This is a genomic window from Pseudomonas sp. ICMP22404 (genome assembly GCF_006227205.1).
Taxonomy (GTDB): Bacteria; Pseudomonadota; Gammaproteobacteria; order Pseudomonadales; family Pseudomonadaceae; genus Aquipseudomonas.
Map to the genome: position 1 here is coordinate 56368 of NZ_VCNG01000006.1, position 230686 is coordinate 287053.

The 230686-nt window shown below is 60.1% G+C and carries 179 protein-coding genes and 7 pseudogenes (2 of these 186 running past the window's edge); 94 read left to right on the forward strand and 92 right to left on the reverse strand.

Annotated elements, in window-relative coordinates; genetic code table 11:
• The 10 genes from FGE05_RS12705 to glgA all read right to left on the reverse strand — a co-directional run.
• A protein-coding gene (locus tag FGE05_RS12705; protein ID WP_139645365.1) for an autotransporter outer membrane beta-barrel domain-containing protein crosses the window boundary here: on the reverse strand, positions 1-255 show its start. It extends 660 nt beyond the left edge of the window; only the first 255 of its 915 coding nucleotides appear in the window; it begins with the start codon at positions 253-255; its stop codon lies beyond the left edge, outside the window.
• Positions 256-554: 299 nt separating this feature from the next.
• Complete coding sequence (locus FGE05_RS12710) at positions 555-2978, reverse strand: autotransporter outer membrane beta-barrel domain-containing protein (protein ID WP_139645367.1); 2424 nt, start codon at positions 2976-2978, stop codon at positions 555-557.
• Between the two features lie 180 nt (positions 2979-3158).
• Positions 3159-3959, reverse strand: a complete 801-nt coding sequence (locus tag FGE05_RS12715) for an endonuclease/exonuclease/phosphatase family protein (protein ID WP_139645369.1) — start codon at positions 3957-3959, stop codon at positions 3159-3161.
• A gap of 232 nt (positions 3960-4191) precedes the next feature.
• A complete protein-coding gene (locus tag FGE05_RS12720; RefSeq protein ID WP_139645371.1) occupies positions 4192-4956 on the reverse strand; it encodes a PIG-L deacetylase family protein in 765 nt (254 codons plus the stop codon).
• A 257-nt stretch (positions 4957-5213) separates the two neighbouring features.
• Positions 5214-7382, reverse strand: coding sequence for a glycogen debranching protein GlgX (gene glgX / locus FGE05_RS12725; RefSeq protein WP_139645374.1), 2169 nt, complete (start codon positions 7380-7382; stop codon positions 5214-5216).
• A 243-nt stretch (positions 7383-7625) separates the two neighbouring features.
• Positions 7626-7967: a DUF2934 domain-containing protein gene (locus FGE05_RS12735; protein ID WP_139645377.1), complete on the reverse strand. Its 342-nt coding sequence runs from the start codon at positions 7965-7967 to the stop codon at positions 7626-7628.
• A gap of 20 nt (positions 7968-7987) precedes the next feature.
• Complete coding sequence (locus FGE05_RS12740; protein ID WP_139645379.1) at positions 7988-10774, reverse strand: malto-oligosyltrehalose synthase; 2787 nt, start codon at positions 10772-10774, stop codon at positions 7988-7990.
• On the reverse strand, positions 10771-12849 hold the full coding sequence (malQ, locus tag FGE05_RS12745) for a 4-alpha-glucanotransferase (RefSeq protein ID WP_139645382.1): 2079 nt from the start codon (positions 12847-12849) through the stop codon (positions 10771-10773). The genes FGE05_RS12740 and malQ overlap by 4 nt, the downstream gene beginning before the upstream one ends.
• Positions 12846-14648 carry a malto-oligosyltrehalose trehalohydrolase gene (treZ, locus tag FGE05_RS12750; RefSeq protein ID WP_139645384.1) on the reverse strand — a complete coding sequence of 601 codons (1803 nt, stop codon included), beginning with the start codon at positions 14646-14648 and terminating at the stop codon, positions 12846-12848. Before treZ ends, malQ begins: the two co-directional genes overlap by 4 nt.
• Before the next feature lie 8 nt (positions 14649-14656).
• Entirely contained in the window at positions 14657-16228 is a 1572-nt protein-coding gene (glgA, locus tag FGE05_RS12755) for a glycogen synthase GlgA (protein ID WP_139645386.1), read from the reverse strand.
• Positions 16229-16707: 479 nt separating this feature from the next.
• On the opposite strand from glgA, the gene FGE05_RS29845 reads away from it, so the two are divergent.
• Positions 16708-16851 carry a hypothetical protein gene (locus FGE05_RS29845; protein ID WP_176563007.1) on the forward strand — a complete coding sequence of 48 codons (144 nt, stop codon included), beginning with the start codon at positions 16708-16710 and terminating at the stop codon, positions 16849-16851.
• A gap of 56 nt (positions 16852-16907) precedes the next feature.
• On the opposite strand, the gene FGE05_RS12760 is transcribed toward FGE05_RS29845, so the two are convergent.
• From FGE05_RS12760 to FGE05_RS12805, 10 genes and pseudogenes are all read right to left on the reverse strand, one after another.
• Positions 16908-17870 carry a D-2-hydroxyacid dehydrogenase family protein gene (locus FGE05_RS12760; RefSeq protein ID WP_139645388.1) on the reverse strand — a complete coding sequence of 321 codons (963 nt, stop codon included), beginning with the start codon at positions 17868-17870 and terminating at the stop codon, positions 16908-16910.
• A gap of 11 nt (positions 17871-17881) precedes the next feature.
• Positions 17882-18913 (reverse strand): alpha/beta fold hydrolase, encoded by a 1032-nt coding sequence (locus FGE05_RS12765; RefSeq protein ID WP_139645390.1) that lies wholly within the window; start codon positions 18911-18913, stop codon positions 17882-17884.
• A 134-nt stretch (positions 18914-19047) separates the two neighbouring features.
• The gene (locus FGE05_RS12770) at positions 19048-19494 is read right to left on the reverse strand and encodes a DUF411 domain-containing protein (RefSeq protein ID WP_139645392.1); all 447 of its coding nucleotides are present in this window, start codon (positions 19492-19494) and stop codon (positions 19048-19050) included.
• A gap of 451 nt (positions 19495-19945) precedes the next feature.
• Positions 19946-20473, reverse strand: a pseudogene (locus tag FGE05_RS30395) (methyl-accepting chemotaxis protein); the annotation flags it as partial.
• A 333-nt stretch (positions 20474-20806) separates the two neighbouring features.
• A pseudogene (locus FGE05_RS30400) lies at positions 20807-21940 on the reverse strand (cache domain-containing protein); the annotation flags it as partial.
• 120 nt (positions 21941-22060) lie between these two features.
• The gene (locus tag FGE05_RS12785) at positions 22061-23005 is read right to left on the reverse strand and encodes a GNAT family N-acetyltransferase (protein WP_139645397.1); all 945 of its coding nucleotides are present in this window, start codon (positions 23003-23005) and stop codon (positions 22061-22063) included.
• Positions 23002-24276, reverse strand: coding sequence for a phenylacetate--CoA ligase family protein (locus FGE05_RS12790; protein WP_139645399.1), 1275 nt, complete (start codon positions 24274-24276; stop codon positions 23002-23004). The genes FGE05_RS12785 and FGE05_RS12790 overlap by 4 nt, the downstream gene beginning before the upstream one ends.
• Before the next feature lie 54 nt (positions 24277-24330).
• Positions 24331-26739 carry an acyl-CoA reductase gene (locus FGE05_RS12795; protein ID WP_139645401.1) on the reverse strand — a complete coding sequence of 803 codons (2409 nt, stop codon included), beginning with the start codon at positions 26737-26739 and terminating at the stop codon, positions 24331-24333.
• Between the two features lies 1 nt (position 26740).
• On the reverse strand, positions 26741-27868 hold the full coding sequence (locus tag FGE05_RS12800; protein WP_139645403.1) for an acyl-protein synthase: 1128 nt from the start codon (positions 27866-27868) through the stop codon (positions 26741-26743).
• Positions 27869-27897: 29 nt separating this feature from the next.
• Positions 27898-29133 carry an MFS transporter gene (locus FGE05_RS12805; RefSeq protein WP_139645405.1) on the reverse strand — a complete coding sequence of 412 codons (1236 nt, stop codon included), beginning with the start codon at positions 29131-29133 and terminating at the stop codon, positions 27898-27900.
• 538 nt (positions 29134-29671) lie between these two features.
• On the opposite strand from FGE05_RS12805, the gene FGE05_RS12810 reads away from it, so the two are divergent.
• A complete protein-coding gene (locus FGE05_RS12810) occupies positions 29672-29860 on the forward strand; it encodes a hypothetical protein (RefSeq protein ID WP_047698563.1) in 189 nt (62 codons plus the stop codon).
• 3 nt (positions 29861-29863) lie between these two features.
• Here the strand turns inward: FGE05_RS12810 and FGE05_RS12815 are convergent, their stop codons facing one another.
• Together FGE05_RS12815 and FGE05_RS12820 are read right to left on the reverse strand one after the other, a co-directional pair.
• A complete protein-coding gene (locus FGE05_RS12815) occupies positions 29864-30244 on the reverse strand; it encodes a fe2+ zn2+ uptake regulation protein (protein ID WP_139645406.1) in 381 nt (126 codons plus the stop codon).
• 237 nt (positions 30245-30481) lie between these two features.
• A complete protein-coding gene (locus tag FGE05_RS12820; protein WP_139645408.1) occupies positions 30482-35302 on the reverse strand; it encodes a dermonecrotic toxin domain-containing protein in 4821 nt (1606 codons plus the stop codon).
• Positions 35303-35545: 243 nt separating this feature from the next.
• Here FGE05_RS12820 and FGE05_RS12825 point away from each other — a divergent pair, with 243 nt between their 5' ends.
• Positions 35546-36577 carry an Ldh family oxidoreductase gene (locus tag FGE05_RS12825; protein WP_139645409.1) on the forward strand — a complete coding sequence of 344 codons (1032 nt, stop codon included), beginning with the start codon at positions 35546-35548 and terminating at the stop codon, positions 36575-36577.
• Positions 36578-36727: 150 nt separating this feature from the next.
• Here the strand turns inward: FGE05_RS12825 and FGE05_RS12830 are convergent, their stop codons facing one another.
• Positions 36728-37045 (reverse strand): YqjD family protein, encoded by a 318-nt coding sequence (locus FGE05_RS12830; protein ID WP_139645411.1) that lies wholly within the window; start codon positions 37043-37045, stop codon positions 36728-36730.
• Between the two features lie 160 nt (positions 37046-37205).
• Between FGE05_RS12830 and FGE05_RS12835 the strand changes: the two genes are divergently transcribed.
• Positions 37206-37460 (forward strand): hypothetical protein, encoded by a 255-nt coding sequence (locus tag FGE05_RS12835; RefSeq protein ID WP_003181187.1) that lies wholly within the window; start codon positions 37206-37208, stop codon positions 37458-37460.
• 3 nt (positions 37461-37463) lie between these two features.
• On the opposite strand, the gene FGE05_RS12840 is transcribed toward FGE05_RS12835, so the two are convergent.
• Positions 37464-38372 carry a LysR substrate-binding domain-containing protein gene (locus tag FGE05_RS12840; RefSeq protein ID WP_139645413.1) on the reverse strand — a complete coding sequence of 303 codons (909 nt, stop codon included), beginning with the start codon at positions 38370-38372 and terminating at the stop codon, positions 37464-37466.
• A gap of 86 nt (positions 38373-38458) precedes the next feature.
• Between FGE05_RS12840 and FGE05_RS12845 the strand changes: the two genes are divergently transcribed.
• Complete coding sequence (locus tag FGE05_RS12845; protein WP_139645414.1) at positions 38459-39382, forward strand: carbon-nitrogen hydrolase family protein; 924 nt, start codon at positions 38459-38461, stop codon at positions 39380-39382.
• Position 39383: 1 nt separating this feature from the next.
• Here the strand turns inward: FGE05_RS12845 and FGE05_RS12850 are convergent, their stop codons facing one another.
• Positions 39384-39854: an LEA type 2 family protein gene (locus FGE05_RS12850; RefSeq protein ID WP_139645417.1), complete on the reverse strand. Its 471-nt coding sequence runs from the start codon at positions 39852-39854 to the stop codon at positions 39384-39386.
• A gap of 198 nt (positions 39855-40052) precedes the next feature.
• Between FGE05_RS12850 and FGE05_RS12855 the strand changes: the two genes are divergently transcribed.
• The 4 genes from FGE05_RS12855 to FGE05_RS12870 all read left to right on the forward strand — a co-directional run bounded on the left by FGE05_RS12855 (position 40053) and on the right by FGE05_RS12870 (position 42971).
• Positions 40053-40769, forward strand: coding sequence for a YafY family protein (locus FGE05_RS12855; protein ID WP_139645419.1), 717 nt, complete (start codon positions 40053-40055; stop codon positions 40767-40769).
• Between the two features lie 51 nt (positions 40770-40820).
• Positions 40821-41162 (forward strand): nuclear transport factor 2 family protein, encoded by a 342-nt coding sequence (locus tag FGE05_RS12860; protein ID WP_139645420.1) that lies wholly within the window; start codon positions 40821-40823, stop codon positions 41160-41162.
• 124 nt (positions 41163-41286) lie between these two features.
• Entirely contained in the window at positions 41287-42408 is a 1122-nt protein-coding gene (zapE, locus tag FGE05_RS12865) for a cell division protein ZapE (RefSeq protein ID WP_139645422.1), read from the forward strand.
• Positions 42409-42476: 68 nt separating this feature from the next.
• Positions 42477-42971 carry a GNAT family N-acetyltransferase gene (locus tag FGE05_RS12870; protein WP_139645424.1) on the forward strand — a complete coding sequence of 165 codons (495 nt, stop codon included), beginning with the start codon at positions 42477-42479 and terminating at the stop codon, positions 42969-42971.
• A gap of 135 nt (positions 42972-43106) precedes the next feature.
• On the opposite strand, the gene FGE05_RS12875 is transcribed toward FGE05_RS12870, so the two are convergent.
• Positions 43107-44846, reverse strand: coding sequence for a phosphoethanolamine transferase CptA (locus tag FGE05_RS12875; RefSeq protein ID WP_139645426.1), 1740 nt, complete (start codon positions 44844-44846; stop codon positions 43107-43109).
• A 310-nt stretch (positions 44847-45156) separates the two neighbouring features.
• Complete coding sequence (locus tag FGE05_RS29850; RefSeq protein ID WP_162843604.1) at positions 45157-45330, reverse strand: DUF6026 family protein; 174 nt, start codon at positions 45328-45330, stop codon at positions 45157-45159.
• A 264-nt stretch (positions 45331-45594) separates the two neighbouring features.
• Here FGE05_RS29850 and gnd point away from each other — a divergent pair, with 264 nt between their 5' ends.
• The 3 genes from gnd to FGE05_RS12890 are packed head-to-tail and all read left to right on the forward strand — an operon-like array spanning position 45595 to position 48934.
• Positions 45595-46599 (forward strand): phosphogluconate dehydrogenase (NAD(+)-dependent, decarboxylating), encoded by a 1005-nt coding sequence (gene gnd / locus FGE05_RS12880; protein WP_257225648.1) that lies wholly within the window; start codon positions 45595-45597, stop codon positions 46597-46599.
• Complete coding sequence (gene zwf, locus FGE05_RS12885) at positions 46596-48116, forward strand: glucose-6-phosphate dehydrogenase (RefSeq protein ID WP_139645430.1); 1521 nt, start codon at positions 46596-46598, stop codon at positions 48114-48116. Before gnd ends, zwf begins: the two co-directional genes overlap by 4 nt.
• Complete coding sequence (locus FGE05_RS12890) at positions 48113-48934, forward strand: HAD family hydrolase (RefSeq protein ID WP_139645432.1); 822 nt, start codon at positions 48113-48115, stop codon at positions 48932-48934. Before zwf ends, FGE05_RS12890 begins: the two co-directional genes overlap by 4 nt.
• Before the next feature lie 134 nt (positions 48935-49068).
• On the opposite strand, the gene nhaB is transcribed toward FGE05_RS12890, so the two are convergent.
• The 3 genes from nhaB to FGE05_RS12905 form a co-directional block, all read right to left on the reverse strand.
• Positions 49069-50571: a sodium/proton antiporter NhaB gene (gene nhaB, locus FGE05_RS12895; RefSeq protein WP_139645434.1), complete on the reverse strand. Its 1503-nt coding sequence runs from the start codon at positions 50569-50571 to the stop codon at positions 49069-49071.
• Positions 50572-50673: 102 nt separating this feature from the next.
• Entirely contained in the window at positions 50674-51963 is a 1290-nt protein-coding gene (locus FGE05_RS12900) for a hypothetical protein (protein WP_139645437.1), read from the reverse strand.
• Between the two features lie 198 nt (positions 51964-52161).
• On the reverse strand, positions 52162-52428 hold the full coding sequence (locus FGE05_RS12905) for a hypothetical protein (protein ID WP_139645439.1): 267 nt from the start codon (positions 52426-52428) through the stop codon (positions 52162-52164).
• 342 nt (positions 52429-52770) lie between these two features.
• On the opposite strand from FGE05_RS12905, the gene FGE05_RS12910 reads away from it, so the two are divergent.
• Positions 52771-54096 carry a sigma-54 dependent transcriptional regulator gene (locus FGE05_RS12910; RefSeq protein ID WP_139645441.1) on the forward strand — a complete coding sequence of 442 codons (1326 nt, stop codon included), beginning with the start codon at positions 52771-52773 and terminating at the stop codon, positions 54094-54096.
• 130 nt (positions 54097-54226) lie between these two features.
• On the opposite strand, the gene FGE05_RS12915 is transcribed toward FGE05_RS12910, so the two are convergent.
• From FGE05_RS12915 to FGE05_RS12955, 9 genes are all read right to left on the reverse strand, one after another.
• Positions 54227-55510 carry a transporter gene (locus tag FGE05_RS12915; protein WP_139645443.1) on the reverse strand — a complete coding sequence of 428 codons (1284 nt, stop codon included), beginning with the start codon at positions 55508-55510 and terminating at the stop codon, positions 54227-54229.
• A gap of 45 nt (positions 55511-55555) precedes the next feature.
• Entirely contained in the window at positions 55556-56302 is a 747-nt protein-coding gene (locus FGE05_RS12920; RefSeq protein ID WP_139645446.1) for a hypothetical protein, read from the reverse strand.
• 58 nt (positions 56303-56360) lie between these two features.
• Positions 56361-57041: a C39 family peptidase gene (locus tag FGE05_RS12925; RefSeq protein ID WP_139645447.1), complete on the reverse strand. Its 681-nt coding sequence runs from the start codon at positions 57039-57041 to the stop codon at positions 56361-56363.
• Positions 57042-57107: 66 nt separating this feature from the next.
• Positions 57108-58091 carry a heme utilization protein gene (locus FGE05_RS12930; protein WP_139645449.1) on the reverse strand — a complete coding sequence of 328 codons (984 nt, stop codon included), beginning with the start codon at positions 58089-58091 and terminating at the stop codon, positions 57108-57110.
• Positions 58092-58156: 65 nt separating this feature from the next.
• A complete protein-coding gene (locus tag FGE05_RS12935; protein WP_139645451.1) occupies positions 58157-58735 on the reverse strand; it encodes an adhesin in 579 nt (192 codons plus the stop codon).
• Between the two features lies 1 nt (position 58736).
• Complete coding sequence (locus FGE05_RS12940) at positions 58737-59183, reverse strand: hypothetical protein (RefSeq protein ID WP_139645453.1); 447 nt, start codon at positions 59181-59183, stop codon at positions 58737-58739.
• A gap of 348 nt (positions 59184-59531) precedes the next feature.
• Complete coding sequence (locus FGE05_RS12945) at positions 59532-60056, reverse strand: AAA family ATPase (RefSeq protein WP_139645455.1); 525 nt, start codon at positions 60054-60056, stop codon at positions 59532-59534.
• On the reverse strand, positions 60053-60616 hold the full coding sequence (pnuC, locus tag FGE05_RS12950; protein WP_139645457.1) for a nicotinamide riboside transporter PnuC: 564 nt from the start codon (positions 60614-60616) through the stop codon (positions 60053-60055). The genes FGE05_RS12945 and pnuC overlap by 4 nt, the downstream gene beginning before the upstream one ends.
• A gap of 330 nt (positions 60617-60946) precedes the next feature.
• Complete coding sequence (locus FGE05_RS12955) at positions 60947-62581, reverse strand: methyl-accepting chemotaxis protein (RefSeq protein WP_139645458.1); 1635 nt, start codon at positions 62579-62581, stop codon at positions 60947-60949.
• 248 nt (positions 62582-62829) lie between these two features.
• Here FGE05_RS12955 and FGE05_RS12960 point away from each other — a divergent pair, with 248 nt between their 5' ends.
• Together FGE05_RS12960 and FGE05_RS12965 are read left to right on the forward strand one after the other, a co-directional pair.
• Positions 62830-63660 (forward strand): undecaprenyl-diphosphate phosphatase, encoded by an 831-nt coding sequence (locus FGE05_RS12960; protein ID WP_139645460.1) that lies wholly within the window; start codon positions 62830-62832, stop codon positions 63658-63660.
• Entirely contained in the window at positions 63657-64085 is a 429-nt protein-coding gene (locus FGE05_RS12965) for a DUF1294 domain-containing protein (RefSeq protein WP_139645462.1), read from the forward strand. The genes FGE05_RS12960 and FGE05_RS12965 overlap by 4 nt, the downstream gene beginning before the upstream one ends.
• 2 nt (positions 64086-64087) lie before the next feature.
• On the opposite strand, the gene FGE05_RS12970 is transcribed toward FGE05_RS12965, so the two are convergent.
• On the reverse strand, positions 64088-64441 hold the full coding sequence (locus FGE05_RS12970) for an MmcQ/YjbR family DNA-binding protein (protein ID WP_139645464.1): 354 nt from the start codon (positions 64439-64441) through the stop codon (positions 64088-64090).
• The gene (locus tag FGE05_RS12975) at positions 64438-65346 is read right to left on the reverse strand and encodes a LysR substrate-binding domain-containing protein (RefSeq protein WP_139645467.1); all 909 of its coding nucleotides are present in this window, start codon (positions 65344-65346) and stop codon (positions 64438-64440) included. Before FGE05_RS12975 ends, FGE05_RS12970 begins: the two co-directional genes overlap by 4 nt.
• A gap of 128 nt (positions 65347-65474) precedes the next feature.
• Between FGE05_RS12975 and FGE05_RS12980 the strand changes: the two genes are divergently transcribed.
• Together FGE05_RS12980 and FGE05_RS12990 are read left to right on the forward strand one after the other, a co-directional pair.
• Positions 65475-66083 (forward strand): FMN-dependent NADH-azoreductase, encoded by a 609-nt coding sequence (locus FGE05_RS12980; RefSeq protein ID WP_139645469.1) that lies wholly within the window; start codon positions 65475-65477, stop codon positions 66081-66083.
• A gap of 423 nt (positions 66084-66506) precedes the next feature.
• A complete protein-coding gene (locus FGE05_RS12990) occupies positions 66507-67544 on the forward strand; it encodes a dienelactone hydrolase (RefSeq protein ID WP_139645472.1) in 1038 nt (345 codons plus the stop codon).
• On the opposite strand, the gene FGE05_RS12995 is transcribed toward FGE05_RS12990, so the two are convergent.
• Positions 67538-68731 (reverse strand): MFS transporter, encoded by a 1194-nt coding sequence (locus FGE05_RS12995; protein ID WP_139645474.1) that lies wholly within the window; start codon positions 68729-68731, stop codon positions 67538-67540. The two genes, FGE05_RS12990 and FGE05_RS12995, sit on opposite strands and share 7 nt — an antisense overlap.
• Before the next feature lie 278 nt (positions 68732-69009).
• On the reverse strand, positions 69010-70596 hold the full coding sequence (locus tag FGE05_RS13000) for an ABC-F family ATPase (protein WP_024781069.1): 1587 nt from the start codon (positions 70594-70596) through the stop codon (positions 69010-69012).
• A 400-nt stretch (positions 70597-70996) separates the two neighbouring features.
• Between FGE05_RS13000 and lpxO the strand changes: the two genes are divergently transcribed.
• The gene (gene lpxO / locus FGE05_RS13005; protein WP_139645476.1) at positions 70997-71896 is read left to right on the forward strand and encodes a lipid A hydroxylase LpxO; all 900 of its coding nucleotides are present in this window, start codon (positions 70997-70999) and stop codon (positions 71894-71896) included.
• A gap of 31 nt (positions 71897-71927) precedes the next feature.
• Here lpxO and ligD read toward each other — a convergent pair whose 3' ends face one another.
• Together ligD and FGE05_RS13015 are read right to left on the reverse strand one after the other, a co-directional pair.
• Positions 71928-73901: a DNA ligase D gene (gene ligD / locus FGE05_RS13010; RefSeq protein WP_139645478.1), complete on the reverse strand. Its 1974-nt coding sequence runs from the start codon at positions 73899-73901 to the stop codon at positions 71928-71930.
• Between the two features lie 33 nt (positions 73902-73934).
• Complete coding sequence (locus FGE05_RS13015) at positions 73935-74822, reverse strand: Ku protein (protein WP_139645480.1); 888 nt, start codon at positions 74820-74822, stop codon at positions 73935-73937.
• Between the two features lie 324 nt (positions 74823-75146).
• On the opposite strand from FGE05_RS13015, the gene FGE05_RS13025 reads away from it, so the two are divergent.
• Together FGE05_RS13025 and FGE05_RS13030 are read left to right on the forward strand one after the other, a co-directional pair.
• Entirely contained in the window at positions 75147-75488 is a 342-nt protein-coding gene (locus FGE05_RS13025; RefSeq protein ID WP_139645483.1) for a hypothetical protein, read from the forward strand.
• Positions 75489-75676: 188 nt separating this feature from the next.
• A complete protein-coding gene (locus tag FGE05_RS13030) occupies positions 75677-76825 on the forward strand; it encodes a PQQ-dependent sugar dehydrogenase (RefSeq protein ID WP_139645485.1) in 1149 nt (382 codons plus the stop codon).
• 143 nt (positions 76826-76968) lie between these two features.
• On the opposite strand, the gene FGE05_RS13035 is transcribed toward FGE05_RS13030, so the two are convergent.
• Together FGE05_RS13035 and FGE05_RS13040 are read right to left on the reverse strand one after the other, a co-directional pair.
• Positions 76969-77676 carry an SDR family oxidoreductase gene (locus FGE05_RS13035; protein ID WP_139645487.1) on the reverse strand — a complete coding sequence of 236 codons (708 nt, stop codon included), beginning with the start codon at positions 77674-77676 and terminating at the stop codon, positions 76969-76971.
• 58 nt (positions 77677-77734) lie between these two features.
• Positions 77735-78946, reverse strand: coding sequence for a multidrug effflux MFS transporter (locus FGE05_RS13040; RefSeq protein ID WP_139645488.1), 1212 nt, complete (start codon positions 78944-78946; stop codon positions 77735-77737).
• 151 nt (positions 78947-79097) lie between these two features.
• Between FGE05_RS13040 and FGE05_RS29985 the strand changes: the two genes are divergently transcribed.
• From FGE05_RS29985 to FGE05_RS13060, 3 genes and pseudogenes are all read left to right on the forward strand, one after another.
• Positions 79098-80228 (forward strand): TetR family transcriptional regulator, encoded by a 1131-nt coding sequence (locus tag FGE05_RS29985; RefSeq protein WP_218938875.1) that lies wholly within the window; start codon positions 79098-79100, stop codon positions 80226-80228.
• A 244-nt stretch (positions 80229-80472) separates the two neighbouring features.
• Positions 80473-81462 (forward strand): annotated as a pseudogene (ilvA, locus tag FGE05_RS13055) (threonine ammonia-lyase, biosynthetic); the annotation flags it as partial.
• 405 nt (positions 81463-81867) lie between these two features.
• Positions 81868-82149: a DUF1652 domain-containing protein gene (locus tag FGE05_RS13060; protein ID WP_139645493.1), complete on the forward strand. Its 282-nt coding sequence runs from the start codon at positions 81868-81870 to the stop codon at positions 82147-82149.
• A gap of 82 nt (positions 82150-82231) precedes the next feature.
• Here the strand turns inward: FGE05_RS13060 and FGE05_RS13065 are convergent, their stop codons facing one another.
• From FGE05_RS13065 to FGE05_RS13115, 11 genes are all read right to left on the reverse strand, one after another.
• Entirely contained in the window at positions 82232-82495 is a 264-nt protein-coding gene (locus FGE05_RS13065) for a DUF2790 domain-containing protein (RefSeq protein ID WP_139645496.1), read from the reverse strand.
• Positions 82496-82693: 198 nt separating this feature from the next.
• On the reverse strand, positions 82694-83632 hold the full coding sequence (locus FGE05_RS13070; RefSeq protein ID WP_139645498.1) for a carbohydrate kinase: 939 nt from the start codon (positions 83630-83632) through the stop codon (positions 82694-82696).
• A gap of 12 nt (positions 83633-83644) precedes the next feature.
• On the reverse strand, positions 83645-85132 hold the full coding sequence (gene xylB, locus FGE05_RS13075; protein ID WP_139645500.1) for a xylulokinase: 1488 nt from the start codon (positions 85130-85132) through the stop codon (positions 83645-83647).
• A 156-nt stretch (positions 85133-85288) separates the two neighbouring features.
• Positions 85289-86770, reverse strand: a complete 1482-nt coding sequence (locus tag FGE05_RS13080; RefSeq protein ID WP_139645502.1) for a mannitol dehydrogenase family protein — start codon at positions 86768-86770, stop codon at positions 85289-85291.
• 15 nt (positions 86771-86785) lie between these two features.
• A complete protein-coding gene (locus FGE05_RS13085) occupies positions 86786-87889 on the reverse strand; it encodes an ABC transporter ATP-binding protein (protein ID WP_139645504.1) in 1104 nt (367 codons plus the stop codon).
• Positions 87890-87927: 38 nt separating this feature from the next.
• A complete protein-coding gene (locus FGE05_RS13090) occupies positions 87928-88758 on the reverse strand; it encodes a carbohydrate ABC transporter permease (protein WP_139645506.1) in 831 nt (276 codons plus the stop codon).
• Between the two features lie 10 nt (positions 88759-88768).
• Positions 88769-89701 carry a carbohydrate ABC transporter permease gene (locus tag FGE05_RS13095; protein ID WP_139645508.1) on the reverse strand — a complete coding sequence of 311 codons (933 nt, stop codon included), beginning with the start codon at positions 89699-89701 and terminating at the stop codon, positions 88769-88771.
• A 176-nt stretch (positions 89702-89877) separates the two neighbouring features.
• Complete coding sequence (locus FGE05_RS13100) at positions 89878-91188, reverse strand: sugar ABC transporter substrate-binding protein (RefSeq protein WP_139645510.1); 1311 nt, start codon at positions 91186-91188, stop codon at positions 89878-89880.
• Between the two features lie 316 nt (positions 91189-91504).
• Positions 91505-92410 carry an AraC family transcriptional regulator gene (locus FGE05_RS13105; protein ID WP_139645512.1) on the reverse strand — a complete coding sequence of 302 codons (906 nt, stop codon included), beginning with the start codon at positions 92408-92410 and terminating at the stop codon, positions 91505-91507.
• 115 nt (positions 92411-92525) lie between these two features.
• Positions 92526-93827 carry a glycosyltransferase gene (locus FGE05_RS13110; protein ID WP_139645514.1) on the reverse strand — a complete coding sequence of 434 codons (1302 nt, stop codon included), beginning with the start codon at positions 93825-93827 and terminating at the stop codon, positions 92526-92528.
• A 77-nt stretch (positions 93828-93904) separates the two neighbouring features.
• Positions 93905-94276, reverse strand: a complete 372-nt coding sequence (locus FGE05_RS13115; protein WP_139645516.1) for a response regulator — start codon at positions 94274-94276, stop codon at positions 93905-93907.
• A 254-nt stretch (positions 94277-94530) separates the two neighbouring features.
• Between FGE05_RS13115 and FGE05_RS13120 the strand changes: the two genes are divergently transcribed.
• The 5 genes from FGE05_RS13120 to FGE05_RS13140 are packed head-to-tail and all read left to right on the forward strand — an operon-like array spanning position 94531 to position 101074.
• Positions 94531-98019 carry a response regulator gene (locus FGE05_RS13120; RefSeq protein WP_139645518.1) on the forward strand — a complete coding sequence of 1163 codons (3489 nt, stop codon included), beginning with the start codon at positions 94531-94533 and terminating at the stop codon, positions 98017-98019.
• Positions 98019-98834 (forward strand): protein-glutamate O-methyltransferase CheR, encoded by an 816-nt coding sequence (locus tag FGE05_RS13125; protein WP_139645706.1) that lies wholly within the window; start codon positions 98019-98021, stop codon positions 98832-98834. Before FGE05_RS13120 ends, FGE05_RS13125 begins: the two co-directional genes overlap by 1 nt.
• Positions 98831-99418 carry a chemotaxis protein CheB gene (locus FGE05_RS13130; RefSeq protein ID WP_139645520.1) on the forward strand — a complete coding sequence of 196 codons (588 nt, stop codon included), beginning with the start codon at positions 98831-98833 and terminating at the stop codon, positions 99416-99418. Before FGE05_RS13125 ends, FGE05_RS13130 begins: the two co-directional genes overlap by 4 nt.
• A 5-nt stretch (positions 99419-99423) precedes the next feature.
• On the forward strand, positions 99424-100704 hold the full coding sequence (locus tag FGE05_RS13135) for a hybrid sensor histidine kinase/response regulator (protein WP_139645522.1): 1281 nt from the start codon (positions 99424-99426) through the stop codon (positions 100702-100704).
• Complete coding sequence (locus FGE05_RS13140) at positions 100697-101074, forward strand: response regulator (RefSeq protein WP_139645524.1); 378 nt, start codon at positions 100697-100699, stop codon at positions 101072-101074. The genes FGE05_RS13135 and FGE05_RS13140 overlap by 8 nt, the downstream gene beginning before the upstream one ends.
• A 257-nt stretch (positions 101075-101331) precedes the next feature.
• On the opposite strand, the gene FGE05_RS13145 is transcribed toward FGE05_RS13140, so the two are convergent.
• The 3 genes from FGE05_RS13145 to FGE05_RS13155 all read right to left on the reverse strand — a co-directional run bounded on the left by FGE05_RS13145 (position 101332) and on the right by FGE05_RS13155 (position 105694).
• Positions 101332-102999: a response regulator gene (locus FGE05_RS13145; RefSeq protein ID WP_373682471.1), complete on the reverse strand. Its 1668-nt coding sequence runs from the start codon at positions 102997-102999 to the stop codon at positions 101332-101334.
• Positions 102999-104501, reverse strand: coding sequence for an ATPase domain-containing protein (locus FGE05_RS13150; protein WP_139645528.1), 1503 nt, complete (start codon positions 104499-104501; stop codon positions 102999-103001). Before FGE05_RS13150 ends, FGE05_RS13145 begins: the two co-directional genes overlap by 1 nt.
• 134 nt (positions 104502-104635) lie before the next feature.
• The gene (locus FGE05_RS13155) at positions 104636-105694 is read right to left on the reverse strand and encodes a lipopolysaccharide assembly protein LapB (protein ID WP_139645529.1); all 1059 of its coding nucleotides are present in this window, start codon (positions 105692-105694) and stop codon (positions 104636-104638) included.
• Positions 105695-106051: 357 nt separating this feature from the next.
• Here FGE05_RS13155 and FGE05_RS13160 point away from each other — a divergent pair, with 357 nt between their 5' ends.
• Positions 106052-106468 (forward strand): hypothetical protein, encoded by a 417-nt coding sequence (locus FGE05_RS13160; RefSeq protein ID WP_139645530.1) that lies wholly within the window; start codon positions 106052-106054, stop codon positions 106466-106468.
• Between the two features lie 172 nt (positions 106469-106640).
• On the opposite strand, the gene FGE05_RS13165 is transcribed toward FGE05_RS13160, so the two are convergent.
• From FGE05_RS13165 to FGE05_RS13180, 4 genes are all read right to left on the reverse strand, one after another.
• The gene (locus tag FGE05_RS13165) at positions 106641-108062 is read right to left on the reverse strand and encodes an efflux transporter outer membrane subunit (RefSeq protein ID WP_139645708.1); all 1422 of its coding nucleotides are present in this window, start codon (positions 108060-108062) and stop codon (positions 106641-106643) included.
• Positions 108063-108073: 11 nt separating this feature from the next.
• The gene (locus tag FGE05_RS13170) at positions 108074-111253 is read right to left on the reverse strand and encodes an efflux RND transporter permease subunit (protein WP_139645532.1); all 3180 of its coding nucleotides are present in this window, start codon (positions 111251-111253) and stop codon (positions 108074-108076) included.
• Between the two features lie 15 nt (positions 111254-111268).
• Positions 111269-112522 (reverse strand): multidrug efflux RND transporter periplasmic adaptor subunit MexE, encoded by a 1254-nt coding sequence (gene mexE, locus FGE05_RS13175; RefSeq protein WP_139645534.1) that lies wholly within the window; start codon positions 112520-112522, stop codon positions 111269-111271.
• A 161-nt stretch (positions 112523-112683) separates the two neighbouring features.
• Positions 112684-113448 carry an ABC transporter substrate-binding protein gene (locus FGE05_RS13180; protein WP_257225641.1) on the reverse strand — a complete coding sequence of 255 codons (765 nt, stop codon included), beginning with the start codon at positions 113446-113448 and terminating at the stop codon, positions 112684-112686.
• 399 nt (positions 113449-113847) lie between these two features.
• Here FGE05_RS13180 and FGE05_RS13185 point away from each other — a divergent pair, with 399 nt between their 5' ends.
• From FGE05_RS13185 to FGE05_RS13210, 6 genes are all read left to right on the forward strand, one after another.
• Positions 113848-115563, forward strand: coding sequence for a type I secretion system permease/ATPase (locus FGE05_RS13185; protein ID WP_139645538.1), 1716 nt, complete (start codon positions 113848-113850; stop codon positions 115561-115563).
• Between the two features lie 19 nt (positions 115564-115582).
• Entirely contained in the window at positions 115583-116902 is a 1320-nt protein-coding gene (locus FGE05_RS13190) for an HlyD family type I secretion periplasmic adaptor subunit (protein WP_175362650.1), read from the forward strand.
• 1 nt (position 116903) lies between these two features.
• A complete protein-coding gene (locus FGE05_RS13195; protein ID WP_139645542.1) occupies positions 116904-118217 on the forward strand; it encodes a TolC family protein in 1314 nt (437 codons plus the stop codon).
• A gap of 118 nt (positions 118218-118335) precedes the next feature.
• Positions 118336-121185, forward strand: a complete 2850-nt coding sequence (locus tag FGE05_RS13200; RefSeq protein ID WP_139645544.1) for a M10 family metallopeptidase C-terminal domain-containing protein — start codon at positions 118336-118338, stop codon at positions 121183-121185.
• 271 nt (positions 121186-121456) lie between these two features.
• On the forward strand, positions 121457-121882 hold the full coding sequence (locus tag FGE05_RS13205) for a YciI family protein (RefSeq protein ID WP_139645546.1): 426 nt from the start codon (positions 121457-121459) through the stop codon (positions 121880-121882).
• Positions 121883-121906: 24 nt separating this feature from the next.
• Positions 121907-122314 carry a VOC family protein gene (locus FGE05_RS13210; RefSeq protein ID WP_139645548.1) on the forward strand — a complete coding sequence of 136 codons (408 nt, stop codon included), beginning with the start codon at positions 121907-121909 and terminating at the stop codon, positions 122312-122314.
• A gap of 21 nt (positions 122315-122335) precedes the next feature.
• Here FGE05_RS13210 and FGE05_RS13215 read toward each other — a convergent pair whose 3' ends face one another.
• The 6 genes from FGE05_RS13215 to FGE05_RS13240 all read right to left on the reverse strand — a co-directional run bounded on the left by FGE05_RS13215 (position 122336) and on the right by FGE05_RS13240 (position 129177).
• Positions 122336-123328, reverse strand: coding sequence for a LacI family DNA-binding transcriptional regulator (locus FGE05_RS13215; RefSeq protein ID WP_139645550.1), 993 nt, complete (start codon positions 123326-123328; stop codon positions 122336-122338).
• A gap of 64 nt (positions 123329-123392) precedes the next feature.
• The gene (locus FGE05_RS13220; protein ID WP_139645552.1) at positions 123393-124916 is read right to left on the reverse strand and encodes a glycoside hydrolase family 32 protein; all 1524 of its coding nucleotides are present in this window, start codon (positions 124914-124916) and stop codon (positions 123393-123395) included.
• Positions 124913-126052 carry an ABC transporter ATP-binding protein gene (locus FGE05_RS13225; protein ID WP_139645554.1) on the reverse strand — a complete coding sequence of 380 codons (1140 nt, stop codon included), beginning with the start codon at positions 126050-126052 and terminating at the stop codon, positions 124913-124915. The genes FGE05_RS13220 and FGE05_RS13225 overlap by 4 nt, the downstream gene beginning before the upstream one ends.
• Before the next feature lie 27 nt (positions 126053-126079).
• Complete coding sequence (locus FGE05_RS13230; RefSeq protein WP_024778552.1) at positions 126080-126922, reverse strand: carbohydrate ABC transporter permease; 843 nt, start codon at positions 126920-126922, stop codon at positions 126080-126082.
• Positions 126919-127881 (reverse strand): carbohydrate ABC transporter permease, encoded by a 963-nt coding sequence (locus FGE05_RS13235; protein WP_139645556.1) that lies wholly within the window; start codon positions 127879-127881, stop codon positions 126919-126921. The genes FGE05_RS13230 and FGE05_RS13235 overlap by 4 nt, the downstream gene beginning before the upstream one ends.
• Before the next feature lie 21 nt (positions 127882-127902).
• Positions 127903-129177, reverse strand: coding sequence for an ABC transporter substrate-binding protein (locus FGE05_RS13240; protein WP_139645558.1), 1275 nt, complete (start codon positions 129175-129177; stop codon positions 127903-127905).
• 168 nt (positions 129178-129345) lie between these two features.
• On the opposite strand from FGE05_RS13240, the gene FGE05_RS13245 reads away from it, so the two are divergent.
• From FGE05_RS13245 to FGE05_RS13255, 3 genes are all read left to right on the forward strand, one after another.
• Positions 129346-130911 (forward strand): carbohydrate porin, encoded by a 1566-nt coding sequence (locus tag FGE05_RS13245; RefSeq protein WP_139645560.1) that lies wholly within the window; start codon positions 129346-129348, stop codon positions 130909-130911.
• A 161-nt stretch (positions 130912-131072) separates the two neighbouring features.
• Positions 131073-135404, forward strand: a complete 4332-nt coding sequence (locus FGE05_RS13250) for a SpvB/TcaC N-terminal domain-containing protein (protein WP_139645562.1) — start codon at positions 131073-131075, stop codon at positions 135402-135404.
• Positions 135405-135421: 17 nt separating this feature from the next.
• Entirely contained in the window at positions 135422-138220 is a 2799-nt protein-coding gene (locus FGE05_RS13255) for an RHS repeat domain-containing protein (RefSeq protein WP_257225642.1), read from the forward strand.
• A gap of 46 nt (positions 138221-138266) precedes the next feature.
• On the opposite strand, the gene FGE05_RS13260 is transcribed toward FGE05_RS13255, so the two are convergent.
• Positions 138267-140120, reverse strand: a complete 1854-nt coding sequence (locus tag FGE05_RS13260) for an ABC transporter ATP-binding protein (RefSeq protein ID WP_139645564.1) — start codon at positions 140118-140120, stop codon at positions 138267-138269.
• A 274-nt stretch (positions 140121-140394) separates the two neighbouring features.
• On the opposite strand from FGE05_RS13260, the gene FGE05_RS13265 reads away from it, so the two are divergent.
• The 4 genes and pseudogenes from FGE05_RS13265 to FGE05_RS30415 all read left to right on the forward strand — a co-directional run.
• Complete coding sequence (locus FGE05_RS13265) at positions 140395-141498, forward strand: ABC transporter substrate-binding protein (RefSeq protein ID WP_139645565.1); 1104 nt, start codon at positions 140395-140397, stop codon at positions 141496-141498.
• Positions 141499-142785: 1287 nt separating this feature from the next.
• Positions 142786-143835: pseudogene (locus FGE05_RS30405) on the forward strand (sensor histidine kinase); the annotation flags it as partial.
• A 213-nt stretch (positions 143836-144048) separates the two neighbouring features.
• Positions 144049-144384, forward strand: a pseudogene (locus tag FGE05_RS30410) (response regulator transcription factor); the annotation flags it as partial.
• 519 nt (positions 144385-144903) lie between these two features.
• Positions 144904-145272: pseudogene (locus FGE05_RS30415) on the forward strand (ATP-binding protein); the annotation flags it as partial.
• Positions 145273-145284: 12 nt separating this feature from the next.
• Here the strand turns inward: FGE05_RS30415 and FGE05_RS13275 are convergent.
• Positions 145285-146160, reverse strand: a complete 876-nt coding sequence (locus FGE05_RS13275) for a LysR family transcriptional regulator (protein WP_139645569.1) — start codon at positions 146158-146160, stop codon at positions 145285-145287.
• A 122-nt stretch (positions 146161-146282) separates the two neighbouring features.
• Here FGE05_RS13275 and FGE05_RS13280 point away from each other — a divergent pair, with 122 nt between their 5' ends.
• A complete protein-coding gene (locus tag FGE05_RS13280; protein WP_139645572.1) occupies positions 146283-147152 on the forward strand; it encodes an NmrA/HSCARG family protein in 870 nt (289 codons plus the stop codon).
• Positions 147153-147296: 144 nt separating this feature from the next.
• Here the strand turns inward: FGE05_RS13280 and FGE05_RS13285 are convergent, their stop codons facing one another.
• Positions 147297-148055, reverse strand: coding sequence for an SDR family oxidoreductase (locus tag FGE05_RS13285; RefSeq protein WP_024778543.1), 759 nt, complete (start codon positions 148053-148055; stop codon positions 147297-147299).
• Between the two features lie 104 nt (positions 148056-148159).
• On the opposite strand from FGE05_RS13285, the gene FGE05_RS13290 reads away from it, so the two are divergent.
• Positions 148160-148747, forward strand: a complete 588-nt coding sequence (locus FGE05_RS13290; RefSeq protein WP_175384945.1) for a TetR/AcrR family transcriptional regulator — start codon at positions 148160-148162, stop codon at positions 148745-148747.
• A 128-nt stretch (positions 148748-148875) separates the two neighbouring features.
• On the opposite strand, the gene dctA is transcribed toward FGE05_RS13290, so the two are convergent.
• Positions 148876-150183: a C4-dicarboxylate transporter DctA gene (gene dctA, locus FGE05_RS13295; RefSeq protein WP_139645574.1), complete on the reverse strand. Its 1308-nt coding sequence runs from the start codon at positions 150181-150183 to the stop codon at positions 148876-148878.
• 101 nt (positions 150184-150284) lie between these two features.
• The gene (locus tag FGE05_RS13300) at positions 150285-151454 is read right to left on the reverse strand and encodes a mandelate racemase/muconate lactonizing enzyme family protein (protein ID WP_024778540.1); all 1170 of its coding nucleotides are present in this window, start codon (positions 151452-151454) and stop codon (positions 150285-150287) included.
• A gap of 100 nt (positions 151455-151554) precedes the next feature.
• Here FGE05_RS13300 and FGE05_RS13305 point away from each other — a divergent pair, with 100 nt between their 5' ends.
• Complete coding sequence (locus FGE05_RS13305) at positions 151555-152427, forward strand: LysR family transcriptional regulator (RefSeq protein WP_139645576.1); 873 nt, start codon at positions 151555-151557, stop codon at positions 152425-152427.
• 373 nt (positions 152428-152800) lie between these two features.
• On the opposite strand, the gene FGE05_RS13310 is transcribed toward FGE05_RS13305, so the two are convergent.
• From FGE05_RS13310 to FGE05_RS13320, 3 genes are all read right to left on the reverse strand, one after another.
• Positions 152801-154216 carry an amino acid permease gene (locus FGE05_RS13310; protein ID WP_139645577.1) on the reverse strand — a complete coding sequence of 472 codons (1416 nt, stop codon included), beginning with the start codon at positions 154214-154216 and terminating at the stop codon, positions 152801-152803.
• 142 nt (positions 154217-154358) lie between these two features.
• Positions 154359-155411, reverse strand: a complete 1053-nt coding sequence (locus FGE05_RS13315) for an ornithine cyclodeaminase (protein ID WP_139645714.1) — start codon at positions 155409-155411, stop codon at positions 154359-154361.
• 49 nt (positions 155412-155460) lie between these two features.
• A complete protein-coding gene (locus tag FGE05_RS13320) occupies positions 155461-156495 on the reverse strand; it encodes a histone deacetylase family protein (protein WP_024778536.1) in 1035 nt (344 codons plus the stop codon).
• Between the two features lie 119 nt (positions 156496-156614).
• Here FGE05_RS13320 and FGE05_RS13325 point away from each other — a divergent pair, with 119 nt between their 5' ends.
• Positions 156615-157115 carry an Lrp/AsnC family transcriptional regulator gene (locus FGE05_RS13325; RefSeq protein ID WP_024778535.1) on the forward strand — a complete coding sequence of 167 codons (501 nt, stop codon included), beginning with the start codon at positions 156615-156617 and terminating at the stop codon, positions 157113-157115.
• Positions 157116-157144: 29 nt separating this feature from the next.
• Here FGE05_RS13325 and FGE05_RS13330 read toward each other — a convergent pair whose 3' ends face one another.
• Positions 157145-158122 (reverse strand): LysR family transcriptional regulator, encoded by a 978-nt coding sequence (locus tag FGE05_RS13330; RefSeq protein ID WP_139645579.1) that lies wholly within the window; start codon positions 158120-158122, stop codon positions 157145-157147.
• A gap of 152 nt (positions 158123-158274) precedes the next feature.
• Between FGE05_RS13330 and FGE05_RS13335 the strand changes: the two genes are divergently transcribed.
• The 6 genes from FGE05_RS13335 to FGE05_RS13360 all read left to right on the forward strand — a co-directional run bounded on the left by FGE05_RS13335 (position 158275) and on the right by FGE05_RS13360 (position 164361).
• Positions 158275-159585, forward strand: coding sequence for an MFS transporter (locus FGE05_RS13335; protein ID WP_055136975.1), 1311 nt, complete (start codon positions 158275-158277; stop codon positions 159583-159585).
• Entirely contained in the window at positions 159585-160340 is a 756-nt protein-coding gene (locus tag FGE05_RS13340; RefSeq protein ID WP_139645581.1) for a class II aldolase/adducin family protein, read from the forward strand. Before FGE05_RS13335 ends, FGE05_RS13340 begins: the two co-directional genes overlap by 1 nt.
• Positions 160341-160342: 2 nt before the next feature.
• Positions 160343-161275, forward strand: coding sequence for a glyoxylate/hydroxypyruvate reductase A (locus tag FGE05_RS13345; RefSeq protein ID WP_139645583.1), 933 nt, complete (start codon positions 160343-160345; stop codon positions 161273-161275).
• An 87-nt stretch (positions 161276-161362) separates the two neighbouring features.
• On the forward strand, positions 161363-162385 hold the full coding sequence (locus tag FGE05_RS13350; RefSeq protein ID WP_139645586.1) for a histone deacetylase family protein: 1023 nt from the start codon (positions 161363-161365) through the stop codon (positions 162383-162385).
• Between the two features lie 379 nt (positions 162386-162764).
• Positions 162765-163082 (forward strand): helix-turn-helix domain-containing protein, encoded by a 318-nt coding sequence (locus FGE05_RS13355; protein WP_055136979.1) that lies wholly within the window; start codon positions 162765-162767, stop codon positions 163080-163082.
• Positions 163075-164361, forward strand: coding sequence for a type II toxin-antitoxin system HipA family toxin (locus FGE05_RS13360; protein ID WP_139645588.1), 1287 nt, complete (start codon positions 163075-163077; stop codon positions 164359-164361). The genes FGE05_RS13355 and FGE05_RS13360 overlap by 8 nt, the downstream gene beginning before the upstream one ends.
• A gap of 196 nt (positions 164362-164557) precedes the next feature.
• Here the strand turns inward: FGE05_RS13360 and FGE05_RS30110 are convergent, their stop codons facing one another.
• Positions 164558-166420 carry an NAD(P)-binding domain-containing protein gene (locus FGE05_RS30110; protein ID WP_257225644.1) on the reverse strand — a complete coding sequence of 621 codons (1863 nt, stop codon included), beginning with the start codon at positions 166418-166420 and terminating at the stop codon, positions 164558-164560.
• Between the two features lie 118 nt (positions 166421-166538).
• Here FGE05_RS30110 and FGE05_RS13370 point away from each other — a divergent pair, with 118 nt between their 5' ends.
• Positions 166539-167399 (forward strand): LysR family transcriptional regulator, encoded by an 861-nt coding sequence (locus FGE05_RS13370; protein WP_055136981.1) that lies wholly within the window; start codon positions 166539-166541, stop codon positions 167397-167399.
• A 1-nt stretch (position 167400) separates the two neighbouring features.
• Here the strand turns inward: FGE05_RS13370 and FGE05_RS13375 are convergent, their stop codons facing one another.
• A complete protein-coding gene (locus FGE05_RS13375) occupies positions 167401-168858 on the reverse strand; it encodes an MFS transporter (RefSeq protein WP_139645589.1) in 1458 nt (485 codons plus the stop codon).
• Positions 168859-169080: 222 nt separating this feature from the next.
• Between FGE05_RS13375 and FGE05_RS13380 the strand changes: the two genes are divergently transcribed.
• Both FGE05_RS13380 and FGE05_RS13385 read left to right on the forward strand, forming a co-directional pair.
• Entirely contained in the window at positions 169081-169839 is a 759-nt protein-coding gene (locus FGE05_RS13380; RefSeq protein WP_139645591.1) for an SDR family oxidoreductase, read from the forward strand.
• A 78-nt stretch (positions 169840-169917) separates the two neighbouring features.
• A complete protein-coding gene (locus tag FGE05_RS13385) occupies positions 169918-170424 on the forward strand; it encodes a nuclear transport factor 2 family protein (RefSeq protein WP_139645593.1) in 507 nt (168 codons plus the stop codon).
• A gap of 51 nt (positions 170425-170475) precedes the next feature.
• Here FGE05_RS13385 and FGE05_RS13390 read toward each other — a convergent pair whose 3' ends face one another.
• Entirely contained in the window at positions 170476-171870 is a 1395-nt protein-coding gene (locus FGE05_RS13390; RefSeq protein WP_139645595.1) for a heavy metal sensor histidine kinase, read from the reverse strand.
• Entirely contained in the window at positions 171843-172538 is a 696-nt protein-coding gene (locus FGE05_RS13395) for a heavy metal response regulator transcription factor (protein ID WP_139645597.1), read from the reverse strand. The genes FGE05_RS13390 and FGE05_RS13395 overlap by 28 nt, the downstream gene beginning before the upstream one ends.
• A gap of 216 nt (positions 172539-172754) precedes the next feature.
• On the opposite strand from FGE05_RS13395, the gene FGE05_RS13400 reads away from it, so the two are divergent.
• The 4 genes from FGE05_RS13400 (at position 172755) to FGE05_RS13415 (ending at position 176170) form a co-directional block, all read left to right on the forward strand.
• On the forward strand, positions 172755-173366 hold the full coding sequence (locus FGE05_RS13400) for a hypothetical protein (protein ID WP_139645599.1): 612 nt from the start codon (positions 172755-172757) through the stop codon (positions 173364-173366).
• Between the two features lie 48 nt (positions 173367-173414).
• Entirely contained in the window at positions 173415-174056 is a 642-nt protein-coding gene (locus FGE05_RS13405) for a cytochrome b/b6 domain-containing protein (RefSeq protein WP_373682473.1), read from the forward strand.
• Positions 174053-174823, forward strand: coding sequence for a molybdopterin-dependent oxidoreductase (locus tag FGE05_RS13410; protein WP_139645603.1), 771 nt, complete (start codon positions 174053-174055; stop codon positions 174821-174823). Before FGE05_RS13405 ends, FGE05_RS13410 begins: the two co-directional genes overlap by 4 nt.
• 954 nt (positions 174824-175777) lie before the next feature.
• Positions 175778-176170 carry a RidA family protein gene (locus FGE05_RS13415; RefSeq protein ID WP_024778518.1) on the forward strand — a complete coding sequence of 131 codons (393 nt, stop codon included), beginning with the start codon at positions 175778-175780 and terminating at the stop codon, positions 176168-176170.
• A 420-nt stretch (positions 176171-176590) separates the two neighbouring features.
• On the opposite strand, the gene FGE05_RS13420 is transcribed toward FGE05_RS13415, so the two are convergent.
• Positions 176591-177193 carry an XRE family transcriptional regulator gene (locus FGE05_RS13420; RefSeq protein WP_041021432.1) on the reverse strand — a complete coding sequence of 201 codons (603 nt, stop codon included), beginning with the start codon at positions 177191-177193 and terminating at the stop codon, positions 176591-176593.
• Between the two features lie 160 nt (positions 177194-177353).
• Between FGE05_RS13420 and FGE05_RS13425 the strand changes: the two genes are divergently transcribed.
• Positions 177354-178049, forward strand: a complete 696-nt coding sequence (locus FGE05_RS13425; RefSeq protein ID WP_041021433.1) for a B3/4 domain-containing protein — start codon at positions 177354-177356, stop codon at positions 178047-178049.
• A 29-nt stretch (positions 178050-178078) separates the two neighbouring features.
• Positions 178079-178972, forward strand: a complete 894-nt coding sequence (locus FGE05_RS13430; RefSeq protein WP_041021434.1) for a dihydrodipicolinate synthase family protein — start codon at positions 178079-178081, stop codon at positions 178970-178972.
• A 55-nt stretch (positions 178973-179027) separates the two neighbouring features.
• Here the strand turns inward: FGE05_RS13430 and FGE05_RS13435 are convergent, their stop codons facing one another.
• Positions 179028-179411, reverse strand: coding sequence for a DinB family protein (locus FGE05_RS13435; protein ID WP_223194834.1), 384 nt, complete (start codon positions 179409-179411; stop codon positions 179028-179030).
• 338 nt (positions 179412-179749) lie between these two features.
• Here FGE05_RS13435 and thrC point away from each other — a divergent pair, with 338 nt between their 5' ends.
• From thrC to FGE05_RS30425, 13 genes and pseudogenes are all read left to right on the forward strand, one after another.
• Positions 179750-181153, forward strand: a complete 1404-nt coding sequence (gene thrC, locus FGE05_RS13440; protein ID WP_139645605.1) for a threonine synthase — start codon at positions 179750-179752, stop codon at positions 181151-181153.
• Between the two features lie 14 nt (positions 181154-181167).
• Positions 181168-181605, forward strand: coding sequence for an Lrp/AsnC family transcriptional regulator (locus FGE05_RS13445; RefSeq protein WP_027606629.1), 438 nt, complete (start codon positions 181168-181170; stop codon positions 181603-181605).
• A gap of 117 nt (positions 181606-181722) precedes the next feature.
• Positions 181723-182772, forward strand: coding sequence for a homoserine dehydrogenase (locus FGE05_RS13450; RefSeq protein ID WP_041021436.1), 1050 nt, complete (start codon positions 181723-181725; stop codon positions 182770-182772).
• A gap of 2 nt (positions 182773-182774) precedes the next feature.
• A complete protein-coding gene (locus tag FGE05_RS13455) occupies positions 182775-184193 on the forward strand; it encodes an aldehyde dehydrogenase family protein (protein ID WP_139645607.1) in 1419 nt (472 codons plus the stop codon).
• Between the two features lie 51 nt (positions 184194-184244).
• Positions 184245-185447 carry a PLP-dependent aspartate aminotransferase family protein gene (locus FGE05_RS13460; RefSeq protein WP_139645610.1) on the forward strand — a complete coding sequence of 401 codons (1203 nt, stop codon included), beginning with the start codon at positions 184245-184247 and terminating at the stop codon, positions 185445-185447.
• 142 nt (positions 185448-185589) lie between these two features.
• A complete protein-coding gene (locus FGE05_RS13465; protein ID WP_041021439.1) occupies positions 185590-185907 on the forward strand; it encodes a multidrug efflux SMR transporter in 318 nt (105 codons plus the stop codon).
• 173 nt (positions 185908-186080) lie between these two features.
• On the forward strand, positions 186081-186863 hold the full coding sequence (locus FGE05_RS13470) for a transporter substrate-binding domain-containing protein (RefSeq protein WP_060752886.1): 783 nt from the start codon (positions 186081-186083) through the stop codon (positions 186861-186863).
• 51 nt (positions 186864-186914) lie between these two features.
• Positions 186915-187643, forward strand: a complete 729-nt coding sequence (locus FGE05_RS13475; RefSeq protein ID WP_027616444.1) for an ABC transporter permease — start codon at positions 186915-186917, stop codon at positions 187641-187643.
• Positions 187640-188350, forward strand: a complete 711-nt coding sequence (locus tag FGE05_RS13480; RefSeq protein ID WP_027616445.1) for an ABC transporter permease — start codon at positions 187640-187642, stop codon at positions 188348-188350. Before FGE05_RS13475 ends, FGE05_RS13480 begins: the two co-directional genes overlap by 4 nt.
• Positions 188351-188402: 52 nt before the next feature.
• Positions 188403-189164, forward strand: a complete 762-nt coding sequence (locus FGE05_RS13485; protein WP_027616446.1) for an ABC transporter ATP-binding protein — start codon at positions 188403-188405, stop codon at positions 189162-189164.
• A 12-nt stretch (positions 189165-189176) separates the two neighbouring features.
• On the forward strand, positions 189177-189680 hold the full coding sequence (locus FGE05_RS13490) for an Lrp/AsnC family transcriptional regulator (RefSeq protein WP_139645612.1): 504 nt from the start codon (positions 189177-189179) through the stop codon (positions 189678-189680).
• Positions 189681-189715: 35 nt separating this feature from the next.
• A pseudogene (locus FGE05_RS30420) lies at positions 189716-190747 on the forward strand (cache domain-containing protein); the annotation flags it as partial.
• A gap of 93 nt (positions 190748-190840) precedes the next feature.
• Positions 190841-191605, forward strand: coding sequence for a methyl-accepting chemotaxis protein (locus tag FGE05_RS30425; protein ID WP_373682479.1), 765 nt, complete (start codon positions 190841-190843; stop codon positions 191603-191605).
• A gap of 27 nt (positions 191606-191632) precedes the next feature.
• Here FGE05_RS30425 and FGE05_RS13500 read toward each other — a convergent pair whose 3' ends face one another.
• A complete protein-coding gene (locus FGE05_RS13500; RefSeq protein WP_027616449.1) occupies positions 191633-192268 on the reverse strand; it encodes a LysE family translocator in 636 nt (211 codons plus the stop codon).
• A gap of 371 nt (positions 192269-192639) precedes the next feature.
• Entirely contained in the window at positions 192640-193554 is a 915-nt protein-coding gene (locus FGE05_RS13505) for a LysR family transcriptional regulator (protein ID WP_139645616.1), read from the reverse strand.
• Positions 193555-193810: 256 nt separating this feature from the next.
• On the opposite strand from FGE05_RS13505, the gene FGE05_RS13510 reads away from it, so the two are divergent.
• From FGE05_RS13510 to FGE05_RS13530, 5 genes are all read left to right on the forward strand, one after another.
• Positions 193811-194836 carry a zinc-dependent alcohol dehydrogenase family protein gene (locus FGE05_RS13510; RefSeq protein WP_139645618.1) on the forward strand — a complete coding sequence of 342 codons (1026 nt, stop codon included), beginning with the start codon at positions 193811-193813 and terminating at the stop codon, positions 194834-194836.
• A gap of 656 nt (positions 194837-195492) precedes the next feature.
• Positions 195493-196980, forward strand: a complete 1488-nt coding sequence (locus tag FGE05_RS13515; RefSeq protein ID WP_139645620.1) for a hypothetical protein — start codon at positions 195493-195495, stop codon at positions 196978-196980.
• A gap of 96 nt (positions 196981-197076) precedes the next feature.
• Complete coding sequence (locus tag FGE05_RS13520; RefSeq protein ID WP_139645622.1) at positions 197077-198474, forward strand: PLP-dependent aminotransferase family protein; 1398 nt, start codon at positions 197077-197079, stop codon at positions 198472-198474.
• Between the two features lie 90 nt (positions 198475-198564).
• Positions 198565-200211: a phosphoglucomutase (alpha-D-glucose-1,6-bisphosphate-dependent) gene (gene pgm, locus FGE05_RS13525; protein WP_139645625.1), complete on the forward strand. Its 1647-nt coding sequence runs from the start codon at positions 198565-198567 to the stop codon at positions 200209-200211.
• 573 nt (positions 200212-200784) lie between these two features.
• Complete coding sequence (locus FGE05_RS13530; protein WP_139645627.1) at positions 200785-203253, forward strand: UvrD-helicase domain-containing protein; 2469 nt, start codon at positions 200785-200787, stop codon at positions 203251-203253.
• Positions 203254-203456: 203 nt separating this feature from the next.
• Here FGE05_RS13530 and FGE05_RS13535 read toward each other — a convergent pair whose 3' ends face one another.
• Positions 203457-203735, reverse strand: coding sequence for a DUF1652 domain-containing protein (locus FGE05_RS13535; protein ID WP_003201764.1), 279 nt, complete (start codon positions 203733-203735; stop codon positions 203457-203459).
• A gap of 192 nt (positions 203736-203927) precedes the next feature.
• Complete coding sequence (locus FGE05_RS13540) at positions 203928-205403, reverse strand: MFS transporter (protein ID WP_373682478.1); 1476 nt, start codon at positions 205401-205403, stop codon at positions 203928-203930.
• A gap of 107 nt (positions 205404-205510) precedes the next feature.
• Between FGE05_RS13540 and FGE05_RS13545 the strand changes: the two genes are divergently transcribed.
• The 8 genes from FGE05_RS13545 (at position 205511) to FGE05_RS13580 (ending at position 218479) form a co-directional block, all read left to right on the forward strand.
• A complete protein-coding gene (locus FGE05_RS13545; protein ID WP_024778500.1) occupies positions 205511-206425 on the forward strand; it encodes a LysR family transcriptional regulator in 915 nt (304 codons plus the stop codon).
• A 322-nt stretch (positions 206426-206747) separates the two neighbouring features.
• A complete protein-coding gene (locus tag FGE05_RS13550) occupies positions 206748-208205 on the forward strand; it encodes a serralysin family metalloprotease (protein WP_139645630.1) in 1458 nt (485 codons plus the stop codon).
• Positions 208206-208314: 109 nt separating this feature from the next.
• Complete coding sequence (locus FGE05_RS13555; protein ID WP_139645718.1) at positions 208315-208752, forward strand: AprI/Inh family metalloprotease inhibitor; 438 nt, start codon at positions 208315-208317, stop codon at positions 208750-208752.
• A gap of 150 nt (positions 208753-208902) precedes the next feature.
• Entirely contained in the window at positions 208903-210678 is a 1776-nt protein-coding gene (locus tag FGE05_RS13560) for a type I secretion system permease/ATPase (protein ID WP_139645632.1), read from the forward strand.
• Entirely contained in the window at positions 210675-212009 is a 1335-nt protein-coding gene (locus tag FGE05_RS13565; protein WP_139645634.1) for an HlyD family type I secretion periplasmic adaptor subunit, read from the forward strand. Before FGE05_RS13560 ends, FGE05_RS13565 begins: the two co-directional genes overlap by 4 nt.
• Before the next feature lie 13 nt (positions 212010-212022).
• Positions 212023-213360, forward strand: coding sequence for a TolC family outer membrane protein (locus tag FGE05_RS13570; RefSeq protein WP_139645636.1), 1338 nt, complete (start codon positions 212023-212025; stop codon positions 213358-213360).
• 175 nt (positions 213361-213535) lie between these two features.
• The gene (locus FGE05_RS13575; protein WP_257225651.1) at positions 213536-216556 is read left to right on the forward strand and encodes an autotransporter serine protease; all 3021 of its coding nucleotides are present in this window, start codon (positions 213536-213538) and stop codon (positions 216554-216556) included.
• Between the two features lie 72 nt (positions 216557-216628).
• Positions 216629-218479 (forward strand): polyurethanase, encoded by a 1851-nt coding sequence (locus FGE05_RS13580; protein ID WP_139645638.1) that lies wholly within the window; start codon positions 216629-216631, stop codon positions 218477-218479.
• Between the two features lie 508 nt (positions 218480-218987).
• On the opposite strand, the gene FGE05_RS13585 is transcribed toward FGE05_RS13580, so the two are convergent.
• Positions 218988-219212, reverse strand: coding sequence for a YgdI/YgdR family lipoprotein (locus FGE05_RS13585; RefSeq protein WP_139645640.1), 225 nt, complete (start codon positions 219210-219212; stop codon positions 218988-218990).
• A gap of 217 nt (positions 219213-219429) precedes the next feature.
• Here FGE05_RS13585 and FGE05_RS13590 point away from each other — a divergent pair, with 217 nt between their 5' ends.
• The 4 genes from FGE05_RS13590 to FGE05_RS13610 all read left to right on the forward strand — a co-directional run bounded on the left by FGE05_RS13590 (position 219430) and on the right by FGE05_RS13610 (position 226573).
• A complete protein-coding gene (locus tag FGE05_RS13590; protein ID WP_139645642.1) occupies positions 219430-221082 on the forward strand; it encodes a VRR-NUC domain-containing protein in 1653 nt (550 codons plus the stop codon).
• Complete coding sequence (locus FGE05_RS13595; protein WP_139645644.1) at positions 221079-223409, forward strand: ATP-dependent DNA helicase; 2331 nt, start codon at positions 221079-221081, stop codon at positions 223407-223409. Before FGE05_RS13590 ends, FGE05_RS13595 begins: the two co-directional genes overlap by 4 nt.
• Positions 223410-223558: 149 nt before the next feature.
• Entirely contained in the window at positions 223559-225487 is a 1929-nt protein-coding gene (locus FGE05_RS13600) for a PAS domain-containing sensor histidine kinase (protein ID WP_139645646.1), read from the forward strand.
• Between the two features lie 549 nt (positions 225488-226036).
• Complete coding sequence (locus FGE05_RS13610) at positions 226037-226573, forward strand: hypothetical protein (RefSeq protein WP_139645650.1); 537 nt, start codon at positions 226037-226039, stop codon at positions 226571-226573.
• 12 nt (positions 226574-226585) lie between these two features.
• Here the strand turns inward: FGE05_RS13610 and FGE05_RS13615 are convergent, their stop codons facing one another.
• On the reverse strand, positions 226586-227923 hold the full coding sequence (locus FGE05_RS13615; RefSeq protein WP_139645652.1) for a sodium:proton antiporter: 1338 nt from the start codon (positions 227921-227923) through the stop codon (positions 226586-226588).
• Positions 227924-228162: 239 nt separating this feature from the next.
• On the opposite strand from FGE05_RS13615, the gene FGE05_RS13620 reads away from it, so the two are divergent.
• The 3 genes in view from FGE05_RS13620 to FGE05_RS13630 are tightly spaced (at most 9 nt apart) and all read left to right on the forward strand, a layout consistent with a single transcriptional unit that may run on beyond the window.
• Complete coding sequence (locus tag FGE05_RS13620) at positions 228163-229557, forward strand: iron-containing redox enzyme family protein (protein ID WP_139645654.1); 1395 nt, start codon at positions 228163-228165, stop codon at positions 229555-229557.
• A 9-nt stretch (positions 229558-229566) separates the two neighbouring features.
• Positions 229567-230568, forward strand: coding sequence for a class I SAM-dependent methyltransferase (locus FGE05_RS13625; protein WP_139645656.1), 1002 nt, complete (start codon positions 229567-229569; stop codon positions 230566-230568).
• Positions 230540-230686: the 5' portion of a carboxylate-amine ligase gene (locus FGE05_RS13630; protein WP_139645658.1), read on the forward strand. The gene runs 1017 nt beyond the window's last position; 147 of the gene's 1164 nt are visible here — the first part of the coding sequence; it begins with the start codon at positions 230540-230542; its stop codon lies beyond the right edge, outside the window. Before FGE05_RS13625 ends, FGE05_RS13630 begins: the two co-directional genes overlap by 29 nt.

Genomic DNA, 230686 nt, shown 5'->3' on the forward strand with positions numbered 1-230686 from the left:
GCCACCGATCAGGCCCATGCGCTGGGTATGACCGTTGTCGTTGTGCAGCGTGAACAGTGCGGGACCCTTGTCGGATGCAGAGTCGGGATTGATGAGGGTGGCGTTCGGGTTGTCGGCGGGTGTTTGGCCATACCAGGGTTGCGAGGATTGCTCGACGGGCCAGGCCATGACCTCCATGGATGAGCACAGCAGTAACGAAGTCGACACGGTGTAAAAGGTGGTCGTGATTTCTTGTGGACGGAGGGAAGTTCTCATGGGGGTCTGCCTTGCAATCGCATGCGTCTCTCGCTTAGGGCGTCTCTCCTACCCCGAATGAGGGGCGACCGAATGGATTGAGGCAAGTCTCGGGCGGCCCGCCGCAACGGGTTCCCGAGACCTGCCCCTGACTGTATTTCCGGGGGTAGTACGGTGTAGTCAAGAAGACCGATGTCATCGCGTCAAGAAACTGTGCGATGAATGGCGATATGAAATCAGGTCAAATAAATGACTGATTCTTTTCGGTTATCCGTGCTTTTGGTTGACGTCAAATCATCGTCGGAAGAGGCGACTTAGCGTCACCAACTGACCCGCACACCGAGATTGCCCGCCACGCTGCGTTGCTGGTTACTGTCCAGGTTGTTGCTGTAGTCCGCGCTGGCATAAACGCTGACGGCCGGGGCCAGACTTACGATCACGCCGACGCCCAGATCGCCGGTGGACGCGCGCTGTTGGGTTTCGACCCGCTCGGTGTTGTCGAACGTCACCGTGTCGGTGCCGGAAAAGGTGTGCCACAGATTCGCCCGCAGATACGGCTCGACGGGCATGCCACTGACTTGATAGCGACCCTTGAGTCGGGCGCCGAGACGGCCAGTCCAGGCACTGTCGGAATCGAATTCGACCCTGGAGATCCCGTCGTCCTGGGTGTCCAGGGAGATTTTCTGGTGGATGACCTGGACCTGGGGTTCGAGGACCCAGTCGGTGGCCACGGCGAATGGGTAGCCGGCCTCCGCGGAGAGGGTCAGCGCGTGCCCGCGATTGTCGATCCTGAGTCCGCGGTCGGAGCGGTTGTCGCCGTCCAGCCGGGTGCCCATCACGACCGCGTCGACGTAACCGCCGGTGGGATCGATGAGCGTCCAGTAGAGTCCGTAGCTGTCGCCGTCGAGTTCTATCTTGCCGGCGCGTCGGCCCTGGAAGCCCAGGTTGAAACCGTCGACGTGACCGTTCAGTTCGGTGTGGCCGACGAAGAAGCCGATGCGCTGGGTCTGGCCGCCGGACATCGACGAGCTGTACAGATCGTTGCCCACCTGGAAGCCTTTGATGGAACCGTCGAATCGAGGCGAAACCGTACCGGCCCAGCTCTGGTCCAGATCCTTGCCATAGACCCGTCCCCAACCCGCGCTGAACGCGTCGGTTTCGGTGAGCAGGCGCTGGTCGCCCTGGCGATCATGGAAGGTGCCCAAGGCCATCAGGGTCAGTTGCGCCGCGGCAGGAGGCAGCACCGACCAGGTGGGCACTTCCGGGCGATACAAGGGGATGGGCGCGGCGCCTGGCACTGCAGCCGGTAGCGCGGGCAAGTCCGGGCTGGGCGCCGCCACCGGTCCGGCGACCACGGTCGAGCGCAGGTACCAGTTGTTTTCATTGCCGTTCACGCCGCCCTTGAACAAGCGGTAATCGAAGGCGCCGGCCGACACCGCATTGGCCAACGAAAACGCGCCGCTGTTGCTGACCGCGCCGCCCTGGGCCTGGACCAGCTCGATGCCGTTTTGCGTGGTCAGCGCGCCCGCACCCCCCAGATTCGTGACGGTGATGGCGGTGGTCCCCGTGAGCGTTCCACCATTGACCACCAGCTTGTCGCTGGGAGAGTCATCGGCTCCCAGGACCGATTGCAGGCGTAGCTGGCCATTGTTACCGACGTAGTTACCCTGCACGGTGAGGGTGTCGTTGGTGCGGGTATTGTCCCGGGTGAGGTCCACCGTTCCGCCGTTGTTGAGCGTTGCCAACTGGCCGGCGGTGAAGGGTGTAACGCTGCCCTGGGTCGAGGTCAACACGCTGTTGCTGTCCAGGGTGAGGGTGCCCGTGGCGGAGGTGCTGTCGCCCAGGACCAGGGCGTCGTTCAGGTCCAGCCGCGAGCCTTGGGTAAGGTTGACGCTCTCCCAGTTGACGTAACGGGCACCCGTGCTGGAAGTGCTGCCTTCAAGGGCCAGCACGTCCTGGCCCAACCCACCATTCAGGCTGGGGGTAATGGCGAGTGTTGTTTCATCGAGACCGCGCAGCAGTGCCGTGTCATTGCCGTCGCCCATCAGAATGGCAGAGTGGATCAGTCCGCCGCTCCACTGCAGTTGGTCATTGCCGGTGCTGGCTCGGACCTCGCCGATGATTTCGCCACCGCTGACAGTAATGCTGTCATTGCCGCCACTGACGCTGACGTTGCCGCCGATGCGTCCCGCAGAGAGGATGATGGTGTCCTGGCCGAAACCGGTCACCAGATTACCGATGATCTGGCCGCCTGACATGTCGAAGAGATTGTCGTCGAGCTTCATATCGACCCGCCCGATCGTGCCACCGCTCATGTGGGCGATATCGCCGTCTTCGAACGCGTCGACAATGGTACCCCCGGACATCGTGAACGTGTCGAGGCCATCGCCCTGGGACAGGGACAGGATGCGGCCGCCGGTCATTAGAAAGTCGTCGGCCTCTGAACCTTGGCTCACGTCACCGTCAATCACGCCATTGGCGTGGATTTCGACGCGATCGACGCCTTCGTCAAACGTGACGTCGCCTTGAATGACGCCGCTGCCGTTGGCGGGCATCGTGAGGCTGTTGTTGCCCGAAAGGTCCGTCAGCCCGGGGCTGGTGCCGCTGTCGCAGACATAGGCGTCATTGCCTGCCGTTGGCGTCAGGGTACAAGCCGCCATGGTAGTGGGAACGGGGAACAGGAAGGGGGTCGATACCCAGAAGACATTGAACAACCGCTTGAAGCCATGATCGTGCGAGCTCATGTGCTATCCCTCTGCATCGGCATTCGGGGAACGCCGGTTTCAGCATCGGCTGCACAACAGCTGGCACACAGGGCCTGGCAACGCTCGCTGTATGGGATGGCACCGTAACAATGAAAGATCGGTGTCGCTACTGTCAGAACTTACAGGTGGCACGTTGTCATCAGCGATCCGTCGCGGGGTTCACAGATGCACTTCCACGGACAGCGGCAGGTGATCGCTCAAGTGCGTCCAGGGTTTGCTACCGAGGATTTTCGGGGCATGGCTGGTGGCATTGCGCAAGTAGATGCGGTCCAGGCGCAGCAGGGGGAAACGGGCCGGGTAGGTCCTGGCCGGACGGCCGTGGTGGTGTTCGAAGGCTTCGTGCAGATATCGACGTTGGGCGAGGGTGATGTTGCCGCGTAACTGCCAGTCGTTGAAGTCGCCAGCGATGATCACCGGGGCGTCCTCGGGCAGGGATTCGAGCAATTGGCAGAGCAGCTTGAGCTGCAATTGGCGGTGGCTTTCCAACAGGCTCAGATGCACACAAATGCCATGGACTTCGGCGTGCCCCGGCACGTCCAGCACGCAATGCAACAAGCCACGCCGCTCCGGGCCGGTGATGGAAACGTCGAGGTTGCGGAACTGGCGGATCGGGTACTTGGACAGCAGCGCATTGCCGTGATGGCCGTCGGGGTACACCGCGTTGCGGCCATAGGCGAAGTCGCTCCACATGCTATCGGCAAGGAACTCGTATTGGGACGTCTGGGGCCAGTTGTCGTAGCGCGAGGCATGGCGGTCATGCTCGCCCAGGACTTCCTGCAGGAAAACCAGGTCGGCGCCGGTACTGCGCACCGCTTCACGGAGTTCCGGCAGGATGAAGCGGCGGTTGAGGGCGGTGAAACCCTTATGGGTATTGACCGTCAGAACCCGCAGCCGATGGACCGCCGCAGGCGTGTCCAATGGCACCGATTCGACAGCCCGCCAGTCGGGATCGCGAGTCACATTCACTCCTGAATCAGACGTACCTGTTCATGCGACTGATGAGGAGCATCGGCAGTTCCGGATATTTACTGTTTCAGCCAGCTTTCATGTTGATCCCATCACCGACTTCACGAGCAGGCTCGCTCCCACAGGGGATTTGTAGCGACACTGTATTGTGTGACCATCCGAAACCTATGTGGGAGCGAGCCTGCTCGCGAAGAGGCCCTACCTGACCCAACGCTTTCGTGGTGCTTCAGATTAACACGATCTCATACGGCAACCCCATGCGATCCAGGATAACCCGCGGCACCAGCGGGGCGATGCCGCTGGCGGGCTCGCCGTTTAGCTGGCTGGCGTAGGCGTGCATCGCGTGCCGTTTGCGGGCGGTGGTCCAGACGTCCAGGCGCAGTTTTCGCGCGCGGTGCCAGGGGATCTTGTTCTGCTCACGAACCGGCCAATGCCAGGCCCACACCGGCAGTTCGTTGAAGGTCGCCCCGACACTTTCGGCTGCCAGTGCTCCTGCACGGCCGACGGTCTCGTGATCGCTGTCGCCATCCTTGCGCCAGGTGCCGAACACCACGTCGCCAGGCCGCAGGTAATGTCCGATGAAGGCGGTCAGCTGTGCCTCATGTTCGGTCAGGGCCTTTTCCGGGAAGCCGCCGCGCACCCACTGCAAACCATGGGTCGGTATGCCCAGGCGATGCAGCGCGTCCACGCTTTCCTGGGGATGGGGGCGATAGATGCGCAGGCGTTCATCGGTCCACAACGGCGAAGAGGGATGGTTGAGGTCACCGTCGGTGACCGAAATCAGCAACATGGGATAGTCCAGGTTGCTGAGCAACTGGAGCAGTCCGCCACACGCACCGATCTCATCGCCAGGGTGCGGGGAGAGGATGACGGCACGGGCACCGGCGGGGATGAGCGTCTGGGTGCTGATGATGGGAATGTCGGCCAACTGCGGCGAGCTGTTCCAGATTTGCGGATGCTGCCGGCCTTGCAAGCGAGAGGCAAGTTTCATGAGGTACGTCCTTGTTGTATTCAATCTTTCAGCCACGCGTCGGGCCGACTGCCCGGGTGCGCCCCGAAGGGGCTGGCTGCGATCCGCAGTGCTCCGAATCCTGGAATACCGCCTGCGAAGTATTGACCATGACGCTCGATTCGTCGCGTCACTTGTGTATCTGAACTGCAATTTTTTATTCGAACTGGACTGTGCAAGCCCGGTGATGCGCCACCAGAGCCGCGTCCTTGCGGCTCCTGATGGTTTGTAACCTTTTATCACCTGTCCCGCTTTTCTTCTTCGCGCTGCAACTCGAACAACAGCAAGGAACGGCCCGTGACCGAGTATTCGGAGTCGAAATCGAACCGCTCCTGACCCCGCACCATGGGCTGGTTGGTGTCTACCATGCACGTCCAGAAGCTGCCTTCCGGCACTTCCGGCAGACGGAAATTGACGATGTCATGGTGCGCGTTGACCACCAGCAACAACGTCGCGTCACCGCCCTTGCGGCGGATGCCGGTCTCCTGGGCGCGACCGTCCATCAGCATTCCCAGGCAGCGACCGTGGCTGTCCTGCCACTGTTCGATGGTCATCTCACTACCGTCCGGTGCCAGCCAGGTCACGTCCTTGACGCCGATATCCTCGTTGTAGTTACCCACCAGGAACCGTCCACGGCGCAGGATCGGGTAGGCCAGGCGCAACTTGATCAGGCGCTTGACGAACTGCAGCAGTGCCGCGCCATCTTCGCTCAGGTCCCAGTTGACCCAGCCGATCTCGCTGTCCTGGCAATAGGCATTGTTGTTGCCATGCTGGGTGCGGGCGAACTCGTCCCCGGCGACGATCATCGGTGTGCCTTGGGCCAACAGCAGGGTCGCGAAGAAGTTGCGCATCTGCCGATGGCGCAGAGCGTTGATCTGCGGATCGTCCGTCGGGCCTTCGACGCCGTGGTTCCAGGACAGGTTGTTGTTGCTGCCGTCCTGGTTGTTCTCATCATTGGCTTCGTTGTGCTTGTCGTTGTAAGACACCAGGTCATTCAAGGTGAAGCCGTCATGGGCGGTGACGAAGTTCACCGAGGCATAGGGGCGGCGCCCACGCTGATTGAACATCTCGCCCGAGGCGGTCATGCGACTGGCGAAATCGGCAAGCTGGCCGTCGTCGCCTTTCCAGAACGCGCGCACGGTATCGCGAAACTTGTCGTTCCACTCGACCCAGCCCGGTGGGAAGCGTCCCACCTGATAACCACCGGGGCCACAGTCCCAGGGTTCGGCGATCATTTTCACCTGGCGCAGCACCGGGTCCTGGCGGCAGGCAACGAGGAAACTGTGGCGCTCGTCGAAACCGTCGTGATACCGGCCGAGGATGGTTGCAAGGTCGAAGCGGAACCCGTCGACGTGCATCTCCGAGGCCCAGTAGCGCAGGGAGTCGGTGACCATCTGCAGCACGCAAGGGTGGCTCAGGTCCAGGGTGTTGCCGGTGCCCGAGTCGTTGATGTAGTAGCGTTTGTCATCGGGCATCAGCCGGTAGTAGGAGGCGTTGTCGATGCCACGCATGGACAGGGTCGGGCCTTGCTCGTTGCCTTCGGCGGTGTGGTTGTAGACCACGTCGAGAATCACCTCCAGGTTGGCATCGTGCAGGTGCGCGACCATTTCCTTGAACTCGGCGATCTTGCCGCTGGCCAGGTAACGCGGGTCCGGGGCGAAGAACGCAATGCTGTTGTAGCCCCAGTAGTTGGTCATGCCCTTGTGCAACAGGTGCTGGTCGTTGACGAACGCATGGATGGGCAAGAGCTCGACCGACGACACGCCCAGCTTGCGAATGTGCTCAAGCACGTCATCGACCATCAGCCCGGCGAAGGTCCCGCGCAGATTTTCCGGTACGGCGGGGTGACGCATGCTGATACCGCGTACGTGGGTTTCGTAGAGGATGGTCTTGTCCCAGGGCACGCTGACGCGATGGTCGTGGCCCCAGGTGTGGGCAGGATCGATGACCTTGCACTTGGGCACGAATGGAGCGCTGTCGCGTTCATCGAAACTGAGGTCGCCATCGGGATGGCCGATGGTGTAGCCGAACAGCGCCTCGGACCATTTCAATTGGCCCACCAGTTGTTTGGCGTAAGGGTCGATCAGCAGTTTGTTGGGATTGAAGCGATGACCGTTTTCCGGATCGTAGGGACCGTAGACCCGGTAGCCGTAGATCAAGCCCGGGTGGGCATCGGGCAGATAGCCGTGGTAGATCTCGTCGGTGTACTCCGGCAACTCGATGCGTTCGAGTTCGACCTCGCCGGTGTCATCGAAAATACACAGTTCGACCTTGGTGGCGTTGGCTGAGAACAACGCGAAATTGACCCCCAGGCCATCCCAGGTCGCACCGAGCGGGAACGGCAGCCCTTCGCGAATCCGCGAGGCCTCGATAACAGGCGGCGGGGTGGTTTTCTTTGGACGGGTCATGGGTTGCTCCTGCAAAAGACAGACAGATACGGCAAAGCGAGTGGTTCAAGAAATTCATGGATTTCAGAGTGACTGGAACGGGTACAGCTCTTTCTGGTAAAGGACTTTGTGGCGAGGGGATTTATCCCCGCTGGGCTGCGCATCAGCCCCAAAAGCTTAGGGCCGCTTCGCGCCCCAGCGGGGCGGTACGACGTCTCGCTGAGTCCCCTCGCCACAGGGGTTGTGCCAGCCTGAGCCCGAGGGTCAAACCGCCGGTGGCTTGCGCGCCGCGCGTGGCTTCTTCTCAGCTGGCTTGCCAGCTGCTGGTGCCGCCGCAGCGGGTTTAGCCGCTGGTTTGGCCTTGGGCGTGGTGCTTTTTGGGGCAGCCTTGGCCGTGGTGCTCTTGGCTGCCACAGGCTTGATGTCGTTGGCCTTGCTGGCGGCGGGTTTGCCGGCGGCCTTGGCAGGCTTGCTCGGTGCCAGGGCCTCGGCTTCGGCCAATTTGCGCGCCATCTCCCAATGACGATCCTCCTGCCCGGCAGGTTTACCTTCGGACTCCCAGATCTGATAGGCGAATTCACGAATGCGTTTATCGTCGGTACTCATCGCAATGCTCCTGACATGACTCAAGATGGGATAAAGACGTTGACTGGGAAATCCCCCAGCGCGTTGCTGACCATCAACTCCCCTTGGGGTGTGACTGCTGCATGTTTAAAAAGTCCCTTCAGTTTTTCACCCTCTACGGCGAACGGTAACGAAACGCGCGTATCGCCCCAATTCGAAGCCGACACCCAGGGTTCGGTACCGTTTTCCAGCAGGCGGGCGGCATGGATCGGTACCACCACGATCGCCCGCTGTTGCTCGTGCTCACGCATGAAAGCCAGGACCCGGTTCGCGTGCTCGCCGGTCACGGGTAATGGCCGGTAGCTGCCCTGGCGGAACAGCTGCGGGTACTCGGCCCGCAAGGCCAGGGTCCTGGCGATCAGGGCCTGCTTCACCCGGCCATCGCGCCAGTCGCGTAGCAGTTCGGCAGGGGAGCTGCCGGCCTGCATGGCCTGACGGCGCGCGTCGAAGTCCACCGGGCGCCGGTTGTCCGGGTCCACCAGGCTGAAATCCCAGAACTCGGCGCCCTGGTACAAATCCGGAACGCCGGGTACGGTCATGCGCAGCAACGTCTGTGCCAGGCTGTTGAGGGCGCCCGCCGGAGCGATGGATTGGACCGCCTCGGCGATGGCACTGCGCAGTGGCAGCCCTTCATCGCACAGCAACAGCCGTTCGAGGAACATCTGGGTTGCCTGTTCATAGGCATCGTTGACCGCCGCCCAACTGCTTTGCAGCTTGGCTTCCCGCAACGCCTTGCGCTGCCACTGCCACAGGCGTTCGTTGTAGGTCGAGAGTGCCTGGTGATCGTTCAGATCGAGGTCCAGTGGCCAGCTCCCAAGCAACGCCTGGTACATGATCAGCTCATCGCCGGCCGAGGGTGCGGCGGGATCGCTGTGCAGCGACGGCGAGAGAATTCGCCATTGTTCGACGCACGCGGTGTACCACTCTGCGCGCTCGCTGAGCACCGCCAGCCGCGCCCGGGTGTCTTCGCCGCGCTTGTGGTCGTGGGTGGCGGTGGTGATCAGGTTGTCGGGAAAGTGTTCCAGGCGTTCAAGGCCAGCGTCATGAAACTCCTGCGGCGGGGCGCTGAAACGCTCGGTGTTGTAGCCCACGTCGTTGCGCGACAGCAGTACCGCCGAGCGATACAGGGCGGTGTCCTCCACGGCCTTGGCGGCAGCGGGTGAGGTCAGTTGCTGGAAGCGAACACAGGCATGGCGCAGCCGTTTGCGCTGGCTCCCTCGTGGGCGTTGCCGCCAGGACATCCCGCCGAGCCAGTCGGCCAGGCAATCGAGCACTGGCCAGTCGGCTTCGCTGAGGGTTTGCCTCGCGCCTTCCAGAGCCTTGCGGAAAAACACCTCGTCTTCGACGCTGCGGCCCAAAGGACTGATGTAGGTGCGGTACACCGGGAAGTGCACGATGAGCTCCTGCAACGCCCTGCGAATCGCGCCGAGGGTCAGGTCGCGGGTCATCACGTCGTCCCGGGCGACCTGTAGCAGGGCCTGGGCGACGCTTTCGAAGTCGCCGGCCAGGGAACCGTTGAGAATCTGCTGGCGAGCCAGGCGGGCTTCTTCGATGAAGTGCGCCGGCCGCTCGCTGTGGCGGCTCCAGAACTCGGCGAGGGGGGCGGCGCCGCTCGGATCATGCTGCAGCAGTGAAACCTGGTTCATGAATTCGTAGCCGGTGCTGCCATCGATGTTCCAGTCCCGGCGCAGCGTCTCTCCATCGCCGAGGATTTTCTCGACGAAGATCGGCAAGTGTCGCGACGGTGACAGCGCATCGACACGCCTGCGCAACTTCCGACAGTAACCGCGAGGGTCGGCCAATCCGTCGATGTGGTCGATCCTCAGGCCATCCACCAACCCATTGCCGATCAATTCGAAAATCTTTGCGTGAGTCGCTTCGAACACCGCCGGGCGTTCGACCCGCAGGCCACCCAGCTCGTTGACATCGAAGAAACGTCGCCAGTTGATGTCATCCGCCGCCGTGCGCCAACTGGCGAGGCGATAGCTCTGGCGCTCCAGCAGTTGATGCAGGCGTTCGAAACCTTCGGATTCCTCGGAGTCGTAACCGCGCAGGTTGTCTTCGATGGCGGCCAGGATGCCGGCTTGCTTGGCCAGTTCGCTCAGTTCCTGCTGGAGCGGGCGGGCGAGGGTATGGGCGTCGGTCTGGTAGTTCAGTGTGGTGAACCGCTCCGCCAGAGCCTTGAGGGACTCGGCCTGTTCGGGTGGAAGGGTGTCGGCGGGTCTGAGCAGTTCGCCGTACTGCATCGGGCAGATGGGGAAGTGGTGCTCGTAATGTTCGACGTAGAAACGGCCCATGGCAGCGTCGAAACGCAGCTTCAGCGTACCTTCCTGCAACGCCACGCCGTAGTCGCTGCCCAGGAATGGCAACAGCAACTGGCCTTCCATCAGTGGATCGGGAGAGTGCCACTGGATATCGAAGAACTGGCCGTAGGGGCTCAGGCGTCCCCATTCCAGCAGATCCAGCCACCAGGGGTTGTCGTTACCGCCGACCGCCATGTGATTGGAGACGATGTCGAGGATCAGGCCCATCCGATGCTCGCGCAAGGCCGCTACCAGGCGCTTGAGCGCGGCTTCGCCACCCAGCTCGGGATTGACCAGGGTCGGATCGACTACGTCATAGCCATGCATCGAGCCGGCCCGAGCCTTGAGCAGGGGCGAGGCATACACGTGGCTGATGCCCAGCGAAGCAAAGTACGGCACCTGCGGGACCGCATCGTCCAAGGTGAAGCCTTTATGGAACTGCAGGCGCAAGGTTGCCCGCAGGGGTTGGGTCGACGTCTGGTTCATTGGTCACGCTCGTTCGCCTGAAGTCTCGCACAGGCGAGTATTTCCAGACGCCGTGCGGCGTCCGGGCCATCCAACAGCGCCTGACTCTCGCCAGGCAGGCGCCTGCGCCAATTGGGGTGAGTGTCGGTGGTGCCAGGCAAGTTGGCCTGCTCGTCGATGCCGAGGGCGTCTTCGAGCGGCAGCAGCACCAATGGCGCACGGGTATGGCCGAGGAATCGCACGCTGGCGTCCAGCACTTGATCGGTTTCGCGATGTTCCTCGCGAAAGTTCTGCGGGTCCTGGTTCAACACGTCGCGCAGCCCCTCGCGTTCACGCTCGCGATGCCGACGCCAGTCCATTTCGGTATGGGAGTCGATCAGGTCCAGGCGGGCGTTCCAGTCGATGTCATGACCGTGCCACCAGCCATTGAGGGTCGGCAGGTCATGGGTGCTGGTGGTCGCCAGGGCATTGTCCGGCCAATCGAGAATGGGCTTGAAGCGGGTGTTGTCCTGTTCGAACAACAGCACCCGCATGCCGAGGATGGAGCGGGCGCTGAGCTTCTCCCGCAAGCCATCGGGCACGGTGCCGAGGTCTTCGCCGAGCACGATGGCCTGATGACGATGGGATTCGAGGGCCAACAGGCGCAGCAAGTCGTCCACCGGATAATAAAGGTAGGCGCCATCGCAGGGTGGCGCATCGTTGGGGATCACCCACAGCCGTTGCAGGCCCATGACATGATCGATTCGCAAGCCGCCGGCATGGGCAAAGTTGGCCCGCAGCATTTCAATGAAGGCGCGAAAGCCATTACGGACCAGGCCTTCCGGCGAAAACGCCGAGATGCCCCAGCCCTGACCGGAACGATTGAGGATGTCCGGTGGCGCCCCCACGGTCAGCGAGGCCAGCAGTTCATCCTGGCGGCTCCAGGCCTGGCTCCCGGCGCCGTCGGCACCCACCGCCAGGTCGGCGATCAGGCCGATGCCCATGCCGCTGGACCTGGCGGCGCTCTGGGCCCGTTCCAGGCACCGCGCAATCAACCATTGGCAAAAGGCGTAGTAGCCGATTTCGTCGGCGTTTTCCTCGGCGAAACGTGCCAGCGCCGAACTGCGCGGGTTGCGCCACTCTTCGGGCCATTGACGCCAATCGAGGCTTTCACCGCGGGCGGCGCGTTCCGCTTGCAGGGCTTCGAAGCGGCAGTGATTTTCCAGGGCCTCGCCGCTGGTGTGGCGGAAACTGCTGAAGTCTTCATGCAGTGGGTGTTCGCCCTGGCTGAAGCCGTCGTACAGGGCGCGCAGGATCTTCTGCTTGGCCTCGGCCGCCACCGGCCAGTCGACCAGGGGCTGTTCTTCCAGGTGGCGCAGTTGATTGACCAGGCCCGTCGCGTCGATGGCCGTGCGCAGGGCCCGTTCCCCCAGGATTGTGCCCGGCGCGGCATAGAGGCTGTTGAGGAACAGGCGGCTCGAGGGCGAGTACGGGCTATAGCGCCCGGTGTCGCTGCTGAACATCGCGTGTATCGGGCTGATCGCCAAGGCGTCGGCACCGCGTTCGCCGGCTACCCGTGCCAGTTCCTCCAGCGCCTGGGTGTCGCCGAAGCCACCGTCGCCAGGACGGCGCAGCGCGTACAGCTGTGCACTCAGGCCCCAGGCCCTGGGCGTCGGATCGTCGACGGCCTCGGCCACGCTGTAGCAGCGGGCGGGCGCCACGGCCAGGGTGAAATGCTGGTCCTGGATGCGGACCTGCTGATAGCCCACCGGGATCATCCCCGGTAGCTTCGCGTCGGCGTCGAGCTTCAGGTTCAGCGTCGCGCCGTCCTCGAGCTGGATTTCGCAGGGCATCGAGCCTTGGAAATAGCGGCTCAGGTCGACGTTGGCCCCGACATCGGCGGTGATCAACGGGGGTAGACGATGGTTCTGCTGATCTTCCTGCAATTGCAAAAGACTGGCGTCGATTTCCTGAGCACTGCCGGCCGGATGGCCCAGGCCCGTCAGGACCGAGCGCAATACCGCCGGCGAGACTTTCTGGGCTCGGCCATTGGCGTCGATCCAGTCCACCGCCAGGCCCGCGCGGCCGGCGAGGATTTCCAGTTGCGCATCGCTCATGGGCGCTCTCCAGTAATGTTGGGCAACGTTGCCGCTTGTGTCAGAGTGACCAGCGCGCTGTAGGGCGCAAGAGCACCCTGTTCCAACAGACCCATGGCTTGCTGTGGATGTTCGAAAAGAATGCGCGCCTCCTCTGGAGCGCTATGTTCAACCGGCTGCCCGCTGAGGTTCAGGTCGATGCGCAGCACGCTGCCGTCCTCCATCCGCCAGCGCGCACTGATCGCGCCGTGGCCCAGTACGTCGGCGCCCAACGCCTGGATGGCGGGCAGGCGCGGAACGATCTCTTCCCGGCGGATCTTCAGCAGATGGCGGTATAACGCCTCGTTGGCTTGCTGCTCCGGTCGGCGGGACTCCAGGTTCGGTCGTGAGGCATCGAATGTGGCGGCTGCGTTGGGATCGGGAATGCGCTTGCGTTTCTCGGGGTCGGCGAAGGCACTGAAGGCCTTGAACTCGTTGCGCCGACCCTCTCGCACCAGTTCTGCAAGCTCACCATGGTGGCTGGTGAAGAACAGGAACGGCTGTTCGGCGAGTACTTCATCCCCCATGAACAGCAGCGGGATCATAGGACATAACAGCAACAGCACCGTCGCTGCCTGCAGGGCCTGGGGCGGGGCCAATTGGTGCAGGCGCTCGCCCAGGGCCCGGTTGCCGACCTGGTCATGATTCTGCAGGAACAACACGAAAGCGTTGGGGGGCAGATGACCGCTGGGTTCGCCCCGGGGCTCGCCATGGCGATTGATATGACCCTGGAACACGAAACCCTGGCTGAGGCAGCGCGCCAGTTTTTCCGTCGGCTGTTCGGCATAGTCGGCGTAATAGGCGTCGGTTTCCCCGGTGAGCAACACATGCAGGGCGTTATGGCCGTCGTCGTTCCACTGGGCGTCGTAACCCTGTTCGAGCAGGCTGGCCTGGTTGTGTTCGTTTTCCACGGTCAGCCAGACATGCCGCGCCGGGTCGACCTGCTGGCGCACCCTGGTGGCCAGTTCCTGGAGAAAATCCGGGTCTTCGATCGCGTGCACGGCGTCCAGGCGCAGGCCGTCGAAGCGGTATTCCAGCAGCCACATGAGCGCATTGTCGATGAAGAAATCCCGCACCTCGCGGCGCCGGAAATCGATCGCCGCGCCCCAGGGCGTGTGCTTGTCTTCGCGAAAGAAACCCTTGGCGTAGCGATGCAGGTAATTGCCATCGGGGCCGAAGTGGTTGTAGACCACGTCCAGAATCACCGCCAGCCCATGACCGTGGGCGCTGTCGATCAGGTGCTTGAGCTGTTCCGGCGTGCCATAAGAGGCCTGGGGGGCGTAGGGCAATACACCGTCGTAACCCCAATTGCGGTCACCGGGAAACTGGGCCAGTGGCATCAGTTCGATAGCGGTGACACCCAGTCCGGCCAAGCGGGCCAGTTGTTGCTCGACTCCCTCGAATCCACCAAGGGTGCCGACATGCAGTTCGTAGATCACTGCTTCGTACCAGGGGCGGCCGGACCATTGGCTGTGTCGCCATTGGTAAGCGTGGGGATCGACCACCACGCTGGGTTGGTCGATATCTCCGGCCTGGGCGCGCGACGCCGGGTCGGGTACCTCCAGTTCACCGTCGATGTTGTAGCGATAGCGGGTGCCAGCGGGGCAGCGGGTCTGGATCATGAACCAGCCGTTGGCTTGGGGCAGCAGCGGTATTGAATCGCCAGTGTCGAGTTCGACACTGACGTAAAACGCATCCGGGGCCCACAGGGCGAAACGAGTGTGCTCGGCATCAAGCATGATCGCGCCGTGGGTCCAGGTGTCAGGCGTCCTTGACGGCATCGATCACCTCATTGTCTGGCCGATTTACCCAGGGATTTAGCCACCAGTTGTTCGTAGAGCTCGGCGTAGGGTTCGACCGCCTTGCTCCAGTTGAAGGGTGCCGACATCGCCCGGCAGCGCATGGCATTGAGTAATTCGGGGAAGGCGAAGACCTTGAAGGCGCGACTTAGTGCCTGCTTGTAGCTGTCCACGGTGGACTCGGCGAACAGGAAGCCGGTGACGCCGTCTTCAATGGTGTCGGCCAGGCCGCCGGTATTGCGCGCCACCGGCAGGGAGCCGAAACGCTGAGCATACATCTGGCTCAAGCCGCAGGGTTCATAGCGCGATGGCATCAGCAGGAAGTCGCTGCCGGCGAACATCCGTCGTGCGTCGGTTTCGTTGAAGCCGATGCGCACGCCTATCCGACCGGGGAAGCGTAGCGCCAGCTCACGCATGGCCTGTTCCTCTTCCGGTTCGCCACGGCCGATGATCGCGATCTGGCCGCCGGATTCGACGATGAATTCAGCTACGGCTTCGGTCAGGTCCAGGCCTTTCTGATACACCAGGCGGGACACTACGGCAAACAATGGGCCCTTGGACTCGTCGAGGCCGAACAGTTCGCGCACGTGGTCGGCGTTCACTGCCTTGCCCTCCCAGTCGCCGATGGCAAATTGGCGGAACAGATGCGTATCGGTGGCCGAGTCCCAGCTCTCGTCGATGCCGTTGGGGATCCCGCTGAGCAGGCCTTGTTGGGTCTTGGCCGCGAGAAAACCGTCGAGCCCGCAGCCGAACGCCGGGGTGGTGATTTCCTGGGCATAGGTGGCGCTGACCGTGGTGATGTGGCTGGAATAGGCCATGCCCGCCTTGAGAAACGACAGCTTGCCGTAGAACTCCATGCCTTCCTGCTGCAACGCGTGCTCGGGAATCCCCAGCTCAGGGCAGGAGGCCAGGCTCACCACGCCCTGGTACGCCAGGTTATGGATGGTGAACAGGGTCGGGGTGCGCTGCCCGCGCCAGTGCATGTAGGCGGGTGCCAGCCCAGCCGGCCAGTCATGGGCATGGACCAGGTCGGGGCACCAGTGGATCTGCGCCAGGTTGGCAGCGATGTCCGCCGCGGCCAGGCCCAGGCGCGCAAAGCGGATGTGATTGTCCGGCCAGTCGCGACCATTGTTGGCCCCGTAGGGCGAGCCTTCGCGGGCAAAGAGTTCGGGGCAGATCAGCACGTAGATCACCAGGCCGTCAGCCATGTCCATGCGCCCGATCTTGCAGGGTGGCAGCGCTGCATGGCCGCCCAGTTCGCCGATGATGTGGATCGGGTTGCCGCTGTTCATCACTTGCGGATAACCGGGGATCAGTACCCGGACATCATGCAGACCGGCCATCGCCCGGGGCAGTGCGGACGACACGTCGCCCAGGCCACCGGTCTTCACCAGGTCAGCGATTTCCGAGGTGACGAACAAAACTTTCTTGCGGTTAGGGTTCTGGCGGACGACGGGGAGCAGTGCCTTGCCTCCGGTGGACAGCACCGGTGCCGTCGGCGATTCAGCCGCCGGCGGTAATTGTGAACGGACTTGTTGGGGTTCCAAGGCAGCACTGATCATAAGTATCTCCTGTATCTCGATCTGTTTCCGGCAAGCGCCAGAGCTGTTGTTTCAATGGCCGAATCCTGCGGCCAGGCGCACAAGCGCTACGCAAGGAGAGCAAAGCGCTGCCCAATGCGGCAAAGCGAATCAGGTAATGGGGCTGTGCAAGGACTGCACCAGCCGCTGTTGCCCTTCCTCTAACCTGACCCGTCGCCGTTGCGAAAAGTTTCGACTTTTTTTCCACTGGATGACCGGTCGGTTTTCCCCCCGGATTGGCAGTCTAGGTCAGAACCTAGAGCGGTGCGGTGCGCTTCGTCGATTTGTCGGACAATCACGTTTTTTGTCGGCAATGTCTTACATGACGAAGGGAGATACGCGCCGACGAAGTGCACTTATCTGAAACAGAAATGCGGTAGGGGGCAGGGGTGGTTTCATCGCCGTGCGCGATCGGGTGACGGGATGCACCATTGGAGTGCGTGGAAAATGGAGGCGTTTTGATGGCTCTGCCGATCAAGGAAAAGATTGCTTCTGTGGGAGCGAGCTTGCTCGCGATGGCGGTATGCCAGCTATACAGCTCTCGGCAGATCCACCGCTATCGCGAGCAGGCTCGCTCCCACAGGAAGCGCAACGGTGATCCCTGATTTCACTACCGACAAAGAACCCATGTGGGAGCGAGCCTGCTCGCGATGACGGTCTGTCAGCCAGTCGGGGTCAGCAAGCGGATCGGTGCTCCGGCGGCCCAGGCTTGCAGGTCCTCGATCATCTGCGAATAGAATTGCTGGTAGTTCTGTCGGCTGACGTAACCCACATGCGGCGTGGCCAGTACGTTACCCAGCGTCCGGAACGGGTGATCGGCGGGCAAGGGTTCTTGTGCGAATACATCCAGGGCGGCGCCGGCCAGGCGTTTGTGCCGGAGGGCATCGATCAGCGCGTGTTCATCGACAATCGGCCCTCGTGCGGTGTTGACCAGCAGCGCCTCGGGCTTCATCCAGCCCAGCGCCTGGGCGTCCACCAGGCCTCGGGTGCGTTCGCCGAGTACCAAGTGGATCGAGAGAATGTCCGCCTGCTCGAACAACTGTTGTTTGCTCACGTAGGTCACGCCCACCTCGGCGGCCTGTTCGGCGGTGAGGTTCTGGCTCCAGGCGATCACTCGCATGCCGAACACCTGGCCGAACTGTGCCACTCGCTTGCCGATACTGCCCAGGCCGAGGATGGCCAGGGTCTTGCCATACAGGTCGCCACCCAGGCCCTGTTGCCACAGGCCCGCGCGCAGGGCATTGGCTTCCTGGACGAGGTTTCGGCTCAAAGCCATCACCAATGCCCAGGTCAGTTCGGGAGCCGCGTGCTTGTAGCTTTCGGTGCCGCACACCTGGATGCCCAGCTCGGCAGCGGTCTTGAGGTCGAGGGCGGCATTGCGCATGCCGCCGGTGAGCAGCAGCTTGAGATTCGGCAGGCGACGCAGCAAGCCTTCGTCGAATGACGTGCGCTCGCGCATCACGCAAATCACGTCGAAGGGCGCCAGGCGTTCGGCGAGGGTATCGCGGTCGGCAGGGTAGTCATGGAGAAAAGTCACCTGGCCGATGCTGTCCAGGACCGACCAGTCCACTACGTCCCGCGCCACATCTTGCCAATCGTCGATGACCGCTATTTGCACCGCCATGGGGCACCTCGTCAGGGAATGGGTTTGTTCAGCCAGCTCAGCAACGCTTCATGGAAGCGGTCCGGCTCCTCCATCTGCGGAGCGTGCCCCAGAAGAGGGAACTCCACCAGGGTCGACCGAGGGATGAGTTGGGCGGCCTGCTTGCCCAATACCTCATAGCGACCCAGTTTGGCTTTCACCGCTGGTGGAGCGATGTCGCTGCCGATGGCCGTGGTATCGGCGGTGCCGATCAGCAGAAGGGTCGGCATCTTCAGGTCCTTGAATTCGTAGTAGACCGGCTGGGTGAAGATCATGTCGTAGATCAGCGCCGAGTTCCAGGCGACCTGGGTGTGTCCCGGTCCCTTGTTCAAGCCGGCGAGCATGTCTACCCAGCGTTCGAACTCCGGTTTCCAGCGGCCGCCGTAGTAAGTCGTGCGCTCGTAATTGCGAATACTGTCGGCGTTGAGCTTCAGCTCCCGTGCGTACCATTGATCGACGGTGCGGTAAGGCACGCCAAGAGCCTTCCAATCTTCCAGGCCGATGGGGTTGACCATGGCCAGGCGCTCCACCTGATCGGGAAACTGCAAGGCATAACGGGTGGCGAGCATGCCGCCGGTAGAGTGCCCCAGGACGATGGCTTTCTGTATGCCGAGAGCCTTGAGCAGGGCCTGGGTATTGGTGGCCAGTTGTTGGAAGCTGTACTGGTAGTGATCCGGTTTGCTGGACGTGCAAAAACCGATCTGGTCCGCTGCGATCACCCGGTAACCGGCCTCGCTGAGGGTCTTGATCGAGTCGCCCCAGGTGGCGGCGCAGAAGTTCTTGCCGTGCATCAGCACGATGCTGCGGCCATTGACCTTGCCCTGGGCCGGTACGTCCATGTAGCCCATCTGCAGGGATTTGCCCTGGGACTGGAAGGCGAAATGCTTGAGGGTATAGGGGTATTCGAAACCTTGGAGTTCCGGCCCATAGGCCGGCCCTTCCTGGGCGCTTTCGGCATGGGCGAGCAGCGGCAGGGTGGCGGTCAGGAACAGGCTGGGTAACCAGCGAAGAGTGGCGCGCGGCATGGTCGATCTCCTTGTGGCAGCCGGACGATCCTGGGGCGGCCCGGTTATGGCGACATTAACCACAGGCAATCGACAGGCCGGAATGTTCAACCTAGCCGGGGGAAATGCGCCATGACGCCGTTCAGCGATCCCCGTCAGTGAGCCGGATAGTCCGCCACCACGGTTTGCGTCCCGTCTTTTTTCAGGCCGATCACCTGGTAGGCATCGCTCATGCCGTCCATTTCCATGCCGGGTGAGCCCATGGGCATGCCGGGCGCGGCTACGCCGAGCAAGTCGTCCCGCTGGCTCAGCGCCCGTACCTGATCGGCAGGCACGTGGCCCTCGACGAATTTGCCATCGATCTCGGCGGTATGGCAGGAGCGCAGGTTCGGTGCCACGCCCAGGCGTTGCTTCACTGAACTCATGTCGGTTTCGACATGGTCGTTGACCTTGAAGCCGTTCTCTTGCAGATGAGCGATCCATTTCTTGCAGCAGCCGCAGTTGGCGTCGCGGTGCACATCGATGGTGGCAGGCGCGGCGGCCTGGGCCAGGGTGGTCACGAACAGGGCGCTCAGGGCGAGCAGGTGCAGGGGATTGGCCATGAAAGCGGTCTCGTGTGGAGCGGGTTGGCGGGAGGATACCAGAGTAGCGGCTACGAGCTGACAGGCCGCTGAGGGACAGATGACAGAATTGTCAGGTGGGGGGCATCAAGCTGAATGAAAAGGCCGCGGGACCTTATGGGCACTGGGTTTGCTCGCGATGGGCAGGGACAGTCAAAATTGATGCAAGCTGTTTCGCCGCTATCGCGAGCAGGCTCGCTCCCACATTGGGTTCGGGGTGTACGCAGCACCTGCATACGCCGCCCACCCTGATTGCGGGTTGGTCACAACATCCGGTCACTACGTCAGCCCGTTGTGGGAGCGAGCCTGCTCGCGATGACGGTGGCACAGCCGACATCTCCGCAATCTGACCCACCGCTTTCGCGAGCAGGCTTGCTCCCACAAGGAGACCACGCTGGCCGGGGTTCGCCCGCGAGCAGCGTGGCCACAGTTCTCAGCGAAGTTTAAAGCGCCCCATGATGGCATTCACTCGACTGTTGGCTTCCAGCAGTTGCCGGGTGTTGTTTTCGCTGGCCAATCCGCCTGCCACCAGTTCCTCCACCATATGGCGGATTTGCACCATGCTGCGGTTGATCTCTTCGGTCACGGCGCTCTGTTGTTCGGCGGCGGTGGCGATCTGGGTACTCAGGCTGTTGATCTGACCGACGGAACCGGCCATTTCATCCAGGCCGGTGTTGACCCGGGAGGTCGCGTCGGCAGCCGACTGGCAACTGGCCTGGGTATTTTCCATTGCCGAAACCGACGAACTCACGCCTTGGGTCAGGCGGGTGAGCATTTCGTTGATTTCCGAGGTGCTGGCCTGGGTGCGCGCGGCGAGGGCTCGTACCTCGTCGGCTACCACTGCAAAACCACGGCCCTGTTCGCCGGCCCGGGCAGCTTCGATGGCGGCGTTGAGTGCCAGCAGGTTGGTCTGTCCGGCGATGGCACCGATCACGCCGAGAATCTCGGTGATGCGCTGCGCATCCTGCTGCATGCTCTCGACCTTGCGGGTGGCGCTGGCGACTTCATCGATCAATGCCACCACGCTATTGGAGGCCTCGCCCACCACGACGCGAGAGCGATCGGCATGTTCGTTGGCGCGCTGGGTGAATGCAGCCGTTTCGGCGGCGTTCTGGGCGACGCTTTCGGCCGTGGAGCTCATTTGATTAATGGCGGTCACGGTCTGATCGGTTTCAGAGGCGTGGCGCATCAGGATTTCGCTGGTATGGGCGGAAGTCCGTTGCAGGTTGTCCAGGCTCGATGCCATGGCGCCAGTGGCTTGGGTGACTTCGCCGATCATATCTTGCAGATAAACGATGAAGCGGTTGACCGAATGACCAATTGCTCCCAGCTCGTCCTCGGCACGGATGGTGATGCGTCGGGTCAGGTCGGCATCGCCGGTGGACAGCGCGTCGATGTTGCCCTTGAGTATCTTCATGCGGCCGGTCAGTTGGCGGATGGCGTACAACTGCATCAGCACCAACAGGATGACCATCGGGATCTGCAGCAGACTGAGGGTATTCAGTACGTCATCGCGCTGGGCGGTGATCAGGCGGGTTGGCAAGGCGGTGGCGAGGAACCAGGGCGTGCCTTCGATGGGGCGCATGAAGAACGTGCTGGCTTCGCCCTTGTTGTCGAACTCGACCCGCTGCAACGGTTGATCACGGTGAGCCAGGCCTGCCTTGACCTGAGCGGCAAAGGGCGAGGCGGCGGCCAGTTCGCTGACATTCTTGAGCACGATCGGACCGCTGATGCGCGAGCTGTTGCTGATGATCTTGCCGTCGCCTTCGACAATCAGCATCTCGGCGTTCAGGTCGGCTTCCTTGCGCGCCACCAGGTCATTGAAGAACCCCAGGGTCACGTCAATGGTGGAGACGCCATAAGGAACGCCGTTTTTCTGGATGGCCATGGCGCAGTTGGTGCGCGGTTCGGCGCTGGCGTCATCTTTATAGGCGGCGGCCCAGGCGCATTTGCCGGGCGGGGTGGCCATGCCGCCCTTGTGCCAGGGCTGCTCGTAATAGTTTGGTGCGGCGTCGCTGTTCCAGAACGTATTGACCACCAGCTTGCCAGAGCTATCGCGGTGCCAGAACGTGCTGAACTTGTTGCGTCCTTCGGCGCGCTGGTTGGGCAGCGGCCAGATCCCGCCACCGAAGACTTTCGGTTCGCCGTATTGGTCCACCAGACCTGGAAGTACCTTGTCGATGGCATCGCTGTCGAGCAACGGAATGGTCTGGGTGATGCTGCGTTGCTGGGCCTGTACTTTGTTCAGCTCGCCCTGGATCTGCTCCGCGACTTCGCCGATGCGGTTGAGCGCCACTTGCTCCTCGGTCTGGCGCAGCTTGGGCGCCACCAGATAACTGATGCCCACGACCGTCAGGATGGACAACACCAGGATGAATAGGACCAGGAACAGCGTGTAGCGAGCCTGAATAGTGCGGAATGAGGGCATTGGACAGTTCCTTGCTCGAAGGCGTCTTTCGGGGCGGTAGACTTATCTGTATCGGCCCCTCGCCATAGCGCTTGAATGTCGGACGCTTGGCGCGGGGTACCGTTCGTCGCCCGCCTCCCGTCACGCCGCCGAGCTGGACCGCGTGCCTCTCCAGGTCTGTGTATGGGCCTGCAGCTCATCGTGCAGTCGTTGCATCGGCCTGGCATGCAGGTCGAGCTGGCGAGCCAGCGCGCCACGGTGAAACAGCGCCTGCCAGTGCAGCTCGCCTTCGACGGGCACCATGCCGGTAAAAATGAAGCCGGCAGCCATCAACCGTCGATAATCCTCGGGGAACTGTCGACGCAGTCCGAGTCGTACCGAGATCGACCAGTGGGCCGGCAAGCGTTGCAGTTGCCTGGCCAGATGCCGGCTCATGTGACCAGCGACCACGTCGATACGCCCGGGTAGTGAGCTGATCTGCAGTGGCTGCATCGAGGCCGGTACATCGTCGACGGTGGTGCCAAATTGCGCTGCCAAGGGAGTCATCAACCATTGGCACGAGGCAGGCCAGTGCACCTGCGGCAAAGGCCGCTGATGCTCGCCCATCATCTGGCAGCCGATCACAATCGTCTCGGCCTGGGCCGCGGCGAACGGCGAGGGCACGTAGTCGGGCATCAGCCCGACATCATGGAAACCGAGTCGTTGCGCCAATCGTTGGCTGTAGAGGTGGCTGGTGACCTGTTTGATGGACAGCCTGACGAGACCGAGGTCGTTACAGCGCTCCAGGAGTAGCCGGCCCAGGCGGGTAGCGATCTGGCTGCCTTGCCGTGCCGGGTCCACTGCCACCAGTGCCAGTTCCGCATCCTCCCGGTTCGCGACCGGTCGGCACAACGCCGCGTGGCCCACCACCCGGTCCTCCATCACGGCAACCATGGAAAACCAATGTCGATGCTGATTGTGCTGGCAGATCATGTGGGGCACGTAGACGTCTGGCGAAACGTAGTGATCGCCGTATACCCGGCGGAACAGTTCGCTGGTTCCGATGGCATCCGTGGGCCTGAATGTCCTGATGACCAAGGTACTCATCTGGCGTGCCTCGCTGCCATCGGGCCATAGAGCCGACGGTCGATGACCGGCAGGTGTTTACCGGAGCGCGGGTGGCGTTCCAGGTCCTGTGCCTGGCAGGCATGAACCTGCAGGTTGAGTTGATCAACGCCCGGATGTTGTTCGATCAAAGCGAGTTTCAGCGCCTGGGACAGTGACTCGCAGCGGTTAGATGGGTTGTCGGCCACCCATTTGAGCACCACACCATCATTGTTTTCGACGGACTCGATGATCAGTTGCCATTGAAGTTCGCCGCCAATGCTCTGGATGATTTCGCCAATGTGTTGCGGGAACAGCGACGCCACGCCGACCCGCACCCGCTGGCTCTGCGCGCTACGCCCCGCCAGTTCGAACTTGCGCCGTGGGGTGCCGACAGGCTCGCGCCAGCAGGCCCGATCACCCACTGGATAGCGCACCATCGGCATCAGGGACCGGGTGAAGTTGGTCACCACCAGGTTGCCGGGGCGGCCACAGGCCTCGATGACCTCGCCGCTCACTTCATCGATGATTTCCACCCGAGTCTGCTCGTCGAAGACGCGGTGTTCGCCGAGCCCGCAATCAGGAGCACTGGCGCCGACCAATCCGGCGTCCACGCTGGCATAACCGATGGAGGCGAAGCGTGCCTGGGGAAAGGCTTGTCTCAACATCACAAGTTGGCGCTCGAACAGGTGCTCGCCGCCGAACAGCACGGTAGTGATACCGGACAGCGTTCGCCCCTGCCGGCTCAGATGACTGGCAATGGCCAGCAGGTGGGCCGGTACGCCCGCCAGCACATTGATGCGGTGTGCGGCGACGGCATCGGCCAGCACGTCGGGATCGATCGACCCGGTGAAGGGGAACTCGCTGATCGGGAGGTCAACCTGGCAGAGAGCACCGTGAATGAACAGGAAACTCGCATACAGGTCCCCCGAAAAGAACAGATTGGCGATTCGATCACCTGTTCCAAGCTGGGCGGCAAGGCTGCCTGCGAAACCCTCGAGCATTCGCTGCCATTCCCCATGGGTGTACACCGACAGCTTCCCCTGGCTGGTGGTGCCACCGGTTTTATAGATCAGTGCGTCCGTGACGGGCCCGGTCAATACCTCCCAGGTGTCCAGGTCATGACTGCCGCGCCAGTAATCGCTGGCGTCGACAATCGGCAGGTCCTCAAAAGCGCAGCCTTGCGCAGGTAAATGCGTCCAGTGTTTCTGGTAATACTTTGAATGCAGGCGAATATGGCCAAGCCATTGTTCAAATGGAAAGGAAGGGCTCATCAGGGGGGCTCTCGGGCTATGAAGTTCGCTGGATAAGGCGCGGGCGAAGGGCTATCAGCCGGGGCTTCTGTTATCAATCACTAGCGGGACTTTGCCGCTGTGTCTGTTCTGTTCGAAACATTCGGGCGTACAGCGTTGGACTTCCAGTACCAGCAATGCGGCATCGACGGATGCGCACAGTGGCGGCAGTGCCAGGACCTTGCGTCGTACCGTTTCGGCTTCGCCGTCGGCGCGGATCAGCATGCGCTCACAGCCGCTGCTGTCGTGATCGAGGACGACCTGAATGGCCACCTGGGCCAGTTCGGCAAGCGCCCGGGTATTGATGGATTCCGTGGCGACACGCAGCACGAGGCCGTGGCGCTGGCGTAACTCGAACCTGGGGGAGGCCAGGCCACAAGGGCAGGGGCCTGGCAACCAGCGTCCGCAATCGCCGACGTCGTAGCGCTGGAGAGGTTGCACCTGGCGCTGCCTGGAAGTGAACAGCAAGCGCCCGGTTTCCCCCGGCGTGACCGGAGCATCCCGCTCCAGGTCGATGATTTCCAGGTGCTGAATCTCGTCCATCAGGTGGAACACGCCATCATCGCTGGCGGCGCAGGCGTGGCCGAGAGGACCCGCATCCACGCTGCCGTACAGGGCCGAGCGAATGCTGCTGACGCCGCTGTCCAGGAACAATTGCCGGCTGGCTGGCCCCAGGTGCTCGCCGCCCAACAGGACCTTGCGCACAGCGCAGTAGCCTTGGAGGATTCGCCTTTGGCTGGAGAACAGACGGTGCAGTGTGCTCGGCATGCCGATCAGCGTGTTGATGCCATGGGCGACGATCATCCGGGCGATTTCGTCGAACGCCTTGTCTGTCGGCGCGCCCATGGGGTAATGCACGACACTCATCTGTTCGAGTATTTTCGAGAAACTGAAAAAGCCGCCGTAGAGGTTGCCTCCGTAGAACAGGTTCATCACGCGGTCGTGTGCGGGGTCCAGGCCGGCCGCACGCAGGCCGTCGGCGGCGGCACGCATGTGGCGATCGAAGTCGCGATAGCTGTAGCACGACAGCACGGGCTCGCCGCTGCTGCCGCCGGAACGGAAGAACAATTGCGCCTTGGGGTCAATGGGGAGGGCCATGAAGCCAGCCTTGTCCATGATCGGCGCTGAAGGATTCATTGATATCGGAGCTGGAGAGGTGTCCAGCGTGACACGATGACTCGCGACGTGGGGTTCAAGGCCGACCGATACCCGCCTGCTCAAGCGTTGCAGTGCGTAGACGCCGTCATGGGGCTCGCCATCATAGCCCTGCTGAATCTCACGGGTTGTCGAGATGCGCGATACGCCAGCGGCTATCAGGCGACGTGCCAGCCCCGGCGCCTGTTCCGGCTCGCAAATGAGGGCGCAGCTCTGCAAGACGTTCCGCCAAGGTAGCAGCGTCTCGGTCACCCGCACTTGGGGGACGGGCCGCAGCAGCAGCGTGCGAAACAGCGGCGACGGCGACAGGTCGCGATGATGTTCCCAGAGAACGCGCCAACCCTCACCGGCCCAGACCTGGCCTGCATGGCCGGCGAAGCTTTGGTCCAGTCGGGCGAGTGCCGTCCGGGTGGTGATCTCACAGGCTTCGGCCGTGGTGAGCGCCAGGGCCGGCCAGCGTCCGGCCCTTCGCTCGAATGCGGCGGCCAGGGCGTTACCCACTTGCTCCATGACGACGGGGTCGTCAGTGTCGACCAGCAGCCATTGTGGGCTGGAGCAGGCTTGCTGGTCTAGGCGGCAGATTTCATCTACCAGGCTATCCAATGCCTGGGTGCTGGCGGCGTGAGGCGTGAGATAGGCGAAGCTGATGCGATGCCCCCAGTCGATCCAGCGACAGCCGCTTGGGACCTGCTCGCGCAATGCCTTGAGTGCCGTCTCGCCGCCCCAGGCGCTGACACCTTGTGCCAGGGCGAAAAGACGCTGGCTGTCGTGGTGGGGAACCGGCAATACCGCCAGGTAATCGCAGAGCCGGCCACTGCTGTCGTACGCTAGAAAAGCCGCCAACAGGCGCGCCGTCAATTCCCCATCCCGTGTGCTCGGGCGTATCCAGTTGATATTGCCCGCCAGCAGACTTTCCAGGGCCGCGCAGAACGCCAGCAATGGTGCATTGCTCGGCGTGACATGCACCACCAGGCCCAAGGGCTGCCAGCTTTCAAAGGGCCCGTCGCTATAGTCGATACGCCGCAGTGAGCGAGGATCCGGTCCCAGCTCTCGCGCAAGTTTCAAGCTCAGGTGCTCGCGGCCGCAGAATGCGATCAGTGCCTGGCGTTGGTCCTCGTCGAGGAAGGCTTCCCGTCCAACGCGCAGTCCCTGAGCGAACGCCTCGGCGCAGTCGAGCACGCTGGCGCTCGTGGGCGCCCAGGCCAGTAGGGCGGGCAGTTGCGCTTGCAGGCGGTCGAGGGCCTGGTCGAGTGTCAGGCTCCCATTCAGTTGACCGTTGATGAGGTACATATCAATGCTCCTTGATCAGTTCAGCGGCAGCCATGGCGCAGCTTCGGCTGGCGCTGGTGCCGGCACGTCCATGCAGTTCGAACCACTGGGTGCTCGAACCGCATTCACAGTTGGCGGGGTGCAGGGTCGCCAGATCGCTCATCACCACGGCATGGGCGGGACTGGAGGAGATATAGGGCGAAACGAACGACAGCAATCCGGCCTCGCCGAACGGCTGCACGTCGAAGTTCGAGGGGTGACGGACAAAGACTTTCGAATAGACCGGCACATGAAACCGATGCTGGGCACATTCGATGTAGGGCACGGCGTGTTCGACGGCACCATAGCCGTCGCGGCAGCGATGGGCCTTGATGCCCAGTTGCCGGGTGATGCGTTCATAGACCTGATGGCGGGGCATTTCCCGGGCAGCCTGTTTCTTCCAGCCGCCGCCGAGGAACACCAGGGAATCAGGCACGAGCGTCAGGTTTGGGACGCCGCTCTCGCGCATGCGTTCGAGTACGTGCCAAAGCAGCGCCGGAAAGCCGAAGATTCTCACCGGCAGGCCTTGCTCGGCGAATGCCTGCAGGGCACGGATGACGCCGAAAACGTCGAACTCATGGCCGTTGCCGGTACGTCGCAAGGCATAGGCAACGCTATTGGCCGGGGCGAAGCGACACAGGAACTGGTCGGTATAGGCTGTACCGAGGCGATTGTCCGGTTCGGGTTCATGGCTGAGCAACAGGTAGTTGCAGGGCGCGTCCGGTGTCGACCAACCGTAATGATCGAAGATGCGTGCCACCATCCCTTGGGCGGCCGCCATGCTGCGTTCGTCATAGCGCATGCGGCTTTTCTGGCCGCCGGTGCCGGAGGAGGTGAGCTCCAGGGCCTCCTCGCCCGTAGGGCTGACCAGCAAGCGTTGCTTGAAGTAGTTGGCGTAGATGGGCGGCAGGCGCGACCAGTCCGTCAGATGTTCCAGGTCCTCGACGGCAAGCCCGTTGGCGTTGAGCCAGTCTTCGTAGCCTGGGGTATGGTGGCTATGAAACAGGCTGATCTCGGCCATGGCCCGATCGAACAGCCCGGCGGGCATCGAGTCGGGGCTGTAGGGTTGGGACAATGCACACAGTGCATCGGCGTGGGGGAAATGAATCATCGGATAACTTTCCTAAGAGGCGGAGCAATTCAAACGTGTGCGACCGGTCGCGACTTGAACAGGCACAACGCAACAGGACAACTGAGCCCGGCGATACCGGCCATCAAGGCAAAGGATTCCAGGCTGTTGCCGGCGCCCAATAACGCCAGCAATGAACCGGCAACGCTCATCACGGCGATGGAGATCATCCCGACCATGGCCGAGACCAACCCTTTGCTGTCGTCGCTGGCAAACAACGCCAGTCGATACAGCGCCGCATTGCCCATGCCGAGGCCGAGGGCGTACAACGAAAGTCCGCTGACCAGCACAGGCAGGGAAAGGGCGAACCGACTGGCAATAACCAAGGCAACCAGGCCGGCGCACAGGGGCCAGAGGCTGCGACGAAGCACGCCGTCTACGCCGGCCCGTTCCACCCACGCGTTGAGCAGGAGATTGCCGAGAATCACGGCGGCGAACACGGGGATCTGCCACAGCCCATACACCAATGGTGAAACCCCCTGTCCCTCTATCAGCAGCAGGGGCGACAGGCCGATCCAGGCGATCAGGGGCAGGCTCATCAGCCCCAGCGCAACGCTGGCCGCCATGAATCGGGGATGGCTCAGCAAGGCGCCATAGCGTTTGATCAGTGCAGCCAGTTCGAAAGGAACAGGTGGCGGCTGTTGGCTGCCTGGAGGCGCCGGCCTGGCGCGGTGCGGCATGAAGCCCCAGAGCGCCAGCCAACTCACTGCGCCGAGGCCGGCCAGCAGCAGAAACAGTTCGCGCCAGGACAACCATTGCAGCAGCAACCCACCCAGCAAGGGGCCCAGCAAGGGCGATAGGAGGGCCAGGTTGCCCAGCAGCGCCATGATTTTCACGGCATCCGACTCGTTGAACATGTCCTGTATGGCGGGGTAGCTGACGGCGATCACGAAGCCCAGGCCCATGCCCTGGATCAGGCGAAGGCCATTGAACCCCTGCATCTGGGTGACCTGGGTGGTCGCCGCACAAGCCAGCACGAACCCGGCGCAACCGGCCAGCATGAACGGCCGACGTCCATGGTGATCCGACAACGGCCCGATCAACCAAGGCAGCAGGACGCCACCCAGCAGGTAGAGGTTGAACGCGTAGGGAATCTGATCCGAAGCCGCTCCGAGTTCTTCGGTGACGGCGAGCATGGCGGGCATGATCAGGTCGCTGGCCATGTACGTTAATAATTCAAAGAGTGCGATAGCCAGGCAGAAACCTGTCAATCGTTTAGGCGAGAAAGTTGTCAGCAAGTTTTGCATTCCCAGCGTTTATTTTGAGTAAAGAGGTGTGCGCCTCTTATTCGAGAATACGTGGGGGGCGATAAGGCTTGAAAGACAGAGTTCCCCGGTGTTAACGAAGGAAATGCGCTTTGCGGACGTAAGAAAATGTCCGCAGGAGCGGACATTTATTTCCTAATTAAGTCAGTAAGTTACAGCTTGATTGGTAGGAGGGGTCGTAGCATGGGGAGGCTCGCTACAGAGGCTTCACCAAGGACACGCCGCAAAGGTCCTAGCGGTGCTGGTCGAAACCCGGACCACCCGGATGTCCCGGTCCTTGCCCATGACCGTGGCCTGGGGGGAAAAAGAGGCAGCCGCTCAGCGTCAGGATCGATAACAGCGGCAGCAGCAGTGACATGCGACGAAACATAAATAATATCCTCATGATTGAACACCGTGCTTGCGCGTCAGCGCTCCTTCGGCGGTACCATGTGACCCCGTCGGCTGCCGCTTGTCCCTGAAATCGGGTAAGCACTTGGCAAGCGAGCGGATACAGAACGGATACATTCAGGAACTGGCAATGACTCATTCGCAACGTTTGAAATACTCGATTCTGATTATCCTCGTGGTCCTGGCGATCATGCTGGGACTGTCGTGGATGCAGAACAAAGGCATGATCAGCGAGCAGCTGTTTCAATACATCGCCATTGCCGTGGCGGTGATCGTGGTGGTGATCAACGGGGTGATGCGGCGCAAGGTCAAGCCCTGAGCGTCATTCCGTGGCCGCGAGCACGGCCATGGCCCTGGCGTGCAGGCTGTAGCTCTTATCGGGGTTGAGCGTCACCACGCCTTCGCTGCACAGGCGCTTCAACACCTCGCGAACGCTGAGGAAGGACAAGGGAATGTCCAGCCCCAACAACTGGGTGTGCACGCCCCGCACGCCCAGGCAGCGGTTCTCCACCGTAGCGGTGAGCAATACGTCGATGATCTTGAGGCGAATGAGGCTGGTCCTGAGCCCGAAGCTCTTGAGCAGACGCCTGATGTGCTCGTTACTGCCTCGTTCCGTCGATCTGACGGGTACGGTATTCGTGGCCGTCATCGACACACCGGTCGATTCCAGCTTATCTGTCACGGGCAGTTGCGCGTTATGCATGCCAAAAATCCTTGCCAGCCTGATCAGAAAAGGTCACCGGTGTTCTCATGGACGAACGAGGGCGTTCAATCATGCGGATCGAGATGTGAAAAAAACGCCGGGATGTCGTCAAACCCTTGTGATGAGTCGCGTGCAGGCGATTTTTTTATCAGGCAGGGGAAGGGCGGGTTACTGACGGCACTGGTCATCGGCGAGCCTGCCCCCCGCTTTTGCGAGCAGGCTCGTTCCCGCAGCTCGTCAGTGTGAGGGCGGCTCGTCGAGCTGGCGTCCTATCTCACAGATGAGCAAGGTCAGGGAGTCGGCGTTTCGAAGGATGACGTCGATGCGTTTGTCCGCCGAGCTGGAGTCCAGAAAGACATCACGCGCCTCGCTCATGGTCCTGGCACCGGTCACTTTGAGGACTTCCTTGGCGGTGGCCTTGAGCGCTGGGAGCAACTCCAGGCTCTTGGGCGCGTTGGCTGCGTTATCCCATGCCTTGAACAACCTTGAACGTGGCGTGGTGAGCGAGAGCCCATTGCGCTGCTGGTCTTTCTGATGGTCATAGCGGGCTCGTCCGTCATCAGTGACTTGTGAAATCAGGTCGAGAAAAGGCAGCAGCGCATCCAGATAGACGATGTCATGTGTATCGATCAATTGATGGGTCAGTTCGTGGATGATTGTCGCTCCCTGGGCATGAGCGTCGACATTGAACGACTCGGGGACGAGGGCCTTGTACGAGTCCAGCCCTACATTGAAGAAAAACTGTGTGAGGTAGATTTTTCCGCTTGCATTGGGCTCGAGTACGAATGCAGTCGCTGCGTCGTCGGCATTTTTGAGGTTGCCGATCACGATGCGTTTTGCGTTTTTCAATTCCCAGGTCGGATCCGCCAATGCCTGGCATATCGGCGCAACAGTGGCATGTATCTTTGCGATCAAGCTGGCATCGACCTTGTTGACGCCGAAAAAGGCCCTGAGAAAAGTATCCAGCCGCGAGCCCGGTGGAACCTGCTGCCTGGCTTGATCGAGATTATGAAGCGTATTGAGGGAGTAATACCTGGCTGTCTCCAGCGCCTGCACAATGACGTTTGCGTGATGGGGGTATTTCCTGCGGATCTCAGCCATGCCCCGGGCTTCGATATTCAATGTGCTTGAAGCTTTGTAGTCGCTGTATGAGTTTACAAGGGTCGACATCACTTTGCCGTAACGCATGGTCTGTCGCTGTGGGTCAATGGCCCATCCTTGGCTGCCAGGCGATCTTGTCAGGATCGGTCCCTCACCCTTTTCATGGACAACGCGCCAGACCTGTTTGACTTTCGCGACCTGAAAGACTTTGCCGGCAACGCAGGCATAGAGCTTGTCGGAGCCTGTGTCCTTGTAGGTCCCGTCAACGAGGTTCCTCTGTAGATGGTGGAGGCTTATGCCCGTGGCTTCGAAGGCTTGCAGGTTGGTGCGCAACGGGGCTGTGGAAGCGATGTCCTTCCAACTGACCGGGGTTGCAGGGGCGTTTTGCGAGACAGGGCCGATGGGGTCGAGCAGTCCGAACGTATCCTCCCGATTCATGAAGCCGAGTGACACCATTTCCGCAGCCCCGGCAATGAAATCATGCAGGCCGGCTTTCCAGTCACGCTGCTGCAACGCTTCGGAAGATGACTTGAAGTCCTGATAGCTTTCCCACAGCGTTTCGAAAAAAGTCAGTTTTCCCGGTAACTGTTTGCCCATGAACCTGGCGCCGATGCTCAGCAGATGCCGCACGGTTTCCCAGTCGAACTGACGTTGGCTATCCGTTTGAGTGGTCAGCAAGTCCGATAACAAACGGGTATTGTCGCTGAACAATGTATCGAGGATGTTCGTCCGGAGCGGATTCGAGGCCAGGGTCATTTCCGACAGCTGTCCGAGGGTGGAGATGAACAGATTCTTGAATGTGCTTCGCTGGTTGGCGGGCAGTCGACTGATCAACAGGTCCTGTAGCGAGCCTGGCCGGTTGAAGGCGGCCACGACACTCGCTTCGTCCTTGAACTCGGTAAAGCTCGGGCCGGCATGGTAGGGGGCGTACAGGACGTGGGGCGCTTTCTTGTCGGTGCTCGATCCGATCAGGTAAAGCCCCAGAGCCTTGATCGCCGCGGCGCCATCGGTTTTGATCAGCTCCAGTGGCCGAATCAGCGCGCTGGCGCCTTTCACCGCCTGGCGAGCGATGGCGTCCGGCATGTCCAGCACCTGGCGAATCAAGTCGAAGGCCGAAGGGGAGAGGTGCTGTTGCAGGTACCGGGCGTGAGCGTATTGCAACAGTTGCCAGGGTAATTGTTGGCAAAATCGTTGTTTTCTCTGTTGCACGTCCTCCGTCGTGCCGGACAGCTTGTCCAGCACATGTTGCTTATACGAGGTGGCGATGTCCAATGACAGCAGCAGCTGTTTGACCGTCGCCTCGTTCAAACTGTCCGGCAGCTTGCGCCTGGAGGTCGAGGACACCTTGAATCGGGTTTTTTGAGTGACATCGATATGATTCAGGGCGAACTCGTCCAGGGAGCTGGGAGGTCCTGCCACTGCGAGGTTCGGTGTGACCTGGATGGTTGCCGGGTCCAGGTCTTTTTCGGTGAAGCGCGCGTCCAGCAGCGCTTTCAGTTTTTTACTCGTATACGCCTGCAAGGGCTCGACACCGTCCAGGTAATCCTTGCCTTCGAGTACGCTGTTTCGATATTGCTCAAGCAGATCGACATGTAGGCGCTGATCTTCAAGAGAGGCCATGCCGAGCCAGGCAGGCAGCTTCTGTTGCCACCAATCCGCCTGGGCGATGCGTTTGGCACGGGGCAGATTGGTAGGAGCTCCCTTGTTCAGCAATGCTTCAAGACCTTTAGCCAATGCGGCCTCGCTCAGTTGCCAGTCCCGGGTCTTCAAGGTTTTCAGATAGCCGTGTTCGATCTCGAACAACCTGATGAACGAATTCATCCGATTCAGCAATACGTTGTCTTCGATCAACTCAAAGGCCTCGAGCTGATAACGCCCGTGAGGCTTGCGTTGGGCGGGGGGCAGGTTGGCGAGCAAGTCAAAGCGCTTGCGGGAGTCGAGCAGGTGTCGGTTCAATTGTGTCGTGGCAACGTCGACGGAGGGGAAAACCTGCAAGCCGTCGGTCGGCGTCCAGAGGATTGCCAAGCCTGAATAGGGCGTGTCCAGCCCTCCGCGCTCGGTCAGGAAAAAACAATTGGCCAGGGGCAATGAGGCGGTGTTGCCCTGCGCGGTGTACGCAAGCCTCAGTGAATAGGCATCGGGCCGAAAGCCTTTGAGCCCTAAGCGCTGCTCGCGATTGGGATAATCGGCGTCGTAGGCAAAAACACAGTTAATGAGGTCATCAGCGGCAGGCGGCAATGTCCCGTCGAGCTTTCTAAGCTCGGCTTCGGCACGTATGCCGAGGGAAAAAACATTGCTGAGTTCAGGCAGCAGGCCCTTCAGTTGACTGTGCAGTGAGATTTCATTGGCAAGCGGCAGTTGGGCGAACAACGTGTTGAACGCTTCCTCGACGGTGGTATAGCTCTTGATCTTTCTCGTCAGTTGGTCGGCCATGAAATTGGACGGCCGCGAGTCGCCATAAAAAGCCGGCAGAGTGCCCCAATGTCCGTCGGTCCCATGCTCCAGCAGGTTCTTGTTGATCAAGGAACGAATATCCAGTGCCTTGTCGACCAGGGCGTGGATGTTCACGGTGCCCTGGCGGGACATCTCCAGTGCGTAGTGAAGGTTGCTGATCTGCTTGCCGATGATGGCCTCCGCCAGGGATTCGAATACCGGCAACGCCACTGAGCGTCCTGAGATCTGTGGTTCGTCAAGGCGTAGAAAGCGGTTGCGCTCTTCCAGGCTCAACAGGCTATAGAGTGCCTCCTTGCGGGCAAGGCTTGTCGGTGTAGCCAGCAGCGCGTCCTTGAACCCCAGGTAATTGTCGACTTTCTGCAGGTCATGACTGGGCCTGTAGAGGTAATGATCCTTGCCACTGATCATCAGCGAGCCGGCAAGCTCCACATAGAGCGGCTCATACTCCCAGAGACGAATCGTTTCGATGAACAGCGGCGTCTCGTCCTGGCGTGATGGCCCGAACAATCGGAGCAGCTCCTGGCTTTGTGCGTCGCTCAGTTGCCGTTGCTCCCGTTTGCTCAGGACGGTGGCGCGCAGGGCGTCGCTGAGGACCCGCGACAGCAGCTCCCGGCGCGAGATATGGAATGGGCCGGTGGCGTCCCAATAGGCATTGATGCAATCGGTGAGCTTGGGAATCAGGTTTTTAGCCGTGACCCGTAGCAGGCTTTCCCACTGCTGCGCATTATGGGGCGATACCGCGATTTCCGGATGGATGAAATCGACGTCATGCCGGGCTGGCCGGCCCTGATGGTGGAAGTACACCAGGACCGCTTCGGACAGTGACACGTTGTTGGTCACCTTGCCCATGGTCGGATCACCCAGCCCCGCATCGGCGGTGATTGCGACACGGGTCTGTTGATGATCAAGGTTCGCCAGTACTTCATTCAATACCTGGTCGAGCATCGCGGTCAGCGAAGGCAGTTTGATCAGCTCATCCACCATGGTCAGCGCATTGAGGTTTTGAGCGTGCTCGATGGCGTCGACCTGGGCTTTGAAAACATCTCCATCCATGGTCTGCCGGGCCTGTTCGATAACGGTGCTGGCGTTCAGTTCGGCGCGTTGGGAAATGGACAGGAGTTGGAACAGATCGTCACGCTCCACAGGGGCGGCGAGCATTTGGTCGATCCGTGTTTCAAGTGCCTTCGGGGTGTCGAATTTCTCGATTCCCCCCCTCGGCGTGTAGAGGAATGCAGGCTTGGGGGACGAGGTGCCGATCTCAGGCGGGGTTGTCAGCGTAAAGCAGCCGGCAAGCGGAATCGGAGCCTGCCCCTCGGTCTGGAGCAGTATGGTGTCGGCAGACATCGATGGCGTCTGCGCGGCACGCAGCGCGTGGCTGGGCAGGGCTGCGTGCCGAAGCCAGTCAAGGTCGGTTTGCGTCACCCCATGGGTTGCGCTCAATTCGTCCAGGCGGTTGGTGTCCAGGACGTCAGGGAATAGCAGTGGCGTGGTCTCACGGGGCATCGTTGCTTCTCGATCAAGGCGCCATGAGGCAGCCCATGCGTGGATGAAGCGGCAAGGCTAGAGAACGATGAACGGGGAAAGGTGGTACATAGTTACCGCACGCGAGGCTTCAAACCTGTCAGGCTGTGGCGTGCGCGGCATGCCTGCGGTGAAAAGATTGACAGTACGCGCCTGAAGCAGTGTTAATCCGAATTTGTTCCTCCCTCACTGTGGCTACCTCCAACAATCATTCTGGAGCTTCAGATGTCCGCGCTATCCGATCACGCCGGTTCCGCCCCCCTGTCCCTTGACGCCCTGGTGGGGTTGCTGGAGAAGATATTCCTGCGACATGGCACCTCGGCCGAGGTCGCTCGCACCCTGGCCGAAAACTGCGCCCGTGCGGAGCGCGACGGTGCCCACAGTCACGGTGTGTTCCGTATCCCTGGCTATGTCTCGACGCTGAACAGCGGTTGGGTCAACGGCCAGGCTGTGCCGGTGGTCGAGGACGTCGCATCGGGCTTCGTCCGGGTGGACGCCGGAAACGGTTTCGCCCAGCCGGCCCTCGCCGCTGCACGACCGTTATTGGTGGAGAAGGCGCGCAGCGCCGGTATCGCGGTGTTGGCTATCCGCAACTCCCATCACTTCGCCGCCCTCTGGCCGGATGTCGAGCCGTTTGCCTATGAAGGGTTGGTGGCGTTGAGCGTGGTCAACAGCATGACGTGCGTGGTGCCCCATGGCGCGGATCGCCCATTGTTCGGGACCAATCCCATTGCCTTCGCCGCGCCACGAGCTGGCGGCGAGCCGATTGTATTTGACTTGGCCACCAGCGCCATCGCCCATGGTGACGTACAGATTGCCGCGCGCAAGGGCGAGTCGTTACCGCCAGGCATGGGAGTGGATAGCCTCGGCCAACCGACCTGCGACCCAAAGGCGATTCTCCAAGGCGGCGCGCTCCTGCCGTTTGGCGGACACAAGGGGTCGGCATTGTCGATGATGGTCGAGCTGTTGGCGGCGGCCCTGACCGGCGGCAACTTCTCGTTCGAATTCGACTGGAACGACCATCCGGGGGCCAAGACGCCGTGGACCGGGCAGTTGCTGATCGTGATTGACCCAAGCAAGGCCGCCGGACAGAGCTTTGCCGAGCGCAGCCAGGAGCTGGTCCGGCAGATGCAGGGTGTGGGGTTGCGGCGGTTACCAGGAGATCGCCGGCATCGGGAACGCAGTCATTCCGACCAGCATGGGATTGCGCTGGATGAGCAGACATTGCAACAGCTGCGGGAATTGGCGGGGATGTAATCCGAAGGCGAAGGAATTGTTGCCTGAACAGTCGGTTTTAAGCCACAAGCCTTGGGGGGTAGCGCTTGCTCGCGATGGTGCCAGTCAGTCGAACTGTATTGGCTGGTCTGCCGCCATCGCGAGCAAGCTTTGCTCCCTCGGGTTTGTTGCTTAACGCCTTCCGAGCAGCAAGCCCACCACCAGCCCGAAACCGGCGGAAATTGCCACGGTTTGCCACGGATGGCCGCCGATGTAGAGTTCGGTGGCGTCGACCATGGGGCGGGTACGTTCCCGTGCGCTGGCGACCGAGTCCAAGGCCTGCTGCAGTTTCTGGGAGATCTGGCCCCGCAGGTTTTCGGCATCTTCACCGACCAGCGACTCGCTGCTCTTGAGCAGCTTCTCCGACTCTTCGATCAAGGCCTTCAGTTCACTGAACACTTGATCCTTGATTTGCTCTCCGTTCGCTTGCGCGGTGGGTCTACGAGCCATCGAGTTACTCCTTGTTGATGATTACCGTGAACAGTGGAGTGCTGCGCTTGTGCAAAAGTTGCAGTGACTGGCGGCGTCAGCACGATCAAATCCAAATGATGGTTAAGGCGTTTCCCTGCAAGGTGTAAGATGTCGCCTATTTACGCAACAGGTAATATCCATGAGTTTCAATCTGGCTGACAAGCCGCTGGCCGAGCGCGCAGCGCTGGAAGATGAAAAATCCCGACTGTTCGAACTGTGGCAGAACAACCTGGGCAAGGCCAAGGGCGACGCCGCCCGGTTGTTTGGCGAGCGCTCCAAGCGCAAAGGCAAATGGGCCGAGTGGGTCCGTGCCGAGCTGGACGGCATGTCGCCCCCGGAATACGCCAACATGGTGCGCAGCGAGGTCAATCGCTTGATGGCCGCCAACAAGTAAACCTCACGCAAAGGTCGTGACGATGGCCTCGCGAACCTTGGCCACTGCCGGATCCATCTGAGTATGGGTTCGCCATCCCAGTTCGATGGGATAACGTGGCAAGGCGAGGGGGCAGGGCAATAACGCCAGGCCACCGAACGCTGCGATGGCCCGCGCCGCGTGCCCGGGAATGGTCGCCACGGCCCGGCTGCCCTTGAGCAGAAACGGCAACGCGGCGAAATGCGTGGTCGAGGCACACACCTTCCGGCTCATGCCGAGCCCGGCCAGTCCTTCGTCGGTGATGCCGATGAATCCACCCGATGACACCAGCAAATGTTCGCGGCCCACGAACGCCTTCAGGCTGAAGGTTTGCTGGTGCTCCTCCAGGCTGGCCGGATCGACCAGACAGGCATAGTCGCCTTCGCCCAATACCAGGCGGCTGAGTAGCCGTTCCGTGAAGCCACCCGCCGTGATCGCCAAGTCGAAATTTCGCTCCATCAGGTTACGACCGACGATCTGGCTATGGGTCTGGCGAAAAATCAAGCGTAACCCCGGCGCCCGCCGCGCCACTTCCTCGATCAGGCGACGCCCATAGGCCAGCTCGAAGTCGTCGGACAGACCGACGATGACCGAGCGGCCGTCGTAATGACTGATATCCGGATCGATCATCGCCAGGCTCTGGCGGCACTTGTCCAGGGCCTCGCTGATCACGGGCTTCAGTTGATTGGCCCGCAGCGTCGGCGCCAGGCCACGACCGGTGCGCACGAACAGTTGATCGTCATACACATTTCGCAATCTGCGCAGCGCTGCACTGATGGCCGACTGGGTCACGCCCAGGCGCAGGGCGGCGCGGCTGGCACTGGATTCGTCGTGCAGGGCTTCGAAGGTCTTGAGCAGGTTGAGATCGAGGTTCTCGATATTCATAGCGTTCATATCGTTTAGCAATGTATGGGGCTTTATTCATGATCGGCCGGCGGCTGAGAATCAGCAACACCTGATGACCAAGGAGTTGAACACCCATGCCCAAATCCATCGTGGCTGCCCTGCAGATTGGTTCCTTGCCGAGTGGCAAGGACGAGACACTGGCGCAGGTCCTTTCCTACGAAGACGCCATACGCCAGGCTGGTGCGAACCTGGTGGTCATGCCCGAAGCCCTGTTGGGTGGCTATCCCAAGGGCGAAGGCTTTGGCACCCGGTTGGGCTACCGGCTGCCGGAGGGGCGTGAGGCATTCGCCCGCTACTTTGCCAACGCCATCGACGTACCGGGTGTCGAAACCGAGGCGTTGGCCGGGCTTTCGGCGCGCACGGGCGCCAGCCTGGTGCTGGGCGTCATCGAGCGCGCCGGCAGCACCCTGTATTGCACGGCGCTGTACTTCGAGCCCGATGCGGGGCTGGTGGCCAAGCATCGCAAGCTGATGCCCACCGGCACCGAGCGGCTGATCTGGGGCAAGGGCGATGGTTCGACGTTGCCGGTGATCGACAGCCAGGTCGGGCGGGTTGGCGCGGCGGTGTGCTGGGAAAACATGATGCCGCTGCTGCGCACCGCGATGTATGCCAAGGGGGTGGAGGTCTGGTGTGCGCCGACGGTGGATGAACGGGAGATGTGGCAGGTGACCATGCGTCACATTGCCCATGAGGGACGATGCTTCGTGGTCAGTGCCTGCCAGGTCCAGGCCTCGCCTCAGGCGCTGGGCATCGATGTCGAGCACTGGCCGGCGGAACGTCCATTGATCGCCGGCGGCAGTGTGATCATCGGGCCTATGGGGGATGTATTGGCCGGGCCGCTGAAAGACACGGCGGGATTATTGACCGCCGAAATCGACACCGATGACCTGGTGCGGGCGCGTTATGACTATGACGTGGTCGGTCATTACGCCAGGCCGGACGTGTTCGAGCTGGTGGTGGATGAGCGGGCCCGCCCCGGGGTTCGGTTCACGGCGTGAATTACCAGGTCGTCGCGGACCTCGGCAAGTCGAGGGTTCCGCGGTCGACAAAACGCATGGTGCCGAACACTCCCCCGGAGAGTTTGCCCTTGAGCACATAGGGCAGGTTATCCAGACCCTGGGCCTGGCTCAGGCCCAGGGTCTGGCGCAGCACCGAAAAGGCCGAAATGCTCACGGGAACGCTCAATATCGCTTCGGAATACCGTGGAATGGAACCGCTCTGGTCGCTGACCCCGGTTGCCAGCGTGCGGTCGTTGACTTCCAGATCCAGCGCCACGCCGTTGTAGTCGATGGCGGTTTCGTTGGGGTTCTGCAGACGCAGCTTCACAGCAAAACGCATCTCCAGGTCCTGGCTGGGCAAGGGGTCGATGCCAACCACGTTGATGTTCAGCGGGTCGCGGTGCGGGAAGAGGGCGCAGGCGCTGAGACTGAGCAGTGTCAGTAAAAGGAACAGGCCGGGGACTCTGCGCATGGGCGTACTCTCACGGTGAACTTCTGGTCACGATAACCCACAACCCCGAGGACAAGCGAAGAACCTTGTGGCGAGGGGATTTATCCCCTCGCCACAAAGTCCATCCAGTTCTCCATCCTGATGGGCGCTGGGCTCCTGACAGTTTCTGACAACAGCCTCTGCTAATCTGCAGCAACTTTTTACTCCGGATCGTCCATCGTGTCCCGTACTTCTCGGCTGCTCACCTTGTTGCAAGTCTTGCGGGGCAAGCGCTGCCCGGCCACCGCCGCGACATTGGCGGCCGAGTTGAAGGTGTCCGAACGCACGCTGTACCGCGACATTGCCGAGCTGACCGCCCTTGGGGCGCCGATCCAGGGCGAGGCGGGCATCGGCTATGTTTTGCGCAGTGGCCTGTTCCTGCCGCCACTGATGTTCACCGCCGATGAGATCGAGGCCATTGTGCTGGGCCTGCGCTACGTGGATCAGCGCGGTGACGAGGTGCTGGGCAAGGCGGCCGCCGACGCCTTGGCGAAGGTCGCCGCGGTGCTGGCTCCCGATGTCCGGGACGCCTTGCGCAACCCCACGGTGTTGCCTGGTCCGCCAGGTTATGGGTATCCGCAGAATACGGTGGAACTGAACGTGTATCGCCAGGCCATCCGCACCCAGGCGAAGCTGCACATCGATTACGCCGACGTGAACAATACGCCGAGCCAGCGGCTGATCTGGCCCCTGGCCCTGGGTTTTTTCAACGAGGCGCGGGTGGTGGTGGCCTGGTGCGAGTTACGTGGCGCCTACCGGACCTTTCGCACTGACCGGATTGCGTCGGCCAGCGAGCGGGGTGAACGCTATCCCGGCAGGCGCAGCGACTTGCTGCGGGCCTGGATGAAGTCGATGAAACTGGACGACACCGGGCGCTTCACTCCTGACAAGAACTGACATGAGGCTGTTTTAGCATGATGCCAGATCGATAAAACAAGGAGCCTTACCATGTCCAATCCCGTCTCTTCCCTGGCCCCGGCCATCGCCGGCTACATCGCGGCCGCCAATGCCCGTGACAGCTCGGCGGTGGCGCGTTTTTTTGCCGAGGATGCCAACGTGTTCGATGAGGGCCAGCACCGGGCCGGCACCCAGGCTATCGTCCAATGGATGGAAGACACTTCCCGCCGCTTCCAGCCACGGGTCGAAGTGCTCAACGTGCAGCAACGCACGGGCAAGGTGCTGGTTCACAACCTGATCTCGGGAACCTTCCCCGGCAGCCCACTGGAGTTGCGGTATACCTTCCGGCTCGATGAGCAGGGGAAGATCAGCCGACTGGATATCTCGATTTAAAAGGCGCGAGCACCTGTGGCGAGGGGATAAATCCCCTCGCCACAAGGGCTCATGCTCGGTTCGTGTGATCGTTGATCGTTCGGCATGGCATACTCAGCCCCTTCCTCTTCCGGACCCTGGCCGCATGACTTTCGACTCCCCCTTGAGTGCCTGGCAGCACGCCATCGAACATCACGGTTTTGTCCAGGATGAGGCCCAGGAGTTGGCAATCATGACCTTGGAGCAATGCCACAAGGCATTGCACGAGGGACGCAAGTCGATCAAGGGGGTGTATCTCTGGGGCCCGGTGGGACGTGGCAAGACCTGGCTGATGGATCGCTTCCATGAAAGTCTTCAGGTTCCCGCCCGTCGCCAGCATTTCCATCACTTCATGGCCTGGGTGCACCAGCGTTCGTTCCAGCTCACGGGCACACCGGACCCATTGCAGGCCCTGGCCAGGGAACTGAGCCGGGAAGTGCGGGTACTGTGTTTCGATGAACTGTTCGTCACCGACATTGGCGATGCCATCATCCTCGGACGCCTGTTCCAGGTCATGTTCGAGCTGGGCATGGTGATGGTGAGCACTTCGAACCTGCCGCCCGAAGAACTCTATGCCAACGGCCACAACCGTGAGCGGTTCCTGCCGACCATCGCTGCGATCAAGCAGCATATGCAAGTCGTGCCGGTGAACGGCTGGCAGGATCATCGCCAGCACCCGGGTGCGCTGCAGCAGCGTTATTGGTTATGGGAGGCCGGGCGACCCGAGCCGTTGGGCGAGGTCTTCGAGCGCTTGAGTGTGGGGCAACAGTCCAGTGCTGATCCGGTGCCAGTCGGCCATCGTCTGCTGGAGCCGATCAAGGCCAGCGACACGGTGCTCTGGAGCCGCTACCGGGACCTGTGTGAGCAACCTTTCTCGGCCCTGGATTTCATGGGCCTGTGCGATCGCTACAAGGCCATCCTGCTCAGCGACGTGCCTTGCCTGAGTGCGGAGCAGCGGGAAGGGCGTATTGCCCGTGGTACGGAAGACGGCGTCGAGCGGGTCGAGGCGGGGGATCGCGAGCTGCCGCAATTGTCGGTCCACGATGACGGTGTGCGACGCTTCATCGCCCTGATCGACGAATGCTACGATCGCAAGGTGCCGCTCTACCTGTCGGCCCAGGTGCCCATGGATCAGTTGTATACCGAGGGCTATCTGCAATTCCCGTTTCGCCGTACTCTCAGTCGCCTCCAGGAAATGCAGATGCAACGTTTCGGTCAGCCCGCCTGACCTGTATCCGCCGACGGTTCCGATCCGTCGGTACTACCCGCCGTACCAGCGAAGAGAGATGTAAGGTCATGGAAGAAGCCAAGGGCGTTCTCGTACTGCAAGCCAGCTATACCAATCCTGTACACGCCGAAGCGATCTGTCACGTGCTCAATGGCTATGCGGAAGACCCCATGGGCGGCGGCCAGTCACTGTCGGCCGAAGTCCTGCTGCATCTGCCGGCGGAACTGGCCAAGCGCCCCCATGCGTTCAGCGTGCTGGCCTTCGTCAACGGCGAGCCGGCGGGGCTGGTCAATTGTTTCGAAGGTTTTTCGACCTTTGCCTGCCGGCCGCTGGTGAATATCCATGATGTCGCCGTCATGAAGGCGTTTCGCGGAATGGGCCTGAGCCAGAAGATGCTGCAGAAAGTCGAGGACATCGCTCGTCAGCGCGGTTGCTGCAAGATCACCCTGGAAGTGCTTGAAGGCAATGCCGTGGCCCAGGCCAGCTATTCGAAGTTCGGCTTTGCCGCCGGCATGTTCGACCCGGCTCACGGCCGCATGCTGTTCTGGACCAAGCCCCTGTAAAAATACTGACTGTATCGCACCCCTGCGGGAGCGGGCTTGCTCGCGAAGGCGGTAGGTCAGCCAATGATTAGGTTGACTGACACTGCCCCTTCGCGAGCAAGCCCGCTCCCACACAAGTTGCGCGGTGCCTTGCGGTTACTGCTGAACCACCTTGGCCACCGGCGTCTTGGGCTGCATCAGGCTGAAGTCGATCAGCGCCTTGTGCTGGCGTTGATAGGGGTTGCCAATCAGCAGCGGTCGAGCCTGGAAGTCGGTGCTGACCAGGCTCTTGCTGCGGTCCAGTTCATCGAAGCTCAAGCCCGCCAGGTCTGCCCAGGTATGGATCAGCTGAGAACTGCTGTAAGGCCGTGACAGGTCGCCAGCAAAGCTCCAGTCATGGGTTTCGCGCCACTTGGGCGAAGCCCAGGCCATGAACGGAATGGTGTACATCGGCGCAGTTGGCTTGCCTTCATTGCGGCCAAGGGTGCCATGACCCACTGAGTCGAATACGTCCTCACCATGGTCCGAGAGGTACAACAGAAAGCCGTTGGGGTCGCTCTTGGCGTAGTCCTTGATCAGGCTGGAAACCACGAAGTCGTTGTACAGCACCGCGTTGTCGTAACTGTTATAGGTAGGCACCTGATCGTCACGCAGGCCCGCCGGTACGCCCTGGCGGTCGGTGAACTTGTTGAAGGTCGGCGGATACCGGTACTGGTAGCTCATGTGGGTACCGAGCAGGTGCACCACGATCAGCTTGCGCGGCGCGGTATCGGCCAGCGCTTTGTTGAACGGTGCAATCACGTCGCCATCGTACTGCGCGGCGTTCTGGTTACGGTTGTTGTTCAGATACACCTGCTCGTCGGCCTGTTGGGAGAACGTCGTGAGCATGGTGTTGCGCTTGGTCATGGTCTGCTGGTTGGTGATCCAGAAGGTCTTGTAGCCTGCCTGTTTCATCATGCTGACCAGCGAAGGGGTTGTCAGGTACAGATCCGGACTCTGCTCGTCGGCGAATGTCAGTACCTGTTGCAGTGCTTCGATGGTGTACGGACGTGGCGTGATCACATTGTCGAAGACCGCCAATTGGTCCTTGAGTTTGTCCAGCTCCGGCGTGGTTTCCCTCGGGTAGCCATACAGGCTCATGCGTTGGCGATTGGTGGACTCGCCAATGACCAACACCAGGGTCGCCGGTTGGTTGGCCATGGTGTCCTTGAGGTTGCGCAGTGGCTCTATCTTGCTGGCGCTGTGCAACATGCCCTGCATGCTTGCCAACTGCTCGCCGTAACGACGGTATGCCACCAGCATTTGCCAAGGGACGGCCGGCTCGATGCGGTCTTCGAATTTTTCCAGGCCGCCGGCCAGGCTGCCAGCGCGCTGGGTTTGCTTGACCAGCGGGTAACCGACCACGGCGCCCAGAATCACAACCGCCGCGACCAGGGCCTGTCCGCGGGGCAGGTACACCGGACGCAGACGCGTCCAGAGGAAATAAGCCACTGCGGTATGCGCGAGGAACGCCGGCACCATCCACCAGGCAAAATACTGCGTCATGTACTCGCCGGCTTCAGCCACGTTCGACTCGAACATGATGAAGATGACGCTTTGGGAGAATTCCTGCTGATAGATGAAGAAGTAACCCAGGCTGGCCATGGAGCAGGCCCACAGCACTACACCGATCAGCGCGGCGAGCAGGCGGGTCCGAGCGGGGAAAAGCAGCATGGGCGCCAGCCACAGCGCACTCATGGTGAATGCCTGGCGGAACCCGGAGAAGCCGGAGGTATCGCTCAACAGGATAAGCAGTTGAGTAATACCGGAGAAATACCAGAAGAACAGGAACAGCCAGCCGAACCCGGCCCAATCGAAACCTTTCGCAGTCGTTTTGCTGCGTTTGAACAGACTCATCAAGCGCTCCAGCCTTTTTTATCTACACCGGCGAAGCTGTTGGCACCGGATGGTAACAGCAGGCATGCGCCGAGCACCCTAAAGGCTGGGAGTATCCTGGGAACGTTGTGAAAACTTTGTGAGTTTTCGGTTATAGAACGGTAGCTTGGGTGCGAATGCACGTGTGGCGGGGGGACTTAATCCCGCTGGTACGAGGATATTGTCGTAGGAGCTGCCGAGCGGAGCGAGGCTGCGATCTTTCCATCAATACTTGAATCTCAGCGAGATCAAGATCGAAAGATCGCAGGCTTCGCCAGCTCCTACAGGGGGATTATCGAGCCAGGGCCTGGCCTTGATGGGACAATTGGGCATGCTGCAACTGCATGCGCAACTGGGTCACTTCATCGAGCAGCAGATCGCGTTCTTCCTTGAGAAGGCGCAATTCGTCGCGACGAATGGTCACGTAAAGGGTTTGGGGAGGACGTGCGGTAACGACTGGGTCCATTGCTCACCTCGCAAATGGCTACATCAACTATAGAGATGTCGCCAGCTTTTTTGGTCGACACTCTACTATCGGCGCCGATTCTGATTTCTTTTGCTCGTGAATGGAACTTTTTTATTTTTCATGGTAGTCGTGCCTTCGACCGGGTTTGAAGCGTTACCCCCTTGTGATCGCACGAATTAACCGGAAACTATGCAGCAAGGCTCTGGACTAACCTCCATTTGTCGCAGCCAAATCATATTGAAGCTAAACCTTTGACTTACCTTTATTTGTAGTAGGGAGCATCAGCACATGCAACTCGGGATTATTGGACTGGGCCGCATGGGCGGCAATATTGCGCGGCGCCTGATGCTCGATGGGCACACCACGGTGGTCTATGACCGCAACACCGCGTTCGTCGAAAAACTGGTCCAGGAAGGCGCCACGGGTGTGGCGGACCTGCCGGCACTGGTAGCCGGGCTGGAAAAACCGCGAGCGGTCTGGGTCATGCTGCCGGCCGGCGCGCCCACTGAAGACACCATCAACGCGCTCAGCGCGCTGCTGGAGCCAGGTGATGTGATCATCGATGGCGGTAATTCGTACTACAAGGACGACATCCGTCGCGCCCAGGCGCTGTCGGAAAAGGGCTTGAACTACATGGATGTGGGCACTTCCGGCGGCGTCTGGGGCCTGGAGCGCGGTTATTGCATGATGATCGGCGGCGATGCCGACGTGGTGACGCGCCTGGATCCGCTGTTCGCCAGCCTGGCACCGGGAATGGGCGATATTCCTCGCACCCGTGACCGCAAGTCCGACGATGATCGCGCCGAGCGCGGCTATATTCATGCCGGCCCGGCGGGTTCCGGGCATTTCGTGAAAATGATCCATAACGGCATCGAGTACGGCATGATGCAGGCCTTCGCCGAGGGCTTCGATATCCTCAAGACCAAGTCCAGCGAAAGCCTGCCGCCGGAGCAACGTTTCGACCTCAATCTGGCCGATATCGCCGAAGTCTGGCGGCGCGGAAGCGTGGTGTCGTCCTGGTTGCTCGACCTGACGGCGGATGCCCTGGCCAGCGATCCGAAGCTGGACGGCTTTTCCGGTGAAGTGGCCGACAGCGGCGAAGGGCGTTGGACCATCGAGGCGGCTATCGAGCAAGCGGTGCCGGTGCCGGTGCTCTCCAGTTCGCTGTTCGCCCGTTTCCGTTCCCGCCAGCAGAGCACTTATGGCGACAAAATGCTGTCGGCCATGCGCTTCGGCTTCGGCGGCCATGTGGAGACGCCGAAAAAATGACCTCGATCGGCAGGAAATCCAAGGCAGAACCCGCACCGCCGACCACGTTGTTCCTGTTCGGTGCTCATGGTGACCTGGTCAAGCGTCTGCTGATGCCGGCGTTGTACCACCTCAGCCGTGACGGGTTGCTAGGGGATGGACTGCAGATCATTGGCGTTGATCACAACGCCATCAGTGACCTGGACTTTGCCAGGAAACTCGAGGACTTCATCCGTCACGAAGCCGCGAGCGAGGGCGGCGATGCCGGCCGTGCGCTCGATCCGGTACTGTGGGCCCGCTTGGCCAAAGGCATCAGCTACGTGCAGGGCGACTTCCTCGACGACGGCACCTATGCAGCGCTGGCGGCGAAGATCGCTGCCAGCGGTACCGGCAATGCGGTGTTCTACCTGGCGACCGCGCCGCGCTTTTTCAGTGAGGTGGTCCGCCGCCTCGGTGCGGCCGGGTTGCTTGAGGAACAGGCTGACGCCTTTCGGCGGGTGGTGATCGAAAAGCCGTTCGGCTCGGATCTGCACACCGCCGAAGCGCTCAATGCCTGCTTGCTCAAGGTCATGAGCGAGAAGCAGATCTATCGGATCGACCATTATCTGGGCAAGGAAACGGTACAGAACATCCTGGTCAGCCGTTTCTCCAACAGTTTGTTCGAAGCGTTCTGGAACAATCATTACATCGACCACGTGCAAATCACCGCCGCCGAAACGGTCGGCGTGGAAACCCGTGGCAGTTTTTACGAACACACCGGTGCGCTGCGGGACATGGTGCCCAACCATCTGTTCCAGTTATTGGCGATGGTGGCGATGGAACCGCCGGCTGCCTTCGGTGCCGATGCAGTGCGAGGGGAGAAGGCCAAGGTGGTCGGCGCCATCCGACCCTGGTCGGTGGAACAGGCTCGCGCCAATTCGGTACGCGGCCAGTACATCGCCGGTGCAATCGATGGCACGCCGGTGAACGGCTATCGCCAGGAAGCCAACGTGGCGGCCGACAGCGGCACCGAAACATACGTCGCCCTGAAGGTCATGATCGACAACTGGCGGTGGGTGGGCGTGCCGTTTTATCTGCGTACCGGCAAGCGCATGAGTGTACGGGACACGGAAATCATCATTTGTTTCAAGCCGGCGCCGTACGCGCAGTTTCGCGATACGGAAGTCGAGGAATTGCAACCTACTTACCTGAAGATACAGATCCAGCCCAATGAAGGCATGTGGTTCGATCTGCTGGCCAAGCGGCCGGGACCGACGCTCGACATGGCGAATATAGAATTGGGCTTCGCCTACAAGGATTTCTTCGAAATGCAGCCATCCACGGGTTACGAAACCCTGATCTACGATTGCCTGACCGGCGATCAGACGTTGTTCCAGCGCGCCGACAACATCGAGAATGGCTGGCGTGCCGTCCAGCCGTTTCTCGATGCCTGGCAGCAGGACGCGACCGTCCAGCCCTACAAGGCCGGAGAGGATGGCCCGGCCGCCGCCGATGATTTGCTGACACGCGATGGTCGTGCCTGGCATGACCTCGGATGAGTGAGCCAGTGAAACATCCCATCCGATTACTGCTCAGCGACATGGACGGCACGTTGCTCCTGCCCGACCACAGTCTCAACCAGCGCACCATCGAAGCCGTTCGTGCCCTGCGCGAGGCCGGCGTGTTGTTCAGCCTGGCCACCGGACGGCCACCACGGGCGATGTTGCAGCAGATCGAAGCCCTGGGTGTCGACTTGCCCACGGCGGCGTTCAACGGCGGTACGCTGGTTCATCCGGACGGCAGTTTTCTTGCCGTGCACTACCTGCCACCGGAGGCGGCGTTGACGACCCTGGCGCTGTACGCCGATCAGCCCGGCATCGAGGTCTGGGTGTTTGCCGATGGCCACTGGCTGGTGCGTGATGCCAACGGGCCGATGGTGCCGGTGGAAACCCGTGGCCTGGGCTACCCGCCAGTTGAGGTGGAGAGTTTCGAACCCTACCTGGAGCGCATCGACAAGATCGTCGCCACCAGCGCCAATACGGGTCTGCTGGTCGAGCTGGAGGCCCGCTTGCATCCGCTGCTCAAGGGGCAGGCCCAAGTGTCGCGTTCGCAACCGATCTACCTGGACGTTACGGCGATGCAGGCCAACAAGGGGGAGGCGTTGTCGACCCTGGCAGCATTCCTGGGCGTGCCGTTGGAGCAGACGGCGGCGATGGGGGACGGCGGCAATGATCCGGCGATGTTCCACCGTGCGGGCCTGTCGATTGCCATGGGGCAGGCAGAGGAGTCGATCAGGCGCCAGGCCGATGTGATTACCGCATCCGTTACCGAGGATGGCGCGGCGCTGGCGATCGAGCGCTACATCCTGCCTCGATAACTCACATGGAACCCTGTGGGAGCGAGCCTGCTCGCGAAAGCGGTGGGTCAGTCAGCATAGAGTCGACTGACGTGCCGCCTTCGCGAGCAGGCTCGCTCCCACACGCGTTTCGCACTGGGCTGTGAGATGTATGTCTACAACCAGTACGTCACCGCAAACCACCCCAAGCCACCCATGACCACAGTGTAGGGCAAGGCCATCCACACCATCCGGCCATAGGACAGGCGAATCAGCGGGGCAATGGCCGAGGTCAGCAGGAACAGGAAGGCGGCCTGGCCGTTAGGCGTGGCGACGCTGGGCAGGTTGGTGCCGGTATTGATGGCCACCGCCAGGGTTTCGAACTGTTCGCGGCTCATGTGACCGGAGACGAAGGCCTGCTTCACCTCGGTGATATAGATGGTTGCCACGAACACGTTGTCGCTGATCGCCGACAGCAGGCCATTGGCGATAAAGAGCATGCCTGGCTGCTGATCGGCGGGCAGGGCCAGGACCCATTGGATCAGCGGTGTGAACAACTGTTGATCGTGAATCACCGCCACCACTGCGAAAAACACCACCAGCAGCGAGGTGAACGGCATCGCGTCCTTGAACGCATTGCCCAGCCGGTGCTCATCGGTGATGCCGGTGAACGCTGTAATCAGCACGATGACCCCCAGGCCGATCAGGCCGACTTCTGCGACATGCAGGGCCAGGGCCACGATCAGGATCAGTGCGGCGATACCCTGGACAACCAGGGCCGCGCGTTGGCGTGAGTTGCGCTCGCGGTTGTCCTGCTCCGCGTAGTCGGCCAGTACGGCACGAACGTTATCCGGCAGCAGTGTGCCGTAACCGAACCAGCGCAGTTTTTCCAGTGCCATGCAAGTCACCAGCCCGGCCATCAGGACCGGCAGCGATACCGGCGCGACTTCCAGGAAGAACTCCACGAAATGCCAGTCCATTTCATGACCGATCAGCAGGTTCTGCGGCTCGCCCACCAGGGTGCATACCCCGCCCAGCGCGGTGCCGACGACGCCATGCATCAATAGGCTGCGCAAAAATGCCCGGAACTGATCCAGGTCCCCATGGTGCAAGGCAGGCAGGTCGTGGTCTTCATCGATGCTGCTTTCCTCGCGTGGATCATTGCCCGAAGCGACGCGGTGATAGACCGAATAAAAGCCCACGGCGGCGCTGATGATCACCGCCGTGACCGTCAATGCATCGAGAAACGCCGATAGGAAGGCCGAGAGAAAGCAGAACATCAGGGCCAGCAGCGTCTTGGAGCGCACGCCCAGCAGTAGACGGGAGAACAGGAAGAGCAGCAGGTCCTTCATGAAGTAGATCCCGGCCACCATGAACATCAGCAGCAGGATCACCGGGAAGTTGTGCAGCAACTCGTCGTACAGCGCCTTGGGAGTCGTCATGCCCAATGCCAGGGCTTCGATCAGCAACAGGCCACCGGGCATCAGTGGATAGCATTTGAGGGCCATGGCGAGGGTGAAGATGAACTCCACGACCAGCATCCAGCCTGCCACGACCGGACCGAGGGTCCACAGCACCAGGGCATTGACGATCAGGAAGGTGACGATGCACGCCTTGTACCAGCGTGGTGAGTGCCCAAGGAAGTTGTGGGCGAAAGCCTGAGTCATGGAACCGGACATCGGCTGCTCCTTTTATTTAGAAGCGCGCAACTTGCCGTAAGCAATGCGGAATATCAAGCGTAGGAATTCATACCGCTTCATTTACGGTCAAGGTTCTCCGGGTCAGGACCAATACCGGGTCACCACGGCTCGGTAGGTACCGTGGAGGGAGTGGCCTCCCACCAGGACTTTTCCGTTGTCCTGTATCGCGAGCGAGGTGGCGGTGTCCAGGCTGTAGCCGAGCCGGGTGCGAACCCAGCCTTTGCCATGGCCGAACTCCGTGTCAAGGTTGGCGTCCGGCAAATGCCGGGCCAGAACGAAGTCGGCGTCGATACCGCCGATGGTGGCTCCGGCGGTCACCAGTTTTCCATCGGGTTGAACCTGGGCGGCGGTCCACTGGCTGGCGTTGCGTCCGATCTCCAGGAGCTGGCACTGTCCCTGGTTCCAGTCATGATCCGGCCTGCCGTCCTTGTGCACTTTCAGGGACAGGCAATGCATGGGGTCGCGACTGCTGCCGAACGCCTGCAGGTCACCGTTCTGATGTTGAACGATCTGGTTGATCATCACGCTGCGTTCCTTGGCGGCGATGGACAGGAAGCCGTTCTCGCCGAAGCTGTCATCGAGTTTGCCGCTGGGGTCGTAACGGACCATCAAGCCCTGCTGGGGCAGATCGATGGCGCCGCCTACCACGATGTTGCCATCGGCCTGGAGCGAGAGGCAGCTCAACCAGGTGTTTTTCAACAGGCGCCGGACCATGACAAACCCGCCTCTATTGAATGAGGTGTCCGGCGCGCCGTCCGGCAGCAGCCGGATGAGGACGCCGACATGGTCGGAGGCTTGATAATGATGGTTGGCCAGTAACAGAATCCGGCCATCAGCCTGCACGCGCATGTCGCAGGCTTCGAGGCCCGGTATGCCCGGCGGTAGCCAGGGATCGCGCAGACCTTGGGAGAGATTGCCTTCGATCCGGATCACTCGTTGTCCGGTGTTGCCGAAACCGGGAACGGCGCGGCCTTGTTGGTCGAACAGTGCCAGGGCGGGGAGGGTGCGGTCAGCGCTTTCGTAATGCAGGCCGGATAACAGAATCTTTCCGTCGGGCAATTCGGTCACTTTGCCTGCCGTTGCTTCGAAGCCGGGCTCAAAAGAACCAATGACACAGCCATCGGTTCCAAAACCTGGGTCGGTTGAACCGTCGTGGTTAAGCCGTGTGAGCCCGAACCGGCTGCCGTGGGGTGTCTCGATTTTGGCCGCCACCAGAATTCTTCCGGTGTGGTCGAGGGCCAATCCGGTGGTCAGGCTGGAGGTGCTACCGGAAAAATGGACCCATGCCTTGCCGTTTTGGGCAAAACCCGCATCCAGTTGACCGGCGTTGGCCGCCGCCATTGAACGCTCAGGCGCGAATTGATTGAGCATGCATGCCTCTCCTCGCACGTCGACCGGCCCGGAGGGGCGATGACTGCATGAGGGCAACATTCAATCCCTGAATGTGACAGTGCACAACTGTCAGACCTTGCACAAATAGCTGCGATTCGTGCCAGAGCAATGACTTTTCGACTCAGTACCAAGCCTGCTATCAATACAGGCTCGGACTGTATACGTAAAAGAGCGTGTTTATTCCGGCATGGACCAGGATTGCAACTTGTAACCTTCCTGGCTCAATTCGGCGCGGGCTTGTTTCAACAGGCTGGCCAGTTGGGCTGGGTCGGTATAGGCGCTGCTTGGAATCTGGGTGCGGCCAATATGGGTATTGGTGCGGTCAACGACGGTCAGGCTCAATTCGCCGTTACCATCCTGTGGGGCCCAGGCCACGCACTGGAAAGGTTTAAATGCGCGGTCGGCAATCAAAAGAGCTTCGTTGATACGGAGCGGGGCGTTCATGGCGTTCTCTCATAAAAGTGCCCAATCAGATGATGTGCCGTCGGTTGGGCGGACCGTGCGGCGGGTTACTTGTACTGATGTTCCGAACCGTGGGTCAGGTCACACAATCCCTGAATAAATTTCGATTTTCTTTCAGACCCGGCAAATAGGCTTTTGTTTGAAAGCGCCCTGAAAGATTTGCCATGCGGCAACTAACGAAACGCGCTCGCTTATAACCACTTTCAGGCGTTTTCAATAATCAATTGATACAAGGGTGTGTCAACTTCTTGCTACTGTTACATGCAGGTTCGCCAAACGACTGTTTCTAATCATATTTCTTATTTTTGGCGCCAAGGATCAGTCATGGTCGAAGCCAGTACGTCACGTCGTCTGCTCGTGGTTGATCCCTGCGATGATTGTCATCGCCTGCTTCCGGGTTTACGCAGCATTGGTTGGGAGGTGGAGAGCTGCTCTCTCGAACATGCCGGCGTCCGAACCTGCGACGTGGGCCTTTTGAGGTTGCAGCCTTTCCATCTGGAGCGCCCGGAAGCGGTCAAGGAGTTGATCAGCCGCAGCGGTACCGAGTGGATCGCCGTGCTCAATCAGGAAGTGCTGCGGCTCAAGAATGTGGGCGATTTTGTCTGCGAATGGTTTTTTGATTTCCATACATTGCCCTTCGATGTATCACGGGTCCAGGTGACGCTGGGTCGGGCGTTTGGCATGGCGCGTCTGCGCGGGCAAGGTTCGGTTCACGTCCAACTTCCCGAGCATGAACTGCTGGGCGACAGCAGACCGATTCGAGAATTGCGCAAGTTGTTGAGCAAACTGGCGCCCACCGAGTCGCCGGTATTGATTCGCGGCGAGAGCGGTACCGGCAAGGAACTGGTCGCGCGCACCCTGCATTCGCAGTCCCTGCGTCGCAACAAGCCGTTCATTGCCATCAACTGTGGCGCCATCCCCGAACACCTGATCCAGTCCGAATTGTTTGGCCACGAAAAAGGCGCATTCACCGGTGCTCATCAGCGCAAGATCGGCCGCATCGAGGCGGCCCACGGCGGGACGCTGTTTCTGGATGAGATTGGTGACCTGCCGCTGGAGCTGCAAGCCAACCTGCTGCGATTCCTGCAGGAAAAACACATCGAACGGGTCGGTGGCAGCCAGCCGATTGCAGTCGATGTGCGGGTACTGGCGGCCACCCACGTGGATCTGGAAGCGGCCATCGAGCACCGGCTGTTTCGCGAAGACCTGTACTATCGCCTGAACGTGTTGCAAGTGGTGATGGCGCCGCTGCGTGAACGCCACGGCGACTTGTCGATGCTTGCCAGTCACTTTTCCCATCTCTATAGCCAGGAAACCGGTCGCCGGCCACGCAGCTTCAGCGAGGATGCGCTGGTGGCAATGGGCATGCATGACTGGCCGGGCAATGTCCGGGAACTGGCCAATCGTGTTCGTCGCGGCCTGGTACTGGCCGAGGGGCGGCAGATCGAAGCCCGGGATCTTGGCCTGTCCAGCCCCCATGGAATTGTGGCACCGATGGGCACCCTTGAAGATTACAAGACCCGTGCCGAGCGCCAGGCTCTGAGCGATGTGCTCAACCGTCACAGTGACAACCTGAGCGTCGCGGCCCGGGTGCTGGGCGTGTCCCGCCCAACGTTCTATCGCCTGCTGCACAAGCATCAGATCCGCTGAATCATCCTGAAGCAAGGTTGCAACCTGTGGGAGCGAGCCTGCTCGCGATGGCGGTAGCGCAGGCACCTCTTTCGTGACAAATCCACCGCCATCGCGAGCAGGCTCGCTCCCACAAGGTGCCCGTCCTGGGCTAGAAGTAATACGGAAACTTCAGGCTGAAGCTGAAATCCGGCGCATCGTCGGTCAGCCCGATGGACAGGTTGGGCACGATGGTCAGGTTGTCGGAGGCGGCGATGGTCATGCCGATGTTGAAGTAGCCGGCATTGGCATCACTGGAGACCACCGACTCCCAATCCCCACCGTCCTGCTTGAGCTTGCTTTTCTTCTGGATCAGGTCCGATACCGAGAACGACATGCTCATTTTCTCGTTCAACGCAAAGGCCAGCCCTGCGCCGATCTGGAAGCTGTCGCCGATCCGCACCTTGCCCGGCACTTTCTGGTTGACGGTGGAGCTGATGTCGTCGAACGACTCCTCGAAGTTGTGGGTGTAGGCCAGGGTGCCGAACAGCACGGCCGGGTCGAACGTCTTGACCAGGGAAAGCCCGGGGGTGATCGACCAGACGCCGTTGCCGGTGGGTAGATCTTCCGGTACGAACAGGTTGGTGTTGCTCGGGGATTGGCGCAGCTTGATGCCGAATGGATCCTTGCCGGTCGGGGCCTTGACGCGCAAGGTCACCACGGCGTCGGGGGTATTGATCGATTCGTCCATGAACTTGTAGGCAATGCCGAAATTGACATCGCCGATGGTGGGATCGCGGGTGACGGTTTCTTCGCTGGTGACACCGGCCGCCCCGTTATTGGCGCCGCCGGACTGGTAGGTGGACTCCCGGTAGACCACCGGCACATTGAGGTCGAACTGCCAGCGATTGTCGAAGTTGTAGCGGCCGGTGAGATCCAGCGTCCAGGTGTCGGCCTTGATCCGGTCCAGGTTGATGTTGCCCAGGAAAATCGAATCCAGGGCCAGGAAGCCATTGAGAATCAGCTGTCGGGTGTCGTAGCGCGAATAGGTCACACCGGTCTCGAAGCTGAATTTGCCGCCACCAAAGAAGCCGCTGGCCTCGTCATAGAGGTTGGAGACGCTCTGGGCCGGTTGCGAGTCGTCGGCCAGGGATTGCCCGTAGCCGCTGCCGCCAGCCGTTGTCGCGCCGCTGCCTGCGACGTTCTGGTTGCCTTTCATGTCGGCAGGGGATTTGACCAGGCGCTTGGGCGGCGGGGCCGCGGGCTGGTCTTCCACCTGGCGCACCCGCTGTTCGAGGACCGCCAGGGCTTTCTGCTGGACCTCGTATCGTTGCTTGAGCTCGAGCAACTCCTGTTTCAATGCTTCGATGTCCGCATCCGGTGCCGCTTGCAGCAGGGTCGCCGGGAACAATGTGCTCAGACACATTACAGCGCGCAACGATACGGATCGATACATGAGAATGCCGTCCCTATTTGCCCAGTGGTCGAAAAGCAGCGTAGTTCAATACCCAAGGTTGCGTAGGCCGCGCAGCTGCGTCAGGTTGCAGTCCAGCGCCCCGGCACTGGGGCCATTGTTGTTCAGCACCACATTGAGCTGGGTCATGTTATTGACCAGGTTGCTGTTGCCCAGCAGGCGGGTATTTTGCAAAAGACCGCCCTGGGCCACTTGCTGCAGGGTGCTGCCCTGGTTGTGGTTGGCCTGGATTGCCATCTGTACACCGCTGCCGGTGGCTGTTACCGAGACACTGCCGGCGGCGTTACTACCGCTGATGGTCTGGCCACTGGTCAGCAACTGGCCTTGGGAGGGTGCGAGGGCAGGGGGTTGGTTGCTTTCTTTCACGTTGATGCTGACGTTGTTGTAGGCGGTATTGCCGTCGCCGGCAGCGCGTACGCTCTGGGTCACACCTTGGCTCGTCCCAAGACCTGCGCCACCGGTAATGTTGCCGCTGCCCTGTTCCGGAGCGCTGCCGTTGCCGGTCTGCTTGATGGTGGAGACGTAGAACTCGGGTTTGACGGTGGAGGCCTGGATCTGCATGGAGCTGGTGGCGCCGATCAGGTCGCCGCTGGCGTTGCGCCAGGTACTGCTCATGACGACGCCGAAGCTGATGACCCGTCCGGGCATGACATAACGCCCGCGCAGCTCGGCGAGCTCCTGATCCTTGATTTCGATAGGTTTGAATCCGGCATGGGCATAGCCCGACGCGGTCGCGGCCAGGCAGGCCAGCGACAGCCAGTGTGAAGTTCTCATGTACAGCTCCCGGAGCATCCTGCTCCTTTTGTATTCATCGTTGGCAGTTGGTCGGCGATTAAAAAAAGTCGCTCTGGATGAAACCGAAATCCATCAATTCCGCATCCTTGACCGGGTTGAACCCGTCCAGCTTGTTACGTGCCGTCAACGGCTGCGGAGGACTGCGTAGTGCGTTGGTCTTGTCGTAGCCTGGACCGACGATGGCGAAGACGATGCCGTTCCAGCCTTTGACGAAATCGTCGTGGGCGTAGCGCTTGTGCCCCAGCACCGGGTCGCCGATGTAGACCCATTGCTTGTCGGCCCGCTGCAACACCACGAAGTGCTTGTAGCCACGTATTTCCATCAGGACCACCACCGGAATCGTCACGGCTTCGAGCTTCTCTGCCGGTATCCGATAGCCCCGGGCGCGCATACCGATGCTTTCCACATAGCGTTTCATGTCCAGCATGGAAAAACCCTGGGTACGCACGAGCTGCTGGTCGGCATTGACCAACATGCCCTTGATGACATGCTCTTCATCGACATCCAGCCAATAGGCCTGGCGCAGCACCGTGGCCAGTGCGGCGGCACCGCAGCTGAAATCGGTTTTCTGCTCGACGATGTCGCTGAATTTGCGCTCGCGCACGCTTTGTACCGGTTTGTAGACCAGCATGCCGCCGGGTAGGGCGGCGACCGGCATTTGCGCGGCTTCGGTGACACACGCCATGCAAAGCAGCAGGGAAAGGGCAGTCGCACGCATGATCGATACGCCTTGTGGGTACCTTGGAAAAGAAGCCCCGTTGCCGGGGCTTCATATCACACGTGGTTACATGCAGGCTTTGCAGCCTGCCGCGATGGACAGCGAGTTGCTCTGCTGGTTACCCACGCCCGCCGACACGTTGGCGCCGCCGTTACCGGAGAAGCCATTCATGGAGTTGTTCATGGTGGCGTTGTTGATCACAGGGTTTTTCCAGCCATCACGGGTCAACACTTGCTGGGTATTGCTGCCGGCCAGTTCGAAAGTGCCCACGGCGGAGAACTTGAACTTGTCGTCATCATGACCGCCGCCATAGCCGCCTTTGTTGTCCCAGCCGCCATGATTGTTGTCTTCGGCGGTACCGGTGCCTTTGGCTTTGAACGTGCCGGAGGCTTCATAGGTGCTGGTGAGGGTGTCGGTCTTGTAGGTCCGCACGCCTTTGTTGTCCACCACCAGGCCGGTGGAGGTCTGGTCGGCGGCGGCCGAGGCTTGCGCAACACGGCCACCCGATACGGCGATGGCGAGGTTGTTTTTCTGTTGGTTGAAGTTGCCGGCGGTCACGTTGATGCCGATGTTGCCGGAGCCGTTGTTGCCCGCGTTGGTGAGCGAGGCGTTGTTTTGAGTCGAGTTGTTTTTGACGTAGTTATTGTTATTGACTTGGGTGGCACTGGACATGGATACCGCCGAACCGAAGATAAAGCTTTCGTCCGCAGTGGCCAGGGCGGCGGCGTTGTCTTGCTGGTTACCGTCACCGGCCGCGACGTTGGCGCCCATGTTACCGTTGCTGCCATTGAGCGAGTCTTTGGCTTCAGCGGTGTTTTTGGTGGCCTGGTTGGTCACCACGTTGCCGTCGCTGTTCTGCTCATCCAGCACCGTAGCCCCAGCACCGGCGCTGATGGAGAGCAGTTGATCCAGCGTCGGACCTTGATGGCCATGGTTGCCATGGTCGTGCCCGTTGCCGTGGTTGTTATCGTTTCCACCGGCCTGTGCGGCCATTGCCATGACAGCGGCGAGAGCGAAAACCAATGGTTTGAGTGCCATTGTTGGTTTCATGGTGTTTCTCCTTGCGTGTCGTTGGTTAAGTGTGTCGGTACTTTCTTATGGATTTACTGCTCGGGTCAGTCAGCGACCCGGATGCTCAGGGTGTTGGCCATTCGGTTCCCCACCCCGGCACTCTGGTTCACCTGGATGACCCCTCGGCTGCCGGTGAAGGCCTGGTCGCTGGTAACGACCTGGCGACTGCCGGTTGGGGCGCCAGTTGCTCCTGAGTTCGGTAACAGCGCCACGTTCTGTTGAGAAAGCGCGCTGTCGTCAATGCTCTGCGGCTGGGCGCTGATGCCCACCCGCATGGCATTGGCCATCTGGTTGTTGGCTCCGGCGGACTGGTTGACGCCCAGCACACCGTTGCCATTGCTGAAAGAGCTGCCGCCAATGCGGGCGGTCGCGTTCATGGAAGAGTCGGCGGGGGTGTCCAGCCGTTGGCGGACATAGGTGGTGGCCTGTGCCTCGGTGCCGATGGCAATGGCCCGGGTGTTGGTTTGCTGGGTCCGATCGCCTGCCGCCTGGTTGACGTTGAAGTTGCCGGTATAACGACTGCCGGAGTCCTGCAAGTTGGCGCTGCTGACCACCGCCACGCCAGGGTCGGCCAATGCGGTGGATGAGCCGAGGAGGGCGAGCAGGAACAGGATCGGCCTCATGTCATTGCCCCCCTGCCAGGCGACCCAGCGGGGCCAGGCCGGAGCTCAGCGAGCGGTTGATGGTGCCGGAGATCGCACCGCCGCTGCCGCCACCATGACCGGCGCCCATGCCAGGCATACCGTTGGGGCTGGTCACGACATTCAGGCCTTGCACACCCGTGTTTGTATTGAGGGTGTTGCGGATCGACGAACCGCTGGCGACGCTGGCAAATTCGCCGTCGCTCAGTTCGGTGCTGGTGGTCGCTTGGCTGATTCGAGCGGAAGGGTTGGCATTGACAGTGGTCGGGTAGGGATCCTTGCCACCGTTGCGACCGATATGGACGGGCTGTACGTCACGGTTGAGGACGATGACGCCGTTGCCCTCGGCCTGTACCGATAGGCTGAACATCGCACCGGCGGCGCAGCCGATCAACAACAGGACGGTCAAACTTCTATCGAAAGTCCCCACGGTATCGATTCCTTCTTCGGTGGGCTGGCCCTGGTCCAGCGTTGCGAAGGGGGAAGAGCAGATGTCGTGCCGGGTTCTTAAAAGTCTTTGGATTCAATGGGTTGGTCGTGATGGCACAACGGCTGGGACGGGACCTGTTTCATAGTTGAGACAAGGCATATGACGGTCAATAGGCCATCAGCTGTCCAGTGGCTCTGGATCCAGGCTTTTGAGGGAGTGTTTCAGCGCGTTGACAGTTGGGATGACAAACCGGTGAAACAGCTTTGGATCCGGGTTTGACGCGAGGGGGATGTTTCAAGAGTGGAACGGAGTGGCACTATGCCGGCACCTCATTCCGTGGGGATCTGCTCAGGCCTGGAGCAGATGGGCCACGGCTGTGAACACTTGGCTTTGGCGCTGCGCCCAGTCCCCTTCGATCATCTGAAAAGGTTGCTGGTGTCGGATCAACCAATCCTCGATGGCCGCGAAAAACTGCAAGCGTTGCGCCAGTTCTGGTTGGCAACGCAGGCCATCCCCCGTCCATTCGACTTGCTCGGGGCTCAACAGCAGATGCAGGTCGTAGTGGCGCTCCAGCAAGGCTGGCTCCAGCCAGTCCGGGCAGTCGCCGAACAGGGTCTGGCTCCAGAGAATATTGCTCAACAGATGGGTATCGAGGATCAGCAGCGTCGGTTTTCGGGCCCTGGCTGTGTCTTCCCAGGCCAGTTGTCCGAGAGCGATATCGGTGATGTCATCCAGGCAAGTGTCGCGGGGGTGCTGCTCCATGAAGTGGCGGACGTATTCGTCCACCCGCAAGCCACCGAAGTGTTCCTGCAATCGCTCCGCCAGCCAGCTCTTGCCGGCAGACTCGGGCCCCGTCAGCACTACCACCTTCATGCGCGCAGGGCCGGGTCGGCGCGCCATTCCCGCCAGCCCTGCACGGCCAGCAAGGTGAACAGGGCGTAGAGCGCCGCGGTCAGGTACAGGCCCTTGTAGATGAACAGGCCAACGAAGATCACGTCCAGGGCAATCCACAAAGGCCAGCATTGCACGCGCTTCTGGGCCATCCACCACTGGGCCACGAGGCTGAAGCCGGTGAGCGCCGCGTCGAGCCAGGGCTGGGCGGCGTCGGTCCAGTGCGCCATGGCAGCGCCCAGCACCAGGCTGCCTGCCGCCCCAGCCGCCAGGCCAATCAGAACCGACGGGCCACCCAGGCGGGTGACCTGGCGTCCGTCATGCTGTTGGCCGGCGCGGGTCCATTGCCACCAGCCGTACAGTTGCAGCGCGGCGTAGACCACTTGCAACAGCATGTCCGAGTACAACTTCACGTCGTAGAAAATCCAGCTGTACAGCAACACCATGATCAGGCCGATCGGCCAGCACCAGGGGTTCTGCTTGACGGTCAACCAGACAGCGATCACGCCGAGGGCTGCGGCAAACAGTTCAAGCCCGGACATGGCGGTTCCTTGGGGAATGGAGAAGGGGGGCGATTGTAAACGTTATGGCGGGCGCAGCTCCAACATCAATGTTGGATGTGCCGACGCTATCGCGAGCAGGCTCGCTCCCACAGGGGGGAGCCGGGTTGATTGCAGGATCTGTGGCCGCCAGAGAGATCTGTGGGGGCGAGCTTGCTCGCGAAGGCGGTGTGCCTGTCACAGGTGTGTTGGATGTGCTGCCGTCTTCGCGGGCAAGCCCGGCTCCCACAGGAGGCCGGGTTGATCGCGAGATCTATGGTCGCCAGCAGCCTCTGTGGGAGCGAGCCTGCTCGCGATGGCGGTGGGTCAGCTTTAGACCCGGAACTGCTTGAGCAGGCCGTTCAGCTGTTCGCTCAGTGCCTTGAGGCGCGTGCTTGCCAGGCTCGATTGTTCCGCCGCCAGGGCGGTGCTGTGGGACAGGCCGGCGGCCTGGGTGACGTTCTGGTTGATGTCCTCTACCACGTGGGCCTGTTGCAGGGTGGCACTGGCGATGGAGGCGTTCAGGCTGTTGAGATTGCGCAGGGCCTGACCGATGGCGTTGAGGCTGGCACCCGCCAGGCCGGCCTGTTCGATGGTCAGCTGCGAGGCGCGGCTGCTGTCGCTGATGACTTTCACCGCGGCTTCGGAGTGAGTTTGCAAGCGCTCGATCATCCCCTGGATCTCGGCGGTGGACTTCTGCGTGCGCTGGGCCAGCAACCTCACCTCATCAGCCACCACCGCAAACCCCCGGCCTTGCTCCCCGGCGCGAGCGGCTTCGATCGCGGCGTTGAGGGCCAGCAGGTTGGTCTGTTCGGCGATGGAGCGGATGACCTCCAGCACGCTGCCGATCTGGGTGCTTTCGCTGGCCAGGGTACGAATCACTTCAACCGCTTGGTCGATGGTCTGGGAAAGACGGTCGATCTGCTGCAAGCTACCATCGATGTTGACTTGGCCCTGCTGGGCCTGGGACTCGGCGTCGCGCATTTCACTGGCGGCATGTTCGGCGTTCTTGGCCACATCCTGGACGCCATAGGTCACTTCGTTGATCGCCGTGGCCACCAACTCCATCTGCTGCGATTGCTGTTGGCTGCGCTCCTGGGCCTGGGCGGCGTCGCTGCCCAATTCGCTGGACGATTGCCCCAGGGCGCTGGCAGAAACCTGCAGCTGGCTCACCACCTCGCGCAGCTTGGTCGTGAACGCGTTGAAGTGGCGCGCCAGTTGGGTGACTTCATCCTGGCCATGGGTGTCGAGGGTGCGGGTCAGGTCGCTTTCACCGCTAGCAATGTTGGCCATCGCGTTCACCGTCTCTTGCAGGGGCCGCACGATGCTGCGCACGATCAGGGTCAACAGCAGGCTCATGATCAGTGCGATCGTCAGGCCCACCAGCGAGGCCTTGATCAGTTGGGCCAGGAACTCGGCCTGTACGTCATCCACGTATACGCCCGAACCGATGATCCAGCCCCAGGGTTCGAACAGTTTGACGTAGGACGTCTTGCCGACCGGTGCCTCGGCGCCCGGTTTCGGCCATAGATAGTTCACCATCCCGGCACCCTTGGCCTTGGCGATGATGACCATCTCGTTGAACAGTGCGAAACCGTTCGGGTCGCGGATCGCCGAGAGGTTCTGGCCTTCTAGCTTCGGGTTGGTCGGGTGCATGATCATGACCGGGGTCAGGTCATTGATCCAGAAATAGTCGGTTTCGTTATAGCGCAGGCCACGCACGGCACTGAGGGCCTGTTTCTGGGCGGCTTCGCGGGTCAGGGTGCCGGCGGTTTCCAGGCCATGGTAGTAGCTCAGCACGCCGCTGGCGGTCTGGACCACATGCTGGGTTTTCTGCACCTTGGCCTGATAGAGATCGCTGTGGATCTGTTTCAGCATCAGGGCACCCAGCGTGAATACCATCAAGATGGCCACGACGAGGATGAGCCACAAGCGTCGGCTGATCGACACATTGCGCAAGCTATTCATACGCTGTCACTCCAGTTTCTTGTTCTTGTCATCCACGGCCGGTGGATTGCCCCCTGGGCCATAACGCGTCGGCGTTATGAGGGCTTGTCTGATAGGATTTCGGCCTCGCGGCGCAAAACCTGAGCCTGCCTTTGATTTTTCATTGGTTTTTTGGGCTATGGCGCAGTTATCGTGCACCCGCTGCTCGTAAGGGCATGACACTTGATTATCGATGAGGCCCTGCTGACAGGGCCTTTCTTGGGGGATGAATGGATTTGTGGACTGCCTTTCAGGCACTGATTCTTGGCATTGTAGAAGGTCTGACGGAATTCCTGCCGATTTCCAGCACGGGGCACCAGATCGTTGTCGCCGACTTGCTCGGGTTCGGTGGGGAACGGGCCATGGCGTTCAACATCATCATCCAGTTGGGGGCGATCCTGGCAGTGGTCTGGGAATTCCGGCGCAAGATCTTCGACGTGGTGTTGGGTTTGCCCACCCAACCCAGTGCCCGGCGGTTTACCGCCAACCTGTTGATCGCCTTCCTGCCAGCCGTGGTGCTGGGCGTGCTGTTTGCGGATCTGATCCACGAATACCTGTTCAACCCGATCACAGTGGCCGCCGCGCTGGTGGTGGGTGGTTTCATCATGCTGTGGGCCGAACAGCGCCAGCATGAAGTACACGCCGAAACGGTGGACGACATCACCTGGAAAGATGCAATCAAGGTCGGTCTGGCCCAGTGCCTGGCGATGATTCCCGGCACCTCCCGTTCCGGCTCGACCATCATCGGCGGGTTGCTGTTCGGCCTGTCGCGCAAGACCGCGACCGAGTTCTCCTTCTTCCTGGCCATGCCGACCATGGTCGGTGCGGCTGTCTACTCGGGCTACAAATACCGCGCGCTTTTCGTACCGGCGGACTTCCCGGTGTTTGCCATCGGTTTCGTCACCGCGTTCATCTTCGCCATGATCGCCGTCAAGGGGTTGCTGCGGTTCATCGCCAACCACAGCTATGCGGTGTTCGCCTGGTATCGGATCGTGTTCGGCTTGTTGATCCTGGCGACCTGGCAATTCGGTTGGGTCGACTGGACAAGCGCCCGGCCATGAACGATTCCGGCACGCGCAGGCACGCGGCCCGCAATAATGGGGGCGTCGTGCAGAACCTTCGGCTCAAGTTGATCGTATTGGCGTTGCTGTGCGCGCTGCCGCTGACGGGCTCGCTGTTGCTCGGGTTGCAGGAGGCATCATGGGTGCCTCTGACGGCCTATGGCGTTGTCAGCGTCGTGGCGTTCCTGCTGTACTGGAGCGACAAACGCAAGGCCCGTTCCGACGCCTGGCGTACCCCCGAGAACGTACTGCACGCCGTGGAGCTGGCTGGGGGCTGGCCTGGCGCGTTGCTGGCCCAGCAGGTCTTTCGGCACAAGACCCGAAAGGTGTCGTTTCAAGTGGTGTTCTGGTTCATCGTGCTGCTGCACCAGGCGTTCTGGGTCGACCAGTTGTTCCTGGGCGGCCATTTGCTGGCCTGGGGGTAATGTCACTGCAATAGCAAACCGACCTGCGTGCGCTTGGGCAACTTGCTGACCACGAGTTGGTGGGAGCGTCGTAGCAGGCCATGCAGTTCCTCGGCACCCAAGGGGTAGGGGGTGTGCATGATGATCCATTGCGCCCGCGCCAGATACGGGGCGGGATGGATGCCCGGTCGGTCGCAATGTCCCAGGAACAGGTCCTTGTCGACCTTGAACGCCAATGAATCGCTGCGCAGCCCCTGCAGGGCGAACATCTTGTTTCCGGCGATGGAAAACACCCGCACGCCGCCCCATTTGTAATCTTCCCTGGCGCCAGGCAAGCCCAGGCAAAACCGTGCGACATCCTCTTCGCTCAAACTCATAACGTCCTTTCTCCACAAAGATTGAAGGCTTCCACCAGGTGGTCGAGCCATGCGCGTACCGCCGGCAACATGCCGCGTCGATGGGGATAGACCGCCTGCAGCCAGCCATCGGGCAGCGACCATCCCGGTAGCAATTCCACCAGTGTGCCGTCCTTCAACTCCTGCTCGCAATACATGCTCGGTAATAAGGTAAATCCCAGGCCGGCAAGGACGCAGGCGCGGCGGACAATGAAATCGTCGATGCCCAGGCGTGCTTCCAGGGCCAGTTCGGCGACCTGTCCGTCGGCACTGTGCAGGCGCAGATGCACCAGGCGATCGCTCTCGAGCGCCCCGAGCACCGGGACTTGTTTGAGGTCCTCGGGTGTTTCGATCCGCCGCCCTTCGACGAACGTCGGGCTGGCGACCATGATCAACCGCGCCTGACGCAAGCGGCGGGTCATCAGCAACGGGTCTTCGTCACCCAGGTCACGCACCCGCAACGCTACATCGATGCCCTCGCTCACCAGGTCGACGCGGCGATTGAGCAGGATCATCTCCAATTGGACCTGAGGATATTTTTCCAGGAAGTCGGCCACCACCCCGGCCAATATTTCGTGGGCCAGCCCCACCGGGCTCGAAACCCGCAGCCGACCACGGGGCGCACTGGACATGCTCGCCACCGCTTCGTCGGCCATTTCCGCCTCCAACAACATGGCCTGGCAATGGCGCAGGTAGCGTTCGCCCACCGCTGTCAGTTTCAACTGGCGAGTGGTGCGTTGCAGCAGGCGGGCGCCGAGGCGGTCTTCCAGTTCGGCAATACGCCTGGACAGTCGCGACTTGGGGATGCCAAGGGTCCGTCCGGCTGCGGCGAAGCCACCGGCTTCGACGACTTTGGCGAAATAGTAGAGATCGTTGAGGTCTTGCATGTCGGGCTCGATTGTCCTGTCAGTAGAACGAACTATCGCATCATAGCGGGCTAATCGGCTATTGGTTTCATCGGTAGGATGGTCCCCATTCGATCGCCCGGTAGCGATCCTCATTGGAGAGCACTCATATGAAACTTCTGCACATTGATTCGAGCATCCTCGGCGACAACTCCGCTTCCCGCCAATTGAGCCGTGAGGTGGTCGAGGCCTGGAAAGCCGCCGAACCGGGCGTGGTGGTGACCTACCGCGACCTGGCCGCCGATGCAATCAGTCACTTTTCCGCCCAGACGCTGGTTGCGGCCGGTACCAGCGCCGAATTGCGTGACGCCGCGCAGCAGCACGAAGCCGACCTCAGCGCTGCCACGCTGGCTGAGTTCCTCGCGGCGGATGCAGTCGTGATCGCTGCGCCGATGTACAACTTCACCGTCCCAACCCAGCTCAAGGCCTGGATCGACCGCATTGCCGTGGCCGGGCAGACGTTCAGCTACACCGAAGCCGGCCCGCAAGGCCTGTGTGGCGGCAAGAAGCTGGTGATCGTTTCCACTTCCGGCGGCCTGCATGCCGGTCAGCCGAGCGGTGTGGGTCATGAAGACTACTTGAAGCTTCTGTTCGGTTTCCTCGGTATCACCGACATCGAAATCGTCCGTGCCGAGGGCCTGGCCTACGGTGATGACATGCGCAACAAGGCCATGAGCGACGCCAAGGCGCAGATTGGCGAACAGTTCGCCGCCGCGTAAGGCTTGCACAGCGTCATCAAGCCCTGAAATCCCGGTGGGAGCGAGCCTGCTCGCGATAACGATGTACCAGTCACCTCCATGCTGACTGACCCATCGCTTCGCGAGCAGGCTCGCTCCCACACTGGTTTTGGGTCGCTGTGAGATTTGCATTCAGCACGACTTTACTGTGGGAGCGAGCCTGCTCGCGATAACGGTGTACCAGTCACCTCCATGCCGACTGACCCACCGCTTTCGCGAGCAGGCTCGCTCCCACATTGGTTTTTCGGTGGCCGTGAGGTTTGCATCACCCCCTTTGCACATTGATGAATATCGAAACCTTCGTAAAACGCTGTATTCTGTTCATCGGGCTTTTGGCGCAGGTCGTGCAAGTCCAGGCAGCGAGCGACGGGGCCTTCCTGTCCGCTGGTGAAGGTGGATGATTCGATGACACGTCTTGGTGCAGGGATATTGCTTTGTCTGCTCGGCAGCCTGGTTACGGTGCAGGCTGCACCGGCGCTGCACCCCAATTGGAGTGCCGGTTTTCACGAGCTGAGCTTTCTCGATCCGCTGGATCACCAGCCGATGCACGCCATCGCCTTCTATCCGTCTAACGCCCGAGCGCAAACCAGCCAGCTGGGTGGCTATCAGATCGACGCTGCACCGGACGCCCAGATTGCCATCGGCCGCTTCCCGATGTTGATGCTGTCCCACGGCAACACGGGGACACCGCTGGCCCTGCATGACCTGGCCACTTCGCTGGCACGCAAGGGATTTGTCGTGGTCGCGGTGATCCACCCTGGCGACAATGCCCAGGACCATAGCCGCTTGGGTACTCTGAGCAACCTCTACGGACGGCCGATCCAGATTTCCGAGGCCATCACCGCGACGCTGAACGATCCGATGCTGTCGCCGTTCGTCAATGCCGGGCAGGTGGGGGTGATCGGCTATTCCGCCGGAGGGGAAACCGCCCTGATCCTGTCTGGCGCCACGCCCGATCTCAATCGCCTGCGCCGTTATTGCCAAGAGCGGCCGGACGACCGTGACGCCTGCAACACCCAGGGCGAGCTGATCGCCGACCGCGACGATCTGCAACCGATGGCCGACCCCAGGGTGCGGGCATTGCTGTTGATGGCACCGTTGAGCCTGAAGTTCGGTCGCCATACCTTGGCCGACGTCCATGTGCCGGTGCTGCTGTACAGCGGCGATGGCGACAAACTGGTGGCCTTCGACAAGAATGCCGCGGCACTGGCCCGTAAACTGCCCACCGCGCCGGATTTCAAGACCTTGGCCGGGGCAGGGCACTTTGTTTTCCTGGCACCCTGCACCGAGGAGCAGATTGCCACGATGCCGGCGCTGTGCACCGATGCCGATGGCGTCGACCGCAAGGACATCCACCGCACCATGATTTCCGAAGCCGGGCGCTTCTTCAGCCAGGCCCTGGGCAAGCCGAGCCGGGCCGGTATGCGCACCGCCGATCAGTAAGCGGTTTTTTCGGCGCGTCGACGCAGCAGCAGGGTCAAGCCCAGCCCGGTGATCGACAGCAAGGCGGCGCAGAAAAAGATCGACGAGTAGCCCAGGTTCAACGCCACCGCCCCCATCAATGGCCCGGCAATCGCCAAGGCCAGGTCGAAGAACACGGCATAGGCACTCAACCCCGCGCCACGGCTGGTGTTTGGCACTTGCTTGATGGCTTCCACCCCGAGTGCCGGATACACCAGCGACAGCCCGAAACCGGCCAGTCCCGCCCCCACCAAGGCGAACGCGGGGGAAGGCGCCAGCCAGAGCAGCACCAGCCCCAGGGTTTCGATGCTCATGCAGGCGATGGCCGAGTTGAAGCCACCGAAACGGGCAATGCTGGAAATGAACAGCAATCGCGAAAGAATGAAGCAGATGCCGAACACCGTCAGGCACCACGCTGCGCCGATCCAGCCACGGCTGACATAAAACAGGGTGATGAACGTGGTGAGCGTGCCGTAGCCGATCGAGGCGAGGCTAAGGCTGGCCCCGTATGGCGCAATGCGTCCGAACACGGCCCGGAAGGGCAGGCGTTCGCCACGGACCACCGGCACCGAAGGCTTGTTGCGGATCAACAACAGCGCCGCGCCGGCCAACAGTGACAGCGCGATGCCCAGGCTGCTGAAACCCATGTTACCTACCATCACCACCCCCAGCGGGGCGCCGATGGCGATGGCGCCGTAGGAGGCAATGCCGTTCCAGGAGATCGCACGGGCCGTGTGCTCCACGCCGACCTGGCCCATGCACCAACTGATGGTGCCAACGCCAATCAAACCTTGGGCCACGCCGAGCAACAAGCGGCCGGCAATCAGGATCACCAGGCTCGGCAACGGCAGACTTTGCAACAAGGTGGAAATCAACGTCAGCACACCGCTGAGCACAATGCCCGACAACCCGTAGACGATCGCCCGTTTGGTCCCGACGCTGTCCGACACCCGCCCGGCCATGGGGCGGCTGAGCAGGGTCGCCAGGTATTGCGAACCGATGGTCAGGCCAGCCACCACGGCACTGAAGCCCAATTGTTCATGGACATACCCTGGCAACACGGCAATCGGCAGGCCGATGCAAAGGAAGGCAATGAAGGTGTAGAAAACGATGGAGACGATCTGCAGGGTGATCGACAGGGAGCTGGGAGTGGCTTGCGGCGTAGACATGGGCTCGTTCGCGGGCGGCGGCAGAAGAGCTTCATCATGGCGCGGGGAGAGAAGAAAAGAAAGCTGGCTAACTAAATACGCGGATTGAAGATCACCGCAGATCCCCTTGTGGGAGCGAGCCTGCTCGCGATGGCGGTGCGTCGGTTGATCAAAATCTCGGCTGACACACCGCCATCGCGAGCAGGCTCGCTCCCACAGGTCTTGTGCCCTTGAAATGAAAAAAGCCCTGTCACATTGGACAGGGCTTTTCACTTGCGGCTTGCGGCTCAGAGCTGCTCTTAGAACATCACACCCTGGCTGCGCAGGTAGTCGTCATAAGTGCCGCTGAAGTCGACCACGCCATCAGCGCTCAGCTCGATGATACGGGTGGCCAGGGACGAGACGAACTCACGGTCGTGGCTGACGAAGATCAGCGTGCCCGGGTAGTTCTCCAGCGCCAGGTTCAGCGCTTCGATGGATTCCATGTCCAGGTGGTTGGTCGGTTCGTCCATCACCAGTACGTTCGGCTTCTGCAGGATCAGCTTGCCGAACAGCATGCGGCCCTGTTCACCACCGGAGATGACCTTGACCGACTTGAGGATCTCGTCGTTGGAAAACAGCATGCGGCCCAAAGTGCCACGGATCATCTGTTCGCCCTGGGTCCACTGGCCCATCCAGTCGAACAGGCTGACATCGTCGGCGAAGTCGTGGGCATGGTCCTGGGCGTAGTAGCCCAGTTCCGCGCTCTCGGTCCACTTCACCGAGCCGGCGTCCGGCGCCAGCTCGCCCATCAGGGTACGCAGCAGGGTGGTCTTGCCGATACCGTTGGGGCCGATAATCGCCACGCGCTCGCCGGCTTCGACGGTGAAGCTGAAGTTCTTGAACAGGGTCTTGCCGTCGAAGCCCTTGGACATGCGCTCGATGGTCACTGCCTGGCGGTGCAGCTTCTTGTTCTGCTCGAAGCGGATGAACGGGCTCACGCGGCTCGATGGCTTGACCTCGGCGAGCTGGATCTTGTCGATCTGCTTGGCGCGGGAAGTCGCCTGCTTGGCTTTCGAGGCGTTGGCCGAGAAGCGGCTGACGAAGGTCTGCAGTTCGGCGATCTGGGCTTTTTTCTTGGCGTTGTCCGACAGCAACTGCTCGCGGGACTGGGTCGCTGCGATCATGTACTCGTCATAGTTGCCCGGGAACAGGCGCAGCTCGCCGTAGTCCAGGTCGGCCATGTGGGTGCAGACGCTGTTCAGGAAGTGCCGGTCGTGGGAAATGATGATCATGGTGCTGTTACGCGCCGTGAGAATGTTTTCCAGCCAGCGGATGGTGTTGATGTCCAGGTGGTTGGTCGGTTCGTCGAGCAACAGCACTTCCGGATCGGAGAACAGCGCCTGGGCGAGCAGTACCCGCAGTTTCCAGCCTGGCGCGACTTCGGTCATCGGGCCGAAATGCTGCTCCAGCGGAATGCCCAGGCCCAGCAACAGCTCACCAGCTCGGGATTCGGCGGTGTAGCCGTCCATTTCGGCGAACTCGGTTTCCAGCTCGGCCACGGCCATGCCGTCTTCTTCGGTCATTTCCGGCAGCGAATAGATGCGATCGCGCTCAGCCTTGACCTTCCACAGCTCTTCGTGACCCATGATCACGGTGTCGATGACAGTGAATTGCTCGTAGGCGAACTGGTCCTGGCGCAGTTTACCCAGGCGCACGTTCGGCTCGAGCATGACCTGGCCGCCAGACGGTTCGAGGTCGCCGCCGAGGATCTTCATGAAGGTCGACTTGCCGCAACCGTTGGCGCCGATCAGGCCGTAGCGGTTGCCCGCGCCGAATTTGACAGAGACGTTTTCGAACAGCGGCTTGGCGCCGAACTGCATCGTGATGTTAGCTGTAGAGATCAAAGGTTTATCCTGCGGAACATTCAGAGTAGCTAAGGGTGCGGCAGTACCTGTTCAGTACCTGTCTGCGCCGATCCACAACCGTGCAAAGGCGGCGCGGTCACAGGCGCAAGGGTCCATCCGGCATAAGAGGACAGCAGCATACGAAGCGCCGAGCCCGAATGGATGTGCGCGAAACCGGTTCACGGTGTCGGCCAAAAGGGGGGCGCATAATATTTGGCGGCGATTGTACTGATCTGGCCGCGTTAACGATAGGGTATTGCCCGGGCAAGACAGTTTTTCACAAATGAGGATAACTTTCAGTTACAACATGTGACTAAAATGCCATCTCTCTTGATGCGTCTCTTTTGCCGCTTGGTTGGCCAGGGGACGCAACCCGTTCACTCCAGTGCGTGACGATTCCGTGAAACTCATCATTGCTGCGATCTACATCCTGTCCATCGGCTATGTACACCTGCGCGGACGCGTGCGGCACAAGCTCGGACGCCAGCTAAGCGACCATTCGTCTTTCCTGGCGCCTGTCAATTGCCTGCTTTACCTGTGTTCGAAGTTGCCCAACAAGCCGTACCTGAGCCCGGCGGACTTCCCTGACCTGAGCCCCCTGCAGGCCCATTGGGAGGAAATCCGCGCCGAGGGCCAGAGCCTGTTGCAGGCGGGGGCGATCAAGCGCTCAAATCAATACGACGACGTGGGTTTCAATTCGTTCTTCAAGACCGGCTGGAAGCGCTTTTACCTGAAATGGTACGGCGACAGCCACCCCTCGGCCATGAAGTTGTGTCCACGCACCACTGAACTGGTGCAGAGCATCGGTTCGATCAAGGCGGCGATGTTTGCCGAGCTGCCGCCCGGCTCCAAACTGGTTCGGCACCGCGATCCGTACGCCGGGTCCTATCGGTATCACCTGGGCCTGGAAACCCCCAACGATGCCGGTTGCTATATCAATGTCGATGGCGAGCCTTACCATTGGCGCGATGGCGAGGCGGTGGTCTTCGACGAAACCTTCATTCATTACGCCGAAAACACCACTTCTCAGAACCGCATCATTTTGTTTTGCGACGTGGAGCGGCCAATGCGGTTTCGCTGGGCAACGGCCTTCAATCGCTGGTTCAGCCGCACCGTGATGGCCGCTGCGGGTGCGCCGAACGATGCCGGCGACAAGACGGGCGGGTTGAACCGGGCGTTCTCCAGGCTCTACAAGATTCGCTTGCAGGGCAAGGCCCTCAAGAAGCGCAACCGAAAGTTGTATTACCTCCAGAAGTGGGCGTTTTTTGGCGGCCTGCTGGCGGTGTTCATCTGGATCTGAAGTCTTGCCAGCTCCTACCAAGAGCATTTGTTCACTCCCCGGGCTTTTCTGCGTCCAGTTGTTCCCACATCCTGGCGGTGATCCGTTGGCGATGGCTGTAGCCTTCCCATGGATCGGCGCCCAGGCTTCTGGCCCGTTCGAGGGCCGTCTGGATATCCCATTGCTGGGCATTGCGCAGGCCGTCGAGTTCAGCCCTGGCGATTGGCATCGATACCGGTAGGCCCGGCCGGGCGCGTACCGAGTAGGCAGCCACCGTGCTGGCGCCTCGGGTGTTGCGCAGGTAATCGACGAAAACCTTCCCGATCCGGTTCTTGGGTCCCATGGTTGCGGTGATCCGCTTCGGCATCTGCCGGGTCATGAATTGCGAGATGGCTTTCGCGAAGGCCTTGGTGACATCCCAGCTTTCGCTTCGCGCCAACGGAACGATGATGTGCATGCCTTTGCCGCCGCTGGTCTTGAGGAACGCCTGCAGGCCCAGCTCATCGAGCAAGGACAAGGTCATGCGAGTGGCCTCGAGCATGGCACTCCAAGGCAGCGACGGGTCAGGGTCCAGGTCCAGGACGAACAGGTCCGGCGTTTCGATCCGGTCGTGAGTGGCGGTCCAGGTGTGCAGTTCCACCGCGCCCATCTGCGCCGCACTGATGAGGGCCTGGAGGCTGTCGATTTCCATCAGGGCGGCATGACCTGGGTCCAGTCCCGGATCCAGCTGCCGGATATGAGGAATTTCCAGGCGATCGGCGTGCTTCTGGAAGAACTGTTCTTCGCCGATTCCATCGGGTGCCCGCAACAACGCGACGGGCCGCTGTTTCAGATGGGGCAGGAGCCACGGTGCGATGTCTGCGTAATACTGCGCCAGTTCGACTTTCTGCACGCCACTGAGGCTGTCGATGACGCGCTCTGGATGGGTGATCTTCACGCCGGCGACTTCCACGTCGTGCTCCTTGCCGCCGCGCTTGGGTTTCGACGTCCTGGTTTTTTTCGGCAGAGGGTGCTCGCGGACAATCTTTTCCGCCGGCATATCGTCGAGCATGTCCACGAAAGCGGCCTGGCGCACAAGGCCGCCGGCGGTCCATTCGGTGAACTCGATCTCACAGACCAGGTCAGGCTCTACCCACTGCACGCCGCGCCCCTGTGTCGGCTTGACAGGTTTGGCCAGGGGCGAAGCATCACGCTCCTGGGCGGCAAGTCGCTCATGCAATCGTTTGATTTCATCCTGGCTGAACCCGCTGCTGACCCGCCCGGCATACACCCACCCCGCGGGGTCCTTGACTGCGAGCAACAAGGCTCCGAAGCCGTTGCGCCTGCCTTGAGGATGGGTGAACCCGACGATCACGAAAGCCTGGCGCAGCCGGCACTTCAGGTTGACCCAGTCGCTGCTGCGCCGTGATACGTAAGGGCTACCCTGGCGCTTCCCGACCACACGGTCCAGGGAGAGGGCGCTGGCGCTTTCCAGAATCTCATCCTCGTTGGCGAAAAAGGCTTCGGAGAAGCGCAGTCGCTTGCCACCGTGATGCTTGAGCGCTTTTCTCAACGCCGCGCGCCGCTCTTCCACGGGCGTTTGTCGCAGGTCCTCGCCGTTGAGAAACGGTGCGTCGAACAACACGTAGACCATGTCTACGGTGCGGCCGATCTCGAAAGCGTCTCGCAGGGCCGCCATGTCGGACTGGCCGGTTTCGTCGAGCAGCACCAGGTCACCGTCCAGCCAGCTGTCTCCCAGGTTCAGCTCGGCCAGGGCCTCGGCGTGCAACTTGAGGCGTTCGGTCCAGTCTTGATGATCGCGGCTGAACAGGCGGACTTCGCCACCCTCGATGCGGGTCAGCAACCGATAGCCATCAAATTTGACTTCATAGCGCCATTCGCCCGACGGCGGTTGCTCCACAGGTGTTGCCAGTTGCGGCAACAGCCGTTCTGGCAGGCGCGTGTTCTGATGCGCCCGGTTTCGTTGGGTGTGGCTGGTAGCGGTTTTCTTGGATGTACGGGCAGATTCACTCTCGGCCTTGGCCATGACAGGTTCCCTTGTATCGCTGGCGTCCGTGGTTTAGCCCCGGGAGGCTTTGGTGGCTTTTTTTGCGGGAGCGGATTTGGCCTTAGCAGGTTTTGCGGCGGCCTTTGTGGCAGGCTTGTCGGCGGTCTTGCCTTTGCCGCCCAGGCTGCGCTTGAGCAGTTCGGTGAGGTCGATGACGTCCGCGGTCTTGCGCTGTTCTTCGCCGGGGTCGGTCTCCACCGCTTCGAGCCGGCCTTCGTTGGCCTTCTTCTCCACCAGCTCCATGATCTTGTCCTGGAAACTGTCCCGATAGTTCTGGGGTTCCCAGTCGGCGCTCATGTCTTGCACCAGGCGCTTGGCCATTTCCAGCTCGCCTTTGACCAGGTTCGGCTTGGTAACCTCGTCGCCCAGTTCGAGGATGTCCAGCTCACGCACTTCCGCCGGCCAGCGCAGCATCACCAGCACCAGGGCCGACTCCAGGGGCATCAATGCCGCCAGGTGCTGGCGGGTATGCAAGACGACGTGGGCCAGGGCCACCTTGTTGGTCTTGACCAGGGTTTCGCGAAGCAAGGCGTAGACTTTGCCGCCACGCTTGTCAGGGGCTAGGAAGTAGGGCGTGTCGATGTTCTGCAGTGGAATCTTTTCGCTGTCGACGAAGGAGAAAATATCGATGGTCTGGGTGGACTTGGGGTGGGCGGAGCGGATTTCTTCTTCGCTGAGTAGCACGTACTGGCCTTTCTGGTACTCGACGCCCTTGACGATGTCTTCCTTGGTCACCTCTTTGCCTGTGACCTTGTTGACCCGCTTGTAGCCCACCGGGTCCATGCTGCGCTTGTCCAGCCAGTCGAAATCCACACCTTGGGACGACGTCGCCGAGACCAGTGCCACGGGAATGTGGACCAGCCCGAAACTGATTGCGCCTTTCCAGATTGCCCGTGCCATGGTGCGGTTTCCTTGCCGTGAAGGGTTCTCACTGGTGACCTTCCGGCCTTTGAAAAAGTTTCCATGGCGCGCCGGCTGGCGGTGTGGCAGGGCGGCGCCTCTTCGATGAATACCCACCCGGAAGGTGCCCTGTGGGAGCGAGCCTGCTCGCGATGGCGGTGTGTCAGTCAACATAGCCATCGCGAGCAGGCTCGCTCCCACAGGATTGCTCTCAGAGAAGCCTCGTTACATCTTCAACCAGACATTTCGCTTAACAACCGTGAACCTGCGCGGTAGCGTGTTTTCGATATGCCTGAGCGATTTCCGCGAAGCAGGGAGGTACCGATGAACAGGCTAGTACTTGCGATCACCACGCTATTACTGAGCGCCATCGTTCAGGCTGCTGCGCCCGGCCAGGGCCCCATGGTCGTGGCCCAGAACCTGCCGGGCAACAACAACCCCTATAACAATCCCATACGTCGGGCCAATCCCAACAGCATGCAGGGCACCCAGCCCAACGTACCGACGATCCACAACAACCCGACGGTACCGGTACCCCGTCGACCGACCCTGGAAAATGGCGGTATCGGCAATGGCTATCCGCGTTCGGGGCCGCCACCGGGCTCGCCCAGACCCACCATCGAATCCGGTACGCCACCCAGAAACTCGAACGACAGCAATCGCTAGGTTCTGTACGAAAAGTCTTGAGACGAAGGTCAGGCAAGGCGAAAACAGCCGAGGAACGCCCGGGGTCGTGTCCGACTGTACTGGAGTACATGAGCATTCCGAGGCTGTTTTCAACGCAGCATGAACGAGTATCAAGGCTTTTCGTACAGAGCCTAGTCGTCTTGTTTCCATCACAGAAGGAAGTGTGCATGTTGCGTAAGACATTGCAGGCCGCGCTTTGCGCCAGTGCCGTCCTGACCCTTTCCGCGCCGGCCTGGGCCGCGCAAACCCAGGTACTGAAGAGCGAGGAGGGCAGCGTGGAGGTAACCACCGTGGTCAGGGGGCTGGACCACCCCTGGTCCGTGGCATTCCTGCCGGGGCAGCGGGGCATGCTGGTCACGGAGCGACCGGGCAATCTGCGCCTGCTGAGCCCCGAGGGGCGGCTCTCGGCGCCATTGAGCGGTGTACCTGAGGTGTGGGCCAACGGCCAGGGCGGCTTGCTGGACGTGGTGTTGTCACCTGACTTCAAGCAGGATCGCACCGTATACCTGTCCTACTCCGAGGCTGGCAAAGACGGCAAGGCCGGCACCGCCGTGGGGCGTGGACAGCTCTCCGAGGACTCGAAGCGCCTGGAGAACTTCGATGTGATTTTCCGTCAGCAGCCCAAGCTTTCCACGGGTAATCACTTCGGCTCGCGGCTGGTCTTCGACCGGGAGGGGTATCTGTTCATCACCTTGGGGGAGAACAACGACCGCCCGACGGCCCAGGACCTGGACAAGCTGCAAGGCAAGGTCGTGCGCATCTACCCGGACGGCAAGGTGCCGGATGACAACCCCTTTGTCGGCCAGAAGAATGTCCGTCCCGAGATCTGGTCCTATGGCCTGCGCAATCCCCAAGGGGCTGCACTCAATCCCTGGAGCGGCACATTGTGGGAAAACGAGCATGGACCCAAGGGCGGCGATGAGCTGAATATCATCGAGCGCGGCAAGAATTACGGCTGGCCGCTGGCGACCCATGGCATCAACTACTCCGGTGCGCCAATTCCCGAGGCCAAGGGCAAGGATGTAGAGGGTGCGCTTGGCCCGCACCATGTCTGGCAAGTTTCGCCGGGCCTCAGCGGCATGGCGTTCTATGACAACGAGCGTTTCAAGCCTTGGCAGCACAATGTCTTCATCGGTGCGTTGGTGTCCCGGAATCTGATTCGCTTGCAGATGGAAGGCGACCAGGTCGTGCACGAGGAGCGTCTGCTGGGCGAACTCCAGGAGCGGATCCGCGACGTGCGCCAGGGGCCGGATGGTTATCTGTATGTCTTGACGGATGAAGACGACGGTGCGCTGTATAAAATCGGGCTTAAATGACCCGGGTCGAATCCTGTAGGCGCCCGGAAAAATGGTGGGAGCGAGCCTGCTCGCGATGGCAATGTATCAGTCGATAGAAATGTTGACTGACACACCCTCATCGCGAGCAGGCTCGCTCCCACAAGGTCCGGTTTCTCTGGTTCTTACGAAATCGGCCGCAGATAGACGCCGTTGCTCAGGTTCTGCTTGAGATGGTGGCTCGTGTCGTCAGCCAGCACTTCCGGCTGATCATTGATCAGCCCCTCAAGCACGCGTTGGACCACATCGTGCGGGGATGCCTTTGGAACGCCTTCGATGCCTCGTGTCATGTCGGTGTCCACGAATGCGACGTGCACGCCCACCACCAATGTGCCCTGGGCGGCCAGGTGCAGGCGCAGGCCGTTGGTCAGCGACCAGGCGGCCGCTTTACTGGCCGAATAGGTAACGGTGCCGGGGAGATTGACCCAGCTCAGGGCCGAGTGCATGTTGACGATGGCGCCGCCGCCGTTCGCTGCCAGGATCGGCGCAAAGGCCTGGCTGGTGGCCAGCGGGGCAATGGCATTGATCTCGAATTCATGGCGCAGGGTTTCCAGGCTGATGTTGCCTCGTTCCTGGCCTTCCATTCCGCTCACGCCTGCGTTGTTGATCAATAGCGTCAGGTCCGGCGCTTGAGCGACGGCCGCGGCGATGTCTTCGGGACGAGTGACGTCGAGTTTGATGGGGATCACGTTGGGTTGGGCGTCGATTGTCCCGGGGTCACGTGCTGCGGCGTAGACCTTGGCGGCACCGGCCGTCAGGAGTGCTTGCACGAAAGCCTTGCCCAAACCACGGTTGGCGCCGGTTACCAGCGCCACGCTGCCTTTGATTTGCATGTTGAATCTCCAGTTATTGACGAAAAGGAACAAAGCGGCGCACGGGCGCCTTGGCGGTTTATCTGGCGAGACTGCCTCGCAGAATGAACAGGACCAGCGCAATCATGCAGGCCACGGCCTGGATGCCGCCCAGGGCCGTGACCGGCGCAAAGGGCAAGACCGAGGCCAGCCAGGTGCTCAGCGCGGCAGCGCCCATGGAGATGAAGCCGAACAGTGCGGAGGCCATTCCGGCCTCTTTGCCGAAAGGCCCCATGGTGATGGCGGTACCCAGCGGATTGGCGAGTCCCATGCCCCAGAGGAATGTCACCATCGAGAGGGCGTAGCGCCCAAGGCCTGGATCGGCAGGCCCCTCGAGAAGCAAGCCGCCGCCGGCCATGGCGCAGGCAATGCCCAGGAGGGTGACGATGCGGGGACCGTGGCGATGGGCGAGGCGGGGGGCCGCCATGCCGGCGCCGAACACGACGAATACCGTGGCAGCGAAATACAAGCCAGTCTGCAATGACGTCAGGCCGATCCCTTTCATCAAGATGGCAGGTGCCGCGGCGAACGAGGCAAACAGCCCGCTCATCAGGAGGCTCATTGAGACGGCTGGCAGGATGAACCGCTTATCCAGCGCCAACCGTCCATAGGCACGAATCACGCGCATGGCTGAGAGCGGCGCCCTGCGATCGGCTGGATGGGTTTCTCCCAGGCCACGAATGTAAAAGAGCGCGAGGACAACGGCGGCCAGTCCCACAAGGATGAAGATGGCGCGCCATCCGAGTACGGCCGATAGCACGCTGCCCGCCAGGGGGGAAAAACCAGGCGCAGCGGCGGTGGCGATCATGGTCAGGGACAAGGCACGGGCAAGAGCTTCTCCCTCGAACAGATCCCGCGCAATAGCCCGCGACAACACCGAGGCTGCGCAGACGCCCAGCGCCTGGACGACGCGTCCGGCGATCAGCACGTCAAGATCGGTGGCAAGCCCCCCGATAACGGTGCCGACCACGAATACCAGCAGTCCGCCTAGCACCAGTTTCTGGCGTCCATAGCGATCGGCCAATGGCCCGACGATGAGCTGGCCCAAGGCGAACGTGATGAAGAAGCTCGACAGCGTCAGGCCCAGTTCCCGCGCACTCACACCGAGGTCTTCACCAATGATCGGAAATGCCGGGAGAATGATGTTCGTGGAAAGTATGCCGATGGCCGCCAGGCCTGCCAGCAGGGCCACAATTCGTCCGGTCAGCGGCCTCAGGGTCTGTGTAGCCTCATTCGCGAGAGCGGTCGTCATGGCGTAGCACTCTTTCAGGTGGGTTGTGGCAGATCGGTCGTGGATGAAAAGCTGATCGATATTTTTGTCGTAATATATGATGCTTGTCATATTTATCGCCGAGCATGATAATCATCATGCAATTCGTCAAGCCAAACATTCAGGATTTGCCATGAGATATCCCCCAGGCCTGACCGCAGAGCGCTACCAGACAATCCTGGAAGAGGCCTCCCGACTTTTTCGCGCCAAGGGGATCGCCGGGGCAAGCATTGCTGAGGTGATGAAGGCTTCAGGCCTCACCCATGGTGCCTTCTATGCGCATTTCGATTCCAAGGATGCGCTGGCTTGCGCCAGTCTCGAACGTGCGATGGACCAGTTGGCGCTCAAGGTCGAGGAAACCATCGCAGGCAGTGTTGCTCCGAAGGAGGCGGTCCTGGCCTTGTACCTCAGTGAGCGGCACCGTGATCATCCGGAAGCAGGCTGTGCAATGCCTGCGCTGGCTGTCGAGGTGGCGCGCGAGCCGGGGATGCGGCGCGCCTTCACCCGTCGGGTTGCCGGGATGATTGCCTCTTTCAGGTCCCGTCTGCCCTGGCAGCGTGGCCGCTCTCGTGAAGATCAGGCCATCAGCTTCCTCGCTACGATGGTGGGAGCAATGGTGCTGGCCCGGGCAGTCGACGATCAGTCATTGTCCGACCGGATCCTGCGTGCGGCACGGGAGCAGTTACTCGACGCCGACAGGGAGTACGGGAGCGCAGGGCGGGAGGAGGCGGCAATGTCCGTATCACCGGACGCGGCTGGAGCGCTTCGACCGCAGTCGCTATTGTCTAGCGTGCTAGATAATAACGCGCTACAGGACGCGGTGCCTGAGAATCAGTTGTCCTTTGCCTTGTACAGTGCTTCCAATCGCATGATTCGCCTGCACAAGCCCTTGCTGGATCCGCTGGGGCTGACGTTCCCGCAGTACCTGGTCATGCTGGAACTGTTCCATGATGCGCCCAGGAGTGTCGGTGAGCTGGGGGCCAGGCTCGCGATGGATACCGGGACGATCACGCCCTTGCTCAAGCGTCTGGAGGCGTCGGGCAAGGTGACTCGGACCCGCGACCGGGAGGATGAGCGTCGGGTACTGGTTGCCCTGACCGATGCCGGAGAAGCGCTGCGCGAGGCGCTCTGGGCGGTCACCGACAAGATTGGAACGACCTGCCAGGTCCCTGGCGAACGCCAGGAAGCACTTCGCGATACGTTGGGTGCGTTCGCGCGGCCCATTTGCGGTGACGGTGTCTCTGGCGATCAGGATGTTGGCTGACACACCGCTTTCGCGAGCAGGCTCGCTTCCACAGGCGATTTGAGACGGATGAACGATTCACCATTGACTTGCCAGCAGCGCCCGGCTAATTTCCAGCCATGACTTCTACCGTACTGCGCAGCCAGCCAAGCATTATTACCGCCATTCCTTATTTGGCGGGCTAGCTGACGGCAGCACCCAACCCGCCCTTGAGGCGGGTTTTTTCTTTCTGTCTCCTGGGCCCGATTCAAACCAGGAGACCGCCATGACCGCTTCCCGCCCCGAGCAAACGTTGCTGGAGCAATACGTTAAGAAGATCCTCGCCGCGCCGGTGTACGAACTGGCCGTGCACACGCCGCTGCAAGCGGCGCCTGCGTTGTCCGAAACCCTGGGAAATCGGATCCTGCTCAAGCGTGAAGACCTGCAACCGACGTTTTCTTTCAAGATCCGGGGCGCCTACAACAAACTCGTGCAATTGACACCGGAGCAGAGGGCCCGTGGCGTCATCACCGCTTCGGCTGGTAACCATGCCCAGGGCGTTGCATTGGCGGCACGGGAGCTGGGGATCTCGGCCTGTATTGTCATGCCCGTGACCACGCCGCAGTTGAAAGTGCTGGGCGTCCGTCACCGGGGCGCCGAGGCGCTGCTGCATGGCGAGAGTTTTCCGTTTGCCCTGGAACATGCGCTGGATCTGGCCCGGCAGACCGGTAGAGAGTTCGTTTCACCGTTCGATGACCCGGATGTCATTGCCGGACAAGGCACGGTTGCCATGGAAATACTGCGCCAGCACGCCGGTGCGCTGGACGCCATCTTCGTCCCGGTTGGCGGTGGGGGATTGATTGCCGGGGTTGCGGCCTACGTTAAATACCTGCGTCCGGACGTTCGCATCATCGGTGTGGAATCCCAGCATTCCGCTTGCCTGCAGGCGGCGCTGGCCGCCGGAGAGCGCGTCATCCTGCCGACCGTGGGCACCTTCGCCGACGGTGTCGCCGTGGCGCAGATCGGTGCCCACGGCTTCGATATCTGCCGCTTTTGCGTCGACGAGGTGGTGACCGTCAGTGACGACCAACTGTGCGCGGCGATCAAGGACATCTATGACGATACCCGTTCCATCACCGAGCCCTCCGGTGCCCTGGCCGTGGCGGGCATCAAACAGTACGTCGCTCGCACCGGTGCCCGTGGCCAGACGTTGATCGCCATCGACTCGGGGGCCAACATCAACTTTGACAGTTTGCGCCATGTGGCGGAGCGCGCCGGCGTCGAAGCGGTGTGACCCACGACCTGTCATCGCTTTTTTCAACTACCCGACGGATGCCCGGCTCCGCTTTAGCAAATTGGGTCTACTCTAGCTTTCGACAGCAATAAAGTGATTGCACTCTGTATGCAGTTTGCAAGAAGGAAATCGCTGTTTACTTGCATTTTGCACGAGCCTGCCGGCGCACCGGTACGCTAAATGGTTGATTTATATCAAACCAGAATGTGGCAAATGCAGGCATATTTTTTGCGGGATGGTTCAAGAGTTCGCTTCCCGAACTCATTGATCAGAACGCCAAGAAATGAACATACGGCACGGTATTCGTAGTTCAGTCCGCAGGGAAGAAACGGACGAAATACTGTCGTTGTAAACATAAATTGGCCGCCTCAACAGGAGAGAGTTGCCATGTTTTTATCTGCCCTCGAAATGCGCAATATCATTGAAAGCAGTTTGCTGCCCAAGCGTTCGCAATGCACTTTGTCACCCGACTTGACGATGACGATCAAGATTTTCGACGATCATGAAACCGATCGCGTAGCCTTGATCAAGTCCAACATCGATGCCAACAAACTCACGGGCTGTCGGGCGATCAACGACCTGATTGCCGAGTTGCGCACCGAACTCGACCACAACCACGGCAGCGGGAACTACTTTCATCAACACCACCACCGTATGACCGGGCGCTGATCGCGACCTTGTCTTGGTCATCTGACGCCTGGGTCCGGCCAATAACCGAACCCGGCGTCCAGTTGCAGTGTGAAGATGCCACTCAGTCTCCCTTCGTACAGGCATCCGCCAGTTTGCGATAGGAAACATCCCGGGTTTCTCCCATCTTGTCGATATACACCATTTGTGCGGTGATCACTTCGCAATAAGGTGTGGACGGTTCCGTCAGTGACAGCACCTTCTTGATCTCCAATGGCATGCCATAGCGATAAGGCATGGGCTGTGAGGTATTGTCGGCCTGAGCCAGACCGGTGATGCCGGCCAAGCCCAACAAGGACGCGGCGGCGAGTAACGCAGAAGTGTTCATGATCGGAATTCCGCAGCAGAGGGCCTCGACCTGATGCCCTGGCATCGAGGTCTGCCGCGCGGGGCCTTTGCGGGGAGGGCGCGGTCCGGGCCAGTGTCGGAGCGCAGGATTAAAAGGGGGTTAAGCCAGGTGCCTGGCTTTTGATGCTCCCAGGCTGCCGCAATGTTTGAACGAAGCGGCAGTCGCTGGGGCGAGTTGTCAGTACAACTGCTGGCGATAGGGCAGGTCTGGCCCGGTCTTGCCGCAGGTCAGTGCGGCTGCACGCATGGCAAAGTCGAGCATGGCGCTGATCTGATCCCGGGTCAGCGTCAGTAGACCCTCGACTGAATCCAGTTGCTGTTCGATCAACCAGGTAATCAATGCGGCCTGGAAGGTATCCCCTGCGCCTACGGTGTCGGCGATTGTCACCGAGCAGGCCGGCATCGACCATGTTCCATGGCGACGGCTGAACACGGTTGCGCCCTGGCCGCCACGGGTCAGGAATACCAATTGGCAACGATGTTCCAGCCAGCCCTCGATCACCACCTGAGGATCCCGTTCGGGATAGAGCAGGCTCAAGTCTTCGTCGCTGACCTTGATCAGGTCGGCGTACTCCACCAGCGTCGCAATCCGTGAGCGCCACAGCTCGATGTCCGGCTGCGGGTTGAGTCGCACGTTCGGGTCCAGGCTGATCAGGCGCTTGCCGCTCTCCCGCTGCGCCAGCGCCAACAGGGTATCGCCAATCGGTTGCACCACCAGGCAAAACGAGCCGAAATGCAGGCCACTCACTTCAGGCCCCAGTTCGGGCAAGTGTTGCAGGCCCAGCTGTCGATCCGCGCAGCCTTCACCGCGAAAACTGTAGTGGGGCGAGCCGTTTGCCCCCACGGCGACCATCGCCAGGGTGGTCGGTGCGTCGAAGTCCCGCAGGTATTTTGCGCTGACACCTTCGTTGAGCAGGACCTGCTGCAAGCGCCGACCCAGGAAGTCGGTGGACAGCCCGGCAAACAGCGCCGATTCCACCCCCAAGCGACGCAGCCCTACCGCCACGTTGAACGGCGAACCGCCGGCGATGGCCTTGAAATTAACCTGCGAGGCCGGGCCGCCGCTTTCTTGATCACTGAAGAAATCAAACAGTGCTTCACCACACACCAGATACATGGATGTCTGCTCTCAAAGGGTTGCGACGTGTTGTCGATAAGTTTCATAGGCTTGTTGGGCGGCCGCGACATGTTCGGCGACCGGCCGAGTTTCGCTGGCCGGGTCGAGCTTGACGCAACGCTCGCAGAGTTCGGCCAGGCTGTGTTGCGATCCGGAATGGCACCACGCCGCCTGAATCGCCGCGCCCAAGGCTGCCGCTTCGCTCTGTTCGGTGCAGATGACCGTGGTGTTCATGATGTCGGCGACGATCTGCCGCCATACCGGGCTCTTCGAGCCGCCGCCGATCAGGCGGATGCTCCGTGCCTCGAGCCCTGTGGCGCGCAGCAGGTCCAGGCCATAGCGCAAGCCGAAGGTGGTGCCTTCGACCACGGCCCGGCACAGGTTGGCCCGATTCAGGTTGGTGGTGGTCAGGCCCAGCAGGCTGGCGGTGGCGTGGGGCAGGGCGGGAACGCGTTCACCGTTGAGGAACGGCAACATGCAGACTCCCTCGGCGCCGATCGGGGCCTGGGCCACCAGGGCGTTGAAGGTCTCGATGTCCAGCTCGAACAGTTCGCGCAGGGCGCTGGTGGCGTTGGTCAGGTTCATGGTGCAGATCAGCGGCAGCCAGCCACCACTGGATGAGCAGAAAGTCGCGACCGAGGCCTCGGGGCTGACCGCGGGCTCGCTGGCATAGGCATAGACCGTGCCGGATGAACCGAGGCTCATGGTGATCACGCCGGGCTGGATATTGCCGGTGCCGATGGCGCCCATCATGTTGTCGCCGCCGCCGCTCGCCACGATGGCCTCAGGGTTGATGCCCAGGCGCGCGGCAATGCCCGGCAGGATCCGCCCGACCGGCTGATGGGCCTCGATCAGTTCCGGCAACGCCGATTGCAACCGGCCGCTGGGGTCAATGTGTTGCAGCAGCTGCAGATCCCATTGACGGGTGCGTACGTTGAAATAGCCCGTGCCCGAGGCATCGCCGTATTCGCTGCAGTAACGGCCGGTGAGCCAGTGGTTCAGGAAGTCGTGGGGCAACAGGATGTGCGCGATGCGAGCAAAAATCTGCGGATGGTGTTCCCGGGTCCACAACAGCTTGGAAACCGTGTAGCCGGGAGCGATGACTACGCCGAGACGCTCCAGGGCACCGCTTTCACCGCCCAGGTACACTAGCAGATCATCGTTTTGCGGGGCGCTTTCGGTGTCGCACCAGAGCTTGGCCGGGCGCAGCACCTGATCCTGCTCGTCGAGCAACACCAGGCCATGTTGCTGGCCGGAGACGCCAATGCCAAGTATGGCCTCGCCGTCGACACCAGCGTCTGCCAAGGCCTGGTGAGTGGCTTGGATGAACGCATCGATCCATTGCCCGGTGTCTTGTTCACGCCGGCCATTCGCGCCACTGATCAGGGTGTGGGCCGCAGCGCCCTGGCCCAGGACCTGGCCGCTGTTCGCATCCAGGATCAAGGCCTTGGTGCCTTGGGTGCCGCAGTCGATGCCCAGGAACAACTGTTGACTTGCCATAGAAACCCTCATGTGCGTGACACTGAACCGTGACAGATCGTTCCCACGCTCTGCGTGGGAATGCCTCAACGGACGCTCCGCGTTCGGCTTGTGGGGCGCAGAGCGTCCCTGGCTACATTCCCACGCAGAGCGTGGGAACGATCAACCGCGTGCAGTTTAGTCTGCGTCGGCCAGCACCCGCTCAAGTGTCCGGGTCACCCCATGCTCGCGCAAGCTGTTGCAGCACCATTCGAAGGCCGCGACGAACTCCGCCGAGCGCGGGATCGCTGTGCCGAAAATCTCCTCGACCTCCAGCATCCGTTGGGTCACCAGCGCATCGTCGGCCACCAGTGCCTGGCAGAATCCCGCCCGAGGGTCGGGAATCGTGTAGTTCACGCCGTTCTCGTCCACCCCTTTGAGGTACACGGCCCAGGCCGCGACCACCAGCGCCGCGCGCCGGGTTTCGCCGCCGTCGGCTATCAGGCGGTTGATGGTCGGCACGGTGAACTTCGGAAACTTCGACGAGCCGTCCGAGCATACCCGTTCCAACTGGTCGGCGATGGCCTGATTGGAAAAACGCTCCACCAGGGTGTTCTTGTAGTCGCCCAGGTCGATGCCCGGTACGGGGGCCAGTTGCGGCGTCACGTCGAGGTCCATGTAGGCACGGATATACCGCACGAACAACGGGTCGTTCATGGTTTCATGGACGAAGCGATAGCCCTTGAGGAACCCCAGGTAGGTCAGGGCCAGATGGCTGCCGTTGAGCAGTTTGATCTTCATTTCTTCGTAGGGAGAAACGTCATCGGTGAACTGCACGCCGACCTTTTCCCAGGCCGGGCGCCCGTTGACGAATTTGTCTTCCAGTACCCATTGCACGAACGGCTCGCAGACCACCGGCCAGGCATCGTCGATCCCGTGTTCGTCGTGCAACTGCAGGCGATGGGCGACACTGGTCATGGGGGTGATGCGGTCGACCATGGCGTTGGGAAAGCTCACGTTGTGGTCGATCCACTGCGCCAGTTCGGCGTCGTGCCGCGTGGCGAAGGCCAGCAGGGCCTTGCGGGTCACCGCGCCGTTGTGGGGCAGGTTATCGCAGGACATCAGGGTGAACGCCGATGTCCCGGCGGCACGGCGTTTGGCCAGCGCGGCGCAGAGGAAACCGAACACGGTGGTCGGCGCGTCCGGGTGGGCCAGGTCGTGCTGGATCTGCGGCAGATGGGCCATGAATTCGCCGTTGCTGTCGTCGATGCAATAGCCGCCCTCGGTAATCGTCAGCGAAACGATGCGGATCTGCGGATCCGCCAGTTTGTCGATCAGCACCTGGGCGCCGTCCTCGGCCAGCAACATGTCGTTGATGGCGCCAATCACGCGCACTTCGGTGTCGTCGTTGTCGCCCAGTTCGTACAGGGTGAACAGATAGTCCTGGCTGGCCAGGTCATCCCGGGCGCGGCGGTCTTCGGCCCGCAACCCGACGCCGCAGATGGCCCAGTCCAGATCGGCGCCGGTGTTCATCAGCGCATCGGTGTAGTACGCCTGGTGAGCCCGATGGAAGCCCCCGACGCCGATGTGGGCGATGCCCTGGCGGATATCGCCCAGGGGATAGGCGGGCAGGGCAACTTCCGGCTTGAGGTTATGCAGGTTTTGGCGGTTGAGTTTCATCGCGAGTCTCGGTAATCAGGCGGCGGCGCGCAGCGCACGGGTGACCGCTACGCCATCGGCATCGAATAAATGGCAGTGTTGAGCGTCCAGGTGCAGGTTCAACTGCTCGCCGAAACGGCTCGCCAGATCGCCGCGCACTCGCATGGTCAAGGCTTCACCGGACGTGGTGTTGACGTGGCAGAAGGTATCGCTGCCCAGTCGCTCACTCACGTCGGCGGTCACTTGCAGCGTGCATTCATCGGGTTGTGCCAGGTTCAGGTGTTCCGGACGGATGCCCAGGGTGACCGGGCTGCCGACGTTGAGGCTCGCGCCGTTCACCGGCAACTGGATGCGTGTGCCCGCATCCAGCTGAATTTCGCAACCCTGGCCGTTGAGCGCGCTGACCTTGCCCTTGAGAAAGCCCATTTTCGGCGTGCCGAGAAACCCGGCGACAAACAGATTGGCCGGCTGGTGGTACAGCTCCAGGGGCGAGCCGACCTGCTCGATGCGCCCGCTATTGAGCACCACCACCTTGTCGGCCAGGGTCATGGCTTCGACCTGATCGTGGGTCACGTAGATCATGGTTGCCTGCAGTTCCTTGTGCAGCCGGGCCAGTTCCAGGCGCATCTGCACCCGCAAGGCGGCGTCGAGGTTGGACAGCGGTTCGTCGAACAGGAAGATCTTCGGATTACGCACGATGGCCCGGCCGATTGCCACCCGCTGGCGCTGGCCGCCGGACAGCTGTTTGGGTTTGCGTTCGAGCATCGGTCCCAGTTCGAGGATACGCGCCGCTTCGTTGACCTTCTTCTCGACGTCGGCCTTGGGCACGCCCGCCAGATCCAGGGCGAAGGACATGTTCTTGCGCACGCTCATGTGGGGATACAAGGCGTAGGTCTGGAACACCATCGCCAGGTCGCGCTTGGCCGGGCTGACTTCGGTGATGTCACGCCCGTCCAGCTCGATGGTGCCGTCGCTGACCTCTTCCAGGCCGGCGATCAGCCGCAGCAGGGTGGATTTGCCGCAGCCCGACGGGCCGACAAAGACCACGAACTCGCGGTCGTTCACTTCCAGGTCGATACCCTTGATGATGGAAAAGCCTTCGAAGCCTTTTTGCAGATTCTTGATTTTCAGGTTGGCCATGATGATGGGCCTCCACGTCTGATTAGGTGTAGGGCGCGTTACTTCACGGCGCCAAAGGACAAACCGCGGACCAATTGCTTCTGGCTGATCCAGCCGAAGATCAGGATCGGCGCGCAGGCCAGGGTCGAGACGGCGGACAATTTGGCCCAGAACAAACCTTCGGGGCTGGAGTAGGAAGCGATCAGAGCTGTCAGTGGTGCGGCTTTGGACGAGGTCAGGTTCAGCGACCAGAAGGCCTCGTTCCAGCACAGAATCAGTGACAGCAACACGGTAGAGGCCAGGCCGCCCTTGGCAATCGGCAGCAGCACTCGAACCATCTCCTGCCACAGGGTGGCTCCGTCCAGGCGCGCGGCTTCGAGGATGTCGCGGGGAATGTCCTTGAAGTAGGTGTAAATCATCCAGACCACGATCGGCAGGTTGATCAGTGTGTAGATGATGATCAGCGCAGTGCGGGTGTCCAGCAGGCCAAAGCTCTTGGCCAGCAGGTAGATCGGCATCAGCACGCCCACCGGCGGCAGCATCTTGGTGGAGAGCATCCACAGCAAGGTGCGCTTGGTGCGTTGGGTTTCGTAGAACGCCATGGAGTAGGCCGCCGGTACCGCGATCAGCAGGCACAAAGCCGTGGCACTGAAGGACACCACCACGGAGTTCCAGGCGAAAGTGAAATAGTCGCTGCGTTCGTTGATGTGCAGGTAGTTCTCCAGCGTCGGCGTGAAAATGAACTGCGGCGGCGTGGCGAATGCATCGATTTCGGTCTTGAAGCTGGTCAGCACCATCCAGAAGATCGGGAAGAAGATCAGGATCGCAATGGCCCAGGCCAGCGTGCCCAGCAGCAGGCTTTGCAGCCGACGGGATTGTTGAAGTGTCATGGCGGCGGCCTCAGTTCTTGTCAGTGAGGTTTTTGCCGATCATCCGCACCAGGATGATGGCGGCGATATTGGCAATGACCACGGCTATCAGGCCACCGGCCGAAGCCATGCCGACGTCGAACTGCACCAGCGCCTGGTTGTAGATCAGGTAGGCGAGGTTGGTCGAGGCGTAGCCGGGGCCGCCGTTGGTGGTGGTGAAGATCTCGGCGAACACCGACAACAGGAAAATGGTCTCGATCATCACCACGACGGCAATCGGCCGCGCCAGATGCGGCAGGGTCAAGTGCCAGAAAATCGCGATCGGACCGGCGCCGTCCAGGCGGGCGGCTTCTTTCTGTTCCTGGTCGAGGGACTGCATGGCCGTCATCAGGATCAGGATCGCGAAGGGCAGCCACTGCCAACTGACAATGATGATGATCGACAGCAGCGGGTAGTGGGCCAGCCAGTCCACCGGCTGCGCGCCAAACAGTTTCCACACTGAAGCGAGGATCCCCGAGACCGGGTGGAAAATCAGGTTCTTCCAGATCAGTGCGCCCACGGTGGGCATGATGAAGAACGGCGAGATCAGCAGGACCCGGACGATGCCGCGGCCAAAGAACTCGCTGGCCTCCAGCAATGCACTGATCAGAACCCCGAACACGATACTGATGAGCAGCACACTGCCCACCAGCAACAAAGTATTGGTGGCACCGGGTATGAAGCCCGAATCAGTGAGGAAGTACGTGAAGTTCTCCAGCCCGACGAACTCGTTTTCACCGGGGTAGAGCAGGTTGTAGCGGATCATCGAGAAGTAGACGGTCATGCCCAGGGGCACGATCATCCACAACAGCAACAAGGCTACCGATGGACTGACCAGGAACCAGCCGGGGTTCGCCAGGCGGAGCTTGCGCGTCGGTGCGGCAATTTCGAGAGGCGCTTTGGCAGTTGTCGTTGAAGTATTCATGGCATTGAACCGTTTTGTGCGGGCCTATGAAGAACCCAAATGTGGGAGCAATTCCTTGTGGGAGCGAGCCTGCTCGCGATAGCGTCCGACCTTCGCCATCGAGGTGGCTGTCACACCGTCATCGCGAGCAGGCTCGCTCCCACACTGGATCTCCTACAGAAATGGATGCGGCGCAGTTACTTGGGATACCCGGCACGCTTCATCTCGCGCTCGGTGTTGGACTGCGCGGCGGTCAACGCCTGGTCCACGCTCTGCTGACCGGTCAGTGCGCCGGAGAAGAACTTGCCCACCTGGGTGCCGATGGCCTGGAACTCGGGAATGGTCACCAACTGGATACCGATATAAGGCACCGGCTTGAGGGTCGGCGCTTTCGGGTCGGCGACTTTCAGCGACTCCAGCGTGACCTTGGCGAACGGCGCGGCTTTCATGTAGTCGTCGCTGTAGGTCGAGGTGCGGGTGCCTGGCGGTACGTTGGCGATGCCATCGGTCTTGGCGACCAGTTGGCTGTATTCCTTGGAGGTCGCCCAACTGGTAAAGACCTTGGCGGCATCCTTGGCCTTGGAGCTGGTCGGGATTGCCAGTGACCAGGAGTACAACCAGGAGGTGCCCTTATCGGTTTTTTCGTGGGGTGCGAAGGTGAAGCCGACATGATCGGACACCTTGCTCTGGGTCTTGTCGGTCACGAACGAGCCGGCGACGCTGGCATCGACCCAGATCGCGCATTTGCCGCTGTTGAACAGGGCCAGGTTCTCGTTGAAGCCGTTGCTCGACGCACCTGGAGGGCCGGACTTCTTCATGTTGTCGACGTAGAAGGTCAGCGCGTCTTTCCACTCGGGACCATTGAATTGCGGTTGCCACTTCTCATCGAACCAGCGCGCCCCGTAGCCGTTGGCCAGGGTGGTGATCAGCGCCATGTTCTCGCCCCAACCGGCCTTGCCCCGCAGGCACAGGCCATATTGTTCCTTGCTCTTGTCGGTGAGTTTCTCGGCAAACTCACCGATCTGGGTCCAGGTCGGGTGTTCGGGCATGGTCAGCCCGGCGTCCTTGAACAAGTCGGTGCGGTAATAGGTGATCGAACTTTCGGCGTAGAACGGCAGGGCATACAGCGAACCCTTGACGGACAGGCCGTCACGCACGGAAGGGAAGACGTCGTCCAGGTCGTAGGAGGCTGGCAGATCTTTCATCGGTTCCAGCCAACCCTTGGCGCCCCAGAGTGCAGCTTCGTACATGCCAATGGTCAGCACATCGAACTGTCCACCCTGGGTGGCGATGTCGGTGGTCAGGCGTTGGCGCAGGACGTTTTCTTCGAGCACCACCCAGTTCAGCTTGATGTCCGGATGCTCCGACTCGAAGGTTTTCGAGAGCTTCTGCATGCGGATCATGTCGCTGTTGTTGACGGTGGCAATGGTGAGGGTCTGCGCGCCGAAACTGACGCTGCTGAGGGTCATGCAGGTGGAGACAAGCAGAGCTTTTACCGAAGGTTTCATCGCGCACTCCTTTTCCGTGCCGAAAGGCGGCGGAAGGACAGTTATTGTTTTTTGTCTTCCGGATGAAGGGAAGAATGTGCGCTGATTACAGCCTTCAATGGCCGGCGTGACAAATCATCCGTCGCACTGGTGCTGATACTTTTTTGCACTGGGCTTAGGTCGGCAGTGAAGGATGACCTGTGGCGAGGGGATTTATCCCCGCTGGGTCGCGAAGCGGCCCCTTGCGTTCTAATTGATACACCGCGGTGGCAGAGATATTTGGGGCCGCTTCGCAGCCCAGCGGGGATAAATCCCCTCGCCACAGGGGAGCAAAGTGTCAGCCCTGGTTCTGCTCGGTCAACCGCTGCACCGCCAGCCGCCGGTAATGGGAAGGGGTCATGCCCTTGAGCTGCTGGAAGCGCCGGTTGAAGTTCGAGATGTTATTGAAGCCCGACTCGAAACAGACATCCGTGACCGGTTTGTCACCGTCGGCCAGCAGTTCGCAGGATTTGCTGATGCGCAGGCGGTTGACGAATTCGATGAAGCAACGACCGGTGGCCTGTTTGAACACCCGGCTGAAGTAGGTGGGTTTCATGCCCAGGTGCTCGGCGACTTCCTCCAGGGGCAGTTCCCGGGCGTAATGGGCAAAAATGTAGTCCACGGCCCGGTTGGTACGGTCGATGCTGTGCTCATCGGTCATCTGCGAAGATGCGCCACCGGAGAGCACTTGATAGTCATCCGTGGTGGCCAGCAACTCCATCAGGATGAAGAAATACCCCAGGCGGCTCATGCCCTGGGAGTCGGCAATGCGCTGCATCAGGATCATTGCCTGGCGGATGGTGCGCTTGCAGCGGAACTCGATGCCGTAGCGGGCCCGTTCGAGCAACGGCGCGATGGTCTTGAGTTCGGCAAATACCTGGTGTCCGCTTTCGAACAACTCGTCGGTGAAATTCACCAGCATGTCGCGCTTGGGCACCACTTCGTCCTCGGCCACCTGGCTGATCCAGTTGTGGGGCAGGTTGGGGCCGGTGAGAAACAGGGTCTGCGGGTAGAAGTTGCCGATATAATCGCCAATGAACACCTTGCCGGAACTGGCGACGATCAGGTGCAGCTCGTATTCCTTATGGAAATGCCAGCGCACCAACGGGCAAGGAAAGCCATGCTGGCGATAGATGATGGACAGTCCGTCATGGTCATCCATCAACTCGTAGGAAGGGTCGGTGACTCTTGCTGTTCGGGTCATGGGCCTGCACTTTTATTGTTATAGCCGTTGGATAATGCCCCCTTCGCCGAGCGGGTGCCACCCCGAATCATCTTCCGATGGTCGCCCGGCGCCATGCCATGACTGATGCTGGCACCTACGCCGGCGCGTTGTTGCGGTGCTTTTCTTCAATCCACTGGGACATGTATTGGGTGCTCTTGTGCTGGTGGTGGCGCAACATGCTGCCGGTGAAATTGTCACGACGTCGTTGCGCCAGGTTGGCACGGCACGCCTGGATACTTTCAATCAGCGCCGGGCCATGAATCTCTTTGCGATAACGCTCCGCCAGCAGCGTCAGCCCAGCATCCCGGGCCTGGTTCCAGAGAGCGGGGTCGCTGTACAACTGCACGGCGGCGCGGGCGATGTCTTCGGCGCTCTGTCTGATATCCCCAGGCCATGGCATCTCCCCCGACATGGCTTCGGCGCCGATGGGGGTCGTGACGCTTGGTGTGCCGCAGAGCATGGCCTCGATCAGCTTGCCCTTGATGCCGGCGCCGAAACGTAGCGGCGCCAGGCAGATGCGGGCCGCCGACATCACCTGCAGGGCGTCCTCGGCCCAGTTCATGATATGGAATCCCTGGGCCGGATTGTGCAGCGCGGCAGCTTTCGGCGGTGTGTACGCGCCGTACAGGTGCAGTTGCGCGCCCGGCAGTTGCTGGCGGATCAGTGGCCAGATGGCGTTCTTCATCCAGAGCACGGCATCCCAGTTCGGCGCATGACGGAAGTTGCCGATACTCAAGAAATGCGCCCGTTCCTCGAATGGCGCCGGTGGCGTGGCCGGCAGATCAATCATCAACGGGCACCAGAGCAGGAGGTTGCGGGGCACCTTGAATTGTTCCACCAGCAGTTCGATCTCGACTTCGGACACCATCAGGTTCAGATCGCAGCGGTACAAGGCGGCGATCTCGCGCTTGGCCATATCGGTGTCGGCCATCAATTGGAAGGTTTCGGGCAGGTCGGGCGCGAAAAGATCGCTGAAATCCTGGGAGGTCTCCTCAGCTTTCAAACGGTCCTTGAGGCGCTGGTGCCGGGCGTGGCGCAGGCTTTGCAAATCCGACGTTTCTAGCACACGCAAGGCGCCGGGGCAGTGTTTCTCGACCCGCCAGCCGAATTGCTCTTCCATCATGAACTGGTCGAACAGAACGATGTCCGGTGCCAGCTCGCTGACGAACACATCGAAACTGCTGTTATTGAGTTCGATAGGCACTTCTCGGATGCCCAGTTCGATCAGGTCCGCGCGCTTCTCCCCGGGCCTCGCCGGGCTGCTGAACGTGATGTCCCAGCCTTGTCCGAGGAATGCCTCCAGGATCTGCATGATGTGTCCGCCCGCTGCCGATGAACGCGGCTCGGGCCAGACATAACCGATGACCAGGACCTTGAGGGCGGTGGGATGAGGCATGGGCAGGCATTTCCTTGGGAGGGATCAGGCGCGGTCGGCGCGTGGGGCGCCGATAGTGACCAAGAATCCGCTTGGGCTCAAGAAAGAATGCTTCTGACCTTGTCGCGTAGCTGATCAATGGAAAAAGGCTTGCCGATCACCGCCATGCTTTCCGGCACGTCGACGCTTTCGGCATAGCCGCTGGCGAACAGGACCGGCAGCCCAGGCCGTACCAGGCGGGCCTGCTTGGCCAGCTCGCGGCCGTCCATCACCGGCAGGCCTATGTCCGTCATCATCAGCTCGATCGGTTGATCCATGTTGCGCAGGTAGTCCAGCGCCTGCTCACAACCGTCCGCTTCGAGCACCCTGTATTCCAGTTCTTCCAGGACATCAACGATCAACATCCGGACGATGTCGTCGTCTTCGACTACCAGAACGGTGGTGGCGGTGACAGGGGCGGGGGTGGACATAGTCATTATTCTCAGAAGAAAAAATCGGGAAGGGCGAAAAGGGTCTCATGCATGAGTAAGTAGCGAGGCGACACAAGTTCCCGAGCCTGTACAAGAAAGGATCTATAGTACAAGAGCTGACAAGGATAGTCGCTTCCTTGCTACGGGATTGGCCGTTGTGGGAATTGTGCCTTTGACTTTGTCAGAAATGTGGATCCAGTCCGTGTCTTTCGGGCAAACTCCATGGTTTTCAACTGTTCGCCAAGGCCTTTTCCATGACTCCTTCGTCTTCGGTTGACGAGCAAAGCTTTCGCAAACTCCTGAGCCGTAATATCAGCCTGCCGCTGGGCATAGGCGCCCTCAGCGCGGTGTTTTTCATTGTGCTGATCACTTATCTGCTGTCGGTGATCCAGTGGGTCGGGCACAGCGATCGGGTGATCAGTAATGCCAATGAAGCCATCAAGCTGAGCGTGGACCTGGAGACCGGCATGCGCGGTTATCTCCTGAGTGGGGATGAGCACTTCCTCGACCCCTATGAGATCGCCAGGCCGCGTATTGCCGTCGCGCTTGAGACATTGCTGGAATTGACAGCCGACAACCCCATCCAGACCGAACGCTTGCGCAAGGTGCAAGCGCTCCAGACGGAGTGGGCCAATTACGCCCAGAGCATGATCGACCTGCAACGCAGCAGCGGCGATTATCGGGGAGCGGTGAAGGCCGGGCGCGGCAAGCGCCTGACGGATGAAATCCGCAAGACCTTTGAAGACATCGTCGACACCGAGCAGCAATTGCGTACGACGCGCAACGAAGAGGTGCGCTCCACCACGGTCTGGAGCATTACCCTCTATTTGCTGTTCGTTGCCGCCGTCAGCGGATTGCTGGCCTATGTCGGACGACGAGATCTGTTGAGCCTGTCCAACAGTTACGGCGCCAGCCTGCGGATACAGCAAGAGAGTGCCTTGCACCTGGAGAAACAGGCCTGGCTGCGCAATGGCCAGACCCAATTGGCCGAGCAGGTGCTGGGGCAACTGACCCTGAACCTGTTGGGGCGCAATATCCTGCAGTTCTGCGCCAAGTACCTCGACACCGTCGTTGCCGCGCTGTACGCGCGGGAGGAAAACGGTGTGCTCAAGCGGGTGGCCACCTACGGTCTTTCCCGGGAGGAGGACGAACAGCACCAAATGATTGTTGCCGGTGAAGGCATCGTCGGCCAGGCCGTGCAGCAGGGGCGTCTTATTCGTCTGGACCCTGTACCCGACGATTACCTGAAAGTCAGTTCGGGGCTGGGGCAGGGCTTGCCCAACAGCGTGGTGGTGGTGCCGACCAGCGATGACGACCGGATCAACGGCGTCATCGAACTGGGCTTCCTGCGGCCGTTGACCGAGCGTGACATCGAGTTGCTGGAACTGATTGCAGGTAATGTCGGCACCTCCATCGAAGCCGCCCGCTACCGGCAGCGCTTGCAGGAGGTACTGGCGGAAACCCAGCAATTGAACGAAGAACTGCAGGTCCAGCAGGAAGAGCTCAAGACCGCCAACGAAGAGCTAGAGGAGCAGTCGCGCATTCTCAAGGAGTCCCAGGTCCACCTGGAGGCCCAGCAGCAGGAACTGGAGCAGACCAACGAGCAACTGGCCGAGCAACGCGACGCCATGGACCAGAAGAACAACGAGCTGAACCTGGCCCAGCTCCAGCTGCAGGAACGCGCTGAAGAGTTGCAGCGTTCGAGCAAGTACAAGTCCGAGTTCCTCGCCAACATGTCCCACGAATTGCGCACGCCGCTCAACAGTTCGCTGATCCTGTCCAAGTTGTTGGCGGAGAATCCGCAGAATAATCTGAGCGAGGAGCAGGTCAAGTTTGCCGAATCGATCTACTCCGCCGGCAATGACCTGCTCAACCTGATCAACGACATCCTCGACATTTCCAAGGTCGAGGCCGGCAAGCTGGAGGTGCGTCCGGAAAACACGGGCGTGTCGCGCCTGGTGGAAGGTCTGCGCGACATGTTCAAGCCGCTGGCGGCCGACAAGGGCCTGGGCTTCGACGTCCAGGTGCTGCCCGACGCGCCAGCGATGCTGTACACCGACCGCCAGCGTCTGGAACAGGTACTCAAGAACCTGTTGTCCAACGCAGTGAAGTTCACCGAGCAAGGCACCGTGAGCCTGTCCGTGGCCGGCCAGCCGGGTTCAGGCATCGCCTTCATGGTGCGGGATTCGGGCATCGGTATTTCCCCCGATCAGCAGCAGAGCATCTTCGAGGCATTCCGCCAGGCTGATGGCACCACCAATCGCCGTTACGGCGGTACTGGCCTGGGGCTGTCGATCTCCCGGGACCTGGCGGCGTTGCTGGGCGGCTCGATCTCCGTGTCCAGCGCGCCGGGGCAGGGCAGTGTGTTCACCCTGGTGTTGCCTGAGCGTTATGTCGAGCCTGGGGATACACCGGTGGAGCCGCGGACCTTCACGCCAACGGCCACTGTGCCGGCCTCCATCACCGATGTGCCGGCCGCTACACCGGCACCCTTGGTTGCCCAGGTGGACCTTCCCATTGCCCGCTTCGCCGATGACCGGGACAAGGCGCCGTTCGACGGCCGTTGCATCCTGGTGATCGAAGACGAGCCCAAGTTCGCCCGGATCCTTTTCGACCTCGCCCATGAACTGGGTTACCAATGCCTGGTAGCCCACGGCGCCGACGAAGGCTTTGACCTGGCCTCGCAGCTGGGCCCCGACGCCATCCTGCTGGACATGCGCCTGCCTGATCATTCCGGGCTGACGGTGTTGCAACGGCTCAAGGAACGGGCCGAGACCCGGCATATCCCGGTGCACGTGATTTCTGTCGAAGACCGCGTCGAAGCCGCGATGCACATGGGCGCCATCGGCTATGCGGTCAAACCGACCACCCGCGAAGAGCTCAAGGATGTATTCGCCCGCCTGGAAGCGAAGCTGACCCAGAAGGTCAAGCGAGTGTTGCTGGTGGAGGACGACGACCTGCAGCGCGACAGCATTACCCGCCTGATCGGCGACGAGGACATCGAGATCACCGCCGTCGGCCTGGCCCAGCAGGCTTTGGATCTGCTGCGGACCAACGTCTACGATTGCATGGTCATCGATCTGAAACTGCCGGATATGCTGGGCAATGATCTGCTCAAGCGCATGTCCACCGAAGAGATCTGCTCATTCCCGCCGGTGATTGTCTACACCGGACGCAACCTGACCCGCGACGAAGAGGCCGAGCTGCGCAAGTATTCGCGCTCGATCATCATCAAGGGCGCCCGCTCGCCAGAACGTCTGCTGGACGAGGTGACACTCTTTTTGCACAAAGTCGAATCCCGGTTGTCCCATGAACGGCAGCGAATGCTCCAGACAGCCCGCAGCCGGGACAAAGTGTTCGAAGGCCGCAAGGTGTTGCTGGTGGACGACGATGTGCGCAACATCTTTGCACTGACCAGCGCCCTGGAGGCAAAAGGGGCGGTCGTGGTCATCGGCCGTAATGGCTACGAAGCGATCGAACGCCTCAATGAGGTGGAAGACATCGACCTGGTGCTGATGGACGTGATGATGCCGGAAATGGACGGTTTCGAAGCCACTGCGCGAATCCGCAAGGACCCGCGCTGGCGCAAGTTGCCTATCATCGCCGTGACGGCCAAGGCCATGAAGGATGATCAGGAGCGGTGCATCGCCGCCGGCTCCAACGACTACCTGGCCAAACCGATTGACCTCGATCGCCTGTTTTCGCTGATTCGCGTGTGGTTGCCGAATATGGAAAGAATTTAGTGGAAAGAGACACCGACATTGAACTGCGTTTGTTGATCGAGGCGATCTACCTCAAATACAGCTACGACTTCAGGGATTACTCCGGCGCCTCCATCAAGCGCCGGGTCCTCCATGCGCTGAGCCAGTTCGAGTGCCGAACCATCTCGGCACTCCAGGAGCGTGTGCTGCACGATCCGGGCATGTTCATGCAGTTGCTGCAGTTGCTGACGATTCCCGTCAGCGAGATGTTCCGCGACCCCTCGCACTTCCTGGCAATTCGCCAGGAAGTGGTGCCGCTGCTCAAGACCTACCCGTCGCTCAAAATCTGGATTGCGGGCTGCAGCACAGGGGAGGAGGTCTATTCCATGGCGATTCTGCTGCGTGAAGAGGGGCTGTTGGACCGCACGCTCATCTATGCGACCGACATCAACCCCAGATCGTTGGAGAAGGCCAAGCAGGGCATTTTTTCCCTGGAGAACGTGAGGGCCTATACCCAGAACTATCAGCAGGCCGGAGGACGGCGCTCGTTTGCTGATTACTACACCGCCGCCTACGATTATGCGATGTTCGACAAGACCCTGCGTGAGAATGTGACCTTTGCCGATCACAGCCTGGCGACGGACAGCGTCTTTTCAGAGACTCAATTAATTTCTTGTCGTAATGTATTGATATATTTCAATAAAAAACTGCAAGATCGCGCGTTCGGACTGTTTCATGAGTCCCTGTGTCACCGTGGTTTTCTTGTGCTGGGCAGCAAGGAGACGCTGGACTTCTCGGTGTTCGGCAAGCAATTCGAGCCGTTGGTCAAACAGGAACGGATCTATCGCAAGCTATGAGCCAGACAACGGACAGACCCGGACCCGCAATAGAAGCTATTGCCGTTGGTGTATCCGCCGGTGGTGTGGAGGCGCTGCTCAGGCTGTTCGGGCAACTGCGCAAGGGCTTCCGCTTGCCTGTCCTGGTAGTGCTGCATCTGCCCAACGAGCGCCACAGCCAGTTGGCACAAGTCCTTGGTCATCGCCTGGCGATACCGGTGGAAGAGGCTCGGGACAAACAGGATATTCAAGCCGGCACCCTGTATGTCGCCGCACCTGGCTACCATTTGTCGGTCGAGGCCGATCGCAGCCTGTCGTTGAGCCTGGAGGAGCCGGTGCACCATTCCCGGCCGTCCATCGACGTCCTGTTCGAATCGGCCGCCGACGTCTACGGCTCGAACCTGCTGGCGATCGTGCTGACCGGGGCCAACGACGATGGCGCCCGGGGCCTGGCCAGGGTCAAGGAACTGGGCGGAATCACCGTCGTCCAAGACCCCGCCGAAGCTCAGGTTTCGACCATGCCGGAAGCCGCGCTGGCCCTGCACGAGCCCGACCATATCCTCACTTTACAAGGCATCGGCCAATTGTTGGCCGGGCTGGAATGAACCACATGCCAAGAGATATTCAAGCCAAACTGCTGATCGTCGATGATCTGCCGGAGAATCTGTTGGCGCTGGAAGCCCTGATCAAGGGGGACGACCGCAAGGTCTACAAGGCTCAGTCGGCCGACCAGGCGTTGTCCCTGCTGCTGCAACATGACTTTGCCCTGGCCATCATCGACGTACAGATGCCGGACATGAACGGCTTCGAGCTGGCCGAGCTGATGCGGGGCACGGAGAAGACCCGTAGCATTCCGATCATTTTTGTCAGCGCCGCCGGCCGGGAACGCAACTATGCCTTTACCGGTTATGAAAACGGTGCGGTGGACTTTCTGCACAAGCCACTGGACACCCATGCGGTCAAGAGCAAGGTCAATGTGTTCGTGGAACTCCATCGCCAGAAGAGGGCGGTGAAGGAACAGGTCGTCGCCCTGGAGCAGAGTCGCCGGGAACAGGAAGTGCTGCTTCAGCAGTTGCAGGCCACCCGCAGCGAACTGGAGCAGGCGGTGCGTATGCGTGACGACTTCATGTCGATCGTCGCCCATGAGGTGCGCACGCCCCTCAACGGCCTGATTCTCGAGACACAACTGCGCAAGATGCATCTGGCTCGGGACAACGCCGCCGCGTTCAGCCTGGACAAGGTCAAGGCTATGGTCGAGCGCGACGAGCGGCAGATCAAGAGCCTGATCCGACTGATCGAGGACATGCTGGATGTATCACGCATTCGTACCGGCAAGTTGTCCATCCGACCGACCCGTTTCAACCTCTCGGCCTTGGTGGAAAACCTCTTGCGCAATTTCCAACCGCAGATCGTGGCTGCCGAATGCGCGTTGAATTACACCGCCGAGCCTTCGGTTGAAGGGCTCTGGGATGAGTTTCGGATCGAGCAAGTGGTGTCGAACCTGCTGACCAACGCGTTGCGCTATGGGGGCAAGAGCCCGATCGATGTGCGCGTCTACAAGACGCCCGAGCACGCCTGTATCGAGGTCCAGGACCGCGGCATCGGTATCAGCGAGGAGAACCAGAAACGCATCTTCCAGCAGTTCGAGCGGGTGACCTCCAAGGCGGTCGCCTCCGGCTTGGGGTTGGGCTTGTTCATTTCCGAGCAGATCGTCACCGCCCATGGAGGGACCATCACGGTCAATAGCCGCATCAACGAAGGCGCGTTATTCCGTGTTTGCTTGCCCTTGCAGCTCTCCGTCCTTCCAAAAAACGTCGCATTGACGCAACCTCTGAATGACCCTACGGTCGTATCAGCAGCTATTGATCGAACGAAGGCTTCCCATGAGTGAAGATGCGCAAGATGTTGTACTGGTCGTCGAGGATGATCCGTCGATCATGATGGTATTGTCCACCTACCTGTCAGGGGTGGGGTACAGGGTGCTGCAGGCCGAAAATGGTGATAAGGCCTTCGAAATCCTGGCAAGCAAGCCCCACCTGGACATGATGATCACCGACTTCCGACTGCCGGGCGGTATTTCCGGGGTGCAGATCGCCGAACCCGCGGTCAAGCTGCGTCCTGAGCTGAAGGTGATCTTCATCAGCGGTTACGCCCAGGAAGTGCGCGACACCGACAGCCCCATCACCCGCCAGGCGCCGATCCTGGACAAGCCGTTCGACCTGGACGAATTGCAGGGCATCATGCGCTCGATGTTGTCCTGACGCTGTTGAGTTCACCCCAACCCTTGTGGGAGCGAGCCTGCTCGCGATGACGGCGGCACATTCAACATTTCTGCGGTAGACATACCGCTATCGCGAGCAGGCTCGCTCCCACACCGGGTCCTGCGGCGTATGCAGCTTCGTGTACGCCACAAAACCCTGTGGGAGCGAGCCTGCTCGCGATGACGATGGCGCATTCAACGTCTCTGAGGCAGACATACCGCATTCGCGAGCAGGCTGGCTCCCACATGGGATTCGACTCAAGCCCCGATCATTTCCCGGACCTTGGCCGTCAACAGGTCAAAGGTGAACGGTTTCGTGATCATCTGCATGCCCTGGTCAAGGAAGCCCCCGCGTACCGCCGCATGCTCGGCGTAGCCGGTGATGAACAGCACCCGCAAGTCCGGGCGGATCTGCCGGCCGACTTCCGCCAGTTGCCGGCCGTTCATGCCTGGTAATCCCACGTCGCTGATCAACAGATCGATGCGCTGGCCTGATTCGAGAATCGGCAACGCACCGTTGGCATCGCCGGCTTCGAGGAAGGCATAGCCCAGTTCGCCCAGTACCGAGCTGACCAGCACCCGGACTGCCGGATCGTCTTCGACGATCAGCACGGTCTCGCCGGCTTGCGCAGGAGCCGCGTGCTGGGGGGCGGCCAATGATTCGGGGATTGCCTCGCCCAGGAAGCGTGGCAGATAAAGATTGACGGTGGTGCCTTTGCCGACATCACTGTCGATTGCCACGTGGCCACGGGATTGCTTGCTGAATCCATAGATCATCGACAGGCCCAGCCCAGTGCCCTGGCCGATGGGCTTGGTGGTGAAAAATGGATCGAACGCGCGATTGACGACTGATTCGGGCATGCCACACCCACTGTCCTGCACACTCAGCACCACATAGTCGCCGGGCTCCAGGTTGGTGTACGCGTCGGTGAAACCGGCATCCAGATGTGTGTTGAACGTGCGCACCACCAGCATTCCGCCTTCCGGCATGGCATCCCGCGCGTTGAGGACCAGGTTGAGCAGGGCACTTTCCAGTTGATTGGGATCGGCCTCGGCGATCCAGAGCTGGTCTTCCAGTTGCATGTCCAGCCGGATGCTCTCATTGAGGCTACGCTGCAACAGCTCCCCCATGGACAGCACCAGGGTGTTCATCTGCACGGCCTTGGAGTCCAGGGACTGGCGCCGGGAGAAAGCCAGCAAGCGATGGGTCAGGCCGGCTGCGCGGTTGGCCGAGGTCACGCCCAGGTCGATCAGGCTGTCCAGGTCTTCGGTGCGGCCCCGTGCCAGACGTCTGCGCAACAGTTCGAGGCTGCCGATGATCCCGGTCAGCATGTTGTTGAAGTCGTGGGCGATACCGCCAGTCAGCTGGCCCACCGCTTCCATTTTCTGCGATTGGCGCAGGGCTTCTTCATTGTGGCGCAATTGAGCGGTGCGCTCTTCTACCTGTTGTTCAAGGGTTTCAAGGGTATTCTGCAGGCGCAGCTCGCTCTTGCTGAGATCGATCAGGCGTTCCCGGGCCTCGTATTGCCTTCGTCGACCGCGCAAGGCGGTGGTGACCAGGCTGACCAGGGTCACTGGATGAAAAGGGCGCTCCAGGAACGTCACGTTGCCCAGTTGCATGCCGATACGCGCCGCCGGGTTCTGTTCCGGACCACCATGATGGGTCAGCAGGACGATGGGCAGGTCCGACCATGCCGGCTGTTGTTCAATCTGCTGGAACAATGTTTCCAGGTCGGGGCCCACCAAGGCTTCCGACGAGATCACCAAAAGGCCGGCGCCATGCTCGAGCTCGTTGCACAATTGCCCCAGATGGCGACAAATGAGGCCGGTGAACCCGGCTTCATTGAGGATCATCATGGCGATCTGGCTGTCCCGTCCCAGCGGCGCGAGGATCAGCGCCCGCTCCGACAGGGGCTCGACCAACATCACTGGAGCTCATCCCTGAGCAGCGGGTGGTCCGCTCCCATATAGGTCGGTACCCCACGCAAAACACCCTGAAAGGCTTCGAGTGGTTCACCGATCGTCATGCCTTGCCCGCTGATGCGGTACTCGCGGATCGTCGATTCGTGGCTGCCGGTGCGTTTCTTGATGATGGAAATCGCTCGGCGGACCTTGCCCAGCGCCTCGAAATACCGCAATAGAATCACGGTATCGGCCAGATAAGTAATGTCCACCGGCGCCTGCATATCGCCTACCAGTCCATGTTGCGCGACGGTCATGAAGGTGGCCGCTCCCTTGCGATTGAGGTAGAGCAACAGCTCATGCATGTGCAGCACCAGAGCGTTTTCTTCCGGCATGGCGGCCTGGTAGCCGTTGATGCTGTCGATGACGACGGTCTTGATGTCACCTTCATCGACGCAGCGGCGTACCCGGTGGGAGAACTCACCAGGAGACAATTCGGCGGCGTCTACCTGTTCGATCAACAGGTTGCCGGTTTCTTGCAGCGCCTTCAGGTCGATGCCGATATTGTTCATGCGTTCGAACAGCAGGCCCAGCTCTTCGTCAAAAATGAACAGGGCAGCCTTTTCGCCCCGTTGCACGGCCGCTGCGGCGAAAATCATCGAAATCAGCGACTTCCCGGTACCTGCCGGCCCCAGGATCAAGGTGCTTGAACCGGTCTCGATACCGCCACCCAGCAGGGCGTCCATTTCCGCAATGCCGCTGGACAGCTGTTGACGCAGGTATTGCCCGCGATGCTCGGCCGCCACCAGGCGCGGGAAGACGTGAAGACCGTCCCCCATGATGGTGAAGTCGTGGAAGCCGCCACGGTATTTTTGCCCGCGATACTTGACCACCCGGATCCGTCGCCGTTCGGCGCCATAATTGGGCGTCAACTCTTCGAGGCGAATCACCCCGTGGGCGACGCTGTGCACGGTCTTGTCCAGGGATTCGGTGGTCAGGTCATCGAGCAGCAGGACGGTGGCGTCGTAGCGCACGAAGTAGTGCTTGATCGCCAGGATCTGCCGGCGATAGCGCAGGGAGCTCTGCGCCAGCAGACGGATCTCCGACAGGCTGTCGAGTACGACCCGGGTCGGCTTGACCTGTTCGACCACCTCGAAAATCTGCCGGGTCGCTTCCCCCAGCTCCAGGTCCGAAGAATACAGCAGGCTTTGCTGATGCTCGGCATTGAGCAGGCTTTCAGGCGGCGTCAGTTCGAAAATATGGATGTTGTCGTCCAGGGTCCACCCGTGGGAGGTCGCGCCTTGGCGCAATTCACGCTCGGTTTCCGACAACGTGATGTACAACGAGCGTTCGCCGGCTTGGGCGCCGGCCAACAGGAAATGCAACGCGACTGTGGTCTTGCCGGTGCCGGGTTCCCCTTCCAAAAGGAACACGTGGCCGCGGGACAGGCCACCGGAGAGGATATTGTCCAGTCCTTCGATACCGGTGGCGGCTTTGGCGTCGATCAACTCGTTCAATGTAGACAAAAATAGCCCCCTCATGGCTAAGGAAGTAAAGCAGGTTGAAGTGTCTGAATACTTGACCTTTGGCGATGATGGCGGTTCCACTTCCTGTTACATAACCGGTGAAGTTGTATAACTTGCGATGTGGTCGAGGTCTTCTACAAGCCTTGCTGCAGCACCGGATCGTCAGGGTTCAGCTGTTCCAGTTTCGCCAGCAGGATCTGCACATTCTGCAACTGCCCGGTTTCCTTCCAGTAGTTGATCAGCAACACCCGGGCCTTGCGGTCGGCAGGGTAGCGCTGGACAATTTCCTGCAACTGTTTCTGCGCGGCTTCCAGCTCCTGCTCGGCATGCAGGGTGGTGGCCAGGTCATAACGGTAATAGCGATTGTCGGGCTCCAGTTCCACGGCTTTTGCCAAGCCGAGCACCGCGTATTCGCCCTGGCCATGTTGCAGCAACCACATGCCCAGCGCATGTTGCAGGTAAGCTGACTGCGGCTGGGTTTGCAACTGTCTTGCGAGTAATTGTCGTGCGGCTTCGCCCTGGCCCTGTTTGTCGAGTACTTCGATCTGCAAGACCACTGCTGGCAGGTTGTCCGGCTTCAGGCGCAGGGCTTGTTCCAGGGCTTGCTGGGCCTTTTTCAACTCGGCGTTGTGCAGGTGCAGGCGGGCGAGTTGATAGAAGGCGTCGGTGGTTTGCGGGCCGTCTTGAAGTTGCTGTTCCCAGGTGTCGATGGCCAGTTGCATGGCGCCGAAGTACAAGCCCAGGTCATCCGGCGACAGGCCCAGCAGGGCGTTCACGGCGGCAAATCGCACGCTGGAGTCGTCATCATCGAGCAGCGGCCCCAGCAGCAGGCTGCGTTGCGCCGTCGGCACCAGTCCGACAATGCTGCCGATGGCCGCCCGACGTACATCCGCCGATGCGTTGTGCAGGTCCGCATCCGCCAGTTTCAAGGCCTGGGGACTTGGGTAGTTGGGCAGTTCGGCGTGCAGCCACACACGCCGCTTGGGCGAGAGGTCCGGACGCCCCATTTGCTGGTAAAGCATGCGCGCGGCTCCCGGCTGTCCGTTACGGGCACTTTCCAGGGCTTCACTGTAACCACGCTTGATCGCTTCGGGGATTTGCGGCGTGGTGCTGCGTAGCCACGCCGCGACAACACCGATCAACAACAGGACACAGAGGCTGAGGAGCAGATAGCGACGGCGAGGCGTGGGCATGCAGGGAGTCCATTACCAAAAGCGTGAAATGTCGCAAGCTTCGGTCAGGTGGGGGCCTGAGTCAAACCCTGAGCCATGGATTGAACCTTGTGGAGCGGGTTTGCCCGCGATGGCGTCGGATCTATGAGGTTGATTCGTTCGTTGGCCTGTGAAAATGGTATGCCAGTCAGTGCGGGTTATGTCGAATTAATATGAACCGCTGTCAGACTTGACAGTGTTTGGTTACGCCGTCGTGTGCTCGAATGAATTTGCAAGACTAACGGTCTGTTATCGAGGGTCGTTGAGCCTCAGTTTCGTCAGCTGTTGCTGGCAAGTCTGGTCGGGACGACTTTAATAATTGGATTGGCAGGAGCTGACATGAAGAGCACAGCGAAAATCGATAAAAGTGTCGAGCATGCTTCAAAAAAGGGCGCGGGGTTTGCAGTCGCTACTTTAGAAAATCTGAGGTTCACTGATATCAGAGGGGAGTTTGAGCACGGAAACGTATATATGATATTTGCTCTGAATGATGGCGAGTTTGGCATAACTCAATTCATTGAGGTGTCTGTCATGCGCGACGGCCTTCAGAAAAAAGAGATTATTTTGCCATCGCCTTACGTTCGAAGCTGGATACGGTTTGGTGCTTCGCAGGGGGCAGCGACAGGAGGGAGAGTCGTATGCAAATGGGACGAGGCCAATTTGCACGCCGTCGGTGAGTTTGAATTGATTGCTCCATTCAACGGGACGAAGATCTTGAAGGGTACTTTCGACGTTACCGTCCCTGGTAACTCGTAGATCGATCTATAGGGTAGTGTTGCAAACCGAGCCAACACTCTTGGGACTTGCAAGGTGAGCCAATAATCTTCGGGCGCCATCAGCCAGACAAAAAAAGCCCCGCGTCCAAATGAACGCGGGGTAATGAATTGGTTGATTGCGGTCAACCAAAGGGGCTCTGTGCAGAGGTCGGTCAGTTGCTGGCGACGGTTTCCGGCTGCCAGCCACCGCCCAGGGCCTTGTAGATCGCGACGATGCCGCGGTACAGGTCAACTTCGGCCTGGGCCTGGGTGTCTTCGGCGGCGAGGCGTTCGCGCTGGGCGTCGAGCAGCACGAGGAAGTCCACGGTGCCTTCGCGGTAGCGGATTTCGGCCAGATCGGCAGCGGCACGGCTGGATTCGCTCTGGCGGATCAGCGAGATCAGCCGTTGCTGGCGTTTGCCGTAATCGCTGAAGGCGTTCTCCGACTCTTCCAGTGCCAGCAACACCTGCTGTTCGTAAGTTGCCAGGGCGCCATCGGCCTCGGCGTTGGCGCCGCGCAGGCGAGCCCGCACGCTGCCCAGGTCAAAGGCTGCCCAGGTAATGCTCGGGCCCAGCGCCCAGGCGTTGGCCGCCGACGAGCCGATCTGCGAACCACGCCCTGCGGTGAAACCAAGGAAGCCGCTGAGGCTGACCCGTGGAAACAGGTCGGCCTTGGCCACGCCAATGCGTGCGGTGGCCGCGGCCAACTGACGTTCGGCGCTGAGAATATCCGGCCGACGTTGCAGCAACTGTCCCGGGTCGCCGATCGGCAAGGCCTTGGCAATGGCCGGCAGGTCCTTGGGATTCAGGTCCACGCTCAGTTTGTCCGGACGTTCACCCAGCAGGGTGGCGATGCGGTTGCGCTGACGCACCTGCTCGGCCTGCAACTGCGGCACGCTGGCTTCTACGGAGGCCAGGCGGGCGTCGGCACGGACCACATCCAACTGATCGCCTACGCCGGCATCGCGCAGGCTTTCGGTGATCTTGCGCGACGCCTGTTGGTTCTGGAGGTTCGCCAGGGCGATTTTTTCCCGCAGTTGGGCGCCGCGCAGTTGACCGTAGGCATCCACCAGCTCGGCGATCATGGTCACCTGCAGTTGGTAGAGATCGGCCTCGGCCGCCTGCTGATCAGCGTCGGTGGCTTCCAGGTTGCGCTGGATGCGCCCGAACAGATCCACTTCCCAGGCCATGTCCAGGCCCAGGTCGTAGCGCTCGGTATTGACCCGGTCGGTGGTCTGTCCCGGAATCTGGCCTTTGCCCAGGTTGCTGCTGGCGCGACTGGTGATGGTCGGCATGGCGTCATTGCTGGCGTCGTCGCGAATGGCTCGCGCCGCCCGCAGACGGGCGAAGGCGACGCGTAACTCGCGGTTGCCTTCCAAGGATCGGGTCACCAACGCATTGAGGGTCGGGTCATCGAACTGCTGCCACCAGACGCCTTCGAAACGGGCCCGGTCGAAGTTCTTCTGGCCGGCGGCGCCGTCGGTGGCGGTGGTGATATTCGCCGCCTCGGTTTGCGGTGCCTTGTAGTCCGGCCCCACGGCGCAGGCGCCCAGGGCCAGGACCAGCAAGCTCGGCACGAACACTTTCAAGCTCATTGTTGCCAAGCTCATTGTTGCGTCTCCAGTTTCAAAGCCCGGGCCGACTTGCGGGCCTCGCTGCGCTCGACGAAGTTACGGATCAGTACATAGAACACAGGGGTGAGCAGCAGACCGAAGAAGGTCACGCCCAGCATCCCCGAGAACACCGCGACACCCATGGCGTGGCGCATTTCCGCACCGGCACCGCTGGAGAACACCAGGGGCACCACGCCCATGATGAAGGCCACGGAGGTCATCAGGATCGGCCGCAGACGCAGGCGGCAGGCTTCCAGGACCGCTGCCAATGGGTTCATGCCCTCGAGCTGTTTATCCTTGGCGAACTCGACGATCAGAATCGCGTTCTTGCAGGCAAGCCCCACCAGTACGATCAGGCCGATCTGAGTAAAGATGTTGTTGTCGCCACCGGACAGGATTACCCCGGTAATGGCGGACAGCAGGGTCATCGGTACGATCAGGATCACTGCCAGCGGCAGGCTCCAGCTTTCGTACTGTGCCGCGAGTACCAGGAACGCCAGCAGTACGCAGAGCGGGAACACGAACAGCGCGGTGTTGCCCGACAGGATCTGCTGGTACGTCAGGTCGGTCCACTCGTAGGTCATGCCGTTGGGCAATTCGTCCTTGAGCAGTTTCTCGATGGCTTTCTCGGCCTGGCCGGAGCTGTAGCCCGGTGCGGCGGCACCGTTGATTTCAGCGGTAATGAAACCGTTGTAGTGCATCACGCGGTCTGGTCCCGAGGAGTCGCTGACCTTGATGAAGGTCGCCAGCGGGATCATCTCGCCACGGTTGTTGCGCACCTTGAGCTGGCCGATCTGGTCCGATTCGAGGCGGAATTGCTGCTCGGCCTGGACGTTGACCTGGTAGGTACGGCCGAAGCGGTTGAAGTCGTTGGCATACAGCGAACCCAGGTAGATCTGCAGGGTGTCGAAGATGTCGCTGACGGCCACGCCGTGGGTCTTGGCTTTTTCCCGGTCGATGGCGGCATCGACCTGGGGCACGTTCACGGTGTAGCTGGTGAACAGCCCGGCCAGTTCCGGCACGCTGCGGCTCTTGGTGATGATGTTCATGGTTTCCTTGTACAGCTCGTCGTAGCCCAGGTTGCCCCGGTCTTCGATCTGCAGGCGGAAACCACCGATTGTGCCCAGGCCCTGTACGGGCGGCGGCGGGAAGATCGCCATGTAGGCTTCCTGGATGCCCGCGAACTGGCCGTTCAAGGCGCCGGCGATGGCGCCGGCCGACTGGCTCGGGTCCTTGCGTTCATCAAACGGCTTGAGGGTCACGAACACGATGCCGGCGTTCGGACTGTTGGTGAAGCCGTTGATCGACAGTCCAGGGAACGCCACCGCGCTCTGGACGCCGGGTTGCTTGAGCGCCAGGTCGGACATGCGCTTGATCACGTCTTCGGTACGGTCCAGGCTCGCGGCATCCGGCAGTTGGGCGAAGGCCACCAGGTATTGCTTGTCCTGGCCGGGCACGAAGCCGGTCGGGGTGTTGGAGAAGCCGAAGAACGTCAACACCATCAGGCCTGCATAGACGAAGAGGGCGATGCCGCTGCTGCGGATCACGCGGCCTACGGCGCCCACGTAGCTGTGGCTGGCGCGGTCGAAGAAGCGGTTGAACGGACGGAACAGCCAGCTGCCCAGCAGTGCATCGAGGAACTTGGAGAAACGGTCCTTGGGCGCGTCATGGCTCTTGAGCAGTACCGCGGCCAGGGCCGGCGACAGTGTCAGGGAGTTGAACGCCGAGATCACGGTGGAAATGGCAATGGTCAGGGCGAACTGCTTATAGAACTGCCCGGTCAAGCCGCTGATGAATGCTGCCGGAATGAAGACCGCGCAGAGCACCAGTGCAGTGGCGATGATCGGGCCGGTCACTTCGCCCATGGCACGCTTGGTCGCTTCCACCGGAGTGAGGCCCAGGCCGATGTTCCGTTCGACGTTTTCCACCACGACGATGGCGTCGTCCACCACGATACCGATGGCCAATACCAACCCGAAGAGCGAAAGCGCGTTCAACGAGAAGCCGAACAGGTGCATCACGGCGAACGTGCCGATCAACGATACCGGCACGGCCACCAGCGGGATGATCGAGGCACGCCAGGTCTGCAGGAACAGGATCACCACCAGCACCACGAGGATCAGCGCTTCGAACAGTGTGTGGACCACCGCCTCGATGGAGCCGCGCACGAAGATCGTCGGGTCATAGACGATGCTGTAGTCCATTCCCGCCGGGAAGTTCTTCTTCAGTTCGTCCATCTTGGCATGGACGTCGTTGGAGATCTGGATGGCGTTGGAACCTGGACGCTGGAAGATCGGGATCGCCACCGCCGGCTGGTTGTCGAGCAACGAGCGCAGGGCGTACTGGCTGGAGCCCAGCTCCACGCGGGCAATGTCTTTCAGGCGGGTGATTTCACCGTTGGCGCCGGAACGGATGATGATGTTCTCGAACTCTTCCTCATTCACCAGGCGACCCTGGGTATTGATCGAGAGCTGGAACGCCTGGGCATTCGGCGCCGGTGGCGCACCCAGGGCACCAGCCGCGACCTGACGGTTCTGCTCGCGAATGGCGGTGACCACGTCGGTGGCGGTCAGGTTGCGCGAAGCGGTCTTGTTCGGATCCAGCCAGACCCGCAGGGAGTAATCGCCCATACCGAACAGTTGCACATCACCCACGCCACCCAGGCGCGCCAGCTCATCCTTGATGTTGAGCAGGGCGTAGTTGGACAGGTAGAGCATGTCGTAGCGTTTGTCCGGCGAGGTCAAGTGCACGACCATGGTCAGGTCGGGCGACGCCTTGTCCACCGTGATGCCGATCCGGGTCACTTCTTCCGGGAGCTTGGGCTCGGTCCGGGTGACGCGGTTCTGCACCTGTACCTGGGCGTTGTCCAGGTCGGTGCCCAGGGCAAAGGTGATGGTCAGGGTGATCTTGCCGTCAGCGGTGGATTGCGAGGACATGTACAGCATGTTCTCGATGCCGGTGATGGCCTGTTCCAGGGGCGCGGCCACGGTTTCACCGATGACCTTGGGGTTGGCGCCCGGGAAGTTGGCCCGCACGACCACCGTAGGCGGAACGACTTCGGGGTATTCGCTGATCGGCAACTGGAACAGCGAGATGGCGCCGGCGATCAGGATCAGCAGCGAAAGCACCGCTGCGAAGATCGGCCGCGAAATGAAGAACTGGGAAAATTTCATCTTGAGTTCAGTTCCTTAACCGCGTGGGGTCGCAGCGGCCAGTTTTCCCGCCGCTGTGGACGTCGCCTTGGACGGCGCGACCTGGGGCAGGTTGCTGGCTTCGAGCGCTTTGCGTTGTTGAGCCAGGGCGGCGAGGGTTTGTTCGCTGGCCATCGGTACGACTTCAGGCGTGACCGGTGCCCCTGGGCGAGCCCGTTGCAGCCCCTTGACGATGATGGTGTCGTCCTTGCTCAGGCCGCTACGCACGATGCGCAGGCCTTCGATCTTCGGTCCCAGCTCGACGGGGCGATATGCAGGCTTGTTGTCGGTGTCCATCACCAGCACGAATTTTTTGCCCAGGTCGGTGCCCACGGCTTCATCGTTGATCAGCACGGCTGAGTAGGTGCCGCTGCCCACCAGCTTCAGCCGGGCGTACAGGCCGGGGGTGTAGGCCCCGTCCTTGTTGTCGAATACGGCGCGGCCGCGGATGGTGCCGGTCTGCGGGTTGACCTGATTGTCGATGAAATTCATCTGGCCCTGGTGCGGGTTGCCGTCCTCGTTGGACAGGCCCATGTAGACCGGCGTGGCCTGGCCGCGCTGGCCCTGGCGGGCGAGTTGGGTGTATTTGAGGAAGACACGCTCGTCGGCGTCGAAGTAGGCGTAGACCTTGTCGGTGGACACCACGCTGGTGAGCGCGGTGACGTCGGCGGTCACCAGGTTGCCGGCGGTGATTTCCGCGCGGCTGACGCGACCATTGATGGGCGACGTGACGCGGGTGAAGCTCAGGTTCAGTTTGGCCAGGTCCAGTTGTGCCTGGATCGCCGCGGCGGCGGCACGGGCTTCCTGGGCGGCGCTGGTACGCGAATCCGCCAGTTCGGCGGAAATGGCATTGCTCTGGCGCAGGCGCTCGCCACGCTGGGCTTCGTTCTCGCTGCGGGTGGCCGTGGCGCGGGCCTGGGCCAGTTGGGCTTCGAGACGGCGCACTTCAGCCTGGAAGGGGCGAGGGTCGATCTGGAACAGCAGGTCGCCTTTCTTGACCAGCGCACCCTCGGTGAAGGCCACTTCGTCGATCTGCCCGGAAACCCGTGGACGAATTTCGACGGTTTCCGGCGCTTCGAGGCGTCCGGTGAACTCATCCCACTCGTTGACTGGCTGTTCCAGTACCTTGGCCACACTGACTTTGGCGGCCGGCATGGACGCTGCCGTGTCAGGTGTCTTGCCACAGGCGCTTATCACCAGCACCGCCAACAGTGCGAGGGGAAAACGTAGTTTTGAAAGTGAATGGTCCATGGATAGCATCCGCCAAGTGTATTGAGATGGGCGGATGATGCGTGGCGGGATGCGGAGGAACGAATCGAATGAAGCAAAGGTAACTATCATTCGGAATGATATAAGCGCCGCCTACCTGCGGAACGCAGCTGGCCAGGGAGCTTACTCCCTCGCCGCAAGGTTTATTGCGACAGGTAGCGGTCATGCACGCGGTCGATGGTACCGTCCTTGCGCAGCATTTCAACGGCCTCGCGCAAATCCTCCACCATCTTGGGAGAACACAGCTTCGAACAGGCCAGGTAGAGGTCGGCATGGCTGTTGACCGGGCTCATGAGCAGTTTGCGCTTGGACACCTTCGGCCAGATGTAACGGCTTTCCGGAACGCCGTTGAACCAGGCATCGATGCGCCCCATCAGGAGCATCTGGGCGGGGTTGTCGCCAATGGTCAGCGGATAGATCTGATCATCCCTGAATCCCTGGACGCGCAGGATCTCTTCCTGGGCACTGCCCAGGCCGACGCCGATCTTCTGAAAGGTATCCTTGGCTTCGGCAAAATTGCGCACTTGTCGGTCGAGGCTGAAGAAAGCCCGCTCCATCGGCATGATGGGGGCGATCCAGGTGAAGTGGTCTTCACGGCTGGGGATGCGTGACAGCGGCGTGATCAAGTGATCTCGCTCCTCGCTGACATGTTTTTGCGCCCTGGCCCAGGGCAATACATGGATTTTCATCGCGTATCCCGCCTTGGCCATGGCTTGCACGGCGATATCCCCGACGATGCCATAACCCCTGGGGTCGTTGACGAATGTCAGCGGGGGAGCGTCCAGGATGTGCAGTTCAATCGGCCTGGGCTCGCCGTGGGCGGTGTGAACGAGCAGCAGCGACAGCAACAGGCAAAGCCGGGAAAGCGCTTCGGGGCGAACATTCAACACGCGTGTGATCCGGCTCATGATCGATACTTCAGGCATTGAAAAAAGGGGGCGGCATTCTACGTGTGACTGGCCTCGTGAAACAGCGTCCTGCAGGTTCTCCGATCGTTCGATGCCGCGTTTGCGAAGGTGAATCCGTCATGATCGTTTCGTCCGGACATTCTGCTGCTGTTGCCTTGATCTTATTGGTTGTCCTGAAGGTATAGATCATCTGGCCAGCGAAGGCCTTGCGTTCTTGGCGGATTATCTGCGCGGATTCCAGTCGCCCTCCCTTCAGAACCAGGCGCCGCTGTCGATACAACGCAGGCAGCTCAAACCGCGCGGGCGCTTCAGAGGTATCTGCCAACACTCCTCAGGGCGCTCATGCGCCAGCGTTTATCCGATTTTGCGGGTCGGCCCAACGACCTCAGGTAATGAACCATGTCAGCCCACCCCAGAACCGAGCTGGAAAGTGCCCTTGCCCTCTGCAAGGGCAGTTTTCTTTCCGTTGGTTTTTTCAGTTTCTTCGTCAATTTGCTGATGTTGGTTCCATCGTTCTACATGCTGCAGGTGTATGACCGCGCGGTAGGCAGCGCCAGCCTGTCCACGCTGTTGATGCTGACCCTGATCATGTTGCTGTTGATGACTACGATGGGCGGCCTGGAGTGGGTGCGCTCGCGGATCATGGTGCGAGTCAGTACGCGCCTGGAGTCGTTGCTGGGCCGGCGTCTGTTCGACGCCAGTTTCAGACAGGCGCTCAATACCTGTGGCATGAGCGCCTCGGCCCAGCCGTTGAGCGATCTGAGCGCCTTGCGTCAGTTCCTGACCGGTAACGGCCTGTTTGCTTTTTTCGACGCGCCCTGGATTCCGATCTACCTGGGCGTCATGTTCATGTTCCATCCCTGGTACGGTTGGATGGGGGTATTGAGCGCGTTGTTGCTGGGGGCGTTGGCCTTCGTCAACGAAAAACTCACGCGCTCACCGTTGCAGGCCGCCAACCGCGAGCAGATGGCGGCTACCGCCTTCATAAACAAGAGCTTGCGCAATGCCGAAGTGGTCGAATCCATGGGCATGCTGGCAAGCCTGCGTGAGCATTGGAGCCGACGGGTTCATGAGGTCCTGGTCCTGCAAAGCCTGGCCAGTGATCGCGGTGCGACCGTTGCGGCGGTATCCAGGACATTCCGCCAGATCGTCCAGTCCCTGGTGCTGGGCCTGGGGGCTTATTTGACCATCACCCACCAGATTTCGCCCGGGCTGATGATTGCCGGCTCCATTTTGCTGGGACGCGCCTTGGCCCCCATCGACCAACTGATTGGCGTGTGGAAAGGCTTTCTCGGCGCGCGCTCGCAATATGCCCGGCTTCACGAATTGCTGGTCAAGGTAGCCGCAGAGCCCGAACGCATGCCGTTGCCAGCGCCGGCGGGGGCGATTCGTGTCGAGGGGTTGTCGGTCGTAGCCCCCGACGCGCGCAAGCCGATCATTCGCGGCCTGGATTTCCAGGTGGCCGCGGGGGAAGTGGTCGGGATCATTGGCCCCAGCGGTGCCGGGAAGTCAACGCTGGCACGGGCGCTGCTGGGGATCTGGCCAAGCCAGGCCGGCACCGTGCGCCTGGACGATGCGGACATCAGCCAATGGCGTCGCGATGAACTGGGTCAGTACATCGGTTATCTGCCCCAGGACATCGAACTGTTCGAGGGCACCATCAGCCAGAATATCTCGCGCTTCGGCCCGACCAACGCGTCTGCGGTGGTCGCCGCCGCACGCATGGCCGGCGTTCATGAACTGGTGCTGCAATTGCCCGAGGGCTACGACACCGTGATCGGTGCCAATGGTGGCGGGTTGTCCGGCGGCCAGCGTCAACGTGTCGGCCTGGCTCGTGCCTTGTACGGCGAACCGCGCCTGGTGGTACTCGACGAACCCAACTCCAACCTGGATGACGCGGGCGAAAAAATGCTCGCCGAGGCCCTGCGCAAACTCAGGCAGAGTCGGGCCACGGTATTTGTCATTACCCATCGCTCCGGGGTGCTGGCCCAGGTGGACAAACTGCTGGTGCTCAATCAGGGCGAACTGAGTCTGTTCGGCCCACGGGACAAGGTCCTGGCGCGATTGCAGGGCGTTGCGTCCGCAGTTCCCCCGGCCACCGTGATTCAATCGTAAGCAGCGGATAAAACCTTTCATGCAGAACAGTCAGCTTTCATCCGCCCACGTGCCCGCGCTACCGATCGATGATGTACCGGCACGGCGCATCGGCTACCTCATGTTGTTGGTGACTTTCGGCCTGTTCGGCGGCTGGGCCAGCCTGGCGCCACTTGACAGTGCCGCACTGGCGCCGGGTGTGGTCACGGTCAAAAGCTACCGCAAGACCGTACAGCATCTTGAAGGCGGCATCGTGCGCGAACTGCGCGTTCATGACGGCGACCGGGTGAACGCCGGCGATGTGTTGCTGGTGCTTGACAACACCCAGGCACGCTCGGAAATGGAAGCCATGCGCAGCCAGTTGATCGCCGCGCTCGAGTTGCAGGCCCGACTGGAGGCTGAGCGGGACGCACTGCCCGAACCGGTAGCGGTGCCGACCCTGGACCCGGCTGATCCGCGAGTGCGTGAGGCTCGCGACAGCGAAGCACGGATCTTCCAGGCTCGACGCAATTCGTTGCAGGGTGAAGTCGGCCTGCAGGAAAAGACCATCGGACAAATCGAAGAACAGATTCGCGGGTTCAAGACCATCATCGCCAGCAAGCAGATGCTGGCGGCCTCCTACCAGGACGAGATTGTCGATTTGCGAGCGCTGCTTGCCGAAGGCTACGTGGACAAGCAGCGCCTGCGCGAGCAGGAGCGCAGTCTCTCTCGCCTGCAGACTGAAATAGCCGAGAGTCAGTCCCAGATCGCCCAGGCGCGGGTCAATATCGACGAGGCGACACTGAAGATTCTCCAACTGAAAAAGACCTTCGCCAGCGAAGTCGCCGGTCTGTTGGGGGATGCCCGAACCAAAGTGTACGAACTGCGCGAACGGCTGGCGACACTGCAGGATCGTGACCAGCGCACCGACATCCTCGCCCCCGAGTCGGGAATGGTGATGGGCATGACTGTCCACACCTTGGGGGCAGTGGTCAGTCCAGGTACGGCGCTGCTCGATATCGTTCCGGCCAACGAAGAGCTGATCGTCGAAGCCCAGGTTTCGCCAATGGATATCGATCGCATCGCAGTGGGCAAGTTGGCGAACATTCGTTTCAGTGCGTTCAAGAACAGGGCTACGCCGGTCGTCGAAGGACAACTGGTGCAAGTATCTGCTGATCGCCTGGTCAACAAGGATACCGGCACGCCGTATTACCTGGCCCGGGTGGCCATGACTGACAAGGGACGTCAGGCGTTGGGCGGCCTGACTCTGGTGCCGGGCATGCCGGTCGAAGTGCTGATCAACACCGGTGAGCGGACGCTGTTGCAGTATCTGATGCAACCAGCGAGCAATGCCTTTGCCCGTTCGTTGATCGAGGACTGACATGAAGTCTCTGATCGCGATATGCCTGCTCGTCATGCCGCTTGGCGCGGTTGCCGACGATTCTTACATAGACCTGTGGCAGCTCCATCAGGAGGCGCAGGGGGCCGATCCACGTATTCTGCGGGCGCAAGCCCGGATCCACAGCGGGGAGGGCAACGAGCGTGCGGCCCTTGGCCAACTGCTGCCACAGCTCAACGCCAGCGGCAGCGTCAATCGCGGTCGGCGTGACGACGACCTGAGCCGTATCCAGTACAATGGCAAGCGCATGGCCGTGGCGCTCAGCCAGGTGATCTACGACCCGCAGGTCTGGCGCAGTTACCAGAAGTACGTAGAACTGGCCCGACAGAGCGAATACGAATCCGACGACACCCAGGTACAGTCCAGCATCGACCTGTCCGAGCGCTACTTCGCCGTACTCGCGGCGGAGGATGAGCTGTCCCTGGTGCGCAGCGAGCTGGATGCGACCGAGCGCAACCTCAAGCGCGTCAACGCGCTGTATGCGCGGCAGATGGCGATGGTGACCGATACGCTTGACCTCGAGGCGCGAGTGGATGCGCTCAAGGCGGATGAGATCGAAGCCGGCAACAAGGTCCAGGTCAGTCGGGAAGCCATTTCCGAATTGGTGGGGCGCGATGTCCAGGAGCCTTTCAAGCGCATCGGCGACAATCCGGCTTTCAGTCTGCCGGCGCAGACCCCGGACTATTGGGTGCAGACAGCACTCGATAGCAACCCGGCACTGCACGCCCGCGAGCACAGTATCCGTGCCGCCGAGGCGGCTATCGGTGAGGCCAGGGCCGGCCATCTGCCCCGTCTGGGCCTGAACCTGACGGCGCAACGCAGCGATATCGGTTATGAAGGGGCAGTGACGCCGCGCTCGGACAACCTCGTCGCATCCCTTGATTTGCAGGTGCCGCTCTACAGTGGTGGCTCCACCAGCGCCCGGGTATCGACGTCCGAAAGTGATAAGGAAGTCGCCCAGCAAGAGCTGGAGGCCTTGCGGCGCCAGGTGATCAAGGAGACACGCACCGCCTATCTCGGGATGTCGGCCGAACTCAGCCGGATCAAGGCCACGCGCCATGCGCTGGAGTCCGCCGAAAAGTCGCGGATAGCCACGGAGAAAGCCTTCGGATATGGCGTCAAGAATGCCGTGGACGTACTGGACAGCATCAAGGAAGAGTTTCGCGCACGGCGTGACTTCTATCAGTCCCAGTATCGGTTCGTAACCAGCTTGCTGGTCCTGCAGCGCTGGAGCGGAAGGTTGGGGGATGGGGATATTCGCAAGGCCAATGACTGGCTTGTTGCGCCAAAAAAATAGCGTCAGAATTGATAGGGTGGTGGCAATGTGATATTAATGCCGCCATTTTCCAACACTATGATCACTTGTAGCGGCCGCATCCTAGGAAGGGCCGCAGATCTGCACACAGGAAGTTCGTATGCCAAGTCCCGCTGGTTTTACATTTGCTCTGCCGGCAAGTTTGACCGGAAATGCCCAAGTCGACAGCCTGATCTACGGCACTTACTGGATGGATACCAACGGCACGTTCTCCACGGCCTTGACATACAGTTTCATGACCACCGATTCATATTTCGCCAGCTCCTATAGCAACGTAAATGAATACACGTCTGGCTACGTCCTGTCTTCAGCGCAACAAAGCGCCATTGTCAGCGCCCTGGGCAAATGGAGTTCAGTGGCCGATATCAAGTTCACCCAGGTGAGCGAGTCTTCCACCAACGTCGGCGACTTGCGATTCGGTGGTTATGGGGACATGGACGACGGCACCGCCGCCTGGGGTTATTTCCCCGGCCTGAGCGCCAGCGCCGGTGACGTCTGGATCGGGCCGGCGACGAGCGACCCAAGCCCCGTTCAGGGCAGTTACGATTATCTGACTTTCGTGCATGAAATTGGCCACGCGCTGGGTCTCAAGCATCCGTTCACCCCAGGTCCTAGCAACCCCACGGTGCTTGCTGCCCAGTACGATGATGTCCGTTATACGGTCATGAGTTACCACAACTCGTACTCTTATGAGCCGACCACCCCCATGCTGCTGGATATTGCCGCCATCCAGAGTCTTTATGGTGCCAATACCCTTTGGCAGACCGGTAACAACACCTATAGCTGGGCGGTTGACCAGTCGGTATTCGAGACCATCTGGGACGCCGGTGGCAATGACACGATCGATGCCAGTAATCAGCTGTCGGCAGTGCGCATCAATCTGAATGAGGGGCAGTTCAGCAAGATCGGCCAGGCATTCCTGAACACAGACACCAATACCGCCTTTAATGAAGGGCTGGCGATAGCCTATGGCGCCAAGATCGAAAACGCTGTGGGCTCGGCCAATGACGATACCCTGATAGGTAATGCACTGGGTAACGTTCTGAATGGTCTTGCCGGTAAAGACACCCTGATCGGCGGCGCCGGCAACGACACCTATGTGGTCGACAACGTCGGTGACGTGATCAGCGAAGACAGCACGCTGGCCGGCGAGATTGACAGCGTGCGCTCTTCGGTGAGCTGGGGGCTGGGTGCCAACCTGGAAAACCTCACGCTGATCGGAAATGACAACATCAACGGCCTCGGTAACGCCCTTGCCAACGTACTGACCGGCAACGCGGGCAACAACGTGCTGGTCGGTGGCGCCGGAGCGGACACGCTGATCGGCGGCGCCGGCAACGACACCTATGTGGTCGACAACGTCGGTGACGTGATCAGCGAAGACAGCACGCTGGCCGGCGAGATCGACATGGTGCGCTCTTCGGTGAGCTGGGGGCTGGGTGCCAACCTGGAAAACCTCACGCTGATCGGAAATGACAACATCAACGGCCTCGGTAACGCCCTTGACAACGTACTGACCGGCAACGCGGGCAACAACGTGCTGGTCGGTGGCGCCGGGGCGGACACGCTGATCGGCGGTACCGGCAACGACACCTATGTAGTCGACAATATCGGCGACACGGTCACCGAGCTCGCCGACGAAGGCCATGACCTGGTGCGCACGTCGGTCAGCTATACCCTGTCGGCCAATGTCGAGGATGGTCAACTGGTCGGCCTCTCGGCCATCAATATCACTGGCAACGCCTTGGACAACCGCCTCACCGGTAACGTGGAGGCCAACCTGCTGGATGGCGGTCTCGGAGCCGACACCCTGATCGGAGGCACCGGCAACGACACCTATGTGGTCGACAACGTCGGTGATGTGATCAGTGAAGACAGCACGCTGGCCGGCGAGATTGACAGCGTGCGCTCTTCGGTGAGCTGGGGGCTGGGTGCCAACCTGGAGAACCTCACGCTGATCGGAAATGACAACATCAACGGCCTCGGTAACGCCCTTGACAACGTACTGACCGGCAACGCGGGCAACAACGTGCTGGTCGGTGGCGCCGGGGCGGACACGCTGATCGGCGGCACCGGCAACGACACCTATGTAGTCGACAACATCGGTGATGTGATCAGCGAAGAGAGCACCCTGGCCGGCGAGATCGACATCGTGCGCTCTTCGGTGAGCTGGGGGCTGGGTGCCAACCTGGAGAACCTCACGCTGATCGGAAATGACAACATCAACGGCCTCGGTAACGCCCTTGACAACGTACTGACCGGCAACGCGGGCAACAACGTGCTGGTCGGTGGCGCCGGGGCGGACACGCTGATCGGCGGTACCGGCAACGACACCTATGTAGTCGACAATATCGGCGACACGGTCACCGAGCTCGCCGACGAAGGCCATGACCTGGTGCGCACGTCGGTCAGCTATACCCTGTCGGCCAATGTCGAGGATGGTCAACTGGTCGGCCTCTCCGCTATCAATCTCACTGGCAACGCGCTGGACAACAGCCTGATCGGCAACGGCGCCGCCAACGTGCTCAACGGCCTGGACGGCGCGGACATTCTGGATGGCGGCGCAGACAATGATCAGCTTGACGGCGGCGCGGGCAATGACGTGCTGATCGGTGGCATTGGCACTGACACCCTGACGGGTGGTACCGGAGCCGATAGCTTCATGTTCGGCGCGTTAAATGAGTTGGGTATCGGCAATGCTCGCGACATCATCCTGGATTTCAGTCAACTCCAAGGCGATAAGCTTGACCTGTCGAAGCTGGATGCCAATATCCTCGCTGCAGGAATCAACCAATTCAGCTTCATCGATTCGGCTGACTTCAGCGGTGCAGGGCAATTGCGCTTCGTCGACCATGTGCTTTCCGGCAATATCGACGGCAATCTGGGAGCGGACTTCGAAATCCAACTGGTGGGTGTCAACACCTTCAGTGCCAGCGATCTGGTTGCTTGATCGGCCTCTGAGAACACCGATCCGTGGAAAGGGAGCTTGCTCCCGCTGGGGCCGCATAGCGGCCCTTTCTTTTGTGGGCGCTTTGCACTCAGGCGGCAGCAAGCTCCCTCGCGACTGTTTCCGAGCAAGTGAACAGTGCCGCGCTTATCAGGCGGCGTTTTCATATAGGTTCGAAAAATAATTCAGCCAGCCTGTCGATTTCTCCCATTGTCATTCGATTATCCATGGAACCGCTGCAACGGCGGCTTACTCAGCATCAGGAGATAAGACCATGCGATTTTTGGTGATCGTCAAAGCCAGCCCGGAATCGGAAGCCGGGGAAATGCCCAGTGAAGCGTTGCTGACCGCCATGGGTGCCTACAATGAAGAATTGGTCAAGGCCGGGGTAATGCTCGCGGGTGAAGGCCTGCACCCCAGTTCCAAGGGCGTGCGCGTACAGTTTTCCGGCAAGAACCGGACCGTTGTCGACGGCCCCTTTGCTGAAACCAAGGAGCTGATCGCCGGCTTCTGGATCTTCCAGGTCCAGTCGCTGCAGGAGGCCATTGACTGGGTCAAGCGTTGTCCAAACCCGATGGTCAGCGACAGCGAAATCGAAATCCGCCAGATCTTTGAAATGGAGGATTTCGGCGAGACCTTTACTCCCGACCTGCGCGAGCAGGAAGCACGCCTGCGGGCGCAGATGTCTGATCAATCGTAGAACCTGACACCAGGAGATCCGACCATGAGAATCATTCCTTACCTGACCTTCAACGGTAACTGCAAGGAAGCCTTCGCGCTGTACAAGGACGTGCTGGGCGGTGAGCAGTTTTCCATGACCTTTGCCGAAGCGCCTGAAGAAACGGGCATGCCCAAGGACAACAACCTGATCCTGCATACCTGCCTGACCGTCGGCGACTTCAGCCTGATGGCCTCCGATTGTCCGCCGGGCCAGCCTTACCGCAAGCCGCAGGGTGTTTCGGTGTCCCTCAATGTCGACAGCGTGGCCGAGGCCGAGCGACTGTTCAATGGCTTGAGTGCGGGGGGCAGCGTGCACATGCCGTTGGCAAAGACTTTCTGGGCGGAACGTTTCGCCATGTTCGAAGACCGTTTCGGGATTGCCTGGATGGTCAACTGCGAAGGTGCGAAGTAGGGGGGCGAACGGGGTGTCGGTCTAGAGCGACGCCCTGATCACCAACGGGCAATCCACTGGCTGGGTGCCCGTGACCTCAAGCGTTTCGATCAGGTGCCGGGCGGCCTGACGGCCGATCTCGTAGTACGGCAGTTGCACCGTGGTCAGGGGCGGGATGAACAGTTCGGCGATGCCGATCATGTTGTCATAGCCGAGCACGGCCACGTCGCCGGGAATCTTCAGGCCACGGCCCAACAGCAACTGATAGGCACAAAAAGCAATGCGGTCGTTGCCGCAGATCAGGATGTCGAACTCGGGGCGGCCGTCGACGATGTGCCGGTCAAGAATGGTGGCGGTTTCACCATAGGCATCGTGATCGGAAAGGTCGTATTGCAGCAGTGCTTCGGGAGGCAGCCCGAATGCCTGGCAGGCACGCTGCAGCCCGACCTGTCGCAGACCCCAGGCAAGGCTGCGTTTTGGCAGATTGATGCACAGCGGGCGTCGATAGCCCTGGCTCAAGGCGTGATGCACGGCGCGATGCTGGCCGGTCTCGTCATCGGGCACATAACTGACCAGACGACCGTCATCCTCCAGGCAGTTGGCGAGCACCAGCGGTTTGCTCTTCAGGCGCTCGGGAATGCTCACCTGGCGCAACCCCATGGCACTGAAGATCAACCCGTCGGGACGGTGCGAGAGCATCAGGTCGATGTCCTGGTCGGTGGGCGGGTTGTTCAACAGGTTGAGGATGAAGACGTTCCAGCCTGCCTGCTGCGCGGTCTGTTCGATGGACAGCAGCAGCTCGACCGCGAACGGCGTGGTCGCAGTGTCCAGGGCGAACACACCGATGGTCCGTGCCTGGAGGTTATCGCCACGCATTCTGCGTGCCGACAGGCTCGGTACGAACTGCAACTCATCAATGGCGCTCCTTACCCGCTGAAGGGTTTCGGCGCTCAGTTTTTCCGGATTGTTGAGCGCTCTGGAAACCGTCATCAGGGACACGCCGGCCAGTTGTGCAACGTCTTTCACTGAAGTCATGCGAAGTGGGGCCCGTCAGGTTGACGGGCAATCATGACACAGGGTCCGGGCTTCTCGCGACCGTTCATAGCCAGCCTGATCCCAGCGGCCATGCCCTGGGAATGGAGACGTGTCCGCCGTTCCCGCTGGCCAGCAACTTCACTCCCAGGCTGTCGGAGCGGGGATAGAGGCGGCTGCTGAGGCTGAAGCGTCCGCTCTGGTCAAACACCTCTATGGATGAACGATCAAGAAACACCCGCAACTCCAACTGCTCAAGTGACGGGTCTATCGGCACGCTGCGCTGACCGTCGACTTGCGCCCCCGAGCGACTGCGATCCAGTACCAGGCGTTGCAACGCCCCATCGTAGTAGAGCAGGGTTTGTTCAGCGCTTTCGTCATCAGTGCTGCAGCGCAAGGCGACGCCCAGGTGACCGTCGGTGCAGCCCAGCAGGTCCAGGTGCACCAGGAGCTCGAGCCGGTCGCCGCTGATGTGCGATAACCATTGAGTGCCCGGACCGGCCCACGGCGACGTGCCGAGAAGCGGCGCCTGGCGCAAGGCCGTCAGCTCCCGCGCCGGAAACACGCGCAAGCGATCGGCCTGCAACTCAAGCTCGCGAGGCAGGCCGAGCATGCCGCACCAGTGATGCGCCTGGCTCGGCATCGGGCTCTCCCACATGTCGAGCCACGCCCACACCAGGCGTCGCCCATCGGCGGCCTCCAGCGTTTGCGCGGCGTAGAAATCATGGCCATTATCCAGTTCGATAAAGGGCCCGCCGGTGAAGTGCCAATCGCTGTCGAGCCGGCCTACCCGGTAACCGGTCTGGTACTTGTTGAGACGTTCGTAACCCTGGGGATGCATGCCCTGGGGGGAATACAGCAGCACATCGCGTCCGCCCAGTCGAAACAGATCCGGACATTCCCACATATAACCATCGCCTTCCTCGCCCTGGTCGACATAATCAAGGAACTCCCAGGCGTGCAGATCCGTCGAGCGGTACAGCGGCAGCAGTGGTGTGTCGCCCAGGCGGGCGCCGGCAATCAGGTACCAATGGTCATCCTGCTTCCAGACCTTGGGATCACGAAAGTGCATTATCGTGTTCTCGGGTGGGCGCTCGATCACCGCGCCGTGCTTGACGAAGTGGATGCCGTCGGTACTGGTGGCCAGGCACTGGACTTGTCGGATCAGGCGTTCATCCCCCACATCCCCCAGCCACGCATGCCCGGTGTAGATCAGCGCCAGGGTGTCCCCGCACACCACCGCACTGCCGGAAAAGCAGCCGTCACGGTCGAAGTCGTCGCCTGGCGCCAGAGCGATGGGCAGATGCTGCCAATGAACCAGGTCGGCGCTCTTGGCGTGGCCCCAATACATTGGTCCCCATTTCGCTTCGAAGGGGTGGTGTTGATAGAACACATGGTATTCGCCGCGAAAGTACACCACTCCGTTAGGGTCGTTCATCCAGCCCGCCACAGGGGCAAGATGATAGTCGGGTCGGTAATCCTGGATGACGCGGGACAGGCCATCGCTCAGCGCCTGCTGTGCATGTTCAAGGGCCGGGGACAGGGTTGCAGGGGGCATAGGTGCGTTCATGGTATTCAAAGACAAGGTCATAGGGCGCCTGCGGGGGCCGGGCGCAGTGGCACGCCATCGGGCAGGGTTTCAAGGGCGTGACGCTTCAAGGCCACCCCGTCGGTATCGAACAGGTGCAGATTGTCGGTTTCCAGGCGCAGTTTGACCCGGTCGCCGACCTGCCAGCCTGCGTTCACCTCGCAACGACAGATCAGCGGCTCGTCCTGGCCGGTATCGATGTGCACATAGGTTTCGCTACCGAGGTATTCGACCCCGGTCACGACCACGCCAGCGGATCCTGGCGCGGCTTCCAGCGTCACGTGTTCCGGGCGGATCCCCAGGCTCAGTTGGGTGTCCGCCGCGAGGCCGGAGCTGTCGAAGGGTAGGGATGCCTTGCCCAACACAAAGCTTTCCACCAGGCTGGTTTCCCCTGGCGCATGCAGAAACGCCGCAAGAAAATTCATCCTGGGCGAGCCCAGGAAACCGGCGACAAAGCGGCTGGCCGGGCGCTCGTAAAGTTCACGCGGCGAGCCGACCTGCTCGATGCGACCACCGTTGAGCACGACAATTTTGTCGGCCAGGGTCATCGCCTCGACCTGATCGTGGGTGACGTAGATCACGGTCGAACCCAGCCGGGCGTGCAACCGGGCGATTTCGTTGCGCATCTGCACGCGCAGGGAGGCATCCAGGTTGGACAGCGGTTCGTCGAACAACAGGATGTCCGGTTCCCTCGCCATGGCCCTGCCCATGGCCACCCGCTGACGCTGTCCGCCCGACAACTCCTTTGGCTTGCGTTGCAGGAGCTTGTCCAGTTGCAGGATCTGCGCGGTTTTCAGCACGCGCTCGCGCAGGCTGGTCTTTTCGGTCTTGGCCAGTTTGAGCCCGAAACTGATGTTGTCGTAGACGGTCATGTGCGGGTACAGCGCATACGACTGGAACACCATGCCAACGCCACGCTCACGGGGTTCCAGGTCGTTGACCCGGCGTCCGTCGATCAGCAGGTCACCGTCACAGATCGAGTCCAGTCCGGCGATCAGGCGTAGCAAGGTCGATTTTCCGCAACCGGACGGGCCGACGAACACCACGAACTCACCCGCCGCGATGTCCAGGCTGACGTCGCGCAGAATGCGCGCGCCGCCCAATTGTTTGTTCACGTTGTGCAGTTTCAATTTGCTCACGATAGGGTTCCTTGTCTTTATGGGGCCTCAGCCCTTCAACGCGCCAGCGGTGAGTCCGGAAACGATCCGGCGTTGGAAGATCAGCACCAGGATGACCAGTGGGACGGTGACCAGCACCGACGCCGCCATCAGCAACCCCCAAGGCAGTTCATGGGAGCTGCCGCCGGAAATCAGGGCGATGGCGACCGGGACCGTGCGTTGGGTGTCGGTCAGGGTGAACGTCAGGGCGAACAGGAATTCGTTCCAGGCTGCAATGAAGGCCAGCAGGCCGGTGGTGACCAGTGCCGGCCAGAGCAGCGGCAGCAGCACCCGGGTCAGCGTGACCCAGGGCGACGCACCGTCCATGATTGCCGCCTCTTCCAGCTCGTGGGGCAGTTGTCCCATGAAGGTCGTCAGCACCCAGACGGTGAAGGGCAAGGTGAAAATCGTGTAGCTCAGGATCAGCGCCCAGGACGTGTTGTAGAGGCCCAGGGCCCGGATCACCTCGAACAGCCCGGACAGCACGGCGACCTGAGGAAACATCGACACGCCCAGGACCAGCATCAACACCGTGCCTCGGCCACGAAACTTGACCCTGCCCAGCGCATAGGCAGCCGTCAGGCTGAGGAACAGCGCCAGCGCGACCACGCATAGCGAAACCACCAGCGAATTGCCGATGGCCCGCAGGAACGAGGCTTGCTGGAGTACTGCGGCATAGTTGGAAAAGTCGGGGTTGTCGATCCAGTAGCTCACCTGGAACAAGGCCGTGGATGACTTCAGCGACGTGACGATGGCGTAGTAGAAAGGGAAGACCGCATACAGCAGCAGGATCCCGATCAGGCACCAGAACCCGAGGCGCAACAGCGCTTTTTTCAGCAGTCGCCGATTCATGAGCGGACCTCCATCTGGCGGCGTCCGAGGTACAGATAGACGATGGCGATCACTGCCACGACCAGGAACAGCAGACTCGAGGCGGCGCTGCCGTAACCGACGTCCTGGAACTCCACCAGGTGCTGGCGGGCGTAGACCGACATGCTCATGGTGCTCGACGAATTCGAGGTCAGCACATAGATGACATCGAACACCCGCAAGGCGTCGAGAATGCGGAAGATCGCTGCCACCAGCAGCGCCGGCAGCAGCAATGGCAGGGTGACCCGCCAGAACACTTTTAACGGATGGATGCCATCGACCCGTGCGGCTTCGTAGCAATCGCCCGGCAACATCTGCAAGGCAGCCAGCATCAACAGCGTGACAAAAGGGACGGTCTTCCAGACGTCGACGATAATCACCGCCCACATCGACAGCTGCGCGTCTGCCGTCCAGGCCAGGGGCGCGTCAATCAGACCAAGGCCCAGCATCAGGTGATTGATGATGCCGAACTGGTCGTTGAGCATCCATGACCAGATCTTCGCCGAGACAATGGTCGGAATCGCCCAGGGAATCAGGATCAACGCCCGCACCAGGGCGCGCCCGGTGAACTTGATGTTGAGCAACAGTGCCACCAGCAGCCCCAGGACCATTTCCAGTCCCACCGACACCACGGTGAAATGCAGGGTGTTGCGCACCGCGTTCCACCACTGGGGATCCACCAGCACGCCGGACCAGCCGGAGCCGCTGTAGTACAGGTAATTGCTCAGGCCCACAAAGGTGCCGCCCGTGGTATCCGCGAGGCTGGCGTCGGTCAGGCTGAACCAGAACGTACGCAGCAGCGGCCAGGCCGCTACCAAGGTCAGGCACAGCAGCATCGGCGCCAGGAACAGCCAGGCGGCGCGTACTCGGCGGCGTTGTACCGGCGTTTCCCGGGCGGGCAGATGCTCGGCGCAGGGCGCGTGGACAGAAGAGACAGACATGGTGATTTCCTTCCTTGTGGCTTACCAGTTCCGGCGTTTGATGCGCGTGAGTTCGCTTTCCAGGTCGACCAGCGCCTGATCGACCGGCAACTCTCCAGCCAGGACTCCGTGGACTTGATCGAAGAACGCATTGGAGACCCGGGGATAGCGGGCGGCAGTGATGGCGGCGGGGCGCATGACCCCATCGTTCAGGATGTTGTGCAACTGACTGTAATACGGCATGGCCGCGAGCAGTTCAGGGTCTTGGTAGAGCGACTCGATAACCGGGTTGTAGGCACCCACCAGCGCACGATGTCTCTGTTGTTGGGCGCTGGTCAGGTAACTCACCAGTTCCGCGGCGAGCTTGGGCCTGGCGCTGTAGCGCGATATCGCCAGGCCCCAGCCACCGAGGGTGGAAGCATGGCTGCCGGACGCGCCACCACGGGGCAGGGGTGCGATGCCGACCTTGTCCTTCACCGCACTGTCCGGACTTTGCACCAGGGCCCAGGCATACGGCCAGTTGCGCATGAACAGGGCATTGCCCGACTGGAATACCCCACGTCCTTCCTCTTCGGTGTAATTGAGCACGCCACGGGGAGAGATATCGCCTACCCAGCTTTTCGCCAGCGTCAGCGCAGCCCTTGAGGCCTGGTTATTGACCACGATGTCGCCTTGCGGATTGACCAGGCCGCCGTCCGGTTGACTGCTGATCCACTCCAGCGCGTTGCACGTCAGGCCCTCATAGGCACGCCCCTGGAAGACGTAACCCCATGCATTGGCATTTCCGGCGTTGCGCTCTGCCTGTTGCACAGCCCTGGCGGTAGCGGTCATTTCCTCCCAGGTCTGGGGGACCTGCTTGTCGTACTTATCGAGCAAGTCCTTGCGGTAATACAACAGCCCCGAGTCGGTGAACCACGGCATCGTGACCAGCCGCCCGTTCACCGTGGCGTTATCCACCTGGGCCTGGAAGTAGCCTTGGGTCGCGTTGGCGGGGAGCACCTCGCGCAAATCCATCAAGTGGTTGGCCAGCATCCCCGGCCACACCATGTCGATCTGGATGATGTCGATGTCGCTGGACTGCGCACTGAGGATCTGCTGGTAGAACGACAACCGCTCGGTTGCCGAGTTTGGCGTGGAAACCACGTCGACGCTGTGGCCGGTCTGTTTCGACCAGGCCTCGACAGCCTCTTTGCACAGTTGCAACTCCGCACCCACCGCGCCGCAGGAGATCGTCAGATCGGCTGCGCTGGAAAGGCAGGGAAGCCCGGCAAAAGCGCTGAACAGCGCTGCTGGAAGGAGCGATTTGAGTCGTTTCATAAAGCCCTCTTTATTTTTGTTTTTATAAAAGTTAACGTTAACATCGCCAAATGTAGCAGCGTATTTGCGATGAGGCATCCTTTTTTTCGTGGAACGTGACAATTGGTCCTCCATGGAAAAAAGGTCGCTCGCAAGACAGAACAATAAAAACAAAACAGGGAAATCCACATGCAGAAAGCATCAAGCTGGCTCATTGCAGGCGTGCTCGGAACCTCGGCGGCGACTGTCCAGGCCGCGACGCTGGAAGAGCGCATGGCTGCCTTCGAAGCCCGCACCAGCGCAGCGGAAAAGCGCGCCGCCGCAGCCGAACAGCAGGCCCAGGCTCTCGCCAGGGAACTGCAGCAACTCAAGCTCACTCATCCTGGCTTGCAACCGACGGCCTCCGTTGCGAGCACTCCCGTGGCGCCCACTTTGGACGCGCGGTTGGCAAAACTTGAAGCCAATCAGCAAAACCTGGAAAAGGCGGGCAGCGGCGGGCACCTCTCCGACGGGTTTAGCTTCAAGGGCTACGCCCGCTCGGGATTGCTGATCAACGATGGGCTGGGGGGAGGGCGCGGCGGTCCCTATACGACGCCGGCCGGTTCCGTGGGTGGCGCGGTCGGACGACTGGGCAACGAGGACGACACCTACATGCGCATCGACCTTTCGAAAGAGCTGTATGCGCAGAATGGCACCCGTTCCAAATTCACCGTTTCCATTGCCGATGGCGTGGAAAGTTCCAATGACTGGACCGCCGAAGAAAGCAACCTGAACGTGCGTCAGGTGTTTACCGAACTCGACCATCTCGCCGCGTTCAAGGGCAACCCGATGTTCGAGAAGGCCACCCTGTGGGCAGGCAAGCGATTCGACCGGGACAACTTCGATATCCATTGGCTGGATTCGGACGTCGTTTACCTGGCCGGTACCGGCGGTGGCATCTACGACGTGCAGATGAACAAGGACTGGCGCTCGAACTACTCGCTGATCGGGCGCAATTACGGGGACTTCAGTGAGGGAGGGGTCAATGCGGACGTGGAGAGCTATGTCCTGACCTCCAACCAGTTTTTCGCCAACGGAGAGTGGCAGTGGATGTTCAATGGCATCGGCTCGAAGAAAAACGACTTCAGCACCCGCACCAATGAAGCGGGCCTGGCCCCGGCGGATTCCGGCCTGCACAGCATGATCGCGAATCATCAGCGCACTTTTTTTGGCCGCGAAGGCTTCTTCAAGACGGCGCTGCTCTATGGGCAAGGCCTGGGCGCGGAGGTCAAGAACATCGGTGCGGACGGTGAGCTGATCGACGAAGCCCGGGCCCTGCGCCTGGCGGTTTACGGTGAAACCCCGATTGCGCCCGGCTGGCGCATTGGCCCTAGCTTGCTGGCCGAGCAGAGCAAGGACCGCTACGTCAAGGGAGATGACTACCGCTGGATGACCCTGAACGTGCGACTGGCCAACGAGATCAACAGCAATTTCGAAATGGCCTACGAGATGAGCTGGCAGACCATGGACCTCGATCCCAAGGGCTACAAGCAGCGTAACGCGGTGGACGGCAATTTTTGGAAATTCACCGTTGCACCAACATTCAAGCCGGACTTGGGCGACCTGCTCACCCGTCCTGAATTGCGGGTGTTCGCGAGCGTCATGAACTGGTCTTCGGATCTGGACCGCTACAGTGCTTCGGATTCGTTCGGCAAGACGGATTTCAACGCAGGTGGTGTCTGGCAGTACGGGATTCAGATGGAGACGTGGTTCTAGCGCAGGTCAGTGGGATCGCCGTCCCATGATCCCACTGACCGGATATGCCAATGCGCGCCCGTCTTATCTCGTTAATCGCTAAAAAACTGTGAACTCTGACAGTAGATGCTTATCCGGATTGCGCTCACATTGGCTTCAGCATATCCGCTCGGAGCCAGGCGATGGACCAACCGGAAGGCATTAGCATCCTACCTCCGTCATTGCCCAAGGGCGGAGGCGCCATCCAGAGTCTCGGCAAAAGTTGGGGGGAGGTCGGCTTCAGCGGCAAGGCCTCCTTCGACTTGCCGCTGCCGATTTCCCCGGGACGCGGTTTCGCCCCGCCCCTGACCCTTGGCTATGGAAGCAGTGCGGGAAATAGCCTGTTCGGCATCGGCTGGGTGTTCTCGCTTGGCTGCGTGGCCCGGCGAACCAGCAAAGGCGTGCCGGATTACACGGACGATGACGTGATGCTGGGGCCCGACGGCACGGTCTGGCTGGCGGAGCGCGATGATGCCGGGACAATCATCCGGACCCCTGTGCACAGCTACCGGGGCCTGGAATTGGGGGCGGATTACCAGGTCGCGCGCTACTTTCCCAGGAGCGAGGGGGCCTTCGAACGCATCGAGCATTGGCGTTCGGCGGATGACTTCCCAGGATTCTGGCTTACTCATGGCGCTGACGGCAGCCTGCACCTGTATGGCTTCAACAGCTCCTCGCGCAGTACTGACCTGGAGGACCCCCTGCGTGTCGGTGAGTGGCTGCTGGAGGAAAGCCTGAACCCCCACGGCGAACATATTCTTTATGAGTATGCCGGTGAAGACCACGCAGGAATGCCCGAGGACACGCCGCGGGACTTTCGGGCCCAGTGTTATCTGAGTCGGGTGCGTTACGGCAATGTCACGGCTTGTGAACACCTTTATCACTGGGCGCCGAAACAGATGGAACAGGCGCAGTGGCATTTCGATCTGATTTTCGATTACGGCGAGCGCAGTACCGAACTGGAAACCATTCCTGGGTATGAGCCAACTGGTGAGTGGCCTGTGCGCAGCGATCCTTTTGCGACCTATGGCTATGGGTTCCTATTGGGTAACCTGCGTCTCTGTCGGCAGGTGTTGATGTTCCACCGTTTTGCACCGTTGGGTGGTGAGCCGTTGTTGGTACGACGGTTGTTGTTCGAATACCGGACCACCGAGCTGGGCTACAACCTGCTGTGCGCGGCCCACTTGCAAGGCGTTGACGAGCAAGGGCAACTCGAGTCTCGCCCGCCGGTGATGTTCGATTATTCGCCGTTCTCACCCGATAACAGCGGTTACGCAACCTTCGATGCCATGCCTGGCTTGAACGATGGGCAGCGGTATCAGCTGGTCGACCTTTACGGCGAGGGTATGCCAGGGGTGTTGTACCGCGGTGACAAGGCTTGGTATTACCGTGAGCCCCTGCGTGCACAGTCGACGCTGGCCCAAGACGACGTCTCCTACGATTCGTGGCGACGATTGGAGGGCATTCCAGTGATGGACGGCCGCAAGTCGGTTCGCCAGTCGCTGATGGACCTCACCGGCGATGGCCGCTTGGACTGGGTGGTGGCGCAACCTGGGGTGAGCGGTTTTTTTACCCTCAACCCGGATCGCAGCTGGTCCGAGTTCGTCACGTTCGATACGTTCCCCCGGGAATTCTTTCATCCGCAAAGCCAACTGACCGACCTGATGGGCAGCGGCTTGTCCGACCTGGCAATGATCGGGCCTCGCAGCGTGCGTTTGTATGGCAATCGCCGGGAGGCGGGGTTCGCCTCAGGCAAGCAAACCCCGCATCGCGCCGAAACCGCTCCCCAGGATCGGCTCCCGTTGTTTAGCCAGGCGCAGACTGAGCTGGTGGCCTTCAGCGATGTACTGGGCAGTGGCCAGCAGCATCTGGTGCGTGTTCGCCACAATGAAATCGTCTGTTGGCCCAATCGTGGCCATGGGCGTTTCGATCCGGGCTTTCGCCTCGGCAGGCTGCCTTATACCAAAGCGTCTTTCGATGCTTCGCGGGTGTTACTGGCCGACCTGGACGGTTCCGGCGCGACGGACCTGATCTATCTGACCTCAGAGCATGTCGAGATTTTCATGAACCGCACCGGCATGGGCTTTGAGAGCACTCCGCGCATCCAACCCTGGCCACCGGGGGTGCGCTATGACCGGCTGTGCCAGGTCAGTGCCGCCGACCTGCAAGGGCTGGGTTGTTCCAGTCTGGTGCTGACTGTCCCGCACATGAAACCGCGGCATTGGCGCTGTGACTTCGTCCAGGCCAAGCCGTATCTGCTGCACAGCACCAACAACAATATGGGCGCGGTGGGGGAGGTGATCTATCGCAGTTCGGCTCAGGAATGGCTGGATGAAAAACAGGCACTGCTGACGGAGGGACGGGAGGTCGAATGCCGCGTGCCGTTTCCGCTACCGGTAACCGTCGAGCAGACCCAGCTCGATGAAATTACCGGCAATCGCCTGACCCAACGTTTCCAGTATCGCCAGGGCTACTACGATGGACAGGAACGCGAGTTTCGTGGCTTTGGCCTGGTGTTGCAAGGCGACAGCGAGGTCAGTGGCGACGAAGCGAAACGGACAGGTTTTACCGCACCGGTATTGCGTAAGCGCTGGTTCCATACCGGGCGGATGCCAGACCTGCCCGGGCGGGACTATGATCACTCCGACAGTGCTGCCCGAGTCTTGGGGCCTGCCTTGTTGCTGGCACCGCAACACCCTGCACCTGACGAAATCATCGACAATGCCGATGCACCGACCCTGCATGACATGGCTTACGTGCTGGCTGGCCTGCCATTGCGCGACGAGGTCTTCGCGCTCGACAGCGCGGACCCGTTATCCGCCAGACCCTATTCGGTGCAGCAATACCGATACGCCGTCCGTCGGTGGCAACCGCGCAACGAGCATCAACCTTATTGCCGTATGGAACCGCTGGAACTGGAGTCTGTTGCCTACACCTATGAGCGCCAGCCCGACGACCCTTTGTGCCGGCACCATATCAACCTGGCCTGGGACCGTTACGGTGGGCTCATCCACGAGGTGACGGTCGACTATGCCCGACGTAAGTCAGCCGATGATGAGCCTCCGTTCAGCGAGACCCATGAACGCACCTGGTGGCGGGCGGCACACGATGAAGCGCAGCGCTACTATTACCTGAATGAACAGCGCGCCGAGTACATTCACCTGGATGATCCACAAGCCTGGCGCCTGGCTTTGCCCTATCTGTCCCGTGCCAACGCCCTGGTACTGCCGAAGTCCGCCCTGATACCGGAGAATATTTCCTATGAGGCCTTGGGCGACCTTCTTAACGCGCCGCCTCGCGGCGATTTCCAGCGAGCGCTGACTCAGTTATCCGTACAGCGTTATCAGCAGGCGGGCCAGACGTTGCCGGTGGGACAGGCCAGTTTCGAAGCGTTGGTCGATTATCAGGAGTCTGCGGAGCTGGATGAGGAGGCGTTGCGCGCCTACGCATCGGTGCTCGATCCGGAGGCGCTGGCGGACAAACTGACCGGGTTGGGTTATCGGCGCCTGGAAGCTGTGCTACCGGAGGAGCCCCAGAGGGTGCTCTGGTCGCTCCGCAAGGGCTTCATGACTTACGCCGGACTGGACGGTTTCTATCGGATGAGCAGTGCCCGGCCGACCGAAAGCCAGGGCCCGACGCAGATCATCTTTGACCCCTATCACTGTCTGCCGGTGATTGTCACCACCGCCGACGGTTGCAGCACCCGCGTGGATGCCGTGGACTATCGGTTCCTGTTGCCCCGTCGTATCGTCGATCCGAATCAGAATATCCGGGAGGCTTGTTTTGACGGCTTTGGCGACCTCTCGGCCAGCAGCTTCCGGGGTACCGAGCGCGGCATGGAGATCGGTTTCGATCCGATAGACGAGTATCAACCCATTGTCAGCCTGCCGGTCCAAGCCATCGCTGACCCGGACGCGGCAATACAAGGCGCGGCGAGTGTGTGTTTTCGCGATCCATTCAGTTGGATGCAGCGTCATGAACCGGTACACGTCGCTGTCCTGCAAGCCGACCGCTATCCGCAGCCCCCGGACAACCCAGCACGCAAGATCCGCATCGCCGTGCAATGCTGGGACGGCTTTGGGCGAATATTGCAGACCAAGCAGAAGGTCGAGCCCGGCGATGCCTACAAGATCGCACCCGACGGCAGTCTGGTGCTGGACGGTGATCAGCCCGTGACGGCGCCGGCCGCCGAGCGCTGGCGGGTCAGTGAACGGGTCGAATACAACAACAAAGGCTTGGCGGTACGGGTCTATCGGCCGTACTTCGCCGATGGCCATCGCTATATCAACGATCAATCGTTCCGTCGCTTCGGCTATTGCGACCAGCAGTTCTATGACCCATTGGGCCGCCCGACATTGACCATTACCGCCATGGGCTATTGGCGACGCCAGCATTACCTGGGGTGGTATGGCATGACCGAAGACGAGAACGACACTTTGGAAGCGTCCTCGGCGAACAGGACATCCTCAACCTGAGAAGAGGAGCGCGGCAGGTGAGTATCAGTATCCATCAGTACACACCGGTATTGGCGGTTATCGATCCGCGAGGGCTGGATATTCGCCGGGTCGACTATTACCGCTCCGAGGAAATGACAGAAGCCGAAGAACGCATTCACCGCAACGCCCATGACGCCATGGGGCGCCTGGTCGAGCAATGGGATCCCCGGCTCTGGGCATTGAGTGCAGAAGATACGGCGACGCCCGCCAACCTCGTCAATCGCTATTCCCTCTCGGGTAAGGTGTTGGGTTCCATCAGCGTCGATGCCGGCGAGCGGATCAGCTTGTTTGGCGACGCTTATCAAATCGTTCAAGCCTGGGACAGCCGGGGCACTGAGCGGCAGATCGAGTACGACGCTTTGCTGCGACCGTTGGCGATCATCGAGCAAGGAGAGGATGAAACACCTCGCAGCACCGAACGTTATGAATATGCCGATGGTAGCGCCGATTTCGCCGCGCATAACCAATGCGGGCAGTTGATCCGGCATGACGACCCGGCGGGTACCCGGACATTGGACGAGTACGCGTTGACGGGGGGAGTGCTCGAACAGACCCAGCGATTCTCAAGCGCGCTGGAAGTGCCGGATTGGCCGCCAGCGCTACCGGACCGAGATGCGCTCCTGGAGCCCATAGGACAAGCAGTCACCAGCACTTCACGCTTCAACCCTCTGGGCTATGTGCTGGAGCAGACCGACGCCAAGGGTAATCGGCAATCATTCGACTACACCGTCGATGGTTTGCCGTTCGCCACCCATCTGCAACTCACCACCCAGGCGTCTTATCAGCTCCTGGTCAGCGCCATCGCCTACAACCCCTACGGGCAGGTCGAACAGGAAACCGCCGGCAACGGCGTGCTCACCACGCTGACATATCGCCCAGAGGACGGTCGTCTGATCCGGCTCCAGGCTCGACGTGGAGAGGAGGCTTTGCAAGACCTGCATTACGCCTACGATCCCGTGGGCAATGTGCTGAGCATTGAAGACAGGGCCTTGCCGATTCGCTATTTCGCAAATCAGCGGATCGAGCCGGTCAAGCGTTATGGCTACGACAGTCTGTATCGACTGATCAGCGCCACGGGATGGGAGGCGGGCAGCGCCGGCCGAGGTCCTGGATTCAATCGCTTCGATGATCCAGGCGCTGTTGCCAACTACCGCCAGACTTACCACTATGACGCCGGCGGTAATCTGCTGGAACTGGTGCATGTCGGCCCGCAGAACCACGGCCGTAAACTGACGGCGGCTCGGTATGGCAATCGCTGCCAGCCTGAACGGGACGGTCGCCCACCCACCGAAGAAGAGATTGCCGCCGCCTTCGATGGCAACGGCAATTTGCTGGAACTGCAGCCGGGGCAGGCGATGAGTTGGGATCTGCGCAATCAACTGCGCGAGGTACGACCGGTTGAGCGTGAAAGCCTCGACGATGATTTCGAACTGTACCTGTACGGGGGGGACGGGTTGCGCAGGCGCAAGGTGCGCGCGACTCGAACCCATACGCGTTCACGGCTATCGGAAGTTCGTTACTTGCCGGGCCTGGAAATACGCACCCGTGAAGACACGGGTGAGGTATTGCAGGTGATCTGTGCGCGGGCCGGGCGTAGCGTCATGCAAGTCTTGCACTGGGAAACGGCGCCGCCGTCAGGCATTGCCAATGACCAGTACCGTTACAACCTGACCGACCACCTGGGCTCCAGCAGCGTTGAGCTGGATGGCGATGCGCAGATCATCAGCCAGGAGGCCTACCATCCTTTCGGCGGCACGGCCTGGTTTGCCGGGCGCAGCGAAGTGGAGGCCGGTTACAAGACCGTGCGTTACTCGGGCAAGGAGCGGGATGCGACGGGGCTCTATTATTATGGGTTCAGGTATTACATGCCTTGGTTGCAGCGCTGGCTCAATCCCGATCCGCTATGGGCGGTGGACGGCCTGAATCTGTACCGAATGGTTGCGAATAATCCGCTGGTCAGTACCGATCCAGATGGTTTGATGCGACAGTCCGCAGTGAATAAACCTTCAACCGCTGCTGAGCGCCCAGCCAATCTGGCTCACGGCTTCACTGATGAGGCGCCAATGGCCTCGCCGCGTCCGCCCCGTTCGATTCCGGCGCCCGATCCTGATGCTGCCCGATCCCAGGGGGAGGCCCAGGAATCACAGAGTGAGCGTTTGAAGAGGATGCTCGAGGTGCCAGAGTTGCAAAAAACACATCCGCGGGTGAAGGATCTTGATACCGCAGTTGCTCAATCGCAACGCCTGACCGATGCCCAGTTGAGCGGCATCAACCGGATCTTCAACAATCGCCTGGCCATGACTCCCTTGAAAGCAGGCAATCCAGGCGAGCAAACGGAAGCTAAGCCGACGCAGATATTCGAGTTACAGCGGGAGTCGAAGGATCGTTATTATTTCTTGCCAACCGCACCGGATGCCAAGGAAGTGCCCAGTCCGAAAGGTTCGTTCCTGTACGTTATTCGTGCTGATGACCCCGGGCGTGTCTATGCCGGCGCCCCCATGGGGTCGCCAACGGCCGAGGAGAGATTCATGGTGCAGGGACATACCTCTCTTTCCCGCAGAGAAGATGCTCTCTACGCTGGCCACGTAACGCTCGATGAAGAGGGGAGGCTCGAATCCTGGAATAATGGCAGCGGTCACTATTTACCGCCGTTCGACTTGCACAAGACGAATCTTTTGCCGGCAGTCCAGCGGCTTTTGCCTAGCGAATTGTTTGTCGACTATCAGAACATGACCCCAGAGCAGCGGGATCGCACTTTCGCACTGCGCGGTTATTTGACTTTTAGATTGTCTTGAACGTGGGCGTGAAGTCAGGGCGAGGGGACGCCCTGACTACTCATGCCTATTCCACCGCCTCGGCCACCCTTTGATCCTCACCCAGGAAGCCACCGCTCTGATGCTGCCACAACCGCGCATAGGTGCCGTTTTTCGCCAGCAGTTCGGCGTGGGTGCCTTGTTCGATGATGCGTCCGTCATCCATGACAATCAGCCGATCCATCGCCGCGATCGTCGACAGCCGGTGGGCAATGGCGATGACCGTCTTGCCCTGCATCATTTCATCGAGGCTTTCCTGGATGGCGACTTCGACTTCCGAGTCCAGGGCGCTGGTGGCCTCGTCAAGCAAGAGGATTGGCGCGTTCTTGAGCATCACCCGGGCGATGGCAATGCGTTGACGCTGGCCGCCGGATAGCTTGATGCCGCGCTCACCCACCAAGGTGTCATAGCCGGTGTGGCCTTGCCGATCGCTCAGTTGGCTGATGAACCCGTCGGCCTGGGCATTGGCCGCGGCGCTGTGGATCTGTGCTTCGGTCGCCTCCGGGCGGCCATAGGCGATGTTGTCGCGAATGGAGCGGTGGAGCAGGGAGGTGTCCTGGGTGACCATGCCGATGGCGCTGCGCAGGCTGTCCTGGGTGACGTGGGCGATGTTTTGCCCGTCGATGCGAATCTCGCCGCTGTCCACGTCGTAGAAACGCAGCAGCAGGTTGATCAGCGTGGATTTGCCGGCACCGGAACGTCCCACCAGGCCGATTTTTTCACCTGGGCGGATCGTCAGGCTAAGCCCATCGAGCACCTGGCGTTCACCGTTGTAGTTGAAGCTGACATTGTCGAACGTTACCGCGCCGCCGGAGGGCACCAGCACGCCCGCGTCCGGCGCATCCTGTACCTTGGGGCCACGGGTCAAGGTGTCCATGCCATCCTGCACGGTGCCAATGCTTTCAAACAGCGAAGTCATCTGCCACATGATCCAATGGGACATGCCATTGATACGCAACGCCATGGCCGTGATTGCGGCCACCGCACCCGTGCCGACCTCGCCCTGGTGCCAGAGCCACAAGGCATAGCCGCCTGCGCCAAGGATCAGCGCCACCACCAGCGCTTGATTGACGATCTCGAATTGGCTGACCAGGCGCATCTGGCGAAAGCCGGTTTGCTTGAAATCCTCCATCGCCGCGCGCGCGAAGTGCGCTTCTCGCTTGGAGTGCGAGAACAGCTTTACGGTGGTGATGTTGGTGTAGGCGTCCGAAATGCGCCCGGTCATCGACGATCGCGCATGGGCCTGTTCCTGGCCGACTTGCCCCAGGCGCGGCACGAAATACAGCATGGCCAGCCCGAACAGCACGATCCAGGCAATAAAAGGCAGCATCAGTTTCAAGGCGAAGCCACCGGCCAGCGCGATGATCGCGATGAAGTAGACGCCGATGCCGGGTGCGATTTCGATCACGGTGAACAAGACTTCGCGCACCGCCAAGGCCGTTTGCATGACCTTGGTCGTGACCCGGCCGGAGAACTCATCGGAAAAGAACGAAAGGCTTTGCCGCAGCATCAGGCGATGGAAATCCCAGCGCAGCCGCAACGGCAAATTGATCGCCAGAACCTGGTGTTGGACCATGGTCCGCAGCGCCACCAGCCCGATGCTGGTGATCAGGACGATGCCGATCCCCCACAGCACCCGGCTTTCCTGCCCTTGTGCTTCTCCGCCGGTCTGCCAGGTGGAGAGCAGGTCCACGACCTGCCCAAGAAAAGAAAACAACCAGGCCTCGTAGATCGACACACTGGCACTGAGTAGCGCAAACGCCAGGATATAGCCGCGGGCGCCCCGGGTGCAGGCCCACAGGAACCGCGTCAGGCCAACCGGTGGCGGTAGTGCCTCGTCGGGCGGGAAGGGGTCGAGTCTTCGTTCAAACACACGAAGCATTGTGGTCTCCGAAAGGGCCGAGTCGAGAAGATATTCCCAGTTTACGTGTGCTTGGAGGGTTTTGCAGGGCAGGGGTTCGGTGCGATTGACGTGTTTGTTGCAAGTAACAGAGCACGGGGCGCATGAACCTGGCTGCGAGGGAGTGACGCTCCTGAAGCGTCAGCGAGTGGCGGTAGGCTTTCAGCAGGAAGCAATCTGAATCGAGACTATGCTCACCACTGCTGCAGGAAAATCTACGGGTTTCAAGTGTTGGCCGTCGAGGAAAGGAGTCCCTATGCATACAGTTTTTAATGCCCGATTCCATGATTGGCGCCTCGCCGCCTGCCTGACCGGACTGGTGCTGGTTGCCGCTCATTCAGCCCAAGCGGCCGACGACGGCATCGCCCGGGGCCCTACCGCAAGCCATAGCATTGCGTTCAGCAACTCCTACGCAGGCAGTGATTTTCGCAAGGTGATGGTGCGCAACTGGCAAGAGATGGCCGGCCAGGCGCAAAAGGATGGCTTGATCCGGGAGGCTCCGGTGGTCAGCGCCAATAACTCCGCGTCGGAGCAAGCGGCCCATATCCAGGACATGATCGTCAAGGGCGTCAACGCTATCGTCATCCTGGCTGCGTCCGACACGGCCCTCAACGGCGTGATCCGGGATGCTTGCAATGCCGGCATCGTGGTGGTCGTCATGGCCAGCCTGGTTACCGAGCGCTGCGTCTATACCGTGGACTACAACTGGTCCGCCATGGGGCGCGTGGAAATGGACTATATCGCCGGGCGCCTCAAGGGGAACGGAACGCTGCTGGAGATTCGCGGCATTGCCGGTGATGCCACCGATCAGAATATCAGTGACGGTATTCACAAGGCCGCCAGCAACTATCCAGGCCTGAAGTTTGCCAAGACGGTGTACGGGAACTGGACGGCTTCCGTCGCACGCAAGGAGGTGGCGCTGGCGCTGCCGTCGCTGCCCAGCATCGATGCCGTCGCGACCCAGGGTGGCGACGGCTATGGTGCTGCCATGGCGTTCAGGGCAGCAGGGCGCTCGTTACCGATCATCGTCATGGGCAACCGCCAGGACGAACTCGCCCTGTGGAAGCAGGAGCGCGACGCCAACGGCTACGAAACCATCTCGGTCTCTGCCTCTCCGAGTGTTTCTCAGGTGGGTTTCTGGGTAGCCCAGCAAATTCTGGCCGGCAAGCAGGTGCCGAAGTTCGTCGAGGTGCCGCTGGTACGCATCGAGGCGAAAGATCTGGACACCTGGCTCGCCACCATGCCAGTAGGCGGTGCCGCGAATCCTTCCTATAGCCAGGCGTCCGTTGCGGCAATGATCGACGCGGCTAGCAACAGTACAGCGTCACCGACGCCTCAGCCGGACGTTACGAAGCCGTAGCGGCCCGCGAGGAGGCGAGACGTCATGCCGATATTCAAACCCGCCAGGGACAGACCCATTGCCGTCAGGATTGGCCTGGCGGTCGCCGCATTGGTGTTCCTGATGCTGGCGGTGTCGGTCGTGAACTTCTACGGCCTGCGAGGCATGGTACGTGCGGTGGACTCCGCCAGCCATTCCGCGGAAATTCTGGCCTCGGTCAACGGCGCCACCGGACGGGTGGAAAACTTCATCGCCACCCGGGACCAGGAAAGCCTGCTCCAGGCCGAAGGGATGGTGGCGACGGCGATTGCCGGGCTCACCGCCATTCCGGTGGCAGAAGCGCAATCGCTCAAGGGCAGCCTGGAGCGGCTCGCCACTGCGATTACGGCCTTACGGGCGGCGACCCTGACCATGGATGGCGAAACGGAGAACATGACCGCCCACTATGGCCGGATGCGAGAGGCCACGACTCTCATCGAGCAGGGCGTCGCCGATGGATTGAAGGCGCTTGATGCCCGCGCCGATGACCACGGGGCGCGGGTGAGCAACATCGAAAGCGCCCACCGTATCCTGGATATCCTGCGCAACAGTGAAGGGATCATCATCGCCAGTGTGGCCAAGAGGCTGGTGTCCGGTGATAGCACGGCCGTTACCGCAGCGCGCAATGCCTGTGCGGCACTGCCGCCGGTGATCGAGCAATTGCGCGAGGTGATGGGGGCGCTGCAGGAGGGAGAGACGCTGGACCAGTTGGCGAAGGAGGTCGCGGCCGCCAGCCTGGCGGTCGAGCACCTTGACGAGGCACCCAAGCTTCGGGGAGCCGAGGCTTTGCGGCATCTCTCCACCGCCGGCGATCTGATCGAGGGCCTCGACGACATCTTGAGTGGAATGGACGAGCACCTTGGTCATGACGCAAACGACATTCAGGCGGCAACCGGTTTGCTGCACAATGCCGCCGCATTGTCCAAGCGCTTCGCCGAGCGTGTGGCCACCCTGGAGGCGCAGACATTGTCGTTTCGCCTGGCGCCGTCGGCCGAGGTCGCCGGCGCTGTCGACGACATCCTGGACGAGCTTTCGCGTCTTGCTCGTGTGCTCCCTTCGTCTGTAGGGCTGCAAGCCGCGGCCAAGCCCCTGACAGTCAGTGATCAGATTGTCGGCTACCGGGCGGCATTCGCCAGGTTCCATCAGGCGAGCGTCGCCTTGAGCGACGCGCGCGACCAGGTGCGCAACGAGGCACGGAGCGCCGGCCTGTTGGTTGCGCGCTTCGCTGGCGAAGCGCGCTCCGACGCCCTGGTGCACAAGGATCGCGGCATGCTGGCGACAGTGGTGGCGGGTGCCGTCGCCATCTTGCTGGCCGGCGCCATCGCCTGGAGCACGTCTCGGTTTGTCGCGCAGCCCATCGTGGCCCTGGCCACCGTCATGCGCCGGCTTGCGGCCGGCGACCTGAACGCCGAGATCGCCAGCGCCGGACGCGGCGACGAGATCGGGATCATGACCCGCGCCGTACGGGTGTTCCAGGAGAATGCCCTGCGCATCCGCGTGCTGGAGGCCGAGGCAGAGGCCGAACGACAGCAAGTCCAGGCCTCTTTGGAAAGAATGGTCGCTGAACGGACCGACGCGCTGCACCAGCAGACCGAGATGCTCGAGGCGCAGGCCGTCGAACTCATTCAGGCGCGCAACCAGGCCGAGGCGGCGAATCAGGCAAAGAGCGATTTCGTTGCCACGGTCAGCCACGAACTGCGCACCCCCCTGACCCTCATTCTCGCCCCGCTGGAGCAGCTTTCGGCGGCGACCAGCCCGCCGGCGGACTGGCGCGTGCAAATCGACCGCGCCCAACGCAACGCGTTGCGCCTGATGAACCGGGTGAACGACATCCTCGATTTCTCCAAGGCTGAAGCGGGCAAGTTCGAGTCATGTCCGGCGCCCGTTGATTTGAACAAGGCGGTGGGTGTGATTGCCGAGGATGCCGCCATGGTCGCCAAGAGCAAAGGTTGCACCTTGACTTGCAGCATCGACCCTGCGCTCGGTACGGTGTTCGTGGACCCCCGGCACTTCGAAAAAATCCTGCTCAACCTGGTGAGCAATGCCATCAAGTTCACACCCTCTGGCGGCACTGTGCACCTGGCAGCAACTGCGCTTGAAGGCGAGCGATTTGAACTCGCCGTGCACGACTCGGGTATTGGTATTGCGCCGGACAAACTGCCGTTGCTGTTCCAGCGTTTCTCCCAGATCGACAATTCCGCCACGCGCCAATACAGCGGCACAGGCATCGGCCTTGCTCTGGTCAAGGACCTGGCCGAACTGATGGGGGGTGAAGTCGGCGTCAACAGTGAGCTCGGACGGGGATCGTGCTTCTTTGTCCGGCTGCCACTGGGGGCTGAGCAAAACGCCGTACTGACTGAAGCCAGCGATGGGCGCGAGCGATCGTCACCAGGCGCAGCAATCACCACCGAACAGCGTCACCTGCGTTTCGACGATGGCCGCCACGGCAGTCACGACGACTTAGCCACGGCACAAGGCGCAAACGACGAGCAGCCCCCGGAACACGCCTCGCAATCCAGGGTGCTGGTGGTAGACGACAGCCCGGAAATGCTGAGTTACCTCAGCGAGCTTTTGCACGACGACTACATGGTCGCAACCGCAACTAATGGAGAGCAGGCGTGGGCACTCCTGCAGCAACGGCCAATCGATGTCATCCTCTCGGATGTGATGATGCCGGAGCTCGATGGCTTTGGCCTGACAGCCAGAATCAAGGCCAGTGCCGGTTTCGCCCATTTGCCCGTCATCCTGCTGACCGCCCGCGGCGGCAGCGAGGCGTGTGTCTCCGGGCTGGAGAGTGGCGCTGATGACTATATCGCCAAACCCTTCTCACCACTGGAACTCAAGGCTCGCGTTCGTGCGGCCTTGCGCATGAGTCACGTGCAAGCCGAACTGCAGGCAAAGTCCCGTCAGGCGGGTATGGCCGAAATCGCCACTGCCGTGCTGCACAACGTCGGCAACGTCCTCAACAGCGTGAACGTCTCGGCAGAGACGGTCAGCCGTCAGATGCGTGCCTCCAAAGCCCAGGGACTGGGCAAGGTGGCCCAACTGATCAACGAGCACGTCAATGACCTGAGCGATTTTCTCACCGGAGACCAAAAAGGAAAGATGCTCCCCGGCTACCTGCTCAAGCTGGCGGAGGTGGTGACGGCAGAGCAGCAGGGCATCATCGAAGAACTCGGACAACTCACCAAGGGGATTGACCACATCAAAACCGTTGTCGCGGCCCAGCAGTCCCATGCCGTTGCCATCAGTGTCGTCGAGGCGGTGCCGGTTCCAGAACTGATTGAAGATGCCTTGCGCATGAGTACCGGTTCACGGGCTCGCCAGGAGGTGACGGTGGTCAAGGACGTCAGCGACTTGCCCCTGCTGTTACTGGACCGGCACCGGGTGCTGCTGATTCTGGTGAACCTGATTCGCAATGCCAGGCAAGCGTTGGAAGGCGTGAGCGATCGCAGTCCTTGCATCACGTTTGGCGCCTTCCTCGCTGATGGGCCGGTCCTGCGGATTACGGTGACCGACAACGGCAATGGGATTGGGCCAGAGCACCTGAAGCGTATCTTTACCCATGGGTTCACCACTCGCAAAGACGGTCACGGATTCGGCCTGCACAGCTGCGCGCTGGCGGCGCAGGAAATGGGCGGCAGCTTGACTGTGCACAGCGACGGCGCCGGACAGGGTGCAACCTTCATCCTCGATATCCCGCTTGAGGGCACTAACGCCAGTGAAGTATCCGAACCAAAGCGGGCGAACGAGTAGGGCGAAAAGGGTCTATCCATTCAGAACCAGCGCCATGTCCGGGTATCTATCGCACATGAAGTCGACAAAGGCGCGCACCTTGGGCGCAGCCAGGCGCCGGGAGGTATGCAAGATCCACAGCGCTGGCTCCACACCCGATACGGTGCCCCATTGAACCAGCTCGCCACGCGCTAGCGGGCCCCATGCTATGGACTGTGGGATGAGTGCCGCACCGCCACCGGCGATGGCTGCATCGCGGACCATCAGGAACGACGAAAAGCGCAGTTTCGGGATCGGTTCCAGAATCAGTTGTCCTCCGTCGAGATTCCACTGGGTGGGCTGAAAAGTCGTCGTGACGATGCCGGGCACGGATCTGATTGCGCCGGGCGCCGGCTTGGGGATTTCAGGTGCAGCCACGACCACCAGCCGGTCCTTGGCGAAACACCGTCCGACCAGATTGCTGTCCGGGCTCGGGTTGATCCGGATGGCGACGTCGAACTGTTCTTCCACAAGGTCCACTGCGCGGTCTTCCGCCGTGACTTCAATCTCGATTTCTGGGTAGGCCGCGCAGAACTCTGCGCCGATGCGCCCCATCGCAAGCTGGGAGAACAGGACCGGGGCGGCCACCCGCAAGTGCCCTCGGGGTGTCGAAACGCCTTCGCGTGCCGCCGTCATGGCTTCGGAGACTTCATTCAGCAGGCCCTCCGTTCGCGACATCAGACTCTCGCCGGCTTCGGTCAGCTTCAGACCACGGGCACTGCGCTCGATCAGCCTCACACCCAGTTGTTCTTCAAGATCGCTGATGCGTCGCGACAAGGTGGCCTTGGAAATACCGCTCGCACGGCTTGCCTTTCCCAGCCCCCCATTGGTAGCGACAAGGATGAAATCGGTCAGTGCTTTCAGGTTCATGGTGTTCCGTTTATGAAACGAGGTGTCTGGATTTTGAGGTCTTCGTTTCTTCGATGCAACGGAATATTGTCTCTCCATGGTTTCTCACTCACCCCTGGATACCCCACTGCAGGAGATTCAAAATGAGCATTCTCGTCGTTGGTGCCACCGGCACTGTTGGTTCACTCGTTACCCAAGGCCTTGCCAGCGCGGGCGCCGAAGTCAGGGCCCTGGTGCGCCAACCGGGCAAGCGCGACTTCCCCGCGGGTGTCACCGAAGTCGTCGCCGACCTCTCCGACGTCGCTTCGATGCGCGCCGCGCTGGCGTCGGTGCGTACTCTGTTTCTGCTCAACGCCGTGACGCCCGATGAGGTGACGCAAGCCCTCATCACGCTGAACCTCGCTCGGGAGGCGGGCATCGAGCGCATCGTCTATCTGTCGGTGATTCATGCCGACACGTTCACCCAGGTTCCGCATTTCACCGGCAAATATACGGTTGAACGCATGATCGAAAGCCTTGACATCCCCGCGACCATCCTGCGTCCGGCTTACTTCATGCAAAACGAAGGCATGGTCCTGCAGACGATTCAGAACTACTCGGTATACCCGATGCCGATCGGCTCGGCGGGCGTTTCGATGATCGATGCGCGTGACATCGCCGATGTGGCCGTTGCAGAGCTGCTGCGACGCGACAGAGCACCTTCTGCCCTGGAGCGGGTGACGTTGGAGTTGGTCGGGCCCCAAGCACTCACCGGTGCCTCCGTGGCGAAGATCTGGAGTTCGGCCCTGGGACGAGACATCGCCTACGGCGGTGATGATGTAGCGGCCTTTGAAGGGCAACTGGCTGCGTACGGCCCCAGCTGGTTGGCGTATGACATGCGCCTGATGATGGAGGGTATCCAGACGTTTGGCATGCAGGCGGCTGAAGGCACCGTGGAGCGGCTGCAAGCCCTCATTGGACATCCGCTGCGTACTTATGAAGCCTTCGTGCGCGAGGCGGTTGCCGGGGCATAGGTCGTTACAAAAAAGAGGAGTGGTTTGCGTGGTTGAGTCGACGAGTAATGCGAGGGCAGCCTCACCAGAGAAGTAGCCGAGCGTCCAGGTAAACTGATGCCATCGCTGTAGGCGGATGGCATCAGTTGCTGCCTGCGGCTAACGTCATTCCGCCGGTGGTTTGTACCCTGCAAGCATTTTCAACACCTCATCATGTGAACCGCTCGCTTCAGCAAACCGTAATGGCTTGGCGCGCTCGACAATAAGTTCCCGTGGGGTCGGAGATATCTCGAGCAGTTCGAAGATCTCATCCAAAAACGCCTCCAGAGGCATTGCGTGCTCGTCGTTTTCCTGTCCCAGCAAAGTGGTACGTACCCCCGGCGGCGCAAGCTCGATCACCTCGACTGACGAATCTTCCAGCTGAACTCGAAGACTTTGGGTGAACGAATGTACTGCCGCTTTGGTCGCGCTGTAGGTCGGCGTGGCGGGTAGCGGTACAAAGGCCAATGCTGAGCTGACATTCACTATCGTGGCACTGGGTTGCTTGATCAGCTGGGGAGTCAATGCATACACCATGCGAATCGTGCCAAGCAGGTTCGTTGTCACGATATCTTCGGCAGTGGTCAGGCTTTCGCGATCAGTCAGATCCTCCCAGTGCATGATCCCAGCGTTGTTGATAAGGACGTTCAGGTTCGGATGGCTGATCGCGAGCGCTTCACTGTTGCGCTGGATGGATTGTGAATCGGAGACGTCCAGCAATACTGATTCAATGCCGGGATGTTCCGATACGATCTTGTCGAGCAGAGCCTTGCGACGCCCCGCGATAATGACTTTATTGCCCGCCTTGTGAAGCCTGAGCGCCAGACCGAGGCCGATGCCTGAGGTACTGCCGGTAACCAGAATCGTGTTGCCTGTGCTGTTCATAGTAAACTCCAGAAACGCCATTAAGCGGACAAGCGTCCACTTCAAAGACATTACCGGACACCTGTCCGCTTAGCAATGAAATAAAGTGAAGGAAATATCTGCTCATGACTGACGAGTTGGTAATGCGTTCTGATGCCAAGAGAAACCGTGAACGGATATTGGAGGTCGCTGTGCTGGAGCTGACTCGCGATCCTGCGGTTCCGTTGAGCACCATTGCAAAGAAGGCCGGGGTGGGACAGGGCACGTTCTACAGACACTTCGCTACCAGAGAGAAGCTGGTATTCGAGGTTTATCAATTCGAGATGCAACAGGTGGCATCGTTGGCGGAGCAGCTCCTGGCGACAAAGCCTCCCAAGGAGGCGCTCCGGGAGTGGATGGACTGCCTGGCTGAATATGCAATGACAAAAGCAGGGCTCGCTACTGCGATACAACAAGCTTCGTCTATTTACGAGTTCCCAGGGAAGTCGGGATACGCTCCAGTCCAAGAGGCTGCCGAGACGCTTTTGAGGGCAAATGAAAAGGCCGGCACGATTCGTAGCGGGATTACTAACGACGATTTTTTTCTAGCCATTGCCGGAATCTGGCAAATGGATTCCCAAAGCGAATGGCGCCCACGGCTCGCCAGATTGATGAACCTGGTGATGGATGGTCTGTGCGCGGGCAGCCCCGAGAGCCTGGAGAAAAACCCGTAGCCTAGGGCAGCCATAATGCCAGCGACGTTGTTGAGCACTCATGTCCCCGATTTTGTGACACCACGAGACTTGGGAAGCACCACCGGTCATCGCCATTTTGAAGCGGAATGACCGGGGCGTTTCGCGGACTATTTTTCCGCCAGCAATGCCTTCCTCCCGGCCTTTTCGTGCTTCATCGCGGCGATTTCACGCTCGCAGGCTTCGACATCGAATGAGTTGTCCCACTTGGCAATGGCGATGGTGCCGATGCCATTGCCAATCAGGTTGGTCACGGCCCGCGCTTCGTTGAGGAACCGGTCGATGCCCAGGAGCAATACCAGGCCCACCAGGGGAATGGAGTGGATGGTCGTGAGCGTTGCGGCCAGCGTCACAAACCCCGCACCCGCCACGCCAGCCGAGCCTTTCGAGGTCAGTAGGAATACACCCAGCAGAATCATCTGATCCACGAAGGTCAATGGCGTGTTGGTTGCCTGGGCGATGAAGATGGCGGCCATGGTGAGATAGATGCAGGTGCCGTCGGCATTGAAGGTGTAGCCGGTAGGCAACACCATGCCCACCACCGATTTTTTGCAGCCAAGCTTTTCCAGCTTCACCATCATTCGTGGCAACACGGCTTCGGTTGAGCAGGTGCCAAGCGTGATGAGAATTTCATCCTTGAAATAGCGCAGGAACTGCATCAGAGGCATCCCCGACCATCGGGCCACTGCACCCAGGACGACCACGATGAAAATCAGGGTGGTGATGTAGAGCGCCAGCAACAACTGGCCCAGTGAAAGCAGGGTACCGATTCCATATTTGCCGATGGTGAACGCCATGCCGGCACCGGCACCGATCGGGGCCAGGCGCATGACCATTGCGACGACCTTGAACAGGCCCTGCAGGAACAGATCGATGGTGTTGATCAGCGGCTTGCTGGTTTCGCCCATTTGAACCAGGGCTACACCCATCAATACTGAAAGCAGGATGACCTGAAGCATGACGCCATTGGAGAATGCGCCCATGAAGGTCTGGGGGATGATATTGAGAAAAAACTCGATGATGCCGCCTTGCTCACTGGCGGCCTGGCTGTACTTGTTGATGGCACTGGCATCAAGCGCGTTGGCATTGATGTTCATCCCTACACCAGGCTTGACGATGTTGACCACGATCAGGCCGATGACTAGAGCGATGGTTGAAAGAATCTCGAAATAGATCAGCGCTTTTACGCCAATACGCCCGACCTCTTTGATACTGCCCATCTTCGCGATGCCTACGACGACCGTACCGAAAATAATCGGCGCCAAGAGCATCTTGATCAGTTTGATGAAGCCATCGGCAAAGGGCTGGAGCTTGGCACCGATATCAGGCACGAAGTAGCCGATTGCTGCACCGATTACGATGCCGATCAGCACTTGCACATACAGCTGGCCGTACCAGCGGGACTTGGAAGTTTCCACGGAAGCACCTCATTTTATTGTTGTGATGGGCATGTGGCGTGGCGTCGGTGGGTACGCCAGAGTGTCGCGGCCTCGTTCAACAAGGCCGCAGATCAGGGGGATCAGCCTTCGCCCAACTTGCGCATGACGGCATACAGGGCAGACTTGGCTTCGAAGCCAACCCCTGGAATGTCCGGCAGGCCTACGTAGCCATTCTCGACACGGATGCCGTCAGCGAAGCCGCCGAAAGGCTGAAATACATCAGGGTACGATTCGTTGCCGCCCAGGTGCAGGCCGGCGGCGATGTTCAGGGACATCTGATGACCGCCGTGAGGAACCACGCGGCGCGAAGACCAGCCCATTTCCTCCATCACCTTCAGGGTGCGCATGTACTCCACAAGCCCGTAGGACAGCGCGCAATCGAACTGCAGGTAGTCGCGATCAGGGCGCATGCCGCCATGGCGCAGAAGATTGCGGGCATCCTGGTGGGAGAACAGGTTCTCCCCGGTCGCCATTGGCAGTTCATAGTGATTGGCAAGCTCGGCCTGGAGCGCATAGTCCAGCGGATCGCCAACCTCTTCGTACCAGAAGAGGTTGTACTTCTTGATGGCTTCAGCGTACGCAATACCGGTCTGAAGATCGAAACGACCGTTGGCATCGACCGCCAGGCGACGACCATCGCCGACCACTTCAAGTACTGCTTCGATACGACGAATATCTTCGTCCAGCGGCACCGCGCCAATCTTCATCTTGACGACGTCGTAGCCACGGTCCAGATAGCTCTGCATTTCTGCCTTGAGTTTGGTTTGATCCTTGCCAGGGTAGTAGTAGCCGCCCGCTGCGTAGACCCAGACTTTGTCATCTGCCACGCCGCCACGGTAACGGTCGGCCAGCAGGCGATACAGCGGTTTGCCTTCAATCTTGGCGACGGCGTCCCATACCGCCATGTCGAGGGTGCCGACGGCGACCGAGCGCTCACCGTGTCCCCCTGGTTTTTCGTTGGTCATCAGGGTTTTCCAGATGGCAAACGGGTCCAGGTTGTTGTTTTCATGGTCGACGAGCGTATCGGGATCCGCCTCGGTGACACGTGCCAGGAAGCGATCACGCATCAGTGCGCCTTGACCATAGCGGCCGTTGGAGTTGAAGCCGTAGCCAATGACGGGCTTGCCGTCGCGAATCACATCTGTGATGACAGCGACGACCGAGCAGGTCATTTTGGAGAAGTCGATGTAGGCGTTGGCAATCGGAGAGGCAATGGAAACTGTTTGTTCACGGATGTCGACGATACGCATGACGGGTCCCTCTTGTTGTGTGTGAGGCCACGTTATGCTTTGCGACGTTACCCGCCCAATGCTATTAATGCCGCACCCTATGCACAGGAGGCATGGCCCCTTGGAACTCGTCTGGCTCGAAGATCTTTCAGCACTGGCGGAGTACGGCAGCTTTGTCCGCGCGGCTGAAGCACGCCATGTGACTCAGCCGGCCTTTAGTCGCAGAGTCCGTTCGCTGGAGAATTGGATGGGGGTGGAGTTGTTCGTGCGCACGCCACAAGGCGCCACCTTGACCGAGGCAGGCCGGCAGATTTTGCCCAGCGCTCAGGAAGCGGCCAGGCAGCTGTATCGAATGCGCAACGAGGCGCAAGAGGTCGCTGGCATGGCAGCTAGGTCGCTGCAATTCGCGGCCACTCACTCGCTGTCATTTACCTTTTTCCCCAAGTGGCTTCGAAGCTCAGAAAATGGCGCCCCAATTGAGGCCGTGAAGCTGCACTCAGACAGCATGGCTGCCTGTGAGCAGATGCTGATACATGGTCAGGTTCAGTTTCTGCTCTGCCATCGCCATCCGGACGTTCCGCCTTTACTGGCGCCTGACCAGTTCATCAGCAAGAAGGTCGGTGAGGACGTTCTCGTGCCTCTCGCGAGTGCTTCCACTCACTTCGGTACCTCGCCTGCGACGTTGCCATACCTCGCTTACACCCATGAGTCCGGACTGGGGCGCATCGTCGCCCACAGACTGCGTGGCAAGGAAGACTACCTTCACCTCAAGCCACTTTTCAGCAGTCATCTTGCAGCGGTACTCATGTCCATGGCCCTGGAAAGCAAAGGTGTGGCGTGGTTGCCCAAGAGCCTCACCGAGCAGGAAGTCCTGGATGGGCGCTTGGTCAGAGCGCTCGACGAAAGTTGGGATATCCCCCTGGAAATTCATCTGACCCGCCCAAAAGCAGTGCTCAGCCAGGCTGCCGAAGATTTCTGGGAGAAAGGCGGGTAGGGATCCGCAGCCTTCCAGATGAAGCGTTGCGCTGCTGGTATGGGTTCAGAGACTATCCGGATCCCCGAAGAACATTTTGACAGGGTTCTGGAACGGGGTTTTGAGCTTGAGAAAAATGTTGATATGCCCCCAGTCTTGCCCCCATTCACATCGGGTGTGCGAGTGATCGCGAATGGCGATCACCGACGGACTCCAGTGCGGCAGTGGCTGTTATTCAGTGCGCCTCGGTATGCTGGTCTCGATAGGCTGGTTGGACCCAGAACCTCCCTCTTCAATTGGCCGCCGGGGCCACTACAGCTTCTGCTCAGCGATTCAAAATAGAGGGCTGTCTCTTTGTTACAGCCCTCCAGCGCAGAGGCCCCGTTAGAGCGGCTCAACCGAATTGACTTGCCGACTCAACTGCGGTTTCAGGCTTGCTCCTACGTGTTAGCTGATAAGCAATTGCCAGCCATATGAACCACCCCGGCATGACCAACAGGGCAACGCGGGTGTCAGGTCTTAATGCCAGCAGGCAGAGAACGAAGCCCAGAAAAGCCATTGAGAACCATGCCATTGGGACGCCGCCTGGCATCTTGTACGCAGATTTGGCATGAAGCTCAGGACGCTTTTTGCGGTAGGCAATGTAAGACGCGAGAATGGTCGACCAAGTGAAGATCACCAGAATCGCAGACACGGTGGAAACGATGGTGAATGCCGTCATGACTTCCGGAACGATGAACAGCACGAGCACACCCAGCAGCATCAATAGTGTAGTGAAGGCCAGGCTCAGCAGAGGCACGCTGTTGCCCGATAGACGCCGAAAAATACCCGGAGCGTTGTCTTGATTCGCCAACCCGAACAGCATGCGGCTCGATGAAAATACGCCACTGTTGGCCGATGAGGCCGCCGAGGTCAGGACCACGAAGTTGACGATACCGGCCGCGGCGGGGAACCCGGCGACGAGGAACAGTTCGACAAAAGGGCTTTTGACGGGGGAAACCTGTTGCCACGATGTCACGGCAATAATGCAGCTCAGCGCGAGGACGTAGAACAGGATGATCCGCAGCGGAATCGAGTTGATGGCTTTGGGCAGAGTCTTCTCCGGCGAGCGGGTTTCAGCGGCGGCGGTGCCGATCAACTCGGTGCCGGCGAAGGAGAAGATCGCCATTTGAAATCCGGCGAAGAAGCCAAGCAAGCCGTTAGGGAAAGCCGCCTGTTTGTCCACCAGGTGACTCAGAGATGCGGTGACGCCACTGGGGGAGACGAAGGAGCTGGCAATCAGCACGGTGCTGACGCCGATCAGGGTCACGACGGCAATGATCTTGATGATCGCAAACCAGAACTCCACCTCACCGAACAGCCTGACCGTGAGCACATTCAATGCGAACAGTGTCGCCAGCATGCCGACGGCGGGTATCCACGCCGGCACATCAGGGAACCAGTACTGGAAGAATCCGCCGACCACGACGGCGTCGCCGATCACCGCTACGCTCCAGCTCAGCCAGTACGACCAGCCGAGAAAGAACGCCGCGCGCGGGCCGAGGTAGGCGCCGGCGAAGTCGGCAAAGGTTTTGAAGTTGAGGTTGGACAGGAGCATTTCGCCCATGGCACGCATGACGAAAAACACGAACAGACCGATGATCATGTAGATGAGGATGATCGACGTCCCGGAGAGGGCGATGATCTTTCCGGAGCCCATGAACAGGCCGGTCCCGATGGCACCGCCCATGGCCATTAACTGGATGTGACGATTGCTGAGCGTGCGCTGCAGCGCGGGCTGTTCAAGCAGCCCGGAAGGGTTCGATTTCATTACAAAACCTCTTGATTTTATGTTTTTGAGTTTTGGCAGAAAGTAGGTGTCGAGCGTTCTTGTTAGAGAGGCAACGGCTAATCAAGACGATGCCTGGAGGTTGAATGCCCCCTCGCCAAGTGGCGAGGGCGGCCATTACCGATCAACTGACGGTGCGTAGACGCGAGGCTTTGGCCAGCGGCGGATCGAGGAGTTGGAAGAGATTTTTGATGTTGGCCGGCGTCGGGACCAGATGGACGCGCTGGCCGATGTGCTGTGCCTGAGCCAGGTCGTTGAGATAGCGCAATGACGAAAAGTCTTCCAAGGCAAAGCCCACCGAATCAAACACCGTCACCTGCACATCGTTTTCGCGTCCGGCCACTTCGCCTTGCACAATCCGGAAAAATTCGATTACCGGGGAATCGGCTTCCAGTTGCTGAATGTCGCCTTCAATGCGGGTTTGCGGCTCGAACTCGACGATGACCCGGGCGTTGCGCAGGATGTCGGCGTGCAGTTCGGTTTTACCCGGGCAGTCACCACCGACCGCATTGATGTGCATGCCGGGCTCGATCATCTCGGGCGTCAGAATGGTTGCGTAGGCTTTGTCGGCGGTGACTGTGGTGACGATGTCCGCGCCCTTGACCGCGTCCTTCACCGAGCTGGCCAGAATCACTTCGATGTCCGGGTACGCCGCGAGGTTGTGCTTCAGTTTGAGGGACGCTTCTTGATCGATATCGAAAATACGGATTTCGTTGATGCCCAACATTTCATGAAAGGCCAGCGCCTGAAATTCACTTTGGGCACCGTTGCCGATCAGGGCCATCGAGGTCGCACCGGGGCGAGCCAGTGATTGCGCGACCAACGCGGAGGTGGCTGCGGTGCGCACGGCGGTGGTCAAGGTGAGTTCGCTAAGCAGGGTGGGATAGCCACTCTGCACATCCGCCAGAAGCCCAAAGGCCATGACCGTCAGTAAGTTTCGCTGGCCGTTGTTGGGGTGGCCGTTGACGTATTTGAACGAGTACTGCTGGCCATCGTCGGTCGGCATCAACTCGATCACGCCGTCTGTTGAGTGGTTGGCCGTGCGCGGTGATTTATCAAACTGCGCCCAGCGTGCGTAGTCGGCTTCGATGTAGCCCGCCATTTCGCGGATGGCGCGGCGGATACCGACTTGGGTGAACAGGCGTGCAGCATCATCGACATCTATGAAAAGTGTCATGTTCTTATTCTCCGATCCAGACATTGAAAGGCTGTAGAGCGCGGGTGGCTCAGCTGCGTTTGCTCTCGAAACCGTGCAGTACGTTGACGGCATTGATGCCGATTTCATCGACCATGTAGCCGCCCTCCATCACGAACAGCGTCGGGCAGCCGACGCTCGCGATCAGTTCTCCGATGCCAATGAAGTCATCACTTTCAAGCAGGAAGTGACTGATGGGATCGTCCTTGAACGTGTCGACTCCCAAGGAAATCACCAGCACTTGCGGCGAGAACTGCTGGAGTTTTTTGCAGGCGTGGAGCAGGGCGTTGCGGTAGCTCTCCCAGGTGGTGTTTTTCGGCAGGGGATAGTTGAGGTTGTAACCCTCGCCGACACCCGAGCCGACTTCGTGGCTGTAACCCGAGAAATACGGGTAGGACACCGTCGGTTCGCCGTGCAGCGACACAAACATGACGTCGCTGCGCTGATAAAAAATGTTCTGCGTGCCGTTGCCGTGATGGAAGTCGACGTCCAGCACCGCGACACGTTTGGCGCCTTGGGTAATGGCCTGTTGCGCGGCAATGGCGGCGTTGTTGAGGTAGCAATAACCGCCCATGTATTCGCGCGCGGCGTGATGGCCAGGCGGGCGGCAAAGGGCGAAGGTACTGTCGTGGCCTTCATCGAGCAGGGCCAGGCCGGTAAGGGCGATATCGGCGCTGGTTTTCACGGCTTGCCAGGTCGTCGCGGTAATGGGTGAGCCGGCATCCATGGCATAGAAGCCGAGCTTGCCGTCGATGAACGTTGGCACCTCTTCGCCGGCCAGATCGCGCACTGGCCATACCAGCGGCAAGGCGTCGTGAGTGCGACCGGTTGCGCACCATTCGCTCCAGGCATTTTCCAGAAAACTGACGTAGCGCTCGCTGTGTGCGTTGACGTAACACGAGCGGTCAAAAGCGCGCGGTTCGATGATCTGACCAAGGCCGACCTGTTTGACGCGGTTGTGCACCGTGTCGGCCCGACTCGGCTGTTCGAAAGACGGTTTGAGCACACCGTCTTTCAATTCGGTGCCGTGGTGCAACCGGTGGGAATCACTGAAAACTGTAAACATTCTGCGCATCCGTTAATGTAAGCCAGTGCAAATATTCTGTTCCGGCCGGGCTGCACTTTCTTTGCTTTGTTTTCGTGGTTCGGTGGATTATTCGGGAATTTTTACTCAGGAGTGGCGTCATGCAGAAAAAAATATCCAAGCGCATCAGTCTCGATGAAACCGATCTGGCTATTCTTGAGTTGTTGCAGGAGGACGCGAACATTTCCAATGCCGAACTCAGTGAACGGCTGTCGTTGAGCCTTACTCCGTGCTGGCGGCGGCGCAAGCGAATGGAGGAGGCGGGCGTCATCAAGGGCTATCAAGCCAACCTTGATCGGCGAATGCTTGGGCTGGATATCATGGCATTCGTGCACATTCGCTTTTCCACCCATGCCGATCACGCTCCGGACGCCTTCGAGGCAGTGATTGCGCAATTGCCAGAGGTATTGGCCTGCCACAAGATCACCGGAGATGCCGACTACGTACTTCAAGTGTTGGCCGAGGATCTTGATAGCTATAGCGACTTTATCGAGCAAGTGCTGAGGCGCCAGGTCGGTATCGCGTCTATTCAGTCGAGTCTGGCTTTGCGCGAAATCAAAGCGGGTAGCCGTATGGCCATACCCAAATTGAGCAAGGATTGAATATCGGATGTTCTGGGCTGAACAAGGCGCTAAAACCTTCCCGCCACGTCCGTCGTCATAAGCATCTGCTGGAAGCGCTCCAGAAAGACCGACTCGGCGCGGGTCATCTTTTGTTCGCGATTCCAGAGCAAATAGACGTTCACATCGCTGACGCCCTCCCAGGGCGGCAGGCGCCAGATTTCATCGGCTTGCACATCAGCGGCGACAATGTGTTCGGGCAGGCAGCCAATGCCATATCCGGCAGCGACCAATCGCAAGATTTCATCCAGGCTGGGCGAGGACGCAACAATGCGCCCGGTGAAACCTTGCTGATCCCTGAACACTGTGAGCGGCGATAAATTGCCGCCGATTTGGTCACTGGTGAAACTCACGAAATTTTCGCCTTGCAGGTCTGACAAGGTCAGGTTCTTGCGACCAAACAGCCGATGGCGCTTCCCACAGAAAAACGCATATCGCTGTTCCAGCATCACCCGCTGTTCGAGGCGGGGCTGTGGTGTTCGGCACAGGCTCAAACCGAAAGACGCGGTCTTTTGAAGCAGCGCGCTGATCACATCCGAGCTGCGCAGCACATCAACTTCCAGTTCCACTTGAGGAAACTCATTGTGGAATTGCGCCAGGAATTCATCGTAGGTGCGAGACTGGATACGGCTGATGGTCAGCAGCCTGATTTTACCCGTGACCAACTCGGCAGGCGCATCCAGCGCCGGGCCTAAACGGGAGATCGTGCCGTAAATCTCCGCAGCGATCTGCATGACTTCCTCACCGGCCTTGGACAGCGTAATGCGAGGCCCGCGACGCACTACCAGCTCACTGGCAAGTTGCTCCTCCAGTCTTTTGAGCGCCTGACTGATTGCCGGTTGACTCAAGTGCAGACGGGCAGCGGCCCGGCTGATGCTGCCCTCCTGGCCGATAACCAGGAAGGTGCGCAACAGGTTCCAGTCCAGGCGATCATTGAGAAAACGCTTTGCTTCGGGGTCCCGCTGAAGACCAGACGATGAGGGAGTCATTATTGCTCAGGCTTATACTCAAGTATTTAGATTAGAAGCTTTTCCTAGCATAGGGCTTGGCGCACCATCCAGCAATGCACCGTGAGAGTGCGATTTTCATGCTCAAGCATGACCTATCTCCTGCCTATAACAATGATTCCCGGGAGCCTCAGATGACCAGCAAAACCTCCACGCCACGGCGTGCAGCAGCCGCCGCATTTATCGGCACCACCATCGAATTCTATGACTACTACATCTATGCCTTCGCTGCGGCATTGGTGTTGGGGCAACTATTCTTTCCCAGTGAAAACCCGATGCTCAGCACCATGGCCGCGTTCGGCAGCTTCGCTGTGGGCTTCATCGCTCGGCCGTTCGCCGGGATGGTATTCGGCCATCTGGGTGACCGCCTGGGCCGCAAGAAAATGCTGCTGGTGACCATCGTGCTGATGGGCGTTGCGACGACCGGTATAGGCTTGCTGCCCACTTACGCCCAGGTAGGCATCTGGGCGCCCGTCGGCCTGGTGTTGCTACGGCTTCTGCAAGGTATTTCAGTCGGCGGCGAGTGGGGCGGCGCGGTACTCATGGCCAGCGAGCATGCGCCCAAGGGACGCAAAGTGTTTTTTGCTTCGTTCGCCCAATGGGGCAGCCCTGCTGGCCTGTTGCTGGCGCTGATTGCATTTCGCCTGATCAGTGAAATGGAACAGGAAGCCCTGATGAGTTGGGGCTGGCGCATTCCATTTCTGATGAGCGGCGTGCTGATGATAGTCGGTCTGGCGATTCGCTTCGGTGTGCCTGAATCGCCAGAGTTCGCCGAGGTCAAGGAGAGCGCCCAGACCTCTGACAGCCCGGTAATGGAAGTGCTGCGCACTGGCTGGAAGAACATTCTGTTCGCTGCACTGGCCGTCACCATCGGTTCGGGCGGTTTCTTCTTCACCAACACCTTCATGATCACCTACGTCACCCAGTATCAGGGCATCGCCAAAACCACGATCCTGGATTGCCTGTTTGTTGTCACCATCCTGCAGTTCCTTTCGCAACCCTGTTCGGCACTGCTGGCCGAGCGGCTGGGTGAAGGACGGTTCCTCAGGTGGGTGGCGTCGCTGTGTATCGTGGTGCCGTATCCGATGTTTTTGTTGGTACAGACCGGCAACCTCTTCTACATGACGACCGGCATTGCCCTGGCTGTGATCCTGCTGGCGGCGCTGTATGCAGTGATTGCCGGCTACATGGCTGAAGCGTTCCCGGCGCGGGTGCGGTATTCGGGTATTTCCATAGCCTATCAACTCGGGAGTGGCTTGACCGGAGGCCTGACACCGATGATAGGCACCTTCATCGCCGCTCAGTTCACGGGGCAATGGGTGCCTTTGGCGCTGTTCTTCAGCGTATTGGCCCTGATGTCGCTGACTGGGGTGTTGGGGCTGGCGCATCTGCGCAGCGTCAACACCAACCCGGTCAGCCTGTCCACCAGCCAAGGAGTTGCATGATGAGCAAACCCCTCGCGATGTCAGAGATCGAATGGCAGTCGCGCTGCGAGTTGGCAGCGCTGTATCGCGTGATCGCTTACTACCGTATGACCGACCTGATCGACACTCACATCACCCTGCGTGTACCGGGGGCGGAGCAATATTTTCTGATCAACCGTTACGGCGTGGCGTTTGAAAAAATGCGCGCCAGCGATCTGGTGTTGATCGATCTGGAAGGCAACTTGGTCGAAAGCAGCTACAACGATGGCAAGGTCAACGCCGCCGGATTCGTCATCCACTCTGCCATCCATGAAGCGCGCCCGGACCTGCACTGCATCATCCACACCCACACCGCGAGCGGTATGGCAGTGGCGGCCCAGCGCGACGGCCTGCTGCCGCTGACCCAGCATGCCTTGAAGTTCTACGGCAACTTGGCTTATCACACGTACGAAGGCATCGCGTTATCGCTGGAGGAACGCGAGCGGCTGATCGCCGATCTGGGCTCGCACAAAGCGATGATCCTGCGTAACCACGGCCTGCTCGCGGCCGGTGGCAGCGTGGCTGCGGCGTTCCACGAGATCTACTTCCTGGAGCGCGCCTGCCAGGCGCAGATCCAGGCGATGTCCGCCGGGGTGGCGCTGAACGTCCCGGACGAAGCCGTATGCCTCCACACTGCTGCGCAGTTCAGCCGTGACGGGATCGACGGGATCATTGATCTGGCCTGGCAGGCCGCGCTCAGTCTGATCGACGAGCAGCGCGCCGATTGGTGCAGTTGACCATGGCCAGTCTCGTGTTGTTGTGCCAGAACCCGGCGTTGACCGATTGGCTGGCCGGACTGTTCGCCAGCCATGCGCCGCACTTGCAGGTGCTGCGCCCTGAAGACCCAGGCGCACAGCAGGCCCAGATCGCGGTGTGCTGGTTCCCGCCAGCGGGCAGCCTCGGTGCCTTACCGAACTTGCGCCTGGTGTATTCGATTGGCTCGGGTGTCGATCATTTGGCCCAGGACCCTTCGCGTGACCCCGCGCTGCCGGTATGTCGGGTCGTCGACCCCGATCACACCCAGGGTATGAGCGAGTACGTGCACTGGGGTGTGCTGCACTTTCACCGCGGCTTCGACCAGGTCATAACCGGCAACGCCACGCAACGCTGGCAACGTCCGCTGCAGCGCCGTGCGCAAGGCTTCAAGGTCGGGGTGATGGGCCTCGGAGCGATCGGGGCACCGGTGGCCACGCGGCTGGCCGAGGCCGGCTACGACGTGCGCGGTTGGGCTCGCACGCCTCGGGTAATCGACGGTGTGAACACCTTCAGCGGAGCGTCCGCGCTGCAGAAGTTTCTTGCGGAGCTGGATGTGCTCGTCAACTTGCTGCCGCTGACCGCCGCCACACAAGGTGTACTGGGCTGCGAGGTGTTCCAGTACATGGCGCGAGGCAGCGCCTTGATCAATTGCGGACGTGGCCAGCACCTCAACCAGTTGGACCTGCAACAGGCCCTGGCCAGCGGACAACTGCGTGGCGCCTTGCTTGATGTGTTTGAACAGGAACCGCTGCCTGCGGATTCGCCGCTATGGCACACCCCTGGGGTATGGGTGACACCGCACATGGCGTCTGCCGCCTCGGATCAATGCATCGCCCAGCAGGTCGCCGACAACGTCTCGCGGCTGACGGCGGGACTGGCATTGAAGAATCTGGTCGATCCCATACAGGGTTATTGAGCGGACAGAGAACTAATCACTGCGTTGCGTGCTGCGTTGTCGGCGCGAGGCGTGTGCATTCTGAATTGTCTTGGCATGAGGTCATCCATGAAAACATTTTTCCATCCGGCACAGCGTCTGCACCATCCACGCTCCTACCTGTCGCGTGGGCAAATGCGCGAGCCGCTAGAGATCCCCGCGCGTATCGACCCGCTGCTGACGGTGGTCAAGAAGCTCGGCTACCCGCTGCTGGAACCTGCCGACTCCGGTCTGGCGCCACTGGCCGCGGTGCACAGTCCGGCATATCTGGAATACCTGAGCAGCGCTTACCAGCAATGGCACGAGGTGCCTGAGGACTGGGGCGATGAGGTAATGTCGAACATTTTCATTCGCGAGGGCAATCCGCTGCGCGGAATCCTGGGCAAGACCGCCCGCTACCTGGCCGACGGCAGTTGCCCGATTGGCCAATACACCTGGCAGGCCGCTTACTGGTCAGCGCAAAGTGCGATAGCCGCCGCCCGGGCGATTATCGAAGGCGATGACGCCGCATACGCACTGTGCCGTCCACCGGGACACCATGCTCGTGCCGAAGGCGCTGGCGGCTTCTGTTTTCTGAATAATGCGGCGATTGCTGCCCAGGTGTTGCGAGGCAACTTCGCCAAAGTCGCGGTGCTGGATACTGACATGCACCACGGTCAGGGTATCCAGGAGATTTTCTACGACCGCGATGACGTGCTCTACGTGTCGATCCATGGCGACCCCACCAACTTTTACCCGGTAGTGGCCGGCTTCGACGACGAAACCGGCGCTGGCCGAGGTAAGGGTTTCAACTTGAACTTGCCGATGGCCCACGGCTCCAGCGAGGCGGATTTCTTCGCCTGCATGGACCAGGCAGAGGCTGCCTTACGCGCCTTCGCCCCGGACGTACTGGTGCTGTCGCTAGGCTTTGATATCTACGAAAACGACCCGCAGTCCAAGGTCTCCGTTAGCGATGAAGGTTTCCGGATGCTGGGGCAGCGAATCAAGGCGCTGGGCCTGCCGTGCGTAGTGGTGCAGGAAGGCGGTTACGACATCGCCACTCTCGATGAAAACGCCGCGCGGTTCTTCAACGGCTTGACCGCTTCGCGCTGATAGTCATTCGCCCGGGCTGATTGACCCGCACGGTTTCCAGCTCGGGAACAACGAGGGTTACCGCAACCCTGAATGCCGGGCGTTTTGTCTCCAGTAGTGATCGGGCGCAACCCTATCATTTAGCTTGCCCCCATTTTTGCCCCAACGCGCCCTGGGCTTGGGTAGAAGGCAAGCCTTCACCCAGAGTACGGTTCTGAACGGCTCTCAATAATTATCCCTGCCTGTTGGCGCTATGATAGATAAATCCATTAAGTTGTATTCAAAGCTAGAAATTGGGCGATAAGGCACAGGATTAGGGAATTAAGTTGCTTGATAGGAGCTGAACGTTAATTCTATAATTTTGTGGATTAACCGGCAAAGAATGGGCTAGGTACACGCTATGTTGGATTTAAGCTTCAGTAAGCCGGGTGAGGTCGTCAAGCGCCTCTGCGATCGCTTGCGCACAGAGCGTTTGGCGCGGGACATGACACAAGCCGACTTGGCCGGACGTGCCGGCATCGGCACAAACACAGTCTCCAACCTTGAAGCCGGGCGCAATGTCGGATTCGAGAACGTCGTTCGGGTGGCAATGGCTCTTGGCCGAACCAAGGAACTTGAAGGCCTGTTCCTGCCAAAGCTGGACAGCATTGAAGATATTCGGCGTTACGAAAACAGCGCCAATCGTCTTCGTACAAAGAGGAAGCCCGGCAATGCTTGAGCAGGTGAACGTCTTCTACGAGGGCTGGGGCGAGAGATGGCAATGGGGCACGCTGGTCTCCACGACTGCCCTGACCGGGCGCCCGCTGATCGTGTTCGAGTACAGCAATGAAGCCAGGCAAAGGGGCTTGGAACTGTCCTCCTACACGCTCCCGTTGGAGGGGGCTCAATTGCGCCGAGATTTTCCAGATCACCAACTGTACTTGCCAGGGCCTGTTTACGACTCCTTGCCGGACGGGTGGGGTATGTTGCTGATGGACCGTATGTTCAGGCGCCGCGGGCTCACCACGGCGCGTATCGGCTCACTGGAACGGCTGGCCTACATCGGTTGCAATGCAATGGGGGCCATGACGTTTGAACCCGTGGCACCAGAAGGGCAGACGTCTGAAGTCCATATCCCGCTGGAGCAGCTTGCCGCCGAAGTGCAGGAAGTACTCCATGGAGACGGTGGCGAGTTCCTGCAGACGTTGCTGCTGGTGGGCGGCTCGCCTCAAGGTGCGAGGCCTAAGGCCCTCGTCTATCGCGATCCCGAAACTGGCCGTTTTACCACTGCCGTGACGGCGGGTTTTGAAGCATGGCTGGTCAAGTTCCCGGCCAAAGAAGAGCATGCAGAGGTGTGCGCTGTCGAAATGGTCTACGCCGAATGCATGCGCATGTGCGGTATCGAGACCCCTGACACGCAGTACTTCAGTCTGCCTGATGGGTTGGCGGCGTTTGCCAGTAAGCGATTTGACCGTCGCGATGGTCTGCGCGTACCCATGCAAAGCCTCGCGGCCTTCACGGGGGCAAATTACCGGTCTCCAGGGGTGTTGGACTACGTCAACTTCTTGCGGGCAACACAGATGTGTACCAACGATGTGCGAGAGATGGCGGTGGCCTTCGAACGTGCGGTCTTCAATGTAGCGTTCAACAACAGAGACGATCATCCCAAGAACTTTGCCTACATCATGTCGCAAGACGGTCAATGGAGATTGTCGCCGGCTTACGACGTGACCTTCTGCGAGGGGCCAAGTGGATATCACCAGATGGATGTGATGGGGGAAGCCCTGTCGATTTCTCGCACGCAAATGCTTCGGCTTGCCGAGGAAGCCGAGGTGCCACCGGACGTTGCCGGCAGAATGATTGACGGCATTTGCGATGTGGCGAGCCGGTTTGCAAGCATCGCCGAAAACCTCTACCCACAGGTTATTACTCAAGACACCTTGCGCACGATCCAAGGCCGCATCGATCAGAACGTAGCTCGGTTACACCGTGGCCATGCGGGCAGCGGTTGCCATTGAAGATCGGGAGGAGCGGGCGCTCGCGCCGGGTGTGTGGGCTGCTGTTCTGCGAACGAATATGCCAAAGGCTTGAGGCACAAGGCTGGATAACCAGCGTCTTGGTGTCCGTTGTCACGGGACAGGCCCATTCTAAGGGGCTTGTTTGTACCTATCCCTGGGTCCTTTCATGATTGGACGGAGAACCTGAACAGGTGCTTTACGCGGGATCGGGCATGCCCAACGATTTCTCCAGCCACTGCGTGACTACCTTGAAAGCCGCATCGGAATTGCGTTCATAGATCAATCCGTGGCCGTTGCCGTGAATACCCAGTGCCGGTAGATCCAGGTGGTGAATGTTGGCACCGGCATTTCGCAGGAAAGGGACGATGCTGGATGCGTAAGAAGCAAACGCTGATGTCTCGCCGGTCACCAGCGCTACCGGAATGCCCTGCAATCCGGGAATTTTCAGGGTTGATGGTTCTGCTGTGCGGACTTGCTCTGCCGTCTTGCGAGGCGGATCAAAGGTCAAAGGGGCGGCGGTCAGTCCCCATTCGAGGCTGCCTATACCCGGCGTGTGGCCAAAGACCGGACCCATAGGCTCCACCGCCACAATCCCTGCGATCAGGTCGGATCGACGATCGGCGACCAACCAGCCACTGGGCCCGGAAGCAGAATGCGTAACGATGATGGCCTTACCGATTCTGTCGAGCAATTCGGCCAGTCGATCCGCGTCTAGAGCCTGCGAAGCTGCGAGGTCAGCCGGCATAGGACCATAGGCTGCAATGAAGGCGTCAAATGCTGCTTCGTCATCCGGCTCAAACGGCCACTGCGTTTCTCCGCCTCCCTCTGGAAAGTAGACTTCGCGGGCGCGCTCATAGGAAAATGCGGGCCCCATCGGCCCCATGATGTCGGGATGATAGGGCGATCGCCCGTGACCCGGTCGGTCGACGCGGAAGACTACAAAGCCCGCTTCGAGGAACCGCTGCGCCCAACCCGGGCGACCGTCGGGGGTATCCAGCCACTCGGTGCCCTGAAGCGTGCCACCGTGTACCAGCACCACGGGATAGGTTTGAGTGATGTGCTCGGGGGCTTCCCAGGCTACGTACATCGGACCTTTCTGGAAGCTTTTACCGTTATGGGTGATGCGGGCTCCGGTCACCCAGAAGTTGCCACGCCGCGAGCGTTTTACCGGTGCGGTTCGCCAGGGTTGCGCGGCATGATCGGTTGACCTGCTAGCGGTCTGCATAGCGAAAGCCGACCAGTCCTTGTCGCCGTCCCCCCGGGCCACCGCCGAGGTCATTTTCGATCGCACAGCTTCCGCAGCAGCTAGTTCCAGGTCCTTGAGACGGCCCGCATCAATAGCCAGATTGATATCCTTGAGACCAAGAGACAGTTTGAAACCCGGTTCAAAACTGCGGTTGACGATGTTTTGCCCATAGCGTTGGTAACTAGGGCAGGCGAACAGGGTCTGGGTCATGAGGTTGATGAAAATCGAGGGGCTGAGTCCGTGGCGCTGAACGAGTTCGCTTGCTTCGCCCAGCGACTGGATGGCTTGCGTGATCATCATGTTGCCAGCGATTTTCGCGATACACGCGTGCTCAGGCTGATCGCCCAGGTACCAGGTCTTTTTCCCGAGCAGGTCAAACAGCGGTTGAGCCGTCAAGACAGCCGCCTGCGATCCGGCCGCCAGGATATTCAATTCGCCGTTGGCCGCCACGGCGGGCACACCGAAAACCGGTGCCGCGATCAACGCCATGCCGATCGCATCATGCACGTCCTGCAACTCCAACATGAGCGAAGGCGACAAGGTCGACATCACGACGTGCACGCAGGCCCTGTCCGCATTTTCCAGAGCTGCGCTGGACAGCAGCACTTCCCTGACGGCGGTGTCATCGGCCAGCAGGCTGATGACGACCTCTTGCTTGAATGCCAAGGCCGGCGATTCGAGAACGCTGATGCCTTCAAGGTCCATGATCGAAGCGTGACTGCGGTTCCATGCCGAGACGTGATGGCCAGCCCGGACGAGCCGTGGAATGATCGCTCTGCCCATGCTTCCCACACCGATAAAACCAATGTTCATTTACAGTCCCCGGTTGCTATTCGACGAAGGTGAATGCAGACAAGTATGTCGGGCGTGGGATTGCTACGGCACTGCCATTGCTGCACTCTCACTGTTCATTTTTGTACGGGGGCAGGGCATGGACTGGAGTGATGTGCGGGTCTTTCTCGCGATTGCCCGCAGCGGGTCATTGGGCGCTGCCGCCAAGCTGCTGGGTGTTAGCCATCCGACCGTGGGGCGGCGCTTGCAGGTGCTTGAGCAGTCCAGTGGCCAGCCCATTTTCCTGCGCACCACGCAGGGTCTGGTACTCACCGACAGCGGCGAGAAACTGCTCAGCCTGGCGCAGGAAATGGAGCAAAGTGCGTTGGCCATCGAAAGGCGACTGGCGGGCGACAGCGCACAGCCAGAAGGTGTGCTGCGCATTTCTTGCGCTGACTGGTTTGCCTGCTATGTGCTGGCCCCCGTCCTGAGTGAACTGGGGCGACGTTACCCTCTGATCGTGCCTGAGGTTATCGCTGGGCATCGATTGTTTGACCTGGCTCGTCGCGACGCCGATATCGCGTTTCGAATCGTCCCTTTCACCGAACCCGATATTGTTCACCGCAAGCTGATTTCCCTCAGCTACGGGTTATACACGGCCGTCGGAACTGCTGACCCCGAGCCACAGGGCGAAGGGGTTGGTTTGATCACCATGAGTGTTGCCCAGTCTCATTATCCCGATGTGCAGTGGCTGCAGCAGCGTTACCCTCTGGCGCGTACCGTGTTCACCAGTAGCAGCCGCACAGTCCAGGCGCAAATGTGCGCGCAGGGGCAGGGTGTTGCCGTATTGCCCCGCGCCCTGGGCGACCAATTGACGGCGCTGAGGCTGATTGATTCGCACGAGCCGCCACCGGGCCGCGACATATGGATGGGCTACCACCAGGACATGCGCCAGATGGACAGCCTTCGTGCGCTTGCCGACCTTGCCTCCATCATGATCGGCAATCAGGCAGACGGTTGACTCACTCTGCTGGGCGCATGGCCGCCGTTTGCAGCTCTGCAGCAGGTTGGCGCGCCAGGGTCAGGCTTAGTCCCGCGCCTACCGCCAGGCATGCTGCGATGCAGAGGATGGAGACGGTGAAGGCGTGGGTGATGGCAGACGCGTTCGTATCCGTGCCCAGAAGGGTGTAAAAAATGCCGCCTATTATTGCCACGCTCAGTGACGTGCTGATTTGCAGGGTGGAGCTGGTAACGCCCGCAATCATGCCGGAATACATCGGTGCCACACGTCCTGTGATCATGCGCATGAGTGTCGGGAGTGCCAGCCCCTGTCCAAAGCCGATCAGAAAGAGGACGACGGCAAGGGGCCGCGCAGCGGGGCTGACGGACATCGGCGTGTGCGCCACGAGCCAGGCCAGGAGAATGAATCCCAACACTTCAAGCCCCATGCCGAGCGGATTGACGTACGCCCCCAGAAAACGCCTGAACTGAGGGGTGGAAAGCGGTCCCAGCAAAAATCCAGCGCCGAAAGGAAGGAAGATGAGGCCTGCATTGAGTGGGCTCGTGTGCAGCGCTCCCTGTAAATAAATGGAAAACAGCAGGAAGAACACGCCGATCGCGTAAAAGGTCAGCGCGACGAGCAAAGCCCGGCCCAGCCCGGGCGCGCGCAGTGCGGCAGGATCAAGCAACGGTACGCCTTGCGCTTGATGCAAACGGGCCTCGTAGCGCCAGAACAGCCAGGCCAGCAGCGGCACCGCTGCAAGCGACAGCCAGGCCCACAAAGGCCAGCCCGCTTCGCGCCCTTCGATCAGTGGAATGATCAGAGCCGCAAGCGTCACCATGGACAGTAGCGTTCCGCCCAGATCCAGCTTGCTGGCCTGTTGCGCGCGTGTTTCCTTGACCACAGGAATGGCGATCAGGATGACCAGCAGCGCAATCGGTAAATTCACCAGAAATATCGCCCGCCAGCCCAAATCCATCAGATTGAGCGATATCAATATTCCGCCAAGTGCCTGGCCGACTACCGATGCCAGACCAAAGACCGCGCCATACAGGCTCAGTGCCAAGGGCTTTTCGGAGTCGGGAAATATCGCCTGCACCGATGCGAGTGCCTGAGGCGCCATAATGGCTGCCGTCACGCCTTGCAGCGAGCGTCCGGCGATCAACACCCAGGGGGACTCGGCGACACCGCAGATCAGTGAGGCAATGGCAAAGCCAATCAGGCCAACGAAGAACATTCTTATGCGGCCAAAGATGTCTCCCAGTCGTCCGCCGGTAATCAGCGTCACGGCATAAAGCGCCGCATACGAGGAGATGATCAACTGTTCTGCGGAGGAGGCCGTGCCCAGCGATTGCTGAATTGAAGGCAGCGCTACATTGACGATGAAAAAATCCAGCGGCGGTAAAAATGCACCGACTAGCAAGATGGCAAACATCAACCAGCGCCGCGGTTCCGGGAGGGCGATTTCTTTCTGAGGCATAAGGTCTCCTTCCTGGAACCCTTCGGTTCCAGAATATTCTCGATTGCGGGTCATGCTCTGAATCAGCTGACTCCAATCTAAACGATCAAACCGTCCCTTACGCCTCACATAAATGAACGTCCAATGTTCATTTATGGCAGTGCCGCCCAGCCCCTGACTCCTCGCAAAATGGCAGCACTGTGGCTCCAATCGAGCCACACAACCGAGATTGAGGAGTCAGATATGTCAGGTAAATTCGCTGATCAGGTTGCCGTCGTCACCGGGGCATCCACCGGAATCGGGTTTGCGATTGCGCAGGGTTTGATTGCCGAGGGCGCCAAGCGCGTTTACCTCACCGGGCGCTCGGCAGCTACGCTGGAGGCGGCGGTGGCCAAGCTTGGCGATAGGGCGGTCGCGGTCATTTCCGATGTCGCCCGCCAGGCTGATCTAGACAAGCTCAAGGCGACGATTGAGGCGCGCAACGATCAACTGGACTCAGTGTTTGCCAACGCAGGTATTTGCGAAAAGAACCTGCTGGGCGAGACCACCGAGGCCGCCTATTTCAACATGTTCGACATTAACGTGAAGGGGGTCTTTTTTACCGTGCAGACATTGATGCCGTTGTTGAAAAATGGCGCTTCGATCGTGCTGACGGCCTCGATCTGTTCCAGCAATGGCATGGAAGGACTGAGCCTCTACAACGCATCCAAGGCTGCAGTGCGGTCCTTCGCCAGGACTTGGGCCAACGAACTCAAGGGGCGCAAAATTCGAGCGAATGTTCTGAGCCCTGGCTTCACCCGCACGCCTCTGATGGATAACGGCTTGAAGATGAGCGAAAGCGACATTGCCGCGCTGCGCCAACACGTCGAGCAGATCACTCCGCTGGGGTATATGGCCCAACCTGAAGAAATCGCCTCGTCAGCGCTGTTCCTTGCGTCTGCCGATGCGAAATATGTGAATGGTGTGGAGCTGATGGTCGATGGCGGCCTGTCGCAGATCTGAACACTTGTTGAACCGTAGCGCAGCCCTGACAAGGGCTGCCTTTGTCGCTTTTGCAAAGCCTCGGCAGGAAACCTCATCATGAACATTGAAGAACTGACTCTCCGACTGGACGCACTGGAAAGCCGCGTCGCTCTGGAGTCGCTGATCAGCGCTTACGCCAATGCCTTCGACCGCATCGACGTGTCGCTCCTGAGCGGTATCTGGCATGAAGAATCGACACTGGATCTTCCGGGTTTCGGCCAAGCCGGGGACCGTGAAGAAATCCTCGCGATGGCGCAAAACAGCTGGCGACAGATGCCACACATGCATCACTGGATGGCTAACCCGCTGATTGAAATCGAAGGTGACAGCGCGGCGGGTACGGTAGCTGCGGATTGCCTGTTTCATGACATTGAAAAAGGCCCGGTTCAAGTCAGCGGGCTGTACCACGACAGGTTTGAACGTCGGGACGGAAGATGGGCGTTCTTGTCACGTCGTTTTGAACTGCACTTCCTGACACCGTTGAAAAATTGGGTACCCGTAGCGGGCGATGAAAAGTACGCAGTGAGCCAACATCAGAGCCTGAGTACGCTTTCAAAGCGATGACATGATGTTCAGTAAGAGCCGCGAACGACAAGCGATGCCCGCTGATGTCGTTCAAGCTGCAGGGAATGACAGCGTAAAACGGATAATCCCGGGCTTTGGCTGTTCGACACGCACGTGACCTCCATGCAGTTGCATGATTGCCACGACGATGGCGAGGCCAAGGCCGTAGGAGTCAGAGTTCTGGTGGCGAGACGCATCGCCGCGGTAAAAGCGGTCGAAGAGTTTGCCCAAGGTTTCGTCACTCAGCACAGGCCCCTGGTTCTCCACTTCAATGCGGGCTCCGCCGGGAGTTTCCATCACCCGCATCTGGATCTCGGTGCCCTCGTAGGCATAGCGAACGGCGTTTGCCACCAGGTTGCTCAAGGCTCTGCGCAGCAGCAAAGGGTCTGCGAGCACGTTGCCATCGCCTGTTATCTGTACGGTCATTCGCCGCTCTTCAGCCAAGCCTTCAAAATATTCGGCAATGCGCTGTGATTCGTCATGGAGCGATAGTTGCTGGCGCTCCACCACCGCGTGCGACTCATCGGCGCGTGCAAGGAACAGAATGCTTTCGACGATGCGCGAGATCCGTTCGAGCTCCTCAAGGTTCGACGCGATCAGTGCCTGATAGTCGTCCTCGCTGCGGCGCTGGCGTAGTGCGACTTGGCAATGCCCCATGAGCGACCCCACCGGCGTGCGGATTTCATGGGCCAGGTCCGCGGAAAATTGCGTCAATCGCTGATAACCCTGAGCAAGGCGATCGAGCATCGCATTATAGGCGTCACTCAGTTGTTGCAGTTCAACCGGCGTATCGGCGCTGTCCATGCGGCTGTGGAGACGTTCGGGTGTTATAGCTGCCGCATGGGCGGCCATTTTTCGCAACGGGCGCAGCCCTCGACGCAGCACCAGGTAACCCAGCAACGCTGTCGCTAGAAAGGCAAGGGCAACGGCCAGGTAGATACGTTCGCGATACGCCGCGAGCATAGCCATTTCCTTGCCCATGAGGTGCGCTGCCGTCAGTCGGACTTCGCGCCCACCTGACGTCGTGACGATGGTGGCGGCGCGCAGCATTGTTCCCGAGTCGGTCACGCCGCTGCGCAGGTCACTGACGCTCAGCTTTGTATCCTGGCCGATCACGGGCAGTTCAGGCAACGTGACGTTGAGTGGATTTACCTGGATGACCGGTTGCTGTCCGGGTTCTTCGATGATGAATATGTCGTCTTCGCTGTCGAGCATGTTCTTGAAAATCTGCGGGCTGTCGCGCAGTTTCTCGATGGCGAGTTCGTAGTGCAGCAGCTTACGAAAGTGCTCCAGACGCCCCATGACCGCATGATCGCTGTATATCAATACCGAGGCTTTCATCGTCTGATACAGATAGACGCCCGCACCGGCCACGGCCAGCATCGCTACCATGGAAAACGCCACGGTCGATCGCAGGGTCAGAGAGGGTGGGCGTCGGGACCGCATGGCCTCACCTCGCAGACATAGCCGATACCGCGAATGGTATGGATCAGCTTGATCGGATAGGGCTGATCGACCTTGTTGCGCAGACGCTTGACCGCTACGTCCACCACGTTGGTATCGCTGTCGAAATTCATGTCCCAGACTTCCGAAGCGATCTGTGTCCTTGACAGCACATCGCCTGCCCGGCGCAGAAACAGATGCAGCAGGGCGAACTCCTTGTTGGTCAGCACGATCACCTGCTGTTGGCGTGTAACGCGGCGCCGCACCAGATCCAGCTCCAAGTCTGCGAGGTGGAAATGGTCGGCTTCGCGCGCTACTCCGCGACGCAAAATGGTGCGGATGCGTAACAGCAGTTCGGTAAACGAAAAAGGTTTGACCAGATAATCATCGGCGCCCAGTTCCAGGCCGCGAATGCGGTCATGCAATTGGTCGCGCGCGGTGAGGAACAGCACGGGTACGTCTTGTCTGGCGCGCAAGAGCTCAATGATCTGGAACCCGTCGATCCCGGGCAACATGACGTCCAGCACGATCAGGTCGTAGGTGGTATGCAAGGCCATGTGCAGGCCGTCGGCACCATGCTGGGTCCAGTCGACGTTGTAACCGGACTCGCCGAGCCCCTTTTTGAGGTACTCACCTGTTTTGGTGTCATCTTCGATCAGCAGGATATGCATCGTGAGGCGCGCTCGGGTCTCTTCATGACGGGATTCAGCCCGCGACATCGGTATATCGGCTGCGCAGTGTAACGAGATGAGCCGGCGCAGTTGGTTACATTTCTGTCATTCATTGGAAGGGGCTGGCGAATGACAAAAATGTCATTCGGCGGTCATCGTGACGTCCCGGTCTGCGGACGAGGATGGCGGCACATCAACCAATGAGGAATCGTCGCCATGCAACGCAAACACGCCCTATCTACCACGTTCGGTCTGTTGATGCTCAGTGCTGCGGTCATCGCCACCGCGGCCGACATGCCGGTAATCAAACCTCTGCGTGGCACGGTGGAAAGCGTCAGCAACAATACTCTGACATTCACTGTCCGCTCTGGCGCTCAGCAGACTATCGGACTGACAGACAAGACCGGTATCAACCGGGTATCGAAGGCCAATATCGACTCGATCAAATCCGACAGTTTCATTGGTTCTGCGGCCATCCCTCAGGCCAACGGAACATTGAAGGCGCTGGAGGTCACGGTATTCGACTCCAGCCTCAAGGGCAGCGGCGAAGGTCATTACGGTTGGCAGAACGCGGATGGCAGCACAGGCACCATGACCAACGGTACCGTGGGGAAACTGTCCAAGGCGGACGGCCGTACATTGACCGTCAACTACAAGGGCGGCGAGAAACAAATCGTCGTACCGGATGATGTGCCAATCGCCTACGTCGAGCCAGGCAAAGCCGATGAACTGGTCAAAGGTACGAAAATTGTCGTGTTCCCGGCAGCAGATGGAACCACCGCGCGCGGCATTGCGGTTGGCAAGGATGGCTTCCAACCGCCGATGTAATCACTTGAAAGGCATGGCGCTGCCGTTTGGCAACGCTCCGCTACATGGATGGCTTCCAAGGGGAAACACGTGAGACAGAAAAAGCTTCATCCCTGGCCGGTTCGCCTAACCCACTTGCTCAACGCTGCCTGCATGGCCTGCATGTTCATGAGCGGTTGGGCCATTTACAACGCCTCGCCACTGTTCGGCTTCAGGTTTCCGTTGGCAGTGACCGTGGGCGGTTGGCTGGGTGGAGCGCTGGCATGGCATTTCGCATTCATGTGGCTGCTGCTGATCAACGGCGCCATTTATATGCTGTATGGGTTCGCCAGTGGGCATTTCAAACGTGAGTTGCTGCCCATAGGGCTTGCTGCGTTGAAGCATGACTTGACGGACGCTTTGTGCTTACGGCTGGTGCATGAAAAAGGCGTCTATAACGCAGTGCAGCGTCTGATGTACTGGATGGTGCTGGTGGCAGGCGCACTCGTCGTTATCTCGGGCGTGGCGATCTGGAAGCCCATTCAACTTCAAGCGTTGGTCGCGCTGCTGGGCGGCTATGACATTGCACGTTATGTACATTTCGGGGCGATGGCGGTGATTGCTGCATTCGTCGTGATTCATCTTGCGTTGGTAATGCTGGTGCCCAGGACCCTGCTGCCAATGATTACAGGTGGTGTGCGGTCTTTGGAAAACCGGGGAAAAAAGCCATGATTGAACGCAAAGAAAGAACTGTTCAGCGCATCAGGCTTGAACCTTCGCAACAGCTTGAGCTGGAAAATATCCAGCGCCGCCATTTCCTTCGTGCTGGTTTGACCGTGGGCGCGATGTCGATGCTGACCGGTTGCAACTTGCAGGACGGTGATCAGGTCGACAAGGTCCTTTGGGCCATGTCGCGCTGGAACGATCAGGTCCAGGCCTGGCTGTTCAGTGGACGGAAACTGGCCCCGACCTTCACAAGGGCGCAGATCACCACGCCATTCCCGTTCAACGCATTCTATGGTCAGGACGACATTCCAGAGGTGGACTCGGCAAGTTACTCGCTCGCCGTCTCCGGCCGGGTCAGGGACAAGGCACCCTGGACACTCGAAAGCTTACGCAAGCTGCCGCAACGTAGCGATATCACCCGTTTGATCTGTGTTGAAGGCTGGAGCGCGATCGGGCAATGGGGAGGTGTACCGCTCAAAACCTTTCTGGAACACATCGGGGCCGACACCACAGCGAAATTTGTCGGTTTCAAATGTGCTGATCGTTACTACTCCAGTCTGGACATGCCAACAGCCTTACACCCACAAACACTGCTGGCACTGGATTACGCTGACATTGCATTGCCGCCCGAGTATGGCTATCCCCTCAGGGTTCGAGTACCCACCAAATTAGGCTTTAAAAACCCCAAGCATGTTGTCGAGATTGTCGTGAGCAACGACAACCCGGGCGGGTACTGGGAAGACCAGGGATATAACTGGTTCAGCGGGATCTGATGAGGCAGGTCTAGGTAGCGCAGTTCCGTCCTGGTAGTGCATGACAACGCAGGAACATCAGATTAAGTGATGACATCAGCTATGGTATGAGGTGCTCTTATGAACGCTATTTCTGCGGTACCGCCAGTTCCAACAGTGTTGCCGCCTTCAGAAAACAAAATACGAACTCCTACCAATGGCGCTGATTTCCGCTCCCTCATGCAGGCTCAGTCCAGGTCACATTCGCAGCAGCCGGATACACCAAGCGCACAGGTGTTATCAGACTCGCCCGCGAACTTGTCACGCCGACCGGAGATGGAAGCAATGCTTCAAATGTTGGCATGGCGCAAGCGTGCGGACAGCGCTCCGAGCAGACCAGGTCGATCAGTGCCAGGTACGCGAGCCAGTGGCCTGGATAGGGGGGACTTCAACTTCCCCGTTCGAGGCGTTTTGGCTAGCAGTGAGGTTACCCAACAGCGTTGCCTGAATGAAGAGGATAGGCCGCTCTACTTGAAGTCCTTTGATGACCGGGCCACGTGTACTTCTGGTGGCGAAGAAAGCGAAATATCCTCTGACGTTATCTGCGGAGGAGGGCTGAATGCATTCGCCATTGCAGTGGCTCTGTCCGCGATAACCCTCACTTGGATGCCGATTGAGATTGTGCGAGCGCCACTGCGATCCCCCAATATTCGGATTTCGCACCGCCGCAAACCCTCTCCAGCCTTGAGCCATCTTTTCGACCAGCCAGATTCAGAGGAAGGAGGGAAACAGACGGCTCTCGATAGCTCTTTCGCCGCGGGCTAGAATTTCTACGGGGAATGCAGCTCGGCGATTACTGTGGGCTTCTGATTATCCTACCCATCGAAGGAAGCAGGTGGCGGGTCAATTGTTCAGATTCCGCGTGTGACCCGAGTGGACGCCGCTCTGGCATATGGGTCAGCTTTCGTATCCGTTTATATATTGGATTCCACAATCATGACTGATCGTCAGATCATCGTTCCAGATAGCATGAGATTGCTCTGCGAGCATGCTGGTTATGCACCAGCTGTAAAGGTAGGAAAAACGCTCTATTGCGCTGGCCAGGTAGGCCGGACGCCCGAATTATCAGTTATCGAAGACCCTGAGCAGCAGTTTCTGGCAGCATGGGACAATCTTCGGCTTGTCTTGGAAGCCGGTGGCTGCACATTTGCAGATGTCGTCGAAATGACAACGTATCACGTCGATATGCACCTCCACATGCCAATTTTCAGACGCGTGAAAGATGAAGTCTTTCCTAGGAGCACTTGTGCATGGACATGCATAGGTGTCGCCGAGCTGGCTCGCCCCGGCCTTCTCGTGGAGATCAAATGCGTCGCCGTAGGGCGATAATTTTTCTGATAGACATGTGAATATAAGCTTGGATGGGTGTCCATCTAAGCGGCAGTAGATCTGAAATGTCCCTCGCCCGCAGCGCCGGCAGACGTGTGAGAACGTCCTTGCGTGGCGTTTGTGAACAGCAGCGGGAAAGGCAGAAATGATCAGCCGAACAGCCTGTCCGACGAAACCTAAAGACTCTCAGGGTCGCCAAAGAACATTTTAACAGGGCTCTAGAACGGTATTTTAAGGCTGAAAAACGCTAAATGTGCCCCCAATTTTGCCCCCAGTCACATGCGCTGCTCGAGCAATTGTGAATGCGCGCCTTGGCGGTGATCCACCGCAGTAATTGATCGGGTTCAGTGGTACAACCCCTTTGAAATTGGCAGGTTCGTCCACTTTGCAGATGCTTACTGACTGCCAGCCTGCTGCTATCTACTGATGCATCTCCGTCACGGACATAGTGAATACCAACTTCGATCTGCCAGCGTTGGAATAGGAATGGGGGACATCGGTTTTGGCCACTGCCGAACTCCCCGCAGGAATGACCAACTCTGTTTCCCCTACCACACATTTCAGCGCGCCTTTTTCCACATGAAACAGCTCAAGCGTGCCCTGAGGATGCCCCTGTGAAGAGAAGGATTCGCCTGGGTGCATTTCCCAACGCCACAGTTCGATCATATTAGGTCCGGACGTTCCAGCCAGAAGGCGCGCCGTTCCTCCCAGGTCCCCGGTCCAGAGCGTGGGGATATCTTGGCTGTCGATGATATGGGCGGATGGGGCCTCGCTCACATTGACGATGTCTGCAACGGACAGGCCCAGCGCGGCGGCGATTTTGCAAAGGATGCCGATACTGGGGTTCGCCGTACATTTCTCTATTTCAACAACCATTCCTTTGCTCACGCCAGCACGGCGGGAAAGTTCATCCAACGTGATCTTCTGTGTTTTGCGTGCCTGTTTAAGTGTGCGCGCAACGGCCAGGCTGACGGCATGAGCATCAGCGCCAGGGGTAGTCGACAGACTGGTATTGGTGGTCATTGATGAAGGTCATGAGAAAAAAGTGCTGGGATTCTCGGCCTTTATAAGTAGCTCCGTCAATCGGCTCAGCCGTTATAGCAGATGATAATGGTCATTATATTGACTTTATTGGTCGTCGCTGACTAGCATGAAATGACATTTAGGTTCCTGGAGGTCTTTGATGCTGTCCGTACTGCCGTTAATCGATCAAGCCGTTGCCGAGCTGGCGCCGGAGTTCAGGGCCCTGAGTATCGTGGTGGAAGCTGCACCACTGGCTCATCCTGAGGTGGCCCAGGCTGCGCTGGACCGTGCTTGCAAGGCTGTGCAGGAAGGTGGGCCAAGCTGGGGAGAAGGCCATCTGGCTGCATGGGCTGAGACCTTTCGAAAGTTTGGGGCCAAGCCGCAGCGCACACCTTGTTCAGCTGAAGCGCTGCGTAAACGAGTTTTACGTGACGGCAGCTTGCCTAGCCTGGATCCCATCGTCGATCTCTACAACGCAATCAGCATTGAGTACGCCATCCCGGTTGGCGGGGAAAACATTGAAGCCTATGTGGGCTCCCCACGGCTGGTAGTCGCTGATGGCACTGAGCCTTTTGACACGATGAAAGAGGGTGCTGCTGCCTTCGAGTATCCGGATGCCGGCGAGGTTGTCTGGCGCGATGACAAAGGCGTGACCTGCCGTCGCTGGAATTGGCGGCAAGGTGTCAGGACCCGTCTCGGTGCTGACGCGAGGAGCATGTGGTTCATTCTGGAGAGTCTGCCGGCGATGCCGCTTGAAGCCTTGACGGAAGCGGGGGACAAACTCATCGAAGGGTTGCAGCAAATGATGCCAGGCGTCCAGATCGAAAGCTCACTGATTGGTCCTGGGGCCAAATAGTCGATAGACCACTGCAAGGAGTGATGACGATGTTTACCGGTCTTAGTGCATTTCCTCTGACCCCTATGGATGAGCAGGGTGTGGACGAAAATGCTTTTACTTGTCTTGTGCAGCAATTGGTGGCAGCTAAAGTAGATTCCATCGGGGCTCTAGGATCCACCGGAAGCTATGCGTATCTTTCTCGAGCCGAACGTTCTCGAGTTGCTCAGTTGGCAGTAGAGGCTGCGGAGGACGTGCCTGTGATGGTGAGCATCGGCGCGCTGCGTACACGCGACGTTTTGCTGCTGGCTGAGGATGCGCAAGCCGTGGGGGTCAAAGCCTTGCTGCTGCCACCCGTGTCATATCAAAAACTGACTCAGGACGATGTGTTCTCGATGTACGAAATGGTTTCGGCCAACGTCTCAATCCCGCTATGTATCTATGACAATCCTGGTACCACTCATTTCGAATTTACCGATGAGTTACACGGGCGTATTGCAGAGCTACCCAATGTCAGCTCAATCAAAATCCCTGGCGTCCCCGAGGCGCCGCATCTGGCCAGGGAGCGTGTGGTGCGCCTGCGGAAATTGATTCCGAGTCACGTGACTATTGGAATAAGCGGCGATGCGTTTGCCGCTGTTGGAATGAATGCCGGCTGCGATGCCTGGTATTCGGTCATGGGCGGTTTGTTCCCCAATACGGCGCTCGCCATCACACGAGCAGCATTGTCAGGTGACGCCTTTGAGGCTATGCGCCTCTCCGAATCCTTGAAGCCGCTTTGGGCATTGTTCAGCCAATTCGGCGGTAGCTTTCGCGTGATAGCCACTGCAGCGGAGCTACGCGGTATTACTCACTCTCCGAGCGTGCCTTTGCCGCTTAGAACCATCGAAGGGGAAGGACGCAAGCAAATTGCAGCGGTGATAGACGCGCTCGAATTGAGCTGAGCACTGCGGTGAACACTCTGCCTCATCACAGTTGCGGAGGCAGAAATCCAACTGCCTACAGTTTCAAAAACGTTGGGAAATGATCTTGGTGTCCCTCCAGGATTTCCCTGGGAAGGATCGTGCTAACACTTCCTCGATGCTGCAGGCCATGAGAAAGCACGTGAGCAAGGATTTGTTCTTTGGTCATGTTGCCGGGTTTGCCATCCTTGAAAATAAATTCCACCGGTTCAGACAGCTCCTTTGCAGTGACTGAATTCGTGTAATCGACAAACCATTGATTTGCCGTTGTGAAAGCCTCTTCCAACTGACGAATGTCTTGCCGCTGCTCAGTGACGACGTCGTCAAATTCCTCCGGTTTTCCCTGCAGTCTGGCGATGAATAGTTGGTCCACAATATTGATGTGCCTGAGCCAATAACAGGCCTTCTTCCATTTCCCCAGGAAACGACTGCGAAATGGGCGCTTTCAAGCACCTGAATAACACCTCCTCAGACCATGCCTTGTACTGATAAAGCGAGTGCAGCAGATTCTTGGCACACATGGTGTTCTCCCATTTCTAAGCATTGTCGGCCCTCGCACATCCCATGGGCTTGGACAAAAGGGGGGTTCGTGTAACGGGAACGGAGTACCGTTAGCGAGGTATGATGGTCGATATATTGACTTTTATGGTCATTGGTATGAAGCTGGATCAAAGGCGATTAACGCTACCGCATTGAATTCCGGAGAAGCCCCAGCTTGCAGGTGGCCGGCTCGGAAATGGCTTGAGGGTGTCTTGGATCATGAAATACGTCAGCACACGGACCCCAGGTAGAACGTACGAATTCAGCGAGGTGCTGATGGGGGCGTACGCGCCTGACGGTGGCTTGTACGTGCCGCACAAGGTTCCCCGCTTCAAAAAGGAGGAGCTCTCAAAGCTCGAATGGTTGCCCTTCCATGAATTGGCTCGCTACGTAATCGAGCCCTTTCTGGGGGGATGGATCGAGCAGGATCTGTTGTCTCGGATGCTTGAGGAGATTTTTGATTGTTTTAAAAGCAACGCAGTGACACCGCTGTACCAGACCGCAAGTAACGAGTGGATACTCGAATTGTTTCATGGGCCGTCAGGCGTCTACCAAGACGTTGGCCTTCAGTTGATGTCTCGCTTTATCGATCATGATTTACTCAGGTCTGGTAAGAAGGCGCTGATTATAGGTTGTACAGGTGGAGATACTGGCGCCGCAGCAATAAAAGCATTTTCGGGAATGAAGGGCGTTACGTTGTTGGTATTGCATCCTTCCATGGGGTTAACGGCGGAGGATCGCCTACGCTTACTGGGTACGCACGAAGATAATGTTGTGAATGTTGCGGTCGACGGAGACTATTCTGATTGTCATCGTTTGTGTGAGCAGTTCCTGAAACAAAGTAGTAATGCACGGCAGTATCTTATTTCGTTTAACTCAGTGCACTGGGTTCGCGTACTTGCGCACCTCTCCTTCTATTTCTATTCTGCTCTTCAGCTCGGTGCGCCTAAAAGAGAGATTGCTTTCAGTGTCCCGACTGGAAATTTTGGCGCCCTGTACGCTGGTTATATTGCCAAGCAAATGGGACTGCCGATTCGACAGCTTATTGTTGCCACGAATGCTAACGCCGGACTGCATAACTTTCTCCAATCAAATCTGTACAGTCGAAATGAAATTCGTGCTACCAAAATTCCCACTATGAATGTTTCATTAGCCTCTAATTTTGAGCGCCTACAGTGGAGCATTTTAAATCGATGCGGAGAAAAAGTAGCTCGTAATATGCAGTTGCTAGAAGGTGAGGGAACTATTCAGTTAGCGCAGGATGAATGGTTGGATGCACGCAAACTGTTTGACTCACTGGCTGTGGACGATGCAGACGCATTCAGTTGTATTCATGAGGTCTTTGCAGAGAGTGGATATCTGGTCAGTCCCAATACCGCTATCGGCTTGCGCGCTGCACGTGTAAGCAGACGCAGCTTGATGATCCCCATGATTTGCCTGGCAACCACACATCCGTCGAAAGTTGGCATTGCAACCCAAAAGTCAGAGATTGTTGGCTACCTAAATACAATTGGTGTTCCTGTAGTTGCTGAACAAGACTGTACTTCAATTCCCAACGACGTTAGGTCGCTGATCTCACTGGTCAGGGCATTATCAAAAGACACGGAGTCTCACTCGTTATAAGTCCGGAGCCAGAGATGAAACGTGTTTTAGATAAAGTTGATGAAAAGATTTTGGAGGAGCTAACTCGCAATGCACGGTTGGCCCACAACGATATTGCCCTAAAAGTGAATTTATCCAGGAACGCAGTCAGGCTGCGGATTGAGCGATTGGAGCGCGATGGGTATGTCCGAGGCTACACAATTATTAAAGGTATGCCTTCGGCTGATGCAGGACCCATTAATGCATTAATCTTCGTTTATCGTAAGGATCGTATGCGAGATTCAGAAGTTGTTCGCTCCGTTGGTGCAATGCCTGAAGTTATTTCCTGCAATGTGATGAGTGGCGACCTCGATATTGTACTGACGGTTCAGGCGATGAATGCAGATCGTATCCACAGGGTATGGAGTGAGATCTCGACGCTGCCGGGAGTCCTGAATACCGTAACGTCTTTTGTTCTGTCGAGCACAAAATAGCAAGTTGCGCTGTTGTACGAGCATTTTGCTCGCAACAACGTTCTGTTTGCCATATTCGTAAAGTTAAGTTGGCGGCTTACTATCTCAGCACCACAACATAACAATGAGAACCCTGTCGTGACTGAATACAAAATTGCGTTGCTTGGATTTGGTGGCGTTAACCGCGCGCTGACCCAGCTTATTGCCGATAAGAATTCGCGTTGGGCCGATGAATTAGGTTTTACCTTGAAGATTGTCGGTGTCAGTGACCTTTACCTCGGTTCGATCATTAACAAAGACGGCCTGGACGCTCGTGAATTGGCAGCAGTGCCTGCTGCTAAAGGCAGTTTCAGGACCCTGGCCGGCGGGACTGCTGAGCCGGCAAACGAAACCGTTATCCGCTTCTCTGGCGCCGATATTGTCGCTGAGGCAACGTTCACCAATCCTGTGGATGGTGAACCGGCTACGACCTTCTGCCGCTGGGCTCTGGAAAAGGGCGTCAGTGTCGTGACCACCAACAAAGGGCCCGTGGCGCTGCATGCACAAAGCTTGAAGACGCTGGCCGATAGCACCGGCGCCCGCTTTGAATTTGAAGGTTCTGTCATGAGCGGGACCCCGGTTATCCGTTTGGCCAAGGAGTCACTGGCAGGCTCGGAAATCACCGGCTTCAAGGGGATCCTCAACGGTACTTCAAACTTTGTCCTCTCCAGCATGGAGACGGGGTTGGACTTCTCCAGTGCTGTCGCAAAAGCGCAGGAATTGGGGTATGCCGAAGCTGACCCAACAGCGGATGTAGAAGGGCACGATGTGCGCTTGAAGGTTGTCATCCTCGCCAATGAACTGCTAGGCGCAAAACTCAAACCAAGCGACGTCCTGTGCAAAGGGATTTCTGAAATCACGGCCAAGGATATTGCCGAGGCGACGAAAGCAAATGCCCGCTGGAAGCTGATTGGCAGCGCAGAGAAACGGAGCGATGGTTCGATTTCAGCATCAGTGAGTCCGAAGCTCTTGCCGGCGAGCGACGCGCTCTCAGCCGTGAGCGGAGCCACCAACGCAATTACCTTCAACACGGCCATTCTCGGTCCCGTCACTGTAGTGGGTGCGGGGGCAGGTCGTTTTGAAACCGCATTTGCCTTGCTCGCCGACATCGTAAGCATCCACAACCACAAAACCACGTCAGGTAAGTAATCATGAATAGCTTGAGTCTCTCGCTCGCTGCTGATTATAAGGCCATTACGGTGCTCAGCCCGTTTGACGGCAGCAAAGTGGGTGAAGTGGCAGACATACCCGCATCATCCGCTACCACGATAGTTGACACCGCCATTTTAGGTGCCTTGATTGCCAAGGATCTGCCGCGCCATGAGCGTGCGCGTATCTTGGAAAAGGCCGCAAGCTCAGTCGAGCGTGACAAGGACTCCTTTGCCAAACTGATCGTCGCGGAGTCAGGAAAAACGCTGAAGCAGGCGCGAAAGGAGGTGTTGCGATGCGTCAATACCTTGAAGTTGTCTGCCGAAGAAGCCAAGCGCAATGCCGGTGAAGTCATTCCTTTTGACGCCTATGTCGGGTCTGAATCCCGTCAGGGCTGGTTCACCCGTGAACCGTTGGGCGTCATCGTTGCCATCACCCCTTACAACGACCCGCTTAACCTGGTCGCGCATAAATTGGGGCCTGCCATTGCAGGAGGAAATGCAGTTGTTCTCAAGCCGTCTGAGCTCACACCGCTATCAGCGATCAAGCTGGTGGAGTGCTTGATCGACGCGGGTCTGCCTCCGGTTGTTGCCACCGTCGCAACAGGCGGCGCCGCCCTGGGCAAGGCTCTTGTGGCCCACCGTGCGGTGCGCATGGTGTCTTTCACTGGCGGCTTTGTCACGGGTGAGCAGATCGCTCGTACAGCTGGCCTCAAGAAGCTAGCGATGGACCTTGGCGGTAATGCGCCGGTCATCGTGATGGCTGATTGTGATTTGGATGAAACCGTTGATTCATGCGTGTCGGGGGCTTTCTGGGCGGCCGGACAAAACTGCATCGGTACCCAACGGATCCTCATCGAGGCCTCACTCTATGAAACCTTCAAAACGCGCTTTGTTGAACAGACCTCTAAGTTGATCGTCGGTAACCCTGCAGATGAGCAGACGGACGTAGGGCCGATGATTACCGAGGCGTCAGCCAAGCGTACCGAGGAAGTGGTCAATGACGCCATTGCCAAAGGCGCCACGTTGTTGTTTGGCAACACATGTAACGGCTCGCTCTATTCACCTACCGTGCTGGAAGGCGTCGACCGCCAATGCAAGTTGTGGTGCGAAGAGGTGTTCAGTCCGGTAGTCATCCTTCAGAGCGTCGCCTCCCTGGATGAAGCATTGGCGCTGGCTAACGAACCTGAATACAGCCTGCATGCTGGGATCTTCACCAGCAATCTAAAGGTTGCAATGACCGCCGCTAAACGACTGGAGGCGGGCGGGGTGATGATCAACGACTCTTCCGACTATCGTTTTGATGCAATGCCTTTCGGCGGCTTCAAGTACGGGAGCATGGGTCGTGAGGGCGTACGTTTCGCTTACGAAGACATGACGCAACCCAAGGTCGTTTGCATTAACGGTGTGAGTGGAAGCTAAGCAACTCTCTCAACTCAAGAATGAAACACACAACAATAAAGAGGAAACGACATGCGCCCCGATAAGCACAACCTTTCGACATTATCTGCAGCGACACTTGCTGTTCATGGCGGCAATGTCGCGGATGTCACCAGTGGCGCCGTCCGTACACCATTGGTCATGGCGAACTCCTATCTCTTGCCGGAAGATCCGGCGACCATGGACTGGTCGAGCCCGGACGGGCTCGTGTACACACGCAATCAAGGCCACAACCAGGTTTGCCTTGAGAAAAAACTCGCAGCCCTTGAGGGTTGTGAAGACGCGGTGGTATTCGCGACCGGTGTTGCTGCCTTGCACTCGGTATTTTTTTCATTCTTGAAAAGTGGTGATCACGTCATCGTCAGTGACATCACCTACCAGGCAGTCTGGCGGCTTTTCGCCGAACTACTGCCTGAACGTTACGGCATTGAGGCAACCTTCGTAGACGTAGGTGACCTTGAATCGGTACGTAACGCCATTCGCCCCAATACCAAGCTGATCCACACTGAAACGATCGCCAACCCCACCACGAAAGTTGCAGACATTGCGGCATTGGCTGAGATTGCACACGCTCATGGCGCGCTGATCTCTGTGGATGCCACATTCACGCCGCCTCCATTTTTTCGTGCAAGTCAACACGGTGTCGACTTCGTCATTCACTCATTGACCAAGTACATCAATGGCCATGGTGATGCCATGGGCGGGGTAGTGATCGGCTCCAACCAGTTGATCAACAAGATCAAGAATGATGCCTTGGTTGACCTCGGCGCGACCATTTCGCCGTTCAACGCGTGGATGATCATGCGCGGCTCGGTCACGTTGCCTCTGCGCTTGAAGCAATTATTGAACTCGGCCGAAAAGTTGGCTCAGTTTCTGGATAGCGATGATCGGATTGCCTACGTCTACTACCCCGGTTTGCCCTCCCACCCGCAGCATGAGTTGGCGCGCCGGCAATTTGCGGGCAAGGGCTATGGTGCTGTGATGGCGTTTGCCGTAGAGGGTGATCCTGATACCCAGAATCGCTTTGTCTCGAACCTGCGCATCATCACGTCGGCCGTTTCATTAGGGCATGACGAATCACTGATCGTGCACGTAGGTGCAGAGGGTCGAGGTGGCTTTGACAAGTACCCCGAAGAGTTCCGCCAATACGGTCATTTGCGGTTTTCTGTAGGGCTGGAAGACCCAGAAGACTTGATCAAGGATATTGCGTTCGCGCTGGACGCAACATTCAAGTGATTTGAATACGGGCGCTATGTAACCAGGGTTTGGTCAACCCGTCTTTACCCCCGTCCTCGCGGGGGGCTTTTTAATAACGTTGACGTGTTAATTGCGCCTGGCGCAAACAGTCTTGGTGTTTTTTATTGATTGGGAGTTGCTCATGGCTTGGGTGAGTTTGATAGTTGCGGGGATATTTGAAGTTGTGTGGGCTTTTTCGATGAAACAATCTGAAGGGTTTACGCGATTGGTGCCCACGGTCATTACATTTGTCACCGTGGTTGCCAGTTTCGCGCTTTTATCCTTCTCGATGAAGAGCTTGCCGCTGGGTACGGCATACACCATCTGGACGGGGATCGGCGCTGTGGGGGCTTTTGCTGCAGGTATTTTCTTCATGGGTGAACCCGCCACGCTGTTGCGTATCGTGGCCGCCGTATTGATTGTCAGTGGACTGTTAATGATGAAATTGGTGTCTGCTTGAAAGGCGAGCATTTTGCTCGTGATAACGTTCAATTTGCCATATTCGTAAAGTCGCCGTACTCAGGTAACGTTCAAGTCGAGACGCAGGTCTCGCTAAATAATAACGAGCGTCATGGTTAATGCTGTCGGATGTTTACTGCCCTTAATCCAACTACAATATCTAGGGATGTAATTATGATTTCGCTAAAAAAGCTATGTTTAGTAATGGGCTTGGCGTTGTGCACAAGTGCAGTGTCTGCCAAAGAATACTCCACCTTGCGTTTCGGCGTAGATGCCAATTACGCGCCGTTTGAGTCCAAGGCCGCCGATGGCAGCCTCAAGGGATTTGATATTGACTTGGGCAACGCGATTTGCGCCAAGCTTTCAGTCAAATGCATCTGGGTGGAAAGCGATTTTGATGGCCTGATTCCAGGCCTCAGGGCCGGCAAGTTCGACGGCATCCTGTCATCCATGACCGTGACGGCCACTCGTGAAAAAGCCATTGATTTTTCAAGCGAGCTTTTCTCCGGATTCACGTCCTATGTGTTCAAGAAGGGATCGGACCTGAGCACGGATGTGGCATCACTCAAAGGCAAAACGGTTGGCTATTTTCAAGGCAGTATCCAGGAAGCTTACGCCAAGGCCGTGCTGGACAAAGCCGGGGTAAAAATCCAGTCCTATCAGAACCAGGATCAGGTGTATTACGACCTGGTAGCGGGGCGGCTGGATGCATCCCTTCAGGATGCGCTTCAAGCCCAACTGGGTTTTATCAACTCCCCCCAGGGCGCTGACTACGAAATGAGCCCGTCGGTCGAGAGCCCTTATCTTCCCTCCAAAACAGCCATCGGCATCGCCAAGGGCAATACAGAGCTCAAGGCCTTGCTGGATAAAGCGATCCAGGCTCTTCACGACGATGGCACCTATGATTCGATCCAGAAGCAGCATTTTGGCGATCTGAATCTTTACAGCGGCAAATAACCACCCGGCGCTCGTCCGCTGGATGGGCGTTTTCGCTATAGGTTGTTGATCATGTTTGAACCATTATTAGGCGCATTGGGGCTCTCTGCATTCAGCTTGCAAGGCTTCGGCCCGCTGCTGCTCGAAGGCACCTGGATGACCGTCAAGCTGTCCCTGTGCTCTCTTTTGCTTAGCGTATTGCTCGGGTTGATGGGCGCCAGCGCTAAACTGTCCAGTCTCAAGCTGCTGCGTATGCCCGCGCAGCTCTACACCACACTGATTCGTGGGGTGCCGGATCTGGTGCTGATGCTGTTGATTTTCTACAGTCTGCAAACCTGGCTGACGGTCATCACAGTGGCATTGGGCTGGCAGTACATCGAAATCAATCCCTTCGTCGCAGGAATCATCACCCTTGGTTTTATCTACGGCGCCTATTTCACCGAAACTTTCCGCGGCGCCATGCTGGCCGTACCCCGTGGACAGGTCGAAGCCGCTACTGCCTATGGGTTAAGTCGCGCCCAGCGTTTTCGCTTTGTGGTATTCCCGCAAATGATGCGGTTTGCCCTCCCGGGGCTGGGTAATAACTGGATGGTAATTCTTAAAGCCACCGCATTGGTGTCGATCATCGGCCTGGCTGATTTGGTAAAGGCTGCCCAGGACGCAGGAAAAAGTACCTATCAATTGTTCTTTTTCCTAGTACTGGCTGCACTGACCTATCTGATCATCACCAGCATCTCCAACTTCGTCCTGCGCTGTCTGGAAAAACACTACGCCGCGGGTTTACGGGAGGCAGTGCGATGATCGAACTACTGCAGGAGTACTGGAGGTCATTCGTCTACAGCGATGGCCAGCAAATCACTGGTCTGGCCATGACACTATGGTTGCTCAGCGCATCGCTTTTCATCGGCTTTATCGTATCTATTCCATTGTCCATCGCACGCGTGTCCCCCAGGTTTTACGTGCGCTGGCCAGTGCAGTTTTATACCTACCTGTTCAGGGGGACACCGCTCTACATCCAACTGCTGATCTGCTACACCGGAATCTACAGCCTCGCCGCAATACGCGCTCAGCCTGTGTTGGACGCATTCTTTCGCGATGCAATGAACTGCACCATTCTTGCCTTCGCTCTGAACACGTGCGCTTACACCACCGAGATATTTGCCGGGGCCATTCGCAACATCGCTCATGGCGAAGTCGAGGCGGCAAAAGCGTATGGCCTCTCGGGATGGAAACTCTATGCGTTTGTGATCATGCCGTCAGCCTTGCGTCGCTCGCTGCCGTATTACAGCAACGAAGTGATCTTGATGCTGCACTCAACCACGGTGGCATTCACCGCCACGGTGCCGGACATTCTCAAAGTTGCCCGTGACGCGAACTCAGCGACCTTTTTAACCTTTCAATCGTTTGGGATTGCGGCACTGATTTACCTGGCGGTCACCTTTGCGTTGGTCGGAGTGTTCCGAATTGCCGAACGTCATTGGCTGGCCTTTTTAGGGCCGACTCACTGAGCCCTGTATCTGACAGGGCCGCTCCCAACCCGCTTAGAGGATGATTGCGAACATGTACAAATTGACGGTTGACGGACTACACAAGAGTTACGGTACCCATGAAGTACTCAAGGGTGTTTCCCTGCAGGCCAAAACGGGCGATGTCATTAGCCTGATCGGCGCGAGCGGTTCGGGAAAGAGTACGTTCCTGCGCTGTATCAATTTTCTCGAAACACCCAACGACGGTGCCATGAGTTTGGATGGCAAACCAATTTGCATGGTTAAAAATCATGCTGGATTACGTGTGGCGGATGACCGCGAGCTGCAACGACTGCGTACCCGCTTGGCCATGGTCTTCCAGCATTTCAACCTGTGGGGACACATGACCGTGTTGGAAAACATCACCATTGCCCCGCGTCGGGTGCTAGGCATCAGCAAAAAAGACGCAGAAGACCGTGCGCGGCGATACTTGGATAAAGTCGGCTTGCCTGCCCGTGTTGCCGATCAGTTCCCTGCATTTCTTTCCGGTGGTCAACAGCAGCGGGTAGCGATCGCCCGCGCCCTCGCCATGGAGCCCGAAGTCATGCTGTTCGACGAACCCACCTCGGCGCTTGACCCTGAGGTGGTGGGCGAGGTGCTCAAAGTCATCCAGGGGCTTGCTGAAGAGGGGCGCACCATGATCATGGTGACCCATGAAATGGGGTTTGCACGCAAAGTGTCGAACCAACTGCTGTTCCTTCATCAAGGACTGGTTGAAGAGCAGGGCGGACCTGAAATTCTGGATAACCCCAGAAGCGAGCGCCTGCAGCAGTTTCTGTCCAACGGGCTTAAGTGAAATGCTTTGGCTATGACCAGCGGAACAAAGAACCACGCGGCCCATGAGGGTTTGGGACGCATCGACGCGGCCATCGTCGACGTATTGCGCCGCAATGGGCGCATCACCTATAAAAAACTCGCCTCACTGGTGCACTTGAGCGAGAGCCCTTGTCAGCAACGCGTTCGCAAGCTGGAGAGGCTGGGCGTCATCCGCGGTTACGGGGCATTTATTGACGAGCGCAAGCTATTACCAGGTTTATCACTGGTGGTTCTAGTGACACTGGCTGAGGGCAGGAGATGCAGCACGCAAAAGATATTTGAGGCGCTTGTCAGTGCTTGCCCGCAAGTCATTGAGTGTCACTTGGTGAGTGGTGCGCTTGATTACTGCCTCCGAATACGCTGCCGGGATATGGAGCATTTCCGATCAATCACTGAATCATGGCTGGAGAGCACTGAACTGCACCTCGAGAAACTGGTGGCCTATCCACAGCTGGCCGTCATCAAGCCTTCATCGACGCACCTTGGTATCGAATAACAATTGCAACACTTCACGCCTAGAGATAAACCATGATGATTGCGAACCTGAAGTTCAGTCATAAGGTATTGCTTGCAGCATCATTCGTTGTTGTCGCAGCGTTTTCGCTTTTTACGCTTTACAACGACTCGATTCAGCGCAAAACCATTCGCTCGAACCTTGAAAACCACCTAGAGGAAATGAGCAAGATCACGGCTGCAAGCGTTCAGTCCTGGCTCTCTGGGCGGGTACTTCTAATAGATCATGTTGCCCAGGCGGTTGCCAATGATCCCGCGTCGCAAAACATCACGCGGCTGCTGGAGCAGAGGTCGTTGCTATCGACGTTTACCTTCACTTATCTAGGCAGTCGTAACGGTAGTTTCGTCATCCGGCCAAAGGACGATCTACCTGCTGATTACGATCCTCGCACCCGGCCTTGGTATACCGACGCAATGGCTGCAGGAGGGACAACGCTGACTGAGCCATACCTCGATGTGACGACAGGGCAACTGATGATGACCATTGCAACGCCGGTCAGTCAGGACGGCCAGCCGCTTGGAGTGGTAGGCGGGGATCTTACACTGGAGACGCTGGCGACCATTGTCAGCTCGCTCGACCTAGGTGGAATTGGCTATGCCTTTCTGGTCAACGCAGATGGCAGGGTGTTGGTTCATCCAGAAAAAGAACGGGTGATGAAGCAATTGAGCGATATTTACCCCCTGAACACGCCATCACTTAGCTCCCATATCAGCGAGACGGAGCAGGACGGAAAACCTCAAATTTTGATGTTCTCGCCGATCAAGGGACTGCCTTCGGTGAACTGGTATATCGGTTTGTCTATCGACAAAAGCAAAGCTTATGCGGCACTTGATGATTTTCGCACTTCCGCCATTTTGTCGATGGTTATTGCCGTTGCGACCACGCTGCTTTTGCTGGGCTTGTTTATTCGCGTACTGATGCGGCCCCTGAGGTTGATAGGTACAACCATGCGGGATATCGCCCAGGGAGAGGGCGACCTTACCCGCCGCTTGAGTGCGCATTCGAAAGATGAGTTCGGAGAACTGGCCGCAGACTTCAACCTTTTCGTGGAACGTATTCAGCACTCAATACGTGAAGTGTCTTCTGCTACCGAGCATGTCAATGAAGTGGCCAGGCGTGTAACGCAGACCTCTAGTGCGTCAATGTCGAACTCGGACGACCAGGCCAATCGCACCAACAGTATTGCGGCCGCGATTAACGAACTCGGCGCGGCGGCCCAGGAAATCGCGCGTAACGCGGGTGACGCTTCCCTTCAGGCGTCGGATGCCCGGTGCCAGGCTGAAGATGGCCGCGAGGTGGTGACCCAAACGATAAATGCCATGGGCGCGCTCTCTGGGAAAATCCGCACGTCATGCAGCAACATAGAGGCGCTGAATGGTAAGACCGAAAATATCGGTCGAATTCTTGAAGTCATCAAGGGCATTTCCGAACAGACCAACCTGCTGGCACTCAATGCCGCGATCGAGGCCGCGCGGGCGGGTGAAGCCGGGCGTGGGTTTGCTGTTGTAGCTGACGAAGTTCGCAGCCTGGCTTACCGCACGCAGACGTCAGCCCAAGAGATCCATACAATGATTGCAGAGCTTCAGATGGGCGCACGTGAGGCGGTACTCACCATGAACGAAAGCGAGCGCTACAGTAAGGACGGCGTGATTATCGCCAACCAGGCCGGTGAGCGGCTGGGCAGCGTCAGTCAGCGCATCGGCGAGATTGACGGAATCAACCAGTCGGTGGCGACAGCAACTGAAGAGCAAACTTCGGTCATCGGTTCACTGAACATCGACATCACCGAGATCAAAAACCTCAACCAGGAAGGGGTGGAAAACCTGCAGGCCACACTGCTTGCTTGTGACGATCTTGAACGACAAGCCACACGACTCAAGCAGCTGGTGGATGGCTTTCGAACTTAGGCCATCCCTACAAGAGCAGGCATTGAATCACGCGCGCGAGAACAGCAGCTTAAAACCTGCTGCGCCAAAGACCAACGCAAGGGTGCCTTCAATCCATCGGCGCGCCCTGCGATAACCCCGAATCATCGGTGCCGTGGAGAAAACGATCGCATAACCGCAGAAAATAGAAATGCTCAACACGGCACAGCCAGCCAGGATGATCATAACTGTTACAGGTGTCGCTTGTGGTCCCAGGCCGAGCGTCATCGTGGCGATCCAACCCAGTAATGCCTTTGGGTTGGTCAGGTGCATAAGCAAGCCCCGCCGGTAGAGGCCAAAACCCGAGATAGGCGGTGCTGCGCCCAGCGCTTTCTCAATTTTCTCGTCAGGTGTCAGGGCAGAACGTCCCGCTTTCAGGGCTAGGAACAGCAAGTATGCTCCGCCGACGATCTTGAGCACGAAGAGTGCCTCTGCGAACTGAAGCAGAATGGCCGAGACGCCTGTGGCGGCCATCGATCCCCAAAAAAAAGAACCACTGATCACTCCGGCTGCAAGCATCAGCGCAGGTTTTCTGCCTTGGTGCATGGCAACGCCCATGATCCGCATATTGCTGGGCCCCGGGCTTGCCGCTCCAACAATGTAGGCGGTAAAAACGAGTAGAAGGTGGTGGAAATCAAATGACATCAGTCGACCCTCGAGCTGCTTGTAATAGCTCGCAGCTTAAGTGTTCATAAGCTATTCGTCATTGGGTTCTTTAGCTGAATTTTCTGGCTTATTTGATTCTCATCTCGTGGGACTGGATCGCGCTCAATGGGATGTTTTCCATCGCCAACTTCCTGTAGTCCTACGCCGAGTTTGCCCCTGCCAATCCCGTCATCAGCGTGTGATTTTTCGAGATTTGGGCTGCTAGAAATTAGATTGGGGGCGTCCTTTTCAAACCATCCAAAGCATGCCCTCAGATATGCCCCCAATGTAGCAATCCACTGGAGGTGGATGGATCTCCATGGTCTATGAAAAGGCAGAAATGATCAGATAAACAGCCCGCCAGATGGCTTCTATAGACTCTCAGGGTCGCCAAAAAACATCTGAATCCGCGACCGCAACCAGCGTTCCCCCGGGTCATTGTCCTGGGACCCACGCCAGGCCATGTGCAATTCAAAGCTGCGCACCGGGATCGGTGGGTCTTCGGCGCGCACGCCGCCGGCGGCGGTCAGTGCATCGGCGGTGTAGTCAGGGACGGTGGCGATGATGTCCGTGCCTGCCAGCAGGGTGCTCAGCCCATTGAACTGCGGCACCGCCAGTACCACATGGCGCTTGCGACCGAGTTTTTCCAACTCTTCATCGATGAAACCGCTCAGGTCGCCCGCGAAGGACACCAGGGCGTGGGGGCGTGCGCAGAATTCGTCCAGGGTCAGTTGCCCCGGTGCGGTGTCGGCCCGCAGCACTTTGGGCGAGCTGCGGCGCAGCACCTTGCGCTTGGCGTTGGCCGGCAGGTCGTCGGTGTAGCTGACGCCGATGGAGATCTCCCCGGACGCCAGCAGGCTCGGCATCAGGATGTAGTTGACCCGGCGCACCACCAGCACGATGCCAGGGGCTTCGGCGCGCAGGCGCTTGAGCAGCATGGGCAGCAGGGCGAATTCGGCATCGTCCGACAGGCCGATGCGAAACACCGAGGTGCTGGTGGCCGGGTCGAATTCCGCCGCGCGGCTGACCGCCGTGGAAATCGAATCCAGGGCCGGGGAGAGCAGGGCGAAGATTTCGATCGCCCGGGCCGAGGGTTCCATGCTGCGCCCGGTACGCACGAACAGCGGGTCATCGAACAGGCTGCGCAGGCGCGACAGCGCGGCGCTGATGGCCGGCTGGCCGAGGAACAGTTTCTCGGCGGCGCGGGTCACGCTGCGTTCATGCATCAGTGTTTCGAATACGATCAACAGGTTCAGGTCGACACGACGCAGGTCATTGCGATTCATCTGGGGTCCTGGCAGATTCGGCGAGCTTGACGTGAGCGGCCATATGCGAACAATGACCGGCATGAATCTTACGGGGAAAGACTGGTACTCTGCACTGGCTAAATGAATTTTTGTAGGATTTGCCCCGCGGGGCTGATTGGTTTTCTTGCTGCGGAATCAATGACAGGCATGTCGACTATTAATAGCCACTGATGGTCTTGGGTACAAAGCCCGGATAGAGTTCATGGCATTAGAGGTTACTTTGACGAGGTTTGCGATGTCCCGCACGATCCGTTTTCACAAGTTTGGTGGTGCCGAGGTGCTCAAATGCGAAGAGCAGCCGGCGGCTCTCCCTGCGCCAGGAGAAGTGCAGGTCCGTGTCGAAGCGATCGGCATCAGTTGGCATGACACCCTGTGGCGCCAGAACCTGGCGCCGTCCCAGGCCCGCCTGCCTTCCGGCCTGGGCCATGAAATGGCCGGCGTGGTGACGGCCGTCGGCGACGGTGTCGACGATCTGGCCGTGGGCGACAAGGTCGCCAGCTTCCCCGCACAAAGCGCGAACGATTATCCGGTGTACGGTGAGATCATCGTGTTGCCGCGCACCGCGCTGACCCGATACCCGGACGTCTTGAGCCCGATCGAAGCCGCGGTGCACTACACGCCGCTGCTGGTCGCCTATTTTGCCTATGTTGACCTGGCGCGAGTCAAACCCGGGCAGTTCGCCCTGGTCACCGATGCCAGCCATTGCGCCGGCCCTTCCTTCGTACAGCTCGGCAAGGCGCTGGGTGTACGGGTGATCGCGGCCACCAAGACCGCTGACGAGCGAGAGTACCTGTTGTCCCTGGGTGCCGAGAAAGTCATCGTCACGGAAGAGCAGGACTTGCTGATGCAAATCAACAAGCTCACCGACAATCGTGGCGTCGACGTGGTGTTCGACGGCCTGGGCGGGCCGCAAATGTCGCTGCTCGGCGATGTCCTGGCCCCACGAGGCAGCCTGGTGTTGTATGGCCTGCAAGGGGGGAACCAGACACCGTTCCCGGCCTGCGCGGCGTTTCAGAAGAACATTCAGTTCTTCGTGCATTGCATCGGCAATTTCACCGGCAAGCCGGAACTGGGCATTATCCAGGACCAGGTGGCGGTGCAGCGGGCACTGCGCGATATCAATCAACTGACTGCCGACCGTGTCCTGTTGCCACTCAAGACCCGGGTCTTTCCGTTCGCCGAGTTTGTCGAGGCTCACCGTTACATGGACGAATGTCCTTGCCGTGAGCGCGTTGCCCTTCAGGTTGTCGATCCCGCCTGATTCCTGTCCTGCGCAAGAGTCATTGTCCCTGGCTCTTGCGCTGCCTCCGGCCTGATCGGGCCTCTTCTCTCCTTTTCTGCTTCAGCCCCTCGCACGACTTGCGAGGGTGTCCGGCTGCCTGTCCACAACGACTCCGTTTACCTTGCCGGCAACTGAACTGGTTTTTGCCCTCAATCTGTATCTTCTAATCATTATTGAAGTCCTGATAATTGAATGCTGGTTTTCAGCTCAAGGAAGAAGTCATGGCTCAATACATGTTTCCAGAAAGGCTTGATCCATCAATGTCTGTTCAAGATGCTTCAGGCGTTAATGGGGGTGGGGTCCTCTATCGATTATCGGGAAAACAGTATGAGGTAAGCGGTCAGTTAAAGTTCGGTAAGTTCTTTATTTCTCGTACTCATTGTCTGTGGGACGCTGTCGGAATTCTCCTAGGACGCGTCGAGACGGACGTCAGGCCCAATGAATTGGCGGCTTTCAGGCTTTGGCGACACGGACGGCGGTCGACGCCCCTTGTATGTATCAAATAGTTACGACGAGCAAAGCTCGGACGTATTGCTAATACTCTTCGCAGTAGTGAAATAAGTCTTCCATCCGAACACGTCGCGCGATCACGTGGGTGGGGCGACACTGATATTTGAACTTCCAGGTAAATGGTTATGAGCGCAATTCATGAGCAGGCAATGATTCACGTGTATCAACAGATACTGCAGCGGCTGTTGGGTTTTTATTCTCGTGCGGAGCGTACGGCGTTGCAGCTTTTGATCCAGCGTTTGATCGTCGCCGCTGGTGGCATTGAGCGGATCGGTGAATACCGCGTACTGACGGTCCTGAACGGGAGCCGGGACAGCTTTTACGTGCTGACGGCGTTGAGAGCCGCGCAACTGAGCATCGCCGGCAGGAATCCCGTGACCTTCGACCTGCGTGTTGCCACGCCGCGGTTGAGCGAGACCACCCAGGCGACCCTGGAAAACATCCATCGTTGCTACAGCGCGCTGTTCGTCTATGACGATCCCCGTGTAGAGCTGCTGATGGCGGATAACCGCGAAGTGGTGCCGTTCAACCACAGGCAGCCATTGTCGGTGGCCGGGCACGAGTCCAATCGCATGGACATGCTGGTCCTGGGTCACCTTCGCTCGGTCGACAGCCCTTTGGAGATTGGTGATGACGGCTACCTGGCCATGGCGGAGTTCTACCGCCACATGGCGCGCTGGGAATCGGGAGTGGACTCCCTGGTCAGCAGCGATACGCCGCGCCAGCAGAGACAGTTCATGGCGGGCCTGCGACGTGCGACCCGCAAGATCGGCCTGGGTATCGAAACGACCACCACCTTTGACAACCTCTTTGCGCAGCTCGATACCCTGGGAGACGATCTCTATCGGCATTTCTATGGATCGCACCGCCTCGGCATGTGGAAACCCGAGGGCCATTTCGAGGCATGCCGGCGAGTAGGGCACATCGGCATCGATGACCTGATCGTCGATCGCTGCGAAGAAATGAACTGGCTGCTGTTCAGTGAGTTCCTGCGGGTGCGGACCGACGACCTTATCGCCTCGGCACCGGAAAACGAATACCTCAGTCCGCTGCTGTCGGCTCATTTGCATGGCCTGCAAGCGGCTTGCCTGCAGGGACGCAGTTACGAAGCGGGCTACGGAGACTATGTGCAGCGGGCAATCATGATCATGCACCGCAAGCAACTGCCGGAACACGTCTGCGAACAGGCTCGGGAGCTGTTCGGCCCGCCTTCGGCCATTGCGGAGCGCCGTGCCCAGGCCGCCGCCGAAGCGCAAACGACCCTGGGGCTCAACGAGGCGCAATTGGTGTGCATGCTGTTCGCACCCTTTGTCGAGAAGGGCGCGGGGCTGGAGCATTTCCTGCGTTGTTGTCACCCCGGCATGCTGGTGGCGATGCCGGACCTGCACAAGGCCATGCAGGGCGCGACAGTCGCCGACCAGGTGGCGCAATGGATGGTGGATGTCAGCGGCCTGTCGATCGACATGCTCGGCAGGCTCTATGGGGCGAGCGTAGCGCTGCCGGAACACGAAACCACCCTGGGAATAGACCCCCAACAGGCCATCGACAACGCCGATACCGAAACGCCCGGGCTGGGTAGCGACGGCCTGCGCGAAGGCTCGGGCAGATATTGAGGGGGGCGGTTTGACGGCTTCACCCACCTTGTATCCGGCCGCCACTGCTGGTGCTTCGCCGTGGTCGGTCGCGGCCCATCCAACGGGTCTGAAGCCATGAAGGGCTCACGGGAAACAGATTTCGCCTACCAGGCGGTCTATCGCTACCTGACGGCCCTGATCAGTGAGCTGGGGAGCGATTCCCGGGTCCGACTGCCGTCTTTACGGCAACTGGCCGACCGGTTGAGCGTGTCGATTTCTACTATCCAGTACGCTTATTCGCTGCTGGAAAAGGAAGGGCGGGTCTACTCCGTCGCCAAGTCCGGTTATTACGCGCTGCCAGTGCCCAGCGTGGTCGCCCTGGGCGGCGGTGACGATCTGCTCGAGACGCTCTACGTCAATGCCCGGCGACCAGGCATGCTGGTGCTCAGCGCGGACGAACCGGCGTCGATGCAACCCCTGGACAGCCCGCTGTTGCTGCTCGAGCGCGAGCTGCTGCGCCAGTATCCGCGCGCCTCCCAGATGCCTTCACAGCCCTGGGGCGAGCTGGAACTGCGCGCGGCCTTGGCGGCCCGTTACACCTCCTCGCCGGCGCGCTGCTGGAAGGCCGATGACGTGTACATCGGTGCCGATCTGCGGGGTGTGCTGGAGATCCTGATCGCCGTGCTGGGGCTCAGGGGCGCCACCGTACTGATCGAATCGCCTTGCGACTGGACGATTCTGCGCTTGCTGCAAGCCGCCGACGTCAAGGTGATCGAGCTGCCGTTGTTGGCGGACGGCGGCATCAGTCTCGAGCAACTGGAGCAGCTTCTACAGAACGAAACCGTGCGCCTGGTGGTGCTGTCTTCGGTGTTGAACATGCCCAGAGGGACGCGCATTCCCGAGGACAACCGCCAGGCTGTGGCGAGTTTGCTGGATCTGCACGGTACCTGGGTGCTGGAGAACGACAGCTACACGGACTTGGTCTTCGAAGCCGGGGTGGTGCCTTTTCGCGACCTGCTCGACCCTGACCGGCTGATCGTCTACTCCACTTTCGAGAAAACCATCGGTCCTGAAGCCCCCTATGGTTATGTGCTATCGCGTCAGTTGACCCTGCAACTGCAGCGGCATTTCCTGCTGCGCGCGTTTCGCCTGTCGCCCATCCGGCAGAAGGCCATCGCGCGTTTGTACAGTAACGGTCGGATCGACCAGCATCTGCTGGTGTTGCGGCGGCTGCTGCGTGAAAGTGCGACCTCGACAACACAACTGCTGCGAGAACGGCTGGGGGATAGCCTGCAATGGGTTGAAGCCCAGGGCGGCGCGACGATCTGGATTCGATCGTCGCGCCGGGTGGACCTGCGACAGGTTTTCCAGCGTTTGCTGGCCCAGCGCATCGTCATCGCCCCTGGGGAACTGTTCAGTATCCAAGGGCTTTATACCCAGTATTTGCGCGTGACGCATGCCTTGAGTGGTGCAACCGACCTGGACACGGCGCTCTGCGTGTTGGCCAACGCGTTGAGGCTTGAGCAATCGTAAGAGGGGTGATGGATCGAACCCATCGCGCCACGGTCGAACTGTCAGTAAACTGCATCCCATTCCACAAGCCACTCCATCCAGAGGTTTTGCATGACAGTCAGTCCATTTGCGGGCAAGCCGGCACCGGCAGAGTTGTTGATCGATATCCCGCGACTGGTGACGGCCTACTACACCGGCCGGCCCGATGCCTCGGTTGCAACCCAGCGTGTGGCTTTCGGCACCTCCGGTCACCGTGGCAGTTCCTTCGACCTGGGGTTCAACGAATGGCATGTACTGGCTATCAGTCAGGCCATTTGCATGTACCGTGAAGCCCAAGGCATTGACGGGCCCTTGTTCGTCGGTATCGATACCCATGCGCTCTCCACCCCTGCCGGTGCCAGTGCACTGGAGGTGCTCGCCGCCAACGGCGTGACCGTGATGATCGCCGAAGGCGATGAATACACTCCGACACCGGCGGTTTCCCACGCGATCATCTGCTACAACCGCGGACGCACCACGGGTCTGGCGGACGGCATCGTCATCACGCCGTCCCATAACCCGCCGCAGAGTGGCGGCTACAAGTACAACCCCACCAACGGTGGCCCGGCCGATACCCATATCACCAAGTGGATCGAAGCCAAGGCCAACGAGCTGCTGGCCAACCAACTGGCCGGCGTCAAGCGCATCAGCTACGAGCAGGCCCTGAAGGCCGAGACCACTCACCGTCACGACTACCTCAATACCTACGTAGCGGACTTGGTCAATGTCATCGATTTCGACGTCATCCGCGCCGCTGGGTTGCGTTTGGGCGTCGATCCGCTGGGCGGAGCAGGGGTACGCTACTGGCCGGCCATTGCCGAGCATTACCGCCTTGACCTGGACGTGGTGAACACCCAGGTGGATTCGACGTTCCGCTTCATGACAGTCGACTGGGACGGGCAGATCCGCATGGATCCTTCTTCCAGCCATGCCATGCAGGGGTTGATCGGCCTGAAGGAGCGCTTCGACGTGGCCTTCGCCTGTGACCCGGATCACGACCGCCATGGCATCGTGACACCCTCCGGAGGTCTGTTGGCGCCGAACAACTACCTGGCGGTGTCCATCGATTACCTGTTCCAGAACCGTCCGCATTGGCGCGCCGATGCCGGCGTCGGCAAGACGGTGGTCAGCAGCGGGCTGATCGATCGCGTGGCCAAGCGCCTGGGTCGTCGTCTCTATGAAGTGCCGGTAGGCTTCAAGTGGTTCGCCGATGGGCTATTCGACGGCTCCCTGGGCTTCGGCGGCGAGGAAAGTGCCGGTGCTTCGTTCCTGCGCAAGGACGGTGGTGTGTGGAGTACCGACAAGGACGGCCTGATCCCGGCGTTGCTGGCGGCTGAAATGACCGCTCGCACCGGCCGCGACCCAAGCCAGGCCTACCGCGCCCTGACAGACGAACTGGGCGAGCCGTTCTCCGTACGCGTCGATGCGAAGGCGACTCCGCAGCAGAAGGCCCTGTTGAGCAAACTCTCACCGGACCAGGTCGCGTCTACCCAGCTGGCCGGTGAGGCGATCCAAAGCATTCTCAGTCACGCGCCGGGGAACGATCAGGCCATCGGCGGCCTGAAGGTGATGACCGAAAACGGCTGGTTCGCAGCGCGTCCGTCCGGCACCGAGGATATCTACAAGATCTACGCCGAAAGCTTCCTTGGCGACGAGCACCTCAAGCAGTTGGTGAGTGAGGCGCAGACGCTGGTGGATGGCGCTATCAGCGGCAAGTGATGCGTGTGTGGGAGCGAGCTTGCTCGCGATAGCGGTGGGTCAGTTACGTCGATGTTGAATGCGCCGACGTCATCGCGAGCAAGCTTGGCTCCCACAGGTTTTGCTGCGTACGTATAAAGGTCGTCTGCCACAGATACCCTGTGGGAGCGAGCTTGCTCGCGATAGCGGTGGGTCCGTTACATCGAGGTTGAATGTGCCGACGTCATCGCGAGCAAGCTTGGCTCCCACAGGTTTTGCTGCGTACGTATAAAGGTCGTATGCCACAGATATCCTGTGGGAGCGGGCTTGCTCGCGATAGCGGTGGGTCCGTTACATCGATGTTGAATGTGCCGACGTCATCGCGAGCAAGCTTGGCTCCCACAGGTTTTGCTGCGTATGTATAAAGGTCGTCTGCCACAGATACCCTGTGGGAGCGAGCCTGCTCGCGATAGCGGTGGTTCAGACCACAATCATGTCGATGCGACACCACTTTCACTTCATCGCCTAACCCCATGACTTCAAAGCTTTTGGGTGGCACTCCGTGGTAAATACAGACACCATAGGCCATGGTTCTGAACACCGGAGTCTCAAAGCGTGCCGCAACACTCTCCCGATCTGCCTCCCGAATTGCTTCCCTTGGCGCAAATGCCGCTGCTCAAGCGTCTGGCTGCCCGCTTTTTCGGTCACGGCCTGACACGCCTGCGCGCCCAGCACAGGGCTTCCTGGCTGCACGGCCAGGCCGATGGTTTTCGCAGCGGACATACCGCCGGTTTCGATTACGGCTTCAAAGAGGGCAAGGCCGAGGGCTTGGAAGAAGGGCGTCAGGTCCTGTTGATCCGCGACTTCCGTAATACGGAACACCCGGCTCCCAAGGTCGATGACCTGCTGTTTGACGACTGGCGCCTGCCCTTGACCCCCGAACTCAAGAAACGCGTAAAGGCAGATGTTGCCCGATTGCTGCCGGCCCATGCACAGCCCAGTGCAGCTCAATGGAAGATGATCTTCAGCGATACGCCTTCCACCTCGGTGGTTGCCGGCGCGGGTGCGGGCAAGTCCACGACCCTGGTGCTGCGCATCGTACTGCTATCCCAGTACCTGGGTTTCGAGCTGGATTCGATTACCGTGGTAACGTTCACCCGAGAGTCGCGCAAGGACTTCATCCAGAAGCTGGTCGAGGTGTTTGCCCTGTGGGGGCGAACGGTCAGCACCAAGGACGCTCGCGACCTGGTACGGACCTTTCATTCGCGCATCTTGCCCATGGTGCGCAGTTTGCCGGGATTCGAGCGGCTCCAGGCCTTTGAAACCCTGAGCCATCGCACGGGGCCGGGCGATGACGACGCCGACGGCAACCCGTTCGACTTGCGCATCAACGAGGCTCAGCGCCAGCAGCTCAATGCCTGTTATCACCGCCTTTATCAACGCGACGAGCGCTTTCGGGAGCTGATCAAACCGCTGTCCCGGCACGCTTTTCAGCTCAAGGCGCTGGAGCGTGATCACCCCGACGTGCAAAAGCGTATAGCCGTGACCGAGCTGGCTGCCCAGCGCGACGAAGAACTGTGTGATGCCATCGAGGACCTGTGGTTTCGTGCCGGGGCATGGCCCATCAAGGGCGTCGAGCCCAAGCGTCAGACGTTCGAGATCAACGGTTCGACATTCCATTGTCATGGTTACATTCCATCCCTGGACGCCTGGGTCATGCTTGGATTCGATTCGCGGGAGGATGCCCGACTCAGTCGTCCAGGCGCGCGGCTGAGTCTCCGTGCGGAATGGGCGGTAAAGCGTACCCTGTTTCAAGCTTTTTGCCGTAAGCCATTGATTTGGATTGAAAGCTACGAATCCTCCAAGCGTTTGCTAGCCTCATTGGCGGGAGAAGCCAGCGCCGGGCCGGGCTTCGATTACAAGGTCAAGGGAGAGCTGAGTTCGGCGCCGCTGCTGGATTGTTTCGTCGCCGCTGCCGGTTTTATCGAGAACCTCGGCCTGGATGTCCCGGATGCCGTAGGGCGGATGTGTTTCGCCCAGGATGACCCTGATCGGTATTTTTTCGAGGCGTTGAGCCGCTATTGGCGGGCATTCGAAGACCATCTGCTCGACCAGTCGCCTCCCGTCATGACCTACAACCGCATGTTTGCGCTGTTCAGCGAGCACTCCCCGGAAAACTTCAAGTTATTGGGCGATGCGCTTCTCAGGCCTATGTCGCACCTGATGATCGATGAATTTCAGGACGTTTCCCCGCAGATCGTTTCCTGGCTTCGCGCAAGCCTGCGAGAAGTGCGCCGCCGAGGGCCTGCCATGCACGTGGGACGTGGCGCCCAACATTCTTCATTGCTGTGTGTCGGCGACGATTGGCAGTCGATCTATGGCTGGCGCGGCAGCTCACCGAGCTATTTCATGGGGTTCACGCAACAATTTCCGTCGCCGGCCAATACCCGAGTGATGCTCACCGACAACTACCGCAGTCATCAGCACATCATTGACGCGGCTGAGCATATTGTCCGTGCGGCGGCTGCGATTCCTGGCAAAAAGGCCAAGGCCGGCGGTAAATCCACATTACTGAGCCCGGTCAACGTGCTGGATCGGGACGATGAAGGTTTGGCCCAGCGGTTGGATGAGCACTATCGCAAGGGTGATTCGATATTAATGTTGTATCGAAAAAGCAGCGATAAGTCATTGATAGAAAAGTATATTCAGCCAACAGTTAATGTGGATTCTAGCTTGCCTTATGACGCGAGGCGCCTGAGGCAGATGACCTATCACAGCGCCAAGGGGCTCCAAGCCGATGCCGTGTTCCTGTTGGGCGACTGCCAGCATCTGACCCGTTCACCCTACAAGAATCAGGTCTATCGAATGGCTGGGCTGGGTCAGGACGGTGACGCCGAGCCGTACGACACGGCGCAAAGGGACGAGATCCTGCGCCTGGCCTACGTGGGCATCACCCGTGCGGTGCAGCATTGCTACTGGTACGTCGATGAGCCGGACAGCCAGGCCGCAAACGCGCCCAAGGCTTCGGACCGTATCGATAAAGGCAAACCGTTCTTCGCAGACCATCGCCGCGCCCGGGGTTGAGTGGGCTGGACCGGACTGGTGGTTGCCTGGAAGATCGCCATCGCGAGCAGGCTCGCTCCCACAAGGTCCCGGGGATGGCTTCAGTCAGTGTGTTCACCCAACCCCCTGTGGGAGCGAGCCTGCTCGCGATAGCGGCGGGACGGCTAGCCACATATTTAGAAACAGCGCCCACAAAAAAGCCCACGTAATGTGGGCTTTTTTGCTCAGGAGGCGAACCGCCTCAAACCAACCGGTGGTACGAAGGCTTCCAGCTCGGCTTCCACCGCTTCGATTATTCGTTCCACGTCAGGGGCGTTCATCACGGTCGCGCAGGGGATGCCCGCAATCGCGATCATGGTTTCACCGCTGGCGCGATCGAACAACCGGGCGACCATGCTGCCCGGCGCATCCATACTGGCCTCGAAGCCCATTGGATGGAAATGCCAGCGCATCAGCTGGCAAGCGTTGGGAAACGTAACCTTGCTGAACGATCCTTTATTCATCTGTTGCCCACCTTCTTCATCAAGCGCTTCCGTTTGCTCTTGTCAGGAAGGAAGAGCCATCATGGCTCTACCAGTGAGAACTAAAAATAGCATTGGATAATGAAAGTCATGTGGCTTTTTTCAGTCCGTTTTGCGATTGGTTCACTTTTTTTGATCTGGATCATGACTTAAAGGTCAGGGCTCAGAATGCCATCACCCTTTGCCGGGCGCCGCCTGGGAATCCTTCAGCGGCTCTGGCGCGCGATATTGCAGGGCGATAAGCAGTGCTAAAACCACCATGGACAGGGCGACGACAAAGGTGAAATGCAGGCCATTTGCGACCTCCTCGGGGCTGGCGGCGGAAACGCCACTCGCCGGTAACGCTGAGGCGAATATCGCACCGAGCACCGCCGCGCCGGTAAAGAAGCCCAGGTTGCGCGACAGGTTGAGCAACCCGGCAATGACGCCGCGCTTCTGCGCAGGTATATCCGCCATCACGGCGGTGTTGTTGGCGGTCTGAAACAGCGCGTAGCCCAAGGTGGTGACCACGATGGCCATGATGTAGCCAGCCATGCCCAGCGCAGGTGGCACCAGTGTCAGCATCAAGCAGCCGAGTCCCATGGTCGCCAACCCGACGAGCCGCATGGGCCGCACGCCGAACCGATCCGTGAGGCGCCCGGCAGGCACGCCGGTCAACGCAGCAACGCAGGGACCCACGGCCAACACCAATCCTACCAATGCGGTCGGCAGTCCAAGGCTGATGGACAAGTAGAAAGGCCCTACCAGCAGCGTCGCCATCATGACCGTCGCGACCAACGCACTCGTTGCCAGGCCTGACACCAGCAGCCGGTCACGGAACAATGCCAGGGGGATCAACGGCGACGTTACCCGGCGCTGGGCCATAACAAACAACCCGCCGCCAAGGATCGCCACCAGCAGCAAGGCGAGATTGAGTCCACCAAAATGGCCGCGTCCCAGGGTCATGGCCAGTGCATAAGCGCCCAGCGCCGTCGCCAGCAGCACTGTGCCCGGGATATCGAAGCCGGGTCTTGCAGCACTCGTCTGCGGGCGATGGGTGGGCAAGGAATGCCAGGCCAACAGCCACGTCAGGAGCCCGAGGGGGACGTTGATCAGAAAGATGGCGTGCCAGCCAAAGGCGCTGACCAGCGTACCGCCGAGCGAAGGACCAAGGGCGGTGCCCACCGCTGACAGCGTGGCCAGCAAGCCCATGGCGCGACCGGTTCGGTCCTTGTCGACCGTTTCACCGACCAGGGCCAGGGTCAGGGTCATCATGACCGCCGCTCCCAGGCCTTGCAGCGTCCGGCCTGCGATCAATAGCCCAAGGGAAGGGGCGAGTCCGCAGAGGACGGACGCCAGGGTGAACAGCAGAATCCCAGCCAATAGCAGTTGCCGGCGTCCCAGCAGATCACCCAGGCGCCCGACGCTGACAATCAGCGTGGAGATCGCCAGCAGATAAGCCAGCACCACCCATTGGACTGCCTGGAAAGAGGCGCCGAACGCTTCGGCCAAGGCGGGCAGGCCGACTGTGGCGACGCTGGTGCCCAGCGAGGCGAGCAAGGTTGCCAGGGCAAGGCTGGTCAACGCCAGCGCGACGAGGAGGTTTGGGGAGCGCCGGGAATGTCCGGCGGTGTATGGACTGGTTTCATGCTGTTCTCCGGAGCGGTTCACAAAAACTGGACTGTCAGAACAGTACGCCCGGGCATAACATGGCGGAAGACGCAGCATTTGCACTTTATAGCTGCATGCGACGCCATCTATGAGCCCGAGGCCTGACCATGTCCATTCCCGACCTCAACCTGTTGATCACCCTTGACGTGCTGTTGGCAGAAGGCAGCGTTGCCCGAGCGGCCCAACGGCTGCGGCTCAGTCCTTCGGCGATGAGCCGGGCGTTGGCGCGATTGCGCGATACCACCGGTGACCCGCTGTTAGTGCGGGCCGGGCGAGGGCTGGTGGCCACGCCCCGTGCCTTGGAACTGCGCGAGCAGGTCAGTCAACTGGTGCAGGATGCCCAGACAGTACTGCGCCCGGTCGAGGCCCCGGACCTGCGGCGGTTGAATCGGACCTTTACGCTGCGCACCCGGGAAGGGTTCGTGGAAAACTTCGGGATCGACCTGATTACCCGCATCGGCGAGGAGGCCCCCGGTGTCCGAATGCGCTTCGTGGACAAGGCTGACAAGAGCAGTACGGCACTGCGCGAGGGGACCGTGGACCTGGAAACCGCCGTCGTGGACAAGGACACCCGACCGGAGCTACGCACCCAGGCATTGTTTGTCGACCGACTTATCGGCGTGGTACGCCTGGGGCATCCGCTGAGCCAGGCCGAGGTTACCGCCGCTGCTTATGCCGAGGGCGGGCATATCGCTGTCGCCTTGCGCGACCTCGACCACGGCCCCATCGATCGGGCATTGGAGCCCTTGAACCTGACGCGAGAGATCATCACCACCGTCCCCGGTTTTTCCACGGCGTTGGGGCTCGCGCGGTCCAGTGACCTGATCGCCAGTGTGCCCGAACGCTATACCACCCGCCTGCGCGCCGGCCTGCACAGCTTTGCGCTGCCGTTCCCGGTGCCGATATTCACGATTGCCATGCTCTGGCATCCACGAATGGATGCCGATCCGGTACACCGCTGGCTGCGAGGTTGTTTGCGTGAGGTTTGCGCGCGCAACACTGGGGAGCAAATAGGCCACTAATTCATATTAATTAATAGCACTTCACTGGCACTTAGTTGCTGAAAGTGTGCTGCTCGACATAGGGCGATATTTAATATTTAAATAGGGTTTTGTCCGACAATTCTTGATCCTGAGGCTGTGCTGCCTGTATTAACGGGGCGGGCGCCTAGTGCCCCGCGTGTCGTCAGAGTTGTTGTTCATATGCGTCGAAAAAATTGCTAGACGTTTGATTTCGAATTGTGTCAGTTTTCTTGCGTCCTCAATTGGGCGAGTGATAGGACGATCTCGCCAGAGATTGTCTGTCTGACAAAAACTGTTCCATTGCAAACAAGGAAGTGTGTTTATGTCGAAAGTCAAAAGCAGCACTATTGATTCTGCCGAACAACTCTTCTGGGCACCGCAATCATTGGCCGCGCCCAGTAATGCATTCAACCAGATCAATAGTTTCAGCCATCAATACGACCGTGGCGGCAATCTCACCGTCAATGGCAAACCGTCGTACTCAGTGGACGAGGCGGCTACTCAATTGCTGCGGGACGGCGCGGCCTATCAGGACAAGGACGGCAGCGGCAAGATCGAGCTGACCTATACCTTTCTCACCTCCGCGTCCTCCAGCACCATGAACAAGCACGGAATCAGTGGTTTCAGCCAGTTCAGTGCCCAGCAGAAGGGCCAGGCTGCGTTGGCCATGCAATCCTGGGCGGACGTGGCCAATGTCACCTTTACCGAGAAGAGCAGCGGTGGCGACGGGCACATGACCTTCGGCAACTACAGCGGCGGCCAGGACGGCGCAGCGGCGTTCGCCTACCTGCCGGGCACCGGCGCCGGGTATGACGGGACATCCTGGTACCTGATCAATAGCAGCTATACCCAGAACAAGAACCCGGACCTGAACAACTATGGCCGGCAGACGCTGACCCACGAAATCGGCCACACCCTGGGCCTGGCGCACCCTGGCGACTACAACGCCGGCGAAGGCAGCCCGACCTACGATGACGCCACGTACGGCCAGGACACCCGTGGCTACAGCGTCATGAGCTACTGGAGCGAAAGCAATACCGACCAGAACTTCAGCAAGGGCGGAGTGGAAGCCTACTCTTCGGGCCCGTTGATGGACGACATCGCGGCGATCCAGAAGCTCTACGGTGCCAACATGAGCACCCGTACCGGTGACACCACCTACGGCTTCAATTCCAACGCCGGCCGCGACTTCCTCAGTGCGTCCTCCTCGTCGGACAAGGTGGTGTTCTCGGTATGGGATGCGGGCGGTCGCGATACCCTGGACTTCTCCGGTTTCACCCAGAACCAGAAAATAAACCTCAATGATGCCTCGTTCTCCGACGTTGGCGGCATGGTGGGCAACGTATCCATCGCCCAGGGCGCCACCATCGAAAATGCCATCGGCGGCTCGGGCAGCGATCTGCTGATCGGCAACGAAGTGGCCAACGAGCTCAAGGGGGGAGCCGGCAATGACATCCTCTGGGGCGGCGGCGGTGCGGACAAGCTGTCGGGCGGTTCGGGTGCGGACACGTTCGTGTTCGCCGCGAGCTCCGACTCTCGGCCGGGTGCCACGGACCAGATCCTCGATTTCGTCAGCGGCCTGGACAAGATCGACCTGACCGGTATCACCAACGGTGCGGGCCTGCACTTCGTTAACGCGTTCACCGGCGCGGCGGGTGATGCGGTGCTGTCGACATCGGGTGGCAACAGCCTGCTGTCGGTGGACTTCTCCGGGCATGGCATGGCCGATTTCCTGGTCAGTACCGTCGGCCAGGCAGCGATTTCGGACATCGTGGCCTGAACCACCCCGCAGGGGCTGGAGAAGCCTGGGATCTTCATTCGAGGCTCAAATGAGCAAAAAGATCGCAGGCTTCGCCAGCTCCTACGGGAGCTCCGTTGGAATGGACAAGATGGAAAAAAATTTTACGCCCTGTAGCTTCTCGGCAATCGCCTGGTTACTCGCTACGTTGATGCTGTTTTCTGGAGAAGTCGCCATGGCGCGCAGCCTGTTGTTAGCAGAACCCTCTCAATTGGCCGGTCAGTGGCGGGCCGTTTTGGCAGGCCCCCAGGACAATGCGCAAACCCAGGCATTGCAGGACAAGCCGTCGAATATCTGCATCATCGAACTCAAAGCGGACCAGACCGTAGGTGGGCAAACCGATTGCCTGGGCCATTGGCTCGGGGATGAGCCGGTTCATTGGTTTCCGGAACCCGATGGTCTTTCGCTGCTTGGCAAACAAGAGGCCAGAGTTCATCTGGGACTACGCCAGGGCCATTCTTATCAAGTCAATTTGAAGTCAGGACTGAGCGTTACGCTCGAGCGCAATATCCAAGAGAACGCTCGCTAACGTATGTGTACGGCCTGAGCCTGTTTACCAATAATCCGCGCGTTTGTTCCATCAAGCGTGCACTTTGGTGTGCTCAGGTTCAATTATTAAAAGATTGGCAAGTTTAAGTGTTTGCCAACTCTGTGGCGAAGCCAATAGCAGGGAAGAATGATGAAGAGGGCAAAGACCGCCACCGCGATGCCGCTGTTCAAGGCACTGGGCGATTATAAAAACATCCTGCTCAGTGTCGGTTGTTTTACCGCGCTGATTAACGTCCTGATGCTTGCGCCTTCCATTTACATGCTTCAAGTGTATGACCGCGGATTGTCCTCGCAAAACGAAACCACTCTGGTGATGTTGTCGTTGATGGTGGTGGGGTTCTTTGTCTTCATCGGGCTGCTGGAGATGGTGCGCAGCTTCATCGTCATCCGCATCGGCAGCCAATTGGAAAGGCGTTTCAACCTCCAGGTCTACAAAGCGGCGTTCGAGCGCAACCTGCTGCAGGGCGAAGGCAACGCCGGGCAATCCCTGGGCGACTTGACCCATCTGCGCCAGTTCGTCACCGGGCCGGCGCTGTTCGCCTTCTTCGACGCCCCCTGGTTCCCGGTCTATCTGCTGGTGATCTATCTGTTCAACGTCTGGCTAGGCGTGTTCGCCAGCATCGGTACGCTGCTGCTCATCGGGCTGGCATGCCTGAACGAGGTCATGACCCGCAAGCCGTTGGGGCAGGCCAGCGGTTACTCGCAGCAGTCCAGTCAACTGGCCACCAGCCACTTGCACAACGCCGAATCGATCCAGGCCATGGGCATGCTCGACGCGCTGCGCAACCGCTGGTTTGCCGTGCACTCGCGCTTTCTCGGCTTGCAGAACCAGGCCAGCGACACCGGCGCGGTCATCAGCGCCTTCAGCAAGACCTTGCGCCTGTGCCTGCAATCGCTCGTGCTGGGTCTGGGGGCGCTGCTGGTGATCAAGGGCGACATGACCGCCGGGATGATGATTGCCGGCTCGATCCTGATGGGGCGGGTATTGAGCCCCATCGATCAATTGATTGCCGTGTGGAAGCAGTGGAGCGGCGCGAAGCTGGCCTATCGTCGTCTCGACGCACTGTTGCAGGCCTATCCGCCCGAGGACGATGGGATGCCGCTGCCGCCGCCCAAGGGCCAGGTGAGCTTCGAGCAGGTCAGCGCCGGACCGCCAGGGCAACGCCAGGCGACATTGCATCAAGTCAGCTTCAGTCTCGGTGCCGGCGAGGTGCTGGGGGTCTTGGGCGCGTCGGGCTCCGGCAAATCCACCCTGGCCCGTGTGCTGGTGGGCGTGTGGCCGATCCTCGGTGGCGCGGTGCGCCTGGACGGCGCCGATATCCATCGCTGGAACCGTGACCAACTCGGCCCCTACATCGGCTATTTGCCCCAGGACATCGAGCTGTTCAGCGGCAGCATCGCCGAGAACATCGCCCGCTTTCGCGAGGCCGACCCACAGAAAGTCGTCGCTGCCGCGCAGCAGGCCGGTGTGCATGAGCTGATCCTGCGCATGCCCCAAGGCTACGACACGGTGTTGGGGGAGGACGGATGCGGATTGTCCGGCGGGCAGAAACAACGGGTCGCCCTGGCCCGGGCCCTGTACGACCGGCCGAGCCTGGTGGTGCTCGACGAACCCAACTCCAACCTGGACACCGTCGGCGAGGCGGCGCTGGCCAGCGCCATCGCGCAGCTGAAAGCCCAGGGCACCAGCGTCGTGCTGGTGACCCATCGCTCCTCGGCATTGGCTCAGGCCGACAAGTTGCTGGTGCTCAACGAAGGTCGGTTGCAAGCCTTCGGACCGAGCCAGGAAGTGCTGCGGGCGCTGTCCGGCCAATCGGACACTCCGCGAGACAAACCCCAGGCGACGCCCAACGGATTGAGCATGAGTCGTCAATACCAGGCCGCCAGCAAACCCAGCAACGCATGAGCAAGGATCGCGACATGAACCTCGAACACAGTCGACTCCACGAGCACCCCGAACGTGACGCCCGCTTCTTCATGCGCATGGGCTGGGCCCTGGCGATCCTTGGCGCGGGCAGCTTCTTTACCTGGGCGAGCCTGGCCCCGTTGGATCAGGGCATTCCCGTGCAGGGCACGGTGGTGGTTTCCGGCAAGCGCAAGGCCGTGCAATCGATGAGCAGCGGCATGGTCAGCCGGATCCTGGTGCGTGAAGGCGAAGCGGTCAAGCAAGGGCAACCGCTGTTTCGCCTCGACCAGACCCAGGCCTCGGCGGATGTGCAATCGCTGCAAGCCCAGTACCGGATGGCCTGGGCCAGCCTGGCGCGCTGGCAAAGCGAGCGGGACAACCTGGCACAAGTGAGTTTTCCGAGCGCGTTGAGCCAGGACCCGGACCCACGCCTGGCATTGGTGCTCGAAGGGCAGCGACAACTGTTCAGCAGTCGTCGCGAAGCCTTCGCTCGGGAGCAGGCCGCGTTGCGCGCCAGCATCGAAGGTGCCACCGCGCAGTTAGCGGGGATGCGCCGGGCCCGTGGCGACCTGACGGCCCAGGCCGAGTCCCTGCGCCAGCAACTGGGCAACCTGCAACCCCTGGCGGATAACGGCTATATCCCGCGCAACCGTCTGCTGGACTATCAACGGCAATTGTCCCAGGTGCAGCAGGAACTGGCGCAGAACAGCGGCGAAAGCGGTCGGGTGGAGCAGGGGATCATCGAGTCTCGGCTGAAGCTGCAGCAACACAGCGAGGAGTACCAGAAGGAAGTCCGCAGCCAATTGGCCGAGGCCCAGCTCAAGAGCGAAACCCTGCAACAGCAGCTCGCGTCGGCCGGGTTCGAGCTGCAACACAGCGAGATCCTCGCCACCGCCGATGGCATCGCCGTCAACCTGGGGGTGCACACCGAAGGCGCCGTGGTGCGCCAGGGCGACACCTTGCTGGAGATCGTGCCCCAGGGCACCCGGCTGGAGGTGGAAGGGCACCTGCCGGTGAACCTGATCGACAAGGTCGGTATCCATCTGCCAGTGGACATTCTGTTTACCGCCTTCAACCAGAGTCGCACACCAAGGGTTTCGGGGGAGGTCAGCCTGGTGTCCGCCGACCAGATGATCGATGAAAAAACCGGTACGCCGTACTACGTGCTGCGCAGCAGCGTTGGCGATGCGGCGCTGGAAAAACTCAATGGCCTGGTGATCAAGCCCGGGATGCCGGCGGAAATGTTCGTGCGCACCGGCGAGCGCTCGCTGCTCAACTACCTGTTCAAACCGCTGCTCGACCGGGCCGGCTCTGCGTTGACCGAGGAATAAGGATGTCCGCTGTATGAAGTGTTTCTACGGGTTGGCACTGCTGGCCGTTTCTACCTGCAACCCTGCCTGGGCCATGGGCCCGTTCGAATTCTACGAACAGGCCCTGCGCAACGACCCGGTCTACCTCGGGGCGATCAAGGAGCGCGACGCGGGCCTGGAGAATCGTGCCATCGGCCGTGCCGGGCTGCTGCCGCACCTGGGCTACAGCTACAACAAGGGCCGCAACCAGTCCAAGGTCACCTACCTCAATGACCGCGGTGCCAGCCAGCATGACGATCGCAACTACAGCAGTTACGGCTCCAGCCTGACCCTGCAACAGCCGCTGCTGGACTACGAGGCTTACGCGGCCTATCGTAAAGGGGTGGCGCAGGCGCTGTTCGCCGATGAGAATTTCCGCGGCAAGAGCCAGGAGTTGTTGGTGCGGGTGCTGAGCCATTACACCCAGGCACTGTTCGCCCAGGACCAGATCGACATTGCCCAGGCCAAGAAGAAGGCTTTCGAACAGCAGTTCCGCCAGAACGAGCATCTGTTCCGCCAGGGCGAAGGCACCCGTACCGATATCCTCGAGGCCGAGTCGCGCTACGAGCTGGCCACCGCCGAAGAAATCGAAGCGCACAACGAACAGGATGCCTCCCTGCGTGAGCTGGGTTCGCTGATCGGCGTGCCCACCCTGGCCATCGGCGACCTGGCGCCGTTGAACGAAAGCTTCCAGACCTTCGCCTTGCAGCCCGCCGGTTTCGATACCTGGCACGAACTGGCTGTGAGCAACAACCCCAACCTGGCCTCCCAGCGCCAGGCCGTGGACGTGGCGCGCTACGAGGTAGAGCGCAACCGCGCCGGGCATCTGCCCAAGGTCAGCGCCTACGCGACGATGCGCCAGAACGAGTCGGAAAGCGGCAACACCTACAACCAGCGCTACGACACCAACACCATTGGCCTGGAAGTCAGCGTGCCCTTGTATGCCGGTGGCGGGGTGTCGGCTTCGACCCGCCAGGCCAGCCGCACCATGGAACAGGCCGAATACGAGCTGGACGCCAAGACCCGGGAAACCCTGATCGAACTGCGCCGGCAGTTCAGCGCCTGCGTGTCGGGGGTGAACAAACTGCGGGCCTACCAGAAAGCCCTGGTCTCCGCCGAAGCGCTGGTGGTGTCGACTCGGCAGAGCATTCTTGGCGGCGAGCGGGTCAACCTTGACGCGCTCAACGCCGAGCAACAGCTCTACACCACCCGCCGCGACCTCGCCCAAGCCCGTTATGACTACCTCATGGCCTGGGTCAAATTGCATTACTACGCCGGCACGTTGGGGGAGCAGGACCTGGCGAAGGTGGATGAGGCGTTTGTCACCCGCTAAATCCCCTCGCCACAGGAGCCAGTGCCAGCCAGCTGATCCACAGGGGCCTAAGCGACAAAGAGCGGCAAAAACCACAGGACTTTGCAACAACTAAGGATGGTTCATGAAAATCGATAACAAAAAGTACCCCGGAAAAACACGTAGCCTGTTCCTGCTCAAAACCTTGAATCAGGCCATGCTCTGCGCGGTGGCGACCCTGGGCACGGCCCAGGCGGCGCCTTATGTCGAGGGTGGCAGGTCCGGGGACCCGGACAGTTGGCGCAGCGCCGAATTCAACGCCGAGTGGGGGCTGGGTGCGATCAATGCGCAGCAGGCCTATGCCGCTGGCTACACTGGCAAGGGCGTCAAGCTGGGGATCTTCGACCAGCCGGTCTATGCCGCACATCCGGAATTTTCCGGCACCGACAAAGTCGTGTCCCTGGTCACCAGCGGCATCCGCGAATACACCGACCCATACATTCCGGTGAAGGCCGGTGACCCATTCCGCTACGACGGCTCTCCCACGGTGGGCTCCGATGGCAAGCTGGGCTCCCATGGCACCCATGTCGGCGGGATCGCCGCCGGCAGCCGTGACGGCAGCCCGATGCACGGCGTGGCGTTCGATGCGCAGATCATCAGCGCCGACAACGGTGACCCCGGCCCCGAGGACGGCATCATCCTGGGCAACGACGGTGCTGTGTACAAGGCCGGTTGGGATGCGCTGATCGCCAGCGGCGCGCGGATCATCAACAACAGTTGGGGCATCGGCATCACCGACCGCTTCGACCAGGGCGGCCGGGACCCAGCCTTCCCGCACTTCACCGTGCAGGACGCGCAACTGCAGTTTGACCAGATCCAGCCGCTGCTGGGCACCCGGCCGGGCGGCGCCTACGAAGGCGCCATCGCCGCCGCCCGCAGTGGAATCGTGACCATTTTCGCCGCCGGCAACGACTACAACCTCAACAACCCCGACGCCATCGCGGGCCTGGCGTACTTCGTGCCGGACATCGCGCCGAACTGGCTCACGGTCGCTGCCCTTCAGATCAACCCCGATACCAGCAGCCCTGATCCATACACCATCAGCACCTTCTCGTCGCGCTGTGGCTATACCGCCAGTTTCTGCGTATCGGCGCCAGGCACCCGGGTCTATAGCGCCGTGATCGGCGGCACCAACGCCGATGACCTGACGGTCGGCTACGGCAACAAGAGCGGCACCTCCATGGCGGCGCCCCATGTCGCCGGCAGTGTGGCGGTGTTGATGGAGCGCTTCCCCTACATGACCGGCGCCCAGGTCGCCAGCGTGCTGCGTACCACGGCCACCGACATGGGCGCCCCTGGCGTCGATTCGCTGTACGGCTGGGGCATGATCAACCTGGGCAAGGCCATCGACGGTCCATCGATGCTGGTGACCGAGCAGGACATTCCGGTGGAGTTCCGCGTGGACGGCGCCTACGGCAGCGGGCAATTCGTGGCGGACCTGCCGGGCGTCGGTGCGATCGTCGATGCCGGCAAACCCACGGAACGGGTGTGCAGCGGAATCCAGTGCGGGCTGGATGTATGGCGCAACGACATAACCGGTCACGGTGGCCTGACCAAGGAAGGCATCGGCACCCTGGTGCTCACCGGTGACAACACCTACAGCGGACCGACCCTGGTCAACGAGGGACGCCTGGCAATCAACGGTTCGCTGGCGTCGGCCGTGACTGTCAATGACGGCGGGGTACTGGGCGGGAACGGACGTATCGCCAGCCTGATGGCCAACCAGGGCGGCAGCGTGGCGCCTGGCAATTCCATTGGCACGTTGCAGGTGGCCGGGGATGTGACCTTCCAACCGGGCTCGACCTACGCGGTGGAGGTATCGCCGACCTCCAGCGACCTGATCATTTCCGGCGGCAAGGCCACGGTCGACGGCGCGACAGTGTCGCTGTCCCTGGAAAACAGCCCGACGCTGCTGGCCGCCAGCGGAGTGACCAGTTTGTTGGGGCGCCAGCTCGACATCCTGCAGGCGGCCGACGGTATCGAAGGGCGTTTTGGCCAGGTACTGCCCAACTATGCGTTCCTGGGAGGAAACCTGGCGTACTCCGCCAGCGGTGTTCAACTGACGGTGGCGCGCAACGCGACGTCCTTCAGCAGCCTTGGCCTGACCCCCAACCAGCGTTCCGTAGCGTCTGCGGCGGAGCAGTTGGGCGCCGGCAACGCCCTCTACGAAACCTTGTTGCTGTCCCCCAGCACCGCCGTGGCCCAGCAGGCGTTCCAGCAATTGTCCGGCGAGATCCATCCGGCCATCGGCACACTGTTGATCAACCACAGCCGTTACCTGCGAGACGCCGTGGGTGATCGCCTGCGCCAGGACGCACTGTACGACGCCAGTACGCCAACCGATGTGGACAGCAACCTCTGGGTCAAGGCACTCGGCGCCTGGGGCAAAAGCGATGGGGGGCATGACAACGCCAGCTCCAACAGCTCCATCGGCGGGCTGCTGATCGGTGGCGACGGCTTGATCGGCGAACGGACACGCCTGGGCTTCGTCACCGGATACAGCGACAGTTCATTGAGCATGGGGGATGGCACGCATTCGTCGGCCGATGCCGACAGCTATCACCTGGGGGCTTACCTGGGGCATGAGGTCGACGCGCTGCGCCTGACCGTCGGTGGCGCCTACAGCTGGCATCGCATCGACGTCAAACGTGAGTTGCAGTGGGCCGAGGTCAGTGGCCGGGAGAAAACCAAGCGCGATGCCCGCACCGGCCAGCTCTTCACCGAAGCGGCGTATCGCCTCGACCTGCAACCCGTGGCCCTGGAACCGTTCGCCAACCTGGCCTATGTGCACCTGGACAGCGACAGTTTCCATGAGAAAGGCGACAGCGCAGCCCTGCACGGTGGCGACGACCGTCGCGATGCACTGCTGTCGACGCTGGGCATGCGGGCCAGCCATACCCTGGCGCTGTCGCAGACGCAGCAATTGCAACTCTCCGGGTCCCTTGGTTGGCAGCACAACTTGAGCAACACCCGTTCCGAACAGGACCTGGCGTTTGCCGGTAGCGCGGACACTTTCGCGGTGCAGAGCGTGTCCATGGACCGCAACGCGGCGGTGATCGGCGCTCGGGCCGGGCTCGCGGTGGCCAAGGATGTGCGCGTCAACCTGGACTACAACGGCCTGCTCGGTGCCCGGGATAAAAGCCATGGCGTGGGCCTGACGTTGGATTGGCAGTTTTGAGCCCGGGAGAAATGACCGGAAGACCGCTTCACTTTGCACCTATTCCAACAACAAAAAGAGAGGCAGCAACACATGGGTATCTACGATTACAAGAACCTCGGCACCACCGAGTCCAAGGCATTGGTCAGCGATGCAATGGCGATCATGCTGTATTCCTACCATAACCTCGACAACGGCTTTGCCTCCGGGTACCAGCACAATGGTTTCGGTGCCGGTTTGCCGGCAACCCTGGTCACGGCACTGCTTGGCGGCACCGACTCCCAGGGAGTGATTCCCGGCGTGCCGTGGAACCCCGACTCGGAAAAGCTTGCCCTCGAAGCGGTGCAAAAGGCCGGATGGACCCCCATCAGCGCCTCGCAACTGGGTTATATCGGCAAGGTGGATGGTCGCGGAACGTTTTTTGGCGAGAAAACCGGTTACACCACCGCGCAGGTGGAGATCCTTGGCAAGTACGACGCTGATGGACACCTGCAGGAAATCGGCGTGTCGTTTCGTGGCACCAGCGGCCCCCGGGAAAACCTGATCACCGACTCCATAGGTGATGTGATCAACGACCTGATGGCCGCCCTGGGTCCCAAGGACTATGCGAAAAACTACGCCGGTGAAGCCTTCGGCAACCTGCTCGGGGATGTCGCCAAGTTTGCCCAGGCCCACGGTTTGACGGGCAAGGACGTACTGGTCAGCGGTCACAGCCTGGGCGGCTTGGCGGTCAACAGCATGGCGGACTTGAGCGCGGGCAAGTGGTCGGGGTTCTACAACAGCGCCAACTACGTCGCCTATGCCTCACCGACCCAGAGTGGCACCGACAAAGTGCTGAACATCGGCTATGAAAACGACCCGGTCTTCCGGGCGCTGGACGGCTCGGCGTTCAATCTGTCGTCGGTGGGTGTGCACGATGCGCAGCGGGAATCGACCACTGACAACATTGTCAGCTTCAATGATCACTACGCTTCGACGGCCTGGAACGTGTTGCCATTTTCCATCCTCAACATCCCCACCTGGATTTCCCACCTGCCCACCGGCTACGGCGATGGCATGGGCCGGATCATGGGCTCGGCGTTCTACGACCTGACCGAAAAGGACTCCACCGTCATTGTCGCCAACCTGTCGGACCCGGCACGGGGCAATACCTGGGTGCAGGACCTCAATCGCAATGCCGAAGCCCACACCGGCAGCACCTTCATCATTGGCAGCGACCAGGCCGATCTGATCCAGGGCGGCCAGGGCAACGATTACCTGGAAGGCCGCGCCGGCAACGATACGTTCCGCGATGGCGGCGGTTATAACGTGATCCTGGGCGGGCAGGGCAACAACAGTTTGCACCTGCAGCAATCGGTGAAGGCTTTCAGTTTTGCCCATGATGGGGCCGGTACGTTGTACGTGCGTGATGCTCATGGCGGGATCAGCATCACCCGTGACATCGGTACGCTGGTCAGCCAGGAGCCCGGATCGCTCTGGGGAATGCTCAAGGATGAGGTCAGCCACAGCGTGACCGCCAACGGCCTGGTGGCCGGGGGCAACCTGACGGCGTATGCCTCATCGGTCAACGGCAGCGCGGCTGACGACACCCTGGTGGCACGGGCGACCGGTGACTGGCTGTTCGGCCTGGGCGGTAACGACAGACTGGTGGGCGGTGCGGGGAACGACACCTTCGTCGGCGGTTCAGGCAATGATGTGATGCAATCGGGTGGCGGCAACGACACCTTCATCTTCAGCGGCGTGTTCGGCCAGGACCGGATCAGCGGCTACGACGGGGGAGACAAGTTGGTGTTCATTGGCGTACAGGGGGCCGGGGCGGGTTATGACTACAGCCAGCACCTGTCGCAGGTGGGTGCCGACACGTTGCTCACGGTGGGCGACAGTACCGTGACCTTGGTGGGGGTAGGGGTGGGGCAGGTTGGAGACAACATCGTGTTTGCCTGATTCCCGTATCGAACCCTGACCTCTGTGGGAACTGAGCTTGCTCACGATGGCGGTGGATTTGCCTGCATTGATGCCGAATGTGCCACCATCGCGAGCAGGCTCGCTCCCACATGGACCGGGGCTGACTTTGATTCCATGACCACCGCAGATCCCCTGTGGGAGCACAGCTTGCTCGCGATGGCGGCAGTACAGTCATCTTTAAGCGACTGGTTCACCGCTTTCGCGAGCAGGCTCGCTCCCACATGGACCGGGGCTGACTTTGATTCCGTGATTACCGCAGATCCCCTGTGGGAGCACAGCTTGCTCGCGATGGCGGTAGTACAGTCAACCTTTAAGCGACTGGTTCACCGCTTTCGCGAGCAGGCTCGCTCCTACATTATCCGGCGGTGACTGTGATTCCGTGATTACCGCAGATCCCCTGTGGGAGCGAGCCTGCTCGCGATGGCGGTAGTGCAGTCGCAAGTGATGCCAGCTATGCCATCGTCATCCCGGGCAAGTCCAAAGAGATTCAATCTTCCTTGCGAATCGTCGCCACGTCATCGGCGCGCACCCGGACTTTCTTGCCGGCAATGTCTTCGAACTCGTAGAACCCGTCGGAAGTGCGGGTGTTAGGGGTGTCCTTGGTCAAATACTGGGTACCGTTCTGCAAGGTCACGACGGTCGGCGTCGAGCAACCGGCCAGCGCCAGGAGCGCTGCGGCAGCCAAGGGCAGGCCCAGGAATCTGATGTTCATATCCATACCTCTCGATCAAAAGGACGCAGCTGATCCGGCCGCGCCATCACTGTAATCAACCGCCATTGGTCCCGCTTACTGTAGGAAAGTTCATCGTCTACCACAGGATTTCACCTTTTAATCGAGGGGACCACTCATCCTTTGCAGTTGCCCGTGCTGTCCGTAACTGGTATCTGTACGCATAACCAGTACTCCAGCATCCGTGGCGCTTCTTTCCGTGACAGCCAACCCTCTCGACGATCCCTTTTACTACCTGAACAATTTCCAGCAGGTGCTTGCCTGGCTGGCACAACGCTATGCCGACGTGCTCAGCATCGAGGAGCAGCGGTTCATCGACGATTTCGCGTCCTTGCCACGCCCGTCCCAGGGGTTGCTGGTGCGCATGGTGATGCGCAAGGGGGTACGCTTTCGGCACAGCAAATTGCAGTACCTGGAAATCGGCGACATTAGCGCGGCGGTCGAGCCGCTGCTGACCCTGGGCTGGGTGCAGGACCAACGGCCCCTGAACCTTGCCGAGTTGTTCGAGGTGTTGCTCAAACCGGAAATCATCCTGTGCCTGGGCCACCTGATCGAACGCCCCAAGGCGAAAAAGACCGAGTGGCTCCAGGCCTTGGATGACCGCCTGGACGAAACACGGCCATTCAATCAATGGTGCCCGCCACTGCAAGACCGGCTGTACAGCCTGACGATCATGGAAACCTGCGACCGGCTGCGGTTGATGTTCTTTGGCAACCTCTATCAGGACTGGTCAGAGTTCGTGCTGGCGGACCTGGGCATTTTCACCTACGAAACCGTGGCGTTCAGCGCCGAATCCCGCGGCTTGCGCAGTCGCGGGGACGTCGATGCCTGCCTGTTCCTGCACGAGTGCCAGCAGCGCTTCGAAACGGGCGAGCCGCCGGAGGACATCGTCGTTCAGGTCAACGCGCTGACCCTGGACAACCCATGGCTGGAGCGGCGCCGGGGCAAGTTGCTGTTCCAGATCGGCCAGCACGCCGAACGCATCGCCGATTTTGCCCTGGCCCTGTGCATCTATCGCGACTGCACCTACCCCGGCGCACGGTTGCGGATGATCCGCGTGCTGGAGCGCATCGGCGAGTACGCCTTGGCCCTGGAGCTGGGGGAGGCGGCTGCGCTAGCGCCGGAAAATGCCGCTGAAACCCAGGCGTTGCTCAGGGTCGTACCGCGTTTGCAGCGCAAATTGGGCGGGCCGCCGGTGCCCCGTGCCGTGGCCCGGGAGGTGGAACGGCTGGACCTGCATCTGCTCCGAATCGATCCGGCCGTGTCGGTGGAGTATCACGTCCAGGCCCATTTGCACGACGAAACCGCCCCGGTGCATTACGTCGAGAACAGCCTGATCAATTCACTGTTCGGCCTGTTGTGCTGGCCGGCGATTTTCGCGCCTTTACCGGGGGCGTTTTTCCATCCGTTCCAGCGCGGCCCGGTGGACCTGCTCAACGAGGATTTCCCTGTGCGCCGTGCCGAGCTGTTCGCGACCTGCCTCGCGGAACTCGACGACGGACGCTATCGGGACACCATCGTCCGTCGCTACGCAGAGAAATGGGGCATCCAATCGCCCTTTGTGTTCTGGGGCGCGATGTCTGAAGAACTGTTGCATCAGGCACTCGATTGCCTGCCGGCCGAACACCTCAAGCACTGGTTCAATCGCCTGCTGCTGGACATCAAGGCCAACCGTGCCGGCATGCCGGACCTGATCCAGTTCTGGCCGCAGCACAAGACGTATCGCATGATCGAAGTCAAAGGCCCCGGCGACCGCTTGCAGGACAATCAGTTGCGCTGGCTGGCGTTCTGTCACGAGCACCGGATGCCCGTCGCGGTCTGCCATGTGCAGTGGATGGAGCAGGGCGCATGACCCCGGAACCGGCCTACAGCATCGCCGTGCGGGCGTTATGTGAGTTCACTGCCAAGACCGGTGACCTGGACCTGCGCTTTACCCCGTCGCCCACAGCACTGGAAGGCATCGTTGGCCACCGCACCGTGGCGTCCCGGCGCAACGATACGTATCAGGCCGAGATCAGCCTCGAAGGCCGTTACCGGAGCATGCGGGTCAAGGGGCGGGCCGACGGCTACGACCCGGTCCGCAATTGCGTCGAGGAGGTGAAGACCTATCGCGGCGACCTGTCCAGGCAACCGGCCAATCATCGCCAGCTGCACTGGGCCCAGGCGAAGATCTACGGCTGGCTGATGTGCCAGAAGCTGCAGTTGTCGCGCATCGACGTGGCGCTGGTGTATTTCGACATCGTCAGTGAGAAGGAAACCTGCCTGACGCAGGGCTTCGAGGCGACGCAGCTCGAGGCTTTCTTTGAACAGCAGTGTGCGTTGTTCCTGGCCTGGGCCGAACAGGAAATGGCTCACCGCCAGGCGCGCAATGCCGGCGCACAGGCGCTGGCCTTTCCCCATGCCGGCTTCAGGCCGGGGCAGCGGCACCTGGCCGAGTCGGTGTTCAAGGCTGTCAGCACCGGACGCTGCCTGATGGCCCAGGCGCCCACCGGCATCGGCAAGACCGTCGGTACGCTGTTTCCGATGCTCAAGGCCCTGACGCCGCAGCGACTGGACAAGGTGTTCTTTCTCACGGCCAAGACGCCGGGACGCAAGCTGGCGCTGGATGCCACGCGGGTGATCACCCAAAGCGCACCGTCGATGCCGTTGCGGGTCCTGGAGATGATCGCCCGGGACAAAGCCTGTGAGCATCCGGACAAGGCGTGCCATGGCGAATCCTGTCCACTGGCCCGTGGCTTCTATGAACGCCTGCCTGGCGCCCGCGAGGCCGCCAGCAGGCTCACCTTGCTCGATCAGGCCGCGTTGCGCGAGATTGCGCTGGCCCATGAAGTGTGCCCGTACTACCTCAGCCAGGAAATGGCCCGTTGGGCCGACGTGGTCGTCGCCGACTACAACTATTATTTCGACTTCAGCGCCTTGCTGTTCGTCCTGGCCCAGGCCGATGGCCTGTCCGTCGCGACCCTGGTGGACGAGGCACATAACCTGGTGGAACGGGGGCGACAGATGTACAGCGCGACCCTCGACCAGTCCACGCTGGCCGCCGTGCGCAAAACCGCTCCCGAAGCCCTGAAGAAAGCCTTGCAGCGGGTCAATCGACAATGGAACGCCTTGCATGCGCCCCAGGTGGCGGCCTATCAGGCCTATGAAAAACCTCCGGAGAAACTGCTCCAGGCGCTGTCCCAGTGCACCACGGCCATTGGCGATTACCTCAATGACCATCCCCAGGGCCTGGACGGCGACTTGCAGGCGTTCTACTTCGAGGCCTTGCAGTTCGGTCGGGTGGCGGAATCGTTCAACGAGCATTTCCTGTTCGACATCCATAAGCGTGAACTCGGCCGTCAACGCAGCCTGTCCACCTTGTGCCTGCGCAATGTGGTGCCGGCCGGTTTCTTGCGGCCAAGACTCACGGCGGCCCGCAGCAGCGTGCTGTTCTCAGCCACCCTGAGCCCGCGGCATTACTACGCCGATCTGTTGGGCACGCCGGCGGACACGGTGTGGATCGATGTGGAGTCACCGTTCCATGCCGGGCAACTGGACGTTCAGGTGGTCAGTCGGATCTCTACCCGTTTTGCCCACCGCCAGGCTTCGCTGGAACCGATTGTCGGGTTGATGGCGCGCCAGTTCGGCGAGCGCCCCGGCAACTACCTGGCTTTTTTCAGCAGCTTCGATTACTTGCAGCAGGTGGCCGGGCTGTTCGCCGAGCGGCACCCGGACATTGCCACCTGGACCCAATCCCGGGGCATGGGCGAAGCGTCCCGACAGGCCTTTCTCGAACGGTTCATGGAACACAGCCAGGGCATCGGCTTCGCGGTGCTGGGCGGTGCGTTCGGCGAGGGCATCGACTTGCCGGGCTCGCGGCTGATCGGCGCGTTCATTGCCACCCTGGGGCTGGCACAGTTGAATCCGGTCAACGAACAGATCAAACAGCGCATGGCCGCGATTTTCGGCGACGGTTACGACTACACCTACCTGTATCCGGGCTTGCAGAAAGTCGTCCAGGCCGCGGGCCGCGTCATCCGCACCCAACAGGACCGTGGGGTGGTGATGCTGATCGACGACCGGTTCGGCGAAGCCCGGGTGCAGCACTTATTGCCGGGTTGGTGGTCTGTCACTCAAGAACATCCTGCTAAATCCTGTGGGAGCGAGCCTGCTCGCGATTGCGGCGTTTCAGTCACTTAGGGCCAACTGAACGACCGCTATCGCGAGCAGGCTCGCTCCCACAAAGGGATTTGCGTCGATTTCCATTTTTGTCCCTGCCGGTTAATAATTTCCGAGGCAGGACCTGCACCAAACTTCGCAAAGAATCTACACGGACGCCCCGGCCAAAAATGCTTGAGAACAATCAGAAGCCAGCCCGCATTAACGAGGAACAGCGTTTTCGGTTGCTGATCGACGCCGTGGTCGACTATGCCATCTACATGACCGACCCTGCGGGCATCATCACCAGTTGGAACTCCGGTGCGCGGCGCTTCAAGGGCTATGAGGAGTCCGAGATCCTCGGCCAGCATTTCTCCCGTTTCTACACCGACCAGGACCGCGCCGCCGGCCTGCCGCAACGGGCACTGGACACTGCGCTGCGCGAAGGCCGTTTCGAGGGCGAGGGCTGGCGGGTGCGCAAGGACGGGACGCTGTTCTGGTCCCACGTGGTCATCGACCCGATCATCGACAGCCAGACCGGCGCCTTGCTCGGTTTCGCCAAGATCACCCGCGACCTGACCGATCGCAAGATGGCCGAGGAGACCCTCAAGCAAAGCGAGCAGCAGTTTCGCCTGTTGGTACAGAGCGTCACCGACTACGCCATCTACATGCTCGACCTTGACGGTCAGGTGACCAACTGGAACCAGGGGGCGCAGCGGATCAAGGGCTATCTGCCGGCGGAGGCCATCGGCCAACATTTTTCGATGTTCTACACCCCCGAAGACCGTGAAAACGGCGAGCCACAACGGGCACTGAGTGTCGCCGCCAGCGTTGGACGCTTCGAGAAGAGGGGCTGGCGGGTGCGCAAGGACGGTACGCGGTTCATGGCCCACGTGGTCATCGATGCGATCCGCAGCGACACCGGCGCGCTGCTGGGGTTTGCCAAGATCACCCGCGACATCACCGACGCCACCCAGGCGCAGCAGGCCCTTGAGCAGGCCCGCGAAGCGCTGTTCCAGTCCCAGAAGCTGCAGGCCATCGGTCAGCTCACCGGCGGCATCGCCCATGACTTCAATAATCTGCTCACGGTGATCCTCGGCAACCTGGAGATTGTGCGCAAGCGCATGCCCAGCGACCCGAAACTCGCCCAATTGCTGGACAACGCGACCCAGGGCGCGCTGCGCGGTGTGTCGCTGACCCAGCGGATGCTGGCCTTTGCCCGCCGGCAGAAACTGACGTCCGAATCGGTCGAATTGGCGGCGTTGGTGCAGGGCATCAGCGGCCTGCTGCAAAGCTCCATGGGCCCGTCGATCCACATCCAGACAGGTTTCACCCCTGCGTTGTCGCCGGTCCTGGCGGACGTCAACCAGCTGGAACTGGCCATTCTCAATCTGGCAACCAACGCCCGGGATGCCATGCCCCATGGAGGGCGCATCCTGATTGCGGCCGATGAGCGACAGACCACCGGGGCACCGGACACGCCCTTGAAGCCCGGGCGGTACGTCTGCCTGTCGATCACCGATGAAGGCGAGGGGATGGATGAAGCGACGCTGGCCTCCGCCGTGGACCCGTTCTTCACCACCAAGGGGGTCGGCAAGGGCACCGGGTTGGGCTTGTCCATGGTGCATGGCCTGGCCGAACAGTTGGGCGGGCGATTGATCCTCAAGAGTCAGAAAGGAGTCGGCACCACCGCTGAGCTGTGGTTGCCGGTGGCTGACCACTCGGCCCCCGAGACGGTACCGGTCCAGGCGTCGACGCCGTTGTCGACCCAGGAGTTGCTGGTGCTGGTGGTCGATGACGACTCACTGGTGCTGACCAGCACCCGCCTGTTGATCGAAGACCTGGGGCACCGGGTGCTCTGCGCCCCGTCGGGGGCTCAGGCGCTGGAACTGTACGAGCGCAATCCTGACATCGACCTGGTCATCACCGACATGGCCATGCCGCAGATGGACGGGGCGCAACTGGCGAAATTGTTGCGAGACAGACAACCCACCTTGCCCGTCATTCTTGCCACCGGTTACGCCGAGCGGCTGGAGGGCTTCGCCACGCAGTTGCCGCGGCTGACCAAGCCGTTCAAGCAGATTGATTTGGTGCAGGCGATCGGGCAGACGATGAAATGAGTATGGCCTGTTGGTGATCCCCTTTAGTAGGAGAACCTGTGTCAGGAGAACCTGTGGGAGCAAGGCTTGCCCGCGATACATACACTGCGGTTTCTGAGAAGACCGCATCAGCTTCATCGCGGGCAAGCCTTGCTCCCACAGATACCCTTGTCACAGAAGCTTGCGTTCCCTGGCTATCCGGCATTTTTCCTGAATCCCCGCAGGTTCATCGCACACAAGCAGAACTGCAACACAATCAACGCATACGCGTCCGAATGCAGACCCCAGACGACCCACAGAATGTTGCTTGCCATGAAGCAACTGAAACCCCATACCCGTCGCCGGGGCTGGCGTGATCCGATCAGCCAGGCAGCGAGCACCGTCACCACCATCGCCGGCCACTGCACCCATCCAAGATAATCCACACAACTGCCCTCATATGCCGTCGATGATCTACAGACCCTGGCGGCGGGACGGCGTTTCGTTGGACCAGCGGTCCATTGGCTTGAACTTGCCTGGCGGCGCCGTCTTCTAACAGGTTCGAATCATCACCGAGAAATAGTCCGCGCAATGCCCCGAATCCTGACCAGCCAGACCCCGGAAGAAGAACTGACGGAACACCAGGCCAAGTTGTTCGGCTCTCCCAAGGAACGCTTGGATTTCTATCGTCGGGAGATCCAGTACGAAACCACCATCCTGGCGAATCGAACCGATGCATACCTGGCCGCGCAGTCGTTCCTGGTGATCGCCTTCGCCTCCTGCATGGCCAACCTGAACCCGGAATGGGGCAAGTTGTTCACCTTGATCGTGCCGCCATTCCTGGCGTTGCTGGGTTTCCTGAGTTCCCTGAATGCCTGGCCGGGTATTCGTGCGGCCTACGAGATCATCGATCATTGGCACTTCAAACAGAGTGAGTTGCTGCGCTCCGAACCGATGATGGGCCTGGTCTATGACGAGTCACCGCTGTTCAGCGAGCGGGAGTCGACCCACAAGGGTTATCGCAAGTCGCTGTTGTTCTCGGTGCGAACGCCTTGGATCTTCGCGGCGTTCTGGGTGCTGCTGGGGGTGTACTCGGTTTACATCCAGGTGAGCAACCCCGGGGCTTGAGGCCATCCGGGCCTAGTCGGATCGCTTGTGGCGCTCATACCAGGCCAGGGTTGGTTGGGTGCTCAAGCCATGGACCAGAATACTCAGGGCCACCACTGACAAGGTAAGGTTGATACACAGGTTCGCCACCTCGGGTGGCAAGTGATGGTTCAAGGCAAAGAACAAGTAGAACAGACTGCCTATGCCGCGTATGCCGAACCAGCCGATCAGCAACCGTTGCGAGCGGTCCAGCAAACGCCCCCAGGGCATCGCCAGCACGCACAATGGACGAATGACAGCGAACAGCAAAGCACCGATGGCCACGGCCCGCCAGTCCCAATGATTGGCCAGTACCACCCCGAGCAGGGTCACCAGGAACACTTCCATGGCGCGCTCCACCAGGCTGCCAAAAGCGAGCATGTCGCCCATCATCACACCAGCGGCTACCTGGCCGTCATCCAGGGACTCGGTGTCGCCCAGCACGGCTTGCCGAGGGGCGACGGTTTCGTGGCCCACCACCGGTTGCACCAGATGTTCGGCTGGCGGTGAGTCCTTGTCGGTGGAGGCCACCTCGGCCTGGCGCAACCCCAAGCCGGCGGCGAACACCGAGAGAAAACCGTAGCCCTGGACCGATTCGGCGGCGACATAGGCCAGGGCGATCAATGCCAGGGCCAGGTAGTCGTTGGGCGACAGCGTGCTGTCGGCATTTTTGATGCGCATCGACAAGGTCAGGCGGCCGATGCCGCGTCCCATCGCATAGCCAATCAGCAAGCCTGCCGGCACGGCCCACAGCACGTTGCGCAAGGTCCATTCGGTGAGGAAACCGCCATCGTCGTCGCGCAGCATCAGCAGGCCCAGGATCACGAACGGAAACGCCGTGCCATCGTTCAATCCGGCCTCGCCGGACAGCCCGAACCGCACCCGATCATCGTCCCGGGCATCGTTTACCTGCACCAGCGCCGCCAGCACCGGGTCGGTCGGGGCCAGCATCGCGCCGATCAGCAGCGACACCCCCCAACCGAGGCCGAACAGATAATGCAGCGCCAGGCACAGGCCGGCGATACTCAGGATCATCACTGGCCCGGCCAACCCATAGGCCACGCGCCACGTGCGGTCCTTGAAGGGTAGGCGCAACTTGAGGCCGCTGACGAATAGCGAGAACACCACGGCAATCTCAGTGAGGTGTTCCATCCAGGTCGTGGAGTCGTGAATGTCCAGCTTCAACAACCCCAGCCCCGTCGGACCGATAGCGACGCCCAGCGCCAGGCACATCGCCGACGTGGTGACCGGCATCCAGCGCAGGTAGGAAGAAGTCAGGGCCAGGGTCAGCAATACGGCACCGAGCACCGCAACCCACACTGTGAAAATCATTGGTGCTCCTTGGATAACCGCAACGCTCAACTGTTGGCAGAGCCCTTGTGGCGAGGGTTAGCACTTACCCCACGTTCTTCCATTCGAGAGCTTGCATGAGGCCAGGGTTCCCATTACTGGCGCCCCCTCCCGTTTATCCGGCTGCGTTTCAATCCGAGGGAATTTTTCGCTCCGCTCAAGGCTCTGCACTGGAAGAGACGTGCTGATTCAGCGTCCTGCCAAGCACCCATGAGGCCCTTATGACTGCGCTGACAACCCTTCACCGACCCGCCACCGAGCGACCGTTTACAGATCCGTTTACTGCCGCCGGAAACATGCGCCAATGCTACGAGCGGTTGCTCCAGGGCCCGGACGATGCCGACCGGCAAGCCGTGGCCCAAGGCTTTCTCCAGTCATGCCTGGAAAAGGCCGCGGCGCTGCCCCAGGAAATGCCCGACGATCCCATGGCCCTGCAGGCCTGGGTCGAGCAGCACAGTGCCGGCGTGGCCCGGCAATACGGTGATTATCTGGAGCGGCGCAAGAATGGAGGGGCGCGGGAGTTTTTTACCAGCAAGGCCCACGCCTTGTACTTTCTACAGGCGGTCGCACCGACCAAGCTGGTGGACGGCGCCTGGTTGTATGGCGTGCTCAAACACTGGCACGACCACCGCTTTGAAGGACTACTGTGTACCTACCTGGAAGAGTTGGGCGACGGCGTCCCGGCGCAGAACCATGTGGTGATCTACCGCAAGCTGCTCGCCGAACACGGCCTGGCAGACGCCCCGGACATCGACGATGAGCGCTACCTGCAAGGTGCGGTGCAACTGGCGCTGGGGTACGCGGGCGATGAATACCTGCCGGAAGTCATCGGTTACAACCTGGGCTACGAGCAACTGCCCTTGCATCTGTTGATCAGCGCCTACGAGCTGAGCGAACTGGACATTGACCCGTATTACTTCACCCTCCACGTGACCATCGATAACGCCAGCACCGGTCACGCCTACAAAGCTGTGCAATCGCTGTTGCAACTGATGCCGATGGAAGCCGACCGCGACGCCTTCTGGCGGCGGGTGACCCTGGGGTATCGCCTCAATGACCTGGGGCAGGGCAGCCGGGCGATCATCGAGTCCTTCGACCTGTATCGCGAAGTCCTGGACATGCTCGAACGCAAACGCCCGTTCGGCCAGCACATGCATTCCGATTACTGCAAGTTCGAGGGCAAGACGGTCAACCAGTGGCTGGCGGTGCCGGGCCAATTGGAAGGTTTTCTCGACGCGCTGCAAGGCAAAGGCTGGATCCGGCGGCATGAAAACCCACAGAACAGTCGGTTCTGGACCCTGATCGAAGGGGCCGGCGCGGCGATGTTCGGGGTGTTCAGCCCCTACGAAAAACAGCTGTTGCACGATTGGATCGCCGGCGACTGGCTGGACGAGGGCTCCCGTGCGGCGCCCCGGCGCAACCACGGTGCCGCCAGCGAGCCGCCAACGCCAGCGGAAGATCCCGATGTGCAAAGTCTGCAGCAGGCCCTGCGTGGCCAATCGCCCGACCAGCAGATGCAGACGTTGATGCCCTGGCTTTCGCCCCGTTGCCACAGCCATCCGGCCGGGTTACTGGCGACCCGTCGGTTCATCGAACTCAAATCCGTACTGCGCTAGGAGCCCTGCATGAATCAGGAAGACCGCCTGTCCGAACCCGACCTGGCGCTGCTGCAGCTGGGCCGTCGCCTGCAAGCCGACGGGTATCGCTTCATCACGCCAACGCCGTTGACCCACGAACGGGTCAACCAGCGGCCCGGCAACGAGCGTTCCAGGACGTTGCGCGACATCTTCGGCTGGTCGCGGCCATTTGCGCCGGGGCTGATTTCCGCCGATGAGCAGCGTCAGCTGCAAGAAGCCGAGGTGCTGGAGGAACGCCAGGGGCTGCTCCACAGCCGGGTGCGTTGGTCGAGCCTGGACGGGTTGCTGTTTGCCCATTCGGCATTTCCTACCCAGTCCAGTGATGCGGTGTTTTTCGGCCCGGACAGCTACCGCTTCGCGCAGCTGATCCACACCCATCTGCAACAGAACTTCACGGCGGTGCATCGGGCCGTGGACATTGGCTGCGGCGCCGGTGTTGGAGCGATTGTGATTGCCCGGGCCCGTCGCGAGGCTCAGGTGCTGGCGCTGGACATCAACCCGCTGGCCCTGCGCCTGAGTGCGGTCAACGCCGCGTTGGCCGAAGTCGGCAACCTCGAGATCGCTCACAGCGACCTGCTGCAAGACGTGGACGGCCAGTTCGACCTGATCGTCGCCAACCCGCCGTACATGGCCGATCCGGCAGAGCGTGCCTATCGTGATGGTGGTGGCGTCCTCGGCGCCGGGCTGTCGTTGCGCATTGTCGAGCAGGCGTTGCCCCGCCTTACGCCGGGCGGCTCGCTGGTGCTCTACACCGGCGTGGCGATGGTCGATGGCCGTGACCCGTTCCTGGAGGCGTTGGGTGCGTGGCGCGACTCGCCGGAATTTGGCTGGACCTACAAGGAATTGGACCCGGACGTCTTTGGTGAAGAACTGCTGACACCGGGTTATCGGGACGTGGAAAGGATCGCCGTGGTGGCGTTGGTGGTAACCCGCATTGGCGCGGGATTCGGAGGGATTATCGATGAACAGGCGTCTGAAGTTCGGCATTGAAGAGGAGTATTTCATCACCGATCTGCAAACCCGCTGCATGCCCGAACAACCGTCTGAGGCCGCGGTGGCCGAATGCCGGATCGAGCTGGGCAAGCATTTCGCCCATGAAATGTTCCAG

Excerpts from the sequence above, each read along its gene's own strand:
- FGE05_RS13625 (WP_139645656.1), top strand. The coding sequence starts at position 229,567 with ATGAATCAGGAAGACCGCCTGTCCGAACCCGACCTGGCGCTGCTGCAG.
- FGE05_RS12710 (WP_139645367.1), bottom strand. The coding sequence starts at position 2,978 with ATGAGCTCGCACGATCATGGCTTCAAGCGGTTGTTCAATGTCTTCTGG.
- FGE05_RS12960 (WP_139645460.1), top strand. The coding sequence starts at position 62,830 with ATGGATTTGTGGACTGCCTTTCAGGCACTGATTCTTGGCATTGTAGAA.
- FGE05_RS13030 (WP_139645485.1), top strand. The coding sequence starts at position 75,677 with ATGTTGCGTAAGACATTGCAGGCCGCGCTTTGCGCCAGTGCCGTCCTG.
- FGE05_RS12735 (WP_139645377.1), bottom strand. The coding sequence starts at position 7,967 with ATGAGTACCGACGATAAACGCATTCGTGAATTCGCCTATCAGATCTGG.
- FGE05_RS13550 (WP_139645630.1), top strand. The coding sequence starts at position 206,748 with ATGTCGAAAGTCAAAAGCAGCACTATTGATTCTGCCGAACAACTCTTC.
- FGE05_RS12920 (WP_139645446.1), bottom strand. The coding sequence starts at position 56,302 with ATGAGAACTTCACACTGGCTGTCGCTGGCCTGCCTGGCCGCGACCGCG.
- FGE05_RS12790 (WP_139645399.1), bottom strand. The coding sequence starts at position 24,276 with ATGAGCCCTTCCTTTCCATTTGAACAATGGCTTGGCCATATTCGCCTG.
- FGE05_RS12795 (WP_139645401.1), bottom strand. The coding sequence starts at position 26,739 with ATGTACCTCATCAACGGTCAACTGAATGGGAGCCTGACACTCGACCAG.
- nhaB (WP_139645434.1), bottom strand. The coding sequence starts at position 50,571 with ATGTCCGGTTCCATGACTCAGGCTTTCGCCCACAACTTCCTTGGGCAC.
- FGE05_RS13105 (WP_139645512.1), bottom strand. The coding sequence starts at position 92,410 with ATGACCCGAACAGCAAGAGTCACCGACCCTTCCTACGAGTTGATGGAT.
- FGE05_RS13545 (WP_024778500.1), top strand. The coding sequence starts at position 205,511 with ATGTCCATTCCCGACCTCAACCTGTTGATCACCCTTGACGTGCTGTTG.
- FGE05_RS13490 (WP_139645612.1), top strand. The coding sequence starts at position 189,177 with ATGACCAGCGGAACAAAGAACCACGCGGCCCATGAGGGTTTGGGACGC.
- FGE05_RS13195 (WP_139645542.1), top strand. The coding sequence starts at position 116,904 with ATGAAGTCTCTGATCGCGATATGCCTGCTCGTCATGCCGCTTGGCGCG.
- FGE05_RS13505 (WP_139645616.1), bottom strand. The coding sequence starts at position 193,554 with ATGAATCGCAATGACCTGCGTCGTGTCGACCTGAACCTGTTGATCGTA.
- FGE05_RS13130 (WP_139645520.1), top strand. The coding sequence starts at position 98,831 with ATGAGCCAGACAACGGACAGACCCGGACCCGCAATAGAAGCTATTGCC.
- FGE05_RS13415 (WP_024778518.1), top strand. The coding sequence starts at position 175,778 with ATGACTGATCGTCAGATCATCGTTCCAGATAGCATGAGATTGCTCTGC.
- FGE05_RS12810 (WP_047698563.1), top strand. The coding sequence starts at position 29,672 with ATGACTCATTCGCAACGTTTGAAATACTCGATTCTGATTATCCTCGTG.
- FGE05_RS13475 (WP_027616444.1), top strand. The coding sequence starts at position 186,915 with ATGTTTGAACCATTATTAGGCGCATTGGGGCTCTCTGCATTCAGCTTG.
- glgA (WP_139645386.1), bottom strand. The coding sequence starts at position 16,228 with ATGATCAGTGCTGCCTTGGAACCCCAACAAGTCCGTTCACAATTACCG.
- FGE05_RS13580 (WP_139645638.1), top strand. The coding sequence starts at position 216,629 with ATGGGTATCTACGATTACAAGAACCTCGGCACCACCGAGTCCAAGGCA.
- FGE05_RS30110 (WP_257225644.1), bottom strand. The coding sequence starts at position 166,420 with ATGAACATTGGTTTTATCGGTGTGGGAAGCATGGGCAGAGCGATCATT.
- FGE05_RS13120 (WP_139645518.1), top strand. The coding sequence starts at position 94,531 with ATGACTCCTTCGTCTTCGGTTGACGAGCAAAGCTTTCGCAAACTCCTG.
- FGE05_RS12965 (WP_139645462.1), top strand. The coding sequence starts at position 63,657 with ATGAACGATTCCGGCACGCGCAGGCACGCGGCCCGCAATAATGGGGGC.
- FGE05_RS13355 (WP_055136979.1), top strand. The coding sequence starts at position 162,765 with ATGTTGGATTTAAGCTTCAGTAAGCCGGGTGAGGTCGTCAAGCGCCTC.
- FGE05_RS13210 (WP_139645548.1), top strand. The coding sequence starts at position 121,907 with ATGAGAATCATTCCTTACCTGACCTTCAACGGTAACTGCAAGGAAGCC.
- FGE05_RS13480 (WP_027616445.1), top strand. The coding sequence starts at position 187,640 with ATGATCGAACTACTGCAGGAGTACTGGAGGTCATTCGTCTACAGCGAT.
- FGE05_RS13245 (WP_139645560.1), top strand. The coding sequence starts at position 129,346 with ATGCAGAAAGCATCAAGCTGGCTCATTGCAGGCGTGCTCGGAACCTCG.
- FGE05_RS13535 (WP_003201764.1), bottom strand. The coding sequence starts at position 203,735 with ATGAATAAAGGATCGTTCAGCAAGGTTACGTTTCCCAACGCTTGCCAG.
- FGE05_RS13095 (WP_139645508.1), bottom strand. The coding sequence starts at position 89,701 with ATGAATACTTCAACGACAACTGCCAAAGCGCCTCTCGAAATTGCCGCA.
- FGE05_RS13430 (WP_041021434.1), top strand. The coding sequence starts at position 178,079 with ATGTTTACCGGTCTTAGTGCATTTCCTCTGACCCCTATGGATGAGCAG.
- FGE05_RS13425 (WP_041021433.1), top strand. The coding sequence starts at position 177,354 with ATGCTGTCCGTACTGCCGTTAATCGATCAAGCCGTTGCCGAGCTGGCG.
- FGE05_RS13065 (WP_139645496.1), bottom strand. The coding sequence starts at position 82,495 with ATGAACACTTCTGCGTTACTCGCCGCCGCGTCCTTGTTGGGCTTGGCC.
- FGE05_RS13040 (WP_139645488.1), bottom strand. The coding sequence starts at position 78,946 with ATGACGACCGCTCTCGCGAATGAGGCTACACAGACCCTGAGGCCGCTG.
- FGE05_RS29850 (WP_162843604.1), bottom strand. The coding sequence starts at position 45,330 with ATGGACCCAGTCGTTACCGCACGTCCTCCCCAAACCCTTTACGTGACC.
- FGE05_RS13220 (WP_139645552.1), bottom strand. The coding sequence starts at position 124,916 with ATGACCTTGTCTTTGAATACCATGAACGCACCTATGCCCCCTGCAACC.
- FGE05_RS13460 (WP_139645610.1), top strand. The coding sequence starts at position 184,245 with ATGCGCCCCGATAAGCACAACCTTTCGACATTATCTGCAGCGACACTT.
- ligD (WP_139645478.1), bottom strand. The coding sequence starts at position 73,901 with ATGGCCAAGGCCGAGAGTGAATCTGCCCGTACATCCAAGAAAACCGCT.
- FGE05_RS13265 (WP_139645565.1), top strand. The coding sequence starts at position 140,395 with ATGCATACAGTTTTTAATGCCCGATTCCATGATTGGCGCCTCGCCGCC.
- FGE05_RS13155 (WP_139645529.1), bottom strand. The coding sequence starts at position 105,694 with ATGCCCACGCCTCGCCGTCGCTATCTGCTCCTCAGCCTCTGTGTCCTG.
- FGE05_RS12820 (WP_139645408.1), bottom strand. The coding sequence starts at position 35,302 with ATGCCCCGTGAGACCACGCCACTGCTATTCCCTGACGTCCTGGACACC.
- FGE05_RS13145 (WP_373682471.1), bottom strand. The coding sequence starts at position 102,999 with ATGTTGGTCGAGCCCCTGTCGGAGCGGGCGCTGATCCTCGCGCCGCTG.
- FGE05_RS13070 (WP_139645498.1), bottom strand. The coding sequence starts at position 83,632 with ATGTATCTGGTGTGTGGTGAAGCACTGTTTGATTTCTTCAGTGATCAA.
- pgm (WP_139645625.1), top strand. The coding sequence starts at position 198,565 with ATGACAGTCAGTCCATTTGCGGGCAAGCCGGCACCGGCAGAGTTGTTG.
- FGE05_RS12760 (WP_139645388.1), bottom strand. The coding sequence starts at position 17,870 with ATGGCGGTGCAAATAGCGGTCATCGACGATTGGCAAGATGTGGCGCGG.
- FGE05_RS12995 (WP_139645474.1), bottom strand. The coding sequence starts at position 68,731 with ATGTCTACGCCGCAAGCCACTCCCAGCTCCCTGTCGATCACCCTGCAG.
- FGE05_RS12835 (WP_003181187.1), top strand. The coding sequence starts at position 37,206 with ATGAGTTTCAATCTGGCTGACAAGCCGCTGGCCGAGCGCGCAGCGCTG.
- FGE05_RS12915 (WP_139645443.1), bottom strand. The coding sequence starts at position 55,510 with ATGTATCGATCCGTATCGTTGCGCGCTGTAATGTGTCTGAGCACATTG.
- FGE05_RS13100 (WP_139645510.1), bottom strand. The coding sequence starts at position 91,188 with ATGAAACCTTCGGTAAAAGCTCTGCTTGTCTCCACCTGCATGACCCTC.
- FGE05_RS13035 (WP_139645487.1), bottom strand. The coding sequence starts at position 77,676 with ATGCAAATCAAAGGCAGCGTGGCGCTGGTAACCGGCGCCAACCGTGGT.
- FGE05_RS13080 (WP_139645502.1), bottom strand. The coding sequence starts at position 86,770 with ATGAAACTCAACCGCCAAAACCTGCATAACCTCAAGCCGGAAGTTGCC.
- FGE05_RS13090 (WP_139645506.1), bottom strand. The coding sequence starts at position 88,758 with ATGACACTTCAACAATCCCGTCGGCTGCAAAGCCTGCTGCTGGGCACG.
- FGE05_RS12975 (WP_139645467.1), bottom strand. The coding sequence starts at position 65,346 with ATGCAAGACCTCAACGATCTCTACTATTTCGCCAAAGTCGTCGAAGCC.
- FGE05_RS13520 (WP_139645622.1), top strand. The coding sequence starts at position 197,077 with ATGAAGGGCTCACGGGAAACAGATTTCGCCTACCAGGCGGTCTATCGC.
- FGE05_RS13405 (WP_373682473.1), top strand. The coding sequence starts at position 173,415 with ATGGCTTCCAAGGGGAAACACGTGAGACAGAAAAAGCTTCATCCCTGG.
- FGE05_RS13160 (WP_139645530.1), top strand. The coding sequence starts at position 106,052 with ATGAAGAGCACAGCGAAAATCGATAAAAGTGTCGAGCATGCTTCAAAA.
- FGE05_RS13280 (WP_139645572.1), top strand. The coding sequence starts at position 146,283 with ATGAGCATTCTCGTCGTTGGTGCCACCGGCACTGTTGGTTCACTCGTT.
- FGE05_RS13290 (WP_175384945.1), top strand. The coding sequence starts at position 148,160 with ATGACTGACGAGTTGGTAATGCGTTCTGATGCCAAGAGAAACCGTGAA.
- FGE05_RS12955 (WP_139645458.1), bottom strand. The coding sequence starts at position 62,581 with ATGAATAGCTTGCGCAATGTGTCGATCAGCCGACGCTTGTGGCTCATC.
- FGE05_RS13410 (WP_139645603.1), top strand. The coding sequence starts at position 174,053 with ATGATTGAACGCAAAGAAAGAACTGTTCAGCGCATCAGGCTTGAACCT.
- FGE05_RS12890 (WP_139645432.1), top strand. The coding sequence starts at position 48,113 with ATGAGTGAGCCAGTGAAACATCCCATCCGATTACTGCTCAGCGACATG.
- FGE05_RS13135 (WP_139645522.1), top strand. The coding sequence starts at position 99,424 with ATGCCAAGAGATATTCAAGCCAAACTGCTGATCGTCGATGATCTGCCG.
- FGE05_RS13385 (WP_139645593.1), top strand. The coding sequence starts at position 169,918 with ATGAACATTGAAGAACTGACTCTCCGACTGGACGCACTGGAAAGCCGC.
- FGE05_RS12765 (WP_139645390.1), bottom strand. The coding sequence starts at position 18,913 with ATGCCGCGCGCCACTCTTCGCTGGTTACCCAGCCTGTTCCTGACCGCC.
- FGE05_RS12990 (WP_139645472.1), top strand. The coding sequence starts at position 66,507 with ATGACACGTCTTGGTGCAGGGATATTGCTTTGTCTGCTCGGCAGCCTG.
- FGE05_RS13110 (WP_139645514.1), bottom strand. The coding sequence starts at position 93,827 with ATGCCTCATCCCACCGCCCTCAAGGTCCTGGTCATCGGTTATGTCTGG.
- FGE05_RS13565 (WP_139645634.1), top strand. The coding sequence starts at position 210,675 with ATGAGCAAGGATCGCGACATGAACCTCGAACACAGTCGACTCCACGAG.
- FGE05_RS13500 (WP_027616449.1), bottom strand. The coding sequence starts at position 192,268 with ATGTCATTTGATTTCCACCACCTTCTACTCGTTTTTACCGCCTACATT.
- treZ (WP_139645384.1), bottom strand. The coding sequence starts at position 14,648 with ATGCCGTCAAGGACGCCTGACACCTGGACCCACGGCGCGATCATGCTT.
- FGE05_RS13275 (WP_139645569.1), bottom strand. The coding sequence starts at position 146,160 with ATGAACCTGAAAGCACTGACCGATTTCATCCTTGTCGCTACCAATGGG.
- FGE05_RS12840 (WP_139645413.1), bottom strand. The coding sequence starts at position 38,372 with ATGAACGCTATGAATATCGAGAACCTCGATCTCAACCTGCTCAAGACC.
- FGE05_RS13400 (WP_139645599.1), top strand. The coding sequence starts at position 172,755 with ATGCAACGCAAACACGCCCTATCTACCACGTTCGGTCTGTTGATGCTC.
- FGE05_RS13015 (WP_139645480.1), bottom strand. The coding sequence starts at position 74,822 with ATGGCACGGGCAATCTGGAAAGGCGCAATCAGTTTCGGGCTGGTCCAC.
- FGE05_RS12785 (WP_139645397.1), bottom strand. The coding sequence starts at position 23,005 with ATGAGTACCTTGGTCATCAGGACATTCAGGCCCACGGATGCCATCGGA.
- FGE05_RS13335 (WP_055136975.1), top strand. The coding sequence starts at position 158,275 with ATGACCAGCAAAACCTCCACGCCACGGCGTGCAGCAGCCGCCGCATTT.
- FGE05_RS12800 (WP_139645403.1), bottom strand. The coding sequence starts at position 27,868 with ATGATTCATTTCCCCCACGCCGATGCACTGTGTGCATTGTCCCAACCC.
- FGE05_RS12980 (WP_139645469.1), top strand. The coding sequence starts at position 65,475 with ATGAAACTTCTGCACATTGATTCGAGCATCCTCGGCGACAACTCCGCT.
- FGE05_RS13300 (WP_024778540.1), bottom strand. The coding sequence starts at position 151,454 with ATGCGTATCGTCGACATCCGTGAACAAACAGTTTCCATTGCCTCTCCG.
- zapE (WP_139645422.1), top strand. The coding sequence starts at position 41,287 with ATGACTTTCGACTCCCCCTTGAGTGCCTGGCAGCACGCCATCGAACAT.
- FGE05_RS13230 (WP_024778552.1), bottom strand. The coding sequence starts at position 126,922 with ATGAATCGGCGACTGCTGAAAAAAGCGCTGTTGCGCCTCGGGTTCTGG.
- FGE05_RS12825 (WP_139645409.1), top strand. The coding sequence starts at position 35,546 with ATGTCCGCGCTATCCGATCACGCCGGTTCCGCCCCCCTGTCCCTTGAC.
- zwf (WP_139645430.1), top strand. The coding sequence starts at position 46,596 with ATGACCTCGATCGGCAGGAAATCCAAGGCAGAACCCGCACCGCCGACC.
- mexE (WP_139645534.1), bottom strand. The coding sequence starts at position 112,522 with ATGGACCATTCACTTTCAAAACTACGTTTTCCCCTCGCACTGTTGGCG.
- FGE05_RS13485 (WP_027616446.1), top strand. The coding sequence starts at position 188,403 with ATGTACAAATTGACGGTTGACGGACTACACAAGAGTTACGGTACCCAT.
- FGE05_RS13445 (WP_027606629.1), top strand. The coding sequence starts at position 181,168 with ATGAAACGTGTTTTAGATAAAGTTGATGAAAAGATTTTGGAGGAGCTA.
- FGE05_RS12830 (WP_139645411.1), bottom strand. The coding sequence starts at position 37,045 with ATGGCTCGTAGACCCACCGCGCAAGCGAACGGAGAGCAAATCAAGGAT.
- FGE05_RS29845 (WP_176563007.1), top strand. The coding sequence starts at position 16,708 with ATGGCTCTGCCGATCAAGGAAAAGATTGCTTCTGTGGGAGCGAGCTTG.
- FGE05_RS12905 (WP_139645439.1), bottom strand. The coding sequence starts at position 52,428 with ATGAACGCCCCGCTCCGTATCAACGAAGCTCTTTTGATTGCCGACCGC.
- FGE05_RS12860 (WP_139645420.1), top strand. The coding sequence starts at position 40,821 with ATGTCCAATCCCGTCTCTTCCCTGGCCCCGGCCATCGCCGGCTACATC.
- FGE05_RS13205 (WP_139645546.1), top strand. The coding sequence starts at position 121,457 with ATGCGATTTTTGGTGATCGTCAAAGCCAGCCCGGAATCGGAAGCCGGG.
- FGE05_RS13260 (WP_139645564.1), bottom strand. The coding sequence starts at position 140,120 with ATGCTTCGTGTGTTTGAACGAAGACTCGACCCCTTCCCGCCCGACGAG.
- FGE05_RS13620 (WP_139645654.1), top strand. The coding sequence starts at position 228,163 with ATGACTGCGCTGACAACCCTTCACCGACCCGCCACCGAGCGACCGTTT.
- FGE05_RS13615 (WP_139645652.1), bottom strand. The coding sequence starts at position 227,923 with ATGATTTTCACAGTGTGGGTTGCGGTGCTCGGTGCCGTATTGCTGACC.
- FGE05_RS13190 (WP_175362650.1), top strand. The coding sequence starts at position 115,583 with ATGCAGAACAGTCAGCTTTCATCCGCCCACGTGCCCGCGCTACCGATC.
- FGE05_RS12945 (WP_139645455.1), bottom strand. The coding sequence starts at position 60,056 with ATGAAGGTGGTAGTGCTGACGGGGCCCGAGTCTGCCGGCAAGAGCTGG.
- FGE05_RS13370 (WP_055136981.1), top strand. The coding sequence starts at position 166,539 with ATGGACTGGAGTGATGTGCGGGTCTTTCTCGCGATTGCCCGCAGCGGG.
- FGE05_RS13140 (WP_139645524.1), top strand. The coding sequence starts at position 100,697 with ATGAGTGAAGATGCGCAAGATGTTGTACTGGTCGTCGAGGATGATCCG.
- FGE05_RS13610 (WP_139645650.1), top strand. The coding sequence starts at position 226,037 with ATGCCCCGAATCCTGACCAGCCAGACCCCGGAAGAAGAACTGACGGAA.
- FGE05_RS13575 (WP_257225651.1), top strand. The coding sequence starts at position 213,536 with ATGCTCTGCGCGGTGGCGACCCTGGGCACGGCCCAGGCGGCGCCTTAT.
- FGE05_RS13200 (WP_139645544.1), top strand. The coding sequence starts at position 118,336 with ATGCCAAGTCCCGCTGGTTTTACATTTGCTCTGCCGGCAAGTTTGACC.
- FGE05_RS13320 (WP_024778536.1), bottom strand. The coding sequence starts at position 156,495 with ATGTTTACAGTTTTCAGTGATTCCCACCGGTTGCACCACGGCACCGAA.
- FGE05_RS13390 (WP_139645595.1), bottom strand. The coding sequence starts at position 171,870 with ATGCGGTCCCGACGCCCACCCTCTCTGACCCTGCGATCGACCGTGGCG.
- FGE05_RS12850 (WP_139645417.1), bottom strand. The coding sequence starts at position 39,854 with ATGCGCAGAGTCCCCGGCCTGTTCCTTTTACTGACACTGCTCAGTCTC.
- FGE05_RS13375 (WP_139645589.1), bottom strand. The coding sequence starts at position 168,858 with ATGCCTCAGAAAGAAATCGCCCTCCCGGAACCGCGGCGCTGGTTGATG.
- FGE05_RS12805 (WP_139645405.1), bottom strand. The coding sequence starts at position 29,133 with ATGCAAAACTTGCTGACAACTTTCTCGCCTAAACGATTGACAGGTTTC.
- FGE05_RS13340 (WP_139645581.1), top strand. The coding sequence starts at position 159,585 with ATGAGCAAACCCCTCGCGATGTCAGAGATCGAATGGCAGTCGCGCTGC.
- FGE05_RS13455 (WP_139645607.1), top strand. The coding sequence starts at position 182,775 with ATGAATAGCTTGAGTCTCTCGCTCGCTGCTGATTATAAGGCCATTACG.
- FGE05_RS12970 (WP_139645464.1), bottom strand. The coding sequence starts at position 64,441 with ATGAGTTTGAGCGAAGAGGATGTCGCACGGTTTTGCCTGGGCTTGCCT.
- FGE05_RS13345 (WP_139645583.1), top strand. The coding sequence starts at position 160,343 with ATGGCCAGTCTCGTGTTGTTGTGCCAGAACCCGGCGTTGACCGATTGG.
- malQ (WP_139645382.1), bottom strand. The coding sequence starts at position 12,849 with ATGAGCGATGCGCAACTGGAAATCCTCGCCGGCCGCGCGGGCCTGGCG.
- FGE05_RS12910 (WP_139645441.1), top strand. The coding sequence starts at position 52,771 with ATGGTCGAAGCCAGTACGTCACGTCGTCTGCTCGTGGTTGATCCCTGC.
- FGE05_RS13285 (WP_024778543.1), bottom strand. The coding sequence starts at position 148,055 with ATGAACAGCACAGGCAACACGATTCTGGTTACCGGCAGTACCTCAGGC.
- FGE05_RS12815 (WP_139645406.1), bottom strand. The coding sequence starts at position 30,244 with ATGCATAACGCGCAACTGCCCGTGACAGATAAGCTGGAATCGACCGGT.
- FGE05_RS13250 (WP_139645562.1), top strand. The coding sequence starts at position 131,073 with ATGGACCAACCGGAAGGCATTAGCATCCTACCTCCGTCATTGCCCAAG.
- FGE05_RS12900 (WP_139645437.1), bottom strand. The coding sequence starts at position 51,963 with ATGCTCAATCAATTCGCGCCTGAGCGTTCAATGGCGGCGGCCAACGCC.
- FGE05_RS12925 (WP_139645447.1), bottom strand. The coding sequence starts at position 57,041 with ATGCGTGCGACTGCCCTTTCCCTGCTGCTTTGCATGGCGTGTGTCACC.
- FGE05_RS13585 (WP_139645640.1), bottom strand. The coding sequence starts at position 219,212 with ATGAACATCAGATTCCTGGGCCTGCCCTTGGCTGCCGCAGCGCTCCTG.
- FGE05_RS13180 (WP_257225641.1), bottom strand. The coding sequence starts at position 113,448 with ATGAGCCGGATCACACGCGTGTTGAATGTTCGCCCCGAAGCGCTTTCC.
- FGE05_RS13380 (WP_139645591.1), top strand. The coding sequence starts at position 169,081 with ATGTCAGGTAAATTCGCTGATCAGGTTGCCGTCGTCACCGGGGCATCC.
- FGE05_RS12770 (WP_139645392.1), bottom strand. The coding sequence starts at position 19,494 with ATGGCCAATCCCCTGCACCTGCTCGCCCTGAGCGCCCTGTTCGTGACC.
- FGE05_RS13310 (WP_139645577.1), bottom strand. The coding sequence starts at position 154,216 with ATGAAATCGAACCCTTCCGGGCTGCTTGAACAGCCCGCGCTGCAGCGC.
- FGE05_RS12845 (WP_139645414.1), top strand. The coding sequence starts at position 38,459 with ATGCCCAAATCCATCGTGGCTGCCCTGCAGATTGGTTCCTTGCCGAGT.
- FGE05_RS12870 (WP_139645424.1), top strand. The coding sequence starts at position 42,477 with ATGGAAGAAGCCAAGGGCGTTCTCGTACTGCAAGCCAGCTATACCAAT.
- FGE05_RS13060 (WP_139645493.1), top strand. The coding sequence starts at position 81,868 with ATGTTTTTATCTGCCCTCGAAATGCGCAATATCATTGAAAGCAGTTTG.
- FGE05_RS13025 (WP_139645483.1), top strand. The coding sequence starts at position 75,147 with ATGAACAGGCTAGTACTTGCGATCACCACGCTATTACTGAGCGCCATC.
- FGE05_RS13420 (WP_041021432.1), bottom strand. The coding sequence starts at position 177,193 with ATGACCACCAATACCAGTCTGTCGACTACCCCTGGCGCTGATGCTCAT.
- FGE05_RS13560 (WP_139645632.1), top strand. The coding sequence starts at position 208,903 with ATGAAGAGGGCAAAGACCGCCACCGCGATGCCGCTGTTCAAGGCACTG.
- FGE05_RS13325 (WP_024778535.1), top strand. The coding sequence starts at position 156,615 with ATGCAGAAAAAAATATCCAAGCGCATCAGTCTCGATGAAACCGATCTG.
- xylB (WP_139645500.1), bottom strand. The coding sequence starts at position 85,132 with ATGGCAAGTCAACAGTTGTTCCTGGGCATCGACTGCGGCACCCAAGGC.
- thrC (WP_139645605.1), top strand. The coding sequence starts at position 179,750 with ATGAAATACGTCAGCACACGGACCCCAGGTAGAACGTACGAATTCAGC.
- glgX (WP_139645374.1), bottom strand. The coding sequence starts at position 7,382 with ATGACCCGTCCAAAGAAAACCACCCCGCCGCCTGTTATCGAGGCCTCG.
- FGE05_RS13330 (WP_139645579.1), bottom strand. The coding sequence starts at position 158,122 with ATGACTCCCTCATCGTCTGGTCTTCAGCGGGACCCCGAAGCAAAGCGT.
- FGE05_RS13470 (WP_060752886.1), top strand. The coding sequence starts at position 186,081 with ATGATTTCGCTAAAAAAGCTATGTTTAGTAATGGGCTTGGCGTTGTGC.
- FGE05_RS13600 (WP_139645646.1), top strand. The coding sequence starts at position 223,559 with ATGCTTGAGAACAATCAGAAGCCAGCCCGCATTAACGAGGAACAGCGT.
- FGE05_RS13240 (WP_139645558.1), bottom strand. The coding sequence starts at position 129,177 with ATGAAACGACTCAAATCGCTCCTTCCAGCAGCGCTGTTCAGCGCTTTT.
- FGE05_RS13215 (WP_139645550.1), bottom strand. The coding sequence starts at position 123,328 with ATGACTTCAGTGAAAGACGTTGCACAACTGGCCGGCGTGTCCCTGATG.
- FGE05_RS12875 (WP_139645426.1), bottom strand. The coding sequence starts at position 44,846 with ATGAGTCTGTTCAAACGCAGCAAAACGACTGCGAAAGGTTTCGATTGG.
- FGE05_RS12720 (WP_139645371.1), bottom strand. The coding sequence starts at position 4,956 with ATGAAACTTGCCTCTCGCTTGCAAGGCCGGCAGCATCCGCAAATCTGG.
- FGE05_RS12935 (WP_139645451.1), bottom strand. The coding sequence starts at position 58,735 with ATGAGGCCGATCCTGTTCCTGCTCGCCCTCCTCGGCTCATCCACCGCA.
- FGE05_RS13085 (WP_139645504.1), bottom strand. The coding sequence starts at position 87,889 with ATGGCCAACCTGAAAATCAAGAATCTGCAAAAAGGCTTCGAAGGCTTT.
- FGE05_RS13315 (WP_139645714.1), bottom strand. The coding sequence starts at position 155,411 with ATGACACTTTTCATAGATGTCGATGATGCTGCACGCCTGTTCACCCAA.
- FGE05_RS13395 (WP_139645597.1), bottom strand. The coding sequence starts at position 172,538 with ATGCATATCCTGCTGATCGAAGATGACACCAAAACAGGTGAGTACCTC.
- FGE05_RS13595 (WP_139645644.1), top strand. The coding sequence starts at position 221,079 with ATGACCCCGGAACCGGCCTACAGCATCGCCGTGCGGGCGTTATGTGAG.
- FGE05_RS13515 (WP_139645620.1), top strand. The coding sequence starts at position 195,493 with ATGAGCGCAATTCATGAGCAGGCAATGATTCACGTGTATCAACAGATA.
- FGE05_RS13170 (WP_139645532.1), bottom strand. The coding sequence starts at position 111,253 with ATGAAATTTTCCCAGTTCTTCATTTCGCGGCCGATCTTCGCAGCGGTG.
- pnuC (WP_139645457.1), bottom strand. The coding sequence starts at position 60,616 with ATGTCCGGGCTTGAACTGTTTGCCGCAGCCCTCGGCGTGATCGCTGTC.
- FGE05_RS13350 (WP_139645586.1), top strand. The coding sequence starts at position 161,363 with ATGAAAACATTTTTCCATCCGGCACAGCGTCTGCACCATCCACGCTCC.
- FGE05_RS13360 (WP_139645588.1), top strand. The coding sequence starts at position 163,075 with ATGCTTGAGCAGGTGAACGTCTTCTACGAGGGCTGGGGCGAGAGATGG.
- FGE05_RS13235 (WP_139645556.1), bottom strand. The coding sequence starts at position 127,881 with ATGTCTGTCTCTTCTGTCCACGCGCCCTGCGCCGAGCATCTGCCCGCC.
- FGE05_RS13555 (WP_139645718.1), top strand. The coding sequence starts at position 208,315 with ATGGAAAAAAATTTTACGCCCTGTAGCTTCTCGGCAATCGCCTGGTTA.
- FGE05_RS13165 (WP_139645708.1), bottom strand. The coding sequence starts at position 108,062 with ATGAGCTTGAAAGTGTTCGTGCCGAGCTTGCTGGTCCTGGCCCTGGGC.
- FGE05_RS29985 (WP_218938875.1), top strand. The coding sequence starts at position 79,098 with ATGAGATATCCCCCAGGCCTGACCGCAGAGCGCTACCAGACAATCCTG.
- FGE05_RS12740 (WP_139645379.1), bottom strand. The coding sequence starts at position 10,774 with ATGAACCAGACGTCGACCCAACCCCTGCGGGCAACCTTGCGCCTGCAG.
- FGE05_RS13115 (WP_139645516.1), bottom strand. The coding sequence starts at position 94,276 with ATGTCCACCCCCGCCCCTGTCACCGCCACCACCGTTCTGGTAGTCGAA.
- FGE05_RS13570 (WP_139645636.1), top strand. The coding sequence starts at position 212,023 with ATGAAGTGTTTCTACGGGTTGGCACTGCTGGCCGTTTCTACCTGCAAC.
- FGE05_RS12930 (WP_139645449.1), bottom strand. The coding sequence starts at position 58,091 with ATGAAACCAACAATGGCACTCAAACCATTGGTTTTCGCTCTCGCCGCT.
- FGE05_RS30425 (WP_373682479.1), top strand. The coding sequence starts at position 190,841 with ATGTCGAACTCGGACGACCAGGCCAATCGCACCAACAGTATTGCGGCC.
- FGE05_RS13465 (WP_041021439.1), top strand. The coding sequence starts at position 185,590 with ATGGCTTGGGTGAGTTTGATAGTTGCGGGGATATTTGAAGTTGTGTGG.
- FGE05_RS13510 (WP_139645618.1), top strand. The coding sequence starts at position 193,811 with ATGTCCCGCACGATCCGTTTTCACAAGTTTGGTGGTGCCGAGGTGCTC.
- FGE05_RS13185 (WP_139645538.1), top strand. The coding sequence starts at position 113,848 with ATGTCAGCCCACCCCAGAACCGAGCTGGAAAGTGCCCTTGCCCTCTGC.